Origin of the sequence: Mesorhizobium montanum, from assembly GCF_033977145.1 — a bacterium.
Lineage (GTDB): Bacteria > Pseudomonadota > Alphaproteobacteria > Rhizobiales > Rhizobiaceae > Mesorhizobium > Mesorhizobium montanum.
In genome coordinates this window covers 113,064-302,656 of the sequence record NZ_JAVIJF010000006.1, presented here as the reverse complement: position 1 = coordinate 302,656, position 189,593 = coordinate 113,064, and the positions used below count along the sequence as shown (strand labels likewise).

Annotated in this window: 192 protein-coding genes, 2 tRNA genes and 2 pseudogenes (1 of these 196 only partly in view); 111 read left to right on the top strand and 85 right to left on the bottom strand. The window is 62.8% G+C overall.

The window, feature by feature from the left end; all coding sequences use genetic code 11:
• A pseudogene (locus RFM68_RS10890) lies at positions 1–386 on the bottom strand (flagellar biosynthetic protein FliO); the annotation flags it as partial.
• A gap of 209 nt (positions 387–595) precedes the next feature.
• On the opposite strand from RFM68_RS10890, the gene cckA reads away from it, so the two are divergent.
• Positions 596–3,181, top strand: coding sequence for a cell cycle histidine kinase CckA (gene cckA / locus RFM68_RS10885; RefSeq protein ID WP_320232791.1), 2,586 nt, complete (start codon positions 596–598; stop codon positions 3,179–3,181).
• A 263-nt stretch (positions 3,182–3,444) separates the two neighbouring features.
• Positions 3,445–4,152 carry a purine-nucleoside phosphorylase gene (locus RFM68_RS10880; RefSeq protein ID WP_320232790.1) on the top strand — a complete coding sequence of 236 codons (708 nt, stop codon included), beginning with the start codon at positions 3,445–3,447 and terminating at the stop codon, positions 4,150–4,152.
• Here RFM68_RS10880 and RFM68_RS10875 read toward each other — a convergent pair.
• A complete protein-coding gene (locus tag RFM68_RS10875) occupies positions 4,149–4,454 on the bottom strand; it encodes a ribbon-helix-helix domain-containing protein (protein WP_320232788.1) in 306 nt (101 codons plus the stop codon). The two genes, RFM68_RS10880 and RFM68_RS10875, sit on opposite strands and share 4 nt — an antisense overlap.
• 240 nt (positions 4,455–4,694) lie before the next feature.
• Between RFM68_RS10875 and RFM68_RS10870 the strand changes: the two genes are divergently transcribed.
• The 3 genes from RFM68_RS10870 (at position 4,695) to RFM68_RS10860 (ending at position 7,337) form a co-directional block, all read left to right on the top strand.
• Complete coding sequence (locus RFM68_RS10870) at positions 4,695–5,090, top strand: VOC family protein (protein WP_320232786.1); 396 nt, start codon at positions 4,695–4,697, stop codon at positions 5,088–5,090.
• A gap of 78 nt (positions 5,091–5,168) precedes the next feature.
• On the top strand, positions 5,169–5,717 hold the full coding sequence (locus RFM68_RS10865; protein ID WP_320232785.1) for a gluconate 2-dehydrogenase subunit 3 family protein: 549 nt from the start codon (positions 5,169–5,171) through the stop codon (positions 5,715–5,717).
• 48 nt (positions 5,718–5,765) lie between these two features.
• Positions 5,766–7,337 (top strand): GMC family oxidoreductase, encoded by a 1,572-nt coding sequence (locus RFM68_RS10860; protein ID WP_320232784.1) that lies wholly within the window; start codon positions 5,766–5,768, stop codon positions 7,335–7,337.
• A 66-nt stretch (positions 7,338–7,403) separates the two neighbouring features.
• Here RFM68_RS10860 and RFM68_RS10855 read toward each other — a convergent pair whose 3' ends face one another.
• Positions 7,404–7,793, bottom strand: coding sequence for a hypothetical protein (locus tag RFM68_RS10855; RefSeq protein WP_320232783.1), 390 nt, complete (start codon positions 7,791–7,793; stop codon positions 7,404–7,406).
• Between the two features lie 304 nt (positions 7,794–8,097).
• Between RFM68_RS10855 and urtA the strand changes: the two genes are divergently transcribed.
• The 6 genes from urtA (at position 8,098) to RFM68_RS10825 (ending at position 14,374) form a co-directional block, all read left to right on the top strand.
• Positions 8,098–9,408, top strand: a complete 1,311-nt coding sequence (gene urtA / locus RFM68_RS10850) for an urea ABC transporter substrate-binding protein (RefSeq protein WP_320232781.1) — start codon at positions 8,098–8,100, stop codon at positions 9,406–9,408.
• A gap of 163 nt (positions 9,409–9,571) precedes the next feature.
• Entirely contained in the window at positions 9,572–11,188 is a 1,617-nt protein-coding gene (gene urtB / locus RFM68_RS10845; protein WP_320232779.1) for an urea ABC transporter permease subunit UrtB, read from the top strand.
• Positions 11,185–12,414: an urea ABC transporter permease subunit UrtC gene (urtC, locus tag RFM68_RS10840; RefSeq protein WP_320232777.1), complete on the top strand. Its 1,230-nt coding sequence runs from the start codon at positions 11,185–11,187 to the stop codon at positions 12,412–12,414. Before urtB ends, urtC begins: the two co-directional genes overlap by 4 nt.
• A gap of 6 nt (positions 12,415–12,420) precedes the next feature.
• Positions 12,421–13,167 (top strand): urea ABC transporter ATP-binding protein UrtD, encoded by a 747-nt coding sequence (gene urtD, locus RFM68_RS10835; RefSeq protein ID WP_320232776.1) that lies wholly within the window; start codon positions 12,421–12,423, stop codon positions 13,165–13,167.
• A 70-nt stretch (positions 13,168–13,237) separates the two neighbouring features.
• Positions 13,238–13,933, top strand: a complete 696-nt coding sequence (urtE, locus tag RFM68_RS10830; protein ID WP_320232774.1) for an urea ABC transporter ATP-binding subunit UrtE — start codon at positions 13,238–13,240, stop codon at positions 13,931–13,933.
• Positions 13,934–14,197: 264 nt separating this feature from the next.
• On the top strand, positions 14,198–14,374 hold the full coding sequence (locus RFM68_RS10825; protein ID WP_320232772.1) for a hypothetical protein: 177 nt from the start codon (positions 14,198–14,200) through the stop codon (positions 14,372–14,374).
• Positions 14,375–14,397: 23 nt separating this feature from the next.
• Here the strand turns inward: RFM68_RS10825 and RFM68_RS10820 are convergent, their stop codons facing one another.
• From RFM68_RS10820 to RFM68_RS10775, 10 genes are all read right to left on the bottom strand, one after another.
• Positions 14,398–15,543, bottom strand: a complete 1,146-nt coding sequence (locus tag RFM68_RS10820; RefSeq protein ID WP_320232770.1) for a GGDEF domain-containing protein — start codon at positions 15,541–15,543, stop codon at positions 14,398–14,400.
• 584 nt (positions 15,544–16,127) lie between these two features.
• Positions 16,128–16,931 carry a DUF72 domain-containing protein gene (locus RFM68_RS10815; protein ID WP_320232768.1) on the bottom strand — a complete coding sequence of 268 codons (804 nt, stop codon included), beginning with the start codon at positions 16,929–16,931 and terminating at the stop codon, positions 16,128–16,130.
• 33 nt (positions 16,932–16,964) lie between these two features.
• Positions 16,965–17,423: a GNAT family N-acetyltransferase gene (locus RFM68_RS10810; RefSeq protein ID WP_320232767.1), complete on the bottom strand. Its 459-nt coding sequence runs from the start codon at positions 17,421–17,423 to the stop codon at positions 16,965–16,967.
• The gene (locus RFM68_RS10805) at positions 17,420–17,830 is read right to left on the bottom strand and encodes a DUF302 domain-containing protein (RefSeq protein ID WP_320232765.1); all 411 of its coding nucleotides are present in this window, start codon (positions 17,828–17,830) and stop codon (positions 17,420–17,422) included. Before RFM68_RS10805 ends, RFM68_RS10810 begins: the two co-directional genes overlap by 4 nt.
• Complete coding sequence (locus RFM68_RS10800; protein WP_320232763.1) at positions 17,830–18,246, bottom strand: Imm50 family immunity protein; 417 nt, start codon at positions 18,244–18,246, stop codon at positions 17,830–17,832. Before RFM68_RS10800 ends, RFM68_RS10805 begins: the two co-directional genes overlap by 1 nt.
• A 20-nt stretch (positions 18,247–18,266) precedes the next feature.
• The gene (gene uvrA / locus RFM68_RS10795; protein ID WP_320232761.1) at positions 18,267–21,188 is read right to left on the bottom strand and encodes an excinuclease ABC subunit UvrA; all 2,922 of its coding nucleotides are present in this window, start codon (positions 21,186–21,188) and stop codon (positions 18,267–18,269) included.
• A gap of 763 nt (positions 21,189–21,951) precedes the next feature.
• On the bottom strand, positions 21,952–22,233 hold the full coding sequence (locus RFM68_RS10790) for a hypothetical protein (protein ID WP_320232759.1): 282 nt from the start codon (positions 22,231–22,233) through the stop codon (positions 21,952–21,954).
• A 75-nt stretch (positions 22,234–22,308) separates the two neighbouring features.
• Complete coding sequence (locus RFM68_RS10785) at positions 22,309–22,914, bottom strand: ATP-dependent Clp protease proteolytic subunit (RefSeq protein WP_320232757.1); 606 nt, start codon at positions 22,912–22,914, stop codon at positions 22,309–22,311.
• Positions 22,915–22,940: 26 nt separating this feature from the next.
• Positions 22,941–23,429: an SRPBCC family protein gene (locus tag RFM68_RS10780; protein WP_320232755.1), complete on the bottom strand. Its 489-nt coding sequence runs from the start codon at positions 23,427–23,429 to the stop codon at positions 22,941–22,943.
• Positions 23,426–23,740: an ArsR/SmtB family transcription factor gene (locus tag RFM68_RS10775; protein WP_320232753.1), complete on the bottom strand. Its 315-nt coding sequence runs from the start codon at positions 23,738–23,740 to the stop codon at positions 23,426–23,428. Before RFM68_RS10775 ends, RFM68_RS10780 begins: the two co-directional genes overlap by 4 nt.
• A gap of 236 nt (positions 23,741–23,976) precedes the next feature.
• On the opposite strand from RFM68_RS10775, the gene ssb reads away from it, so the two are divergent.
• Genes ssb through RFM68_RS10760 form a run of 3 tightly spaced genes read left to right on the top strand, consistent with a single transcriptional unit; the run spans position 23,977 to position 25,388 of the window.
• Complete coding sequence (ssb, locus tag RFM68_RS10770) at positions 23,977–24,501, top strand: single-stranded DNA-binding protein (RefSeq protein ID WP_320232751.1); 525 nt, start codon at positions 23,977–23,979, stop codon at positions 24,499–24,501.
• A gap of 32 nt (positions 24,502–24,533) precedes the next feature.
• Complete coding sequence (locus RFM68_RS10765) at positions 24,534–24,932, top strand: DUF2306 domain-containing protein (RefSeq protein WP_320232749.1); 399 nt, start codon at positions 24,534–24,536, stop codon at positions 24,930–24,932.
• Positions 24,933–24,962: 30 nt separating this feature from the next.
• Positions 24,963–25,388, top strand: a complete 426-nt coding sequence (locus RFM68_RS10760; RefSeq protein ID WP_320232748.1) for an OsmC family protein — start codon at positions 24,963–24,965, stop codon at positions 25,386–25,388.
• 36 nt (positions 25,389–25,424) lie between these two features.
• Here the strand turns inward: RFM68_RS10760 and RFM68_RS10755 are convergent, their stop codons facing one another.
• From RFM68_RS10755 to RFM68_RS10745, 3 genes are all read right to left on the bottom strand, one after another.
• The gene (locus RFM68_RS10755; protein ID WP_320232746.1) at positions 25,425–25,802 is read right to left on the bottom strand and encodes a nuclear transport factor 2 family protein; all 378 of its coding nucleotides are present in this window, start codon (positions 25,800–25,802) and stop codon (positions 25,425–25,427) included.
• Positions 25,803–25,810: 8 nt separating this feature from the next.
• Positions 25,811–26,440, bottom strand: a complete 630-nt coding sequence (locus RFM68_RS10750) for a MarC family protein (protein WP_320232744.1) — start codon at positions 26,438–26,440, stop codon at positions 25,811–25,813.
• 309 nt (positions 26,441–26,749) lie between these two features.
• On the bottom strand, positions 26,750–27,283 hold the full coding sequence (locus RFM68_RS10745) for a hypothetical protein (protein ID WP_320232742.1): 534 nt from the start codon (positions 27,281–27,283) through the stop codon (positions 26,750–26,752).
• A gap of 85 nt (positions 27,284–27,368) precedes the next feature.
• Between RFM68_RS10745 and RFM68_RS10740 the strand changes: the two genes are divergently transcribed.
• Entirely contained in the window at positions 27,369–28,196 is an 828-nt protein-coding gene (locus RFM68_RS10740; protein WP_320232740.1) for a helix-turn-helix transcriptional regulator, read from the top strand.
• 85 nt (positions 28,197–28,281) lie between these two features.
• On the opposite strand, the gene RFM68_RS10735 is transcribed toward RFM68_RS10740, so the two are convergent.
• The 3 genes from RFM68_RS10735 to RFM68_RS10725 form a co-directional block, all read right to left on the bottom strand.
• On the bottom strand, positions 28,282–29,151 hold the full coding sequence (locus RFM68_RS10735) for a PQQ-dependent sugar dehydrogenase (protein WP_430694842.1): 870 nt from the start codon (positions 29,149–29,151) through the stop codon (positions 28,282–28,284).
• A 267-nt stretch (positions 29,152–29,418) separates the two neighbouring features.
• Positions 29,419–30,042, bottom strand: coding sequence for a ParB-like protein (locus tag RFM68_RS10730; RefSeq protein ID WP_320232736.1), 624 nt, complete (start codon positions 30,040–30,042; stop codon positions 29,419–29,421).
• Positions 30,039–31,742: a SulP family inorganic anion transporter gene (locus RFM68_RS10725; protein WP_320232735.1), complete on the bottom strand. Its 1,704-nt coding sequence runs from the start codon at positions 31,740–31,742 to the stop codon at positions 30,039–30,041. The genes RFM68_RS10730 and RFM68_RS10725 overlap by 4 nt, the downstream gene beginning before the upstream one ends.
• A gap of 200 nt (positions 31,743–31,942) precedes the next feature.
• Between RFM68_RS10725 and gyrA the strand changes: the two genes are divergently transcribed.
• Positions 31,943–34,729 (top strand): DNA gyrase subunit A, encoded by a 2,787-nt coding sequence (gene gyrA, locus RFM68_RS10720; RefSeq protein WP_320232733.1) that lies wholly within the window; start codon positions 31,943–31,945, stop codon positions 34,727–34,729.
• Positions 34,730–34,785: 56 nt separating this feature from the next.
• Here the strand turns inward: gyrA and RFM68_RS10715 are convergent, their stop codons facing one another.
• On the bottom strand, positions 34,786–34,938 hold the full coding sequence (locus RFM68_RS10715; RefSeq protein ID WP_320232732.1) for a hypothetical protein: 153 nt from the start codon (positions 34,936–34,938) through the stop codon (positions 34,786–34,788).
• A gap of 191 nt (positions 34,939–35,129) precedes the next feature.
• On the opposite strand from RFM68_RS10715, the gene coaD reads away from it, so the two are divergent.
• The 9 genes from coaD (at position 35,130) to RFM68_RS10670 (ending at position 41,266) form a co-directional block, all read left to right on the top strand.
• A complete protein-coding gene (gene coaD / locus RFM68_RS10710) occupies positions 35,130–35,630 on the top strand; it encodes a pantetheine-phosphate adenylyltransferase (RefSeq protein ID WP_320232730.1) in 501 nt (166 codons plus the stop codon).
• Positions 35,631–35,648: 18 nt separating this feature from the next.
• On the top strand, positions 35,649–36,239 hold the full coding sequence (locus RFM68_RS10705) for a peptidylprolyl isomerase (protein WP_430694840.1): 591 nt from the start codon (positions 35,649–35,651) through the stop codon (positions 36,237–36,239).
• 32 nt (positions 36,240–36,271) lie between these two features.
• Entirely contained in the window at positions 36,272–36,784 is a 513-nt protein-coding gene (locus RFM68_RS10700; protein ID WP_140815440.1) for a peptidylprolyl isomerase, read from the top strand.
• Between the two features lie 9 nt (positions 36,785–36,793).
• Positions 36,794–37,243: a DMT family transporter gene (locus RFM68_RS10695; protein ID WP_320232727.1), complete on the top strand. Its 450-nt coding sequence runs from the start codon at positions 36,794–36,796 to the stop codon at positions 37,241–37,243.
• On the top strand, positions 37,243–38,331 hold the full coding sequence (queA, locus tag RFM68_RS10690) for a tRNA preQ1(34) S-adenosylmethionine ribosyltransferase-isomerase QueA (RefSeq protein ID WP_320232725.1): 1,089 nt from the start codon (positions 37,243–37,245) through the stop codon (positions 38,329–38,331). The genes RFM68_RS10695 and queA overlap by 1 nt, the downstream gene beginning before the upstream one ends.
• A complete protein-coding gene (locus RFM68_RS10685; RefSeq protein WP_320232723.1) occupies positions 38,321–38,590 on the top strand; it encodes a hypothetical protein in 270 nt (89 codons plus the stop codon). Before queA ends, RFM68_RS10685 begins: the two co-directional genes overlap by 11 nt.
• Complete coding sequence (gene tgt / locus RFM68_RS10680; protein ID WP_320232721.1) at positions 38,583–39,713, top strand: tRNA guanosine(34) transglycosylase Tgt; 1,131 nt, start codon at positions 38,583–38,585, stop codon at positions 39,711–39,713. Before RFM68_RS10685 ends, tgt begins: the two co-directional genes overlap by 8 nt.
• Before the next feature lie 84 nt (positions 39,714–39,797).
• The gene (locus RFM68_RS10675) at positions 39,798–40,613 is read left to right on the top strand and encodes a hypothetical protein (protein WP_320232719.1); all 816 of its coding nucleotides are present in this window, start codon (positions 39,798–39,800) and stop codon (positions 40,611–40,613) included.
• Positions 40,610–41,266 (top strand): hypothetical protein, encoded by a 657-nt coding sequence (locus RFM68_RS10670; protein WP_320232718.1) that lies wholly within the window; start codon positions 40,610–40,612, stop codon positions 41,264–41,266. Before RFM68_RS10675 ends, RFM68_RS10670 begins: the two co-directional genes overlap by 4 nt.
• A 19-nt stretch (positions 41,267–41,285) precedes the next feature.
• Here the strand turns inward: RFM68_RS10670 and RFM68_RS10665 are convergent, their stop codons facing one another.
• The gene (locus tag RFM68_RS10665; protein WP_320232716.1) at positions 41,286–41,705 is read right to left on the bottom strand and encodes a DUF4864 domain-containing protein; all 420 of its coding nucleotides are present in this window, start codon (positions 41,703–41,705) and stop codon (positions 41,286–41,288) included.
• A 213-nt stretch (positions 41,706–41,918) separates the two neighbouring features.
• On the opposite strand from RFM68_RS10665, the gene RFM68_RS10660 reads away from it, so the two are divergent.
• The 18 genes from RFM68_RS10660 (at position 41,919) to glpK (ending at position 59,398) form a co-directional block, all read left to right on the top strand.
• Entirely contained in the window at positions 41,919–42,155 is a 237-nt protein-coding gene (locus RFM68_RS10660) for an Lrp/AsnC ligand binding domain-containing protein (protein ID WP_320232714.1), read from the top strand.
• 161 nt (positions 42,156–42,316) lie between these two features.
• Positions 42,317–43,729 carry a circularly permuted type 2 ATP-grasp protein gene (locus RFM68_RS10655; protein ID WP_320232712.1) on the top strand — a complete coding sequence of 471 codons (1,413 nt, stop codon included), beginning with the start codon at positions 42,317–42,319 and terminating at the stop codon, positions 43,727–43,729.
• A gap of 67 nt (positions 43,730–43,796) precedes the next feature.
• Positions 43,797–44,156, top strand: coding sequence for a four helix bundle protein (locus RFM68_RS10650; protein WP_320232820.1), 360 nt, complete (start codon positions 43,797–43,799; stop codon positions 44,154–44,156).
• Between the two features lie 63 nt (positions 44,157–44,219).
• A complete protein-coding gene (locus RFM68_RS10645; protein WP_320232710.1) occupies positions 44,220–45,161 on the top strand; it encodes an alpha-E domain-containing protein in 942 nt (313 codons plus the stop codon).
• 21 nt (positions 45,162–45,182) lie between these two features.
• Positions 45,183–45,977, top strand: a complete 795-nt coding sequence (locus RFM68_RS10640; RefSeq protein ID WP_320232708.1) for a transglutaminase family protein — start codon at positions 45,183–45,185, stop codon at positions 45,975–45,977.
• 153 nt (positions 45,978–46,130) lie between these two features.
• Positions 46,131–46,862, top strand: coding sequence for a proteasome-type protease (locus tag RFM68_RS10635; RefSeq protein WP_320232706.1), 732 nt, complete (start codon positions 46,131–46,133; stop codon positions 46,860–46,862).
• 101 nt (positions 46,863–46,963) lie between these two features.
• Positions 46,964–48,376: a pyridoxal phosphate-dependent decarboxylase family protein gene (locus RFM68_RS10630; protein ID WP_320232704.1), complete on the top strand. Its 1,413-nt coding sequence runs from the start codon at positions 46,964–46,966 to the stop codon at positions 48,374–48,376.
• A gap of 34 nt (positions 48,377–48,410) precedes the next feature.
• Entirely contained in the window at positions 48,411–48,812 is a 402-nt protein-coding gene (locus RFM68_RS10625) for a hypothetical protein (protein WP_320232703.1), read from the top strand.
• 120 nt (positions 48,813–48,932) lie between these two features.
• Positions 48,933–49,700 (top strand): DeoR/GlpR family DNA-binding transcription regulator, encoded by a 768-nt coding sequence (locus tag RFM68_RS10620; RefSeq protein ID WP_320232701.1) that lies wholly within the window; start codon positions 48,933–48,935, stop codon positions 49,698–49,700.
• Between the two features lie 128 nt (positions 49,701–49,828).
• A complete protein-coding gene (glpD, locus tag RFM68_RS10615; protein WP_320232700.1) occupies positions 49,829–51,355 on the top strand; it encodes a glycerol-3-phosphate dehydrogenase in 1,527 nt (508 codons plus the stop codon).
• A gap of 39 nt (positions 51,356–51,394) precedes the next feature.
• Positions 51,395–52,474 carry an ABC transporter ATP-binding protein gene (locus tag RFM68_RS10610; RefSeq protein WP_320232818.1) on the top strand — a complete coding sequence of 360 codons (1,080 nt, stop codon included), beginning with the start codon at positions 51,395–51,397 and terminating at the stop codon, positions 52,472–52,474.
• A 10-nt stretch (positions 52,475–52,484) separates the two neighbouring features.
• Positions 52,485–53,552 (top strand): ABC transporter ATP-binding protein, encoded by a 1,068-nt coding sequence (locus tag RFM68_RS10605; RefSeq protein WP_320232699.1) that lies wholly within the window; start codon positions 52,485–52,487, stop codon positions 53,550–53,552.
• Positions 53,553–54,419 carry a carbohydrate ABC transporter permease gene (locus RFM68_RS10600; protein ID WP_320232697.1) on the top strand — a complete coding sequence of 289 codons (867 nt, stop codon included), beginning with the start codon at positions 53,553–53,555 and terminating at the stop codon, positions 54,417–54,419.
• Between the two features lies 1 nt (position 54,420).
• Positions 54,421–55,335 carry a carbohydrate ABC transporter permease gene (locus RFM68_RS10595; RefSeq protein WP_320232696.1) on the top strand — a complete coding sequence of 305 codons (915 nt, stop codon included), beginning with the start codon at positions 54,421–54,423 and terminating at the stop codon, positions 55,333–55,335.
• 3 nt (positions 55,336–55,338) lie between these two features.
• Positions 55,339–55,626 (top strand): DUF2160 domain-containing protein, encoded by a 288-nt coding sequence (locus RFM68_RS10590; protein ID WP_320232694.1) that lies wholly within the window; start codon positions 55,339–55,341, stop codon positions 55,624–55,626.
• 76 nt (positions 55,627–55,702) lie between these two features.
• Positions 55,703–57,427, top strand: a complete 1,725-nt coding sequence (locus RFM68_RS10585) for an ABC transporter substrate-binding protein (RefSeq protein WP_320232692.1) — start codon at positions 55,703–55,705, stop codon at positions 57,425–57,427.
• Between the two features lie 66 nt (positions 57,428–57,493).
• Positions 57,494–57,901, top strand: coding sequence for a hypothetical protein (locus tag RFM68_RS10580; RefSeq protein WP_320232691.1), 408 nt, complete (start codon positions 57,494–57,496; stop codon positions 57,899–57,901).
• A 3-nt stretch (positions 57,902–57,904) separates the two neighbouring features.
• Positions 57,905–59,398: a glycerol kinase GlpK gene (gene glpK, locus RFM68_RS10575; protein ID WP_320232689.1), complete on the top strand. Its 1,494-nt coding sequence runs from the start codon at positions 57,905–57,907 to the stop codon at positions 59,396–59,398.
• Between the two features lie 69 nt (positions 59,399–59,467).
• On the opposite strand, the gene RFM68_RS10570 is transcribed toward glpK, so the two are convergent.
• Positions 59,468–59,923: a BA14K family protein gene (locus RFM68_RS10570; protein WP_320232687.1), complete on the bottom strand. Its 456-nt coding sequence runs from the start codon at positions 59,921–59,923 to the stop codon at positions 59,468–59,470.
• 304 nt (positions 59,924–60,227) lie between these two features.
• Here RFM68_RS10570 and RFM68_RS10565 point away from each other — a divergent pair.
• From RFM68_RS10565 to RFM68_RS10550, 4 genes are all read left to right on the top strand, one after another.
• Positions 60,228–60,303 (top strand) — tRNA-Lys (locus RFM68_RS10565).
• Positions 60,304–60,409: 106 nt separating this feature from the next.
• Positions 60,410–60,616, top strand: coding sequence for a hypothetical protein (locus RFM68_RS10560; protein ID WP_320232686.1), 207 nt, complete (start codon positions 60,410–60,412; stop codon positions 60,614–60,616).
• A 386-nt stretch (positions 60,617–61,002) separates the two neighbouring features.
• On the top strand, positions 61,003–61,776 hold the full coding sequence (locus RFM68_RS10555) for a sulfotransferase domain-containing protein (protein WP_320232684.1): 774 nt from the start codon (positions 61,003–61,005) through the stop codon (positions 61,774–61,776).
• 92 nt (positions 61,777–61,868) lie between these two features.
• A complete protein-coding gene (locus RFM68_RS10550; RefSeq protein WP_320232682.1) occupies positions 61,869–63,014 on the top strand; it encodes a hypothetical protein in 1,146 nt (381 codons plus the stop codon).
• A 31-nt stretch (positions 63,015–63,045) separates the two neighbouring features.
• On the opposite strand, the gene dprA is transcribed toward RFM68_RS10550, so the two are convergent.
• From dprA to RFM68_RS10525, 5 genes are all read right to left on the bottom strand, one after another.
• Entirely contained in the window at positions 63,046–64,173 is a 1,128-nt protein-coding gene (gene dprA / locus RFM68_RS10545) for a DNA-processing protein DprA (protein WP_320232680.1), read from the bottom strand.
• Complete coding sequence (gene plsY, locus RFM68_RS10540) at positions 64,170–64,751, bottom strand: glycerol-3-phosphate 1-O-acyltransferase PlsY (RefSeq protein WP_320232678.1); 582 nt, start codon at positions 64,749–64,751, stop codon at positions 64,170–64,172. The genes dprA and plsY (RFM68_RS10540) overlap by 4 nt, the downstream gene beginning before the upstream one ends.
• 261 nt (positions 64,752–65,012) lie before the next feature.
• Positions 65,013–65,735: a class I SAM-dependent methyltransferase gene (locus RFM68_RS10535; RefSeq protein ID WP_320232676.1), complete on the bottom strand. Its 723-nt coding sequence runs from the start codon at positions 65,733–65,735 to the stop codon at positions 65,013–65,015.
• Positions 65,736–65,817: 82 nt separating this feature from the next.
• Entirely contained in the window at positions 65,818–67,104 is a 1,287-nt protein-coding gene (locus tag RFM68_RS10530) for a dihydroorotase (protein ID WP_320232675.1), read from the bottom strand.
• The gene (locus tag RFM68_RS10525; protein ID WP_320232673.1) at positions 67,101–68,081 is read right to left on the bottom strand and encodes an aspartate carbamoyltransferase catalytic subunit; all 981 of its coding nucleotides are present in this window, start codon (positions 68,079–68,081) and stop codon (positions 67,101–67,103) included. The genes RFM68_RS10530 and RFM68_RS10525 overlap by 4 nt, the downstream gene beginning before the upstream one ends.
• 184 nt (positions 68,082–68,265) lie before the next feature.
• Between RFM68_RS10525 and RFM68_RS10520 the strand changes: the two genes are divergently transcribed.
• The 3 genes from RFM68_RS10520 (at position 68,266) to RFM68_RS10510 (ending at position 70,949) form a co-directional block, all read left to right on the top strand.
• Complete coding sequence (locus RFM68_RS10520; RefSeq protein ID WP_320232671.1) at positions 68,266–69,894, top strand: DNA alkylation response protein; 1,629 nt, start codon at positions 68,266–68,268, stop codon at positions 69,892–69,894.
• A 156-nt stretch (positions 69,895–70,050) separates the two neighbouring features.
• Entirely contained in the window at positions 70,051–70,608 is a 558-nt protein-coding gene (locus tag RFM68_RS10515; RefSeq protein ID WP_320232816.1) for a hypothetical protein, read from the top strand.
• Positions 70,608–70,949, top strand: a complete 342-nt coding sequence (locus RFM68_RS10510) for a DUF6105 family protein (RefSeq protein ID WP_320232669.1) — start codon at positions 70,608–70,610, stop codon at positions 70,947–70,949. Before RFM68_RS10515 ends, RFM68_RS10510 begins: the two co-directional genes overlap by 1 nt.
• Here RFM68_RS10510 and ruvX read toward each other — a convergent pair.
• Positions 70,906–71,373, bottom strand: coding sequence for a Holliday junction resolvase RuvX (ruvX, locus tag RFM68_RS10505; protein ID WP_320232667.1), 468 nt, complete (start codon positions 71,371–71,373; stop codon positions 70,906–70,908). The two genes, RFM68_RS10510 and ruvX, sit on opposite strands and share 44 nt — an antisense overlap.
• Positions 71,374–71,490: 117 nt before the next feature.
• Between ruvX and RFM68_RS10500 the strand changes: the two genes are divergently transcribed.
• The 7 genes from RFM68_RS10500 to RFM68_RS10470 all read left to right on the top strand — a co-directional run bounded on the left by RFM68_RS10500 (position 71,491) and on the right by RFM68_RS10470 (position 76,902).
• Complete coding sequence (locus RFM68_RS10500; RefSeq protein ID WP_320232666.1) at positions 71,491–72,198, top strand: metal-dependent hydrolase; 708 nt, start codon at positions 71,491–71,493, stop codon at positions 72,196–72,198.
• A 117-nt stretch (positions 72,199–72,315) separates the two neighbouring features.
• Positions 72,316–73,173, top strand: coding sequence for a radical SAM protein (locus RFM68_RS10495; RefSeq protein ID WP_320232664.1), 858 nt, complete (start codon positions 72,316–72,318; stop codon positions 73,171–73,173).
• 73 nt (positions 73,174–73,246) lie between these two features.
• Positions 73,247–73,534 carry an Asp-tRNA(Asn)/Glu-tRNA(Gln) amidotransferase subunit GatC gene (gene gatC, locus RFM68_RS10490; protein ID WP_320232662.1) on the top strand — a complete coding sequence of 96 codons (288 nt, stop codon included), beginning with the start codon at positions 73,247–73,249 and terminating at the stop codon, positions 73,532–73,534.
• 3 nt (positions 73,535–73,537) lie between these two features.
• Entirely contained in the window at positions 73,538–73,996 is a 459-nt protein-coding gene (locus RFM68_RS10485; RefSeq protein ID WP_320232660.1) for a GNAT family N-acetyltransferase, read from the top strand.
• Complete coding sequence (locus tag RFM68_RS10480) at positions 73,996–75,561, top strand: amidase (protein WP_320232659.1); 1,566 nt, start codon at positions 73,996–73,998, stop codon at positions 75,559–75,561. Before RFM68_RS10485 ends, RFM68_RS10480 begins: the two co-directional genes overlap by 1 nt.
• Positions 75,512–76,096 (top strand): hypothetical protein, encoded by a 585-nt coding sequence (locus RFM68_RS10475; protein ID WP_320232658.1) that lies wholly within the window; start codon positions 75,512–75,514, stop codon positions 76,094–76,096. Before RFM68_RS10480 ends, RFM68_RS10475 begins: the two co-directional genes overlap by 50 nt.
• A gap of 8 nt (positions 76,097–76,104) precedes the next feature.
• Positions 76,105–76,902: a YdcF family protein gene (locus RFM68_RS10470; protein ID WP_320232657.1), complete on the top strand. Its 798-nt coding sequence runs from the start codon at positions 76,105–76,107 to the stop codon at positions 76,900–76,902.
• Here RFM68_RS10470 and RFM68_RS10465 read toward each other — a convergent pair.
• Positions 76,875–77,594: a DUF599 domain-containing protein gene (locus RFM68_RS10465; protein ID WP_320232656.1), complete on the bottom strand. Its 720-nt coding sequence runs from the start codon at positions 77,592–77,594 to the stop codon at positions 76,875–76,877. The genes RFM68_RS10470 and RFM68_RS10465 overlap by 28 nt on opposite strands.
• 156 nt (positions 77,595–77,750) lie before the next feature.
• On the opposite strand from RFM68_RS10465, the gene RFM68_RS10460 reads away from it, so the two are divergent.
• The 4 genes from RFM68_RS10460 to RFM68_RS10445 all read left to right on the top strand — a co-directional run bounded on the left by RFM68_RS10460 (position 77,751) and on the right by RFM68_RS10445 (position 80,733).
• Positions 77,751–79,154: an L-serine ammonia-lyase gene (locus RFM68_RS10460; protein ID WP_320232655.1), complete on the top strand. Its 1,404-nt coding sequence runs from the start codon at positions 77,751–77,753 to the stop codon at positions 79,152–79,154.
• A gap of 34 nt (positions 79,155–79,188) precedes the next feature.
• Positions 79,189–79,404, top strand: coding sequence for a type II toxin-antitoxin system HicB family antitoxin (locus RFM68_RS10455; RefSeq protein ID WP_320232654.1), 216 nt, complete (start codon positions 79,189–79,191; stop codon positions 79,402–79,404).
• 72 nt (positions 79,405–79,476) lie between these two features.
• Complete coding sequence (locus RFM68_RS10450; RefSeq protein ID WP_320232653.1) at positions 79,477–79,911, top strand: DUF1489 family protein; 435 nt, start codon at positions 79,477–79,479, stop codon at positions 79,909–79,911.
• A 123-nt stretch (positions 79,912–80,034) separates the two neighbouring features.
• Positions 80,035–80,733, top strand: a complete 699-nt coding sequence (locus tag RFM68_RS10445; protein ID WP_320232652.1) for a J domain-containing protein — start codon at positions 80,035–80,037, stop codon at positions 80,731–80,733.
• Between the two features lie 43 nt (positions 80,734–80,776).
• Here the strand turns inward: RFM68_RS10445 and RFM68_RS10440 are convergent, their stop codons facing one another.
• Positions 80,777–82,198, bottom strand: a complete 1,422-nt coding sequence (locus RFM68_RS10440; RefSeq protein ID WP_320232651.1) for an SPOR domain-containing protein — start codon at positions 82,196–82,198, stop codon at positions 80,777–80,779.
• Between the two features lie 287 nt (positions 82,199–82,485).
• Here RFM68_RS10440 and RFM68_RS10435 point away from each other — a divergent pair, with 287 nt between their 5' ends.
• The 4 genes from RFM68_RS10435 to RFM68_RS10420 all read left to right on the top strand — a co-directional run bounded on the left by RFM68_RS10435 (position 82,486) and on the right by RFM68_RS10420 (position 86,659).
• A complete protein-coding gene (locus RFM68_RS10435) occupies positions 82,486–82,815 on the top strand; it encodes a phasin family protein (protein ID WP_320232650.1) in 330 nt (109 codons plus the stop codon).
• Between the two features lie 267 nt (positions 82,816–83,082).
• A complete protein-coding gene (clpS, locus tag RFM68_RS10430; protein ID WP_296742438.1) occupies positions 83,083–83,409 on the top strand; it encodes an ATP-dependent Clp protease adapter ClpS in 327 nt (108 codons plus the stop codon).
• Between the two features lie 6 nt (positions 83,410–83,415).
• Positions 83,416–85,893 carry an ATP-dependent Clp protease ATP-binding subunit ClpA gene (gene clpA, locus RFM68_RS10425; RefSeq protein ID WP_320232649.1) on the top strand — a complete coding sequence of 826 codons (2,478 nt, stop codon included), beginning with the start codon at positions 83,416–83,418 and terminating at the stop codon, positions 85,891–85,893.
• Positions 85,894–85,999: 106 nt separating this feature from the next.
• Positions 86,000–86,659 (top strand): helix-turn-helix domain-containing protein, encoded by a 660-nt coding sequence (locus RFM68_RS10420; RefSeq protein WP_320232648.1) that lies wholly within the window; start codon positions 86,000–86,002, stop codon positions 86,657–86,659.
• A 14-nt stretch (positions 86,660–86,673) separates the two neighbouring features.
• Here RFM68_RS10420 and RFM68_RS10415 read toward each other — a convergent pair whose 3' ends face one another.
• From RFM68_RS10415 to RFM68_RS10400, 4 genes are all read right to left on the bottom strand, one after another.
• Positions 86,674–87,102, bottom strand: coding sequence for an HIT family protein (locus RFM68_RS10415; RefSeq protein WP_320232647.1), 429 nt, complete (start codon positions 87,100–87,102; stop codon positions 86,674–86,676).
• A gap of 92 nt (positions 87,103–87,194) precedes the next feature.
• Positions 87,195–88,409, bottom strand: a complete 1,215-nt coding sequence (locus tag RFM68_RS10410) for a GNAT family N-acetyltransferase (RefSeq protein ID WP_320232646.1) — start codon at positions 88,407–88,409, stop codon at positions 87,195–87,197.
• Positions 88,410–88,463: 54 nt separating this feature from the next.
• Positions 88,464–89,192, bottom strand: a complete 729-nt coding sequence (locus RFM68_RS10405; RefSeq protein ID WP_320232645.1) for a glycerophosphodiester phosphodiesterase — start codon at positions 89,190–89,192, stop codon at positions 88,464–88,466.
• An 8-nt stretch (positions 89,193–89,200) separates the two neighbouring features.
• Positions 89,201–89,665, bottom strand: a complete 465-nt coding sequence (locus RFM68_RS10400) for a RidA family protein (RefSeq protein WP_320232644.1) — start codon at positions 89,663–89,665, stop codon at positions 89,201–89,203.
• A gap of 138 nt (positions 89,666–89,803) precedes the next feature.
• Between RFM68_RS10400 and RFM68_RS10395 the strand changes: the two genes are divergently transcribed.
• The 4 genes from RFM68_RS10395 (at position 89,804) to tsf (ending at position 93,016) form a co-directional block, all read left to right on the top strand.
• Positions 89,804–90,634, top strand: a complete 831-nt coding sequence (locus RFM68_RS10395; RefSeq protein ID WP_320232643.1) for a cell envelope integrity EipB family protein — start codon at positions 89,804–89,806, stop codon at positions 90,632–90,634.
• Between the two features lie 83 nt (positions 90,635–90,717).
• Positions 90,718–90,996, top strand: coding sequence for a DUF4031 domain-containing protein (locus RFM68_RS10390; protein WP_320232642.1), 279 nt, complete (start codon positions 90,718–90,720; stop codon positions 90,994–90,996).
• A 200-nt stretch (positions 90,997–91,196) separates the two neighbouring features.
• A complete protein-coding gene (gene rpsB / locus RFM68_RS10385; protein WP_320232641.1) occupies positions 91,197–91,976 on the top strand; it encodes a 30S ribosomal protein S2 in 780 nt (259 codons plus the stop codon).
• A gap of 119 nt (positions 91,977–92,095) precedes the next feature.
• Positions 92,096–93,016 carry a translation elongation factor Ts gene (gene tsf, locus RFM68_RS10380; RefSeq protein WP_320232640.1) on the top strand — a complete coding sequence of 307 codons (921 nt, stop codon included), beginning with the start codon at positions 92,096–92,098 and terminating at the stop codon, positions 93,014–93,016.
• Between the two features lie 54 nt (positions 93,017–93,070).
• On the opposite strand, the gene RFM68_RS10375 is transcribed toward tsf, so the two are convergent.
• Complete coding sequence (locus RFM68_RS10375; protein ID WP_320232639.1) at positions 93,071–93,997, bottom strand: LysR family transcriptional regulator; 927 nt, start codon at positions 93,995–93,997, stop codon at positions 93,071–93,073.
• 113 nt (positions 93,998–94,110) lie between these two features.
• On the opposite strand from RFM68_RS10375, the gene RFM68_RS10370 reads away from it, so the two are divergent.
• The 13 genes from RFM68_RS10370 to lpxB all read left to right on the top strand — a co-directional run bounded on the left by RFM68_RS10370 (position 94,111) and on the right by lpxB (position 107,222).
• A complete protein-coding gene (locus RFM68_RS10370) occupies positions 94,111–94,638 on the top strand; it encodes a nuclear transport factor 2 family protein (protein ID WP_320232638.1) in 528 nt (175 codons plus the stop codon).
• A 35-nt stretch (positions 94,639–94,673) separates the two neighbouring features.
• Complete coding sequence (locus RFM68_RS10365) at positions 94,674–95,783, top strand: aldo/keto reductase (protein WP_320232637.1); 1,110 nt, start codon at positions 94,674–94,676, stop codon at positions 95,781–95,783.
• A gap of 150 nt (positions 95,784–95,933) precedes the next feature.
• A complete protein-coding gene (pyrH, locus tag RFM68_RS10360; RefSeq protein WP_320232636.1) occupies positions 95,934–96,656 on the top strand; it encodes a UMP kinase in 723 nt (240 codons plus the stop codon).
• Positions 96,657–96,746: 90 nt separating this feature from the next.
• Complete coding sequence (gene frr / locus RFM68_RS10355) at positions 96,747–97,301, top strand: ribosome recycling factor (RefSeq protein ID WP_127863920.1); 555 nt, start codon at positions 96,747–96,749, stop codon at positions 97,299–97,301.
• A gap of 30 nt (positions 97,302–97,331) precedes the next feature.
• Positions 97,332–98,051: an isoprenyl transferase gene (locus RFM68_RS10350; protein WP_320232635.1), complete on the top strand. Its 720-nt coding sequence runs from the start codon at positions 97,332–97,334 to the stop codon at positions 98,049–98,051.
• Between the two features lie 12 nt (positions 98,052–98,063).
• Positions 98,064–98,879, top strand: coding sequence for a phosphatidate cytidylyltransferase (locus RFM68_RS10345; RefSeq protein ID WP_320232634.1), 816 nt, complete (start codon positions 98,064–98,066; stop codon positions 98,877–98,879).
• Positions 98,880–98,983: 104 nt separating this feature from the next.
• Entirely contained in the window at positions 98,984–100,126 is a 1,143-nt protein-coding gene (rseP, locus tag RFM68_RS10340; protein WP_320232633.1) for an RIP metalloprotease RseP, read from the top strand.
• A 217-nt stretch (positions 100,127–100,343) separates the two neighbouring features.
• The gene (bamA, locus tag RFM68_RS10335) at positions 100,344–102,707 is read left to right on the top strand and encodes an outer membrane protein assembly factor BamA (RefSeq protein ID WP_320232632.1); all 2,364 of its coding nucleotides are present in this window, start codon (positions 100,344–100,346) and stop codon (positions 102,705–102,707) included.
• A gap of 77 nt (positions 102,708–102,784) precedes the next feature.
• On the top strand, positions 102,785–103,840 hold the full coding sequence (gene lpxD / locus RFM68_RS10330) for a UDP-3-O-(3-hydroxymyristoyl)glucosamine N-acyltransferase (protein ID WP_320232631.1): 1,056 nt from the start codon (positions 102,785–102,787) through the stop codon (positions 103,838–103,840).
• Positions 103,833–104,294, top strand: coding sequence for a 3-hydroxyacyl-ACP dehydratase FabZ (fabZ, locus tag RFM68_RS10325; protein WP_320232630.1), 462 nt, complete (start codon positions 103,833–103,835; stop codon positions 104,292–104,294). The genes lpxD and fabZ overlap by 8 nt, the downstream gene beginning before the upstream one ends.
• Before the next feature lie 15 nt (positions 104,295–104,309).
• Positions 104,310–105,146, top strand: a complete 837-nt coding sequence (gene lpxA / locus RFM68_RS10320) for an acyl-ACP--UDP-N-acetylglucosamine O-acyltransferase (protein WP_320232629.1) — start codon at positions 104,310–104,312, stop codon at positions 105,144–105,146.
• Positions 105,133–106,038 (top strand): LpxI family protein, encoded by a 906-nt coding sequence (locus RFM68_RS10315; protein WP_320232628.1) that lies wholly within the window; start codon positions 105,133–105,135, stop codon positions 106,036–106,038. Before lpxA ends, RFM68_RS10315 begins: the two co-directional genes overlap by 14 nt.
• The gene (lpxB, locus tag RFM68_RS10310) at positions 106,038–107,222 is read left to right on the top strand and encodes a lipid-A-disaccharide synthase (protein ID WP_320232627.1); all 1,185 of its coding nucleotides are present in this window, start codon (positions 106,038–106,040) and stop codon (positions 107,220–107,222) included. Before RFM68_RS10315 ends, lpxB begins: the two co-directional genes overlap by 1 nt.
• Before the next feature lie 56 nt (positions 107,223–107,278).
• On the opposite strand, the gene gltA is transcribed toward lpxB, so the two are convergent.
• Both gltA and gltX read right to left on the bottom strand, forming a co-directional pair.
• Positions 107,279–108,607, bottom strand: a complete 1,329-nt coding sequence (gene gltA / locus RFM68_RS10305) for a citrate synthase (protein ID WP_036258282.1) — start codon at positions 108,605–108,607, stop codon at positions 107,279–107,281.
• A 182-nt stretch (positions 108,608–108,789) separates the two neighbouring features.
• A complete protein-coding gene (gene gltX / locus RFM68_RS10300; RefSeq protein ID WP_320232626.1) occupies positions 108,790–110,214 on the bottom strand; it encodes a glutamate--tRNA ligase in 1,425 nt (474 codons plus the stop codon).
• 101 nt (positions 110,215–110,315) lie between these two features.
• Between gltX and RFM68_RS10295 the strand changes: the two genes are divergently transcribed.
• Positions 110,316–112,790 (top strand): ComEC/Rec2 family competence protein, encoded by a 2,475-nt coding sequence (locus RFM68_RS10295; RefSeq protein WP_320232625.1) that lies wholly within the window; start codon positions 110,316–110,318, stop codon positions 112,788–112,790.
• Positions 112,791–112,865: 75 nt separating this feature from the next.
• Here RFM68_RS10295 and lexA read toward each other — a convergent pair whose 3' ends face one another.
• Positions 112,866–113,600 carry a transcriptional repressor LexA gene (gene lexA / locus RFM68_RS10290; RefSeq protein WP_320232624.1) on the bottom strand — a complete coding sequence of 245 codons (735 nt, stop codon included), beginning with the start codon at positions 113,598–113,600 and terminating at the stop codon, positions 112,866–112,868.
• 454 nt (positions 113,601–114,054) lie between these two features.
• Between lexA and kynU the strand changes: the two genes are divergently transcribed.
• Entirely contained in the window at positions 114,055–115,302 is a 1,248-nt protein-coding gene (kynU, locus tag RFM68_RS10285) for a kynureninase (protein WP_320232623.1), read from the top strand.
• Positions 115,303–115,366: 64 nt separating this feature from the next.
• Entirely contained in the window at positions 115,367–116,197 is an 831-nt protein-coding gene (locus tag RFM68_RS10280; RefSeq protein WP_320232622.1) for a hormone-sensitive lipase, read from the top strand.
• 99 nt (positions 116,198–116,296) lie between these two features.
• Here the strand turns inward: RFM68_RS10280 and RFM68_RS10275 are convergent, their stop codons facing one another.
• From RFM68_RS10275 to RFM68_RS10255, 5 genes are read right to left on the bottom strand one after another with little or no spacing between them, the layout of a single operon-like run.
• Positions 116,297–117,502: a molybdopterin molybdotransferase MoeA gene (locus RFM68_RS10275; protein ID WP_320232621.1), complete on the bottom strand. Its 1,206-nt coding sequence runs from the start codon at positions 117,500–117,502 to the stop codon at positions 116,297–116,299.
• On the bottom strand, positions 117,502–117,981 hold the full coding sequence (moaC, locus tag RFM68_RS10270; RefSeq protein WP_320232620.1) for a cyclic pyranopterin monophosphate synthase MoaC: 480 nt from the start codon (positions 117,979–117,981) through the stop codon (positions 117,502–117,504). Before moaC ends, RFM68_RS10275 begins: the two co-directional genes overlap by 1 nt.
• Positions 117,982–117,983: 2 nt before the next feature.
• Positions 117,984–118,796: an indole-3-glycerol phosphate synthase TrpC gene (trpC, locus tag RFM68_RS10265; protein ID WP_320232619.1), complete on the bottom strand. Its 813-nt coding sequence runs from the start codon at positions 118,794–118,796 to the stop codon at positions 117,984–117,986.
• A 4-nt stretch (positions 118,797–118,800) separates the two neighbouring features.
• Complete coding sequence (gene trpD, locus RFM68_RS10260) at positions 118,801–119,811, bottom strand: anthranilate phosphoribosyltransferase (RefSeq protein ID WP_320232618.1); 1,011 nt, start codon at positions 119,809–119,811, stop codon at positions 118,801–118,803.
• Positions 119,808–121,703 carry a SurA N-terminal domain-containing protein gene (locus tag RFM68_RS10255; protein WP_320232617.1) on the bottom strand — a complete coding sequence of 632 codons (1,896 nt, stop codon included), beginning with the start codon at positions 121,701–121,703 and terminating at the stop codon, positions 119,808–119,810. The genes trpD and RFM68_RS10255 overlap by 4 nt, the downstream gene beginning before the upstream one ends.
• A gap of 143 nt (positions 121,704–121,846) precedes the next feature.
• Here RFM68_RS10255 and tpiA point away from each other — a divergent pair, with 143 nt between their 5' ends.
• The 6 genes from tpiA (at position 121,847) to RFM68_RS10225 (ending at position 127,142) form a co-directional block, all read left to right on the top strand.
• Positions 121,847–122,614: a triose-phosphate isomerase gene (tpiA, locus tag RFM68_RS10250; protein WP_320232616.1), complete on the top strand. Its 768-nt coding sequence runs from the start codon at positions 121,847–121,849 to the stop codon at positions 122,612–122,614.
• A 145-nt stretch (positions 122,615–122,759) separates the two neighbouring features.
• Positions 122,760–123,272, top strand: coding sequence for a preprotein translocase subunit SecG (gene secG / locus RFM68_RS10245; RefSeq protein ID WP_320232615.1), 513 nt, complete (start codon positions 122,760–122,762; stop codon positions 123,270–123,272).
• 212 nt (positions 123,273–123,484) lie between these two features.
• On the top strand, positions 123,485–124,618 hold the full coding sequence (locus tag RFM68_RS10240) for a L,D-transpeptidase (protein ID WP_320232614.1): 1,134 nt from the start codon (positions 123,485–123,487) through the stop codon (positions 124,616–124,618).
• Positions 124,605–124,841, top strand: coding sequence for a hypothetical protein (locus tag RFM68_RS10235; RefSeq protein WP_320232613.1), 237 nt, complete (start codon positions 124,605–124,607; stop codon positions 124,839–124,841). Before RFM68_RS10240 ends, RFM68_RS10235 begins: the two co-directional genes overlap by 14 nt.
• Before the next feature lie 98 nt (positions 124,842–124,939).
• Positions 124,940–126,577 (top strand): CTP synthase, encoded by a 1,638-nt coding sequence (pyrG, locus tag RFM68_RS10230; RefSeq protein WP_320232612.1) that lies wholly within the window; start codon positions 124,940–124,942, stop codon positions 126,575–126,577.
• 19 nt (positions 126,578–126,596) lie between these two features.
• Positions 126,597–127,142 carry a DUF1697 domain-containing protein gene (locus RFM68_RS10225; protein ID WP_320232611.1) on the top strand — a complete coding sequence of 182 codons (546 nt, stop codon included), beginning with the start codon at positions 126,597–126,599 and terminating at the stop codon, positions 127,140–127,142.
• A 121-nt stretch (positions 127,143–127,263) separates the two neighbouring features.
• Here the strand turns inward: RFM68_RS10225 and RFM68_RS10220 are convergent, their stop codons facing one another.
• On the bottom strand, positions 127,264–128,721 hold the full coding sequence (locus RFM68_RS10220) for an NCS1 family nucleobase:cation symporter-1 (RefSeq protein WP_320232610.1): 1,458 nt from the start codon (positions 128,719–128,721) through the stop codon (positions 127,264–127,266).
• A gap of 297 nt (positions 128,722–129,018) precedes the next feature.
• On the opposite strand from RFM68_RS10220, the gene RFM68_RS10215 reads away from it, so the two are divergent.
• Positions 129,019–129,321, top strand: coding sequence for a DUF982 domain-containing protein (locus tag RFM68_RS10215; RefSeq protein ID WP_320232609.1), 303 nt, complete (start codon positions 129,019–129,021; stop codon positions 129,319–129,321).
• 513 nt (positions 129,322–129,834) lie between these two features.
• On the opposite strand, the gene RFM68_RS10210 is transcribed toward RFM68_RS10215, so the two are convergent.
• The 4 genes from RFM68_RS10210 to RFM68_RS10195 form a co-directional block, all read right to left on the bottom strand.
• The gene (locus RFM68_RS10210; protein ID WP_320232608.1) at positions 129,835–131,157 is read right to left on the bottom strand and encodes an HlyD family type I secretion periplasmic adaptor subunit; all 1,323 of its coding nucleotides are present in this window, start codon (positions 131,155–131,157) and stop codon (positions 129,835–129,837) included.
• The gene (locus RFM68_RS10205) at positions 131,154–133,499 is read right to left on the bottom strand and encodes a peptidase domain-containing ABC transporter (RefSeq protein ID WP_320232607.1); all 2,346 of its coding nucleotides are present in this window, start codon (positions 133,497–133,499) and stop codon (positions 131,154–131,156) included. Before RFM68_RS10205 ends, RFM68_RS10210 begins: the two co-directional genes overlap by 4 nt.
• Before the next feature lie 139 nt (positions 133,500–133,638).
• Entirely contained in the window at positions 133,639–134,037 is a 399-nt protein-coding gene (locus tag RFM68_RS10200; RefSeq protein ID WP_320232606.1) for a hypothetical protein, read from the bottom strand.
• 55 nt (positions 134,038–134,092) lie between these two features.
• Complete coding sequence (locus RFM68_RS10195; protein ID WP_320232605.1) at positions 134,093–137,056, bottom strand: DUF5801 repeats-in-toxin domain-containing protein; 2,964 nt, start codon at positions 137,054–137,056, stop codon at positions 134,093–134,095.
• Between the two features lie 484 nt (positions 137,057–137,540).
• Between RFM68_RS10195 and dusA the strand changes: the two genes are divergently transcribed.
• A complete protein-coding gene (dusA, locus tag RFM68_RS10190) occupies positions 137,541–138,527 on the top strand; it encodes a tRNA dihydrouridine(20/20a) synthase DusA (protein WP_320232604.1) in 987 nt (328 codons plus the stop codon).
• Between the two features lie 54 nt (positions 138,528–138,581).
• Here dusA and RFM68_RS10185 read toward each other — a convergent pair whose 3' ends face one another.
• From RFM68_RS10185 to RFM68_RS10135, 11 genes are all read right to left on the bottom strand, one after another.
• Entirely contained in the window at positions 138,582–138,809 is a 228-nt protein-coding gene (locus RFM68_RS10185; RefSeq protein ID WP_347343991.1) for a GDCCVxC domain-containing (seleno)protein, read from the bottom strand.
• Positions 138,806–139,087 carry a heavy-metal-associated domain-containing protein gene (locus RFM68_RS10180; protein ID WP_320232603.1) on the bottom strand — a complete coding sequence of 94 codons (282 nt, stop codon included), beginning with the start codon at positions 139,085–139,087 and terminating at the stop codon, positions 138,806–138,808. Before RFM68_RS10180 ends, RFM68_RS10185 begins: the two co-directional genes overlap by 4 nt.
• A gap of 9 nt (positions 139,088–139,096) precedes the next feature.
• Positions 139,097–139,477 carry a mercuric transporter MerT family protein gene (locus RFM68_RS10175; RefSeq protein WP_320232602.1) on the bottom strand — a complete coding sequence of 127 codons (381 nt, stop codon included), beginning with the start codon at positions 139,475–139,477 and terminating at the stop codon, positions 139,097–139,099.
• A complete protein-coding gene (locus tag RFM68_RS10170; RefSeq protein WP_320232601.1) occupies positions 139,474–140,130 on the bottom strand; it encodes an NrsF family protein in 657 nt (218 codons plus the stop codon). Before RFM68_RS10170 ends, RFM68_RS10175 begins: the two co-directional genes overlap by 4 nt.
• Positions 140,127–140,729: a sigma-70 family RNA polymerase sigma factor gene (locus tag RFM68_RS10165; RefSeq protein ID WP_320232600.1), complete on the bottom strand. Its 603-nt coding sequence runs from the start codon at positions 140,727–140,729 to the stop codon at positions 140,127–140,129. The genes RFM68_RS10170 and RFM68_RS10165 overlap by 4 nt, the downstream gene beginning before the upstream one ends.
• Entirely contained in the window at positions 140,726–141,151 is a 426-nt protein-coding gene (locus RFM68_RS10160) for a DoxX family protein (RefSeq protein ID WP_320232599.1), read from the bottom strand. The genes RFM68_RS10165 and RFM68_RS10160 overlap by 4 nt, the downstream gene beginning before the upstream one ends.
• A 56-nt stretch (positions 141,152–141,207) precedes the next feature.
• Positions 141,208–141,990 (bottom strand): HvfC/BufC N-terminal domain-containing protein, encoded by a 783-nt coding sequence (locus RFM68_RS10155; RefSeq protein ID WP_320232811.1) that lies wholly within the window; start codon positions 141,988–141,990, stop codon positions 141,208–141,210.
• Positions 141,983–142,846: an MNIO family bufferin maturase gene (gene bufB, locus RFM68_RS10150; RefSeq protein ID WP_320232598.1), complete on the bottom strand. Its 864-nt coding sequence runs from the start codon at positions 142,844–142,846 to the stop codon at positions 141,983–141,985. The genes RFM68_RS10155 and bufB overlap by 8 nt, the downstream gene beginning before the upstream one ends.
• A 66-nt stretch (positions 142,847–142,912) precedes the next feature.
• Complete coding sequence (locus tag RFM68_RS10145; RefSeq protein ID WP_320232597.1) at positions 142,913–143,245, bottom strand: BufA1 family periplasmic bufferin-type metallophore; 333 nt, start codon at positions 143,243–143,245, stop codon at positions 142,913–142,915.
• Positions 143,246–143,474: 229 nt separating this feature from the next.
• Positions 143,475–144,179 carry a TIGR02281 family clan AA aspartic protease gene (locus RFM68_RS10140; RefSeq protein WP_320232596.1) on the bottom strand — a complete coding sequence of 235 codons (705 nt, stop codon included), beginning with the start codon at positions 144,177–144,179 and terminating at the stop codon, positions 143,475–143,477.
• Between the two features lie 10 nt (positions 144,180–144,189).
• Positions 144,190–144,420 (bottom strand): DUF1289 domain-containing protein, encoded by a 231-nt coding sequence (locus RFM68_RS10135; RefSeq protein WP_095818013.1) that lies wholly within the window; start codon positions 144,418–144,420, stop codon positions 144,190–144,192.
• A gap of 165 nt (positions 144,421–144,585) precedes the next feature.
• Between RFM68_RS10135 and RFM68_RS10130 the strand changes: the two genes are divergently transcribed.
• On the top strand, positions 144,586–145,581 hold the full coding sequence (locus tag RFM68_RS10130) for a nicotinate-nucleotide--dimethylbenzimidazole phosphoribosyltransferase (RefSeq protein WP_320232595.1): 996 nt from the start codon (positions 144,586–144,588) through the stop codon (positions 145,579–145,581).
• Between the two features lie 17 nt (positions 145,582–145,598).
• Here RFM68_RS10130 and RFM68_RS10125 read toward each other — a convergent pair whose 3' ends face one another.
• Positions 145,599–147,122, bottom strand: a complete 1,524-nt coding sequence (locus RFM68_RS10125; RefSeq protein ID WP_320232594.1) for a sensor histidine kinase — start codon at positions 147,120–147,122, stop codon at positions 145,599–145,601.
• Positions 147,123–147,198: 76 nt separating this feature from the next.
• Between RFM68_RS10125 and RFM68_RS10120 the strand changes: the two genes are divergently transcribed.
• From RFM68_RS10120 to RFM68_RS10105, 4 genes are all read left to right on the top strand, one after another.
• Complete coding sequence (locus RFM68_RS10120) at positions 147,199–147,822, top strand: thermonuclease family protein (protein ID WP_320232593.1); 624 nt, start codon at positions 147,199–147,201, stop codon at positions 147,820–147,822.
• A 61-nt stretch (positions 147,823–147,883) separates the two neighbouring features.
• Complete coding sequence (locus RFM68_RS10115) at positions 147,884–148,495, top strand: glutathione S-transferase (protein WP_320232592.1); 612 nt, start codon at positions 147,884–147,886, stop codon at positions 148,493–148,495.
• Positions 148,496–148,523: 28 nt separating this feature from the next.
• Positions 148,524–149,141: a uracil-DNA glycosylase family protein gene (locus RFM68_RS10110; RefSeq protein WP_320232591.1), complete on the top strand. Its 618-nt coding sequence runs from the start codon at positions 148,524–148,526 to the stop codon at positions 149,139–149,141.
• A 107-nt stretch (positions 149,142–149,248) separates the two neighbouring features.
• Complete coding sequence (locus tag RFM68_RS10105) at positions 149,249–149,740, top strand: Lrp/AsnC family transcriptional regulator (RefSeq protein WP_027169345.1); 492 nt, start codon at positions 149,249–149,251, stop codon at positions 149,738–149,740.
• Positions 149,741–150,163: 423 nt separating this feature from the next.
• Here RFM68_RS10105 and RFM68_RS10100 read toward each other — a convergent pair whose 3' ends face one another.
• The 13 genes from RFM68_RS10100 to moaA all read right to left on the bottom strand — a co-directional run bounded on the left by RFM68_RS10100 (position 150,164) and on the right by moaA (position 159,795).
• Positions 150,164–150,736, bottom strand: a complete 573-nt coding sequence (locus tag RFM68_RS10100; RefSeq protein ID WP_320232590.1) for a DUF3299 domain-containing protein — start codon at positions 150,734–150,736, stop codon at positions 150,164–150,166.
• 64 nt (positions 150,737–150,800) lie between these two features.
• Positions 150,801–151,379 carry a GNAT family N-acetyltransferase gene (locus RFM68_RS10095; protein ID WP_320232589.1) on the bottom strand — a complete coding sequence of 193 codons (579 nt, stop codon included), beginning with the start codon at positions 151,377–151,379 and terminating at the stop codon, positions 150,801–150,803.
• Positions 151,339–152,043 carry a DNA alkylation repair protein gene (locus RFM68_RS10090; protein ID WP_320232588.1) on the bottom strand — a complete coding sequence of 235 codons (705 nt, stop codon included), beginning with the start codon at positions 152,041–152,043 and terminating at the stop codon, positions 151,339–151,341. The genes RFM68_RS10095 and RFM68_RS10090 overlap by 41 nt, the downstream gene beginning before the upstream one ends.
• A gap of 6 nt (positions 152,044–152,049) precedes the next feature.
• On the bottom strand, positions 152,050–152,919 hold the full coding sequence (locus RFM68_RS10085) for an NAD(P)-dependent oxidoreductase (protein WP_320232587.1): 870 nt from the start codon (positions 152,917–152,919) through the stop codon (positions 152,050–152,052).
• Positions 152,920–153,032: 113 nt separating this feature from the next.
• Positions 153,033–153,857 carry an ABC transporter permease gene (locus tag RFM68_RS10080; RefSeq protein WP_320232586.1) on the bottom strand — a complete coding sequence of 275 codons (825 nt, stop codon included), beginning with the start codon at positions 153,855–153,857 and terminating at the stop codon, positions 153,033–153,035.
• Complete coding sequence (locus tag RFM68_RS10075) at positions 153,854–154,570, bottom strand: ABC transporter permease (RefSeq protein ID WP_320232585.1); 717 nt, start codon at positions 154,568–154,570, stop codon at positions 153,854–153,856. Before RFM68_RS10075 ends, RFM68_RS10080 begins: the two co-directional genes overlap by 4 nt.
• 77 nt (positions 154,571–154,647) lie before the next feature.
• Positions 154,648–155,433 carry an ABC transporter substrate-binding protein gene (locus RFM68_RS10070; protein ID WP_320232584.1) on the bottom strand — a complete coding sequence of 262 codons (786 nt, stop codon included), beginning with the start codon at positions 155,431–155,433 and terminating at the stop codon, positions 154,648–154,650.
• A gap of 153 nt (positions 155,434–155,586) precedes the next feature.
• Positions 155,587–156,102, bottom strand: coding sequence for a molybdopterin-guanine dinucleotide biosynthesis protein B (mobB, locus tag RFM68_RS10065; RefSeq protein WP_320232583.1), 516 nt, complete (start codon positions 156,100–156,102; stop codon positions 155,587–155,589).
• Positions 156,099–156,731 (bottom strand): molybdenum cofactor guanylyltransferase MobA, encoded by a 633-nt coding sequence (gene mobA, locus RFM68_RS10060; RefSeq protein WP_320232582.1) that lies wholly within the window; start codon positions 156,729–156,731, stop codon positions 156,099–156,101. The genes mobB and mobA overlap by 4 nt, the downstream gene beginning before the upstream one ends.
• A 5-nt stretch (positions 156,732–156,736) precedes the next feature.
• Positions 156,737–157,657 carry a DMT family transporter gene (locus RFM68_RS10055; RefSeq protein ID WP_320232581.1) on the bottom strand — a complete coding sequence of 307 codons (921 nt, stop codon included), beginning with the start codon at positions 157,655–157,657 and terminating at the stop codon, positions 156,737–156,739.
• A 124-nt stretch (positions 157,658–157,781) separates the two neighbouring features.
• Positions 157,782–158,138: a hypothetical protein gene (locus RFM68_RS10050; RefSeq protein ID WP_320232580.1), complete on the bottom strand. Its 357-nt coding sequence runs from the start codon at positions 158,136–158,138 to the stop codon at positions 157,782–157,784.
• 112 nt (positions 158,139–158,250) lie between these two features.
• Positions 158,251–158,745, bottom strand: a complete 495-nt coding sequence (locus RFM68_RS10045; RefSeq protein WP_320232579.1) for a hypothetical protein — start codon at positions 158,743–158,745, stop codon at positions 158,251–158,253.
• A 54-nt stretch (positions 158,746–158,799) separates the two neighbouring features.
• Complete coding sequence (gene moaA, locus RFM68_RS10040) at positions 158,800–159,795, bottom strand: GTP 3',8-cyclase MoaA (RefSeq protein ID WP_320232578.1); 996 nt, start codon at positions 159,793–159,795, stop codon at positions 158,800–158,802.
• A gap of 241 nt (positions 159,796–160,036) precedes the next feature.
• Here moaA and RFM68_RS10035 point away from each other — a divergent pair, with 241 nt between their 5' ends.
• Positions 160,037–160,390 (top strand): gamma-butyrobetaine hydroxylase family protein, encoded by a 354-nt coding sequence (locus RFM68_RS10035; protein WP_041006636.1) that lies wholly within the window; start codon positions 160,037–160,039, stop codon positions 160,388–160,390.
• Positions 160,391–160,482: 92 nt separating this feature from the next.
• Positions 160,483–161,094 carry a pyridoxamine 5'-phosphate oxidase family protein gene (locus RFM68_RS10030; RefSeq protein WP_320232577.1) on the top strand — a complete coding sequence of 204 codons (612 nt, stop codon included), beginning with the start codon at positions 160,483–160,485 and terminating at the stop codon, positions 161,092–161,094.
• Positions 161,095–161,107: 13 nt separating this feature from the next.
• Here RFM68_RS10030 and RFM68_RS10025 read toward each other — a convergent pair whose 3' ends face one another.
• Positions 161,108–161,560 (bottom strand): MarR family winged helix-turn-helix transcriptional regulator, encoded by a 453-nt coding sequence (locus RFM68_RS10025; protein ID WP_320232576.1) that lies wholly within the window; start codon positions 161,558–161,560, stop codon positions 161,108–161,110.
• Between the two features lie 47 nt (positions 161,561–161,607).
• Here RFM68_RS10025 and RFM68_RS10020 point away from each other — a divergent pair, with 47 nt between their 5' ends.
• The gene (locus RFM68_RS10020) at positions 161,608–162,516 is read left to right on the top strand and encodes an alpha/beta hydrolase (protein WP_320232809.1); all 909 of its coding nucleotides are present in this window, start codon (positions 161,608–161,610) and stop codon (positions 162,514–162,516) included.
• Between the two features lie 54 nt (positions 162,517–162,570).
• On the opposite strand, the pseudogene plsY (RFM68_RS10015) reads toward RFM68_RS10020, so the two are convergent.
• A pseudogene (plsY, locus tag RFM68_RS10015) lies at positions 162,571–163,218 on the bottom strand (glycerol-3-phosphate 1-O-acyltransferase PlsY); the annotation flags it as partial.
• Positions 163,219–163,254: 36 nt separating this feature from the next.
• Positions 163,255–163,656, bottom strand: a complete 402-nt coding sequence (locus RFM68_RS10010; RefSeq protein WP_320232575.1) for a rhodanese-like domain-containing protein — start codon at positions 163,654–163,656, stop codon at positions 163,255–163,257.
• A gap of 404 nt (positions 163,657–164,060) precedes the next feature.
• On the opposite strand from RFM68_RS10010, the gene RFM68_RS10005 reads away from it, so the two are divergent.
• On the top strand, positions 164,061–165,938 hold the full coding sequence (locus RFM68_RS10005; RefSeq protein WP_320232574.1) for a L,D-transpeptidase family protein: 1,878 nt from the start codon (positions 164,061–164,063) through the stop codon (positions 165,936–165,938).
• Here RFM68_RS10005 and RFM68_RS10000 read toward each other — a convergent pair.
• Positions 165,930–166,400: a hypothetical protein gene (locus tag RFM68_RS10000; protein ID WP_430694839.1), complete on the bottom strand. Its 471-nt coding sequence runs from the start codon at positions 166,398–166,400 to the stop codon at positions 165,930–165,932. The two genes, RFM68_RS10005 and RFM68_RS10000, sit on opposite strands and share 9 nt — an antisense overlap.
• A gap of 207 nt (positions 166,401–166,607) precedes the next feature.
• A complete protein-coding gene (locus RFM68_RS09995; protein ID WP_320232572.1) occupies positions 166,608–166,865 on the bottom strand; it encodes a PepSY domain-containing protein in 258 nt (85 codons plus the stop codon).
• A 466-nt stretch (positions 166,866–167,331) separates the two neighbouring features.
• Here RFM68_RS09995 and RFM68_RS09990 point away from each other — a divergent pair, with 466 nt between their 5' ends.
• Together RFM68_RS09990 and RFM68_RS09985 are read left to right on the top strand one after the other, a co-directional pair.
• A complete protein-coding gene (locus tag RFM68_RS09990) occupies positions 167,332–169,113 on the top strand; it encodes an adenylate/guanylate cyclase domain-containing protein (RefSeq protein ID WP_320232571.1) in 1,782 nt (593 codons plus the stop codon).
• A 119-nt stretch (positions 169,114–169,232) separates the two neighbouring features.
• Entirely contained in the window at positions 169,233–173,537 is a 4,305-nt protein-coding gene (locus tag RFM68_RS09985) for a cytochrome P450 (protein WP_320232570.1), read from the top strand.
• 129 nt (positions 173,538–173,666) lie between these two features.
• Here the strand turns inward: RFM68_RS09985 and RFM68_RS09980 are convergent, their stop codons facing one another.
• The gene (locus RFM68_RS09980) at positions 173,667–174,350 is read right to left on the bottom strand and encodes a Crp/Fnr family transcriptional regulator (RefSeq protein WP_320232806.1); all 684 of its coding nucleotides are present in this window, start codon (positions 174,348–174,350) and stop codon (positions 173,667–173,669) included.
• Positions 174,351–174,952: 602 nt separating this feature from the next.
• Here RFM68_RS09980 and RFM68_RS09975 point away from each other — a divergent pair.
• The 3 genes from RFM68_RS09975 to RFM68_RS09965 all read left to right on the top strand — a co-directional run bounded on the left by RFM68_RS09975 (position 174,953) and on the right by RFM68_RS09965 (position 180,423).
• Positions 174,953–178,642: a S8 family serine peptidase gene (locus RFM68_RS09975; RefSeq protein WP_320232569.1), complete on the top strand. Its 3,690-nt coding sequence runs from the start codon at positions 174,953–174,955 to the stop codon at positions 178,640–178,642.
• A complete protein-coding gene (locus tag RFM68_RS09970; RefSeq protein ID WP_320232568.1) occupies positions 178,635–180,146 on the top strand; it encodes a ComEC/Rec2 family competence protein in 1,512 nt (503 codons plus the stop codon). The genes RFM68_RS09975 and RFM68_RS09970 overlap by 8 nt, the downstream gene beginning before the upstream one ends.
• Positions 180,147–180,252: 106 nt before the next feature.
• Entirely contained in the window at positions 180,253–180,423 is a 171-nt protein-coding gene (locus RFM68_RS09965; protein ID WP_181164840.1) for a hypothetical protein, read from the top strand.
• 70 nt (positions 180,424–180,493) lie between these two features.
• On the opposite strand, the gene RFM68_RS09960 is transcribed toward RFM68_RS09965, so the two are convergent.
• The 4 genes from RFM68_RS09960 to RFM68_RS09945 form a co-directional block, all read right to left on the bottom strand.
• Positions 180,494–181,453: a retron St85 family RNA-directed DNA polymerase gene (locus RFM68_RS09960; protein WP_320232567.1), complete on the bottom strand. Its 960-nt coding sequence runs from the start codon at positions 181,451–181,453 to the stop codon at positions 180,494–180,496.
• A complete protein-coding gene (locus RFM68_RS09955) occupies positions 181,453–182,364 on the bottom strand; it encodes a retron St85 family effector protein (protein WP_320232566.1) in 912 nt (303 codons plus the stop codon). The genes RFM68_RS09960 and RFM68_RS09955 overlap by 1 nt, the downstream gene beginning before the upstream one ends.
• Positions 182,365–182,774: 410 nt before the next feature.
• Positions 182,775–182,849 (bottom strand) — tRNA-Val (locus RFM68_RS09950).
• A gap of 123 nt (positions 182,850–182,972) precedes the next feature.
• Positions 182,973–183,653: a phosphoglycolate phosphatase gene (locus RFM68_RS09945; RefSeq protein WP_320232565.1), complete on the bottom strand. Its 681-nt coding sequence runs from the start codon at positions 183,651–183,653 to the stop codon at positions 182,973–182,975.
• 160 nt (positions 183,654–183,813) lie between these two features.
• Between RFM68_RS09945 and rpiA the strand changes: the two genes are divergently transcribed.
• The 4 genes from rpiA to RFM68_RS09925 all read left to right on the top strand — a co-directional run bounded on the left by rpiA (position 183,814) and on the right by RFM68_RS09925 (position 187,841).
• Positions 183,814–184,545 (top strand): ribose-5-phosphate isomerase RpiA, encoded by a 732-nt coding sequence (gene rpiA / locus RFM68_RS09940; RefSeq protein ID WP_320232564.1) that lies wholly within the window; start codon positions 183,814–183,816, stop codon positions 184,543–184,545.
• The gene (locus RFM68_RS09935; RefSeq protein ID WP_320232563.1) at positions 184,532–185,167 is read left to right on the top strand and encodes a DUF2059 domain-containing protein; all 636 of its coding nucleotides are present in this window, start codon (positions 184,532–184,534) and stop codon (positions 185,165–185,167) included. The genes rpiA and RFM68_RS09935 overlap by 14 nt, the downstream gene beginning before the upstream one ends.
• Before the next feature lie 119 nt (positions 185,168–185,286).
• Positions 185,287–186,675, top strand: coding sequence for a glutathione-disulfide reductase (gor, locus tag RFM68_RS09930; RefSeq protein ID WP_320232562.1), 1,389 nt, complete (start codon positions 185,287–185,289; stop codon positions 186,673–186,675).
• Positions 186,676–186,695: 20 nt separating this feature from the next.
• On the top strand, positions 186,696–187,841 hold the full coding sequence (locus RFM68_RS09925) for a serine hydrolase domain-containing protein (RefSeq protein WP_320232561.1): 1,146 nt from the start codon (positions 186,696–186,698) through the stop codon (positions 187,839–187,841).
• Positions 187,842–187,894: 53 nt separating this feature from the next.
• Here RFM68_RS09925 and mgtE read toward each other — a convergent pair whose 3' ends face one another.
• On the bottom strand, positions 187,895–189,259 hold the full coding sequence (gene mgtE, locus RFM68_RS09920; protein ID WP_320232560.1) for a magnesium transporter: 1,365 nt from the start codon (positions 189,257–189,259) through the stop codon (positions 187,895–187,897).
• Positions 189,260–189,538: 279 nt separating this feature from the next.
• Positions 189,539–189,593: the end of an ABC transporter ATP-binding protein/permease gene (locus tag RFM68_RS09915; protein ID WP_320232559.1), read on the bottom strand. It continues 1,838 nt past the right edge of the window; 55 of the gene's 1,893 nt are visible here — the last part of the coding sequence; its start codon lies beyond the right edge, outside the window; its stop codon occupies positions 189,539–189,541.

Sequence of the window (189,593 nt, the reverse complement as noted above, 5' to 3'; positions counted from 1 at the left end):
GCGGGTGCCGGCTGCGGCGCGCGCGGGCGTGGGGCGGCGCTCGCTTGCTGCTGGCCGCTGTCGCCGGTAAGCGCCGGGCGGCGCGGCGCGGCCAGTCTTATGTCGCGCTCGACGACGACATCGGTCGGGCCGCCGATCAGGATCAGGTGCTCGATATCGTCGCGGCGCACCAGCACCAGCCGGCGGTGACTATCGACGGCGGTGGCGTCCATGACCGCAAGGCGCGTCTTGCGGTTCCTGCCGCCGGCGACGAAGGTTCCGAAGGTCAGGTTGCGGACCACCTTGATGACCAGCAGGACGACGACCAGCAGGACAAGTGCTGCAAACGTCCACAGGATTGCGGCGACATAACCCGGTCCCGCCATCCTATCCACCCACTCCAGCATCGGTGCACCCAATCGCCTTTTTTGAAGTGAGGCGACACTAGACCGCGGGGGCGGCCCGCCGCAAGTTCACATCACCCTTCGTGAACAGTTTGAAACATGAATCATTGATTTTATCGGACATTTGCCGCCGGGGCCTTTTCCGTTACAGGAGAATATGATTCAACCGACCGTCCGCGCCGTCGGAAACCGGAATCACGAGCAGGGGGAACATGGCCAAGGAAGCGCGCGGCGATTTCTATCCGGTACCGATCGTCGATCAGAACACGCGTCCGGGCGCCGTCACCAGGCTCATCGTCTTCATCGTCGTGCTGACCGGTGCCGCGATCGTCTTCGGACTTTTCCGCGAACGCCTCGGCGATCCTTTCCTGCTCGGCATGCTCGGCGTGCTCGCCATGGTCGGCGTCGGCTTCCTGTTCGCGACCGCGATCGGTTTCGTGCAGATCGCGCCGCGCTCGACCGGCGACGAATTGTCGAAAGCCTTTGTCGACTCGATGTCGCAGGGGCTTCTGGTTACCGACACCAAGGGCCGCGTCGTCTATGCCAACCGTGCCTATGCCGACATGACGGGTGCTGCCTCGGCCGCCGATCTCAAGACGGTCGAAGGGCTCTTGTCGGATGTTCCCGAGGCCTCGATGACGATCTATCGGCTGGCGTCCGGCCTGCGCGACGGGCAGGCGGGTGACGGCGAGTTTAGGCTGGCGCAGTCGATCAAGCCGGGCGCCGAACCGGGCGCGCGCTGGTATCGCGCCCGCGCCCGCGCCTTCAGCATGCCCGGGCAAAGGCTGCCGATGCTAGCCTGGCAGCTCGCCGACATTTCGCAGGAACGGGCGGAGCAGGAGCGTTTCTTCCTCGACCTGCAGAAAGCCATCGACCATCTCGACCATGCGCCGGCCGGATTCTTTTCGGCCGATCAGGAAGGCCGCGTCACCTATATCAACGCCACGCTTGCCGAGTGGCTCGGCATCGACCTCGCTTCGTTCACGCCGGGCGCCATCTCGCTGCCGGAAATCATCGCCGGCGACGGCATGGCGCTTGTCCGTTCGGTCAAGGCCGATCCCGGCACCACCCGCAACGCCGTCATCGACCTCGATCTCACGACCATGAGCGGACAGGCGCTGCCGGTGCGCTTCATGCACCGGGTTTCGGCAAGCCGCGAAGGCTTGAACGGTCCGACCCGCACGATCGTGCTCAACCGCACCCAGGGCGAGGACGCTTCCGCGGAATTGCGGGCCTCCGAGGTTCGCTTCACCCGCTTCTTCAACTCGACGCCGATGGCGATTGCCGGCGTCGATGCGAGCGGACGCATCCTGCGCACCAACGCGCCGTTCCTGCAGCTGTTTTCGTCCGTGGTCGACCGCGACGCTGTCGACCGGCGCGTGCGCTTCGAAACCATCGTTCATGAGCGCGACCGGCCGGCTTTCGCCGCGGCCTTCGAGAAGGCCCGGCAGCGGCAGGCCAATATCGAGCCGATCGATTCCATGTTGCCCGGCAATGAAGAGCGCCACATCCGTTTCTACGTCAACGCCGTCGCCGACAGCGCCGGGAGCGAAGGCGCCGAGGAATCGGCGATCGTCTATGCGGTCGAGATCACCGAGCAGAAGGCGCTCGAGGGCCAGATGGCGCAGAGCCAGAAGATGCAGGCGGTCGGCCAGCTCGCCGGCGGCATCGCGCATGACTTCAACAACGTGCTCACCGCCATCATCATGGCATCCGACCTTCTCTTGACCAACCACCGGCCGTCGGATCCGTCCTTCCCCGACATCATGAACATCAAGCAGAACGCCAATCGGGCAGCCTCGCTCGTCAGGCAATTGCTGGCCTTCTCGCGCAAGCAGACGCTGCGGCCGGAGGTGCTCAACCTGACCGATGTTCTGGCCGATCTCAGGATGCTGCTCGCCCGCCTGGTCGGCAACGACATCAAGCTGAAGATCGACCACGGCCGCGATCTCTGGCCGGTCAAGGTCGATATCGGCCAGTTCGAGCAGGTGGTGGTCAATCTTGCCGTCAATGCGCGCGACGCCATGCCGAGCGGCGGCGATCTTACCGTGCGCACCCGCAACGTCACCGCCGACGAGTGCAAATCCTTCGCCTATCGCGAACTGACGCCGGCCGACTATGTGCTGGTCGACGTCGAGGACACCGGCAGCGGGATCACCCCCGACGTGCTGAAGAAGATATTCGAGCCGTTCTTCACGACCAAGGAAGTGGGCAAGGGCACCGGCCTCGGCCTGTCGATGGTCTATGGCATCATCAAGCAGACCGGCGGCTTCATCTTCTGCGATTCCGAGGTCGGCAAGGGCACGGTGTTCCGTATCTTCCTGCCGCGCCACATCGCAGAGGCGAAGAAGCAGGCCGAGCCTGGCGAAACGCCGGCGACGGCGGCGACGGTCCCGGCCAAGTCGACCGACACCGCCAAAGATCTTTCCGGCTCGGCCACCGTGCTTCTGGTCGAGGACGAAGACGCCGTGCGCATGGGCGGCGTCAGGGCGCTGATCTCGCGCGGCTACACCGTCCACGAGGCGTCGTCCGGCGTCGAGGCGCTGGAAGTATTCGAGGCGCTCGGCGGCAAGGTCGATATCGTGGTGTCCGACGTGGTGATGCCGGAGATGGATGGGCCGACATTGCTCGGCGAGCTGCGCAAGCGCCAGCCGGACATCAAGTTCGTGTTCGTTTCGGGCTATGCCGAGGACGCTTTTGCCAAGAACCTGCCGGCCGACGCGCATTTCGGCTTCCTGCCGAAACCGTTCTCGCTCAAACAACTGGCGACGATCGTCAAGGACGTGCTGGAATCCTAGAGCGTTTCACCGTTTCCGTGAAACGGTGAAACGCTCTATCTCTTTGTTTTTACGCAATTCCGGACGGAAAACCGTTACACACTTTTCCTGGAATTGCTCAAGAGCGGTTTGACGCAATTTCGGACGAAAGGCCACGACGAAGGCGTCGAGCCTACACGCCTTACGCTTTTCCTGGAATTTCTTCTAAAACAGCTGCCGCTTGCACATTGCGGCAGCCCTGCCATGATGGTGACCGGATGGGTCTATCACGGGGGTGGTAGCGCGTGACGCCGCATATCGAGGCGGGCAGGGGGGACTATGCCGAAACGGTGCTGTTGCCCGGCGACCCCGAGCGCGCCCGATGGATGGCGGAAACCTTTCTCGAGGCACCGCGCTGCGTCAACCGCCGCCGGGGCGCACTGGGCTTCACCGGCCGGTATCGCGGCAAGCCGGTCAGCATCCAGGCGACCGGCATCGGCGTTTCATCGTTCCTGATCTATGCCCATGAATTGCTCGACTATCATGGTGCGAAGACGCTGATCCGCACCGGCACATGCGGCGCGCTGGCCGGGGACGTGGCGCTGCGCGGCGTCGTCATCTCCAGCGCGGTGCGCGCCGAAGGGGCAATCAGCGGGCAAGTCTTCGGACTTTACCGGCCGGCGGGGCCTGACCAGGCGCTCCACGCGTTGGCGCTGCAACGCGCGGCCGATCTCGGCATCGCCTGCAGCGCGGGGCTGACGGTCTGCAGCGACGTCTTCCACCATCCCGAGGGCCGCGCGCGGTTCGACGAACCGAGGGCGCTCGGCGCGCTGGCGGTCGATATGGAGACCAGCGCGCTATACCGCATCTCGGCGTATTTCGGTGCCCGCGCCTTGTCGCTGCTGACCGTCGTCGATCATATCGTCACCGACGAGCAGACCGACTATTCGGAACGCCAGTCGCTTTTCACCGACATGACCCGGCTGGCGCTCGAAGTCGCGGCCGAAAGCTAGGCGGCTTTCCACTTGAGGGCAGGCTGCTCCTCGGCGCTGGGACGGTGGCCGCGCAGATAGAGCGCGCAGGTCGTGCGCAGCATGGAAGCGAAGTTCGGGATCTGGCCGTTGATCTCGATCGCCTCGTCATAGAGTTTCGAGATGAATTTCGGCGTCGTCAGTCCCTGGCTGTCGGCGATCTCGTCAAGGAGACCCCAGAATGTCGCCTCGAGCTGGATGCTGGTCGAATGGCCGTCGATGCGGATCGACCGGTTGATCTGCCGATAGCCTTCCGGGTCTTGCCCGGCAAAGACTCTGCACATCGGTACCTCCCGTTCTTGTTTGTCTTGGGCGCCGATTGAACTGGCTGGCGCCTTTTTGAACACTGCCTGCGCTTGTCATCTTCGATCCGATGGCCGGCAACGGCAATCAGACTTTCGTCCTTAGAACTGGCGCGAGACTAGCCATTTTCCAACAGCATGCGTGGTAATCGGCTGCCACCACCTTTTTTCGCCGGCGCGCATAATCAGGGTCGAAAGCCAAGAAAAGCCGCGGAGTCCGATTTGGCGAAGGCCATCCATTCCATGATCCGGGTTCTCGACGAGGCACGGTCCGTCGACTTCTACAACAAGGTCTTCGGCCTCGAGGTTGCGCAGCGGCTCGATTTCGAGACCTTCACGCTGATCTATCTCAGCAATGCCAGTTCGCCCTTCGAGGTCGAGCTGACCGTGAACAAGGGGCGCATCGAGCCTTATGCGCTCGGCGACGGCTACGGCCATCTCGCTGTCTCGGTCGCCGATCTCGACAGCGAGCATGACCGGATCGGCGCGCTCGGCTTCAACCCGAAGAAGATCGTCGAGTTCAACCGCGACGGAGCGCTGATCGCCCGCTTCTTCTTCATCGAGGATCCCGACGGCTACAAGATCGAGGTTCTGCAGCGCGGGGGGCGCTTCCAGTAGGGGACATTCTGCCGCGCGGACGGCGCGGCGCCAGTAACGGCACTCCTCGGGGTGCGAACAGCAAGCAGGGAGGAAATCATGGTCACAATTTACGAGAAGAAACCCGGCTACGAGGAGAAGCCCGGCCTTTCGCGGCGCGAGCTTCTCAAGCGCGGCGGCGTCGGTGCGCTGCTTATCATCTCGGGTAGCGCCGTTATCAGCCCCGAACACGCCTGGGGTCTGGAAACATCAGCGCTGAAACCCGAGACGATGGCGACGCTCATCCAGATAGCGCGCGACATCTATCCGCACGACCAGGTGCCGGACAAATATTACGCCATCGCCGTCAAGGGCCATGACGAGACCGCCGCCAAGGACCCGGCCCACAAGGAGCTGATCGAGAAGGGCATCGCCGAACTCGACAAGAAGGCCGGCAAGGGCGGCTATCGCGGACTTGGCTGGGAAGAGCAGCGGGTGGCGCTGCTCACCGGCATCGAGAAGACGCCGTTCTTCCAAGCGGTGCGCGGCGGCCTCGTCGTCAGTCTCTACAACCAGAAGGAGGTGTGGCCGATCTTCGGTTACGAAGGTGAATCCTACTCCAAGGGCGGCTACATCGCGCGCGGCTTCAACGACATCGAATGGCTGTAAGCCGCTCTGTCCCGAACCGCTTTTCGATAGATTTCATGGGAGGAAACCATGGCAGCTTCATTTGATCTCAAGAACGACGGCGTGGTCGTCATCATCGGCTCCGGCGCCGGCGGCGGCACGCTCGGCAACGAATTGGCGCAGAAAGGTATCGACGTCGTCATCCTCGAGGCCGGCGCCCGCAACGAATATGAGGACTTCATCAACGACGAGTGGGATTCCTTTGCCCAGCTCGCCTGGAAGGACAAGCGCACCACCTCGGGTGACTGGCGGGTGGCCAAGGATTTCCCGAACCTGCCGGCCTGGATCGTCAAATCGGTCGGCGGATCGACGACGCACTGGGCGGGCGCCTCGCTGCGCTTCCAGGAGCATGAATTCAAGACGGCCTCGACCTACGGCAAGGTCAAGGGCGCGAACCTTCTCGACTGGCCGGTGACGCTCGCCGAGATGGAGCCCTATTACGCCAAGGCCGAAGCCAAGATGGGCGTCACGGGCACCAACAACTGGCCGCGGCTGCCGGGCAACAACAACTTCAAGGTGCTGAAGGCCGGCGCCGACAAGCTGGGCTACAAGGAGTGCCACACCGGCAACATGGCCATCAATTCGGTCGAGCGCGACGACCGTAATTCCTGCCAGCAGACAGGCTTCTGCTTCCAGGGCTGCAAATGGGGCGCCAAATGGTCGACGCTCTACACCGAAATCCCCAAGGGCGAAGCCACCGGCCATCTCGAGGTTCGGCCGAACGCGATGGTGATCAAGATCAACCATGACGCTTCAGGCAAGGTGGCCGGCGTCGTCTATGCCGACAAGGACGGCAAGCTGCAGGAACAGAAGGCCCGCATCGTCGCGGTCGCCGGCAATTCGATCGAGAGCCCGCGCCTGCTGCTCAATTCGGAGTCGTCCAAGTTCCCGCATGGGCTCGCCAACTCGTCCGGGCAGGTGGGCAAGAACTACATGCGCCATACCACCGGCTCGGTCTACGCCATCTTCGACAAGCCGGTGCACATGTATCGCGGCACCACCATGGCCGGCATCATCCGCGACGAGGCGCGCCATGATCCCTCACGCGGCTTCGTCGGCGGCTACGAGATGGAGACGCTTTCGCTCGGCCTGCCGTTCATGGCGGCCTTCCTCGACCCCGGCGGCTGGGGCCGTTCCTTCACCACGGCGCTTGATCACTACGACCATATGGCGGGCCTGTGGATCGTCGGCGAGGACATGCCGCGCGAGGAAAACCGCATCACGCTGCACAAGGACGAAAAGGACGAGCACGGCATGCCGATCGCCGACGTCCATTTCGACGACCATCCCAACGACGAGGCGATGCGCGACCATGCCTATAAGCAGGGCCAAGCACTCTACGCCGCGGTCGGCGCGACCAGGACTTTCCCGACGCCGCCTTACCCCTCGACCCACAATCTCGGCACCAACCGGATGAGCGAGAAGCCCGAGGACGGCGTCGTCAACAAGCACGGCCAGGCGCACGACATCAAGAACCTGTTCGTCTCCGACGGCAGCCAGTTCACCAGCGGCGCGGCGGAGAACCCGACGCTGACCATCGTGACGCTGGCGATCCGCCAGGCCGACTACATCGCCGCGCAGATGTCGGCGAAGACTATCTGACCTCCCGACTGCCTGCTGGCGCGGGACCCGAGAGGGTTCCGCGCCTTTTTTATGTGAACCGGTGGGCTACCTTTTGGTGCAGGTCGAGGCCGTGAAGGCGCCGTCTTGCTGCTTCATGATGATATCGAAGGAGGGGCCGCTTGGGTCATCCAGCGTCGCCTGGGTCATTGAAATAGAATTGCCGCCGCTGGTGTAGCCGCCGAGCGGACCAAGCCAGCTGATCTCGCCGTTCGGGTTCATCTGGTAGTCGTAGGCCTGCGGCGCAGCGCCGAAGGTCACCGGGCCGCTATAGAGGCTGCCTTTGATGGTGATGTCGCCCAGATTGAGGAACAGGCCGAGCAGGTAGACCTCGCAGTGATAAGTGCCGTCGGGCAGCTTGCCGTCGGTGAAATCGGCTCGCGCGCCGCCGGCGGCGTACAGGAGAAGCAGGAAACTCAGGATCGTTCGCAGGGCCATGACGTCGCTCGTTTGCGCGGCGACCTTGCCCCATTTTGCCGTGGGCCCGCAACCGGTGCAGAGCAGGCATTATCTGGGCTCGATGAAAACTTAGGCATTTTTACAATTTGGGCAAAATCTAGGCAGCGTTGCGTAAACTTTTCTCAACTTTTGCGCTTTGCAGCAATCCGAACTATTTGACGGATACAGGATAAGTATCTGTAAACGCTACACTATCCAACGAACCTCTTCCGCGCCTCTTCGTTTGGCACGTCACTTGCACCGTTATGTTGCGATGCAAAGCACCAGCTTGGGAGTGTGCAATATGAGGGGTAATTTCTCGACAATAACAAAAATGCTTTCGGCCGGCGTGATTGCTGCCGGTCTGTCGATGTCGGCTCCCGCCAAGGCGGCCGACGACACGATCAAGGTCGGCATTCTCCACTCACTGTCGGGGACCATGGCGATTTCGGAGACGACGCTGAAGGATGTCATGCTGATGCTGATCGAAGAGCAGAACGCCAAGGGCGGCCTGCTCGGCAAGAAGCTCGAGGCGGTGGTCGTCGATCCGGCGTCCAACTGGCCGCTCTTCGCTGAAAAGGCGCGCGAGCTGATCTCGAAGGACAAGGTTGCCGCCGTTTTCGGCTGCTGGACTTCGGTGTCGCGCAAGTCGGTGCTGCCGGTCTTTTCCGAGCTCGACAACATCCTGTTCTATCCCGTTCAGTATGAGGGCGAGGAGAGCGAGCGCAACGTGTTCTACACGGGTGCGGCGCCGAACCAGCAGGCCATTCCTGCCGTCGACTACCTGATGAGTGCTGACGGCGGCTCGGTGAAGCGCTGGGTGCTCGAAGGCACCGACTATGTCTATCCGCGCACGACCAACAAGATCCTCGAAGCGTATCTGAAAGCGAAGGGCGTGCCGGCCGAGGACATCATGGTCAACTACACGCCGTTCGGCTTCTCCGACTGGCAGACCGAGGTGTCGGCGATCAAGAAGTTCGGCTCGGCCGGCAAGAAGACGGCCGTCGTCTCGACCGTCAACGGCGACGCCAACGTGCCGTTCTACAAGGAACTCGGCAACCAGGGCATCAAGGCCGAGGACATCCCGGTCATGGCCTTCTCGGTCGGCGAGGAAGAACTGGCGGGTCTCGACACCGCGCCGCTGGTCGGCCACCTCGCCGCCTGGAACTATTTCGAGAGCGTCGACACGCCCGAGAACAAGAAGTTCATCGACGACTGGCACAAGTTCATCAAGAACGACAAGCGGACCACCAACGACCCGATGGAAGCCCACTACATCGGCTTCAACATGTGGGTGAAGGCGGTCGAGAAAGCAGGCACCACCGACCCGGACAAGGTCATCGACGCCATGGTCGGCGTTTCGGTGCCGAACCTGACCGGCGGCTATTCGACGATGATGCCCAACCACCACATCACCAAGCCGGTGCTGATCGGTGAAATCCAGGCCGATGGCCAGTTCGAGACCGTCTCGCAGACGCCCGGCCTCGTAATGGGCGACGAATGGTCCGACTACCTGCCGGATTCCAAGGACCTGATCTCCGATTGGCGCGCTCCGCTCAGCTGCGGAAACTTCAACGTTGCGACCGGCAAGTGCGGCGGCAAGGGCACCAACTGATCCGGTCCGGACCTTGGTCCGTGACCACGGTCCGGACCTTTGGTCCGTGACCTCCCAGGTCGGTCGGATCGCGGAGTGGCCCCACGATCCGAGACCGCTGCCCGGGCGGGTTTCGCCCCGCCCGGGCAAGATCCTGAAACCGAGAAAGCCGCTTAAGACGACAATGCTGCTGCTGCGCGCAATTGGTCTGATGCTTTTGTTGACGATGGCAAACCTGTCGCCGTCGGAGGCTGCCGAAGCCGACCTTCGCGCGACGATTGCCAAATTTGCGACTGCCGCCAATTTTTCGGCTATCGAGGCCGTCGTGCGCGAGTTGGCTGCGAGCGGCGATCCGATGGTCGAACGTCCGCTTTCGGCGCTCGCCGATGGCAATCTCTATATCCGCAAGGCCGACACCGGGGTCTTCGTCGGCAAGGAGGCTGGCGATGCCGTCGGGTTGCTCGACCCCCTGAGCGGCGAGAAGGCGGCCGACGCCGCCAAGGCCGACCTCACCAAGATCAAGGTCAACAATGGCTTGCGCCGCGTCATCCGCGATGCGCTGGGTACGCTGACCCTGCGCGCCAAGGACCCTGGCGTTCGCCTCGCTGCCGCTGCGACAATGTTCAAAACGCCCGATGCGGCAAACATCGAGCCGCTAGACGCGGCAATCGCCGCCGAGACGGCCCCTGGCGTCAAGGCGCTGTTCAAGCAGGCCCGCGCCGCATCAGTCCTGGTTTCCGACAAGCCCGACGCCGACAAGCTGGCAGCCATCTCGGTCATCGCGGCGCGCGGCGACCGTGACGCGGTTTCGCTGCTCACTTCGGTCGAGGCCAGTGCGCAGGGCGCGGTCAAGGAAGCTGCAAGCGCGGCGATCGGCGCCATCAATTCGACGCTGGCGGTTTGGGATGCCGGCCAAAACATCTGGTACGGCATTTCGCTGGGCTCGGTGCTGCTGCTCGCGGCAATCGGTCTTGCCATCACCTTCGGCGTCATGGGCGTCATCAACATGGCGCATGGCGAGATGGTCATGCTCGGCGCCTACACGACCTTCGTCGTCCAGCAGGTTATCCGCACCTCGTTTCCCGGCCTGTTCGACTGGTCGCTGGTCATCGCGCTGCCACTTGCTTTCCTCGTCTCGGCTCTGGTTGGGCTGGCGATCGAACGCGGCGTCATCCGCTTTCTCTACGGCCGCCCGCTGGAGACGCTGCTCGCCACTTGGGGCGTCTCGCTGATTCTGCAGCAGGCGGTGCGCTCGATCTTTGGCCCGACCAACCAGGAGGTCGGCAACCCGTCCTGGATGTCAGGGTCGTTCGACGTCGGCCAGTTGGCCGTTACCTGGAACCGGCTGTGGATCCTGGCATTCGCGCTTACCGTCTTCGCGGTGCTGCTCTACGTGATGAAGCGCACGCCCTGGGGCTTGCAGATGCGCGCCGTCACCGCCAACCGGCGCATGGCCGCCTCGATGGGCATCAGGACGCCATGGGTCGACGCACTGACCTTTGCCTTAGGGTCAGGCATTGCCGGCATCGCCGGTGTCGCGCTCAGCCAGATCGACAATGTCTCGCCCAATCTCGGCCGCGGCTATATCATCGACAGCTTCATGGTCGTGGTCTTCGGCGGCGTCGGCAATCTCTGGGGCACGCTGGTCGGCGCCTTCTCGCTCGGCATCGTCAACAAGGTCCTCGAGCCCTATGCCGGCGCGGTGCTCGGCAAGATCGTCGTCCTGGTGCTGATCATCCTGTTCATCCAGAAACGCCCGCGCGGCTTGTTCGCCCTCAAGGGCAGGGCGGTGGAAGCATGATCACCGGGCGCTTTTTCGTCGCCGGTGCGGACCGCCGCATCGCCATCACGATTTTCATCCTGCTGGCGGCGGCCGTCGTCGTGCCGGTGCTCAACCTCGCGGTTGCGCCGACGAGCGCCTTCTATATTCCGCCCTATATCGTGGCGCTCACGGGTAAATATCTGTGCTATGCGCTGCTTGCCCTGGCGCTCGATCTGGTCTGGGGTTATTGCGGCATCCTTTCGCTCGGCCACGGCGCCTTTTTCGCGCTCGGCGGCTATGCGATGGGCATGTATCTGATGCGCCAGATCGGCTCGCGCGGCGTCTATGGCAATCCCATCCTGCCCGACTTCATGGTGTTCCTGAACTACAAGGAACTGCCCTGGTTCTGGACCGGTTTCGACCATTTCTGGTTCGCTGCGCTCATGGTTCTCGCCGTGCCCGGCCTGCTTGCTTTCATCTTCGGCTGGTTTGCTTTCCGCAGCCGCGTTACCGGCGTCTACCTGTCGATCATCACCCAGGCAATGACCTATGCGCTGCTGCTCGCCTTCTTTCGCAACGACATGGGATTTGGCGGCAATAACGGCCTGACCGATTTCAAGGATATCCTCGGCTTCAACGTGCAGGCCGATGCAATGCGCTCGGCGCTGTTTGCGGCCAGTGCCGCGACGCTGGCGCTCGCCGTCTTCGTTACCGCGGCGATCGTGCGCTCCAAATACGGCAAGCTTCTCATGGCGGTGCGCGACGCCGAGAGCCGTACTCGCTTCCTCGGTTGGCGGGCCGAAAACGTCAAGCTCTTCGCCTTCACCGTCTCGGCGATCATGGCCGGGATCGCCGGCGCTCTCTACGTGCCGCAGGTCGGCATCATCAATCCAGGCGAGTTCGAACCGTCCAATTCAATCGAGGTGGTGATCTGGACCGCCGTCGGCGGGCGCGGCACCATCGTCGGCCCGATCATCGGCGCGCTTCTCGTCAATGCCGGAAAGTCCTGGTTCACCGGCATGCTGCCGGAGGTCTGGCTGTTCGCGCTGGGCGGGCTGTTCGTTGCCGTCACGCTGTTGCTGCCCAAGGGCATCGTCGGCATGTGGGACAGTTGGCGCGGCAAGGCAAAGGCGCTGCGCGCCGCCGCGCCTGCCGCCGACGCCGGTGTCGACCCCGAGGCGCCGGAGCTGAAGATCGTGCGTTCGGCGGCGAGAGCCCCTGGTGCCTGGTCGGCTGCCGGCCCTGAGCCGCAGCCGGCGGAGTGACCGATCATGAGCAAGTCGAACACCATCCTCTATCTCGACGGCGTCTCCGTATCCTTCGACGGTTTTCGTGCCATCAACAACCTCTCGCTGGTGCTCGACAAGGGCGAGATGCGCGCCATCATCGGACCCAACGGCGCCGGCAAGACGACGATGATGGACATCGTCACCGGCAAGACGCGGCCGGACGAGGGCGAGGTGTTCTTCGACGGCCAGGTCGACCTGACCCGTTACGACGAGGCCGAGATCGCCATGATGGGCATCGGCCGCAAATTCCAGAAGCCGACCGTTTTCGAAAGCCATAGCGTCGAGGACAACCTCATGCTGGCGCTGAAGGGACCGCGCTCGATCTGGCCCGCCTTGTTCCATCGCCGCTCCACGGCCGAGACGCGGCGTATCGACGACATTCTCGGCATCATTCGTCTAGGCGACAAGCGCGACGAACTCGCCGCCAATCTCAGCCATGGCCAGAAACAATGGCTGGAGATCGGCATGCTCCTGGCTCAGGACCCGAAGCTCTTGCTCGTCGACGAGCCGGTCGCCGGCATGACCGACGCGGAGACCGAGGAGACCGCGCGCCTGCTCAAGGATATCGCCCGCGACCATTCGGTGGTCGTCGTCGAACACGACATGCATTTCGTGCGCGAGCTCGGCGTCAAGGTCACCTGCCTGCACGAGGGCTCGGTGCTGTCGGAAGGCACGCTCGATTTCGTTTCGGCCGACGAGCGCGTCGTCGAGGTCTATCTGGGGCGGTGAGCATGGTCTGGCGGGTTCCGTTTTATCGTTTCGATTTCGCTTTTCTGAAGCGCTGGAGAAGGGGCTGACCATGCTCGAAGTCTCCAATGCTACGCTTCACTACGGCGCCGCCCAGGCATTGCGCGGCGTCACGCTGAAGGCAGGTGCCGGCAAGATCACCTGCGTGCTCGGCCGCAACGGCGTAGGCAAGACCAGTTTGATGAGATCGATCGTCGGCCACCACCGGCTGACGAGCGGAAGCGTTGCCTTCGAGGGGAAGGCGCTCGACCGGAGCGCGGCGTATGATCGCGCCCGGTCGGGCATCGCATTCGTGCCGCAGGGCAGGGAGGTCTTCCCGCTGCTGACGGTGCGCGAAAACCTGGAATCCGGCTTCGCGCCGCTGAGGCGCGCCGACCGCAACATTCCAGCCCATGTCTTTGAGCTGTTTCCGGTGCTGAAACAGATGTTGTCGCGCCGCGGCGGCGACTTGTCCGGCGGCCAGCAGCAGCAACTCGCCATCGGTCGGGCGCTGGTGATGCGGCCGAAGCTGCTGGTGCTCGACGAACCGACCGAAGGCATCCAGCCGTCGATCATCAAGGACATCGGCCGCGCCATCCGCTATCTGCGTGATCAGGCGGGGATCGCGGTGCTTCTGGTCGAGCAATATCTCGACTTCTGCCGTGAGCTTGCCGACGAGGTCAACATCATGGACCGCGGCCAGATTGTGCACACCGGACCGGCCGAGGATCTCGATCGGGTGGATGTTCGGAAGTACCTGACAGTCTAAACCCGGCTGCTCGACTTCGCCCGACATCGCAAACCGATAGCAGGTCCAATATTTCTCCCGTTCAACCCTGCTCAACTCTGGCGCGCCGAAAGCCGCGTGCTAGTCTTTTCTTGGCCTTGGTGAGTCGGCCGCTTTCCGTACCAGTCGCGAATGAGGGGGAAGGCGCGGGCTCCGCCGCAAGGTCCACGCAAGCAAATCCGCTTAGCTTTCCCCGCAGTGATTGTCGGTCAATGCGTCCAAAAAGAATCTTGCCAGGGGACGGCGATGGAACGTTTTGTCGAGGACTACCAGAAGCGGCGCCTCACGGAGCGAGTCGATATCATGACCGCGATCAACATCCTGATGTCGCAAGGCTATGACGAGGACGATCTGCTGGATGAGATCACCAAGGTTTTCTACGTCGATCTCGACGCCTTCAATGACGTGATCTCGCACCATTGAGAATTCGCATGCGGCCGTAAAGTTCAACCGGCGCGGCGGAAGTCCAGCACACGGTTGCGGCCGCTGCGTTTGGCGGCATAGAGCGCCTTGTCGGCGGCGCTGAGCACTTTGTCGAAACTCATGCCCTCGCTGCTGCCGAAGGCGAAGCCGGCGCTGACCGTGCAGCGCAAAGGCCCTGTTTCCGTCTCAACCGTGCGCGCGGCGAACTCGGCCCTGACACGTTCGGCCGTGGCTTCGGTCGCCTCGGGCAGGGTGCGTCTCAGCACCATTGCGAATTCCTCGCCGCCCATCCGGGCAACGGAGTCGTTCGGGCGCAGACTGCCGGAGAGCACTTCGGCAAAGACTTTCAGCACCTCGTCGCCGGCGGCATGGCCGAACTGGTCGTTGATCGCCTTGAAGCCGTCGAGGTCATACACCACCACCGCCGTGAAAGCGCCGACGGATGCCTTGCCATGCAGGTCGAAAAGCGCGCGGCGGTTGAGCAGGCCGGTCAGGGCATCGGTCCGCGCTTCGCGCTGGTGGTGGCGGGCGAGCCGCCCCTGGTTGAGCGCCAGCGACAATGCGCCGATGCCGGTCATGGAGGCGATGACGATGACGAGGCTCAGATCCTCCGCCCAATTGCTCGGCGCGTGGCCGAGAACCAGCCTGCCGTCCCATGCCAGCATCGCCGCGCACAGCACGAAGGATGCCGCGGTCAGCGAATAGAGCAGCGCCACGCCGATGAGATGGACGGGCGCCTCCGCGCGGCCACGCCAATATTCGTACGCGGTGCCGAACAGGAGCAGAGCGGCCAATGCGTTCTCCAGCATGAAGCCCAGTCCGTCATATCCGAGCGCCATCGGTGGCAGCGCGAGAACAAAGGAAAGGCCGACGCCAAGCGCGATAAGCGGCAAGGGCGAGCGTCTTGTCCTGAACTGATGGGCGGCGCCCAGCATGACCGAGAAGCCGAACAGCAGCAGCGCCAGCGTCAACACGCCAAGGGCCGTTCCGGGCGTCTCGATATAGGCGTCATAGACAAAGACCTCGGCCACCACGGCCAGCACGCTGATCGCCCAGGTCAGCAGGAACCTGTCGGAGCGGGCGGTCAGCCAGGTTCCGAACAGCGTGAGGCTGAGGCAGGCGGCGGAGAAGCCGACGGCCAGAAGCAGTGAGTTGTAATCGAGCAGCATGCACGCGTCCTTGCCGGCGCCCGGTTTCTACAACCTGGCGTAGGTGTATTAGTGAAGCAAGGAAGTATCGATTGCGTTACGATAGTCGCGAAGATGCATTATTCCGTGGCGTCAGAGGACTACAACCGACAACAGCAGTATGATGCCGATCCCCATCATCACCAGACCTGGCCAATTCTGCGACAGGCCGAGGAAACCGAGTCCACGCCGCCGCGGCTCCAGTGTCGGGCCCGGTGTTGCCAGGTTCGGCGCTGGACGATCCGGCACTGTAGGTGCTGGATCACTTAGTTTTCCGCGCCTCAGGGTGGCACCCGCCATGTACACAATCCCGGCGAATGTAAGCAACGCCCCGATGAGGATGACAGCCATATCACCTCGCTTCTTCGGGTTCTCCCGATACCGCAGCCCGCCCCGCGTGGTGCGGCGCCCAACCGCTATGAAAACCGGCCCCCGGCGAGATAGGCAAAACGGTCGAGATGGCCAGCAAGTTCCGGCGGAGCTACGCAAAGTGTATCCCCCGACACCAAGAAGGCAGATCCGACGCTTAAACAAAAAGGATATGACCGCAGTGAAGGCTCAATGCCTTAATCGGTTACCCGCTTCATCAGCGCCATGGCGCCGAAAGGCGCGCGCACCTTGCCTTCGGTGATGAAGTAGGCGAACACGTCGCGCGGCTTGACCGGCGCATCGGTCTTGGGATCGGCGCGCGGCAGGTCGGCGGGCTGCTTGCCTTCGGCCCAGATCTTCGCCCGCTCCGCCCATTCGTCGAGACCCTTCGGCGTGTAGCAGTCGGGGTTGTCGTCGCTGCCGGTCTGCAGCCGCGCATAGACGAAGTCGCCGGTGACATCGGCGATCGCCGGATACTTTGCGTGGTCGGCATAGACGATCACGGCGTTGTACTTTCGCGCGAGGGCGGGAAATTCCGGCACGATGAAGCTGTCGTGGCGCACCTCCAGCGCGTGGCGCAAAGCGACGCCGTCCTGCTTCTCCGGCAGGAGTTTCAGGAAGGCCTCGAAATCATCCGCATCGAATTTCTTGGTCGGCGCGAACTGCCAGAGAATCGGGCCGAGCTTCTCGCCGAGCGCGGCAACGCCGGAGCCGAGGAAGCGCATCATCGATTCGCCGGCTTCGCCGAGCACGCGGCGGTTGGTGACAAAGCGGTTGCCTTTGAGCGAGAAGACGAAACCTTCCGGCGTGTCGTTCGCCCACTTCACGAAGGTCGGTTCCTTGAAGCTGGAATAATAGGTGCCGTTGACCTCGATGCTCGGCACCTGGCGGCTGGCATAGTGCAGCTGCTTGGCCTTGGCGAGCTTGTCCGGGTAGAAGGACGTATCCCAAGGCTCAAACGTCCAGCCGCCCATGCCGGAGCGGATTTTTCCTTGGCTCATTGTCTTCCTCCTCCTCCAGGTTTCGAAATGCGGTCAGGCCGCTTTGTCGACCGGCTTGGCCATGTCGACCACGGTCCATCCTGGCCGGTATGGATTGGCGCGGCGACCCGTTTCCCGATAGCCATAGGCAGAATAGAGCGCGATGTTCCGTTCCATGCGCGAATTGGTGTAGAGCCGCACCTCCGGCACGCCCCATGACCGCGCCTGTTTGTCGGCGAAGTTGAGCAGCGCGATGCCGAGTTTTTTGCCCTGGAATGCCGGCGCGACGGCGACACTGAAGATCATGGCGTGGTCGGGATGCCGTTCGAGGACGATCAGTCCCGCAAGCTCGGCGCCTTCTTCCTGCAGCCAGACCTCGTCGCGCTCGATGCGCGGTGCGTAGTCTTCGGTGACCGGGATCGGCGGCGCGCCGAACAGGGCAGTGTAAGGGGCATAGGCGTCGGTGGTCAGCACGACGACTGCGGCAAGATCTTCGCGGCGGGCGAGTCTCATGCTCGATCGACTCCAGCAGCGGCCGCAACAACCTTCTGCATGCCTGCGGCAATCGCGGCAACGGCTTCGCGGCTGGCGTCGCCTAGCCCATGTCGCCCCGCCAGCCAGTGCGCATCGTTGTAGGACAGCCAGACCTTGCTTTGCTCGTCCTCCCAGGCCAGCGCCCTGATCGGCAGGTCGATGCCGGCCAGCTGGCGATCGTGCATCAACGGTGTGCCGCCCTTCGGGTGGCCGAAGATCAGCAATTCGGTTGGACGTAGCGCGGCACCGACCTCGCGCGCGCCGGCGGCATGGTCGATGCGGGCAAAGACGCGCAAGCCAGCGCCGGTGACAGTCGCGACCAAACGATCGATGGTTTCGCCAACGCCGAAGTGGCTTTCGACGGAGATGAGGCCATTGTTTGACATTATGCGACTTCACCCACGGCCGGCTCCGGATGCGACGGCACGAAGTCAATGCGCAGGCTCTTCGCGGTTATGCTGCCCTCGACCCCGTATGAAGAATCCCACGCGATACGATAGCGCTTGTCGGTACGCGTAATCCGCATGTGGCCGACGATGCCGGTCGTCGTGAAATGATCAAGGCTGACCGCCTTTATCTCACCCAGTGTAAGGGTCACGAGCACATGCCGATCGAGGATGAAATATCCATCTTTGTCGATTTTGTCGGTCATTCGAAAGGCTTCCAACCGAAGCCACCCAGATTGATTTGAGGACAGCTCGATGCCGATCAATCTGGCATCATGAAAGCTTGGAACGAATCCCAGCCAGTCGATCAGCGCCTTGGCACCTTCGATTTCAACGAAAGCGTCGACCTCTTCCACGATATGATCAGCCTCCGTGACTACTCCGCCGCTTCGCGCTTGCCTCCGGGGCGGCGCTCCAGAAGCTCCTTCAGGAACTGACCGGTGTAGCTGCGCTTCTCGCGCACGATCGCTTCCGGGGTGCCTGACGCGACCAGCTCGCCGCCGCCGTCGCCGCCTTCGGGGCCGAGATCGAGCACCCAGTCCGCGGTCTTGATCACCTCGAGATTGTGCTCGATGACCACCACCGTGTTGCCTTGGTCGACCAGCTCGTGCAGCACTTCGAGGAGCTTGGCGACGTCGTGGAAATGCAGGCCGGTGGTCGGCTCGTCGAGGATGTAGAGCGTCTTGCCGGTCGCCTTGCGCGACAGTTCCTTGGCGAGCTTGATGCGCTGCGCCTCGCCGCCGGACAGTGTCGTCGCCTGCTGGCCGATATGGATGTAGCCGAGGCCGACCTGCTTCAGCGTCTCCAGCTTGTCGCGCACGCCGGGCACCGCGGCGAAGAAGTCGACGCCTTCCTCGACCGTCATGTCGAGCACGTCGGCGATCGACTTGCCCTTGAACAAGACGTCGAGCGTTTCGCGGTTGTAGCGCTTGCCGTGGCAGACGTCGCAAGTGACGTAGACATCGGGCAGGAAGTGCATCTCGATCTTGATGACGCCGTCGCCCTGGCAGGCCTCGCAGCGGCCACCCTTGACGTTGAAGGAGAAGCGGCCAGGCTGATAGCCGCGCGCCTTGGCCTCGGGGAGCCCCGCAAACCAGTCGCGGATCGGCGTGAAGGCGCCGGTATATGTGGCCGGGTTGCTGCGCGGTGTGCGGCCGATCGGCGACTGGTCGATGTCGATGACCTTGTCGAGGAACTCCAGCCCCTCGATGCGGTCATGCTCGGCCGGATGCTCGCGCGAACCCATGATGCGGCGCGACGCCGCCTTGAACAGCGTCTCGATCAGGAAGGTCGACTTGCCGCCGCCGGACACGCCGGTAACCGCGGTGAAGGTGCCGAGCGGGATCTCCGCCGTCACGTTCTTGAGATTGTTGCCGCGCGCGCCGACGATCTTGATGCGCCGGTTCTTTTTTGCCTCCCGTCGCACGCCGGGCGTCGCCACTTCGAGTGCGCCCGACAGATATTTGCCGGTGATCGAATTGGGATTGGCCATCACGTGCTGCGGCGTGCCTTGGGCGATGATCTCACCGCCATGGATGCCGGCGGCCGGACCCATGTCGACGACGTAGTCGGCATGCAGGATGGCGTCCTCGTCATGCTCGACGACGATCACCGTGTTGCCGATGTCGCGCAGGTGCTTCAGCGTGTCGAGCAGGCGCGCATTGTCGCGCTGGTGCAGGCCGATCGACGGCTCGTCGAGCACATAAAGCACGCCGGTCAGGCCGGAGCCGATCTGCGAGGCGAGCCGGATGCGCTGGCTCTCGCCGCCCGACAGCGTGCCGGAATTGCGCGACAGCGTCAGATAGTCGAGGCCGACATCGTTGAGGAAGCGCAGCCGCTCGCGGATTTCCTTGAGCACGCGGACCGCGATCTCGTTCTGCTTGTCGTTGAGATGCGCCGGCAGGTCGGTGAACCACTGGTCGGCCTTGCGGATCGATTGCTCGGTGACCTCGCCGATATGTTTTCCGGCGATCTTCACGGCGAGCGCTTCCGGCTTCAGCCGGTAGCCGTTGCAGGCCGGGCAGGGTGTGGCCGACATGAAGCGCTCGATCTCCTCGCGCATCCAGGCCGATTCCGTTTCCTTCCAGCGCCGGTCGAGATTGGGGATGACGCCCTCGAAGGTCTTGGTGGTCTTATAGGAGCGCAGGCCGTCGTCGTACTGGAAGGTGATCTCGCGCTCGCCGGTGCCATGCAGCACGGCCTCCCGCGCCTCGGCGCTCAGATCCTTGAACTTGTCGCCGAGCTTGAAGCCATAGGCCTTGCCGAGCGCGTCCAGCGTCTGCGCGTAATAGGGCGATGTCGACTTGGCCCACGGGCTGATGGCGCCGTCGCGCAGCGAGACGTTCTCGTCCGGCACGACGAGGTTCACGTCGATGGCGCGCTGGCTGCCGAGGCCGTCGCAGGTCGGGCAGGCGCCGAACGGATTGTTGAAGGAGAACAGCCTGGGCTCGATCTCGGGAATGGTGAAGCCGGACACCGGGCAGGCGAATTTTTCCGAGAACATGATGCGCTCATGCGTCTCGTTCTTCGACTTGTTGACCGAGTCTTCGCCGGTCTGGCTGGCGTCGAGAGGCCGGTCGGCGAACTCGGCCACCGCGAGGCCTTCGGCGAGCTTCAACGCGGTCTCCATCGAGTCCGCAAGCCGGGTCGCCAGATCGCCACGCACGACGATGCGGTCGACGACGACGTCGATGTCGTGCTTGTACTTCTTGTCCAGCGCCGGCACGTCGGCGATCTCATAGAAGACGCCGTCGACCTTGACGCGCTGAAAACCCTTCTTTTGCAGTTCCAGGAGTTCCTTGCGATATTCGCCCTTGCGGCCGCGCACGATCGGCGCAAGCAGGAACAGGCGGGTGCCTTCTTCCAGCGCCAGCACGCGGTCGACCATCTGCGACACCGTCTGGCTTTCGATCGGCAGGCCGGTGGCCGGCGAATAGGGAATGCCGACACGCGCGAAAAGCAGGCGCATATAGTCGTAGATTTCGGTGACGGTGCCGACCGTCGAGCGCGGGTTCTTCGACGTGGTCTTCTGCTCGATCGAGATGGCGGGCGACAGGCCGTCGATCTGGTCGACGTCAGGCTTCTGCATCATCTCGAGGAACTGCCGGGCATAGGCCGACAGGCTCTCGACATAGCGGCGCTGGCCCTCGGCATAGATGGTGTCGAAGGCGAGCGACGATTTGCCGGAGCCCGACAGGCCGGTCATCACGATCAAGCTGTCGCGCGGCAGGTCGAGATCGACGTTCTTCAGGTTGTGTTCGCGCGCCCCGCGAATGGAAAGGTATTTATGGTCGGCCATCGCCGGTCGCCGCCTCAGATCTGGAATTTGCTGGATTGGGCGGGTTCGTCCCGGCCAACCCCTATGTAGGTATTTTCGCCGCCACGTCGAGAGACGCCACAATTCCCGACAGAAGCGTTTAACCGTCTTTCGCGCGAGCGGGCAAGCGGAAAGAACAAAGGCCGAACACGCTCCTGACAAAGCGTTGTGGAAACAATCGCGTTAGGCGCTGTGGAAACAATCGCTGCCCCGGCGCGCTGCTGGCGCAGCGAAACACTCGATTTACCTGCGCGTAACCTCCAGGCGATCACATTTTTCAGTAACCGGCTATTCAACGGTTGACGTGTCGGGCCCATGGGAGCAGTCTCGAAGGCGTCAACGAAGCCGGCCGTCTTTCGATGGCCTCGCCGCCCAACAGGCGACCTGCGAGACGCCGCAGGTGATAGCGATTAGCGCTTCGAACGACATTGTCGCAACGGACCCAGGAGCGGAGCATGACGCCACCGGACAGTCCCTTGAGGCTCCACACCGAGATGGAGCCGCGGCGGGCATAAGTGCCAGGGCGGACTTGAAACGCCAGCCCGACAAACCGTGACTTGCCGATTCCCAACAATCAGAGACCATAGTCGGATCGTCGGCTGAATGCCGCGGTGCATCCGAAACAGAACGCCGGCAGTCCACTCCCGGCTAAAGTTGGATTTCAGATCCATGAAGCCCCATCCATCTGCCAAGCAGGGATGGGGCTTGCATTTTGTGGGGCGCGCTTTGCTGGCGGGAAACGCCCTCAGTGGTTTGGCGGCCTGATGCCGCCCGTCGCCATGTCGATGGTGATGCTGCCGCCGATCCTGACATCGGTATTGCCGATCTTGAACGAGCCGTCGCTGCCGGCCGGCAGCGCGTCGTCCGGCTCGGGCTGCGGCGCCGGCTTGGCAATGCGGTAGTCGCCGCTGACGCCAGGAAGCTTCTGCGCCTGGCTGTCGTCGGCAAAGGCGGCGGTGCCGGCGATCAGCGCGCCGGCAAATGCGGCGAGGACAACGCATTGTCTGGTTTGCAGCAGCTTGGTCATGAGCGAACCATAGAGGCGCGGGCGGTGCGATGCCATACGCCCGGCAATCAATTCCGCGCGTAATGGCTCGAGACGTCAGGCCGCCTTCTTGCGCGTGTCGTAGACGTGGTCGACGAGGCCCCAGGCCTTGGCTTCCGCGGCGCTCATGAAGTAGTCGCGGTCGAGCGTGCGTTCGACCTCCTCGTAGCTCCGGCCGCAGTGCTTGGCGTAGAGCTCGGTCATATGCTGCTTGGTGCGCACGATATCCTCGGCATGGCGCTGGATGTCGGAGGCCTGGCCCTGGAAGCCGCCAAGCGGCTGATGCAGCACGATCCTTGTGTTGGGCAGCGCGATCCGCCGCCCCGGCGCGCCGGCCATCAGCAGGAAGGAGCCCATCGACGCGGCAAAGCCCATGCACACCGTCGACACCGGGCAGGAGATGTACTGCATCGTGTCGTAGATGGCGAAGCCGCTGGTCACCATGCCGCCCGGTGAGTTGATGTAGATCGATATCTCCTTGTCCGGATGGTCGGACTCCAGCGACAGCAGCTGCGCGCAGACCAGCGCCGATACGTTGTCGTTGATCTCGCCGTTGATGAAGACGATTCGCTCGCGCAGCAGCCGCGAGAAGATGTCGAAGGCGCGTTCGCCGCGGCTCGACTGTTCGATGACCATCGGCACCAGATTGGCCAGAGCGCTCATGGCGGATATCCTCGGTTTTCTGTTGATCAGGCCGCGCGCAGCATTGAGCCGGCTCGGCCGCTCATGCAGGGTGCATTGGCGGCGGTTGGGTTCTTGCGCGCATAGAGCGAGAGCCCGCAGCCGGCGCCGGCAATGGCAAGCTCCGCCACCGGCACGAAGCCGTCATGGACGATGCGCAAATGTGTGCCGCCCGAGGCGGTGCGCGCCAGCGTGAAGGTGACGACACTGTCGAAGGCGGGAAGCCGGTCGGCATCGTTGGCAGCGGGCCGCTCGCGCCACGAATAGCGCAGCAGCTTCCCGGGCTCGGCCTCGATCACCTCGCATTCGATCGGCGCATCCAGTCCGGCAAAGGCGAAGCGGCTGCCGGGCTCCGCCTTCATGTCGTTCGGCATCATCCAGGCCGCCAGCAGCTCCGGCTCGGTCAGCGCCCGCCAGACTTTTTCGGGCGGATCGGCAAGGTCGTATTCGAAGCTGAGCGGCGCCGCGGTCGCCGTCGGGTTTTCTGCCTTGGTCATTGGTCCATTCCCTTCAGAACGGTCTTCAACTTCTCGACGCGTTCCGGCCAGAAGGCGCGGTAGCGTTCGACCCAGCCGAGCAGCGGGTCGAGCCCTTGCGGATCGGCGCGGTAATAGGCGTTGCGGCCGGCGCGCCGCTCGACCACAAGACCGGCGCCGCGCAACACGGCAAGGTGTTGCGAGACCGCCGGCTGGGACACGCTCATGCCGGCGCGCAACTCGGTCACGGTCATCTCGCTGGCGGCCAAGCGCTCGTAAACGGCGCGTCGCGTCGGGTCGGCCAGGGCGCGGAAAATCTCTGCCTCGATCATGGGTAAAGCATAAGTCGATACTTATTGATTTGGCAAGCGGCTATTTGATCGCCATATCGAAACGCACGTTCAGACGCGGCCATTGCTGACATTCCTTGACAGAAAGGGCGGTTACGACTAGAACGAAAAGAGAACAAAAACCTTGTGGGAAAAGCCAGCCTTTGCGGGCGTGAGCGACCCATAGGCTGTAAGGTGAGCGACTTAAAATTTGTTTCGGATGAGCGCGGAGAAGTACGATGGCGGGTAGCGTCAACAAAGTCATTCTGGTCGGCAATCTCGGGGCGGACCCTGAAATCCGCCGCCTGAATTCGGGCGAGCCGGTCGTCAACATTCGCATCGCCACGTCGGAAAGCTGGCGCGACAAGAACTCGGGCGAGCGCAAGGAAAAGACCGAGTGGCATAATGTCGTCATCTTCAACGACCAGCTCGCCAAGGTGGCCGAGCAGTATCTGAAGAAGGGCATGAAGGTCTATGTCGAGGGCCAGCTGCAGACCCGCAAATGGCAGGACCAGACCGGTGCCGACAAATACACGACGGAAGTCGTGCTGCAGAAATTCCGCGGCGAATTGCAGATGCTCGACGCGCGCGGCCAGGGCGAAGGCGGCCAGGTCGGCAATTATTCCGGCGGCGGCAGCAGCCGGGGTTCCGATTTCGGCCAGTCGGGCCCGAACGAGGGCTTCAGCCGTGGCGGCGGTGGCGGTTCCAAAGGCGGCGGTGGCGGCGGCTCGTCGCGCGAGCTGGACGACGAGATCCCGTTCTAAGCCTCTCGAAATGGCCGTTTGAGGACGACGCGATGTCGCTCGGACCGCTTCTGTCGGCGCCTCGTCCCATTCCATGGCATGCCTTCGCGGCCTTTGCCGCTTTAGCCATCGGCGGCGTCCAGCTGGCGCTGCCGAAAGGCACCACGCGTCACCGCGTGCTGGGTTACAGCTGGGTGGCGCTGATGCTGGTCATCGCCATATCGAGCTTCTGGATCCAGCAGATACGGATCATCGGTCCGTTCAGCCCGATCCATCTCCTATCGATCATGGTGCTGGTCACCGTGCCGCTGGCGACGTGGTACGCGCACAGGCATAAGGTGGCCGCGCATCGCGGCGCCATGATCAAGCTCTATCTGTTCGCGCTGGTCGGCGCCGGAATCTTCACGCTGCTGCCCGGCCGGATCATGCACGCAGTCGTGTTCGGCCAATAGGGCGACAGAAACCTCGTAAGGAAGATCAACGTGAAAGCACGCGTCAAATGGGTCGAGGAACGCACCTTCGTCGGCGAGTCTAGCAGCGGCCATAAGGTGGTGCTGGGCACAGCGCATGGGCCGGATGGCCGGACGCCGGGACCGAGCCCGATGGAGCTCGTGCTGATCGGCACCGGCGGCTGCTCGGCCTACGACGTCGTCCACATCCTCGAGAAGGGGCGCGAAGCGGTCGAGGATTGCGTGGTCGAGCTCGACGCGGACAGGGCCGAGACCGACCCCAAAGTGTTCACGCGCATCCATATGCATTTCATCGTCAAAGGGCGTGCCCTGTCCAGCGACAAGGTGAAAAGGGCGATCAATCTTTCAATCGAAAAATACTGTTCGGCCTCCGCCATGATGGCCAAGACCGCCACGCTCACGCATGATTTCGAAGTGATCGATACGACGACGCGGTGAGGCAGGCGACTGCTTCATTGAGAAACGCCTTCAGGCTCATGAGCCTGGTGAAGCTGCCCGGGTTCCCTGGTGGAACACCAGCCGCCAATCCCCGTCGCGGTGTTTCCAGACGGAGCTGCGCAACGACGCGACGGCGTTCTCTGCCCTGGGTCGCAGGCGATAGGTGGGGAGCATAACCTCCGGAGCCAGCTGAACCGCTCTGATATCGGTCATCTCCAAGTGATCATTGGGAGCCGGTTCGTCCGTCGAAGCCGTCAACGTCGCCAGGATTGATCGCTTGTCGTATTCGTAACCAGACTTGCCGAATTCGATCATGCTGTCGTCGAGAACGGCGTCGAGAAAATCCGGATCGGAGCGGGTTGGCGCCTTCAGCAGGGCGAGTTCCAGTTCCACAATCCTGGGATCGACAGCCATTTCCAATGTTATCCTACCATCAATGCCTTGATGCCGTCAGCCACGAACTGCACGGCGAGCGCCGCCAGGATGACGCCGAGCAGCCTCGTCAGGATAGAGCGGCCGGTCTGGCCGAGAATGCGGTCGATGCGTTCCGACAGCACGAACACCAGAAAGGTGATCACAAGACAGATTGCAATGATGCCGACAAGCGCCGCTTGCGCGGCAAAACCCTCGAAATGTCCCGACAGCAGCACGGTGGCGGAAATCGCGCCGGGGCCGGCGATCAGCGGGATCGCCAGCGGGAAGGCGGCGATGTTGTGGATCATGTCCTTGGTGATGGCGACGTCGCCGATCTTCTCCTTGCGGTCCTGGCGGCGCTCGAACACCATTTCGAAGGCGATGAAGAACAAGAGAAAGCCGCCGGCAACGCGGAAGGCCGGCAGCGTTATGCCGAACACCGACAGGATCGAGGCGCCGGCAACCGCAAACAGCGCCATAACCAGGAAGCCGATCACCGAGGCCCGCACCGAGACCTGCTGGCGCTCGTCGCGGTTCATGCCGCGCGTCACGGCGAGGAAGAGCGGCGCCAGTCCCGGCGGGTCGATGGTCACCAGGATGGTGACGAAGGCGTTGAACAGGCTGTCGAAACTCGGCATCGCTGGTCCCCTCCCGGGCGAAGCCCAGGCTCGGCAATTGGTAGAGCAAAGCGGGAGCGGTGGAAACCGGCGGAAGGAGATGGTTTCGCGAACGTTGTGGAAGTCGGCGGGACAGCGCCCCCCTCTGCCCTGCCGGCCATCTCCTCACTTGGGGGGAGCTATCGCCGTCGCTCTCTCCAATCGCCAACACTGCAGGAAGAGCGCCGTCGCCGAAACTGCCAATCTCCCCCCTCGTGGGGGAGATGCCCGGCAGGGCAGAGGGGGGGCGCGAAGGATCGCGCCCTTTCATTCCGAGCGACTTTTCAAGGACTATCCGGTTTCATTCGCCCGCCGCGCCAAAAACTCGACCTCCATGCGCCAGGTCGCGCCGCCGTCATGCGAACGCTCGCCGAGCCAGCGAAACGAGTCCTCGGTGATGCGCGAAAAGCTCCAGCGCACCGAGGCGCCGGTGCCGTCGGCGCCGATCTGGACGATCGTGTCGCCCTCGGCCCGGCCGAGTTGCCGGCTATAATACTGGTTGCGCGGATCGCTCCAGAAGATGTGCCATCCGTCCGCGCCCGGATCGTAGACGCGCAATGTGGTGCCGTAGAAGGTCCACGGCCCGAGCGAAGTCTGGGCACCAGTGTTCCGCGCGGGCAGGATCCAGACGTCCTGCACGGCCCTGCCTTCCAGAACCCAGCCGAAATGCACCTCGCCGCGCCCCGTGAGTTTGGTGCCATCCTCGAGAATGCGCGTGGCGTCGAATGTCCAGGCCCCGATGAAGCGGCCGTAGAGCTCCAACTTTCCGGCAAGGCCTGGATTGGGGCCGTCGCTGTGCAGGGCCTCGGCAAAGGGATCGGTCATGGCTGCTGCCTCGTTTGTCAGGAGAGGGTGAGCAATAGCGGAATGGCAGGGTTCTTCGCTTGGGAAAAATTGCTATCTTTCAGTCATGACGACCACACAGAACACTCTGGCTTCCGGATCTGGCTGGCAGGTGTCGGACGTGGTGTGCACCGCCGTCGCCGGCGATAAGCCGTTCGAGGAAGAGCATCGCGGCTTCTGCGTCGCCGCGGTCACCAGGGGCACGTTCCGCTATCGCACCCGCCAGGGCACGGCGATGCTGGCGCCGGGCGCCTTTCTGCTCGGCAATCCGGGCGCCTGTTATGAATGCGGGCATGAACATGGCGCCGGCGACCGGTGCCTATCCTTCCATTTTTCGCCGGCCTATCTGGAGAGCGTGGCCGGATTGCCGGGCACGAAGCGGCTCGGCTTTGCCGATCCGCGCCTGCCGCCCTTGCCGGCGATGACGCCTTTGCTGGCCGAGGCGGAGGCGGCACGCGAAACAGGCGACGGCGACGCATTCGAGGAACTCGGCCTGCGCATTGCCGGCGCGGTGGTCGCTGCCGCGACCGGTTCTTCCCGCGTTGCTCGGACACCCAGCCGCCGCGACCAGAAGCGCGTTGCCGAGGCTGTGCGCCTGATCGAGCTCAATGCCGAGCGGCCGCTCTCGCTGACCGAGCTCGCCGACGGCACCGCGACCAGCCCGTATCATTTCCTGCGCACGTTCCGGCACGTTGCCGGCATGACGCCCTATCAATTCCTGTTGCGCACAAGATTGCACAGTGCTGCGGTGCGGCTGCGCAGCTCGGACGCGGCGATCTCGACAATCGCTTTCGATGCCGGCTTCAACGACCTGTCGACCTTCAACCGCAGGTTCCGGCGCGAAATGGGGGAATCGCCCGGCGCCTATCGCGTCAGGCGATCCGGCATGCGATAGAGCCGGACGTATTTTGGCTGGCAACTTCGCCTATGACTGGGGGCGCCTCCGGTGCCAGGGTCAGAACTTGGGAAGATGTCGTGTGTCATTGCTTGAAGACGTAAATCGCGCCTCCGCTGTCGTCGGATACGAGGACGGAGCCATCCGGCGCTTCCTTGACGTCTACGGGGCGACCAACGCCTCTGACGAATGTCGCTACCGAGACAGGGCGGCCGCCCTGGAAGCGCACGCGCACGACCTCGCGGCCGACCGGGACCGTCCTGTTCCAACTTCCGTGCTCGGCGACCAAGGCGTCGCCGCCGAGGCTGTGGAAGAAATGGATTCCTAGCGTTGCAACGTGGGCCTGGAAGTCGAAGACGGGCGGAATCTGCTGCGCGGGTGGCCGCGCGCTCTCGAATCCCTTGAGCCGGATTCCGCCACCGAAATAGGGAAAGCCGTAGAAGCCGCCGGGCCGAAGCTCGTCTAACTCGTCGGGCGGGATGTTGTCGCCCATCCGGTCGGCGCCGTTGTCGGTGAAGAACATGGTGCCGCCGTGCCAGTCGAAGCCGACCGAATTGCGCACGCCCCAGGCGACGCGCCGAAAATCGGACCCGTCCTGCTTCATGCTGACGATCGTGCCTTGCAGCCCGTGCGTCAGGCATATGTTGCAAGGTGAGCCCAACGAGACATAAAGCCGGGAATCAGGGCCGACGGCGATATAGCGATAACTATGGACCCCCGAGTTCGCTAACCCCCGGCGTATGTCGCGCCTGCCACTCAGAGCGCCGCCGGTTCCGATATCGAAGGCGGTCACGCTGTTCCTTGAGGCTACGAACAGACGATTGCCGGAGCATGCGACACCGTTTGCAGCCGAGAATCCGGAGGCGGCCACTCGGGCGCGCCCCCCGGACACTGGCAGGGAATAGACCGAAGAGCCTTTGGTGCCGACGAACAGCATCTCGCCGCAGACCGCCATTTCGCGCGCGGCTGGAACGCGGGCAAGAAGCGCAGCCTGCGCCGCGCCGAGGTCCAAACCGGAGGCGACCGTCGCAATCGAAGCGAAAGCGAGAGATCGAATTCCAGCGGAAAGCAATCCGGTCCTGAGGGAAAGGACGTCCATTGCCGCCTCCACACGCAAGCAGGGTCTGCTGGAGGGAATTGGAGCGGCTTATTCCCGTTTCAAGTCGGAGCCACCAGTACTGCGGCGACAGGCAAGGCACGGAGCTTGCCGGCCTGGCCGCCGTCAGTCCGATGTCGGGCCGCACCAGCCAGGCAGATAGTCGGCGTCCTTGCCCTTGGCGAGCGCCAAGGCCTCTTTCATCGCCTTGTCGAAGTTCTTCGCAACCGCATTGCGGTCGATGCGCCGGCGCAGGAAATCCGCCCAGATGAATTCGCTGAACGGCGTCGTGTCCTTGGCGTAACCGCCCAGCCGGCGCAGTTCGCCGGCGAGGCTGCGGTAAGGATCATCGACTAGTTCGCCGATTGTCTTTGGGATCGCCGAATAATCGCGGCGCCGTCCGTTCTCGTCGAACGGGTGCATCCAGCCGCGGTTGTCGAGCACGAAAAGAAACGCGTCCTTGTCGAGCGCGGACAGGTCGCTGATCACGGTCACGAGCACGTCCTTGACACCTTCCTCGAGCAGGGCGCGGGCGAGATGATGATGATCGGTGACGTAGTTGCGATTTTTGGGACCCAGCACGACCGGCACCATGTGCTTGCCGAGAAAAGCGCCGGTCTTCTGTTTCGCGTCTTGCGCCCGGATCATCTGGCGCTTCAACTCGACCTCCCTCATGCCGACCGTGATCTGCGTCGGCCGCAAGTCCTCGACCGGGACCGGCGTTACGATGGGTTCTCGCGGGTCAATCATGGCACTCCACCCTGTTCTTGCTGCTGCGGTTTGCCCGGACCAAGTGTTTTGATCGCCGCGTCGACACTGTGGAATATCCGCTGCGTGCCGACAATTTCGGCGATGCCGAACCGCCTCAGCGCCGCCTGCGCGCGCAGCGATTCCATGCGTGCGATTGCAAAGACCGCGCCCTTGTCGCGACAATGGCGGATGGTGTCGATCAGCGCCTGGGCGGCGGTATAGTCGATCTCGACGATGTTGCTGGCCTCCAGCACCACCAGCTTCACGTCCTCGCTCCTGGCGTCGATGAGGTCGCGCAGGCCACGCTTGAAACGGTCGGCGTTGACGAAGGAAAGCGGCGCCTGGAACGCCGCCACCAGCACGCCGGGGTGCTGCTCGCCCGCGCCGGAATTGCTCGGCGGCCACCAGACCGAGGTGCCCGGCACCTGCGCCAGCTCGATCGGCTCGGTGCGCGTCGAGCCCCAGATGCCGTGCAGCAGCGACAGGCCGATACCTATGGCGACGCCGGTTTCGATCGGCAGGACGACGATGGCGATCATGGTGATCAGGATCAGCGCGAACTCGACCGGCGCCTGGCGATAGACCTTGGCGAATACCTGCCAGCGCAGGATATGCTGGGCCACGAACATCAGCACGCCGGCAAGGGCGGCCTGCGGCACGTTGGCAAGCAGGCTTCCCCCAAAGAGGCTGAGCGCCAGCACGATGGCAGCCGCGATCAGGCCCGACAGCTGCGAGCGACCTCCTGTCTGGGCGACGATGGCCGTGCGCGGCGGGCTGGCGTTCACGGCAAAGGCGCCGAACAGGCCGGCCACGATGCTGCCCGCGCCGACGCCGACGAAATCGCGGTTGACGTCGGGCGCTTCGCCGTCCGGCGGCGCGAAGGAGCGGCTCGTGGCCGCCGTCTGCACCATGACGACAATGGCGATCAGCAGCGCGAGCGGCACAAGCGCCTGCGCATCCTGAAAGTCGGCGGTCGGCATGCCGGGAGCCGGCAACCCGTTGGGCAAGGCGCCGAGCACCTCGACGCCCCGGTTCGTCAGGTCGAAGGCGATGACCGCAAGCGTCGCCAGAACCATGCCGACCAACGCTGCCGGGATTCGGGCGCTGATATGCTCCGAGGCGAAGACGAGGGCGAACACGCCAAGTCCGAGCGCCAGGCTCCATGGATTGGCGAGGGGGAGATTGGCGGCGATTTCACCGACGCGCCGAACCGTCTCGCCACTTTGCGGCGGCAGGCCGAGCAGACCCGGCAATTGCGAGACGATGATATGGACGGAAATGCCGGCAAGGAAACCGGTCGTGACCGGCACCGACAGGAGATCGGCAATCCAGCCGAGACGGAAAATGCCGCTGAGCGCCACCAGCAGCCCCACCATCAGCGCCAGCATGGCCGCCAGCGCCAGATAATGCGGCGAGCCGGAGGTGGCGATCAGCGCCAGGCCGCCGGCGAATAATGGCGTGATCGTCGAATCCGCGCCGGCCGACAGGTGGCGGTTGGCGCCGAACAGCGCGAAGGCCACCGAGCCGGCGACAAAGGCGAAGAAACCGATCTCCGGCGCGAAGCCGCCGAGTCGCGCCGTCGCCATCTGTTCGGGAATGGCGATCGCCGCGAGCGTGATGCCGGCCGCCAGATCGCCGTTGAGGTCCTTGAGGCTCCAGCCAGCCAGCGCCCGTAAAGGCAGCCATGAGGCCAGGTTCATTGCGCTTGCGGTTTTTGCCCGATCCATGACCGACCTTGCCGCATGGTGGCGAAAACGACCATGGCCATATCGTCGCAATCAGCGGTATCCATTTGAAATTACCATCAAAATTGTCTCTGGAAAAGCCCGGCCGACATTGGAGTTTCGGCGAGGCTTCCTATATAAGCGTGCAGTGATTCCCGACTGGATTGTGACCTGATTTGACCGACCAGAAGACACCGCGCGGGCCGGACGGCGGCCCCACCGGCATCGAGCCGATTTCGATTATCGAGGAGATGCAGCGCTCCTATCTCGATTACGCCATGAGCGTGATCGTCAGTCGCGCGCTGCCCGACGTGCGCGATGGACTGAAGCCCGTGCATCGCCGCATCCTCTACGCCTCGCATGAGAGCGGCTACCACTGGAACCGCAAATATGTGAAGTCGGCGCGCCCGGTCGCCGACGTGATGGGTAAATACCATCCGCATGGCGACGCCTCGATCTACGACGCCCTGGTGCGCATGGCGCAGGACTGGTCGCTGCGCGTGCCGCTGATCGACGGTCAGGGCAATTTCGGCTCGATCGACGGCGATCCGCCGGCGGCGATGCGCTACACCGAGTCCAGGCTGACCAAGGTTGCGCATGAGCTGCTGGAGGACATCGACAAGGAAACCGTCGATTTCCAGGACACTTACGATGCCTCGGGCAGCGAACCCAAGGTATTGCCGGCCCGCTTCCCGAACCTTCTGGTCAACGGCTCCGGCGGCATCGCCGTTGGCATGGCCACCAACATTCCGCCGCACAATCTCACCGAAGTCTGCAACGGCGCCATCGCCATCATCGACAATCCGGCCATCGACTTGACAGCATTGATGGAGATCATACCTGGTCCGGATTTCCCGACCGGCGGCATTGTGCTTGGCCGCTCCGGCATCTACAACGCCTATTCGACGGGCCGCGGCTCGATCGTCATGCGCGGTCGCGTCAACATCGAGGCGCGCGGCAACGATCGTGAATCGATCATCGTCACCGAGATTCCGTATCAGGTGAACAAGGCCTCGATGATCGAGAAGATGGCCGAACTGGTACGCGACAAGCGCATCGAAGGCATCTCCGACATTCGCGACGAGAGCGACCGCCAGGGCTACCGCGTCGTCATCGAGTTGAAGCGCGACGCCGTGGCCGACGTCGTCCTCAACCAGCTCTACCGCTTCACGCCGCTGCAGACCTCGTTTGGCGCCAATATGGTGGCGCTTAACGGCGGCAAGCCGGAAGTGCTGACGCTGATCGACATGCTGAAGGCCTTCGTCAGCTTCCGCGAGGAAGTCGTCAGCCGCCGCACGAAGTATCTGCTGCGCAAGGCCCGTGAGCGGGCACATGTGTTGGTTGGTCTGGCGATTGCCGTCGCCAATATCGACGAGGTGATCAAGCTCATCCGCACCGCGCCCGATCCGCAGACGGCGCGCGAGCAGTTGATGGAGCGGCGCTGGCCGTCCCACGACGTCGCTCCGCTGATCCAGCTGATCGACGATCCGCGTCACCGCATCAACGAGGACGGCACCTATAATCTGTCGGAAGAACAGGCCCGCGCCATCCTTGAGCTTCGCCTGCAGCGCCTGACCGCGCTCGGCCGCGACGAGATCGCCGACGAGTTGAATGCGATCGGCACCGAAATCGTTGATTTCCTTGACATTTTGTCGTCGCGCGCGCGCATCCAGCAGATCGTCAAGGACGAGCTGATCGCGGTCCGCGACGAGTTCGGCACACCGCGCCGTACCGAGCTGACCGACGGCGGTTCGGATATGGAAGACGAGGACCTGATCCAGCGCGAGGACATGGTCGTCACCGTTAGCCACTCCGGCTACATCAAGCGCGTGCCGCTCTCGCTCTACCGGGCGCAGCGCCGCGGCGGCAAGGGCCGCTCCGGCATGTCGACCAAGGAAGAGGATTTCGTCACCCGGCTGTTCGTCGCCAACACGCATACGCCGGTGCTGTTCTTCTCCTCGCGCGGCATCGTCTACAAGGAAAAGGTCTGGCGGCTGCCGATCGGCAACCCGCAATCGCGCGGCAAGGCGCTGATCAACATGCTGCCGCTAGAGCAGGGCGAGCGCATCACCACGATCATGCCGCTGCCCGAGGACGAAACCAGTTGGGGCGAGCTCGACGTGATGTTCGCCACCACGCGCGGCACCGTGCGCCGCAACAAGCTGTCCGACTTCGTCCAGGTCAACCGCAACGGCAAGATCGCAATGAAGCTGGAGGAAGAGGGCGACGAGATCCTCGGCGTCGAGACCTGCACCGACAATGACGACGTGCTCCTGACGGCGAATTCCGGGCAGTGCATCCGCTTCCGGGTCTCCGACGTGCGCGTCTTCCAGAGCCGTAATTCCGTCGGTGTGCGCGGTATAACCATGGCCGAGACGGACCGCATCATCTCGATGTCGGTGATCGAGAATGTCGATGCGTCACCGGCCGAACGCGCCGCCTATCTGAAGCGCGCGGCTGCGGATCGCCGGCTTGCCGTCGGCACCACCGGCGACGAGGAAGAGATCGCGCTGACCAATGAGGAGGTCGGCGAGGAAGCCGATCTCTCCGAGGAGCGCTACGAGTTCCTCAGGGCGCATGAGCAGCTTGTGCTGACGGTGACCGAATATGGCTACGGCAAGCGCTCGTCGTCCTACGATTTCCGCCTGACGGGTCGTGGCGGCAAGGGTATCCGCGCCACCGACGTGTCGAAAGTGGCCGAGATCGGCCGTCTGGTCGCGACCTTCCCAGTCGGCAATGACGATCAGATCATGCTGGTTTCGGACGGCGGCACGGTCATCCGCGTGCCGGTCAACGGCATACGCTTCGCCAGCCGCGCCACCAAGGGCGTGACGATCTTCAACACAGCCGAAGGCGAGAAGGTCGTGTCGGTGGAGCGGATTTCGGAGCCGCAGCCGGACGAAGAGGTCGAAGACGTGGCTTCAAGCGAGATTGGCACCGACGATGCGGGCGAGGGCGAGTAGCCAATAGGTTGGTCTAAGCTTCACCGGCCCTTTGGGCCGGTGCGGTCATGGCGGGATCAGTGGCGACGATAGACGTTGCGCCGGGCAAAACCATCGAGCCGCCTGGTGTTGGCCTTGACGCGCACCCGCGCTGCTTCCTGGTGCAACCCGAATGCAGTCGCGATCAGCATCACGACGGTCATTGCAGTGGCAAGCATGTAGATCAGCATTTGCGTGTTCTCCTGCACTTACAACGATGACATGGTGATTTGGTTTCACCCCTTGAAGCGGTAAACTAGTGAACGCTGCGTGAAGCGTTCGTGATCGTCGCATTCATCTGTCGTTCATCGGCGCGAAAAGGTTCACGGCCGGGCAATCGATGGGATTTGCCTTTGTTTGAGAGGCTCGCTAGAAGCCTGCCATGACCGATCGCACCGCTCTTTACGCCGGCTCCTTCGACCCGCTGACCAACGGCCATCTCGACGTGCTGAAAGCCTCGCTGGCGGTGGCCGACACCGTCTACGCGGCGATCGGCATTCATCCGGCCAAGAAGCCGTTGTTTTCCTTCGAGGAACGCGTGAAGCTGATCGAAACCGCTGCCAAGGCCGAGTTCGGCCGCGACGGCGATCGCATCAAGGTCGTTTCCTTCGACGGGCTGGTCATCGACGCGGCCCGCAAGCACGGCGCCTCGATCATGATCCGAGGCCTGCGCGACGGCACCGACCTCGATTACGAGATGCAGATGGCCGGCATGAACGAAACGATGGCGCCGGAATTGCAGACGGTTTTTCTGCCGGCCAGCCCTTCGGTGCGCACCATTACCGCCACACTTGTACGCCAGATTGCCTCGATGGGCGGCGACATACGCCCCTTCGTGCCGGCGGCCGTTGCCGGCGCGCTCACCGACAAGTTCACCAAATAGGCTTTCCCGGAGATCCCCATGCAGCTGAAAAAGCTCGCTTCGTTCCTTGTCGTGCTTGCCGGCCTTTTCGCGGCATCCTTGCCTGCCGTTGCCGCCGACAAGGAAAACACCATGATCATCACGCTGAAGGATGGCGACGTGACCATCGCGCTGCGTCCCGATCTGGCGCCCAAGCACGTCGCGCAGATCAAGAAACTGGTACGTGACGGCGCCTATGACAATGTCGCCTTTCACCGCGTTATCGACGGCTTCATGGCGCAGACCGGCGATGTCAAGTTCGGCAACATGAAGAAGGGTTTCAACCCCGAGGCCGTCGGCACCGGCGGCTCCGATCTTCCCGATCTGCCGGCCGAATTCTCCCAGAGCGAGCAGTTCACCCGCGGCGTCATCGGCATGGCCCGTTCGCAGGACCCGAACTCCGCCAACTCGCAGTTCTTCATCATGTTCGCGCCGGCGCCGAACCTCGACGGCCAGTACACCATCGTCGGCAAGGTGGTCGGCGGCATGGACCTCGTCGACAAGATCAAGAAGGGCGACGAGGCCGACAACGGCACGGTCAGCGACCCCGACCGCATGATCAAGGTTCGCATCGCCGCCGACGGCAAATAACTCCCTCAAATTTTCAAAAAAGGATTTCTGACATGGCTGAGATCAAGGACCGCGAGAACGCGCTCATCATGGAAACGACCAAGGGCCAGGTCGTCATCGAGATGTATCCCGAGCTGGCGCCAGGCCACGTCGCCCGCATCAAAGAGCTGGCGCGCGAAGGCGCCTATGACGGAGTGGTGTTCCACCGCGTCATCGACGGCTTCATGGCGCAGACCGGCGACGTCAAGTTCGGTAATTCCTCGAAGCCCACATTCGCCCCATCCCGCGCGGGCATGGGTGGTTCCGACAAGCCGGACCTGAAGGCCGAGTTTTCCAATGCCAATCACGGCCGCGGCGCCTGCTCGATGGCACGCGCCCAGAACCCGAACTCGGCGAACTCGCAGTTCTTCATCTGCTTCGACGACGCCGCCTTCCTCAACCGCCAGTACACGGTGTGGGGCCAGGTCATCGAAGGCATGGAGAATGTCGACAAGATCAAGCGCGGCGAGCCGGTGCAGGATCCCGACAAGATCGTGTCGCTGAAGGTCGCGGCAGACGTCAAGTAAAGGCAAACGATGATGGGCGCAGTCTGGTCCCTGCTTGGCATCCTGTCCGGCGCCTTCATCGCCATCCAGGCGCCGATCAATTCGCAATTGGCGCGCGGCCTCGGCCTTCCGGTCGCGGCCGCAGCGTTCTCCTTCCTGTCCGGCGCGGTCGTCCTTGGCATCATTGCCTTCGCGGTGGTGAAGCTGCAGGGCGTCTCGCTCGACTGGAAGGCGCCGGCGCCCTGGCTGTTCGTCGCCGGCGGCATGCTCGGCGGTTTCTATGTGACGCTGTCGACAATCCTCACGCCGCGCATCGGCGCGGCAGCGCTGATGGCCTTCCTGGTCGCCGGGCAACTGCTCGCCGGCATGCTGATCGACCGCGCCGGCTTCCTTGGCGTGGCGGTGCGCGAAATCTCGCTTGGCCGCGTCGCCGGCGCCGTGCTGCTGCTTGCCGGGGCGCTGCTCATCCGGCTTTTCTGATGCGCGTCGATCTGTTCGACTTCGATCTGCCCGAGGAGCGCATCGCGCTGCGCCCCGCTGAGCCGCGAGACAGCGCCAAGCTTCTGGTCGTCAAACCGGGCGAGACGCTGCGGGACAGCATTGTCGGCGATCTGCCGTCGCTGCTTCGTGAAGGCGACGTGCTGGTGTTCAACGACACCAAGGTCATCCCGGCGCAGCTGAAAGGCATGCGCAAGCGTGGGGAGGCGATGGCGCAGGTCGAGGCGACGCTGCATATGCGCGTGGCGCCGGATCGCTGGCAGGCCTTCATGCGGCCGGGCAAGCGCATCGTCGCCGGTGACCGCATCCATTTCGGCCATGACGGCAATTCCTGTTTTCTCGGCCAGCTCGACGCCACGGTGATCGAAAAGGGCGAGGCGGGCGAGGCGCTGCTCGGTTTCGACCTTTCCGGGCCGTTCCTCGACGAGGCGCTGCATGCGGTCGGCCACATTCCGTTGCCGCCCTATATCGCCTCGAAGCGCGATGACGACGAGCGCGACCGCGCCGACTACCAGACGATCTATGCCAGGGAAGAGGGCGCGGTCGCCGCGCCCACCGCCGGCCTGCACTTCACGCCGGAGCTGTTCGCCGCGCTTGACGCCAAGGGTGTCGAGCGCCGCTTCGTCACGCTGCATGTCGGCGCCGGCACCTTCCTGCCGGTGAAGGCCGACGACACGGCCGATCACAAGATGCATGCCGAGACCGGCTCGGTAAGTCCCGAGACCGCGGCCGAGCTCAACGCGGCCAAGGCACGGGGAGGGCGGATCGTCGCCGTCGGCACGACATCGCTGCGCCTGCTGGAGAGCGCGGCGCGCGACGACGGCAGGATCGAACCTTGGTCCGGGCCGACCGACATCTTCATCACACCCGGCTATCGCTTCCGCACGGCCGATATGCTGATGACCAATTTCCATCTTCCGCGCTCGACGCTGTTCATGCTGGTCGCGGCCTTCAGCGGCCTGGAGACGATGCGTTCGGCCTATGCGCATGCCATCGAGGACCGCTACAGGTTCTACTCCTATGGGGACGCCAGCCTGCTTTACCGCGCGGAGCTAAGCGATGGACGATGATCTCGACGGCATGGACCGCGATGTCCTGATCGCGGAAGTGAAGAAGCTGCGCGCCGGCATTCGCGCCCATCGCGACGCGACCGGGCATGATCTGTGCTGGCATCACCCGGATCTCTGGGACCTGCTGCCGGAAAAGACCGAGCCGTCGATCGCCGTGCCGCCATGGCCGAAATTCATGCGCGGCTGCATCCGCTACCGGCAGTCGCTCGACGAGCAGGCGCCCGGCGCGCCGGTGCACGACAAGGAATTCAATGGCTGAAAATTTCTCCTTCAACGTGCTCGCCACCGACGGCAGGGCGCGGCGCGGCCTGGTCTCGATGCCGCGCGGCGAGATCCGCACCCCGGCCTTCATGCCGGTCGGCACCGGCGGCACCGTCAAGGCCATGTATATGGACCAGGTGCGCGGCGTCGGCGCCGACATCATCCTTGGCAACACCTACCACCTGATGCTGCGTCCAGGCGCCGAACGCGTGGCCAGGCTTGGCGGGCTGCATGAGTTCGCGCGCTGGCCCCACCCGATCCTGACCGACAGCGGCGGTTTTCAAGTGATGTCGCTGTCGAAGCTGCGCAAGCTGACGGAAAAAGGCGTCACCTTCCGCTCGCATATCGACGGCGCGCCTTACGAGATGTCGCCGGAGCGGTCGATAGAGATCCAGGGGCTGCTCGATTCCGACATCCAGATGCAGCTCGACGAGTGCACCGCGCTGCCGGCCAAGCCGACGGAGATCGAGCGCGCCATGGAATTGTCGCTGCGCTGGGCCGAGCGCTGCAAGGCGGCGTTCGGCGACCAGCCGGGCAAGGCGATGTTCGGCATCGTGCAGGGCGGCGATAGCGCGCCGCTGCGCGTGCGCTCGGCGCGGGCGCTGAAAGCGATGGACCTGAAAGGCTATGCCGTCGGCGGGCTGGCGGTCGGCGAGCCGCAATCGGTGATGCTGGAAATGCTCGACATCACCTCCCCGGAGCTGCCGGCCGATAAGCCGCGCTACCTGATGGGTGTCGGCACGCCGGACGATATTCTCAAATCGGTGGCACGCGGCATCGACATGTTCGACTGCGTGATGCCGACTCGCGCCGGCCGCCATGGCCTCGCCTACACGCGGCGCGGCAAGGTCAATCTGAGAAACGCCCGCCATGCCGACGATCCGCGTCCGCTCGACGAGGAAAGCGATTGCCCGGCCGCGCGTGATTATTCGCGCGCCTATCTGCACCACCTCGTGCGCTCGCAGGAGTCGCTCGGGGCGATGCTGCTGACCTGGAACAACCTGTCCTACTATCAGAAGCTGATGCAGGACATCCGGGCAGCCATCGAGGCGCAGGCCTTCGAAGCGCGCGCCGCCGAGATCACCGAAGGTTGGGCGAGGGGCGATATTCCGGCCCTTTGATCGCTGGAGCCGTCAGAAAACTTTTCATAAATCAAATGAAGAGTAAGTATCCCTTGCCATATCGAGGTAAAGGGCGGCACGACCTTGGCAAAAATAGACGCGTCGATCGCTGGTTCTAATGTAGTAAATGCTAATACACTTATTAACCGGCCTGAATCGGCGGCGATTCGGCAATGGAACTCCAGTCTATTACTTGTAATTTCGGCGGTCGTGCTTGTCGGCCTGGGCTTGCGTCTGCTCGGCGCGCGCGGGGATCTCTGGCAAGACGAGGTCTGGAGCATCACGCTGCTGGGTCCCCTGACGTCGATCGACCAGATATTCTGGCGTATAAACCACGACAACAATCACTTCCTCAACTCGATGTATCAGTATGTCGTCGGCCCTGATGCCGCGCCGCTGGTCCAGCGCGGCCTGTCGATAACGCTCGGTGCATGCACCGTCGTTACGGCCGCGGCTATATCGCGCGGACGCTGGGCGATGATTGCGTCGGGATTGCTGTTCGCCGTGAGCTATCCAATGGTTCACTACGGCTCGGAGGCGCGTGGCTACGCTGGCCTTGTGCTGTTCACACTCGCTGCCGTGGCCCTTCTGGAGCGCTGGTTCGACAAGCGGGGACCGTATGGCGCCGCCTTCGCTGTCGCAATTCTGCTTGGCTTCCTTTCCCATCTGACGATGATCGAAACAGTCTTGGTGCTCACGGTCTGGACGGCGTGGCAAAGCTGGCGACGCAGCCGCAGCCTGATTGTCGTCAACAGGGAGGTCGTCCAGGCCTTCTTGCCTGCTTTCCTTGCCGTGCTGCCGCTTGCCGCGGCAGTACTCGTGGGCGCTCGACTGTTCAGCTTCAGGATCGGCGGGTTTTCCTCTTTCTCGAGCGGTTCGCCGCTGGCTATGGCGCAATGATCCGCTATCTTTTCGGTCTGCCGGACTGGATCGGCGACTGGACGTGTGTCGCGATCGTCTGCGCCCTGATTTTGGCATATGCAGGCGTCTCGCGCGATCGCCGGGCCAGTCTCTATGCCATCGGCATCGTCGCGTTGCCCGCCTTGATGGCAGCCGCGCATGTGCCGAATGTCGAATTCCCGCGCTATTTCCTCGTCAGCGGAACCTTGTTGCTGCTTTGGGTCGGAGAGCTGATCGGACGCGGCCTCGACGCTGGCGGTACGAGGAGGCTTTGCGCCGCTGGGATGCTCATGCTCGTTGCGGGCGGCAACGCGGCGCTGCTTACCCGTTTCTACGAGCATGGGCGTGGTTCCTATTCCAACATGGTGGACGAGATGACGAAGAGCGGCACCGCCACATATGCCACCAACGCTGATTTCCGCACCGGCATGATGGTCGATTATTTCGCTGCGCGCATGGGTCGTCAGGCATCGCTCGTCACCCAGGACAGGATTTGCGCCGGACGCGCGGAGTGGCTCATTCTCGAAGGCGATCTCCAAAAGCAGCCGGAGCGCGTGGACTTCGATTGTGCACTTGCCTACGAACGAGCCGGAACCTCGGCCTTGTGGGGCCTTTCCGGTTTGGGCTGGACACTATACAGCCGCCGGGATTGAGCAGTCATGCCGGGCGGACTCAGGTACTCACCGAGTTCGCCGCCCGCAGGCTGCAGCCGGTGATCTTGAAACTGCCGTCCGCCTGCTGCTGCAGCGTATAGACCGCCTCATAATCCTTGCCGTCAGGTCCGACGATCAGCACCTGCTGGACGATCGAACCGGGCCCGGTCTGCTCGACCTTGCCGAAGGAATAGGATTGGGGCTTTCGCACCGGCGCATAGCCGTTCGTCACCATGTTCATGAAGGTTTCGACGGTCGGGAAGATCTGCTTCACGTTCGGCGCGGCGAAGCTGTAGGCAGTGGCGCCGTCATTGGCGATGAAGGCCTTCAGCTGGCTGTCGATGACCACCTGAGCGGCCTTGGTCTCGGCATCGCCGGCGAAGGCAAGCGAGGCTATCAACATCGGAACAAGAGCTAATGCGAACAATGCACGGCGCATGGCCTGCCTCCCCGGAAATTCGCTTGGCGAACGCAATCTAACATACGCATCGCGGTGTTGCGTGGTTTCAGCAGCCTACGAAGATTCCGCTATTTCGGCGCCAGGGCGCGATTAGGCGCCTCTTTGAAGCGCGTGCCGCGTAATGCTTGAAAGCCGGGCGGCAGTCTGCCACAAGGGCCGCTTATTCGCGTCGAAGGCTGGCAGGACCGGGCAATGAAGGCATTTTTCGTGCAGATTAAATGCGATCTGGGCAAGTCCTATGAGGTCGCCGGCGCGCTCGCCGATGCCGAGATCGCCTCAGAAATCTACTCGACAGCCGGCAATTATGACCTGCTCGCCAAATTCTATATCGACGACGAGGAAGACGTCGGCCACTTCGTCAACGAGCGGGTGCAGATTCTGCCCGGAATCAAAGACACTTTCACCATCGTCACCTTCCGGGCGTTCTGACCGGCTGCCCCGCCGAGAAGCAGAAGCTGACCCTGTCTTGCCGCTCTTGCCTTAAAATTAGGCAATTTGCATAGAGTGGCCGCCACGATTTCCTAAATCACCGATTGCGCTTGATTTTCTCAGGCGAGGCCAGTGAAATGGTCTCAGAGGGGAGTACGCGATTGGCAGCGTTCGACGAAATGCTTCCGGAAGTCTCCGGATTGAGAAGACCTTATGAGGCTTACGATCGCTGGCTGAAGGAGCAGGACCCAGCCAGGCTTACCGAGAAAATGCAGGACGCCGAGCGCGTCTTCCGCAAGACCGGCATCACCTTTGCCGTCTATGGCGAGCAGGAAGCTTCCGAGCGGCTTATCCCCTTCGACATCGTGCCGCGCATCATATCGGGCAATGAATGGCGCCGGCTTACGCAAGGCATCGAGCAACGCGTCCAGGCGCTCAATGCCTTCCTCGACGACATCTACCACCGCCAGGAGATCCTGCGTGCCGGTCGCGTTCCGAGGGAGTTGATCGCCAAGAACGAGGCCTTCCTGCCCGAGATGATCGGTGTCAGACCGCCGGCCGGCGTCTATACCCATATCATCGGCGTCGACATCGTGCGCATCTCGGAGAACGAATTCTACGTGCTGGAGGACAATGCCCGCACGCCATCGGGCGTCTCCTACATGCTGGAGAACCGCGAGACGATGATGCAGCTCTTTCCGGAGCTGTTCCAGAAGATCAAGGTGCGGCCGGTCGAGAACTATCCGCAGCTCCTGCGCCAGTCGCTCGCCGCGGTGCGGCCGCAAAACACGAAGGGTATGCCGACCATCGCGGTGCTGACGCCGGGTTCCTACAACTCGGCCTATTTCGAACACGCCTTCCTCGCCGACCAGATGGGCGTGCAGCTCGTGGAAGGGCAGGATCTGCGTGTCGTCGACGGTCATGTCGCGATGCGCACGACCGAAGGCTACAAGCAGATCGACGTGCTCTACCGGCGCGTCGACGATTCGTTCCTCGATCCGCTGACCTTCCGGCCGGACTCCGCGCTCGGCGTGCCGGGCATCATGGATGTCTACCGCGCCGGCAACATCACCATCGCCAACGCGCCGGGCACCGGCATTGCCGACGACAAGGCGATCTATTCCTACATGCCGGAGATCGTCGAGTTCTACACCGGCCGCAAGGCGATCCTCGGCAACATCCCGACCTGGCGCTGCTCGGAAGCGGACAGCCTCAAATATGTGCTCGAGCACATCGGCGAGCTGGTGATCAAGGAAGTGCATGGCTCCGGCGGTTACGGCATGCTGGTCGGCCCGGCGGCGACCAAGAAGGAATGCCAGGAGTTCGCCAAGAAGCTGCAGGCAAAGCCTTCGAATTACATCGCCCAGCCGACACTGGCGCTGTCGACCTGCCCGATCCTGACCGAAAAGGGGCTGGCGCCGCGCCATGTCGACCTTCGGCCCTATGTGCTGGTTTCCGACCGCATCCAGATCGTGCCCGGCGGCCTGACGCGCGTGGCGCTGAAGGAGGGCTCGCTGGTCGTCAACTCATCGCAAGGCGGCGGCACCAAGGATACCTGGGTGTTGGATGATTGAAATGAGCGAGTAGAGAGTAGCGAGTAGCGAGAGTAGCGAGTAGGGGAAAGAGGGGGATACCACGGCAATCAATTCCTACAGAGATCTGATTGTTTGGAAGGCGGCCTTGAGTTTGGCAGTGGATTGCTACTCGGCCACGAAAGGTTTTCCGAACAGCGAAGCATACGGAATGACCTCTCAGATACGACGCTCGGCGGCTTCCATAGCGGCAAATGTTGCCGAAGGTCACGGAAGAGAAAGTACAGGAGCCTTCATCCAATTTCTTCGCGTGGCGCAGGGCTCTCTAAAAGAGTTGGAGACACATCTCATCTTGTGCGGAGAGGTAGGATTGATGGTCGAAGCGGAAGTCGCCAACTTGCTCGGCCAAACTGACGAGATCGGAAGAATGATGCGTTCGATGATCAGAAGCCTGCAGCAAAAATCATGAAGTCTTTTTCCCCCTACTCGCTACTCGCTATTCGCTATTCGCTCGACATCGGAGCAAGCTGACATGCTTCTCGGCCGCACCGCCAACGGTCTCTACTGGATGAACCGCTATATCGAGCGGGCCGAAAACATGGCGCGCCTCGTCGACGCCGGACTGCGCATGGCGCTGACGCGCACGCAGAGCGCGTCGGAGGAATGGAACTCGGTGCTGCTCAGCGCCGGCTCGGACGTCTCCTTCAGCCAGAAGTATCAGGACTATACCGCCGCCAACGTCTCGGACTTCCTGCTGCGCGACACGTCGAACCCGTCGAGCACGATGTCGTCGATCGAGACCGCGCGCAACAATGCGCGCATGGTGCGCACGGCGCTGACGCGCGAGACCTGGGAAAGCATCAACGAAGCCTGGATGTCGCTGAAGCGCATGCTGGCCAGGCCGATCGACGAACGCGATCTGCCGACGGTGCTCGACGCCATCAAGCGCGAGACGGCGCTGATCCGCGGGTCGTTCTACGGCACGATGCTGCGCAACGAGATTTTCGATTTCTCGCAGCTCGGCACCTATGTCGAGCGCGCCGACAACACGGCGCGCATCCTTGACGTGAAATATTATGTGCTGCTGCCTTCGCTGTCCTGGGTGGGCTCGACCCTCGACAACTACCAGTGGGAGTCTATCCTGCGCTCGGTGTCGGCGCACCGCTCCTATCGCTGGGTCTATGAAGCCGACTACAAGCCGACGAATATTGCCGACTATCTGATCCTCAATGTGCGCATGCCGCGCTCGCTGACCTTCTGCTACCGCTTCTTAGGCGAGCACCTGAAATTCCTCGCCGACGATTATGGCGAACGCCATGCCTGCCACGGCACGGCCGAGAAGATCCAGGCGCTGCTCAAGAAGGGCTCGATCAAGGATATATTCGATCACGGCCTGCACGAGTTCCTGGCCGAGTTCATTCGCGACAACACCAGGCTGGGCGACGAGATCGCCCAGGACTACCGGTTCTATTGAGCACAGCTGAGGGCGGGCGTCATGCGGCTCAAGATCTCCCATCGCACCGAGTACCGCTACGATGCGCCGGTGCAGTACCTGCTGCAGCGGCTGCGTCTGCTGCCTTCGAGCGGGCGCACGCAGACCGTCGGCTCCTGGGCGATCAAGGTCGAAGGCGCGCGCGAGGAGGTGCGCTTTACCGACCATTTCGGCAACGAGACGCGGCTGATGAGCGCCGAGAGCGGCCACAGCGCGATCACCGTCGAGGCGACGGGAGACGTGACAACGCATGACACGGCGGGCGTGACGGGTCCGCATCAGGGCTTTGCGCCGCTCTGGCTGTTCGCACAGCAGACGCAACTCACCACCGCCGGCGAAGGCATACGTGAATTGGCCGGCACGGTCGGGCAGGGCACCGAGATAGAGCGGCTGCACGGGCTGATGGGCGCGATCGGCGAACGCGTCGCCTACAGACCGGGCACGACCAGCGTCGCGACGCCGGCGGAGGAGGCCCTGGCGCTGAAATCCGGCGTCTGCCAGGACCACAGCCACATCTTCATCGCCGCGGCCGGCGTGCTTGGCTTTCCCGCCCGCTATATCAGCGGCTACCTGATGATGGATGCGGCGGTCGAGCAGGCGGCGAGCCATGCCTGGGCCGAGGCATATGTTGTGGGTCTCGGCTGGGTTGCCTTTGACCCGGCGAACGGTATCTCTCCCGACGAACGCTATGTGCGGGTGGCGATGGGGCGCGACTATCGCGATGCCTCGCCGGTGTCGGGGATACTGCTGGGGCAGGCGCAAGAGAAGCTTGCCGTGAGCGTCACGGTAGAGCAGTAATCTGCGCCGGGAATCGCCGGACCGGTTCAGCGTTTGATAGAATCGCCGAACCGCTCTATCTCTTTGTTTTCACGCAGTTCCGGGTTTTCACGCAATTCCGAACGGAAAACCGCTACACACTTTTCCTGGAATTTGCTTAGCAGAAGAGCGACAATGACCTATTGCGTCGGCCTCAAGATCGAACGCGGGCTCGTGTTCATGTCGGACACGCGCACCAATGCCGGCATGGATTCGATCTCGACCTTCAAGAAAATGCATGTCTGGGAGCAGCCGGGCGAGCGCGTCATCGTGCTGATGTCGGCGGGCAACCTTGCCACGACGCAGGCCGTGGTCAGCCTGCTCGACGAGCGCAACAAGGCGGTCAGCGACCGCCATGAGAAGCTGCTCGATACGCCGTCCATGTATCAGACGGTGCGGCTGGTCGGCGACACGGTCAAGGAAGTGATCGCGCATGCCTCACCGGACGGCGAGAAGGCGGATTCCTATTTCAATGCCTCCTTCATTCTCGGCGGCCAGATCAAGGGCAGCCCGCCAAGGCTGTTCATGATCTACCCGGAAGGCAATTTCATCGAGTCGACCGACGACACGCCATTCTTCCAGATCGGCGAGACGAAATACGGCAAGCCGATCATCATCCGCGCCTATGACCGGGCCATGAGTCTGGCCGAGACGGTGAAGCTGCTTCTGGTGTCGTTCGATTCGACGCTGAAATCCAACCTCTCGGTCGGACTGCCGCTCGATCTGTTGTTCCTGGAACAGGACGCGTTCAAAGTCGGGCTGAACCGGCGGATCGGCCGGGACGATCCTTATTACCGCACCATTTCCGACGGCTGGTCCAATGCGCTGAAATTAGCCTTTTCAAATCTGCCGGATTTTCCGGGATAGGACCTTTTCGATCCCGCGTTGCTTCATTTTATTTAACATGTTAATTAAAGACCGAGAACGGTCGACCGGCTGGTATCTCCGAAGGCTGCTGGGAGGAAAACATGGACAATGAGGAATTCCGCGACTGGTCGAGGCGGGCAGCCGATTGGGGCGTCGATTACCGCGCCGGCCTGCGCGACCGTCCCGTGCGGCCGGCAATCGCGCCGGGCGAGATTTTCAGGAGCATCGAGGCCTCTCCACCCGAAATGCCCGAGCCGATGGAAAAGATCTTCGCCGATTTTGAAGCGAAGATCTTGCCGGGCATGACGCATTGGCAGCATCCGCGTTTCTTTGCCTATTTCCCTGCCAATGCGGCGCCGGTGTCGGTCGTGGCGGAATATCTGGTCTCGGCGATGGCCGCGCAGTGCATGCTGTGGCAGACCTCGCCGGCGGCGACCGAGCTCGAGATGCGCATCGTCGACTGGATGCGCCAGGCGCTGGGCCTGCCCGAGGGCTTTTCCGGCGTCATCCAGGATTCGGCCTCGTCGGCGACGCTTGCGGCGGTGCTCACGATGCGCGAGCGGGCGCTCGACTGGCAGGGCAACAGACAAGGCCTCGCCGGGCAGGGCAAGCTGCGCGTCTATTCCTCCGACCATGTCCATACCTCGATCGACCGCGCCATCTGGGTCTCCGGCATCGGTGAGGAAAACCTCATCCGCATCCCGGTTGCCGGACGCTTCCGCGCCATGGACACGGCGGCGCTTGAAGCCGCCATCGTCGCCGATCGTGAAGCGGGACTGCTGCCCACCGGCATCATCGCTTGCGTTGGCGGCACCAGCACCGGCGGCACCGACGACATTGCGGCAGTGGTTGCGGCCGCGAAGCGTCACGGGCTTTACCTGCATGTCGACGCCGCCTGGGCCGGATCGGCGATGATCTGTCCGGAATACCGGCGTTTCTGGACCGGGGTCGAAGGCGCCGATTCCATCGTCTTCAATCCGCACAAGTGGCTGGGCGCGCAATTCGACTGCTCGATCCAGTTCGTCCGCCAGCCGGAAGACCTAGTGCGAACGCTGGCGATCAAGCCGGATTATCTAAAGACGCGCGGCCATGACGGCATCATCAACTATTCGGAATGGTCAGTGCCGCTCGGGCGCCGCTTCCGAGCATTGAAACTCTGGTTCCTGCTACGTGCCCATGGCCTCGACGGCCTGCGCACAATGATCCGCAACCACGTCGCCTGGAGCGAAGGGCTCGCCGTGCGGCTGGCCAAGGAAGTGGATTTCGAGATCGTCAGCGAGCCGATGCTGTCGCTGTTTTCGTTCCGGCACCGGGCGTCGGGCACCGATCCAGACGAGCACAATCTGCGTCTGGTCGACGCGATCAACACCGATGGCCGAATCTATCTCACGCAGACGCGGGTCGACGGGCGGGTTGCCATCCGCTTCCAGGCCGGCCAGTTCGAATCGACGGCGGCGGACGTCGACGCGGCCTTCAACGTCATCTGCGAATGTGCAAGATCGTTGACGGCCTGAGCTAGCTGCCGAAACGCGGCCGGGGGAGAAGATCGTGACCGTCCGCAAAGCTGCAGCGCAAAATGTGACTGGCGTCTGGAATGGCCGTTATTTCTATCCGCGCGATCTGGCGCCGGTCTCCTTCGTCGCGACGCTTTTCGAGACGGCATCCGGTTTGACGGGAACGACCCACGAACCGGCCGGACCGGCTACCGGCGCGTTGCGTTATGCGACGTTGGAGGGACGACGCGACGGCAGATCAGTTGTTTTCGTGAAGACATATAACAATGCCGGATTGCATGTGCACCCGATCGACTACAGCGGACGTCTGAACGGCGATGCCACCGAGATCGAAGGAATCTGGCGCATCCTCGGGAACTGGTCGGGCAAGTTTCTGTTGATCCGCTCGCCGGGCAAGGCCGCCTCCATCGAACGCAAAGTGGCGGAGCGCGTCTGATACCCGGGATTTGGCGGCGTTTGCTTACCGTCGCCTGAAATTTCATTAGCCGGCCGGTTGCCTTTTCACCGCTTTCGTTTTCTCGTATAGAGGGGAAAAACGAAAACGGGAGGACGCGCGATGTTTCTTTCGCCACGCCACGCCGAAATCATCCAGATGGCGAAAGACCATGGCAGGGTTCTGGTCGATGACCTGGCGACGCATTTCAACGTGACGCCGCAGACCATCCGCAAGGACCTCAACGATCTGTGCGACCAGCGCCTGCTTACCCGCATCCACGGCGGCGCGCTGTTTCCGTCGGGCATCGAGAACATGGAGTATGAGGCGCGGCGCAAGATTGCCGCCGATGAGAAGGAGGCGATCGGCAGCGCGGCGGCACGGCTGATTCCGGACAATGCCTCGCTGTTCATCAACATCGGCACCACGACCGAGGCCGTCAGCACGGCGCTTCTCGACCATAACGGACTTATGGTCATTACCAATAATATCAACGTTGCCAATAGGATGCGCATCTATCCTTCGATCGAGGTGGTGATCGCCGGCGGCGTCGTGCGCGGCTCCGACGGCGGCGTTGTCGGTGAGGCGGCGGTCGATTTCATCCGCCAGTTCAAGGTCGATTACGCCGTCATCGGCGCCTCGGCTATCGACCATGACGGCGCGCTGCTCGACTTCGATTTCCGCGAGGTGAAGGTGGCGCAGGCCATCATCGCCAATGCCCGCCATGTCATTCTGGTCTCCGACCGGACCAAATTCGAGCGCACGGCGCCGGTTCGGATCGGTCATCTTTCGCAGGTGAATACCTTCATCACCGATCGTTGCGAAATCCCCTCGATCCGCAGGATTTGCGAGGAGACCGAGGTCCGGCTGATCGAGACGGCGCTTGAATAGACTCGTATCGCGGCTACCGCACACGGCCATGATATATTTCGTTTGACATTCGCTTTGAGTTCGAAATAATTCCGTCACGGTTTCGTAAAACATAAAAATGGTGCAATGCGAAATCGTTGGAGGAACTCTTGGACGCATCTCCGATCCATGACATTTTCGTCATCGGCGGCGGCATAAATGGCTGCGGCATAGCCCGCGACGCCGTTGGTCGCGGATTTTCGGTATACCTCGCCGAGATGAACGATCTGGCCAGCGGGACCTCCTCAGGCTCGACCAAGCTGATCCATGGCGGCCTGCGCTATCTCGAATTCTACGAGTTCCGGCTGGTGCGCGAAGCGCTGATGGAGCGCGAGGTTCTGTGGAAGAACGCGCCGCACATCATCTGGCCGATGCGTTTCGTGCTGCCTTACGCCAAGGGCCTCAGGCCCGCCTGGCTGATCCGGCTCGGACTTTTCCTCTACGATCATATCGGCGGGCGCAAGCTGCTGCCGGCGACGAAGACGCTGGACATGGCCAGCGATCCGGCGGGCAAGCCGCTCAAGCCATTGTTCCGCAAGGCTTTCGAATATTCGGACGGCTGGGTCAATGACGCCCGCCTGGTGGCGCTGAACGCCCGCGATGCGGCGGATCGTGGCGCCATCGTCCGCACCCGCACCAAGGTTGTCAGCGCGCGCCGGGATAGCGCGATTTGGACCGTAAAAGTGCAGAATGTGCTTACCGGCGAGACCGAAGAGGTTCGCGCACGGCTTCTGGTCAACGCCGCCGGCCCCTGGGTCGATCACGTGCTTCAGACCGCCGTCGGCCAGAAAGAAGTCCACAATGTCCGCCTCGTGCAGGGCAGCCACATCGTCATCGCCAAGAAGTTCGACGATCCGCGTGCCTATTTCTTCCAGAACAAGGATGGCCGCATCATCTTCGCCATTCCTTACGAGGAAGAGTTCACGCTGATCGGCACCACCGACCGCGACTATCCCGGCGATCCGCATGACGTGAATATCTCGGACACCGAGATCGACTACCTCTGCGCCGCGGCAAGCGAATATTTCGCGCAACCCGTGAAGCGCTCCGACATCGTCTGGACCTATTCGGCAGTGCGCCCGCTCTATGACGACGGCGCCTCGAAGGCGCAGGAGGCGACGCGCGACTATGTGCTGAAGGCCGATGGCGGGGAGGAAACTGCCCCCTTGCTCAATGCTTTCGGCGGCAAGATCACGACCTTCCGGCGGCTGGCGGAATCGATGCTGGAAAAGATCGAAGGTTTTCTCGGCAAGCGCGGCAAGCCATGGACGCATGACGCGCCGCTGCCCGGCGGCGATTTCCCGGCGACCGGTTTCGATGCCCAGGTCGCCAGGCTGAAGAAAACCTATCCGTTCCTCGACCAGCGGCTGGCGCGCCGGCTCACCCGGCTTTACGGCACGCGCGCGGAAAAACTGCTCGGGCTTGCCAAGTCGAATGCCGATCTCGGCCGCAACTTCGGCGCCGACCTTTTCGAGGCGGAAGTTCGCTATCTCGTCGAGAATGAATGGGCGGTCACCGCCGAGGACGTGCTGTGGCGCCGGACCAAGCGCGGCCTGCATTTCAGCCGCGAGCAGACGGCGACACTGGAAGAATTCATGCGCGGACTGAGCAGCCGGCACGTCGCGGCGGCGGAATAAGGATCGACCGCTGATGCGCAAGGCCTGGGAGGAGGCATGATGTTGGAACTGAGGAACGTGACGAAGACGGTCGGCGCGCAGGAGCATATCCGCGACGTGTCGCTGACGCTTCAGCACGGCTCGCTTAATGTTCTGCTGGGACCCACGCTTTCCGGCAAGACCAGCCTAATGCGGCTGATGGCGGGCCTCGACGCGCCGACTTCCGGTTCGGTCTGGTTCGACGGCAAGGACGTCACCGGGCAGCCGGTGCAGAAGCGCAACGTCGCCATGGTCTACCAGCAGTTCATCAATTACCCGGCGATGACTGTCCACGAGAATATCGCCTCGCCGCTCAGGGTGGGCGGCGTCGAGCACGCGAGGATCGACAAGGAAGTGCGCAACGCGGCGGCTCTGCTGAAGCTGACGCCCTTTCTCGACCGCACGCCGCTCAATCTTTCAGGCGGCCAGCAGCAGCGCACCGCGCTTGCCCGCGCCATCGTCAAGAACGCCAGCCTGGTTCTGCTCGACGAGCCTTTGGCCAATCTCGACTACAAGCTGCGCGAGGAATTGCGCGCCGAATTGCCGAAGATATTTGCCGCCGCCGGCACCATCTTCGTCTATGCGACGACCGAACCGCATGAAGCATTGCTGCTTGGCGGCAACACTGCAACGCTTTCGGAGGGCCACGTCACGCAGTTCGGCCCGACCGTCGAAGTGTTCCGCAAGCCGGTCGACCTGGTGACGGCGAGGACCTTCGCCGATCCGCCGCTCAACACCATCGTGCTCGCCAAGAAGGGATCGGACTTCCTGCTCGAAGGCGGCGTCAAGCTGCCGGTGCCGCCGGAGCTCAACGGCGTTCCGGACGCGAGCTACACGATCGGCTTCCAGCCGCATCATCTGTCGCTGGAGCGGCCGAACGCCAGCGCCGTGCCGGTGCGGGCGAAGGTAACCATCACCGAAATCACCGGCTCGGAAAGCTTCGTCCATCTCGACTTCGCCGATGCGCGCTGGGTGATGCTTGCGCATGGCATTCTCGACTTCGAGACCGACGATGAAGTCGAGGTATACATCGATCCGCGCCACATCATGGTCTTCGACCACAACGGTCGCGCCGTGACGGCGCCGAAGCTGGCGGCCTGAGGAGCAAACGATGGCGCGCATCGAGGTCAATCACATCCGCCACTCCTATCTGCCCAACCCGCGGAAGGATTCCGATTTCGCGCTGAAGGAGGTGCATCACACCTTCGAGGACGGCGGCGCCTATGCGCTGCTCGGGCCGTCGGGCTGCGGCAAGACCACCTTGCTCAACATCATTTCGGGACTGTTGCATCCCTCGCACGGCCGGTTGCTGTTCAATGGCCGGGACGTGACCAATCTGTCGACGCAGGAGCGCAACATTGCCCAGGTGTTCCAGTTCCCGGTCATCTACGACACCATGACCGTCTACGACAATCTGGCCTTCCCGCTGCGCAACCGCCGCGTGCCGGAAGCCGATGTCGACCGCAAGGTGCGCGAAACGCTCGACATGATCGATCTCGCCTCGATGGCGAACCGGAAGGCGCGCAGGCTTACCGCCGACCAGAAGCAGAAGATATCGCTTGGACGCGGCCTGGTGCGCTCGGACGTCAACGCCATCCTGTTCGACGAGCCGCTGACCGTGATCGACCCGCATATGAAGTGGGTGCTGCGCTCGCAGTTGAAGCAACTGCATCGCCGCTTCGGCTACACTATGGTCTATGTCACGCATGACCAGACCGAGGCGCTGACTTTCGCCGACCAGGTAGTGGTCATGTACGACGGCGGCATCGTGCAGATCGGCACGCCGGCGGAACTCTTCGAGCGCCCGCGCCATACCTTCGTCGGTTATTTCATCGGTTCGCCAGGCATGAACGTCTTGCCGGTTTCGCTCGAGGGCAGGACGGCAAAGCTCGGCGCGCAGCGCATCGAACTGCCGGGCGTACCCAAGGCCGAACCCGGCGCCGTCGAGCTCGGCATCCGTCCCGAATATGTGCGGCTCGGCCGCGAAGGCATGGCCGTCCAGGTCAGCAAGGTCGAGGACGTCGGCCGCCACAAGGTGGTGCGCGCCAATCTCGAGGGCAAGGAGATCGCGGCCGTCATCGGTGAGGACGACGAGGTCCCGGCCGAGCCGAAAGTCCGCTTCGATCCTGCGGGCATCAACATCTATGCCGATTCCTGGCGCGTCGAGATGGGGGCATAGATGGACAAGACCTGGAACAACAAGGCCTGGTTCCTTGTCATGCCGGTGTTGGTGCTGGTGGCGTTCTCGGCCGTCATCCCGCTGATGACCGTCGTCAACTATTCGGTTCAGGACACGTTCGGCAACAACGTCTTCTTCTGGGCGGGGACGGAGTGGTTCGAGGAATTGCTTCATTCGCCCCGCTTCTGGGAAGCGATGGTCCGCAACCTGATCTTCTCCTTCATCATCCTGGCGATCGAGGTGCCGCTCGGCATCTTCGTCGCGCTCAACATGCCGAAGAAGGGCTGGGGCGTGCCGGTCTGCCTGGTCCTGATGGCCCTGCCGCTGCTGATTCCGTGGAATGTCGTCGGCACCATCTGGCAGGTGTTCGGCCGCAACGACATCGGCCTGCTCGGCTACTATGTCAAGGCGCTCGGCATCGACTACAACTACGTGCAGGACCCGATCGACGCCTGGGTCACCGTCATCATCATGGATGTCTGGCACTGGACCAGCCTGGTCGTTCTGCTTTGCTATGCCGGCCTGGTCTCTATTCCCGATGCTTTCTACCAGGCGGCCAAGATCGACGGCGCATCGCGGTGGGCGGTGTTCCGCTACATCCAGTTGCCGAAGATGCAGCGCGTGCTTCTGATCGCCGTGCTTTTGCGCTTCATGGACAGTTTCATGATCTACACCGAGCCCTTCGTCGTCACCGGCGGCGGTCCCGGAAACTCGACGACGTTCCTTTCGATCGATCTCGTCAAGACCGCACTCGGCCAGTTCGATCTCGGTCCGGCGGCGGCGATGTCGCTGGTCTACTTCCTGATCGTCCTTTTGCTGTCATGGGTCTTCTACACCGTGATGACCAACTACGATGCGGAGTGCTGAGATGAGTGGCGCCAACGAAAGAACGGACAGAGTGAGCGAGACAGCGCTTTCCGAAGGACTGGCCAGCACCCTGTCGCAGGATGAGGTGGCGCGGCTGATGCGGCGCCGCGGCGAGGAATCGCGCTGGTGGTGGATCGTGCCGACGATCTACATCTTCGTCTTGCTGCTGCCGATCTACTGGCTCGTCAATATGAGCTTCAAGACGAATGAGGAAATCATCTCTTCGCTGACGCTTTACCCGCACGCGCCGACCCTGAACAACTACTACATCATCTTCACGCAGTCGGCCTGGTATTCGGGCTACATCAATTCCATCACCTATGTTGTGATGAATATGGTGATTTCAGTCGCCGCCGCGCTGCCGGCAGCCTACGCCTTCTCACGCTATCGCTTCCTTGGCGACAAGCACCTGTTCTTCTGGCTGTTGACCAACCGCATGGCGCCGCCGGCCGTCTTCGCGCTGCCGTTCTTCCAGCTCTATTCGGCTTTCGGTCTGATCGACACCCATATCGCGGTGGCGCTGGCACACTGCCTGTTCAACGTGCCGCTGGCGGTGTGGATCCTCGAAGGCTTCATGTCGGGTGTGCCGAAGGAGATCGACGAGACCGCCTATATCGACGGCTATTCCTTCCCGCGCTTCTTCGTGAAGATTTTCATGCCGCTGATCGCGAGCGGCATCGGTGTAGCCTGCTTCTTCTGCTTCATGTTCTCGTGGGTGGAACTGCTGATCGCGCGCACGCTGACCACAACCGACGCCAAGCCGATCGCCGCCACCATGACCCGCACCGTATCTGCGGCCGGCATGGACTGGGGCCTGCTCGCCGCCGCCGGCGTGCTGACGCTGATCCCCGGCGCGCTCGTGATCTGGTTCGTGCGAAATTATATCGCCAAGGGCTTCGCCCTGGGGAGGGTCTAAGCCATGAACCTCAACTTCTCCTGGATGGCGTGGACGTGGCCGACGGCCGCCTTCTTCATTGTCATTGCGCTGATGCTCTTCGGCATGGGCGTCTGGGAATATGTCTCGCCCGGCGGTAATCCGCGCGTCGGCGTGCTGCGCTTCGAGACGACGCGCGGCGACCGCCTCTTCCTGTCGCTGCTCGGCAGCGCCTTCATCCATCTCGCTTGGCTGGGTCTGGTTGGACCCAACCTGTGGTGGGCTCTCGCTCTCTCCGTGATCTACGCCATTGGCGTGTTCCGTTACGTATAGAGGGGGAATAGTCGGAGCGGCCGCGTGCTGGCGGCCGCTCCGGATCAGACTTGCAACCTAAGACTGGAGGAGACACATGCGACGGCAATTTCTAACATCGACGACCGCCCTTGCCCTATTGCTCGGAGCGGGCCATGCCTATGCCGGGATGGATGAGGCAAAAGCCTTTCTCGACAAGGAGATAGGCGACCTATCGACGCTTTCGCGCGCCGATCAGGAAAAGGAAATGCAGTGGTTCATCGACGCCGCCAAGCCGTTCGCCGGCATGGACATCAAGGTCGTGTCGGAAACCCTGACAACGCACCAGTACGAGTCGCAAACACTTGCACCGGCCTTTACCGCCATCACCGGCATCAAGGTCACGCATGACGTCATCCAGGAAGGCGACGTCGTCGAAAAGATCCAGACCCAGATGCAGACCGGCCAGAACATCTATGACGGCTGGGTCAACGACTCCGACCTGATCGGCACGCACTGGCGCTACCAGCAGGTGCGCAATCTGACCGACTGGATGGCCGGCGAAGGCAAGGACGTCACCGATCCGATGCTCGACGTCGACGACTTCATCGGCACCAAGTTCACCACGGCGCCGGACAAGAAGCTCTACCAGCTTCCCGACCAGCAGTTCGCGAACCTTTATTGGTTCCGCTACGATTGGTTCAACGACGAGAAGAACAAGGCCGACTTCAAGGCAAAATATGGCTACGATCTCGGCGTGCCCGTCAACTGGTCTGCCTATGAGGACATCGCCCAGTTCTTCACTGGTCGCGACGTCGGCGGCAAGAAAGTCTTCGGCCACATGGACTATGGCAAGAAGGATCCGTCGCTCGGCTGGCGGTTCACCGACGCCTGGCTGTCGATGGCCGGAAACGGCGACAAGGGCCTGCCGAACGGCCTGCCTGTTGACGAATGGGGTATCAAGGTCGATGAAAATTCTCGCCCTGTCGGCTCCTGCGTCGCGCGCGGCGGCGACACCAACGGTCCGGCATCGGTCTACGCGATCCAGAAGTACCTCGACTGGTTGAAGGCCTATGCGCCGCCGGAAGCGCAAGGTATGACCTTCTCTGAATCGGGTCCGGTTCCGTCGCAGGGCAACGTCGCGCAGCAAATCTTCTGGTACACCGCCTTCACCGCCGACATGGTCAAGCCCGGTCTGCCGGTGATGAACGATGACGGCACGCCGAAATGGCGCATGGCGCCGTCGCCGCACGGCTCCTACTGGAAGGACGGCATGAAGCTCGGCTACCAGGACGTCGGCTCGTGGACGCTGATGAAGTCGACGCCGACCGACCGCGCCAAGGCCGCCTGGCTCTACGCGCAGTTCGTGATCTCCAAGACCGTGGACGTGAAGAAGAGCCATGTTGGCCTGACCTTCATCCGCGACTCCACGATCCACGACAAGAGCTTCACCGAACGCGCTCCCAAGCTCGGCGGCCTGATCGAGTTCTACCGTTCACCGGCACGCGTGCAGTGGACGCCGACCGGCACCAACGTTCCCGATTATCCGAAGCTGGCACAGCTCTGGTGGCAGAATATCGGTGACGCCTCGTCGGGCGCCAAGTCGCCGCAGGAAGCCATGGATGGCCTCTGCGCCGATCAGGAGAAGGTACTGGAGCGTATCGAGAAGTCGGGCGTCCAGGGCGATATCGGTCCGAAGATGGCCGAAGAGCATGACCTTGCTTACTGGAACGGCGACGCGGTCAAAAAGGGCAACCTTGCGCCGCAGCTGAAACTCGACAACGAGAAGGAAAAGCCGGTCACCATCAACTACGACGAGTTGGTCAAGAGCTGGCAGAAGTAAAGCCGCCAGCTAGCTTTTGGGCCGGAGCTAAGCAACTCCGGCCCATTTGCGTTCGAGGGGGAAGCAATGCATTCGCGAAACATTGACGAAATTGTTCGGTCTTTTGGGCATTTGTTGAATCCTGAAAGCCGCGCTCGTGACCGCGCATCGGCCTGCACCATTGAAGATCGGCCCTTCGATCGATCGACAGTGCTGGAAAAATGGCAAAACGGCCCCAGTGGTACCCAAGCTGAATATCCTCGATCCGTGGCCTATCTGGCCGCCTATGCAATGATCTTCGGCGAAGGGATCAATCCAGAGGGTGTGCCGACCGATGATGGTCGTTGGTTTCGGCCTGATCATTCGGTCGTCCGGGCTTTCATTCGCAGCCGAGATTTGATTTTGAACGTTGATGCCGAGCCCATGCTTCGCCTCGCCGATGCCGCTTACGGCAGGATTGCAGCGGCACTAACACGGCTGCCCAGGAGTGAATGATCTATGTCCGGCTTCGTCCTAGCCATCGACCAAGGAACGACTTCAACTCGCGCGATCCTGTTCGACGGCAACATGAAAGTCGCGGGCACCGGCCAGCAGGAATTCACGCAGCACTATCCTGCCTCCGGCTGGGTCGAGCATGATCCGGAAGACATCTGGGCGAGCGTGCTTGCGACAGTGAAGGCGGCGCTGAAGGCCGCCGGCCGCACGGCGTCGGACGTGGCGGCGATCGGCATCACCAACCAGCGCGAGACGGTCGTCATTTGGGACAAGGCGACCGGCAAGCCGATCCACAACGCGATCGTCTGGCAGGACAGGCGCACGGCGCCGCTCTGCCGGAAGCTGAAAGAGCAGGGATTGGAGAAAAAGTTCGCGAAGAAGACCGGCCTGCTGCTTGATCCCTATTTTTCCGGCACCAAGATCGCCTGGATGCTGGACAAGGTGAAAGGCGCCCGCAAGCGCGCCGGGAAGGGCGAATTGCTCGCCGGCACGATCGACAGTTTCCTGATCTGGCGGCTGACCGGCGGCCAAGTGCACGCCACGGACGCCACCAACGCCTCGCGCACGCTGGTCTACAACATCGAGAAGAATGTCTGGGACGACGAGCTGCTCTCGATCCTGAACATACCGGCCGCGATCCTGCCGCAGGTGAAAGACTGCGCCGATGATTTCGGCGTCACCGAAAAGAGTCTCTTCGGTGCCGAGGTGCCGATCCTCGGCGTCGCGGGCGACCAGCACGCGGCGACCATCGGCCAGGCCTGTTTCGAGCCCGGCATGATGAAATCCACCTACGGCACCGGCTGCTTCGCGCTGCTTAATACCGGTGCCGACCTGGTGCGGTCGACGAACCGGCTGCTCACCACCATCGCCTACCGCTTGAACGGCAAGACCACCTATGCGCTGGAAGGCTCGATCTTCATCGCGGGTGCGGCCGTGCAGTGGCTGCGCGACGGCATCAAGGTGATCGGCAAGGCCGAGCAGAGCGGCGCTCTTGCTGCGACCGCAGATCCGGCGCAGCAGGTCTATCTGGTGCCGGCCTTTGTCGGCCTTGGCGCGCCTCATTGGGACGCGGAGGCCCGCGGCGCCATCTTCGGCCTTACGCGCAATTCAGGCCCGGCCGAGTTCGCGCGCGCAGCACTGGAGTCGGTCGCCTTTCAGACGCGCGACCTGCTCGACGCCATGCGCAGGGACTGGAAAGGCGCCTCGGCAAAGACGGTGCTGCGGGTCGACGGCGGCATGGTCGCTTCCGACTGGACCATGCAGCGGCTGGCCGACATTCTCGACGCACCGGTCGATCGGCCGACGATCCCGGAGACGACGGCACTGGGTGCGGCCTGGCTCGCCGGCTCAAAAGCGGGCGTCTGGCCGAAGACGAAGAACTTCGCCGAGAGCTGGGCGCTCGAACGACGCTTCAAGCCGGAGATGGATGCTGAAACGCGCTCGGCCAAGCTTGCCGGATGGCGCGATGCGGTGCGGCGGACACTGAGCACGAACTGAGATCTGAAAAGAGAGGGCCCGCGCCTTGGCGCGGGCTCGGTCAACGACCCTGGGTACTGACTGGGGCCGTCAGTAGGGCGACCTGCACTGCTGACGCGGGCCGCTGTTAGGCTGGAAGGTGTTGTCCGAGGCGCGGTACGAGCGGTAGCGGTCGTAGCACCATTGGACATGCGAGTTGCCGCGATAGACACGATTGTTCTCGCTGTTGATGATGGCGCCGGTGATCAGCGCGCCGGTGGCGAAGGCTGCGAGCGGGAACCAATAATCGCCATGCCGGCGATAGCCGCGGCGATATTCACGATAGCCGCGATGGCCGTTCCAGTAGATGGCGCCGTCACGACGGGAGAAATCGCGGTTGAAGCTGCGGTGCCGTCTCCAATCCCGATACTGGACGGTCTGGAAATCCGACGATAGGCCCTGGGGTAGTGGCACATAAGCTGGCTGGGCGTTGACTGGCACCATCTCCGCCGCGATGAACGACGCCGAGAGGGCGGCTGCCAGCAGGCCCGATGCGATCTTGTTCATTGATCTTCTCCTCGAGGGTTGATGGGCGTTCCCCGTTTTGCGAAACGGGTCCGGGTTGCAATGGTTCCCATTCCAATACCAACCCCTTGTTATTGTAGAGATTTCTGAAGTGACGCGGACTCGGATTGAAGTGACCCGGACCCGGGTTATTGGCGCAGGCACGGAAGCCTTTCGCAAACACCCTCAGCGCCCCTTCGAAATCTGTTCAAAAACCCACCTGGACGCTCATCTTTTTCCGGTTGACCGGTCGCGGCACTCTCCCTATGTTCCGCGCAATTTCGAGGGCGGCGTTTTGAGCCCGCGGGAGCGCGTAGCTCAGCCGGTAGAGCAACTGACTTTTAATCAGTAGGTCATGGGTTCGAATCCCATCGCGCTCACCAAAAACAAAAAAATCAAATAGATAACGGATCGGATCGCCGAGGCTTCGGAACAAAAGCCATACGCTGCTGTTTCCTTATCGAAGGGACCGCAATTCGGGATGCGGACGTGGACGTACTGAACCTGGAATTGGCCAAGGCCAGACAGCGCGTTAGGCGCGCAGAGACTTCTCTCAATCACGCCAAAGAAATGCTCGACGAGGAATGCGGCATCGGGATCAGTCTCGCGCTGTGCGGCCGCATACGGTCGGAACTGACGCGAGTGGCAGAGGCCAAAAAGCGGCTGATGAAGATCGCCCCCACCGCATCGGCCTGACTTTTCTCAAGACCGGCGAGACGAACCCGAAAGTCACCTGATCTTCGGTAAATGCTCGGGCCTGCAAAGCGGTGACGGCGCTTGGCTGGTTGCCGGCCAATCGCCTGGCTAGAGCGTTTCACCGTTTCACGGAAACGGTGATACGCTCTATCTCTTTGTTTTTGCGCAATTCCGGACGGAAAACCGTTGCACACTTTTCCTGGAATTGCTCTAGCCGGTCAGGCGCGCGCGGCAGCCACTCGCCCTAGCCAGCGCTATCGCCGTAAAAGCAGCCTCTTGCGAAATGAGCAATCAAGTCGGCAGGTAAAATCTCTATGATTTGTTCCAATGCAACGACGCTCATATCAATAGGGTATGGCTGAATCGATGCCTTCGGAGGGAATTCGTTGATCGACTTCTTCATTGCGGGAGTCCAAAAGGGCGGCACCACGGCATTACATTCGTTGCTGTCTCGGCATCCTGGTGTCGAACTGCCCGCAATAAAGGAAATCCATCACTTTGATGACGACACCGGCGTGGATTGGGATCGTCCCGATCATTCGCGGCTTCATGACAGTTTCGACTGGTCTCGGCCGGCTTTGCGGGGCGAGGCGACGCCGATCTACTGTTATTGGCCACACTCGATTGAACGCATTCGCCGGTACAATCCCGAGGCCAAACTCATCGTCGCTCTCCGGCATCCAGTTTTCCGCGCGTTGTCGCATTGGCGGATGGAGACCGCGCGACAAGCAGAAAACCTGCCATTTGCGGATGCTGTCTCGGCCATCGGGAGGCGCAGGGTTTCAGAAGCGCCGAATGGCGTTCACCGCGTGTATTCGTATGTGGAACGTGGATTCTACTCGCAGCAACTCGAACGCATCTATCGTCTCCTCCCTCGTGGTAATGTTCATGTCTACCGAGCGGATGCGCTATGGAACCAACCAAATCTCACTCTGTCGTCAGTCGAAGCGTTTTTGGGACTGGAAGCAGTTGTCGGTCGGGGCACGGCCAAACCTCGCTATATCGTTCCAACTTTCGCACCATCTCACAGTGCGGAGCCTTCGCTCGCACGGCGGCTGCAACGCGAATTTGAAGCCGACATAGCCAGGACAGCCGAGCTCGCTCGCCTTGATCTTTCTGATTGGCTAAGCGAGGGGTATGCGGAGCCGATGCAGCCCTAGATCGAAATGAAACCTAAAGATTCGCGGCCGCCGGCAAACTTGTCCCTGGACAGGGTCGTGGTTACACTCCGGCCTCCGAAGGAGGCTCCAGGATGGCACTTGACCTTTCGGTAGACGCTCAGGCCCGCAAGGCGGCGACGCCGCCCGGTAGGTATCTCTTCGGTCCGGTCGCCGACTTCCTGATGCTCGGCGGCAGCGCCTTCCTGATCCTGCCGATCTTGTTTCTCGTGCCGCGCGATTATGAAGGCCCCCTAGCCGCGACGATGGTCGTTGTGGCCTACCTGGTGAACTATCCGCACTTCGCCCACTCCTACCAGATTTTCTACCGCAATTTCGGCCGCAAGGCCCGTGGCGACGGGTACGACAGGAGCCTGCAGCTTCGCTACATTTTCGCCGGCGTTATCGTTCCGGTGATCATGACCCTGTTCTTTGTCTATGGCGCGGCGACGTCGAACACGCGGCTGCTCGGATTTGCGGCCAATGCCATGTTCTTCTTCGTCGGCTGGCACTACGTCAAGCAGGGCTACGGAATGCTGATGGTCGACGCCGTGCTGAAGCGCAAGTTCTTCGACAACCGGGACAAGAAGGTGCTGCTGGTCAACAGCTATGCGGTGTGGATCCTGGCCTGGCTGCAGACGAATACGGCGGTGACACAGGGGCAGTATTACGGCCTTCAATACTACACTTTCGCGGCGCCGCGCTGGATCACCGACATTGCCGTGCTGGCGGCCGTCGGATCGACGGCGGCCACGCTTTCGATGCTGGTCAACCGCTGGCGCAGAAACGGCGGCGGCCTGCCTTACAATGGCATCGTGGCCTATGTCGCCTCTCTCTATCTCTGGATCCTGATTGCCAGGATAAATCCGCTCTGGCTGCTCGTGGTGCCGGCGCTCCACTCGCTGCAATATCTTGCCGTGGTCTGGCGCTATCAAACCAATGTCGAGCGTGACGTCTCGGATGCGGCGCGGGATCCGGAGCCGAAAATACTATCGGCTTTTGGGCCGCGTTACAGGCTACGGGTGCTGGGATTCATCATCGGCGGCGCCGCCCTTGGCTATCTCGGCTTCTGGCTGATCCCGTTCGTGCTGACCGCCCTGATCCCGTACGACAGGCAGGTCCTCGGTTCGTCGCTGTTCTTCTTCATCGTGCTGATCTTCATCAACGTGCACCACTACTTCCTCGACAACGTCATGTGGCGCCGCGGCAATCCGGAAATGTCCAAATATCTGTTTCGTTAGTGAAATCTGAACCTGGGGCCGATCCAGCAGGTCACGTGACCAGCGAGACATTCCCGCCGGCATGGCGTTCCAACCGTCCGGCAAGGTCAAGCTCCAGAAGCACCATGGCGATCTGCGCGGCGCTCATGCCGGTGTGGCGGATGATTTCGTCAACGGCAATGGGCGTGGGCCCGAGCGCTTCCAGCACATCGGCGCGCTCGTTTTCGCCGGGCGGCGGCATGGCCGACATGTCGGGCGCCTCGGCAAACGGCGCGGTTCTCGGGGGGCGGGTGCCGGCAAGCGGCGCCAGCGCCCCGAGCACATCGGCGGCTTCGGTGACGAGCGTGACGCCGTCCTTGAGCAGCGCGTTGCAGCCGGCGGCGCGCGGATCGAGCGGCGAGCCCGGCACGGCGAAGACCAGGCGACCCATTTCGTTGGCGAGGCGCGCGCTGATCAGCGAGCCGGAGCGCTGTGCCGCCTCGACCACCACCAGGCCAAGCGCCATGCCGGCGACCAGACGGTTTCGGCGCGGAAAATCCTGGGCGCGTGGCTGCCAGCCGAACGGCATCTCCGAAACGATGGCGCCGCCACGGTCGGCGATCTCGTCGCACAGGCCGGCATTCTCGGGCGGGTAGGGGACATCGAGCCCGCCGGCCAGCACGCCGACCGTACCGCTCGAAACGCTGCCCTTGTGCGCTGCCGTGTCGATCCCGCGCGCCAGTCCGGAGACAATGGCGTAGCCGTCGCGGCCAAGGTCGGCCGCCAGCATGCGCGCCATCTTGATGCCGGCAAGGGAAGCGTTGCGGGCGCCGACAATCGCCACCGCCGGCAAACGGAAGACCGCGCCTTCGCCTTTCACGGCGAGCAGCGGCGGCGGGTTGTCGAGGGTCTTCAGCAAGGGCGGATAATCGGCTTCGCCAATGCCGACGAAGCGGGCGCCGGCACGCCGGGCGGCGTCCAACTCGGCTTCGGCTTCGGCGACGGAGGGGACGCGGACGATGCGATTGGCGCCGCCGGAAATCATCAGCTCCGGCAGCATTTCGAGCGCGGCTTCAGCCGAGCCGAAGCGGTTGATCAACCCGCGAAAGGAAGCCGGGCCGACATTCGGCGCGCGGATCAGGCGAAGCCAGGCAAGCCGTTGCCGGTCGCTGAGCCGCGGGCCGGCGGCCGGCGCACTCATCCCTTCGCCCCGATCTTGCCTTCGGTGCCGGCGAGCAGCCGAGAGATGTTGGCGCGATGCTTGACGATGACGATCAGGCTCATCACCGCGAACAGGCCGGCGATCTCAAGCGTGCCTATGAAATAGAGCGCGATCGGCACGACCACTGCCGCCGCTAGTGCCGCCAGCGAGGAATAGCGGAACAGGAAGGCCATCGCGAGCCAGACGACGGCAAAGACGAGCATGCCCTGCCAGGCAAGGCCAAGCAGCACGCCGAGATAGGTTGCGACGCCCTTGCCGCCCTTGAAGCCAAGCCAGACGGGGAAGAGGTGGCCAAGGAAAGCGCCAAAACCTGCCAACAACCCGAAGTCCGGCGAAAAATGCCCGGCGACCAGGGCGGCGGCAGTGCCTTTCAGCGCATCGAGCAGCAGCGTCGCGGCGGCAAGGCTCTTGTTGCCCGTCCTCAGCACATTCGTCGCGCCGATATTGCCGGAGCCGATGTTGCGGACATCGCCAAGGCCGGCCGCGCGGGTGATCAGGAGCCCAAACGGAATGGAGCCGAGCAGATAGCCGAAGATCAGTGCCAGCCCGTAAGCCATTGTCTTCCCCACGTTTCTTGTTTTGCTGGACGGCAGCGTGGCCGCTGACGCCCGGAATTGCTCGGCTCAAATACTGTGTGGCCTGCAATCATCGTTTGCAAGACCTTGCCCCGTCACCGCGCCGCCGACATCGCGCGAGGCGAACGGCGCCCCGATCAACTCGCGTGGCGCCAACGCATCATAGTGATAGAGTCGCGGCGCTTCGCCAAGCAAGCCCATTCCGGTGCGCAAATCTCACCCTCGGAGCTTCGGTCTCGCCAATCAGGCCGGAGCGCAGAGGAACGAATGGGCGATCAGGGGCGGGTCGGCGGGCATTCTCTCGACAATCCGCCAGCCGCAGCCTTCAACCAGACGGGCAAGAAAATCGGGATTGTAAAAGCACATGCCGCCGTTCCGCTCCGGGCTTCTGTCCTCGAATTCCGCGATGCCGTCGTCCAGGAGGAAGGTGAAGAAAAGGCGGCCCCTGGTCGTCGTGTGGCGGCGCAGGATGGTGAAGATCGACGCCGTGTCATCCGGATATTGGTGCGTGATCACAGAAAACAGCGACACGATGTCAAAGGCTTGCAAGGGCAATGGGAGCTGCGTCTCACGCGAGAGGGAGCGCCCGTTGGGGTTATAAAGCGCGTGACGGGCGTCCAGAAAGACAAAAGAGAACCGGCGATCCCGCACCCTGGAGCGCAGGAAGTCGATCATCGGCGAGAAGCAGTCGACGCCCGTGTAGGAGCCGATCGGTATCTTCTTGTTGAGGATGGCCTGCGTAAACCGCACGCCGCAGCCGAAGTCCAGGACCCGGCTGGATGCGAGCATCTTTAGACCGATCTGCCGCCGCATCCTCTCCAGCAGCCAGGCGCCGCTATCCTCCGACGGCATCAGGGAGCTGATCTTGTGGGAGTTGCGATTGAATTTCGGCGGCACGACGAAGTCCGGCGACGGACGCAGGCGATACCACATCGTCCACAGCCAGGAAGGACGATGCGGGTTCATAGCGGGAGTTCCCGGGGTACCGTCCCGCAGCTTGAACCGTTGCGAACTCGATTGGCGCAAGGGCGCGTTGGCCGGCCCACGCTCAGGCCGAAAACACGGTGCGGCCGGCCACCATCGTTTGCAAGACCTTGCCCTGCAGCCGCGCGCCTTCGAAACAGGTGTTCTTCGAGCGCGAGCGCAGCCCGCTTTCGCTGACGATCCATGGCTCGTCGAGATCGACCAGCACGAGGTCGGCCGGAGCGCCCGGCTTCAGCGTGCCGCCAGGCAGGCCGAACAGTCTCGCCGGCGCCGTGGACAGCGTCTCGACCAGCCTCAGCAGCGGCACGTCGCCATTGTGGTAGAGCCGGAGCGCCACGCCAAGCAGCGTCTCCAAGCCGATCGCGCCGGCGGCGGCATCGGCGAAGGGCAGGCGCTTGGTGTCGACGTCCTGCGGGTCGTGCGAGGAGACGATGATGTCTATCGTGCCGTCCTTGATCGCTTCGATCATCGCCAGCCGGTCGTCCTCGGCGCGCAAGGGCGGGGTCAGCCGGAAGAAGGTGCGGTATTCGCCGACATCGTTCTCGTTGAGCGACAAATTGTGGATGGCGACGCCGGCGGTGACATTGGCACCGTCCGTCTTTGCCCGGTTCAACGCGCCGGCCGCCATCGCGGACGAGATTTTTGCGGCGTGATATGCACCGCCGGTCAGCCGGGCCAATGCCAGGTCGCGTTCTAGCGGGATGAGCTCCGCCTCGCGCGGAATGCCCGACAGGCCGAGCCAGCTTGCGTAGAGGCCTTCGTTCATCACGCCGGATGACGCGAGATCGGCATCCTGAGTTTCATGCGCGATGACGCCGCCGAAATCGCGCGCGTAGGTCAGCGCGCGGCGCATTACCAGCGCGTTGGCGATCGTGTGGCGGCCGTCGGTATAGGCGACGGCGCCGGCCTCGCGCAGCAGGCCGAATTCGGTCATCTCACGGCCTTCGAGGCCCTTGGTGATCGCGGCGGCAGGGAAGATGTTGACGCTTGCCGTGTCCCTGGCGGTTCGCAGCACGAATTCGACCAGCGCCACATTGTCGATCACCGGATCGGTGTCGGGCATCATGATGATGGACGTGATGCCGCCAGCGGCCGCCGCGACGCTCGCCGAGGCGATGGTCTCGCGATGCTCGCCGCCGGGTTCGCCGATGAAGGCGCGCGCGTCGACGAGGCCCGGCATGATTGTCTTGCCGTCGCAGTCGATCACGGTGGCGCCTTCGGGCGCGCCTTGGTTCAGTGCAGCTTTTCCGGCCGCGGCGATCTTGCGGCCATCGACGATGACGCTGCCGATCTCGTCCACGCCGCGCGACGGGTCGACGATGTGCGCCTTGCTGAAGACGGTCACGCTCATGCGCCGCGACCCTCGTGGTTGCGGCCGTCGTGGTTGCGACGAGGGTCGAGCAGCGCTTCCATGACGGCCATGCGTACGGCGACCCCCATCTCGACCTGTTCCTGGATGACGCTTTGCGGCCCGTCGGCGATCTCGGAGGCGATTTCGACGCCCCTGTTCATAGGCCCCGGATGCATGACCAGCGCGTCCGCTTTCGCGGCCTTCAGCTTTTCGGCATCGAGGCCGAAATAGCGGAAATATTCGCGGATCGATGGCACGAAGGCGCCTTCCATGCGCTCGCGCTGCAGGCGCAGCATCATCACCACGTCGGCATCTTTCAGCCCCTCGGCCATCGAGCGCGCGACGATCACGCCCATTCTGTCGATGCCGGACGGCAGCAGCGTCGAGGGCGCGACGACGCGCACCTGCGCGCCAAGCGCGTTCAAGAGCATGATGTTGGAGCGGGCGACGCGCGAGTGCAGGATGTCGCCGCAGATCGCCACGATCAGTTTCGACAGCGGCCCCTTGGCGCGGCGGATGGTCAGCGCATCGAGCAGCGCCTGCGTCGGATGTTCATGCGCCCCGTCGCCGGCATTGACGACGGAGCAGCCGACCTTCTGCGCCAGAAGGGCGGCCGCACCCGCCGACTGGTGGCGGATGATCAGGATATCCGGGCGCATGGCGTTGAGGGTCATCGCCGTGTCGATCAGCGTCTCGCCCTTCTTCACCGAGGAGCTTGCCACCGACATGTTCATGACGTCGGCGCCAAGCCTTTTCCCGGCCAGCTCGAAGGACGACTGCGTGCGGGTCGAAGCCTCATAGAACAGGTTGATCTGGGTGCGGCCACGCAGCGTCGACGTCTTCTTTTCGGACTGGCGCGAGATCGCCACAGCCCGGTCGGCACGATCGAGCAAGAGCTCGATATCGGCGGGGGAAAGATCGCGGATGCCCAGAAGATGGCGGTGGGGAAAGAGCGGCAGGGACGAAGCGTCGGTCATCTCAAGGCGCTGCTATAGGGTGCGGTCCGGCCAGCCGCAAGCGCCAGCTTTGGATTGCGGGCGTTCTCCCCGGTATTTTCGTCGCGCGCCTTATATGGCTTGGGCTATAAGGCCGAGTGGCTTCGGATTCGCGACCCGCGGCCTTGAAAATAAATTGACGTCTCTGCCAGTTGAAGGATTGGGCGTGACCGACGAGGTGATCAACCAGCCGCCGCCGTTGACGGGCGGCAATGCATGGCGGGGCGATCCGTTGCTCATCCAGCTCGCCGAGCGCTTTTCCGATCCCGTGCGCAAGGATCTCGACGGGCTTGGCAAGTTCGTCGTGACGCCGGAGGCGCAGGAGCTCGCCCGCCTCGCCAACACAGACACGCCGAAATTGCGGACGCATGACCGCCAGGGCCGGCGCCTCGACCTGGTCGAATATCACCCGGCCTATCACGCCTTGATGCGCCGCTCGGTTGCCGGCGGCCTGCATTCTTCGGTTTGGGAAAACGGCGATGCCGAGATCGGCCGCCGCCATCAGGTGCGGGCGGCGCGCTTCTACCTGACCGCCGAGCTGGAGACCGGGCATCTGTGCCCCATCACCATGACCAATGCCTCGCTGGCGGCGCTGATGGCAAGCCCGAAACTCTTCCGCGAATGGGCGCCGCGCGTGACGACGCGCAAATACGACCAGACGCAGAAGCCGCCGGTGCAAAAGACCGGCCTGACGCTCGGCATGGGCATGACCGAGAAGCAGGGCGGCACCGATGTGCGCGCCAATTCTACCAAGGCCGAGCGTACGGGAAGCGGCTTCTACCGGTTGACCGGCCACAAATGGTTCATGTCGGCGCCGATGTCGGATGCCTTCCTGGTGCTCGGTCAGGCGCCTGAGGGATTGTCCTGCTTCCTCGTCCCGCGCATCCTGGGCGACGGTTCCGGCAATGGCTTCCGCTTCCAGCGGCTGAAGGACAAGCTCGGCAACCGCTCAAATGCCTCGTCGGAGGTGGAGTTCGTCAACGCGATCGGCGAGATGGTCGGCGACCCGGGCGCCGGCGTCAAAACGATCATGGACATGGTGACGCTGACTAGGCTCGATTGCGCGATCGCTTCATCGGCGCTGATGCGGGCGGGGCTGGCCGAGGCCGTCCACCATACGCGCCATCGCCAGGTGTTCGGCTCAAACCTGATCGACCAGCCGCTGATGCAGCGGGTTCTGGCCGATATGGCGCTCGACGTCGCCGCGGCCACGGCATTGTCGTTCCGGCTGGCACGCTCTTTCGACGAGGCGGCAAGCGATCGCGGTGAGGCGGCCTTTGCCCGCGCTATGACGCCCGTCGTGAAATACTGGGTGTGCAAGATCGCGCCGCAGCTGCTCTACGAGGCGATGGAGTGCCTTGGCGGTAACGGCTATGTCGAAGAGGCGCCGCTCGCCCGCTACTACCGCGAGGCACCCGTCAATGCGATCTGGGAGGGCTCGGGCAATGTCATGGCGCTCGACGTGCTGCGCGTGCTTGGCCGCGCGCCCGGCCTGTTCGAGGAGGTGCTCGCCGGCATCGACCGCGATCTCGGCGCCGGCGGGCGCGGTACCATCGGCGTGCTCAAGGCAGCCATGCAGGTGGCGGCGACCGACCAGGGCTCGGCGCGCCTGCTCACCGAACAGCTCGCGCTTTCGGCCGCCGCGGCGGAACTTCGCCGGCTGGGGGCGGGGCGGATCGCCGACGCCTTCGTCGAGACACGGCTCGGCGGCCAATGGCGCACCACCTACGGCATGCTCGATTCGCGCCACGATGCGCGCATGATCATCGACACGCTCTATCCGCCGGTGACCTGACCCAGCCTCCCAAAGACCGGATTGCCGCCCTGTGGACAGCCGTTAACCTTAACGAATGGTTTCCGTTGCAGCGGGCTCTTGCAAAGCCCAATCTCAGCCTGCTGGAGTAGGGAAAGGTTAACCATGACCTTCCGGGCTCCGCCAAGCGGGAAGCGCATGCGGCACGTGTTGAGCTCAGTTCTGGCCTTGCATTGGGCGGTGGTTTTCGCCCTGCTTGCCTATATCTGCATGGACGGCAGTCGCGGCATAGCCGCCGCGCTTGGCGTGCTTGGCCTCTCAATCCAGAGCCTCCGGGTTCCGCAGCTTGAAAATGTTGCCGTGGTCGCGCCGCTTTCGATCGCGCTCTTGACCGTCGCGGTTCTGTTCTGCTGGGCCTTCGTCGAAACGCTGCTGAACGCGGCGGCAAGGCCGGACGCGGGCGAGAGCGTGGCGCGGATTGCCTTCATCTGCGCATCGTTCCTGCTTTCGCTGATCCTCGTCGGCGGCGTGGTGCAAGGCATCGACGGCCTGTTCATGATCGTCGCCATCCAGATGACGGCGCTGCTTGCCTCCTATGTCGCGGTGACGGCCGAACGCCGCTCCACCTTTGCGGCAATGAGTTTGCCCGAAGGCGATGTTCGCACCGCCTCGCGCATGGCGATGGGCGCCGCGCACAGTTCGCTTCTTTCCCGCATATCCGGCCGTCCGGAAAACACGCCTGGAGGCGGCCGCTGATGCGCACGCTGTTCGCACTTTGGGTTGCTCCGATGGCGATCTTCTGGGGATGGTTCTTCCTGTCGCTCAACGACATGAATTTCGGCTATGTGATGCTGACCCGCCAGTTGCACGATTTCGTCTTTGAGCTCTACGGCCAGATGCTCGGCATCGATCCGGCTATTATCCCGGGCATGGTGGCGCGGACCTGCATTTTCGACTTTTTCCTGCTCATGGGCCTATGGGCCTTCCGCCGCCGGCGCAACATCGCCGAGTGGATCAGGCAGCGTCGGCAAAGCACGATCGGCGAAGATCGCCCTAGCCGAGCAACTGGAGCCGGTCCAACGCTCCCTGCAGAATAAAGGCGGCAGCGGCCGAATCGATCTTGCCGGCACGCTTCTTGCGCGAAAAATCCATCTCGATCAGCGTGCGTTCCACTGCCACCGTCGACAGCCGCTCGTCCCAAAGCACAATGGGCAGGTCGGATAGCGTCGCCATGTTGCGGGCGAAAGCGCGGGATTTCTGGGCACGCGGCCCCTCCGAGCCGTCCATGTTGACGGGAAGGCCGAGCACGATGGCGCCGACATTGTCCTTCTCGAGCTGAGCGAGCAGCTGGGCGGCATCGAGCGAGAACTTCTTGCGCAGAATGACCGGGCGTGGATGGGCGAAGGAGAGTCCGCGGTCCGACACGGCCACGCCGATCGTCTTATCGCCGAGATCGAGCCCGGCGAGCGCGCGGCCGGCGGCAAGCCGCTGCGGCAACTCCTCGATCGAAATAACGGCCATCGGCTTCCTTTGACATCCGGGCGTCACACATCCTTTTGACGGTGGGGAGCGCCGCGCTACTTTCAATTTGTGGCGGGCGTTCTATCCTCCGGCAATGGAAAAATCGAGGAAGCATTGATGAAACTGACCTGGTACGGACATTCGGCATTCCGCGTCGAGACCAAGGACGCCAGCATCCTCATCGACCCCTATCTGGTCGGCAATCCGTCGTGGAGCGGCGGCTGGGAAGGACCGGCGGAAGGCGCGACACACGTCCTCCTGACCCACGGTCACAACGACCATGTCAGCGGGGCGGTCGAAGTGCTGAAGAAAAGCGGCGCCATGCTGGTCGCCAATTTCGAGATATGCATGTATCTCGTCGGCCAGGGTGTCAGTGGCGACAAGATCAATCCGGGCAATATCGGCGGCACCGTCGATTGCGGGCCGTTCACCACGACCTTCGTCCAGGCGCTGCACTCGTCCTCTTTCGGCGGTGAAGGCGGCACCAACACCTATCTCGGCAATCCGGGCGGGCTGGTCCTGCATTTCCCCGAAGACAAGACGCTCTACCACATGGGCGACACCGATATCTTCTCCGACATGGCGCTGATCAACGAACTGCATGAGCCGAAGATCGGCATCGTGCCGATCGGCGACCGCTTCACGATGGGCGGGGCGGTTGCGGCCCTTGCCTGCCGCCGCTTTTTCGGCTTCGATACCGTCGTTCCTTGCCATTTCGGCACCTTCTCGATGATCGACCAAACCGCCGACAAGTTCGTCGCCGGCATGGAAGGTTCGGGCGTCAAGGTGGCGCTGCCGGAGATCGGCAAGGCGATCACGATTTAAGCCGTTCGTCAGGAATCTGGAACAGAACCATGGCCTTGAGGCTGACTCTTTGCGTTTCGATGCTGGTGGCGGCGACGCCCGCCCCTGCGGCGGACGATTTCATGGCGCTACCGTGAGATGGCACTCCGGGCGCTGATCAGTCCGTTCCTGCCGCGCGAGCGCCCGATCTTCCGGAAGCTGGAGCTGCATGTCGCACATGGCTGCAACCTGGCCTGCGAAAGCTGTTCGCATTATTCCAATCATGGGCATGCCGGCACGGTCTCGGTTGAAGAGGCGGACCGCTGGATGGCCCTGTGGAGCGGCAGGGTTGCCGTCAACCGCTTTTCGCTGCTCGGCGGTGAGCCGACCATCCATCCGCATTTGCCCGGTTTCGTCGCCCTGGTGCGGCGGCATTGGCCGAAGACCCAGATAGAGATCGTCAGCAACGGTTTCTTCCTGCACCGTCACCCGTCGCTTCCGGCGGTGCTTGCGGCGGACCCTGACGCCCGGCTGATCATTTCGGTCCACCATGATTCCGACGAATATCAGGAGCGGCTGAAGCCGGTCTTTGCCTTGCTCGAAAAGTGGCGGCGCGATCACGGGCTCGTCGCCAACATCCGGCCCGCCAGCAAGAACTGGACCCGCCGCTACGAGGGTTTCGGCGACGCGATGCTGCCTTTCGAAGATCGCGATGCGCGCAGAAGCTGGGAAATCTGTCCGGCGCGCCACTGCAAGCAGATCCTCGATGGGCAAATCTGGAAATGTGCGCCGCTTGCCTATCTGCCGATGCAGAAGGCGCGGTATCGCCTTTCCGAAAAATGGGACCCGTATCTGGCTTATAAGCCGCTCGAGCCGAACTGCTCCGATGCCGAACTTACAGCTTTCGCCGCCCTGGAAGATGAGGCCGCATGCGGCATGTGCCCGGCAAAGCAGCGGCTGTTCGAATTGCCGGTGCCGCTGCGCCGGCCAAGGACGCGCGACGGCGCCGTGGCTTGACCGGCATCATCCATGTTGCGCGGCAAGCGCCGCGCCGCTATAGCCCGCACTGGTTTTCCCGAGGCGATAGAACATGTCCGTTGATCTTCAGACCGTGAAGCGCGTCGCGCACCTTGCCCGTATCGCGGTGAGCGAGGAAGACGCCGAGCGCATGACCGGCGAATTGAACGCCATCCTTGGCTTCGTCGAGCAACTGAACGAGGTCGATGTCACGGGCGTCGAGCCGATGACCTCGGTCACGCCGATGGAGATGAAGAAGCGCCAGGATGCCGTCGCCGACGGCAACAGGGCCGCCGATATCGTCGCCAACGCGCCGGCAACGGAAGAGAACTTCTTCCTCGTTCCGAAGGTGGTGGAGTAGGTCGTGGCTGTCGAGATCGCTGTCGAGACGCCCTTGCAGGACGACGTGCGCGCGCTGGTCGCCGAACTCAACGCCGCGCTGCTCGAACTGACGCCGCCCGAGCATTGTTATCATCTCACCGTCGAGCAGATGGCCGGCGAGGATACGACCGTGTTCATCGCCCGCGACAACGGCCTGGCCGTCGGCTGCGGCGCGCTCAAGCGCCATGACGATGCGGTCGGCGAGGTCAAGCGTATGTTCACGCGACCGTCGCATCGCGGCCGCAAGATCGGCGCCGAGATCGTCGGACGGGTTGAGGCGCTGGCCCGCCAGGAAGGGCTGACGCGGCTGGTCCTTGAAACCGGCGATCGGCACCCCGCCGCCTGGACCGTCTATGAGCGCGCCGGATTCTCGCGTTGCGGACCGGTGCTGGATTATCCCGATTCGGAGTGGTCGGTGTTTTACGAAAAGAGCCTTGCCTGATGAGCGATCTCACACATCTGACCATTTCCGAGGCCCGCGCCAAGCTGCGCGGCAAGGAGATCTCCGCGGCCGAGATCACCGAGGCCTATCTCGCGGCGATCGAGCGCGCCAATCCGGTGCTCAATGCCTATGTGGCTGTCACCGCCGACAAGGCGCGCGACATGGCCAAGGCTTGCGACGTCAAGCTCGCCAAGGGTGAGGGCGGTGCGCTGGAAGGCATTCCGCTCGGCATCAAGGACCTGTTCGCCACCGAAGGCATCCATACCCAGGCCTGCAGCCACGTTCTGGACAGCTTCAAGCCGCGCTATGAATCGACCGTGACCACCAATCTGTGGGCCGACGGCGCCGTGATGCTCGGCAAGCTCAACATGGACGAGTTCGCCATGGGCTCGTCGAACGAGACCTCCTATTACGGCCCGGTCATCAACCCGTGGCGCCGCTCGCGTGTCGATACGGTCGTCATGCCGACGACGCATCAGGGCGATGGCGGCTTTGTCTCCGCCGGCGGCACGAAGACTGCTCGGACCCTGGACAATGCCCAGCTTGTGCCGGGCGGCTCGTCCGGCGGCTCGGCGTCGTCCGTGGCCGCATTCCTCTGCGCCGGCGCCACCGCAACCGATACTGGCGGCTCGATCCGCCAGCCCGCCGCCTTGACCGGCACGGTCGGCATCAAGCCGACTTACGGGCGCTGCTCGCGCTGGGGCATCGTCGCCTTCGCTTCCTCGCTCGACCAGGCCGGGCCGATCGCGCGCGACGTGCGCGACGCCGCGATCCTGTTGAAGTCGATGGCTTCCGTCGACCCGAAGGACACGACCTCGGTCGACCGTCCGGTGCCGGACTATGAAGCGGCGATCGGCAAGCCGATCAAGGGCATGAAGGTCGGCATTCCGAAGGAGTACCGCGTCGACGGCATGCCGGAAGACATCGAGGCGCTCTGGCAGCAGGGTATCGCCTGGTTGAAGGAGGCCGGTGCCGAGATCGTCGATATCTCGCTGCCGCACACCAAATACGCTTTGCCGGCGTACTATATCGTGGCGCCTGCCGAGGCTTCGTCGAACCTCGCCCGCTATGACGGCGTGCGCTACGGCCTGCGCGTGCCCGGCAAGGACATCACCGACCTGTATGAGAAGACGCGCGCCGCCGGTTTCGGCCGCGAGGTCAAGCGCCGAATCATGATCGGCACTTATGTTCTGTCGGCCGGCTATTACGACGCCTATTACCTGCAGGCGCAGAAGGTGCGCACGCTGATCAAGCGCGACTTCGAGAACGTCTTTGCCACCGGCGTCGACGTCATCCTGACGCCAGCGACCCCGTCAGCGGCCTTCGGCATCGCCGACGAGGACATGGCTTCCGATCCGGTGAAAATGTACCTCAACGACATCTTCACCGTGACGGTCAACATGGCCGGCCTTCCAGGGATTTCCGTGCCGGCCGGCCTCGACGGCAAGGGGCTGCCGCTCGGCCTGCAGCTCATCGGCCGTCCGTTCGACGAGGAAACGCTGTTCCAGACCGCGCATGTCATCGAACAGGCAGCGGGCAGGTTCCAGCCGGAGAAGTGGTGGTAAAATGTCGTCCCTGTCTCGCATATCCATAGTCGAGAGGGGAGGCGAACTGATCATCGGCAATCCGCCACGGCGTTCGGCCATCAGGGTCGGCTTCCTTCCGCTTTCGATCGGGATTGTCGCCGTCACCGCGCATTGGGGCTTTTTCGACAGATCGCCGGAAACGATCGCCATGGGCCTGATTGGTCTTGTTTCATTCATGGCCGTTGTCGGGCTATTTGCGTATTTCCTCGGCAAGGAACTGATGTGGCTAGCCTCTGGCGGGGAGGAGCTGCGCTTCACGAGAGATGCCGTGCAGCGCGAAACCAGGGGCAGCCCGCTTCCCAACCGCGCTTCCGTGACCTTCAATGCGCCGCTCTCGGTCGAAATCCTGGGCCATCCTTATCCAACCGACGAGGCGGGCCTGAAGCAAGTTATCCGCCTGGCCAGCGCAACGGGTTCGATCTCATTTGGCCGGGAACTCAGCCGTCCCGAGGCTGAAGCAGTGGCGGAAGCCGTGAGGCGATTTACCGCCAGCAATCATTCGCGTGTCCGATAGGTATCAGCGTGTTCTACGACCTCTCCAAAATCTTCTGGTTCTTCATCCAGCCAATCGACCTGGCCATTTTCCTGCTGCTTGCCGGCCTGCTGGCGACGCTGTTCGGGCGCCGGCGGCTGGCCGCGACCGGCAGCGTGCTCGGCTTCACGATCCTGATTCTATCGGCCTGGACGTCGCTTGGCGCGATGATGCTGAACCCCTTGGAAGAACGCTTTCCCAAGCCGCCATTGCCCGAAAAGGTGGATGGCATCGTCGTGCTTGGCGGCGGCCTCGAGGGCGCCATCAATCTCGCGCGCGGCGGCTATGAGTTGAACAGCAGCGGCGATCGCATGGTGGAAACGGCGATTCTGGCGAGGCGCTTCCCGCAAGCGAAAGTAGTCGTCTCAGGGGGGAGAGGCTCGCTGTTCCTCGACGGGGAAGGCGATGCCGACACCGCACCGCGCCTGCTTGGCGCGCTCGGCGTTTCGGCCGATCGCATGATCCTCGAGGACAAATCCCGCAACACTTACGAGAACGCCGTCTTCTCGCGAAAGCTTGTCGAACCGAAGCCGGGCGAGACCTGGCTGCTGGTCACTTCAGCTTTCCACATGCCGCGCGCCAAGGCGTTGTTCGACAAGGCGGGATTTCCGACCATTCCCTGGCCGGTCGATTATCGCACCTCGGGCAGGGAAGGCGTCGGCTTCTACCGCGACAACCCCGTCGATTCGGTGCAGGCGACCACGATTGCGGTCCGCGAGTGGATCGGACTCTTCGCCTACAGGCTGTCCGGCAAGATCGATCAGTTCTTTCCTGGGCCGGACGACTGACCGAGCACGGCTTGCCGCGCCGCGGAGAAGAACTGGCGGCGCACCAGCACCGCCAGAAGCACCAGCGTCGATACCACAAAGACGATCGGATCGACGAACCAGCCGAGATAGCCGATCGAGAAGAAGACGGCGCGCAGGCCGGAGTTGAAGTGCTTGCCGGCGAGCACATTCATGCGCGTCGCCCGCCACACCGCCGTTTCGCTGACCGGATTGCGTGAGGCCGGGCCATGCGGGGTCGGCACCGCGCCGATCAGGATCGAGCAATAGTTGAACAGCCGGTAGGCCCAGCCGAATTTGAAGAAGGCGAAGGCCAGGATCACCACCAGGCCGAACACCTTGGTCTGGAAGGCTTCGCGCGACGAAGCCTCACCGAACGGCAGGTCGGCCAGAACCTGAAGCACGCGGTCGGAGGCGCCGAGCAGGGCAAAGCAGCCGCCGAGCGCGATCAGGGAAGAGGACGCAAAGAAGGCGGTGCCTTGCTGCAGGCCGCCCATGATGGCGGTGTCCACGATGCGGATTTCGCGTTCGGCCATGTTGCGCATCCAGGCCTCGCGCTGGGCGTTCATCGCGGTTGTCAGCGAGACGCGACGGACCAGCTTGCCGTCCGAGGCGAGCGTGTGCGCCACCCAGACGATCAGGAAGAAAGCCAGCGCCGCCAGATCGGCCACGGAAAGGTGGAGTGAATCGCCCATATAGTGCTTGTATCACAAGCGGTGCGGCAGCATGGCGATGTCGCTGGCGGAGCAAACAAGGTCGGCGGATGCCGAGCCGCGACGCGCAAAACAGCACAAACATCAATTCAATTCCTATATGTAGGGTTTCGGTAGGCCCCAGGAGACGACAGCCCCGTGTTCCTTTCGGTTTTCGACCTGTTCAAGATCGGCATCGGTCCGTCGAGCTCGCACACGATGGGGCCGATGACGGCCGCGCGCCGTTTCCTCGACGAGGTCCTGGCGGGCGACTGGCCGCGACCGGTCGGCGTCAAGATCGAACGCATCGGCGCCAGCCTGCATGGATCGCTCGCTTACACCGGCATCGGCCATGGTTCCGACCGCGCCGTGGTCCTTGGACTGGCCGGTCAGACGCCGCAGACGGTCGATCCGGACGAGGCTGACGGCATCGTCGCCAGAATCGGCGCGGAGAAGCGCATTTCGCCGCCCGGGCATCCGACATACCGCTTCGATCCCGCCAAGGACCTTGTGCTCGACCGCAAGACGCCGCTGACCGGTCATGCCAATGGCATGGCCTTTTATGCCTATGACGCATCCGACAGGCTGCTGCTCAAGCGCATCTATTATTCGATCGGCGGCGGCTTCGTCGTTTCCGAGGAAGAGCTGCAGCGCATGAAGGCCAAGGGATCGGCGACGAGCGAGGGCAAGAAAGTGCCGTATCCGTTCAAGAATGCCGTCGAGATGCTGGCGATGGCGGCCAAGAGCGGGCTTTCCATCGCCGAGATGAAGCGCGCCAACGAGGAGAAGCACATGTCGCGCGAGGAGCTCGATGCGGGCCTGGACGCGATCTGGGGCGCGATGAAAGGCTGTATCGACCGCGGCCTGTCGCAGGACGGGATCATGCCGGGCGGGCTGAAGGTGCGCCGCCGCGCGCGGCAACTGCACGACAAGCTGCAGGAACAGTGGCAGCAGAACCGGCCCAACCCCTTGCTCGCCAATGACTGGCTGTCGATCTACGCCATGGCGGTCAACGAGGAGAATGCCGCCGGCGGTCGCGTCGTGACGGCGCCGACCAATGGCGCGGCCGGCACTTTGCCGGCGGTGCTGCGCTACTGGCTGCATTTCCATCCCGAGGCGGACCAGCCAAGCATCCGCGACTTCCTGCTGACGGCCGCCGGCGTCGGCGGCATCATCAAGTCCAACGCCTCGATCTCAGGCGCCGAGGTCGGCTGCCAGGGCGAAGTGGGTTCCGCCTCGGCAATGGCCGCCGCCGGACTTTGCGCCGTCATGGGCGGCACGCCCGAGCAGGTCGAGAACGCCGCCGAGATCGCGCTCGAGCATCATCTCGGCATGACCTGCGATCCTGTCGGCGGCCTAGTGCAGGTGCCCTGCATCGAGCGCAACGCGCTTGGCGCGGTGAAGGCCGTGACCGCCGCCTCTTTAGCCATCAAGGGCGACGGCACGCATTTCGTGCCGCTCGACGCCGCGATCGAGACCATGCGCCAGACCGGCCTCGACATGAACGAGAAGTACAAGGAAACCAGCCTCGGCGGGTTGGCGGTCAACGTCGTCGAGTGCTGAAGCGGCGTGTCTTCCGGAGCCATGGGGCGAAACCATGAAGAACATCATCGAGATCGACGGTCATAAGACGTCCGTGTCCTTCGATCCGGAGATTGGAATGCTCAGGGGCGAGTTTCAGGGACTTACCGGTGGCGCGGACTTCTATGCTCAGAACGTCGAGCAGCTCTATGCGGAAGGGGCGAAATCTTTGGAGATTTTCCTTGCAATTTGCAGGGAGAAAGGCATCGAGACGGCGGCGCAGGCTTCCTGAATTGGCAGCTCTTGCCTGTGCAAAACTCCTCGGGGCGTTGAACCCTCACCATGCGGTCGCTAGATTGCGACCATGCTCAATCTCATCAAATTGTGCGTCGGCTGCGACAGCGTCGAGGACCTCGAGGAGTGGATTGCCTTCCGCCTCGACGAGCGACGTCGCGCCGGTGAGCCGGCCGAGCACTGGCACACCACCCGCATGGTGCCGACGCGCGGCAGCGAGATCACCGATGGCGGCTCGCTCTATTGGGTAATCAAGGGCAGCGTCCAGTGCCGGCAGCTGATCACCGAGATCCGGCCCTTCACCGACGGCGAAGGCATCGGCCGCTGTCATCTGGTGCTCGATCCCGAGGTCGTGCGCACCGACTGGCAGCCGCGCCGTGCCTTCCAGGGCTGGCGCTATCTCAAACCTGCCGACGCTCCCACCGATCTCGGCAAGGGCAGGACGGCACTGGCCGAAATGCCGCCTAGGCTCAGGCTGGAACTCGCCGAACTCGGCCTCTTGTAGCGCGGCTTCTCGTCTCGGCCGCGGTGCTGGCCCTTCCGCTCCTGCGATGTGGGACTTGCAAGCGCCGGACCTTGGTCCCATCCTATTTGTTATGCTCAGTCATCCGTATGGCGGCGCTAATCGATGGGCGTGATCCTTGCTTTGGCAGCGGTGCTTGTGGTGCTTTTCGGCGCTGCGATGCTCTTTGTGCGCGCGGATCCGGCAAGAATGGCCGACGGCATGAGATCGCTCGGGCCGGCCTTTTTGGGCCTGGTCGGCGCGCCCATGCTGATCTTCGGCCGCAGCCTCATCGGCGGACTGCTTTTACTTGCGGCGCTGGCCTGGGTCGGCTGGATACGCACGAGGCGGCCACCGGTACACGCCGCCGCATCCAAACATTCCACGGTGCGCACCGCCGCGCTCGAAATGGACCTCGACCATGATAGCGGCAGGCTCGAGGGTCTTGTCCTGGCCGGGCGTTTTGAAGGCAAAATGCTGGGCGCGATGGGGCTGACGGACCTGCGCCAGCTTTATGGCGAGCTCAGCCCCGATCCGGAGAGTCGCCAGCTTTTAGAGACGTATCTTGACGGCCGTTTTCCCGTCTGGCGCAAGGACGCGCAGCCGCACGGTGGCGAAGGGCTGGGTGTTGCGCCAGGTGCGGGCGCCATGACTAAGGAGGAGGCCTACAAGGTCCTTGGTCTTGAAGCGGGGGCTGCCGCGGCGGATATCCGCAAGGCGCACCGCCGCCTGATGCAGCGCCTGAACGCCGATGTCGGCGGCACGTCTGTCCTGGCGGCGCGGATCAATGAAGCCAAGGACGTCTTGCTCTCCAATCACGATTAGTCTCCTTCGACGCGGGTACCTTCCGGGAGATTTCGACAACCGCCTATTGCTCGACGGCGTAGCACGAGATTTTCTTGCGCTTCAGGGCATCGCAGGCTTTCCAGGCGGCGTCCTTCGAGCCGAAGCCGCCGAAGCGGGCGCGGTAGTAGGTGGTGCCGTCCTTGTCGAAGGCGACTGTGAAGCCCGACGCATCAGCCAGGACCCTCGGCGCCTGCTTGGCAGTCTGGTCAAGCAGGGTCTGGGCTCCCGATTTCGTCGGCGAGGAGGCGACCTGAACCACCCACCCGGACGGCACCGACGCCGTTTTGACCGGATCGATCGCCGTCGCGGCGGGCGCGGGTTCGGCATAGGCGGTAACGGCCTGGGCCGAGTTCTCCTGGGGTTTGGGGGCCGCCGCCATGGCGGCCACGGCAACCGTCTTCACCTTCCTGACCTTGATCACCGGCTTCGTCTCGTCGGCGACCTGCTGGGTGTCGTCCTCGACGTCATCGGCTGAGGCAACGACAGTGTCATCCGACGCCGGCATGGCATCCGGTGTCGGCGCGTCTTGCTTGGGTAAAAAGACCTTGGCCAACGTCTTGATCGGATTGTCGCCGCCCTTGGCAATAAGATCGCCGCCGCCGCGCGTCGAGGCACGCGGCAGATAGGTGTTGATCAGCGCGGCCATCTGGTTGTCGCGACCGCGGCCGGAAGCGCCGCCCATCACCACCGCGACCAGGCGACGGTCACCATCGGCGACGGAGGAGACGAGATTGTAGCCGGAGGCGCGGGTGTAGCCTGTCTTGATGCCGTCGACGCCCTTGATGCGGCCAAGCAGGCGGTTGTGGCCGTTGATGCGCTGGCGACCATAGAGGAACGAGCGCTGCGAGAAATAGCCGTAATATTGCGGGTAGTGCTCGCGGAGAGCGATGCCCAGCATCGCCATGTCGTGAGCCGTGGTGAACTGGCCGGGGTCGGGCAGGCCGTTGGCGTTGCGGAAGACGGTGCCGTTCATGCCGAGCTGGCGCGCCTTGGCCGTCATCATACGGGCGAAATTGTCTTCGCTGCCGCCGAGCAGTTCGCCAAGCGCGGTGGCCGAGTCGTTGGCGGATTTCGTCACGATCGACAGAATCGCGGTCTCGACCGGAACCGAGCCGCCGGCCCGCACGCCAAGCTTGGTCGGCGCCTCGGCGGAGGCACGTGCGGAAAACGGAACCGGCGTGTTCTTGCTGATCCTACCCTTCGCCAGCGCTTCGAAGGTGAGGTAGAGCGTCATCATCTTGGTAAGCGAAGCTGGATAGCGCCGGCCATTGGCGTCGGCCGAATAGAGCACCTTGCCGGTCTTGGCGTCGACGACAATGGCCGAGGACCTTGCAGCCATCGCTGCGGCCACATCCGCAACGACAACAGTCACCGCGAGCGCGGCGATCATGATTGCCTTGAGCGAGAAAGATTTGGAGACCAACCCCGACAACGCCTGACGCACCGCTACTACCCTGAATTCTCGTTGCCCCGGAGGCGGCTAAGGGAGTGCCTGCCTCGCTTCCGGCCAAGCTATCGCGGGCAGCGTTACCAATCCGTTTATGGTAACCGCCGCGTTCACTATTTTTCGGCAAATCGAGCTTCTCTTTAATCGAATTTTACCAGCCTCCGGCGCTGAAGCCCCTAGGGGCCAAGGGATTCTTGACTTTTGTGCATCGCACAATATATTGAGGTGCATTGCACAAGGGCGCCCGGGGCCAAAAGGGCGTTTCAACCAAAGGGAAGAATGAAATGACCCAGACCTATGAGGACTTCACGAAATACGGCAAGGACTTTGCCGACACCGGGCTGAAGAGCTTCGCCTCGCTCACCAAGGGCGCTCAGGCAATCGCCACCGAGGCTGGTGAATACTCCAAGAAGAGCTTCGAGGCCGGCAGCGCCGCCGTCGAGAAGCTGTTTGCGGCCAAGTCGATCGAGAAGGCCGTCGAGATCCAGACTGATTACGCCAAGCAGAGCTACGAGAGCTTCGTGGCCGAGGCCAGCAAGATCGGCAATCTCTATGCCGAGCTCGCCAAGGAAGCTTACAAGCCCTTCGAATCGGTCGTCGCCAAGGCGAAGTAATTTCGTCAGATCGCATCCGACACCCTGCGGAAAGGACCCGGTCGCGGAAATGCGGCCGGGTTTTTTCATGCGCAATCGCAACCCTATGCACGTTACCGCATTCACGATTGAGAAATTCGCTGAGGTTTGCCCACCTAGCCATATTGTCAGCTAAACAGAAGGGCTTAAAATCGTCCATCGAGAACCTACATGTTGAACTCGCATGAGGATTCGAAAAGGCTGGACTACGTGACGATCGGTTTGACTGCCACGGCAGGCGTGGTGCGAATGCAAAGTGACGGGGACCGCAACGATTCCGGTCGCGGCACTGCTGTCATCACGCGCACCAAAACCAAGACCAAGAAGCCCAGTCTCTACCGGGTCCTCATTCTGAACGACGACTACACCCCGATGGAGTTCGTCGTTCACGTCCTGGAGCGTTTTTTCCAGAAGGACCGCGAGGCCGCCACACGCATCATGCTTCATGTTCACAATCATGGAGTGGGCGAGTGCGGTGTCTACACATTCGAGGTGGCCGAGACCAAAGTGTCCCAGGTCATGGATTTCGCCCGACAGAATCAGCATCCGCTGCAATGCGTGATGGAGAAGAAGTGAGGTAACATGCCGGCTTTCTCCCAAGGCCTGGAAAAGGCGCTACATCAGGCGCTGACATTCGCCAACGAGCGGCATCATGAGTATGCGACGCTCGAACACCTGCTGCTCGCCCTGATCGACGATACGGAGGCCGCCGCGGTCATGCGCGCCTGCAATGTCGATCTCGACGAGCTCAAGCACACCGTTCTCACCTATATCGACACCGAGCTCGACAACCTCGTCACCGGTTACGACGAGGATTCCAAGCCGACCGCCGGCTTCCAGCGCGTCATCCAGCGCGCCGTCATCCATGTGCAGTCGTCCGGCCGCGAGGAAGTGTCCGGCGCCAACGTGCTCGTCGCAATCTTTGCCGAGCGCGAGAGCCACGCCGCCTATTTCCTGCAGGAACAGCAGATGACCCGCTACGACGCGGTCAATTACATCTCGCATGGTATTGCCAAGCGCCCGGGCGCTTCGGAGTCGCGCACGCCGCGCGGCGCCGACGACGAGCAGGGCGGCCAGAACGGCGCCGAGCCGCAGGAAGAGGGCGGCAAGAAGAAGCAGCAGGACGCGCTGACCGCCTACTGCGTCAACCTCAACAACAAGGCACGGGCCGGCAAGATCGACCCGCTGATCGGCCGCGACAGCGAGATCAACCGCACCATCCAGGTGCTGTGCCGCCGCTCCAAGAACAATCCGCTCTATGTGGGCGACCCGGGCGTCGGCAAGACGGCGATCGCCGAAGGTCTCGCCAAGCGCATCGTCGAGGGCGATGTGCCGGAAGTGCTGCAGGATGCCACCATCTTCGCGCTCGACATGGGCACGCTGCTGGCCGGCACCCGCTATCGCGGCGACTTCGAGGAGCGGCTGAAGCAGGTCGTCAAGGAACTCGAGGACTATCCGGGCGCGGTGCTGTTCATCGACGAGATCCACACCGTGATCGGTGCGGGTGCGACGTCGGGCGGCGCCATGGATGCGTCGAACCTTCTGAAGCCGGCGCTGTCGTCCGGCGCCATCCGCTGCATCGGCTCGACCACCTACAAGGAGTTCCGCCAGTTCTTCGAGAAGGACCGTGCGCTGGTGCGGCGCTTCCAGAAGATCGACGTCAACGAGCCGACCATCGAGGACGCCATCGAGATCATGAAGGGCCTGAAGCCCTATTTCGAGGAGTTCCACAAGGTCCGTTACACGAGCGAAGCCATCAAGGCCTCGGTCGAGCTCTCGGCGCGCTACATCAACGACCGCAAGCTGCCGGACAAGGCGATCGACGTGATCGACGAGACCGGCGCCTCGCAGATGCTGGTGCCGGAGGGCAAGCGCAAGAAGACGATCGGCATCAGGGAGATCGAGGCGACGATCGCCACAATGGCGCGCATCCCGCCGAAGACGGTCTCGGCCGACGATGAGAAGGTGCTGCAGGGGCTCGATATCGAGCTGAAGCGCGTCGTCTACGGCCAGGACACCGCGATCACCGCGCTGACCTCGGCGATCAAGCTGGCGCGCGCCGGCCTGCGCGAACCGGAAAAGCCGATCGGCTCCTACCTGTTCTCGGGTCCGACCGGCGTCGGCAAGACGGAAGTCGCCAAGCAGCTTGCCGCCTCGCTCGGCGTCGAGCTGATCCGCTTCGACATGTCGGAATATATGGAACGCCACACCGTCTCGCGGCTGATCGGCGCGCCTCCCGGCTATGTCGGCTTCGACCAGGGCGGCTTGCTTACCGACGGCGTCGACCAGCATCCGCATTGCGTGCTGCTGCTGGACGAAGTCGAAAAGGCGCATCCGGACCTGTTCAACATCCTGTTGCAGGTGATGGACCACGGCAAGCTGACGGATCACAACGGCAAGCAGATCGACTTCCGCAACGTGATCCTGATCATGACCACCAATGCGGGCGCATCGGACGCGCAGCGCGCGGCGATCGGCTTCGGTTCGACCAAGCGCGAAGGCGACGATGTCGAGGCGATCAACCGGCTGTTCACGCCGGAGTTCCGCAACCGCCTCGACGCGATCATCCCGTTCGGCTCGCTGCCGGTGCCGGTCATCCATCAGGTGGTGCAGAAGTTCGTCATGCAGCTCGAGGCCCAGCTTTCCGAGCGTGGCGTCACCTTCGACCTGTCGCCGGACGCGATCGCCTGGTTGGCCGACAAGGGTTATGACGAGCGCATGGGCGCGCGTCCGCTCGGTCGTGTCATCCAGGAGCACATCAAGAAGCCGTTGGCCGACGAGGTGCTGTTCGGCAAGCTCAAGAAGGGCGGCACGGTGCGCGTCACCGTCGAGAAGAAGGAAACCGGCGAGTCCGGCCTGAAGCTCGAATCGCTTGCCGACGAGTCGCCCGTGCAGCCGAAGAAGGAAGAACCGGAAGACGCGCCGAAGCCGAAAAAGACGGTCGCCAAGACAGTGGCCAAGAAGCCGGTCGCCAAGAAGGCCGTGGCGCAGAAGCCGGATCCGAAGGGCAAGGACGGCAACAAGCGCAGCCTGGTGCCGCAACTGCCGCGCAAGGGTTGACAGGCCTTCTCGTTTGAAATGCAACAGGCCTTCTCGTTTGAAATGCAAAAGAGCCCCGGCCATGAACTGACCCCCGAAAGTTGGACACAACCTTCGGGGGTTTTGCATGTCCAGATTCAGCGAGATTGAGAAGCGCTCGATTGTTGAGCGCTACTTGAGCGGGGACGAGAGTTACGCAAGCGCTGGCGCCGCTGCTGGCATTGACGCGGCGACAGTCCGCAAGTGGGTTGCCTTGTACCAAGCGCACGGCGATGCCGGGCTGTTGGGCAAATACGATCATTACGACGCGGCGTTCAAGCTGTCAGTGCTCGAGCGGATGTGGGGAGAAGGTCTGTCGTACCGCCAGACGGCGTTGTTCAACATTCGCAACGCGGGTTGCCTGGCGGGCTGGGAGAAGCGCTATCATGCGGGCGGGATCGAGGCGCTCGCCCCGCGCCCCAGAGGAAGACCGCGATCGATGCCAAAACCGGCGCCTGGCTGGCCTGCCGGTCCTGCTCATCGGCGTCGGCTGTCCGATCGACGAGGTCCTGCGAAGGCGCGCCGCGGGCGGGCTGAAACACCATATGTGACCGGAACGGACGACGGTCCCGTACCGCTGCCAGTCCGCCTCTGGCAGGAAGAGGTGCATAAACCCGGCCTCTACGACTTGGAAGTTGATACGTCGGCCCTGACCCCGGAAGCGTGCGCCGCCGCAATCCGGCAGCGGCTTATCGCCGGGCCGGAGCCGACAGCCTTCCAAACATTGGCGCGCTTGCTGGCCGGTTGATCCGGCGGGCCGGTTCAGCTTCCCAGCGCCGCCCGGATCTTGCCGGCATTCTCGGCCAGCACCTCCGGCTTTTCCATCTGCCCGCTATGCGGCTTCAACGGCACGCCCTCGAAGCGCGGGATGACGTGGACATGCAGGTGGTAGACGGTCTGCCCGGAGGCCGGTTCGTTGAACTGCATGAGGGTGACACCGTCGGCGTTGAACGCCTTTTTCACCGCTACCGCCACTTTCTGCACTACCGCAAACAGCGGAGCGAACGTTGCCGGATCGGCGTCGAGGATATTGCGCGACGGCGCGTTGGGCACCACCAGCGTGTGGCCGGTGCCTTGCGGCATCACATCCATGAAGGCGACGACCGCCTCGTCCTCGTAGACGCGGTGCGAAGGGATCTCGCCGCGCAGGATCTTCGCGAAGATGTTGCCGGGATCATAGGCTTCAGCCATGGCGGGAGCTCCTGAATTACGGTTTGTCGTCCGGTGTAGCGAAGCCGGTCCCAAGCGGCAAGACGACGGAGCAAGCGCCTGGCAGACTCGGTCTATTCCCCGAGGTCCTTGCGGAAGGGCGTGTGCTCTTCGAGATATTCGCCCATGCGCTCGACCTCGCGCCGCTCGCGCCTGAGATAGTCGGCGACGGCATTGCGCAAGCCGGGATGCGAGATGTAGTGCGCCGAATGCATGGTCACCGGCCGGTAGCCGCGCGCCAGCTTGTGCTCGCCCTGCGCCCCGGCCTCCACCACCTTCAGCCCGCGCTCGATGGCGAAGTCAATCGCCTGGTGGTAGCAGACCTCGAAATGCAGGAAGGGATGGTCCTCGATACAGCCCCAGTTGCGCCCATAGAGCGCGTCGGAGCCGATGAAATTGATGGCGCCGGCAATGTAGCGCCCGTTACGCTTTGCCATGACGAGCAGGATGTCGTCGGCCATGCGCTCGCCGATCAGCGAGAACAGCCGCCGATTGAGATAGGGCCGGCCCCATTTGCGGCCGCCGGTATCCATGTAGAAAGCAAAGAAATCGTCCCAGGCGCGTTCGGTGATGTCCTTGCCGGTCAGCCAGTCGATGCTGATCCCATCGGCCAGCGCCTCGCGGCGCTCCTTCTTCATGGCCTTGCGCTTGCGCGACGCAAGCGTGGCGAGGAAATCGTCGTAGTTCGAAAAGCCTTCGTTGAAGAAATGGAACTGCTGGTCGGTGCGATGCAGGAACCCTGCTGCTTCCAGCGTCGCGACGTCGGTTTCGTTCGCGAAGGTGACATGCGCGGAGGAGACGCCGAGCTTGTCGGTGACCATCTTCAGGCCGGCGGCGAGGCCGGCTCTCACCGCGCCGGCGTCCTCGGTTTTGCCGACCAGCAGGCGAGGGCCGGTGACCGGTGAAAACGGCACCGAGCATTGCAGCTTGGGATAGTAGCGGCCGCCGGCGCGCTCGAAAGCGTCGGACCAGCCATGATCGAAGACATATTCGCCCTGGCTGTGCGACTTGAGATAACAGGGCACGGCGCCAAGAAGCCTGCCTTGCGCGGTTTCAAGTCTCAGATGATGGCCCTGCCAGCCTGTGCGTCGGACAGCGCAGCCAGAGTCTTCCAAGGCGCTTAGAAAAGCAAATGAAACCAGCGGGTTGTAGCCGTTTTCTTTGTCGCTACGCGTGGTTCCGGCAAAGCCGTTCCATTCCTCGCAGGTGAATGCGCCGACGCCTGCCGCGACGCGGATCGCATAATCCGCGTTCGCTGCCCGTCCATCGTCGTCGTCGCCTTGATCCATGGGGCTTATTTAAGCGTCCTCAGGGCTGCTACAAGTCACGATTCGGGGACCGCTTCAGGCGACCTTGACCAGGTCGGGCTCGAAACCCTCGAAGGTCATCTGGTCGGCGTATTTGAAGGTGAGGTCGACCGCCGGCTGGTCATGCACGGTCCAGGTGAGGACCGGCATCTTCAGCTTTTCGCGCACGAAGCTGACGAACGGGTTCGGCAGATCGCCGGCGGCGTAAGAGGTAAAGGCGAGGTCGTGCGCGAGCATGGCGAAATGCGCTTCGATCAACTGGTTATCCCTGCCATAGGCGGTCAATCCGCCGGGGATGCCGGGCGCGTCCTTGGCGAAGTCGCGGATCAGCCAGTGATCGAACGACATGATCGCGACCTTGCCCTTGTAGCGCTTGAGCAGCCGGCCGACACTTGCCACCAGGCCCGCGTCATGCCCGGGAACGCCTTTCAGCTCGACCACCAGCGGCACGCGGCCGCCGATCAGGTCGAGCGCTTCCTCGAGCGTCGGCACGCAGTCTTTGGTGCCGCCGATCTTGAGTGTCGCCAGCTCGGCCGCGGTGCGCTGCCAGACAAATCCGTCATGACCGGTCAGCCGTTTCAGATCCCCGTCATGGATGATGACCGGGATGCCGTCGGACGAGATATGCACGTCGCATTCGATGGCATAGCCGCGCTCGGCGGCCGCGGCGAAAGCCGACAGCGTGTTTTCCCAGCGCGTCTTGTTCATATTGTGGAAGCCACGATGCGCGACGGGCCGCGCGATCAGCCAGGACAGGTCGGTCATCTCGAACCTCACTCGACTTCGAAGATCGCTTCGATCTCGACCGCGGCGTTGAGCGGCAGCGAGGCGGTGCCGACGGCGGAGCGGGCGTGCTTGCCGCGCTCGCCGAGGGCTGCGACCAGGAAATCGGAGGCGCCGTTGGCGACAAGATGCTGCTCGACGAAATCCGGCGCCGACGCGACGAAGACCGTGATCTTGACGAGGCGGCGGATCTTTTCGAGATCGCCGAGCGCCGCCTTGGCCTGCGCCAGGATGTTGATGGCGCAGAATTTCGCCCCTTCCTTGCCTCCCGCCGTGTCGATGTCGCGGCCGAGCAGCCCGGTTGCCTGCAGCTTGCCGTCTTTCAGCGGCAGCTGGCCGGCGGTGAACAACGTGTTGCCGGTGCGGCAATAGGGCACGTAGTTGGCGGCGGGTGCGGCGGCTGCCGGAATGGTGACGCCAAGATCGCTTAGCCGCTTTTCGATTGTTTCGCTCATTGGTTTTCCCTATTGCTGGAAGGCGCCGCGTTGGCCGGGCCGAAATTGCTATTTTTGCCTCGCTTCCGCCATGACTTTTTTTAAGCTGGACCATCTTTCCCTGCGGCCTGCCTCCGGCCGCGACGATCGGAGTAACGCATGCGCGCAACGCGCCTTTTTCTTGCCGCTGCCTGTATCTCGGCGGCGTACCCGATGTCGCCGGCCTTTGCGGTGCCCGCGCTGCAGGCCCATCGCGCCGTCTATGATCTGACGCTCAACAAGGCCTCCGACCGTTCGGGCATCACCGGCATCACCGGCCGCATGGTCTACGAGTTCAACGGATCGGCCTGCGAAGGTTATACGGTCAAGTTCCGCTTCGTCACCCAGATCGTCACCAACGACAACACCAGGCTGACCGACCAGCAGACGACGACTTTCGAGGACGCCGAAGGCAAGACCTTTTCCTTCGTGACGAAATCCTTCGTCGACCAGAACCTCGACAAGGAGGTGAAGGGCATGGCCACCAGGGAAGCGAAGGGTCTCAAGGTCGATATCGACAAGCCCGAGAAGAGCAGCCTGGAGCTTGCGATCACGCAGTTTCCGACCCAGCATCTGGTCGAGCTGATCGGCAAGGCCGAGAAGGGCGAGAATTTCTACCAGACCAATTTGTTCGACGGCTCGGAAGACGCCAACAAGGTGATGGCCACCACCGTCATCGTCGGTAAGAAGACGGATGCCGACAAGACGGATCCGGAAGCGCCGGCGCTGGCCAAGCTCGCCTCGGACAAGTACTGGCCGGTCGACATCGCCTATTTCGACGATACCGACAAAAGCGGCGAGGAGGTGCCGGAGTACCGGATCAGCTTCAAGCTGCACGAGAACGGCATCACCCGCGACCTCGTCATGGACTATGGCGACTTCTCGATGACCGGCAAGCTGGTGAACCTGTCGCTGTTCGACCAGACCAAGCCTTGCCCGGCGTCGAAATAGCAATTCTTTGACGACAGCCGACCCGGCTTGCAGGCTTGGCTTCCAAACGCCATGTGTGAGGCTTACCAAGTGCGGCGAGCCTGATGGCGGTCTATGTCGATGCAGCGATCTGGAAATGGGCCGGGCACCGCTGGTGCCACCTCCTCGCCGATGACGTCGACGAGCTGCATCGCTTCGCCGCCGAACTCGCCCTCAAGCGTTCGTCCTACCAGGGGCCACCCAAGACGTCGGCGCCGCATTACGATATAACCGGCTTCGAGCGCGACCGCGCGGTGCGGCTCGGCGCCATCGAGTGCAGCCGGGAGGAGATCGTCGCCGTGTTCCGCCGCGTTCGGGTGCCGAACGGCAAGCTAAAACGCTGACTCTGCGCGGATCGCCGCAGGCTGGGGCGTTTTCCGCCACCCGGCTTGCGTTTATCAGACTTCCCCTCTATATGCGCGCTCATTCCACACACGGACTTTGGTGTCTGCCCGGGAGAAATCCGGCTGAAACCTCCGGTGGCATCAGGACATCCCGTCCGAAATGCCTGTGTCCGTGGAGGCCAACCGGAAAGGAACTAAGAATGGCTCTGCCTGATTTCAGCATGCGCCAGCTTCTGGAAGCTGGTGTTCACTTCGGCCACCAGACCCACCGCTGGAACCCGAAGATGGCGCCTTACATCTATGGCGCTCGCAACAACATCCACATTGTCGACCTGTCGCAGACGGTGCCGCTGCTGCACCAGGCTCTGAAACAGGTGTCCGACACCGTTGCCAAGGGCGGCCGTGTGCTGTTCGTCGGCACCAAGCGCCAGGCGTCAGACATCGTTGCCGACGCCGCGCAGCGTTCGGCTCAGTACTATGTCAACTCGCGTTGGCTGGGCGGCATGCTCACCAACTGGAAGACGATCTCGAACTCGATCCAGCGCCTGCGCAAGCTCGACGAGACGCTCACCGGCGAGGCCCAGGGTCTCACCAAGAAGGAGCGCCTGAACCTCGACCGCGAGCGCGAGAAGCTCAACAAGGCGCTGGGCGGCATCAAGGACATGGGTTCGACGCCGGACCTGATGTTCGTCATCGACACCAACAAGGAAGCGATCGCCATCCTCGAGGCCAAGCGCCTCGGCATCCCGGTCGTGGCCATCATCGATTCGAACTGCGATCCGGACAAGATCGACTTCCCGATCCCCGGCAATGACGATGCGGCGCGCGCCATCCAGCTTTATTGCGATCTGATCGCCAAGGCCGCCATCGACGGCATCGCCCGCCAGCAGGGCGCGCTCGGCGTCGACATCGGCGCTTCCGCCGAGGTTCCGGTCGAGCCGGCGCTTGACACCCCGGCCACTGAGGCTCCGGAAGCTTGATGGCGAAGGCCGGTTCCGGCCTTCATCTTTCCAATAAGTTGGCGCGCTAAAGCGCTTCTGCCGAGCGCATCATCGAGTCCCGATGGTGCGTCGGCGCATTTTGAACCAAAGAGGCGACAATGAGTATTTCGGCTGCACAGGTCAAAGAACTCCGCGACTTGACCGGCGCGGGCATGATGGACTGCAAGGCGGCGTTGAGCGAGACCAACGGCAACATGGAAGAGGCCGTCGACTGGCTGCGCAAGAAGGGCATCTCGAAGGCCGACAAGAAGGCCGGCCGCACTGCGGCCGAAGGCCTGATCGGCGTCGACGCCGGCGTTCGCGAGGCAGCGATCGTCGAAGTCAATTCCGAGACCGACTTCGTCGCCCGCAACGAGCAGTTCCAGGAACTCGTTCGCAATATCGCGAAGGTTGCGCTTGCATACGGCACCACCGAGGCGGTCTCGGCCGCCAAATATCCGGGCTCCGACAAGTCGGTCACCGAGACCGTCAAGGATGCGGTCGGCACGATCGGCGAGAACATCAATTTCCGCCGTTCGGCCAAGCTCACCGTGCCGCACGGCGCAGTGGCGACCTATGTCCACAACGCGGTTGCCGAGGGCCTCGGCAAGCTCGGCGTGCTGGTCGCCATCGAGACCACCGGCAACGAGCATGCCGCCAACGCCTTTGCCCGCCAGGTCGCCATGCATGTCGCCGCAACCAGCCCGATGGCGTTGACGGCAGAAGAAGTCGACCCGGCCGCGGTCGAGCGTGAGAAGGCAATCTTCGCCGACCAGGCGCGCCAGTCCGGCAAGCCGGAAGCGATCATCGAGAAGATGGTCGAGGGCCGGCTGCGCAAGTTCTATGAAGAGGTCGTGCTTTTGAAGCAGGCCTTCGTGCTCAATCCCGACATTACCGTCGAGAAGGCGCTGAAGGATGCCGAGAAGGAGATCGGCGCCCCCGCCAAGATCACCGCCTACCTGCGTTACGCGCTCGGCGAGGGCATCGAGAAGGAAACGACCGACTTCGCGGCGGAAGTCGCGGCCGCGGTCAAGAAATAGCTCTTATCCGAGGGAGCGCTTAGCATCCCCCCTTAAGGTGAAGGGCTTACGAGCTCAGGCAACTCGGTCGGGTGTCCGCGTGGATGCCCGGCCGATTTCTTGTGCGGTGTCGATAAAGGCCCTGAGCTTCGGCGCCATTGATGCGCGGCGCGGGAAATAAAGGAAGAGGCCGGGCTCCTCGATCGCCGTCTGCGGCAGGATCTGGGCGAGGCTGCCGGCGGCGAGGTCGGCGCGCACCAGCGGCTCGAACACATAGGCGAGCCCGACCCCGGCCAGCGCCAGGTCGATGGCCGCGAGCGAATCGGTGACGACGGCCGTGCCGCGCGTTTCGACGACGATATCCTTGCCGTCCTCGTGCAAATCCCAGCGATAGAGTCCACCCGAGCGGACCAGCCGGTAGCCGATGCAATTGTGGTTCGCGAGGTCGCTCACGCCGCGCGGACGGCCGTGCTTTCCGATATAGGCGGGCGAAGCGACGACCACGGCCTTGAGGGGCGGCGTGAGCCGCACGGTAATCATGTCCTGCGCGATCATCTCGCCCAGCCTGATGCCGGCGTCGAAACCTTCGCCGACAATATCGACAAGCCCCTGCTCGGCGAAAACCTCGACCGTCACATCGGGATAGCGTTCGGCCATGGCCGCTACAACGGGCGTGACCGCCAAGGGGATCGCGATGTTGGAGGCGTTGATCCTGAGCAGGCCGGAGGGCCGGCCCTTGATGCCGCGGATCCGATCCATCCGATCGGCAATGTCCTGCAGCGCTGGGGCCGCCGTCTCCACCAGCGCCTTGCCGGCTTCCGTCAGCGATACGCTGCGCGTCGTGCGCGCGAAGAGCGGCTGGCCGATGCGCTCTTCGACCAGCCGTACCGCATGGCTGACCGCCGACGGGCTCATGCCGAGCTCAGCTGCTGCAAGCGCAAAGCCGCCGCGCCGCGCGACAGTGACGATGACCGGCAGATGGCTAAGCAGGTCGCGATCCATTCATGAACGATATCGCACAGTTCATGCGAACAATGCAATCTTATCGTTGCCGACTCTCCGGTCCACATTGTCGCCACACGTCGGCGGCGGGCTGATGCACCAGGAGAAAAAAGATGAATGCCTTGAGACATGTCACATTCGCGGCAGGCATTGCGCTGGCCCCGGTCGATGCCGGCGGTGCCGAAACGGCCGGCTGGCAGGCCCTTGCCGATGAGCGTGCCGTCATCCGCATTGCCGACGCCATCGACCGCGCAGTGGATGCGCAGGACTGGAAGCTGGCCCGCAGCTATTTCGCCGATCGCGTCACCGCCGATTTCAGCAGCCTTTCGGGACAGCCTGCGGCGAACATCGCGTCCGACGATCTGATCGGCGCCTGGGCGGGCAACCTCAAAGGCAGCAAGACCAGCCTGCATCTGCGCACCAACCATCAGGTCTCCTTCGACGCCGGCGCAGCGACGGTCCGCTCCAACGGCTATGCGTGGAACCGGATGGAGGGCAATGGCGACCCGCTCTGGGAAGTCTGGGGCACCTACGAGCATCATCTGACGCGCTTGGCTGCCGGCTGGAAGGTCGACGGCTTCGCGTTCCGCATGACGCATCAGCGCGGCAATCCCTGGGTCAAGACGACTCCCGGTCAATAGCACGTCATCAATCGGACCTGGATTGGAGAGACATCATGACAATGACCTATTACATGCTCGGCAACAGCGGGCTGAGAGTGAGCCGACTGGCGCTGGGTACGATGACTTTCGGCACCGAGTTGGGCTGGGGCGCGGACAAGGATACCGCCAGCGCCATATTCGACGCCTATGTCGAGGCGGGCGGCAATTTCTTCGATACGGCCGACCTCTACACAAGCGGCACCGCAGAGACATGGCTTGGCTCGTTCATCAGCGAACGGGGCCTGCGCGACAAGGCGGTGATCGCCACCAAATTCACCATGAATTCGGACCCCGGCAATCCGAACGCCGGCGGCAATGGCCGCAAAAACATTATGCGCGCCGTGGACGCCTCGCTGAAGCGGCTCGGGACCGACTATATCGACCTGTATTTCCTGCATGTGTGGGACAGGCTTACGCCGGCCGAGGAAGTCCTGCGCACGCTTGACGACCTGGTGCGCGCGGGCAAGGTGCGCCACATCGGCCTGTCCAACGTGCCGGGCTGGTATGCCGGCCGGACGCAGGCGATCGCCGAACTGCGCGGCTATGAGCCTATCTCGGCCCTGCAACTCGAATATTCGCTCGCCCAACGAGACATCGAGCACGAATTCGTGCCCTTCGCCACGCGTCACGGCGCCGGCATTATGGTGTGGAGCCCGATGGCGAGCGGGCTGCTCAGCGGCAAATACCGTCCGACACAAGCGGGTAACGCCGGTCGGCTCGACGGTTTTCGCAACACCACCCATCCGAGTTTCCAGAAATTCAGCGAACGCAACTGGGCGATCGTGGCCGAACTCGAAAAGGTGGCCGCCGAACTCGGCCACAGCATGGCTCAAACTGCGTTGAACTGGGTGGTGACACAGCCCGGCGTCGCCACTGTCATCCTCGGAGCGACGAAGGTCGCTCAGCTACAGGACAATCTGGCGGCGCTGGATTTTTCGATTCCCGTCGAGCTTCGCCAGCGGCTGGATAAGGTGAGCCGTGCTTCGGCGCCGTACCCTTATTCCTATTTCGGTCCGGAGATCCAGGTCAGGGTGGCCGGCGGGGTGGTGACCGGCGACAAGCCTTCCGGCTATGCACCACCGGTGACGATCGAAGGCGAGGTCGTCAGCATCAGCAGCAACTGAGCCAAAAAAGCCTGGAATTTTGCACGAGGGCGCGGCGTGACATCACCGCGCCCTTCGTGTATCGGGTCAACCCGTCATGACAGCATCGCCGGATGAAGCGGGGGCGGTTTTGCCTCCAAAATTGCCGCGCCGAGATATTCGAGGATCCAGATGACGGTGAAGCCCCTCTATCGACGTGTCGTGCTGAAGGCTTCCGGCGAAGCGTTGATGGGCGAGCAGCATTTCGGCATCGACGTTTCGGTGGTCGACCGCATTGCCGCCGACATTGCCGAGGCGCGTGCGCTTGGCGTCGAAGTGGGCGTCGTCATCGGCGGCGGCAATATCTTCCGCGGCGTCGCCGTGGCCTCGAAGGGCGGCGACCGTGTCACCGGCGACCATATGGGCATGCTCGCCACCGTCATCAACTCGCTGGCGCTGCGCACCTCGCTGAACAAGATCGGCGTCGATGCGGTCGTGCTTTCGGCGATCGCCATGCCGGAACTCTGCGAGAGCTTTTCCCAACGCCAGGCGACCGCCTATATGAACCAGGGCAAAGTGGTCATCTTCGCCGGCGGCACCGGCAATCCGTTCTTCACCACCGATTCGGCCGCGGCCCTTCGCGCCGCCGAGATCGGCGCCGATGCGCTGTTCAAGGGCACGCAGGTCGACGGGGTCTATTCGGCCGATCCCAAGAAGGACCCGAACGCGGCCCGCTTCGACCGCATCAGCCACGCAGAAGTCATCAACCGCGGGCTTGCGATCATGGATACGGCCGCGATTGCACTTGCGCGCGAAAACAACATTCCGATAATCGTCTATTCGATCCACGAAAAAGGTGGTTTCGGCGACATTTTGAGGGGTGGCGGCCATTGCACGGTCGTCGCGGACAAATAATCGGGCCCGGGATCCGTTAAACGACCACGGAACCGCAGACGGGACAACGACACAAACAGTGAACCCGGCGAACGGGTCGAGGAGATGATCATGAGTGGCGAGTACGAAGACCTGAAGCGACGCATGGACGGGGCGATTGCCGCCTTCAAGCACGATCTGGCCTCGCTGCGCACCGGCCGGGCCTCCAGCAACCTGCTCGATGCCATCCAGGTGCAGGCTTACGGTACGGCGATGCCGATCAACCAGGTCGCCAATGTGTCGGTGCCGGAGCCGCGCATGATTTCGGTCTCAGTGTGGGATAAGTCCATGGTCAGCGCTGTTGACCGCGCCATCCGCGAAGCCAATCTGGGCTTCAACCCGATCGTCGACGGCACCACGCTGAGGATTCCACTGCCGGAGCTCAACGAGCAGCGCCGCAAGGAATTGGTCAAGATCTCGCATGGCTATGCCGAAAACGCCCGCGTCGCCGTTCGCCATGTCCGACGCGACGGTATGGATTTCCTCAAGAAGGCTGAGAAGGACGGCACCATCAGCGAGGACGATCAGCGCAAGCGGTCCGACCAGGTTCAGAAGCTGACCGACGAGATGATCAGCACTATCGATCACCTGCTTTCCGATAAGGAAGCTGAAATCATGCAGGTTTAGGGTCGGGTTTTCCGGCTCGAAAGCGAGACCATGGCAACGCCCGCGCATGTCGCGATCATCATGGATGGGAACGGACGCTGGGCCAAGGCGCGCGGTCTGCCGCGCCTTGCCGGCCACCGCGCCGGCGTCGAGGCCTTGCGCAAGACGGTCCGCGCCGCGCCTGGGCTCGGCATCTCCTATCTGACCGTCTACGCCTTTTCCTCCGAGAACTGGTCGCGGCCGAAATCCGAGGTCAGCGACCTTATGGGCCTGTTGAAGCTGTTCATCCGGCGCGATCTTGCCGAACTGCATCAGAGTGGCGTGCGGGTGAGGGTGATCGGCGACAGGCAGGGGTTGCAGCCCGACATCAGGGGACTGCTTCAAGAGGCCGAATCGCTCACTGCCGGCAATGAGGCGCTGACGCTCGTCATCGCCTTCAACTATGGCGGCCGCGACGAGATCGTGCGCACCGCGCGCAAGCTGGCGGACGCCGTCGCGCGCGGCGACATGGCGAGCGAGGCCATCACGGCGGAGAGCTTTGCCGCGTCGCTCGATACCCATGGCATCCCTGATCCTGAGCTGGTCATCCGGACCAGCGGCGAGCTCAGGCTGTCGAACTTCCTTCTGTGGCAGGCTGCCTATAGCGAACTTGTCTTCCTGCCTTGCTACTGGCCGGACTTCAGCCGGGAGCATCTGGCCGATGCCTTGCGCGACTTTGCCGGCCGCGAACGACGCTTCGGCGGGCTTGCCGCCCGCGATGTCGCGCTTTAGGCGCCGCCGCGAATGAGCAATCTCCAGCAGCGCGTCATCTCGGCAATCTTGATGGCGGCTCTGACCCTTGCGCTCACCTGGCTTGGCGGGTTGCCGTTCCGGCTGTTTAGCGCGGGAATCGCAGCGCTGATCTTCTATGAATGGACGCGTATGTCGCGGTCTGGGAACGGCGCGACGCTCGGCCTCCTGCCGGAAGCGCTGATTCTGGTCTTCATCGGCGCGCTGATTGCCGGCTTGCCGGCCTTATGGCTGCTGCTCCTTGTCGCGATCCTTGTGGCAGTCGCGGCCATCGCCGCTCGCATCAGAGGGACTGCGCTGTGGGAAGCTCCCGGACTGGCTTATGCGGCTCTTTCCGGCTTTTCCCTCGCCTACCTCCGTGACGACATTCATTCCGGGCTGCTTGCGATTCTCTTCCTGTTCGCCGTGGTCTGGGCAACCGACATAGCCGCCTATTTCGTCGGCCGCGCGGTCGGCGGCCCGAAACTTGCTCCGTCGATCTCGCCCGGCAAGACGCAGAGCGGTGCGCTGGGAGGCGCGGTCGGCGGCGTTGTCGCCGGACTTTTGCTGACGATCGCGGCCGGCGCCGGCAATTTCGTCCAGCTTGGTCTCATCGCGCTGGCGCTCTCGATCGTTTCGCAGATCGGCGACCTGTTCGAATCCTGGGTCAAGCGCCGGCACGGTGCCAAGGATTCGAGCAATCTCATTCCCGGCCATGGCGGCGTCATGGACAGGGTGGACGGGCTTGTCGCGGCCGCGTTCGCGCTGTACGTCATCGGCTGGATCGCGGCGGGCGCCGAGCATCCGGCACTGGGGCTGTTTCCGAACTGAGAGACGTTGCGGTAGGGTGAAAAACGGCACCCGCCACGGATTCGCCCGGATTGATGCCACAGTCGCGGCGGAGTGTCGCGTGCGGGCGAATTTGAGGGCATGACTTGAACGACATCATTCACGCGGTCTTCAGCGCACAAGGCTTCGTCCTTGGCACGCTCGTGCCGTTTCTGTTCGTGCTGACCGTGGTCGTGTTCGTCCACGAGATGGGCCACTATCTCATCGGCCGCTGGTGCGGCATCGGCGTGAAGGCCTTTTCCATCGGCTTCGGCCCCGAGATCTTCGGCTTTTACGATCGCCACGGCACGCGCTGGAAGCTTTGCGCCATTCCGCTTGGCGGCTACGTCAAATTCGTTGGCGACATGAATGCGACATCGAGCCAGCCAAGCACCGAAGAGATCGAATCGCTGACCGACGCCGAGCGCCAGGTCGCCTTCCACACTCAGCCGATCTGGAAGCGCGCCGCGACGGTCGTTGCCGGGCCGCTGTTCAACTTCCTGCTGACGATTGCCGTGTTTGCGGTGCTGTTTTCCCTTTATGGACGTCCGGTCCTGGAGCCGACGGTGGCCGAAGTCACTGCAGGCAGCCCGGCGGAAAAAGCCGGAATCCAGCCGGGCGACCGATTCGTCAGAGTCGACGGCAGCAAAGTGGAGACTTTTGCCGACGTGCAGCGGCTGGTTTCAGGCCGGGCAGGCGACGCCATCACCTTCACGATGCTGCGCGACGGCAAGGAAATCACCGTTACGGCGACGCCGGCGCCCATGGAGCAGCAGGATGCGCTGGGCAACAAGGTAAAGGTCGCGGTTATTGGCGTCGTCAACAACGTCGAGCTCGGCCAGCCGCGCCTGATCTCCTATACGCCCGCAGGCGCCGTGGTGGCGGCGGTCGAGGAAACCGGGCACGTGATCGAGCGCACCGGCCAGTTCCTGCAGCGCTTTGCGCTTGGACGCGAGGACAAATGCCAGTTGGGCGGTCCGATCAAAATAGCGAAAATGTCGGGCCAGGCAGCCAAGCTCGGCTTCGAGTGGCTGGTGCAGCTTGTTGCATTTCTGTCAGTCGGAATAGGTTTTCTCAATCTCCTGCCGATTCCCCCCCTCGACGGCGGGCACCTCTTGTTCTACGGCGTGGAGGCCGTCATCAGGCGACCGGTCTCAGAGCGCATGATGGAGATGGCTTATCGGACGGGGCTGTTCCTGGTGCTCGGGTTCATGGGCTTCGTTTTTTGGAATGATCTGTTTGGGTGCTGAAATCATGAAGAAATTTGGCTTCAGCCCCAGTCACATTGAGATGCCGTTTACCATGCGTGGGGATATGCGTGACGCGAAAGCCACGCGGTACGGTTAAGTAAATACAAATTAACCGGGAGCCTTGCGTGTAGGGAAAATCCGGTTAATACGGTAAGGGAAATACCGCACGTCCGGTTTTCTCGCCGTGGGGACTACGAGAAAAAGGTACCAAAGCCCGATGAAGGCAGCATCCAAGTTTCTGAGCGCCGCGTCCGCGGCGGCTTTGTCCGCCGCTCTGGTTGTGCCAGGCGCGCTCGCAGTGCAGTTCGCTGCCACGTCGGTGGCTGAGGCCGCAGTGATTTCGCGCGTCGAGGTCAGCGGCAACCAGCGCGTTGATGCCGAGACCATCCGCAATTACATTTCGATCAAGCCGGGCAAGCCCTTCTCCAGTTCCGATATCGACGCCGCCGTCAAGGCGCTGTTCGGCACCGGCCTGTTCTCGGACGTTCAGATCAACCAGGTCGGTTCGAGCCTTGTTGTCAAGGTTTCCGAGTACAAGGTCGTCAACCAGGTTCTGTTCCAGGGCAACAAGAAGCTGAAGGACAACGCGCTCCAGGCAGCTGTCCAGCTGAAGCCGCGCGCGACCTTCTCGCAGCAGGCGCTGGACGCCGATGTCGAAGCGGTCAAGGCTGCCTACAAGCGCATTGGGCGCGATGACGCCGCCGTGTCCACGCAGGTCATGGACCTTGGCGACAACCGCGTGAACGTGGTCTTCAACATCAATGAAGGCGGCCGCACCCAGATCGCGGCGATCAATTTCGTCGGCAACCACGCCTATTCCAGCCGCCGCCTTTCCGACGTCATCAACACCAAGCGCTCGTCCTGGCTGTCCTTCGTGCTGCGCGACGACGTCTATGACGAGGACAAGCTGCGCGCCGACCAGGAACTGCTGCGCCGCTTCTACTACAATCACGGCTATGCCGACTTCCAGGTTGTCTCGGCCGTCGGTGAGCTTGACGACGCCACCAACAAATACACGGTCACCATCACCGTGCAGGAAGGCGACCGCTACACATTCGGCGACGTCAGTGTGGAAAGCACCATCCCCGAAGTCGACTCGAAGTCGCTGCAATCCGTAGTCGACACCCACAAGGGCGATGTCTACAACGCCAAGGACGTCGAGGATTCGATCATCGCGTTGACCGAGAAGGTCGCGGGTTCGGGCTATGCCTTCGCCCAGGTGACGCCGCGCGGCGACCGTAATTTCGAGAACCACACCATTTCGGTCGTCTACACCATCGACCAGGGCACCAAGGCCTATGTCGAGCGCATCGAAATCCGCGGCAACGACCGCACGCGCGACTATGTCATCCGTCGCGAATTCGATGTCAGCGAAGGCGACGCCTTCAACCAGGTTCTCATCCAGCGCGCGAAGAAGCGGCTGGAAAACCTTGATTATTTTCAGTCAGTCGACATCTCGACCGTTCCGGGCTCGGCGCCCGACCAGGTCGTGCTCGTGGTCACGGTAGTCGAGAAGTCGACCGGCGAGTTCTCGGTTGGCGCCGGCTATTCGACCGGTGGCGACACGCCCGGCCCATCCGTCGAGGGTTCCGTCACCGAACGCAACTTCCTCGGCCGTGGCCAGTACATCAAGCTGTCGGCCGGCGGTGGCAGGCATTCGCGCGACTACTCGGTTTCCTTTACCGAGCCGTATTTTCTCGGTCGGCGCATCGCCGCAGGCTTCGACATCTACAAGTCGACGCGCGAATACAACCACTATGATACCAATGTTACTGGCGCGACCGTTCGGTTCGGTCTGCCGATTACCGACAGCATTTCGACGCAGCTGGCGTACAATATCTCACAGGAAAAGTATTCCTACCCAGACAATTGCTTGACTAGTGGTGTCCTTGACCCTGCGAAGTGCGACGTTTCGCCGGCAATTCAAGCTGGCATCGCGGAGAGCCCATGGCTGAAATCATCGGTCAGCCTGGGTTTGGTGTACAACACCATCGACGACATGAAGAACCCGCATGAGGGTCTTTACATCACCGGCACGACCGAGTTTGCCGGCCTTGGCGGCGACGCCAAGTGGGTGAAGCTCACCGGGCGCGCCAGTGTCTACCAAACTTTGTCGGAACAACTTGACCTAGTCGGCCTGGTCTCGGGTGGCGCGGGCTATCTTGCGGCCTACGGCAGCAACGATTTGCGCGTCTTCGACTATTTCCAGAGCAACGACCGCATGATCCGCGGTTTCGAGTATGGCGGTATTGGCCCCGTGGCTAGCGGAGGCAGTGGTGATCATCTCGGTGGCACCACGTACTTCAATGCCTCCGCTGAGGCTCAGTTCCCGCTGCCAGTTATTCCGGAGAGCTTCGGTTTGCGTGGCGCCGTCTTTGCGGATGCGGCGACGCTTTATGGCAACAACCTCGTCGGTGTTGATTCGTCGTCTACGAGTATGAAACTCCGTGCTTCTGTCGGTTTGGGCTTGATGTGGGCCTCGCCGTTCGGCCCGATCCGCATCGACTATGCGATCCCGGTCAAGAAAGAGTCGACCGACAACGTGCAGGAATTCAACTTCGGTATCGCGACCCGCTTCTAATTTCGTAGTCGCGATTATCCGGGCCGGCTGACGGCCCGGACTAGACTGATCCGACCCAGCTGGATATTGCTTCTGGAATGACCGATCCGGTGTTCTTCGCGCCTTCACGCCGGTATACGGCTGGCGAAGTCGCGAATCTGACCGGCGCCAGCCTGCTCGATTCCGCTCAGGCCGGAATTGCCATCGAGGCGCTGGCTCCTGCCAATGAAGGTGGCAACGGCGCGCTCGTCTTTGTCGACGGCAAGCGCAATTTCGCGTTGATGCAGTCGCTCAGGGCGGCTGCGGTCCTTTGCCCTGCCGATTTTGCCGGCAAGGCGCCGCCAGGCATCGCCGTGCTGATGCATCCCCGCCCGCAACAAGCTTTCGCGATGGTCGGACGCCTGCTGTTTCCGCAGGCCGCGACTCCGGGACCGATGACCGGAGAAACCGGCATCTCGGCGCATGCATTTGTCGATCCGTCCGCGCATGTCGAGGAAGGGGCGATTGTCGAGGCGGGTGCCGTGATCGGTCCCGGCGTATCCATCGGCAGCGGCACGGTCATTGCGCCTCACGCCGTTGTCGGCCGTTCCTGCCAGATCGGCCGCGACGGTTTCGTCGGCCCGGGCGCCAGCATCCAATATGCGCTTGTCGGCAATCGCGTCATCATCCATGGCGGCGCCAGGATCGGCCAGGACGGCTTCGGCTTCGTGGGCGGTGCCAAGGGACCAGAACGCGTGCCGCAGATCGGCCGCGTCATCATCCAGGACGATGTCGAGATCGGCTCCAATTCGACCGTCGACCGCGGCGCGATGTCGGATACCATCATCGGCCAGGGCACCAAGATCGACAATCTGGTGCAGATCGCCCACAATGTTCGCATCGGCCGCAATTGCATTATAGCCGGACTTTCGGGTATTTCCGGTTCCGTCGTCGTCGGCGACAACGTCACGATGGGTGGCGGTGTCGGCCTCGCCGATCATTTGACCATCGGACCAGGGGCCAAGCTTGCTGCGAGAAGCGGATTCATGAGCAACGTGCCGGCAGGCGAGGTCTGGGGAGGTTACCCGGCACAGCCCATGGCGGAAGCCATGCGCGAGATAGCGATGCTGCGCAGGATGGCCAGGACGCGCAAGCAAGGCGACGGAAATGGCTGATATGGTGGCAACGACACTCGAGGCGGTTGACATCATGGGGCTTATGAAGCTCCTGCCGCACCGCTATCCGTTCCTGATGATCGACCGCATCGTCGATATCGACGGCAATGACTCTGCCATCGGCATCAAGAACGTGACGATGAACGAGCCGCATTTCCAGGGGCATTTTCCGGAGCAACCGGTGATGCCGGGCGTGCTTATCATCGAGGCCATGGCGCAGACCGCCGGCGCCATCTGCATCCGCAACCTCAATACGGAAAAACCGTCGCTGGTCTATTTCCTGACTATCGACAATGCGAAATTCCGCAAGCCGGTCGTCCCGGGCGACCAGTTGAAGATCCACGTCAAGAAAATCAAGATGCGCGGCAGCCTGCTCAAATTCGCCTGCGAGGCCATGGTGGACGGCGCGAAAGCCGCGGAAGCCGAAATCTCGGCTATGATGGTTACCGGCTGACGGTTCGAAATGCTCATGAAAGTCCAGACATCCATTCATCCTTCCTCGGTCGTCGAGGAAGGCGCCCAACTCGGCGAAGGCGTTCGCATCGGACCCTTCTGTTATGTCAGCGCCGACGCCGTGATCGGCGACCGCGTTGAAATGGTCAGCCATGTTTCGGTGCTGGGCGCGACGACCATCGGGGCCTCGACCAAGGTCTATCCGATGGCGACCCTGGGCGGACCGCCGCAGAACACAAAGCACAAGGGCGGGCGTACCACGCTGGTCATCGGCGAGAACTGCACCATCCGCGAAGGCGTCACCATGCATCTCGGCACGGACACCAGCCGCGGCGAGACGAGCGTCGGCGACAACGGCAATTTCCTGGCCTACGCCCACATCGCCCATGATTGCGTGGTCGGCAAGAACGCCACCTTCGCCAATGGCGCGACGCTCGGCGGCCATTGCGAGATAGGCGACAACGTCTATATCGGCGGCCTGAGCGCCGTTCATCAATTCGTGCGCGTCGGCGACAACGCCTTTCTCGGCGGATGCTCGGCTTTTGTCGGGGATGTCATTCCCTACGCCATCGCGGTCGGCAACCGAGCCAGCCTGCGCGGCTTGAACATCATCGGCCTCAAGCGCTCCGGCCTGCCGCGTTCCGAAATCTACCTGCTGCGCAAAGCTTATCGGATGATTTTCGATCGTTCCCGCACCGTCGGCGAGAATGTGGAACTCGCCAAGGCCGAGTTCGCCGCGTCGCCAACGGCTATGAAGATCATCGATTTCATCACCAGCCGCGGCAAGCGGCACTTTGCCGTCCCATCGCTCAAGGGTGGCGGCGACGATGACAATGGCGATGACGAGGGCTGAGCCCGCCGAAGCAGGGCTTGCACTCGCGCCGGGCTCCAGAGTCGGCATCATTGCTGGCGGCGGCAGCCTGCCCGTCGAAGTCGCCGATGGCCTGGTCAAGCATGGTATTGCACCCTTCATCATCATCGCCGCGGGTGAGGTCGACCGCGAGGCGGACTTTGCGGCCTACGATCAGGAAAAACTCGCGCTGGAAGATATCGGATTGCTGCTTCCATTGCTGAAGCGCCATGGCATTACGCACCTGGTCCTGGCCGGCGAGATCAAGCGCAGGCCACGGCTGAGCAAGATAAGGCCGACACTTGGTCTGCTGGCGATAATTCCCTCCTTGATCAGAGCGTTGCGACGCGGCGACGATGGCCTGCTGAAGGTGTTGACCCGAGGCCTCGAAACGCGAGGCGTCAAGGTCGTCGGTGCGCACGAAGTCGTTCCGGAACTGACAGCCGGCGAAGGTCCGTTGACGGTGACCGAGCCAAATCAGTCCGACTGGCGCGACATCGAGGCCGCCCGCAGGGCGGCCAAGGCCATCGGCGCGCTCGATATCGGCCAGGCTGCGATTGCGATCGGAGGTCGGACTATCGCGCTGGAAGGCATTGAGGGCACCGCCGGCCTGCTCGACAGAACGCGGGAATTGCGCGGCCATGGCAGGCTGGCCGGCAAGGCGCGCGGCGTGCTGGTCAAATGCGCCAAGCCGGGCCAGGAATTGCGCGCCGACTTGCCATCGATTGGCCCGCAAACGATCGAGGCCGCGCATGCAGCAGGCCTTGCCGGCATCGCTGTCGAGGCCGGCCGTTCGCTCATTCTTGAGGGGCCGGCCACAATTGCGCGCGCGAACGCTCTTGGCCTGTTCATCGTTGGTCTGCCCACTGAGCTGGCAAATGGGGGAGCCGGCTAATGGCCGCTGACAAGCCGCTCAAGCTCGCAATCGTCGCCGGCGAAGAATCGGGTGATCTGCTCGGCGCCGATATCGTGCAGGCGCTCGAGCGCACGACCGGCCGCAAGGTTCAATTGGTCGGGATTGGCGGCAGGCACCTGCAGCAACTGGGGCTGACGCCGCTCTTCGACGGCAGCGAGATCGCACTGATGGGCTTCAGCGCGGTGCTGCGCGACCTGCCGCGGCTGATGCGCCGGATCGGCCAGACGGCGGCGACGGTCGCGGCCGAGCGGCCCGATTGCCTCGTTACCATCGACAGTCCGGACTTTTCGCTGCGCGTCGCGAAGAAGGTTCGCGCAGCAGCGCCGGCCATCCCGATCGTCCACTATGTCTGCCCGAGCGTATGGGCCTGGCGGCCGGGCAGGGCGGTGGCGATGAAGCCCTATGTCGATCACATCCTCTGCATCCTGCCGTTCGAGGTGAAGGCGCTTGCCCGCCTCGGTGGGCCGCTTGGCACCTATGTCGGCCACCGGTTGACGCAGGATCCGGGCTTGCTTGGCGCCGCCAAGGCGCAAGGCTTGCCGCGCGACCTGTCCGGTGACCGCGTGAAGACGTTGCTCGTGTTGCCGGGTTCGCGCCGCGGCGAAGTGAGCCGGCTGATCGGTCCGTTCGGCGAGACGGTGTCGGTCCTGCGCGCCCGCGGGCACCGTTTGCGCCTGCTTTTGCCTACCGTGCCGCATGTCGCCGACTTGGTCAGAACGTCGGTCGCACGCTGGGCTGAAAAGCCCGAGATCATCCTTGATCCCGAACGCAAATGGCAGGCCTTCGGCAAGGCCGATGCGGCACTGATCGCATCTGGAACCGTGTCGCTCGAATTGGCGCTGTCGGGAGTGCCGATGATCTCGTGCTACCGGCTCGATCCGGTCATGCGCATGGTCCAGGGGCTGATCACGGTCTGGAGTGCCGCGTTGCCCAATCTGATCGCCGACCAGACGATCGTGCCGGAGCACTACAACCAATATGTACGGCCGCGCTATCTGGCGCGGCAGCTCGAGGGCCTGTTTTCAGACACCGCCTATCGCGCCTGGCAAAAGGACGGTTTTGCAGAGGTTGCAAGACGCATGACGACCGGCAGGTCTTCCGGCGACATCGCCGCCGAGGTAGTGATGGGGTACATAAAGAAGGGAGTAGTCAGTAGTCAGTAGTCAGTAGAGTAGGAAGGCCCTATGCCCTACTCACTACTGCCTATTTCACTACTCACTCACCTTTTCGCAATCGGCACGTAATCGCGTTCCGTGGCGCCGGTGTAGAGCTGGCGCGGGCGGCCGATCTTCTGGTGCGGATCCTCGATCATTTCCTTCCACTGCGCGATCCAGCCGACGGTGCGCGCGACCGCGAAGAGCACGGTGAACATGGTGGTAGGGAAGCCCAGCGCCTTCAGCGTGATGCCTGAATAGAAGTCGACGTTCGGGTAGAGCTTCTTTTCGATGAAGTACTCGTCGGTCAGCGCGATCTTCTCCAGCTCCATGGCGATGTCGAGCAACGGATCGTCCTTGATGCCGAGCTCGCCCAGCACCTCATGCGCGGTCTTCTGCATGATCTTGGCGCGCGGGTCGTAGTTCTTGTAGACGCGGTGGCCAAAGCCCATCAGCCGGAACGGATCGTTCTTGTCCTTGGCGCGGGCAATGAACTCGGGGATGTGATCGACATGGCCGATCTCGCCCAACATGTTCAGCGCCGCTTCGTTGGCGCCGCCATGCGCCGGCCCCCACAGGCAAGCGATGCCGGCGGCAATGCAGGCGAAAGGATTGGCGCCCGACGAGCCGGCGAGGCGAACGGTCGAGGTCGACGCGTTCTGCTCATGGTCGGCATGCAGGATGAAGATGCGATCCATAGCGCGCGCCAGCACCGGATTGATCTTGTATTCCTCGCACGGCACCGCAAAGCACATGTGCAGGAAGTTGGCCGCGAAGCCGAGATCGTTCTTCGGGTAAATGAAGGGCTGGCCGATATGGTACTTATAGGCCATCGCAGCGATCGTCGGCATCTTGGCGATCAGGCGCATCGAGGCGACCATGCGCTGGTACGGGTCCGAAATGTCGGTCGAGTCGTGGTAGAAGGCCGACAGCGCGCCGACCACGCCGCACATGACGGCCATCGGGTGCGCGTCGCGGCGGAAGCCGGTGAAGAAGCGCGACATCTGCTCATGCACCATCGTGTGGCGCGTCACGCGATAGTCGAAGTCGTCCTTCTGCGCCTTGGTCGGCAATTCGCCGTAAAGTAGAAGATAGCAGACCTCGAGGAAGTCGCCGTGCTCGGCGAGCTGGTCGATCGGGAAGCCGCGATGCAGCAGGATGCCGGCATCGCCGTCGATGAAGGTGATCCCCGACTCGCAGCTTGCGGTGGAGGTGAAGCCGGGATCATAGGTGAAGGCGCCGGTCGTGCTGTAGAGCGAACCGATATCGATGACGTCGGGCCCGACGGTCCCGCTTCGCACCTTGAGTTCGTGCGTCTTGCCGGCGAGTTCGAGCCTGGCGGTCGACTCGCGCGTTTTGCTGCCCGGTTCCAGTTTTGTCGCAGCTTCGCTCATTCTCAAACTCCTTTTGTATCCTCATGCCGGCAAGGCAATTCCCGCAAACGACACGTCGAAGTCACCGGAATGCGCGAACTCGCCACCGCATTTTTAGGAGGTGCGTGCCAGATTGGGCCAAGGCCTAATGTTGCACTGCGAAACACACCTTTCAATGCCAATCTTCTTGGGCCAGTTCGCTCCTAATCGATTTGATCTCCGATCCTCGCCAGGCTCTCCTGGCGACCCAGCACGGCAAGCACGTCGAACACGCCGGGCGAGGTGCTGCGGCCGGTCAGCGCGGCCCTGAGCGGTTGGGCCACGGCGCCGAGCTTGTGCCCGCCGGCCTGCGCAAACTCGCGGATCGAAGCCTCCGCCGAGGCGGCGCTCCAGTCGCCCTGGACAGAAGACAGTGCGCCATGCGCGCCGCGCAAGATCGCGCGCGCATCGTCGTTGAGCAGGCCAGCCGCCTTCTCGTCCAGCTGTAAGGGCCGCTCGGCGAACAGGAAGGCCGCGCCGTCGACCAGCTCGACCAAGGTCTTTGCCCGCTCCTTGAGGCCCGGCATCGCCGCAAGCAACTGCGCCTTGCGCTTGTCGTCGAGCTTGGCGGCCAGCGCGGGGCCGCCTTCGAGATAGGGCAAGGTGGCGACGAAGATGTCGAACAGCGCCTTGTCGTCCATCTTGCGCATATGGACGCCGTTCAGCGCCTCGAGCTTGGCGAAGTCGAAGCGGGCCGCGCCCTTGTTGACGTCGCCGATGTCGAACCAGGCGATCATGTCCTTGATCGAGATCACCTCGTCGTCGCCATGGCTCCAGCCGAGCCGCGCCAGATAGTTGAGCAGAGCCTCGGGCAGATAGCCCATGGCGCGATAGGCCTCGACGCCGAGCGCGCCATGCCGCTTCGACAGCTTGGCGCCGTCGGCGCCGTGGATCAGCGGGATGTGCGACATCGACGGCACGTCCCAACCCATGGCGTTGTAGATCACCGTCTGGCGGGCTGCGTTGGTCAGGTGATCGTCGCCGCGGATGATGTGGGTGACGCCCATGTCATGGTCGTCGACGACAACGGCGTGCATGTAGGTCGGGTTGCCGTCCGAGCGCAGGATGATGAAGTCGTCGAGATCCTTGTTCGGGAAGCGCACCTCGCCCTGCACGCGGTCCTGCACGACCGTCTCGCCCTCGGTCGGCGCCTTGATGCGGATCGCGCCCTTGACGCCTGCCGGCGCCTCGGACGGAGCGCGGTCGCGCCACTGGCCGTTGTAGCGCGGCGGCAGTCCCTTGGCTCTAGCTGCCTCGCGCATCGCCTCGAGCTCGGCCGGCGTCTCGTAGCTGTAATAGGCCTTGCCCATGCGCACGAGTTCCTCGGCCACCTCGCGGTGGCGCGGCGCGCGCTCGAACTGCGACACGGCTTCGCCATCCCAGGCGAGGCCTAGCCAGGTCAGCCCCTCGAGAATGGCAGCCGTGGCAGTCTCGGTGGAGCGCTCGCGATCGGTGTCCTCGATGCGCAGCAACATCGTGCCTTCGGTATGCCTGGCATACAGCCAATTGAACAGCGCCGTGCGCGCCCCGCCGATATGCAGGTAGCCTGTGGGCGAGGGAGCAAAACGGGTGACGACCTTGTCGGACATGGAACTCTCGAAGATGCACTGAAACGGCATATTTTGCGCGGGCTTTCGCGCGGTTGGCGTTCATGTAGCATAGGCGGTCTGGGGCGCAAGGGGCAGACCCGATGGCTGGACGTGGCCGGGGTGCGGGAGAGGGCGAGGGAACGACAGCTGGCGTCAGCGAGCGCCGGATGTTCGCCCATGCCACGCCTGCCGAAGAAGCGCCGGTTCAGCTTCCGGAACGGCGTCCACCGGCCGGGCTTTTGCCACCCGGTGACGGTGCGCTACAGCCAGCATCGCCAACAGCCACCGTCGGCCGGATCCGAAAACAGCTTGGCCGCGCTTCGCTTCCCGCACTGCGCCGAAGCATTGCCGTCGCCGCCGCGACCGAGCTCGATCGCGGCGTCGGCTTCCTGCTGGTGCCGGTCTTCCTGGCGGCCGGCGTCATCTATTACTTCTCGCTGAGCACCGAGCCCGATCTCTACAGGCCGCTTGCGGCTGTGGCTCTGATGGCTGTCTGCGCGGCGGTGTCGCGTTCCTGGCAGAGAACGCACCTTGTGTTCATGGCATCGCTTTTCTGTGCGCTCGGCTTCCTCGCGGCCAAGGTCGAGACCTGGCGGATGGCGACGCCGATGCTGGGTTCCGAAATCCAGACGCGGCTGACCGGCCGGCTCGTCACCGCCGAGGCGATGGCCAACGGCCGTGTGCGGCTCACCATCGATCTAATTTCCACGGCACATCCGACGCTGCGTTATGCGCCGGATCGCGTCAGGGTTTCGGCGCGCAGGATCCCGCCAGACATGACTGCCGGCTCGATGCTGACCGGCTATGCCAAGCTGCTGCCGCCGACGGGCCCGGTCCGGCCGGACAGCTACGACTTTTCCTTCGACAGTTATTTTGCCGGCATCGGCGGCAGCGGCTTTTTCCTGGGCGACCCAAAGCTGATTGCGCCGACTCCGACTACGCCAACCGGGGCGCCGTTCGGCGCGCGCGTCGCATCGGCCATAGAAAACGCGCGCGAAGGGATTGCCGACCACATCAGGAGCACCATCGGCGGTTCCGAGGGCGAGATCGCGGCGGCGCTGATTGTCGGCGTGCGCGCCGGCATTCCGGAAGCAATCAACGAGTCGATGCGGCGCACCGGCATTTATCACATCATCTCGATCTCCGGCCTGCACATGGCGCTGGTTGCCGGCACGATCATGGTCCTGCTGCGCGGCGCCTTTGCGCTTTTTCCGGATTTCTCATCCCGCCGGCCGGTGAAGAAATATGCCGCTGGAATCGCGCTGGCCTCGATCGCCGCCTACCTCGTGATCTCCGGCATCGTGGTGGCGGCCGAGCGAAGCTTCATCATGCTCGCCGTGATGCTGGTCGCCGTGCTCTTCGACCGCGCGGCGCTGACGATGCGCAACCTGGCGATCTCGGCCGTTGCCGTCATCCTTGTCTCGCCGCACGAAGTGGTCGGCCCGAGCTTCCAGATGTCGTTCGCCGCCACCGCTGCGCTTGTTGGCGCCTATGCCGGATGGGCCGACTATCGCGCCGGCAAACCGACCGCGCCGCCGGCAAAGCGCTCGTTCCTCGGGTTCGTTTCGCGAAAACTGGCGGTTGGCGTGGGTGGCGCCGCCATGACGTCGCTCATCGCGGGCAGCGCGACATTGTTGTTTGCGATCTGGCACTTCCAGCGCGTGTCGCCGCTCAGCCTGCTGGCCAATCTGGCGGTGATGCCGATCGTCTCGGTGATCGTCATGCCGTTTGCGGTGTTGAGCGCGCTGGCCATGCCCTTCGGCTTCGACGGCCCGTTCCTCTATGTGATGGGCAAGGGCCTGACCGCGATGATCGCGATCTCGGCCTGGATTTCCGAGCGCTCACCGGTTGACGCCGTCGGGTTGATCTCGATCCAGTCGGTGCTGCTGGCGACCATCGCGCTGGTCGTCGCGACCATGGCCACCACCTGGTTGAGGCTTGCCGCCTTGCCCTTCGCGCTCGCCGCGCTTGTGACCATTCCTCATATCCGCACGCCAGACGTGCTCGTCTCCGAGGACGCGCATCTGGTGGCAATGCCGATCGGCGGCGGCGAGCTTGCAATCAACCGCGCACGCTCCAACGAGTTCACCACCGACAATTGGAAACGGGCGCTGAAAGCCGAGGAAATCGTGCCGCCGGAGATATTCGCCAAAGACGCTCTCGACATCGCCGATCCCGTCGATCTGCCGCCGGGATCGCCTTTCTACTGCACCGGAGACCTCTGCATCGGCCGGCATCCTTCAGGCGCGATCGTCGCGCTGGCCGAAGACCGCGACAGCGCCCGGCCGGCCTGCGGCTTCGCCGATCTCATCGTCATCGACGACCCCACGGCCTACAATCCCTGCCGCGATCCGCGCGTGCTTGTGGTCACCAAGCGCCAGCTGGCGCGTGACGGCAGCGCCGCCGTCTTTTTCGACACGCAATCGGCAACTGCGCGGCCTGCTATTCGCTACGCGGTCGAAAAGCCATACCGGCCCTGGCACGAGCAACGGCAATACGCCCGTGAAGCGAGGGGCCTGCCGCCTTATAAAAAGCCTGAGAGGGCGGATGCGAAGCCCTCGCAACCAGCTGAGTAGATCGTAACGCAATTCCGAACGGAAGGCTACGCGAAGTCGCCGGGCCCAACCCCTGCGCACTTTTCCTGGAATTGCTCAGTAGCGGCGGATCAGACCGACGAGCTTGCCCTGAACCTTGACCCGGTCGGGCCCAAAGATGCGGGTCTCGTAGGCCGGGTTGGCGGCTTCGAGCGCGATCGAGGCGCCCTTGCGGCGGAAGCGCTTGAGCGTCGCTTCCTCGTCGTCGACCAGCGCCACCACGATCTCGCCCGGACTTGCCGTGTTGGCATTGCGGATGATGACGGTGTCGCCGTCGAAGATGCCGGCCTCGATCATCGAGTCGCCCTTGACCTCCAACGCATAATGCTCGCCGCCCATGATCATGTCCGGCGGCACTGAGATCGAATGCGTCTGGTGCTGAATGGCGTCGATCGGCACGCCGGCCGCGATGCGGCCCATCACCGGAATGGACACGGCCGAAACGGCGTCGTCGTAATTGCTGGGAGTCGGGGTGCGCGAGGGGGCTGCCGGCTTGACCTGGCGGCCGAGATTGCCTTGGCCGCCCTGGATAACGCTTGGCGAAAACTTCCTGGCGGCATTCAGCCCGGGCGCGATCGAGTCGGGCAGACGCAGCACTTCAAGGGCGCGCGCCCGGTTAGGCAGCCGGCGAATGAAGCCGCGCTCTTCCAGCGCCGTGATCAGCCGATGGATACCTGACTTCGAGGCAAGGTCGAGCGCCTCCTTCATCTCGTCGAAGGATGGAGGAATCCCGCTCTCCTTCAGGCGTTCATGGATGAACATCAGGAGTTCATGTTGTTTGCGCGTCAGCATTGGCGGCCCCCACGGGTTCTGAAACCAGAATCAGAAAAACAAACCCAGAACAAACACTATCTGTTCCAGTTGTGTTCCGCAACCGTTTAAAGTTTAGTGAATTTGTTAAGGCTGCCGAAACAATGTTGCGTCCGATGATGCCCCACCCGCCGTCAGCTGGGCGGTGTCATTGATTTCGCTCGAATTTGCAGCCTTCCTTAAGCTGAAACAAGGGCGACACCATCGCGAAAATGCCGGATGGGATCGCGTCGACTCCTCGATGCATGTGTACTGCACCGTGAACGAAACGAACCCAAAATGCCAACCTTGGGGATGATTCCGGTCGGCGGTCTTCGCCGTCTATGGACCAGCTAACATAGGACAAAAGGTTCTTGCCGTGTCGTGGACGGTGGTGAGACAACCGCGCCTGGCCGGCCGTAAGCGGCGTTGGGTCGAGAATGGAGGCGGTAGCACAATGAGGGGAATTCCCGATCTCGCTGATATCGAGGCGATGGATGGCGCGGATCCGCTGCGCGCCATGCGCAATCGCTTCGTCTTGCCGGAAGGCGTCATATATCTCGACGGCAATTCGCTGGGCGCTGCTTCGGTCGACGTGTTCAAGGAGATCGAGACGGCGGCGAAGCAGGAATGGGCGCAGAATCTCATCCGTGCCTGGAATACCGCCGGCTGGTTCGACATGCCTGTCGAACTGGGCGACCGGCTCGGGCGCCTGATCGGCGCCGCGCCGGGCCAGAGCGTGGTGTGCGACACGACCTCGATCAACATCTACAAGATCCTGCATGCGGCACTCGCGATGCGGTCCGAGCGATCGGTGATCGTTGCCGAGGGCGACAGCTTCCCGACCGACCTCTACATGGCGGAAGGGGTGGCTTCGACGCGGCCCGGCACAATACTGCGGCTCGAAGGCGTTGACGCGCCGACGATCGAAGAACTGGTCGACGACCGCGTCGCCGTCATCCTGGTCAACCACGTCAACTACAAGTCCGGCCGGCTGCGCGACATGGCCGCCCTGACGCGAAAGGCCCACGATGCCGGTGCGCTGATCGTCTGGGACCTCTGCCACACTGCCGGTGCCCTGCCGGTGGACCTCGACGGCGCGAATGCCGATTTCGCCATCGGCTGCACCTATAAATATCTCAATGGAGGTCCGGGCGCGCCGGCCTTCATCTACGCCGCGAACCGCCACCATGGCGACATTCGCCAGCCGCTTAGCGGCTGGTGGGGCCATGCCAGGCCGTTCGCGTTCGAGCAGGGCTACGCCGCCGGCACGGGCATCCGCCGGTTCCTGTGCGGAACGCAACCGGTGCTGTCGATGCGGGCGCTGAAAGGAGCGCTGGATCTCTGGGACGAAGTCGACATGACGGCCGTGCGCCAGAAAAGCATCGCGCTGACGGATCTGTTCATCCAACTTGTCGAAGCCAGATGCAGCACCTTCGGTCTCGCGCTGGAAAGCCCGCGCAACGGGGCCGAGCGCGGCAGCCAGGTGTCGTTCGCCCATCCGCATGGCTACCAGGTGATGCGCGCCTTGATCGAGCGCGGCGTGATCGGCGATTTCCGCGCGCCGTCGACCGTTCGTTTCGGCTTCACGCCGCTCTATGTCGGCTACCGGGATGTATGGAACGCCGTCGAGGTGCTGGAAGACATCCTGCGTACAGGCGCCTGGCAGGATGCCCGCTACGCGGTCAAGGAGGCTATCACCTGACTTTGAATCGGCTGATGCCAATCAAAGCCAATCAAGATTGATCTGACCGCGGAGGGATTGAGTGGTGGTCGAACATCGTATCGCGGATTGGGACAATGCCTACGCCAACGGCACCAACATCGCCGGCGGCGACCGCTGGCCGGCGGCCTGGGATGGCCCGGCGCAGGCCTTTCGCGAAAAGCTGCTGGCAGAGGGCAGGGCGCGGCTCGATATCCTGTACGGCGAAGCGCCGCGCAACCGGCTCGATCTCTTTCTCCCGCCAGTTGCGCCAAAAGGCCTCGTTGTGTTCATCCACGGCGGCTACTGGATGGAGTCGGACAGGAGCTCATGGTCGCACCTGGCTGGAGGCGCGATAAGCCGCGGCTTTGCCGTCGCCATGCCCTCCTACACGCTTTGCCCGCAGGCGAGGATCAGCGGCATCGTCGGTGAAGTCGCGGCCGCGATCGGCAAGGCGGCGGCGATGGTCGATGGCCCGCTGATGCTGACCGGGCACTCGGCCGGCGGCCATCTCGCCAGCCGCATGGCGACCACGACGTCGCCGCTGGCATCCGATGTGGCGCGGCGCATAGCCCAGGTCGTTTCGATTTCGGGCCTGCACGACCTGCGGCCGCTGATGTTCACCGCACTGAACGAAACCCTCAACATCGACGAGCGGGAAGCGTTGAGCGAAAGCCCGGCATTGCTGCGACCTCGGCAAGGAGCGCGCGTCACCTGCTGGGTCGGCGGCGGCGAGCGTTCGGAATTCCTGCGCCAGAGCGCGTTGCTCGCCAACATCTGGGCTGGGCTCGGCGCCGCCACCGATTCGGTGGTCGAGCCGGACCGGCATCATTTCAACGTTGTCGACGGTCTTGCCGATCCGAATCATCGCCTGACCCGCAGGCTGGTCGACGAATGAGGATTAGGATCGGTTTCGTCGACGTATCAGTGATCGACATCGTCGACGTATCAGTGATCGACTTCGTCGACGCATAAACGATCGACATCGTCGACGTATTTACCGCAGCATCAGCACATTGCATTCGCCGCCGGCTTCGGCCGCTGGCGCAAAGGGCTCGCGCACGATCAGGCCGTTGGCGTCGGCGAGCATCCGCAGCATCGAGGAGTCCTGGATGCCGAACGGGGTCGCGACCAGTGTGCCGGCGTCATCGCGCACCACGGCGCGAACATAGTCCTGCCTGAGGTCGTTGGCCTGCATCGCGGCGCCGAGCCGGGCGGTTCGCACGTCCTGCCTGTGATCGCGGCCGCCGAGCCGGGCAAGGAGCGGCTTCAGGAAGAGTTGCGAGCAGACGATGCTTGCCACCGGATTGCCGGGCAAGCCGATGCAGCGGACATTGCCAAGCCGGCCGAACATCAGCGGTTTGCCGGGGCGCATGGCGATCTTCCAGAAGTCGAGCTTCATGCCTTCGCCGGTGAGCACGTCGTGGATCAGATCGTGATCGCCGACCGAAGCGCCGCCGAGCGTGACGATGACGTCGGCGCCGGCATCGACCGCGTTCCTGACCAGCGCGGCGATCGCCTCCTGGCGGTCGGCGGCGACGCCGAGATCGAGGGCGCGCGCGCCGACCGACTGGGCGGCGGCGGCAACGCCATAGGCATTGGACGAAATGATCTGGTCGGGGCCGAGCGTGCTGCCAGGCGGCAACAATTCGTCGCCCGTGGCGATGATCGCGACTAGCGGCTGACGCACGACGCACAGGCTCGGGTGGTTGGCCGACGCGGCCAGCGAAAGGGCTGCCGCATCGAGCACCCGACCCTTTTCGAGCAGGACGTCGCCGGTGCCGAAGTCGAGGCCGCGACGGCGGATATTGCGTCCTTGCGCGGTCGGTTGCGTCACCTCGATCTTGCCACCGTCGAGGTCGCTTACGTTTTCCTGGATGACGATGGTGTCGGCGCCTTCCGGCAGCGGCGCACCGGTAAAGATGCGCACAGCCTGGCCTTCCCCGACGGTTCCGGAGAAGCCGCGCCCGGCAGGCGCCACACCTATGACCTCAAGTCGCGCCGGGACTGGGGCAACATCGGTGGAACGCACGGCATAGCCATCCATCGCGGAGGCGTTGAAGGGCGGCTGCGTGCGCAGCGCCACAACCGGTTCCGCCAGGACCCGCCCGGCTGCATCCGCCAGCGGAATGGTTTCGCCAGGCAATGGCGCCGCGCCGTCGAGCAGATGTTCGAGCGCTTGGGCGACCGGAACCAACGCCATCAAGGCGCCGCCTTGTAGTCGCCCGACTTGCCGCCGGTTTTCTCGACCAGCCGGATACCGGAAATCACCATACCGCGGTCCACCGCCTTGGCCATGTCATAGATGGTGAGGCAGGCGACAGAGGCGGCGGTCAGCGCTTCCATCTCCACGCCGGTCTTGCCGGTGACGCGGGCGAGCGCCGTGACCTTGAGGCCAGGCAATGTGCGGTCCGGCTCGATCTCGACGGCGACCTTGGTGAGAAGCAGCGGATGGCAAAGCGGGATCAGCTCGTGCGCCTTCTTCGCCGCCATGATGCCGGCAATGCGAGCGGTGCCCAGCACATCGCCCTTCTTGGCATCGCCGGCCAGGATCATTTCCAGTGTTTCCGGCTGCATCGAGACAAAGCCTTCGGCGATCGCCGTGCGCGTGGTCTCGGCCTTGTCGCCGACATCGACCATGTTGGCTTCGCCCTTGGCGCCGAGATGGGTGAGGGCAGGCATCCTCAAACGGCCTCGGCCGGTGCCTTGCCCGTCAGCAGAAGCTCGGTCGCGGCAGCCACATCGGCCTGCCGCATCAGGCTTTCGCCGACGAGGAAGGTGCCGATCTTGCTCTTCTCCAGCCGGCGGCAATCCTGATGCGTGAAGATGCCGCTTTCGCTGACCAGCAGCCGGTCGGCCGGTACCATGACCGCCAGCCGCTCCGAAACATCGAGGCTGGTCTCGAAGGTCCTGAGATCGCGATTGTTGATGCCTATCAGCCGCGACGAGAGGCGAAGCGCGCGCTGCATCTCCTTCTCGTCGTGCACCTCGACCAGCGCGTCCATGCCGAGCTCAAAGGCCGTCGCCTCAAGTTCCTTGGCCAGCGCGTCGTCGACGCTTGCCATGATGATCAGGATCGCATCGGCGCCCCAGGCGCGCGCCTCATAGACCTGGTAGGGATCGAAGAGAAAATCCTTGCGCAGGGCCGGCAGCCGTACCACTGCCCGCGCGGCCATCAGGAATTCCGGGGCGCCCTGAAAGGACGGTGCGTCGGTCAGCACCGAAAGGCAGGCGGCGCCGCCTTTCCGATAGGCCCTGGCGAGCGCCGGCGGATCGAAATCGGCGCGGATCAGGCCCTTGGAGGGGCTGGCCTTCTTGATTTCAGCGATCAGCGCGAAGCCGCCGTCCCGGCGCTTGGCTTCGAGCGCCGCGAGAAAGCCGCGCGGCGGGTCGGCATCCCTGGCCTTCGCCTTGATCTCGGCAAACGGCACGCTGAGCTTCGCCGCGGCGATCTCTTCGCGCTTATAGGCTTCGATCTTGCGCAGGATGTCCGACAAGGCCTTATCCGTTCGAAATCTCGACGAGCTTGTCCAGCACCGCAAGCGCGCGGCCGCTGTCGATCGCTTGCACGGCCGCCGCGATACCGTCGGCAAGCGTCGTCACCTTGCCGGCCACGACCAGCCCGGCACCGGCATTCATCAGCACCGTGTCGCGATAAGCACCGGCGCCGCCGCCCAGCATATCGCGCAGTTCCTTGGCGTTGTAGGCCGCATCGCCACCGCGCAGCTCTTCCTTGGTGTGCCGCTTCAAGCCAAAGGCTTCCGGCGTCAGGGTGAAGCCGCGGATTTCGCCGCCGGCAAGCTCCGCAACCTGGGTCTCGCCAGTTGTGGTGATCTCGTCATAGCCATCGCCATGGACGACCCAGGCGTGATCGGCGCCGAGCGCCTTCAGCGTCTCGGCCACCGGCATGATCCACTCCGGCAGGAAGACGCCGACCATCTGGCGGCTGACGCCGGCGGGGTTCGACAGCGGTCCAAGCAGGTTGAAGATGGTGCGCGTGCCGAGCTCGACGCGGGTCGGCCCGACATGCTTCATCGCCGGATGATGCGCCGGCGCGAACATGAAGCCGACGCCTGCCTCATGGATGCAGCGGCCGATCATTTCCGGCGAGATGTCGATCTTGACGCCCAGCGTCGTGAGCACGTCGGCGGAGCCGGTCAGCGAGGACAGGCCGCGATTGCCATGCTTGGCGACCGGCACGCCGGCGGCGGCGATGACGAAGGCCGAAGCGGTCGAGATGTTGACCGAATGCGAATTGTCGCCGCCGGTGCCGACGATATCGATCGCGCCGTGCGGTGCCTCGACGCGCAGCATCTTGGCGCGCATCGTGGCGACCGCGCCGGATATCTCGCCCACCGTCTCGCCGCGCACGCGCAGCGCCATCAGGAAACCGCCGATCTGGCCGGGCGTCGCATCGCCCGACATGATGATGTCGAAGGCCTCGCGCGCTTCCTCGAAAGACAACGCGGTGCCGGTGGCGACCTTGGCTATGTGTGTCTTCAGCGCGCTCATCGTGTCTGGGCTTGCGAAACGGCATTCGGATCGATGCGAACGCTATATTGCGACTGCAACTGCGCCACCAACTGGTCGAGCAGGTCGTCGGACATGCCGGCGCCGAAGGATTTCTGCGCCTCGTCCGGCACCGCGCTGCCATCGGCACCGGCCGGCTCGAAGACCTCGGCGACCTTGAACAGGATCTGGCCGTCGCCGGTGGGCGAGGGGATCAGACCGGTGCCGCCTTCGCCGACGCCGAACATGGCGGCAGCACCTTCCTTGCCGAAATCGGCATCGTCGGCTTCGCGCTTCAGGCCGCGCTTGGTCTGTTTATCGAGCTTGAGCTCGCCGGCGATGACGTCGAGCGTGGTGCCGGCTTTGAGGCGCTTCTCCAGCTCCTCAGCCTTCGCGTCGAGCCGCTTGTCGGTCTCTGCCTCCGTCCAGTCGGCCGCGACCTTCTTGCGGACCTCGTCCAGCGTGCGGTCGCGTGCCGGCGTGATCGACTGCACCTCGTAGAAGACAAAGCCATTGTCCGTGGTGGTCAGGCCCTCATTCTCGGTTTTGGGCTCAGCCGCAAACACCGACTTGATCAGCTCGGCCGATTCCGGCAGGTCGTTGACGATCGTGCCGTCCGGCCGTTGGCCGGTACGGTCGATGGCGTCGATGGTGAAAACCTTGAGCTTCAGCTTGTCGGCGGCCTGGGCGAGCGAGGCGCCCGAGGCGCGGGTGTCCTCGTAGCTGTCATGCACGTCGAGCAGGATGCGGCTTGCTTCGCCCAGCGCCAGGTCCTTGCGGATCTGGCCGGATACTTCCGCAAGCGGCTTCACGACCTGCGGCTTGATCTCGGTGACACGCAAGAGCACAGGACCGAAGGTGCCCTGGACGACCGGGCTCACCTCGTTGGCATTGAGCGAGAAGGCCGCATCGGCGACCGTCTTGTCGGCGATCTTGTCCTTGGCCAGCGTGCCGAGCAGCGTGTCGGCCTGCGTCTTGCCCTCAGCGGTGACGAGCTTGTCGAAAGTGGCGCCTGCCTTCAGCGAATCGTAGGCGGCCTTGGCCGCATCCGGCGTCTTGAACACCAACTGCTCGATGGTGCGCGTCTCGGGCGTCGTATAGCGTGCGACGTTCTTGTTGTAGTCGTCGCTCACCTGGCTGTCGGTCACCGCGGACGGGTCCATGATGTCCTGCGGCTCCAGCCGGACATAGGAGAACTTGCGGTATTCCGACGCGGCGTAGTTCTTTTTGTTGGCGTCGAAATACGTGTTGAGAGCGCTGTCGGATGGCGCCTCGATCGGCTGCACCAGCGTCTTGGGCAGCACCAGATAATCGATCGTGCGATCCTCGCCGCGATAGAGCGAGACCGCCTTCAGGAAGGTCTGCGGAACCTTGAGGCCGTCGGAAATGGCCTCGACGATCTGCTGGCGCACAGCCACCTGCGAGCGGTTCTTGAGATAGTCCTCCGGCCGCATGCCGAGCTGGCGCAGGAGATATTCGAAGGTCCGGCGGTCGAACTGGCCACCGGGGCCCTTGAAGGCCGGATCCTCGCGCGTCAGTTCGGCCAGCCGATCCTTGGACAGGCCCAGCCCGAGCTTGCGCGCCTGTTCGTCGAGCACGGCGCCCGACACGAGCTGCGACAGCACCTGGTTGTCGACACCGAGCAGCTTGGCCTGCTCCTGGGTGACGCGCTGGCCATATTGCTGCGACAGCATGCTGACCTGGCGATCATAAGCGAGGCGGTACTCGTTGATCGAGACCTCCGTGCCACCGGCGGTGATCACCGGGTGATGGCCGCCCAGCATGCCCCCCACCATGCGCGTGGTGGCGCCCCAGGCCAGGAAACTCACCACCAGCAAGGACAGCAACGCCTTCGCGATCCACGTGCCCGCCGCGCTTCTCAATATACCAAGCATACATACTTCCGATTTTTGCGCATTTTCGCATGCGCCGAGTCTGAAACAAGCGCAATAGCGCCCTTCCGGTCCACTGTCGATTGCTTTGTGACCTGATTTTGGTAGTGAGGGCGCTGCTTAATGTCGCTCGGAGAATGTGTCCCATGACCCCTGGAATCCGCCCGCTTGTTGCCGGCAACTGGAAAATGAACGGCACCAGCGCCTCACTCGCCGAGCTGCGGTCGATCGGCAACGGGTTCATGAGCGGCCTCGATGCCGAGACCGAAGCGGTGGTGTGCGTGCCGGCGACTTTGCTCCAGCGCGCCGCCGAGATCGTGTCGCGTACGCCGGTTCGGGCCGGTGGCGAGGATTGCCATCCCAAGGAGAGCGGCGCCTTTACAGGCGAAATTTCGGCCGAGATGCTCAAGGATGCCGGCGCGAGCCACGTCATTGTCGGCCATTCCGAACGCCGCGAGCAATGCGGCGACGACGACGCGATCGTCAACGCCAAGGCGTCGGCCGCCTGGCGGGCAGGGCTGGTGGCCATCATCTGCATCGGCGAGACGCGCGCCGAGCGCGAGGCCGGCGCGACGCTCGATATCCTATCGCGCCAGCTTGACGGTTCCGTGCCGCCGAGCGCTACCGCCGCCAACACCATCATTGCCTACGAGCCGGTCTGGGCCATCGGCACCGGTCTGACGCCTACCGCCGCCGACGTCGCCGAGGCGCATGCGCATATCCGGGGCAAGTTGATCGCGCTGCTCGGCGACGCCGCGGCCAGGATGCGCATTCTTTATGGCGGCTCGGTCAAGCCTTCCAACGCGGTGGAATTGCTCGGCGTCGACAATGTCGACGGCGCGCTGGTCGGCGGCGCCAGCCTGAAGGCGGCCGACTTCCTGGCCATCGCGGAAGCTTACATGAACATCTCTTAGGCTCGCGGCATAAATCGTTGTAATGGCCGCATTGCTTCCCATATTCCCGGCCACGGGCTTGGAAATGCCGCCAAAGCATTGTAAGGAGCCGCCTCCAAAACACCGGTCGTATGCGCGACCGCGCAAGGCCTCGCCAGGATAAATTATGGAAACCGTACTGATCGTCGTCCACCTCATGGTCGTGCTCGCCCTTGTCGGCGTGGTGCTGCTGCAGCGCTCCGAAGGCGGCGGCCTGGGCATCGGCGGCGGTTCCGGTTTCATGACGGCGCGCGGCGCCGCCAACGCACTGACCCGTGCCACCGCAATCCTGGCGGCGGCCTTCTTCGTGACTTCGCTGGCGCTGTCGATCATTGCCCGCTACGGCGAAAAGCCGATCGATATTCTCGATCGTCCGGCAACGTCGAGCCCGGGCAACGGCGTGCTCAACCAGCTGCCGGGTTCCAATGGACCGGTGGGCACCTCCAAGCCCGCGGCTCCGGCCGCCGGCACGGCTCCGTCGAGTGGCACGACGACCACCACGCCGCTTGCCAATGGCACCGCTGCTCCGGCTCCGGCTACAACGCCTGCTCCGGCTGCGCCGGCGCCCGCGAATCCGACCACGCCGCCGGCAGCCAACGGCGTCACCTTGCCGGTCACCCCGCAGGTTCCGAACCAGTAGCCGGACAAGTATCGGGCCACGACCTGTTGTTCTTTGAACACAGTCGCGGCAAATGCCGCCCGATCACGAAGATTCAACCGGGCGTAGCGCCTGCCTCAGCTTGAGGCGATGACGGCTAATCGATTATAGATTGCGCGCGGCACTTTTCGGCGTCCTTGGGGGACGCCGGGCGACGCCGTGGGCAACTCGCATTGAACGATCGGATCTTCGCCATGCAGCTTCGCAGCTTCATCATTTTGGGATTCTGTGCCGTCCTCGGCATGGGTTCCGCCGCCCTTGCCGGGCCGGCAACCATGGTCTCTTCCCCGTCGGTAGAGAAAACCGACGCCATTCCCGTCGCCGCCAAGAGCGACGCATCGCAGTTGAAGCTTCTCAAGAAGAAGAAAACCCCGACCTCGGACGATCTCGCGCAGATCAGCAAGCTCGAGGCCAAGATCGAGGCCGACAAGGAAGCCGCCAAGGACAAGGCGCTCGAGGCCCGCAAGATGGCGATGCGCGATGCGGCCAAGGCCAAGGCGGATGCGGCGCGTCAGGAATGGCTCGCCAAAAAGGGCAGCGGGACGGCCGCTCCGGCAGAAGTCGCCGATGCCAAGCCGGCCAAGAACATCACCAAGATCATTGCGCCGCTGGAGCCCGTCGCTCCTATAATTCCGGTCAAGACCGAGGAGCCGATCCCGGCCGAGGCCATGAACATCGCGGCCACCGGCAACACCGGTGAATTGCGCAGTGAGCAGCCCGGCCAGAAGCAGGCGAGCAGCGGCGGTCTGTTCGACGGCCTCTTCGGCGGCGGCGGACGATCGACTTCGATCAGCTATCTGCCCGAGACCCGTGCGCTCGATTCGGCGCTCGCCAGGAAGGACGCCAAGCGGCCGTTCAAGGTGAAGCCGGAATTCGTGCCGCAGGACGTTGCCTTCTCCGGCTACGAGCCTGGCACGATCGTGATCGACACCACCGCTCGCCGCCTCTATCTCGTCGAGAGCTTTTCGACAGCGCGGCGCTACGCCATCGCGGTCGGCCGCGAAGGCCTGCAGTTCAAAGGTACGGTGGCGGTCGGCGACAAGCAGGAGTGGCCGCGCTGGATTCCGACGCTCGACATGCAGAAGCGCGAGCCGAAGCACTACGGCCAGTATAAGGACGGCATGGCCGGCGGTGGCCAGAACCCGCTCGGCGCGCGTGCCATCTACCTCTATGACGGCAGGAAGGACACGCATCTGCGCATCCACGGAACCATCGCGCCCCAGTCGATCGGAACGAGCGCTTCCAACGGCTGCTTCCGCATGATGAACGAGCACGTCATGGACCTCTACAGCCGCGTCAGGATCGGCACCAAGGTTGTTATTATATAACGGCAAGGTCGTTACCTATAACGACAAGGTCGTTACCTATAACGACAAGGTCGTTACCTATAACGACAAGGTCGTTACCTATAACGACAAGGTCGTTACCTATAACGACAAGGTCGTTACCTATAACGACAAGGTCGTTACCTATAACGACCCCAGTCGTCATCATCTGACACGTTCCATCAAACTGCCGAAAGGGCCGGCACCGCCGGCCCTTTCGTTTTGAGTGCACCAAAGGCTCCTTCGGGAGCACCGGCGCCATTTTGGGAAAAAGCCTTCGCGGCGGTTTTTTCTCTGGCGGAATCAATCAGGCCGCGTTAAGCGATGACTCCCATGGCGCGATATGTATTCATCACAGGCGGCGTGGTTTCCTCACTCGGAAAAGGCATCGCCGCAGCAGCTCTTGGGGCTCTTCTGCAGGCGCGAGGCTATCGCGCGCGGATCAAAAAGCTCGATCCTTATCTCAATGTAGATCCCGGAACGATGTCGCCATATCAGCACGGCGAAGTGTTCGTCACCGATGACGGCGCCGAGACCGATCTCGATCTCGGCCATTATGAGCGCTTTACCGGGCGCTCGGCGAATCAGCAGGACAACATCACCACCGGCCGCATCTACAAGAACATCATCGAGCGCGAGCGGCGCGGCGACTATCTCGGCGCCACCGTGCAGGTGATCCCGCACGTCACCGACGAGATCAAGCATTTCGTGCTGGACGGCAATGACGACTACGACTTCGTGCTGTGCGAAATCGGCGGCACGGTCGGCGATATCGAGGCGATGCCGTTCCTGGAGGCGATTCGCCAGCTCGGCAACGACCTGCCGCGCAACAACGCAGTCTACGTGCATCTGACGCTGATGCCTTACATCCCGACGGCCGGCGAACTGAAGACCAAGCCGACGCAGCATTCGGTCAAGGAATTGCGCGGCATCGGCATCGCGCCCGATATCCTGCTGGTGCGCGCCGACCGGCCGATCCCGAAGGAAGAACGCCGGAAGCTGTCGCTGTTCTGCAACGTGCGCGAAAGCGCCGTCATCCAGGCGCTCGACGTTCCGCATATCTATGACGTGCCGATGGCCTACCACAAGGAAGGGCTCGATTCGGAAGTGCTGGCCGCCTTCGGCATCGACCCGGCGCCGAAGCCGCGCATGGAGCCCTGGCAGGCGGTGTCCAACCGCATCCACAATCCGGAAGGCGAGGTGACCATCGCCGTCGTCGGCAAGTACACCGGCCTCAAGGATGCCTATAAATCGCTCATCGAAGCGCTCTCGCATGGCGGCCTCGCCAACCGCGTCAAGGTCAAGCTCGACTGGATCGAGAGCGAGATTTTCGAGAAGGAAGATCCGACGCCCTGGCTGGAAAAAGTGCACGGCATCCTCGTTCCCGGCGGTTTTGGCGAGCGCGGATCGGAAGGCAAGGTCCTGGCGGCAAAGTTCGCGCGCGAGCGCAAGGTGCCTTACTTCGGCATCTGCTTCGGCATGCAGATGGCCTGCATCGAGGCGGCGCGATCGCTTGCCGGTATCGATCATGCATCGTCGACCGAGTTCGGCCCGACCAATGAGCCGGTCGTCGGCCTGATGACCGAATGGCTGAAGGGCAACATGCTGGAGAAGCGCAGGGCCACCGGCGACCTCGGCGGCACGATGCGGCTCGGCGCCTACCAGGCAGAACTGGCCAAAGGCTCGAAGATCGCGGATATCTATGGCGACACGCAGATTTCCGAGCGCCATCGGCACCGCTACGAAGTCAACATCGACTACAAGCAGCGGCTCGAGGATTGCGGCCTGGTCTTTGCCGGCATGTCGCCCGACGGCGTGCTGCCGGAGACGGTCGAATATCCTGACCACCCATGGTTCATCGGCGTGCAATATCACCCGGAGCTGAAGAGCCGGCCGCTCGACCCGCATCCGCTGTTCGCGAGCTTTATCTCGGCTGCGGTGGATCAGAGCAGGCTGGTCTAGCCGGCGGTCGGACCGGGTCATGCAAACCTACGTCGCGCTGCTCTACAGCATAATTTTGGGCGAAGGGCGGCGCGTGGTCATGGCCGATCTCAAGGCCATGGCGGAAGGTCTCGGGCTGAAGAATGTCCGCACGCTGGTTGCGACCGGCAATCTGGTGTTCGTGGCACGGGCTGGTGAAGTTTCAAAGCTCGAGCAGCGGCTGGAAAAGGCCTTCGAGAAGACCTTCGGCCGCCATGTCGACATCATCGTGCGCGGCGCCGAGGACTGGCTGAAGCTTGCAGCCGGCAATCCGTTTCCGGGCGAATCCGCTGACATGGCCGATCGGGTTGCGGTGCGCGTGATGCGCGAGCCGCTGCCCGCGGATGCTGTTGAAGCGCTCCAGGCCTATGCTGCTGACGACGAGAAAGTACTTTGGATCGACGGCGATATCTGGCTTGTCTTCTCGCGCGAGCGGCCGAGCTCGCGGCTGGTTGCCGCCGCCAATCGCAAGCGCCTGGGCATCGGTACGTCGCGCAACTGGAACACGGTGCGCCGGCTGGCAGAGATGGTAGGCAGTAGGCAGTAGGCAGTAGGCAGTAGGCAGTAGGCAGTAGGCAGTAGGCAGTAGGCAGTAGGCAGTAGGCAGTAGGCAGTAGGCAGTAGGTGGCATTCTCTATTGCCTAATCCCTGCCGCCTACTGCCTTATTTCAAGCCTTCGCCACCTTGGCGCCCGCGCCCAGCGCCATGGTGCGCAAGACGTAGTAGACGGCGCCCGCGATCGCCACGCCGAAGAACCAGCCATAGACGCCCCACCAGGATGGCAGCCAGTTGGTGAAGTTGGGCAGGATCGAGGAGAAGATCGCCCCGATGCCGGCGGCGATGAAGGCGTTGACGTGCCAGCCGCTCTGGAAGTGGAATTCGCCGTCCTCGCGGTAAAGGGCTTCGACATCGACCTCGCTTTTGCGGATCAGGTAGTAGTCGACCATCATCACGCCGAAGATCGGCCCCATGGTTGCGCCGATGATGTTGACGAAGGAAGCAGCACTGCCTTCCCACGGCGCGAAGGGATAGAGCACCAGCGCGATCAATGCCGCGATGTAGCCGCCCTTCTTGAAGTCGATCCGGCGCGGGAAGACGTTGGAGAAGTCGAAGGCCGGCGAGACGAAATTCGCCACGACGTTGATGCCGAGCGTCGCCACCGCGAAGGTAAGCGCCGCAAGGGCTGCGAGGAACCAGCTATCGAATTTGGCCGAGATCTGGTCGGGATGGAGCAGCACCTCATGATAGACGTCGTAGGCGGCAATCGTGGTGACGCCGGCGACGAGCGAGAACAGGATGAGGTTGACCGGCAGGCCCCAGATATTGCCCTTGCGCAGCGCCGCAGCGTCCGGCGCATAGCGGGCGAAATCGCAGAAGTTGAGGTAGAGCGCGGAGAAATAGGTCACCCAGATCGCCGCCACCGCGAACAGCGCGGTCCAGGAACCAGGTTCGCCCGGAACGCCGGCATCCTTGGTCTTGTCGAGCAGCACGTCCATCGGAATGTCGCTCGTGAAGGCGAAGCTGCCCGACTTGACGCAGAGATAGATCGCCAGGATCAGCATCATCACCCACACCGCCGGGCCGGCCCAATCCTGGAAGCGGCGCACCGTTTCCATGCCCTTCTGGATGATCAGCAGCTGCAGCGCCCAGATGATGACGAAGCAGATCACCTCCAGGGTCGAATGTCCCAGAAGATGCGAGCTCTTGTTGAACTCATCGAACCATTGCAGGCGCGTCAGCAGCGCAACGATTGCGCCCGATGCCGCGGCCGTCTGGGCGCCATACCAGAAGCAGGCGACGATCGCGCGCACCAGCGCCGGGACATTGGCGCCCCAGATGCCGAACGACGCGCGGGCGAGCACGGGGTAGGGCACGCCGGTCTTCACGCCGGCATAGCCGACCATGTTCATCAGCGCGTAGATGATCAGCGAGCCGATGCCGATAGCGATGACGAAGTTGACGAAGCCGCCGCAGAACAGAAACAGGCTGGCCGCCAGATAGTAGCCCCAGAGGCTGTGGACGTCCGAAGTCCAGACGTTGAAGATCGAAAACGGTCCCCAGTTCCTGACCGTTGCCGGAGCCAGATCCTCATTATAGAGGTCGGGCGATGCGCCTTGAATGGTCATTGCAAAGTGTTCCCCTTTTTTGCAAAACGCGCCCTCACGCGTTTACCCGCAAAGGTTAAGCCTGACCCAGGGGAACCGGCAAGCAATCCATTTGCGGGCTTTCGCCTTAAAGACATTCAATGAGAATCGCGCTTATCGCTGACACTGATCCATCGTCGCTTTGAGTCGGCGCGGCGTTTTTGCCGCAAATCGGCGCTTCCAAACTTTTCAAGTGGCAATCAAAATTGTTTGGAACTAATCCACAGTATATGCGTTTATGCTTGTTCGGCTGTAATGCGGTCGAACCGGGAGGAAACGATGGATCGCTTGCATTTCTTTACCCCAGTGCGAATTGCGCGTGGGCAGGGACACCCTGTGGAGGAAGTCGATAGCGTCTCCGAGGCGATGGTGTTCCTGCGGAAGTGGCCGACGGGAAGGCGCGGCCCGGTTTATCAATGCGCCCTTAATTGCTGTGCGGCGGCTATGTCGGGCAAGATGTCGGCCGAGGAAGCGAGAAAGGCCTTTGTCGGCTTTGCCCGCATCACCCGCCTGCTCGACGACGACATGGCGTTGCCGCTGGGTGGCACGTCGATGGACAACGTCCACGCCTTGAGGCGCTGAGACAGCCCGATCCCCGGCAGCGCCCGGCTGCTGGCAACACACACTATGGCGAGACGTTGGCGCCTGCGGCCAACGTCGGCGGCTGTGCTGCTTCAGTTTTCCCTGAAAGAGCGCGTAAGGGAGGCTTGCACCGGGGCCAGCATATAGTCGAGCAAAGTGTGTTCTCCGGTCAGGATCATGACGCAGAGTCTCAGAGACGGCTGATCGTTGCTCGGGCTGACGTTACAGGTGCGCGCTATCTCACGGACCGATTCACCAGGGAACTTGGCTGCAGCCCGCGGGCAGCAGCTTCCCTGTTTGAGCAAGAGGAACTCGGGCCAGACCCATTCTCATAAGACAGTTCCGTGCAAGAGAACTCCGCGTCCCTGAGCAGGAGCAATGGCGAGTTGAAGTGCCGGCCTGTCAGCCGGAGGTCAACAGCGTCACGAACGAGGCGCCAAGTGCGTGTGCTGGTGAACCCATTATCAGCGACTGCTCGCTCCGGCGGACGTCGGTTCGCGTTGGCTTCGTGACTCACGGTTCGCGGACGCTTTCGTCGAGACCACGCAGGAGCGGATAGAGGAAATATGACAAGATCGTGCGGTTGCCGGCCTTGATCTCCGCCGATACCGCCATGCCGGGGATCAAGCGAAAACTGCTCGGCACATCACGCAGGTCGGTCGCGGTCAACTCCACCCGTGCCTTGTAGTAAGGACGCTGCTGCCCAGCATTCTTCGGATCCGGCGTGAAGGTGTCGTCCGAGACGGTTCGAACCTTACCGGACAGGGTACCGTGCTTCTGGAAGGGCCACGCCTCGAGCTTCAGGCGAACTTCACTGCCGGGCTCGACATGGCCGACATCGAGCCCCTCGACAGAGACTTCTGCCTCCAACGGAGAGCCCAGAGGAACGAGCGTGTAGAGCGGCTCTGCTTCTTTCAAGACCGAGCCAACAGAGCGCTGCGCCACTTCGAGCACGATCGCGTCGGCGGGTGCGGTTAGCACCGTGACAGCCTTCCGCCGCGCCGCCTTGTCGAGTTCTCTGGCCGCGGCATCGTGATCGCGGCGCGCTTGGACCAGGTCCTCAGCGGTCTTCTGGCGGAACTCTGCGAGGTAAGCCGCTTCCTCGGCCTTCAAGCGCTCCACATTCTGCTCGAGCTCAGCCATGCTATTGCCCGCAAGCAGAAATTCCTGCTCGACCAGCAGCCGCTGACCTTTGGCAGAGAGATAGTCGACCTTCGAGCCGACCTCCCTCTTCACCAGAACGTCCCGCATCGTCTCGAGATCCTTTGCCACGCCAAGGCGGAGCTCCAATGCCTCGCGATCGGCGCTCTTGGTCGCCATCTGGGCTTGAACATTACCGATCTGCCGATCGTAAGAAGCCAGCTTCGCCTTGTTCTCCTCGATCCTCCGGATCCATATCGTCGTCTGCAGGCGCGCTTCGTCATCCAGGTTTTGGGGCTTGTATGGCCGGTCGTCGAGCTCGGACTCGAGCCGCCCGATTTGCGCGGCGAGGCTCGCGACCTTTCCCCGCAATTGGTCGGCATCGGCTTCACTGAAAGTCGCGTCGAGGGTCGCCAATGCGTCGCCTTTCCGCACGATGTCGCCCACCTTGGCGTCGATGCTGCGCACGGTCGATAACTCGAGCGGCTGCACGACAATCGTCGAGGCCGTCGTCACCAGCTTGCCTCGCGCGACCACGATCTGGTCGACCTTGGCCACCGACGCCCAGATGCCTGCGACCATGATGACCGCGACAAGTACGTACAGCGTGGCTCCCACGACCCAGGGCGGGCGCCGCTCGTCGATCTTGCGGGCGTCGCTTTGAAAGTCTCTCACCGCTGGAAGGAGCGTGCTCATCGGGTAAGATGCCTGTTCTGCTGGTTCCATAGCTGTCGGTAAGTCATGCAGCGGGACAGAAGTTCGCCATGTTTCCCGTGATCGACGATCCGGCCGCGATCGAGCACGACAATGGCGTCCGCTGCGACGAGCGAGGACAGACGGTGCGAAACCATGACCACGGTCCGCCCCTCGGCAATGCGGGCAAGGTTTGCCTGGACGATTGCCTCGCTCTCGGGATCAAGCGCGGAGGTTGCCTCATCCAGGATGAGGATGCGCGGTTGGCGCAGCAAGGCACGGGCGATCGACAGGCGCTGCTGCTGGCCGCCCGACAAATTGGTGCCGCCCTCCTCGAGCAGGGTGTCGTAGCCCTGCGGCAGAATCTTGATGAACTCGTCGGCGCCCGCCATCGTCGCGGCGTGGACGATCTCCTCCAGGGTCGCATCTGGCTTGGTCGCCCCGATGTTCTCGCGCACGGTGCCGCGGAACAGAAAGCACTGCTGCATCACGACGCCGACGTTGCTGCGCAGATGCGGAAGGTCGAGCTCGCGAATTTCATGACCGTCGATCCGCACCGAGCCGTGCTGGATCGGGTACGTGCCGCGCATCAGCCGCGTCAATGTCGACTTGCCCGAGCCGCTGCGCCCGACGATGCCGAAAACCGAACCGACCGGGATGGTCAGCGACACGTCGTTCAGGGCCGGCGGAGCGCTTTCGCTGTAGCGGAAGATCACATGCTCGAACTCGACAGTGCCCGCGATTGGCGGGCGCAGGCCGCGCACATTCGGTGGCCGCTCCGGACTGCGGTTCATGATGTTGCCGAGCATTCGCACCGAGAGCCCGGCCTCCTGGTAGCCTTGCACCAGACCGACGATCTGTGAGAGCGGCGTGGTGACCCGGCCCGACAGCATGTTGAACGCGATCAGCGCGCCCACCGTCATCTGGTTGTCGAACACCAGCAGGGCGCCGAAGCCGACGACAGCGACCGTCAGCAGCTTTTCGAGGAGCCCGATCACCGCCTGCGCCGAGGTCGAAATCCGCCCGACATCGAACCGCGACTCGGCGGCCTGGGCGCAGAGCGCGTCCCAGTCGCGCTGGCGCAAGGGCTCGGTCGCCAACCCCTTGACCGTTTCCATGCCGTGGATGGTCTCGACGAGATAGGCCTGACGCTGCCCTTCGGCCTCGTAAAGGACGCGCAACTTGCGGCGGTAGAGCGGGATCAGCCCGCCGATCACACAAGCGGTGAGGGCGGAAAAACCGAGCACCATTATGGCGAGGCGGCCGCTGTAGAGGAACAGCAGCGGCACGATGACCAGCAGCGAGGTGGCGTCGAGCAACGTCAGGAAGAGGCGGCCGGTCAGAAACTCCCGGATCTTCTCGACCTGCTGCATGTGCTTGGTGATGACGCCGGCCGAGGCGCGCTCGAAGAAATCGATCGGCAATGACAGCAGACGCGCGAAGGTGCGGATCGAGGTGCGCACATCGATCCGGGCCGAGACGTAGACCAGCAGGATGCGCCGCAGATAGTTGAAGATCGCGTCGAACAGGACCGCGGCGCTGACCCCGATGGCGAGCACAGCGAGCGTCGTATAGGCCTGGTGCACGAGCACCTTGTCGACCGTGATCTGGATGAAGATCGGCAGGGCAAGCGCCAGCACCTGCAGCACGACCGCGGCCACCGCGATGTCGCGGAACATCGCCCCGTTGCGGACGACTTCCGGGAGGAACCAGGTAAAGCCGAAGGGCCGGCTCTCATCCGTCAGCCCGAATGTGCGGCGCAGCAGCAGGAGCTCCCCGGTCCACTTCCTGCAGAACGTCGCCTGGTCGAGGGGCAATACCGCTAGGCGGTCGGCGAGGGGGTCGAGGACCCCGACCTTGTTCTCGTTGAACCCGAGCAGGATGACGCTGTTGCCGTTTGTCAGCCGGGCGATCACCGGATAGGCGTCGCCGAGGCGTTGCAGGTCCTTCCAGCCGACCTTCAATTTTCGGCAGCGCATGCCGCTGCTGCGGGCGATCTTCGGCAGCAGCCGGGTGATGTCGTCCTCGGGCCTCAGCGCAAAGTCGTGCTTGATGCGCTCGGGGGAAAGATCGATGCCGTAGTGCCGCCCGATGGCGACAAGACACTGCAGTGCTGTTTCGACTGGAGATCCTTCCACGGTGCCGCGAAGATAACTCGCAGTGTCACCCTTGGCGGCGCGGAGGGTGGAGGAGTGCGTTCGGGTCATCCAGGTCAGGACGAACCATACGAACACCGTACACAGCAGGAACTGAACCGGGGGGCCCAGCCTGTGGAGCCACTCGACCGGCCCGTGCCCGGCGGCGACGAGAGTGGCGAGCGCATCGGACAACCAGCGATCGTTCATGGCTTTCGCTCCGCGGCGTGCAGGCTGATCGGCGCGTGGACGGGCGCCGTGACGCTAACGGGCCTTGGCGTGCTCCCGCTTCCGTTGCGCCACGTAGGGAGAGGGGCTCTGTTCGGTATGAGGCACTGACGCATTTCGGCTATTGCTCGTCGCTGAAATTCGGCGATTTCGGCAGCCGCAGCGCCGTTGCCTCCACGGGCGTTGCCGCCGCAGGCCATGCCTGTTGCGGCATCAGCCGCACCACCGTTCCGCCAGCTTCTGCCGTTTCCTCCCCGGCTGGCGGAGGAGACGTGGGCTGGGAGCCCGGCTCGGCTCCCGGCGACGGCTGCTGCGAGCGGATCACGCCCGCCTTCTCGAGCTGTTCGCGCATGCCGTTCTGCGCCTGCAGCATTTGAGAGAAGGCCTGCAGGCTGGTGATCAGCCGCTGCGTCACACGCGGCTCGGAGCCCGACAGCGACACCAGCTCGATGCGGATCATGCCGTGCTTGAGCGAGATCTCGCCAAACGCGTCGACAAAGGTTTCCGGTACCGCGTCCATTTACCTACTCCAAAAAGGCGGCCGGGCTTTCGGCCCGGCCGCTGCTGCATGGGCGTTAGGCACTCGCGACCTGGATCGAGAACGGGTCCTGCTTGGTGTCGTTATCGCCATCGGCGATGGTTGCCGTGAACTTCACGTTGAGCGGCTCCGGGTTGAACGTCGTGGAAATATTGAACTCGATCACCGGGATCTTCACTGTGCCCGAACCCATGAAGAGCTGGACCGCGTCGAGGTCGTTTTTTCCGTCGACGGAGGGGATGACGAAGCTCTTTTGCCCGCCTGCTTCTGAAGTGAGATCCGTGTCCGCCACCTTGGTGATCGCGCCCGCGGTGACCGTGTTGTCGGCGTTGCGGGTGTAGGTCCTGTAGAAGATGCCCTCGGTCGAGGGGTCGTAGCCGCCGACCGAATTGTCGATGAAGATCTTCATGCTGCTGACGAGGAAAGCCGTCGGGTCAACGACGAAGCTCTCGTCGAAGGCACCTCCCTGTGTCGTCTGGCCGTCGACGCCGTCAAGGGCGTTGCCGTCGAAGTTGTTGTTGGCCAGCCCGATGCCCGAGGTGCTGACGTTCATCGCCGCCGAGCTGATATAGGACGGCAGAGGATTGGTCTGGATTTGGGCTTCGGTCTTGTCGAGATTGCCTTCGATATCACCTACCGCCGCAGTGGCGTTGACGGCCGAGAACACAATTTTCTTGGTTCCGATCGTCAGCGTCTGCACCGGATCCGGCCCGCCCGCACCGAGGGATCCGTCCGCGCTCGAAATCTTCGTTATCCCCCCGGGGGGAGTCGTCAGTTCGAAGTCATAGCTTGGGGAAGGACCAGCGTTCGGGTCGAAGGTCAGTGTAAACTGCACCGTCTGATTGTTGGCGACGCCGTCGTCAGTAAAGTCGGCCGTGATCGACCCGCTGTAGTGGAAGTTGTCCGTCCTGGTCAACGAGCTGTTGGAAGGCGTGGCCGTCACAGTACCATGCGTGTCGATCTCGAAGCTGTTCAGTGCAAGGCTCAGTGACTTGAACCCATCGGCGCCGGGAGCCTCGGTCCAGGTGCCCTGGGCGCCCGCGCTGTAGGTGCCGGAGGAGTCGTTGACCGTGATCGCCGGGCCGTCGTCGAGGAATTTGAAGCTCGATGTGATGTCCGCCGTCTTCGCGGCGGCATCGCCATCGCCGTCCGTGGCGGTTGCCGTCAGCTTGACGAGATTGATGCCCGTCAGTGTCACCGAGTCGTTGGGGTCGTTGGCGTTTGCGTGTACCACCGCCCGCTGCTGGTCGAGCGTTACCTCCCCAGTCAAGGAATCGACGCTGATGACGAACACGATGGGATCGGAGAGCGTCGTTCCCGCGACCCCGACTACGTTGGCACCGTTCTGGAGCATGACCACCGTCGTGCCGGTGGCGGTATCGACCAGGTTCGAAGTGCCTCCAGCGGTCGAGAGCCCATAGGTTGGATTGGGCGAGCTGCCCGCCCCGTCGGCCCCGTAGTTGACCGAGAACAGGCCCGCGAAATTGGCATGATTGTCTATGGCGAGGAAGCTCTCGTCATCCGTGACGGTCTGCGAATTTCCCGTCGAGGTCACCGTCGGCCCGTCGTCCTCGAACAACAGGTTGCCGCCGATGGCGGTATGCTCGGTCCCGCTTGTCGAGTTCGCGACGGAGAAGAGGAAATTGCCAAGATCGAAGCTGACGTTGGAGCCGGACCCTTTCAGCGGTTGATTGTTCTGGACCACGAAGCGGTCCATGTGACTGCCTTCCGCAACCGTGAATTCGACGGTGTAATTCACCTTCAGGCCAGAGATGAGGTAGGACCCGTCAGCCTGCTGAGCGGGGCTGTCTATGGTCTGGACCAGGGTCGTTTTGGTCAGGTCCGAATACACCTTGATCGAGGTGATTTGCTGCTTGGTCTGGTTGCCGCCCAAACCGTCGGATCCGAGGCTCGCAGTCGAGAAAAAGGCTGTGCCTTGAGCGTCCGCCAGATCGTCGAGGGCCCACAGCTTTATGCTTGCTGTGGTATTCGCGTTGCCCGGGTTCACCTGGACCAGCGAAAAGCTCGCCTTAACGACCGAGGTAACGTGCTTCTCAATGCCAGGATCCGAGCCGTCACTGTAGCTGAGCGCCGCTGGATCATGCACGTCCGTACTGGTCAGCGGGAAGTGCGGATAGTTCACGTGGTCGACCAGGTCGACCCGCAGTCCCTCGCCGGGATCGACCGCCTGCGAATTGCTGCCCAAGCCGGTTGAAGAGACATTGACTGTTGAGCCCGGCAGCAAGCCGCTGACGATGATATCGGGATCGTTGGTGTCCGTCCCGGCGGTCGCACTCTGCTCGATCGCCGCCCAGGCATCCTGCCCGGAGGGCACCGATCCGAAATTTTTGAAGCCGACTTCCGTCGTTGTGGTGAAGGTGGCCTTGACATCCACGAGGCCGGCAAGGCTACTCGTGTCGTCGTCGTCGATTCCGCTGGTATTTGGCTGCTTCAGTGCCTCGTACTGGATGGTCCAGACGCTGCCGCCCGTCACGTTGGTCCCGGTGACGGTCTCGTCCATCACGATCGCGAAGGCCACCTTGCCCGAAGGATCCGCGTCCCACGTTGTGCCGTTGGACTTGCCCTCGCGCCCATACACGATGTTGTTGCTGGCATCGGTGTAGAGGAAGATCCGCGCGCCGTTATGGGTGGCGTAAATCTCGGTCGGCGTGCCGGCGGCAATTGTATTCCCGTCTTTGTCCGAGAACTGCAGGTCCGTTACGGTGGTGCCGATCTGGATGAAATCGTTGCTGGTGCTGCCAATCGTCCGCACTGCCGCTTGCGGAAATGTCGCGCTCGTGTCGCTCGCAGTTTCGCCGTCGTTAGGCAGAAGGGTGAGCGCAGAGAGCTCGGCCTTGAGTGCCGAGCTCATGTTAGCAAGCAGGGTCTGCCACGCAACTTCGTTGTCAGGTCCCACGCCCGTAGGTTCAGTGTCGCTCGCGCTGGTCTGAACGCTTGCAGCTTCATCGATGATCAGATTGCCGTTGATGGTAATCGCCATAATATCCTCCCGCTGCCAGCCAGATCGAAGGCCAGCGTGCTTTGACGTTAAAGAAAACTGGGGTGGTGGATTGGCTCAGGGGGTAGAGGGTGTGGGAGGAGCCGCCGCTACGCCTCCGTCCATGCCCCGTTAGGCATTGCTGGGCGGATGCGTCCTATGCGCATCGGCGACCCGCCCATGGCGGGCGCCAAGGTTCGATAATGAGGGCATACTCAAACCCCGCCCCTCTCCAACAGGCATGACTGCCTGCACGCCTCCCGCTCAGAAACATGAGCACGAAAACTTTACGCTTATTTGTGGAAACTTCAAATCGGACTGTTGCGTTTTAACAAAAAGTGTGAATCAGAAAAAGGTCCCTTGAAGCGCGGGACTTTTGTCCCTCCCTCTATAACTCTCTCTATAACTCTTTGAAATCAAATGAAAATACGATAGACCGCGCCAAAGGATTTGACTGTGACACCTGCGGCAAAGATGAAATGGGCCCATGAAGACGATGATCGCCATAGCACCTATGATGGATTGGACGGATCGGCACTGCCGGTTCTTCCACCGCCAGTTGACGCGCCGCGCGCTGCTCTACACCGAGATGGTTGTGGCGGACGCCGTGATCCACGGCGCGCGCGAACGGCTGCTCGGTTTCGACGATGTCGAGCATCCGGTGGCGCTGCAGCTTGGCGGATCGGATCCCGCGAAGCTCGCGGAAGCAGCGCGGATCGGCGAGGCCTTCGGCTATGACGAGATCAACCTCAATGTCGGCTGCCCGTCCGACCGCGTCCAGTCGGGCACGTTCGGCGCCTGCCTGATGAAGACGCCGAAGCTGGTGGCGGAAAGCGTCGCGGCGATGAAGGCTTCGGTGAAAATCCCCGTCACGGTCAAATGCCGCATCGGCGTCGACGACCAGGACCCGGAGCCTGCACTCGACACGCTCGCCGACAGCGTGTTCGCCGCGGGCGCCGACGCGCTCTGGGTGCATGCCCGCAAGGCCTGGCTGGAGGGGCTGAGCCCCAAGGAGAATCGCGATATCCCGCCGCTCGACTATCCGCGCGTCTACCGGCTGAAGGCCAGAAGGCCGAACGAATTCATCGGCATCAACGGCGGCATTCAATCGCTCGGCGAGGCGTCTACGCATCTGAGGCATGTCGACGGCGCGATGCTCGGCCGCGCGGCTTATCATACACCCGGCATCCTGGCCGGCATCGATGCCGCCTTCTATGGCGCGCCGGCAGCAGCCTTCGACTACGCGGCGCTGATCGACGCCATGGCCGGCTATGCCGCGCGTCATATCGAGCGGGGCGGGCGGCTCGGGCACATTACCCGCCATATGGTAGGGTTGTTCCACGGGTTGCCCGGCGCGCGCCGCTTCCGGCAGATCCTCTCCACCGACGCCAACAAACCCGGAGCCGGGCCTGGGGTGATGAAGGCGGCGTTCGCGGCGGTCGATCTCAGCAAGGCCGCGGCTGAAGCCGCCTAACAGGCTGCGACGCAAGTCTCGCAGGCCATCCTGCCCGTATCGATGTCATCGAACTCAGCAGCAACGATGCCGGCCTGCGGGACCGGACTGCAGCTCCTTCTGTCTCGGCGGACAGGGATGGTCACCGTAAGAGCAGAATACGCAGCAATCTCCCTGTAGCGGCTTGAGGAGTGTGCCGCAGCCTTCGCATTCGTAAAAATACCGGCAGGCATCGGTGGGCATTGTCTCGGTTCTGCTGTGGCCGCAGGCGGGACAGGTGATGGTGCTTTCGAGTTCGATCATTGCTCGTTCACCAAGGCTGCCGCATAGCCAGCGTTTGTGGAAGCATCGGCGATCGCCGCCGGGCTCGTCTTGCTGTCGTCGAAGACAACCGTCGCAGTCTTGGCATTGACGTCGGTTGAAACGGAGACGATGCCGTCGAGGTGCTTGATTGCGGTCGTAACGGTGGCCGGGCAAAGCGGACATATCATGTCGGGCACCGAGAACGTGGCGGTGTGCTGTCCCGCGACGGCGGGCGCGGTTGCCAGGAGAGGGACAAAGACTGCAATCGCGATACGCATGGGGACCTCCTACAAATTGAACCGTCCGAAGACATCGACAGCGGCCGCCGACGCCACAATCAGGCTCGCGGCCAGCAGGATCCATCGGGTTGAGCTGCGATACACGGGGTTGGCGCAGAGGGAGCCTGGAAGGCAGGCTGCTGCCTCACTGCGGCGGTAGCGCCAGTATCCGAGAGCTATGGAGATGGCTGCGAGCGTGAGGAAGTACGGCTGATAGGGCGCCAGCGCGGTGAGATGCGAGATCCAGGCGCCACTGATCCCGGCGACAGCGAAGGCAAGGGGAAGGATGCAGCAGGCAGAGGCAAGGAGACCTGCCGCGAGCCCGCCAAGAGCGAGCGACAGGCCAGTCCGCGATGTCGTTTGGCCGTTGACCGGCGATGGTGCGATCATTCCGGTATCTCCGCGCGATTTGAGACGAACAGGTTGATGGCGCAGCCCGACAACATGATCAGCAATCCGGTGCCAAGATTGAACATCAGAATCTCGATGCTGGCGTCGATTGGATGAAACAGGGTCAGCGCCGCTGCCGTGATCCCGGCGACGGAAAGACTTGCCGCGAAGATCACCGGCGCCGGGTTGAAGCTGGCGGCATGGCGAAGCATGAGGCTCAGGGCGAGCGACAAGGGCAGGCTGGTCAGCACCAAGGTGGCGATACAAGAAGCCGTCTCGCCGGGAGCGGCGCTATCTGGAACCATCGGGGTCCAGAAGCGCAGGCACTGATATCCGATCGAGAAAAGCCACAAGGCAAGCGGCGGAAGCGGCAGCCACAGCCAATGACGTGAACGGCCGGGGAGGCTGATGAAGAATGCCGCGACCGCGGCAAGGATGCCGGTGAGGACAGCCCCCGTGAGGCTCAACGCGAAGCGGATATCGGCCAGGCGAACAAGAAGCCCTGGCCGCCAGCCATGGGCAACGGCGATCATGGTCAGGATCAATGCGGCCAGAAGCAGGAAACCGGTGGCGCGCAGCAACGGCGGGCGGAGCCGCCTGACCGGTCTCAGATTGGCCGCGAGCGCAGCAATGAGATCATCCGTGGGGATCATGTTTCACTCCCGCCATGGAGGAATCGCCGCAGACGCTGGATGGCGCGGTGAGTAGCGATTTTAAGCGCCGCCACGCTCGTACCGCTCTGCGCCGAGGCTTCCTTCAGCGACAGCCCTTCGATCTTGGTAAGCCGGACGGCTTCGCGCTGTCCGGCAGGAAGGCGGTCGAGGGCCGCCACGATCTCCTGGATATTCGTCATGCCCTCAAGGTTCGCTAGCGGATCGGCAAAGGTTTCGTGCACAGGTTCAAATTCCGTTTCGAAGGCCCGGCGGCCCTGGCGGCGCAGGCGGTCGATCAGCCTGCGCCGGGCAATGGCGGTGAGCCAGGGACCAAACGGCCGCGCCGGATCGTAGGTCCGGCGTACGGTATGCAGGCTGAGCAGTATCTCCTGCACCGCATCCTCGACATCGCTGGGATTGCGGTGACAACGCGCCGCGAGAGAGCGAAGGTAGGGTGCAATGCCCTCGAGGAGCCGCCGGTAGGCATCGGCGTCGCCGTCCTGAGCCCTGGCCATCAGGATCGACCAGTCGAGCTCCCGCACCCGCGGCGGAGGATCAGACCCTCCTCTCACAAGCTTCAGCACGGGAGGTGTTGTCATTGCCGAGATGCCTCCGAGGCAAATCGTTGCGCGACCAGGCGATCAACGGAGACCGGCCCTGCACCAAGGGCGATGATGGAGATCGCCATCGAGGCCCAGGGCAGGTGGAAGTTGGCCCAGCCATCGGGCACCACAAGCTGGATAACACCGGTCATGACGAGCATAGCCAGCGCGGCAAAGCGGGTGGCAAGGCCCAGGACCAGCAGCACCGGCAAAACGAGTTCGGCGGTCGCGACCAGATAGGCCGCGGCATCCGGCATGGGCAAACCATACTCGGCGCCGAAGATGTGCAATTTGAACTCCTCTTCGAACAGATAGACGGTGCTGTCCGAGAGCTGAAGGAAGCCGTCCCAGCGGGTGAGGCCGGAGCGGAAAAACGGCACCGCGAGCGCTGCTCGCAGAAACAGGGGCGCCACAGCCATGGCAACCGAGGAAAGCCATCTTGTCAGTGTACGGACGAGTTCCGGAGTTGAGATCGTCATGGCTCACCTCCGGCTTCCCGTTCGAGGCTCCAACCGACGAAAGCGCCGGCTTCAATCAGCCCGGCCAGCATCGTCCTGATATCGAAATAGGGCGTGGCTTCGAGTGCGGCGATTGTCGCGGCTACCGTTGACTTGCCAGCGCCGAGGGCCCTGACGAAAGCCGCGGCTCCGGCCGGCAGTTGATGCACAACGACTTCCGCGCTCGGGCGGATGGCGAGAGCATCTTGCCCGCCAGCTTCGAGATCGACAGCTGCGGGCTCGCCGCCTGCAATGTTCATGCGCCAGATGGTGAGAGCGGGAAACCGCGATTGCCTCACGCGGAGCGAAGGATGGAGCGTCAGCCGGGCCCGGGCCAGGTCGTCCTGATCGATGGCCAGGAGGTCGTTGGCGGAAAGCGGCTCCGCATCGGCCGCGTGATAGGCCTCATTCCAGGCGCGCTCGATTCCCGCCACGTCGGCGAGGTAGGGGAGCGCCGTCGCCGGCTCGAACCCGTCGATGAATTGAGGGAAGCCTTCGCCATAGCTCAGCATGATTGGAGACCGCGGCGGATGGGCGAGTACAAAGTGCCCCGCCATGGCACGGAAGAATGCATCTCCGACGATGCGATGAACCGCTGGATAATTTTCCTTCAGTGTCTCGATCAGGCCGGCCACGACATTGTTGCGATAGACCGCAAAGCGACGCCGACTTGGCAAGCCGTCGGGTCCCAAGAGGCCTCGCGGCATGGCGCGGGTAGCATCAAGCAGGGCCAGCGCGAAATCCTGTTGCCGTTCAGCCAATCCTTGCAAGGCGCATCTCCTGCCCAGGCGCGTGAGACGTCATATATGCTTCGGCCCGCATGGCCTCGGCCAGCAGCTCGCTCCATGCCGGCAAATCAGCGTCCCATTCGATCAGCGTCGGCGTGGGACCGATTTTGTCGATCGCGTGAGCGTAGAGTTGCCAAACCAACGGATCGACCGGCCGGTTGTGCGTATCGATCAGCAGCGGCCTGTGTTTCTCGTCGGTTTCGGGAGTGAAGCCGGCAAGGTGTATTTCCTGTACGGCGCCGAGCGGGTAGGCGTCGATATAGGCGAAAGGATCCCACTGCTGATTGGTCGAAGCGACATGGACGTTGCTGACATCCAGCAGCAGTCCACAGCCGGTGCGTCGTTGCACCTCGGTGATGAAATCGGGCTCGGCATAGGTGCTTTCGGCAAAGGCGACGTAGGTGGACGGATTTTCCAGCAGCATCTGGCGACCGAGTGTTTCCTGCACCTCATCGATATGTGAGGCGATGCGCTGGAGCGTTTCAGTCGTGTAGGGCGTCGGCAGGAGATCATTGAGGAACGCTTCGCCGTGGCTCGACCATGCGAGGTGCTCTGAGAAAAGGCCTGGTTGGTAACGGGCGATGAGCTCCTTCAGGCGCCTCAAATGGTCTTGGTCAAGGGGCCTGGCCGCACCGATCGACAGGCCGACGCCGTGCAACGATAGGGGATAGAGCGCGCGGATAGCAGCAAGGTAGCGGTGCGGCGGCCCGCCGGCACCCATATAGTTTTCGGCGTGGATCTCGAAAAATCCTATGTTCGGCGCGGTTTCCAGGATTTCGCGATAGTGCTGCGGCTTAAGTCCCACGCCGGCGCGTAGAGGAACAGTCATGATCGAGCTCCCGGAAGGCTGTGGATATGGCGGATGGCAAAGCCACCCGCCGAGGTTCCCGGGAAATCAGGTGATCGGCTTCAGCGAGCCGTGGCCTTTGGGGGTGCTCATGGCGGTGCAGGTCCCTTTTGCCACCAGCTTGAAGGCATTGCCCTGATAGTCCTTGGCGGCCGTGCCCGCGCAGGTGGTTCCAGCGCCCGCATAGCAGTCGTTGTGGCCCTTCAGCGCCACGCCGAAACACTTCTCCATCTTGCCGGAAGCGACCTCCTTCTTGGTCATCTTCTGCATCTTCATCATTTCTGCTTCGCTCATCGCGGCGGATGCGGAGCCGATGGCGGCGGCGCCAATGGCTCCGGCAAAGGCACTGGCGACGACGGCGGAAATCAGACGGTTTGACATGCTTATCCTCCATGGGCGTTGTTGGACGAACCTTCTCCCCCAGCGACGCTGCAAGCGGTAGGTTCTTCTGGAGGTTCGCGGCGCGCCTGCGAAGGTTACGGCGGTTCAGGTCGCCGCGGTTCACGAATTCGTGTAGTTGGCCTCAGGAATGGTCGGCAAAGAACGACGTATTTGAGCCACGGCCATAAAGCAGTCAGCCTCGGCAAGGCGGCGGCCGAAGCGGCTTGATCTAATCGCGCAGTATCATGCGGTCGCCGCGCACGTCGAAGCCCGACAATGAGCTGATAAAGTTCATGCCGAGCAGGCTTTGCTCGAGCATGCCGGGTGCGGCGACCATCACCGGCATGTCCTTGCGCACGATGCCGCCGATCGCCACCTCGTCGGTCCTGACGTTGGCCGCGCGTGCCATGCCGTTGGCGGTGGAGACATCCACGGTATAGCTGAGCGCCGCCGGGTTGAAGCCGGCCGCCTGGGCGTCTTCCGCCGTCAAGACGGTGCTGGTCGCGCCGGTGTCGACCACCGTCCGCACCGGCGTGCCGTTAACCAGGATGCGTGCCTCGAAATGGCCGTTGTCGGCTTTGTCGAGCGTTACGGTGGCGCGGCCATTCTCGACGCCAAGCGCCAGCGGGCTGCCCGGAACGAGGCCGGCGGTCACACGGCTCGCGACGTCCTGCAGCTCGTAACGATACTGGTAGCCGGCGATCAGCACGAGCACGAATGCGGCCCAGACGCCGAGATTGCGCGCCATATCGCCCAGCGGGCGGCCGGAGCGGAGCAGGCTCGCACCGATCACCATGACCAGCACGCCGACCCAGATCAGCCGGCCGAAATCGTTGTTGGCCATGCCGAAGGTGTGGCCGGCCGAATTGTTGAGCATGAGCAGCACCACCCCGACGCCGATCACCGCCATCACGATCCAGAACAGCCGGCTCATTGGTTCTTTCTCACAAAACGCCGCGCTCGCGCGCCATGCGGGTACGCCGCGTTTCGCGGCGCGGCCGCCGCTCGACAGTTTCGAGCCGTGCCGGCAGTTCGGCCATCACCGCCCGGCGCGTTTCGGGGGTCATCGTAAGCCAGCCGGAAATCTCGTCGCGCGTGCGCCCGCAACCAAAGCAGAAGCCGGTTTTCATATCGATCGAGCAGACCAGGATGCAGGGGGATTCGATGGCGGTCATGCTGTTCTCTTGCCTTTATTCCACATGGTGCAACGGCAAGATCAATGCAAGCCCTCCGCAATGCGCCGCAGGGCAACGCTTTCGCGGCATCGTCAGGCGGTTGTGCCGGTCGGCGAAGGCGGCTATGCCGCTTGCGACGTCCGCAACGAACCGCGACAGACATAAATGACCGCAAAGCCTTTCGACGATTTCCGAAGCCTGCTGGCGGCGCTGCCGCCTGCCGATCACGCGGCGGGCGCCCGTGTCCGCATGCTTTTTGCCAAAGCGGAAAAGCCAAAAAGCTCGCTCGGCCGCATCGAGGACATTGCGGCCTGGCTTGCTGCCTGGAGCGGGCGCGCGCCACCGGCGATCAACCGGCCGCTGGTGGCGATCTTCGCCGGCAATCACGGCGCCGTCAGGCATGGCATTTCGCCGCGGCCGGTGGCCGCGACCGCCAATGAAGTCGAGCTCTGCGCCGCCGGCGGGGCCGCGATCAACCAGGTCTGCATAGCCAATGATCTCGGCCTGAAAGTCTTCGACCTCGCATTGGACATTCCCACCGGCGACATCACCGAGGAAGCCGCGCTCGACGAGCGCGGCTGCGCGGCAACCATGGCCTTCGGCATGGAGGCGGTCGCCGGCGGCGCCGATCTTCTGTGCCTGGGCGATCTCGGGGTCGGCAATTCAACGATCGCCGCCGCGCTTTGCGCCACCCTGTTCGGCGGTAAGGGAGCCGACTGGGTGGGTCCGGGCTCAGGCGCCGACTCCGCGATGATCGCGCGCAAAGCCGAGGTCGTGGATCGGGCGCTGGCGTTTCATGGCTCCGGTCTCGGCGATCCGCTCGAGGCCCTGCGACGGGTCGGAGGGCGCGAGTTCGCGGCGATCTGCGGCGCCATTCTTGCGGGTCGCATGGAGAAGATCCCTGTTCTGCTCGACGGGTTCGCGGCAACCGCGGCAGCCGCTGCCCTCCATGCGGCCAGTCCCGGCGCGCTCGATCATTGCCTGCTCGCCAGCCTGTCGTCCGAGCCTGGCCATGCCAAGGCGGCCGAAAAGCTCGGGCTGCGGCCGCTGCTCGATTTTGAGATCAGCCATGGCGAAGGGGTGGGGGCCGCTCTCGCCGCCGGTATCGTCAAGGCCGCGGCGTTGACCAGTTCCGGCATGGCGGTCGCCGTCAGGCATTAGAGGCAATAAAGATTGCCTCAGCGGCGCCCGCGCACGGCGACAGTCTTGGTCGGCAAAGCCGGCAGTTCTTCCATCACTCGGCTCAACGGGAAGATGGCGATCGCCTCGGTGCCTTCGCGCAGCTTGGAGTGAAGCTCGAACTCGCCGCCATGCATGGCGAGCAGGCCCTGTACGATCGGCAGGCCGAGGCCGGTGCCCTGTTCGGCGCTCTTGATGGCGATCGAGCCCTGGCCGAAGGCCGAAAGCACCACCGGGATTTCCTCTTCCGGTATGCCCGGACCGTTGTCCTTGATCGAAATGTACTGGCCGCCGCCGGCCGTCCAGCCGACGCGCACGCGCACCTCGCCGCCGGATGGGGTGAACTTGATCGAATTGGACAGAAGGTTGAGCGTGATCTGCCTGACGGCGCGCTCGTCGGCGAAGAGCCGCGGCAGGGTTTCCTCGAACTCCTGGAAGACGCGGATGTCCTTGTTGCGGGCGCGCAGCTCCATCATGTGGCAACAGTCCTCGACGATCGTCGGCAGCACCACCGGCTCTTCGTTGAGCTGGTAGCGGCCGGCTTCGATGCGCGACAAATCGAGGATCTCGTTGATCAGGTCGAGCAGGTGCTGGCCGGACTCGTGCACGTCATGGGCATAGTCCCGGTAGGTCGGATTGCTCATCGGACCCAGCACTTCATTGGCCATCACCTCGGAGAACCCAAGGATGGCGTTGAGCGGTGTCCTGAGCTCGTGGCTCATCGAGGCGAGAAAGCGCGATTTCGCCAGATTGGCGTCCTCGGCGCGCCGTCTTGCCTCGTCCGACATCGATTTTGCCGTCTCCAGCTCGGCAATCAGCGCGTCCTTCTCCGAGCGGAATGAGAGCAGCATCAATGAGGCCCGATTGAGATGACGAGCGACATAGCCGAAGAAAGGAAGGGCTGCGATGAGAAGTGCCGCCATCGTGGCCTCGATCGGCGTCCACAGTCGCACGACGGTGTAGACATAAATGGCAACGGGGATGGCAAAGGTCGCGAACAGGGCGCCGCCAAGCGAGGAGGCCATCACGGCGGTCGTCGCCATGGCGATCAGGAGCACCATGGCCTTGGCGACATGGAACTGGTCGATCTGACATGTGTCGCAGCTGATCCATGCGAACCACGCCCAGCCGAGGCCGCACAGGAAATGACCGATCAGAAAGTCGCGGCGCGTCTGCACCGGGTCGAGCTCGGCTGCCTCGGTTCGCTCGACGCGCCGGGCCATGAAAGCGACGATCGTGTAGCAAAGCAGCGTCGACAGGGCCCAGATGGCAATTTGGTTGTCCAGACCCGCCAGCCGGCCGATGGCCGCCACGGCAAGCACAAGCAGGGGGATGGCGACCGCGCTGACCACCATGGCGCGCGCATGGAGTTTCAGGAGTTCACGGTCGAAGTCGAGACTGCCGGCCTGTTGCGAAAGGCGGTCGCGCGTCTTGCGCACCGCGCGCGCCACATCGCTGTTGCGGTGCGGTTTACGGCGGTCCACAATGAATTTATCCGCTGTGTTCGAGCGTAGCAAAGGCATACGGACTTCAATTTCTGCGCGCAGCGATTTCCAGTTCGTTAAGCTACGTTCGAATGATTAAGAGACTGTTTGCCATATGAGCCGTTTCGGGCCGCGAGGACCGCGCCGGCGCTATGCGGCAAGTCCGCCGCGAAGCCTCTGGCGCAAGCTGCTGGACTACGGACTGGCCGTTGTTCTGCTCGGGCTGCTGATCCTGGTGGCGGCACGCCTCGATCGCTTCGAGACGCGCAAGGAGCAAGGCGCGGCGATCGTCAATGACGGCGATTCGATCACGCTCGGGGCCGAGCGCATCCGCATGCGCGGCATCGACGCTCCGGAGTATCAGCAGACTTGCCAAAATGCCGGCGCCGACTATCCCTGCGGCAAGCTGGCCCGGCAGTCGCTGGTGCGGCTGATCGCCGGCAGGCCTGTTTCCTGCAGCGGTTGGCAGCGCGACCGCTACGGCCGGCTGCTTGGCGATTGCAGGGCAGGCGACACCGATCTCAACCGTGCCCAGGTGCAGGCCGGATGGGCGGTTGCCTTCGGCGACTTCGAGACCGAGGAAGCGGTGGCGAAAGCGGCCAAGGTCGGCATCTGGACAGGCACCTTCGAGGAGCCGCAGGAGTGGCGCGACAGCCATCGCGATGCGCCGGTCGAGCGAAAGCACGGCACGCTGGCCTCGTTCGGCGATGCGGTGCGCGAATTTTTTCGCTTCTGGTGATGGGCGCCCGCGCCCTATGATCGGCCAGGACGCAGGAAGGATGGGAAACCGGGAGGATGGAATGAAGCTGTTCGACGGCGGCCGCGCGCCCAACCCCCGCCGCGTGCGCGTCTTCCTTGCGGAGAAGGGGCTGACGGTTCCGCTGGTTCCTGTCGACATGGGCGCGCTGGAGCATCGCGGCGAGCAGGTGGCACAGCGCAATCCGCTGCGGCGTCTGCCGGTGCTCGAGCTCGATGACGGCACCATCATCACCGAATCGATTGCCATCTGCCGCTATTTCGAGGAATTGCATCCCGAGCCCGCGCTGTTCGGCAAGGGCGCGCTCGGCAAAGCCATGGTCGAGATGTGGCAGAGACGCCTGGAGCTGAACCTGATGACCAGCGTCGCCGCCGCGTTCCGGCACATCCATCCGGCGATGAAGGAGTGGGAAGTGCCGCAAATTCCGGAATGGGGCGAGGCCAACAAGCCGAAGGCAATCGAATTCCTGCATCTGCTCGACAATGAATTGGCGGAGCGGGAGTTCGCCGCCGGCGATGCCTATTCGGTCGCCGACATCACCGGCATGATCGCCATCGATTTCATGAAGCCCGCCCGCATCAAGGTGCCGCAGGAGTGCACGAACGTACTGCGCTGGTATGCGGCGCTCACAAGCCGGCCGAGCGCGACAGCCTGAGCGACGGCGATTGGATATTCCGTCCGACATGAGCGTAGCGCTGGAGCGCCTTACCGCCAGGGTGCGAGCCTGCCGCATCTGCGTCGACCAGCCGCTCGGCCGGCCTTTGCCGCATGAGCCAAGGCCGGTGCTGCAGCCGTCCTCCACCGCGCGGATCCTGCTTGCCGGCCAGGCGCCGGGCACCAAGGTGCATCTGTCGGGCATGCCGTTCACCGATGCCTCGGGTGATCGACTCAGGAACTGGCTCGGCGTCAGCGCACGGGAATTCTACGATACCGAAAAATTCGCCATCGTGCCGATGGGCTTTTGTTTTCCCGGCCAGGACGCCAACGGTAGCGACCTGCCGCCGCGTCGCGAATGCGCGCCGGCCTGGCGCGCTCAATTGATGGCGCTGATGCCTCGGATCGATCTGGTGCTGACCATCGGCGGCTATGCGCAAGCCTGGCATATGGGCACGGCGCGCCTGCCGTCGCTGACGGAGACGGTCAGGAATTGGCGCGCCATATGGGATGGACCAGCCGCCCCGAAAGTGCTGCCGCTGCCGCATCCATCCTGGCGGAACACCGGCTGGCTAAAGAAGAATCCCTGGTTTGAAATGGATTTGCTGCCCTTTCTGAGATCGGAAATCCGCTATCGCATCGATTAGGCATCCTGCAAGAAATCACTCGCTTTTGCCGCCATTGGCAGAATTTCTTTCTTGTGAAAGGCTTCGATAAGAGGGATTATAGCCAAACTATTCCCCTGGAGCTTCCCATGGATCGCCTGGACAGAAAAATTCTCCGCCTCCTGCAGGAGGACGCGACGCTCGCGGTCGCCGATGTAGCCAAGAAAGTCGGCCTGTCGACCACGCCGTGCTGGCGGCGCATCCAGAAGCTCGAGGAGGAGGGCGTCATCAAGCGGCGCGTCGCCATCCTCGACCATGAGAAGGTCAATGTGCGCGTCACCGTGTTTGTGTCGATCCGCACCAATTCGCACAGCCATGAATGGCTGCGGCGTTTCTCCGAGGTCATCCAGGAATTCCCGGAAGTCGTCGAGTTCTACCGCATGAGCGGCGATGTCGACTATCTGCTGCGCGTGGTGGTTCCCGACATCGCCGCCTACGACGCCTTCTACAAGCGGCTGATCGCCAAGATAGAGATTCGCGACGTGTCGTCGTCCTTCGCCATGGAGCAGATCAAGTACACGACCGAGATTCCGCTCGATTACATGATGCTGGACAAGGAATCCGGCGCGAACGCGGCCTAGCGATGGCGTTTCAACCTGCAGGAGTGCCGACCATAGTCAGGCTAGGTTCTGGCGGCACTGGCATTTGTCTGTTCTCAAGGCTGAGGCTTCCTGTACAGTTCCAATATAACGCCGAAAACTATCGTCACTAGCAGATCGAATACCAGCGAATATATTAGAAGTTGTCGGTCATGCTGAGGGACAATGAAAGACGCTATTAAGAAACCGATAAACAAGTTTACCAGCCATAGCAAATGCTTGTTGGATATAGTTTTTATCTCTCTTCCCGAGAGCCTAGACACTAAGAGAAGATAGTGTTCCCGTATCATCATATTCACCAGAGCGGGCGTGTCTCAGACAACACCAAATTACGCTTCGCGCTTTGAATTGCAATGAGCTGGCCACAAAAGCGCAAACGCGCCCGGCTGGCGCGGCCAGCAGCGCTCAGTTCTTCTTTTTGTTGAGGAAACTCCACGGCGAGTTGACCGGCAGCGTGACTGTGTCCGGCACGGTGTCGACCTTCGCCACCTCGGCCTTGCGCACCGTGTAGCCCGACTGGACGATCGAGACGCCGTCGAGGATGAAGAGCTGGCTCTTCTCCATGCCGGGCTTCAGCACGCCGGTCACCGCCACCGGTTCATATGCTTCCGACATCCTGTAGGGATGCGCCGGCGTGACCAGCACGATCTGGTTCGGCGGCGGCGTCGGCATGTGACTGCAGGCGCCGGTCCATGGCACCAGCAGGAACTGGTAGACGAGATCGCCGTCACGATCGACCGGCAATGCATAGCCGGCCAATTGTATGGTCTTGTCCTGCAGATCGAGCGACAACGTCTCACCGTGGTCTGGCAGTTTTGCCGCGATCATCGGCAGGTTCGCGTCCTCGGCGACGGCTTGCATGGCGGGCCGCAGATCCTTCCAGAAGATATGCGCGACATCGGCCGCGGCATCGGCGCCGGTGGCCGCGAACAGGAGCACGGCCGCCAGCGTCGCGCATGATATGAAACGCTTGTTCATCGTCGTTCCATCCTCCGCCAGTCCATTTCCGGAATCGAGTAAAAGCGTCGTGACCGATCCGCGCTCAACGGCTCAACCGCATCACATACCGGCGCGCGCCGGCGGTACCGACCTCACGGAAGCCGCGGGCGGTGAACATGTCGCGAAAACCCATGAAGCGATAGCTCGGTGCGGCCTGGTCGACCGGATAGGCCTCAATGGTGGATGCGCCTCTGGCGAAGGCATGGTCGATCGCGGCATCAAGCAGGGCGGAAGCCAGCCCGCCGCCGCGCAAAGCCCTCGGCACATAAAAGCAGACGATCGACCATATGCCGGTCTCGGTGTCGTCCTGCTGTTTTGAAAGTTTTCGATACGTCTCGCGCGGCGCGACCGAGCACCAGCCGACAGGTCTGCCGTCCAACTCGGCGACGATGCCGACCGGAGTGCCGGCGTCGATGAGCGCCGTCATCATGCGCTTCTTCTGATCGTTCCGGACGTGCTCGCGGCTGGAATGGCGCCATGCCATGCACCAGCAATATTTCGGCGCGCCCGACTGCTCGAACAGCGCCTCGAAATCGGCGCGCGTCTTTTGCGTCACCTCGACGAAGCGGATGCCGGCAAGGTCAGGTCTTTGCGGCTGCGAGCCTTTCGAGCTGTTTGGCATCCGTCAGTTCCTTCACCGCATCCTTGCCGATCCAGCGCGCCGTCTTGTCGGACGATGCCGCCAGCTTCCCGGCCAGCGCAAGGGCAGGGGCGTGCAAGCTCATCGACCGCTTGCCGATCTGCCGCAGCGCCCAGTTGACCGCCTTGCGGACGAAATTGCGCGGATGGCCGGCATGTTTCTCGATCAGCGGCAGATAGGCAAGGAAGGTCGCGTCCGGCTCTTTCTTCAGATGAACCGCGCTCCAGGCCAGCATGGCAAAGGCGGTGCGGCGGACGAATTCGCGTTCGTCTTCGGCAAACTCGTCGATCAACGCACGCCAGAACGGTGTTTCGGCAAAAAGATCGGCAACGGTGTCGACGATCTCCCAGCTGTCGAAATCCGCGGCCCAGCGCCGGCATTGATCGATGTCGACCTTCTTCGGCTCGCCGGTGAAGGCCGCCATCAGTCGTGCTTCCCGGACACCTGTGTTCCACAGCAGCAGCGACCGGTCGTGGTTCTTCTTCAGCTTGCGCGCCAGCGGCCGCAATTCTGAATTGCCGACACCGAGCGCGGTCGCGGTGTTGATGCCGAAGCGCGCCATGCCCGCCCGGTTGTCCTCGGTGCCGATCGAACGCAGGTGAGCGACGATGTCGTCGGCGCTCCAGCTCGGATCGGGCAGGGGCATCGTCGCCTATTTTTCCAGGCGCGCAAGCAGCGAGGAGGTGTCCCAGCGCTTGCCGCCCATGTCCTGCAGATCCTTGTAGAACTGGTCGACCAGCGCGGTCACCGGCAGCTTGGCGCCGTTGCGGTTGGCTTCCGCCAGGCAGATGCCGAGATCCTTGCGCATCCAGTCGACGGCGAAGCCGAAATCATATTTGCCGGCATTCATCGTCCTGTGGCGGTTTTCCATCTGCCAGGAGCCGGCTGCACCCTTGGAGATCACCTCGATCACCTTCTCGATGTCGAGCCCGGCCTTCTTGCCGAAATGGATGCCCTCGGCCAGGCCCTGGACAAGGCCGGCGATGGCGATCTGGTTGATCATTTTCGTCAGCTGGCCAGCACCTGCCGACCCCATCAGGCCGACCATGCGGGCGTAGGCGTCGATGACCGGCCTGGCCTTGTCGAAGGCAGCCTGTTCGCCGCCGACCATGACGGTCAGCACGCCGTTCTCGGCGCCGGCCTGGCCGCCGGAGACCGGCGCGTCGAGAAAGGAGAAGCCGGCTTTGCGGGCGGCTTCGTCAAGCTCGCGCGCGACCTCGGCCGAGGCGGTGGTGTTGTCGATGAAGACGGCGCCCTTCTTCATCGCGGCGAAGGCGCCGTTCGCACCGGTCGTGACCGAGCGCAAATCATCGTCATTGCCGACGCAGGAGAAGACGAAGTCCTTGCCCCCGGCCGCTTCAGCCGGCGTGAGTGCCAGCCTGCCGCCATGCTGGGCCACCCACTGCTCGGCCTTTGCCTTGGTGCGGTTATAGACGGTGACGTCATGACCGCCCTTGTTCCTGAGGTGCCCGGCCATCGGATAGCCCATGACGCCAAGACCGAGAAATGCAACCGATGCCATAAGCCTGCCTTCCAACAAAACAGAGATTTCAGTGGCGGAAGGTCTAGGCCATGCGAAAAATTCGTCAAGGCACGCAGAGCCGCATCGACTGGTGCAGGCCTGTACAACTTGATCTAGCGATGCAGGTGGATGGTGATCCGGCGCTCGATCCACTCGACGCCGTGGCGCAGGATCTCGACCATCACCAGGTAGACGATCGCTACCCAGATATAGGCCTGGATGTCGAAGGATTTTGCATAGGCGAGCTTGGCGTTGCCCATGAGGTCGTAGACGGTGATGATGGCCACGATGGCGGATGCCTTGATCATCAGGATGAGCTCGTTGCCGTAGGGCCTGAGCGCGACGATGATCGCCTGGGGCAGGACCACTTTGCGCAGCGTCTGCAATTTGTGCAGGCCGAGTGAGGCAGCACCTTCCCATTGACCGCGCGGCACGCTTTCGATGGCACCGCGGAGGATTTCGGCCTGGTAGGCGGCGGTGTTGAGCGAAAAGGCAAAGACGCCGCAATAGAAGGCTTCGCGGAAGAACCACCACAGCCCGACGGTTTCGAGCTCCGGCCGGAACGAGCCGACGCCGTAATAGACCAGGTAGGTCTGCACGAGCAGCGGCGTGCCGCGGAAGAAATAGACGTAGCAGTAGGCAAGCCCGGACAGGACCCGGTTCTTCGACATGCGGCCATAGGCGACCGGCAGCGACAAGGTGGCGCCGAGAACCATTGAAATGCTCACCAGCGACAGGGTGGTTCCCAGGCCCTGCAGATAGGCTGGAGCGTATCTGGCGAAGAACTCGGCGTTCCAGGCGTAGATCAGGTAGGCAACGATGCCGACGCCGAACAGCACCCATGTGCCGACCAGCGCATAGCCGAGGATGCGGGCTCGCGACCAGCCGCGCGCTTGTGGAGGCGGCCTCTCGATCGCGATAGCTTGGCTGACGCTCATCGCGCTTCCCTCCGTCCGAGGTGGCGGAGGATGGAGCTGGTGGCGATCGATGACAGCACGGCCAGCAGCAGGAAGATCAGCGCCGCAACGCTGTAGAACAGGAAGGAATGCTTGGTGACGCGCGCGGCGACACCGGATTGGCGCAAGGTCTCGGCGAGATTGACCACCGAGACCAGCGAGGTGTCCTTGAGAAGGCTCAGCCAGCAATTCTCCAGGCCGGGAAAAGCGATGCGTATCAGCTGCGGCAGGATGATCAGCCGTATCGTCTGCCATTTCGACAAGCCAATGGCGTAGCCGCCCTCATACTGGCCTTTCGGAATGGCACGAAACGCCGAGAGGAAGACCTCGCTGGCGTAGGAGGAGAAGATCAGCGACAGCACGATCATGCCGGCGACGAAGCTGTTGACGTCGATCGTCGCGTCAGGATTGAACAGCCGCACGACATATTGCAAGAGAAGCGGCATGCCGAAGAAGAACAGGAACAGCGTCACCAGTTCCGGCAGGCCGCGAAAAACCGTGGTGTAGATGTTGCCGGCCAACCGCAGGGAAGGCTCTTCATGCTGCTTGGCGAAGGCGACGAAAAAGCCGATCACCAGGCCGATCGGCAGCGTGGCGAGCGCCAGCACAATGGTGACCAGCACGCCAGACGCAATGTCGTCACTCCAGCCGTCCGGTCCCCAACTGAGAAGTGTCCAAATGCTTTGGGCCGGCATTGACGGTTGGTGTCTCCGTGGTGCTCCCGGAAGGATTTAGGGGCGGCGAGGGTTGCCTCGCCGCCCTTGGCTATCGATCAGGATTCGGCGCCGTAGACGTCGAACTTGAAGTACTTGTCGTTGATTTCCTTGTACTTTCCGTTCTTGCGGATGGCGTCGATCGCGTCGTTCAGCTTGTTGACCAGATCGGTCTCCCCCTTGCGCACGGCAATGCCGGCGCCCGGTCCGAAGATTTCGACCGGCTGCGGCGAGGGCTGGCCGAGGATCTTGCAGCAGGCGCCGTCCGGCGAATCCAGCCATTGCTGCAGCACGACGATGTCATCCTCGATGGCGTCGAGACGGCCATTGGCGAGGTCTGCCTGTTCCTCGGGGCTGCTCGGATAGCCCTTGATGGTGCTGTCCGTGTAGGTCTTCGAAGCATAATTGTAGTGCGTGGTCGTGGTGGCGACGCCGATGTTCTTGCCGGCGAGGTCTTCCTTGGTCACGCCCTTGAGCGGCGAATCCTTCGGCACGGCAATCGCCGACGGGGTGTTGTAGTATTTGTGGCTGAAGTCGACCTTTTGCTGGCGCTCGGGCGTGATCGACATCGAGGCGACGATGGCGTCGAACTTGCCGGCCTGGAGCGCCGGGATGATGCCGTCCCAATCCTGCGCGACGAAGGTGCACTTCACCTTCATCTCGTCGCAGAGGGCCTTGGCGATATCGATGTCGAAGCCGACCAGCTGGCCGTCCGAGGTCAGGTTGTTGAAGGGCGGGTACGCGCCTTCGGTGCCGATCCTCAGGGTCTTTTCCTGAGCCTGGGCGACGCCAAGTGTCAGCAGCGCGGCCGAAGCGGCAAGCGCGATACGCAGTGCAATACGCATGATAATCCTCTCATATTGTCATGGCCGCTGTCCCGCGCGGCTCTTTGTGGGCGGTCGTTTCTTGACCGCCCGCTGGAACGGATACTCCCACTCTTTGCGAGAAAAAAGCAACTGCAAATCAACGGCAAACGACAATCACCGTCTGCCGCTGCGTTACTTGGTTTGAGCGACGAGACCTGTGCTGCGCTCGACAAAGTCGGCTATCGATTTCGTGTCGTTGAGGTCGAAAACCGGCAGCTTTTCGCCTTCGATCGTGAAGTCGGCGGCGACCGCGATAATGTTGGGATCGTTGTCCGAAAGCGGCGTCCGGTCCTTGGCCTCCAGCCGTCTTGCCTCGATCTTCTTATGCGCTTCGCGCTTGTAGCCTTCGACCAGCACGATATCGCAAGGTGCCAAGCGCGCCAGTATATCGTCCAGCGTCGGCTCGCTCTCGTTGCGCAATTCGTGCATCAGCGCCCAGCGCCGGTCGGAGACGATGGCCACCTCCGTCGCGCCGGCCTGCCGGTGGCGAAAACTGTCGGCCCCCGGCTTGTCGATGTCGAAGTCGTGATGGGCGTGCTTCACCGTCGAAACCGTCCAGCCGCGCGCCACCAGCTCAGTGACCAGCTTTTCCGTCAAGGTCGTCTTGCCGGAGTTCTTCCAGCCGGTGATGCCGAACACGCGTCTCATGGCCGTAGGCTTTGCAACAGACTTTTCGCCATCGCAAGGTCGTCCGGCGTGTTGATGTTGAAGAACGGGTCGATCTTTTGGCCGCCGACCTCGATCATGGGGAACTCCACCGCGACATAACCGTGGCGCTCCATGAAGGCAAAAACCCGTCGGTTGTCCTCGTCGACCAGGAAATGGCGCAAGGCGTCGCGCAGGCCGAGCGGCCAAAGCGCGAAGGTCGGGTGCCATCTGCCGTTTGTACTGGCGACGGCGATCGCGCCAGGACGGTCTTGAGTCGCGGTAGCCAGGCGCTCGACGAGGTTGTCGGGAAAGAACGGAGTGTCGCCGGCGGCGCTCATCAGCCACCGGCAACCCGTTTGCATGGCCGCCCATTCGAGACCGGCGAGAATGCCTGCCAGCGGCCCGGCGTAGCCAGGCACCGTATCTTCGATCACCGGCAGCTTCATGGCGGCAAATCTTGCTGGATCGCCGTTCGCGTTGAGCGCCAGGCTTGCGACCTGCGGCTTCAGCCGCGCGGCAACATGATCGAGCAGCCGGACTTTACCCAATGAAAGCAGAGGCTTGTCGCCGCCGCCCATACGCCGCGACAGGCCGCCCGCCAGAATGATCCCAGCAACATTTCGGTCCATCGCGCCTATATGCCGTCCGGCGCCATATCGGGTCCAGTGCTTTCCGCCGCAGGCTGTCTGCGGCCCACGGCGCGCTCGCGATAGAGCGCGTAGAGGCCGGAGCCGATGATGATAGCGGCGCCGACGATCATCGGCGGATCGGGGATGTCCCCGAAAATGACGAGGCCGAGCAGGATCGACCAGAGCAGCGCGGTGTAGCGGAACGGCGCGATGAAGGAGATGTCGCCCGAGCGCATCGCCATGATGATGAATTGATAACCGATCAGCACCAGCACCGCCGCCAGCGCCAGCAGCGCGGTCGCCGTGCCGTTCATCGGCGTCCAGCCGCCCATCGGTGACAAAAGCAGCGCGCCCAGGACCGTCATGGCAAGCGCGGTCGCGGTCGACACCAGCATGGTCGGGATAGCCTGCGGGATTCGCTTGGTGGCGAGGTCGCGCACCGCGCAGCAGGCGACACTGGTCAATGCCAGCAGCGAATAGACGCTAAATCCTTCGAATCCCGGCCGCACGATGATCAGCACGCCGGCGAAGCCGACGGCGATGGCGAGCCAGCGCCGCCAGCCGACGCCTTCGCCGAAGAACAGTGCGGCGCCCATCGTCACGGCCAGCGGCAACGCCTGCAGCACGGCCGAGACATTGGCGATCGGCAGATGGGCAAGCGCAATCAGGAACGACACAGTGGCGCCGGCTTCGCCGGCGACCCGCATAGCGACCATCGGCTGCAGCATCGTGCGGGGATCGGCAAGCGCGCCGCGCTGCCAGGCGAGCAGGCCGACGAAGAGCGAGGCGAAGGCGCCCCGCACCAGCATGACCTGCGCCATGTTCATCGATTCGGAAGAGAACTTGGTGATCGCGTCGTTCAAGGTGAAGCCGACCATGGCCACAACCATGAACAGTGCGCCGCGAAGATTGGGCGAGAGAGGCAAGGGCGTTTCCGGATTCTATTTTAGATCAAGCCTGTAGCAGCCAGCCGGAAAACAGCAACGGCAAAGAAATGGGCCACGAATATCTCCGTGGCCTGAAAGATCGATTTGCAACGGCTACGAAGGCTTACTTCGGCGTCAGCACTTCGGTGCCGTTGCCGTTTTGGCCGGCGATGGTCCACAATCCGTGCAGGGAACCGTCCTTGTCGATCTTGTAGACGACGAGACCGATCTCCTTGCCCATCGCATAGCCGGCGGAAAAAGCATTGTCGTTACGCATGCAGATGCCGTCCGAGGTCGAGCCGCCGGTTTCCCAGTGAATCTTGCAGGTCGTGTCGCTGGTCAGCGTGATGGTCGCTTCGCCGTCATATTTGGAGCCGTCGAAATTGGTGCCCGCGACGGTGTAGGTGCCGCCGATCGACTGGGCCGCCGCCGGTAAGCAAGCAACCGCAAGCATTGCAAGTGAAAGCATGAATTTGCGCATGAGAATCCCCCTGGATGCGAAAATCGCTTCTGGAGGCTAGGCTGGAACCGACCGGCGGTAAATCGGGCGGACGGTGGCGCAAGCGCTTTATTTTCCGTGTGGCCAGGCTGCCTCAAGGGGCGCGCAGGCTCTTGGTGATGGCGCCGACCAGCGGATCGTATTTCGCCTTGAGCGCGGCGGGGTATTCAATCCAGACGGTGCGGATGACGTCGTCCTTTCCGAACAGGCGACGTTCGTAGAAGATATTGCTGGCCTTCGTGCCGGAAAGCACCACCCAGTTTTTGCCGGTCTTGCTGTAGGTGACCTTGTAGCCCGGCTCCGCGCTCGCTTTCTCGCCATCGACGAAACCTTGCGGAGTGTCGTAGTCGATGTTGTTGATGCCGGAGCAGGTCAGGCTGGCGCCGTCGGCGCTAAGCCATTGCTGTCCGTCGCCATTTTCCGGCTCGGGCATGGGGTTGTTGAAGATTTCATCGGGGAATGTGCATGACTGGCCGAACCGCGCATTCACGTAAGTGAACGGCTTGGCGCTTGCCGCTGCCGTCATCATCGTCGAGATGGCAAGAATAGCCGCCAATGACGACCAGCCGATGCGCTGAAAACGTTGCATGGTACCCCCAAAGTCAGTGACCAAGGGTAATCCTGCACCAATTTCGGGAAAAAATCAGCCGCCGGTGACGCTCATATGCCGCGATACCGAAGGGCGGCTGGTGCGGCGGTCTATGATGAAATCATGGCCTTTCGGCTTGCGCCCGATCGCCTCGTCTATCGCCGCGCCGACCAGCTCGTTGCTTTCGGACGCGCGTAACGGTGCTCTCAGGTCGGCGGCGTCCTCCTGGCCGAGGCACATATAGAGCGTGCCGGTGCAGGTCAGCCGCACGCGGTTGCAGCTTTCGCAGAAATTATGCGTCATCGGCGTGATGAAGCCGAGCCTGCCGCCGGTCTCGGCGACATGGACATAGCGGGCAGGGCCGCCGGTCTTGTAGGGGATATCGGCGAGCGTGAACTGGCGCTCCAGCGAGGCGCGCAGCAGCGACAGCGGCAAATACTGGTCGGTGCGGTCGGCCTCGATCTCGCCCATAGGCATCGTCTCGATGAGGGTGAGGTCCATGCCGCGGCCATGCGCCCAGCGCATCAGCTCAGGGATTTCGGCATCGTTGAAGTCGCGTAGCGCAACCGCATTGAGCTTGATCTTCAGCCCGGCTTTCTGCGCGGCATCGATGCCTTCCATGACCTTGCCGAGATTGCCCCAGCGCGTGATCTGGTGGAATTTGCCGGCATCGAGCGTGTCGAGCGAGACATTGATACGCTTGACGCCGCAGTCGGCGAGCTCCGCGGCGAAACGCGACAGCTGCGAGCCGTTGGTGGTCAGCGTTAGCTCTTCCAGCGCGCCGCTCTGCAGATGCCGCGACAGTTGACGCACCAGATGCATGATGTTCTTGCGAACCAGCGGCTCGCCGCCGGTTAGCCTGAGCTTCTTCACGCCTTTTTCGATGAAAACGGTGCAGAGCCGGTCAAGCTCCTCGAGCGACAGCAGATCCTTCTTCGGCAGGAAGGTCATGTCCTCGGCCATGCAATAGGTACAGCGGAAATCGCAGCGGTCGGTGACCGACACGCGCAGATAGCTGATAGTGCGACCGAAGGGGTCGATCATGTCCATTTGCAAGCGTTTCCCATGGCCTGACCGGCGTCGTTATATACAGCTATGTGATACGATCCAATGCCGCATTCAAGATAGAAGGTCTTGATCTTTGGTAACATCCCCCGACCGACATCGCGTGTCGGCTGCCCATGTCGTTGTCCCAGAACCGTTGCACACTTCCGGGCGACATGCATCAGCATGATCTTTTCGGATCGTGCGAAGCGGCGTAGGGAAGGGCGCAACCCAGACAGGACCAGTCATGACCGCGCCAAAGGAACTCAGGGTCTCGAAGGACCGCAAGCTGCTGACCGTGACCTTTCCAGGCCATCAGCCGTTCGAATTACCGGCGGAGCTCCTGCGCGTGGCCTCGCCATCGGCGGAAGTGCAAGGCCATTCGCCGGAGCAACGGGTGACGGTTCCTGGCAAGCGCAATGTCGCGATCCTCAAGATCGAGCCGGTCGGCAACTACGCGGTGCGCATCACCTTCGACGATTTCCACGACACCGGTATCTTCACCTGGAACTACCTGCATACGCTCGGCCACGAAAAGGACGAGCGCTGGAACGCCTATCTTGCCGAGCTGGCCGAGAAGGGGCTGAGCCGGGACCGTTAGCCCGGTTGCAGGAAGTTTCAATCTCGTCGGCCGGTTGTCGTCAAAACGTCATGGGCGTGGCGTAGCGCCGGTAAAGGTTCGGAGAACGAAAAATGCCGCTCATCACATCCGTCGAACAGCTCGAGGCCCTCTATGGGCTGCCGGGCGAGGCCTCGGTCGTCAAGGAACTCGACCATGTGATTCCCGAATATGCCGCCTTCATCGAAGCCTCGCCCTTTGTGGCGCTGGCGACCAGCGGACCGGAGGGGCTCGATTGCTCGCCGCGCGGCGATCTCGCCGGCTTCGTGCGGATCGTCGATGAAAAAACGCTGATGATGCCGGACAGGCGCGGCAACAACCGTGCTGATTCGCTGAAGAACATCATTCGCGACCCGCATGTCGGGCTGTTGTTTCTGGTTCCAGGCTCTGGCACCACGCTGCGCGTCAACGGCCGCGCGCATATCACAACCGACGCCGGGCTTTGCGCTTCCTTCATGGTCGACGGCAAGCCAGCTCGCTCGGTCACCGTCATCGATGTCGACACCGTCTATTTCCAGTGCGCCCGCGCCATCGTGCGCTCCGAGCTCTGGAATCCGGCCAGGCAAGTCGATCCCAAGTCGCTGCCGACGCCCGGCCAAATCCTTGAGGTCACCAGCCGCAAGACCATCGACGCGGAAACCTACGACAAGGAATGGCCGGAGCGGGCGAAGAAGACGATGTGGTGACTGGAAGCCTGGCTCACGCTTCCTTCAGAACATCAGCGATCTTGCGCATCTGCTCGCCGATCATGTCGCACTGTTCGGGCGTCGACTGGCTCATCGCCTTCTCGATCAGTGCCATGTGCACTTTCAGTGCCCGCATCAGCAGCACTTCGCCGGCCTCGGTGAGGTTCAGCCGCAGCACCCGTTTGTCCTTCTCGTCGCCTTCGCGGCGCAGCAGGCCGCGCGCCTCGAGCTGCGGCAGGAGCATAGTGATGTTGGAGCGGCCGACCAAGAGCTTGCGGGCAAGGTCGTGCTGCGACATGCCTGGATGACGGTAGAGGTTCATCAGCACATCGAGCTGCGCCGGCTTGAGGTCGAGCGGGGCAAGCTTCACCGCCAGCGTGCGCTCAAGCACATGGCAGGCGCGCGCCACCGCAACCCAGTTGCGGAAGCGAGGATTGTCCCAGGGCAGCTCTTGCTTAATGTTCATGTTTGAACTATTATGTTCATGCTTGAACGAATGGATGGACTGCCAATATGGCATCATTTGGAATGAAGGTCATCCGGGGGGTTTTTGGCGCGGCCGAGCATGTTGCGCCGCGTCTCAGCGGCCGCGCCGCGTTCGAATTGTTCTGCCGCACACCGAACGTCAAGGCCTTGAGCGATGGCGAACGCCGCGCCGTTGAGCGCGCGGCTGGCTTCATGGCCGAGGCGCGTCACCACAGGCTCAAGACGAAGAGAGATTGCGTCGCTGTGCATGAATTCCGGCCGGAGCCGGGCGGGGAGGTCCGCGGGACGGTGCTCGTCATCCATGGCTGGCGTTCGCGCACCGAATATATGCGCACGCTGATCGAAGGCTTTCGTCGCGCCGGCTACAAGGTCGTTTCGCTCGACCTGCCCGGGCACGGCCATTCGCTCGGCCGCCATCTCAACATGGTGAATGCGGTGGACGCGGCGCGCGTCGCAGGCGAATGGTTTGGTCCCTTTGACGCCGTTGTCGGCCATTCCTTCGGCGGCGCGATTGCCGCCAATGCCGTTGCGGCATCGGTCAAGGGCATGCCGCGGCTTGCGGCGCAAAAGCTGGTGCTGATCGCCGCGCCGAGTTCGCTGCCGGCAATTTTCGACGATTTCAGCCGCATGATGAATGTCGGGCCGCGTTCCAGGGTGGCCATGGCGGATCGGGTAAAACATCTCTCGGGCCGGCCGCTCGCCGAATTCACCGGCGATCGCCAGCTGGCCGAGGCGCCGGTGCCGACGCTGATCATCCACGCGCCGGACGATCGCGAGGTCCATGCCGATCATGCAAAGCGTTACGCGGACGCCGGCGAGCACGTCCACCTGCATTGGGCCGACGGGCTTGGCCACCGCCGTATCCTCGCCGACAGGGATGTCGTTGCGCATGCGGTCGGCTTCGTGACAGGGCAGCGGGAATCGACGCTGCACTAGGGTGCGAGTCGCGCGCCAGATTTGCGAACCTGCTTTCGATCCCGGGCTGCCGTGGCCAAGGCGTGGCTCTGACCCGGCCAGCAGCCGCCGAATGTTGGCGCGATGGCGCGCAATCACGTAGAGGCTGCCCGCGATCACCAGCAATCGATAGGGCAACGGTTGCTCCAGCCCGCAGACAAGCGCGACCGCCGCCAATGCCGCCAGCATCGAGCTGAAAGAAACAATTCGGAAAAGAGCGAGCGTGATTGCAAATGCCGCCGCGGCCCCCAACCCTACCGGCCAGGACATCGCCAGCAGTACGCCCAGGCCCGTCGCGGCGGATTTTCCGCCTGTAAAATTCAGCCAGATCGACCGGCCATGCCCCAGCAAGACGGCAAGTCCGGCCAGGCAAACAGCCCAAGGCACCAAGGTTTGCAGGCCAAGCGCTGTCGGCGGTGCGGCGGACGATATCGTGTAGCACAAGGGATAAAACCAGCGGGCAAAGATGATCGCCGCCACGCCTTTCAGCACATCGACAATCAGCACCGCCAGCGCGGGCCATTTGCCCAAGGTTCTGAGCACGTTCGTCGCGCCGGTGGATTTGGAGCCGTGCTGCCGTATGTCGATGCCCTTGAGCAGTCTGCCGGCGAGATAGCCGGATGGCGTGGAACCGAGCAGATAGGCGATCGCCAATCCGACCGCGCTCGCTATCCAGAAAACCATGGGATCGACCGATTCAAGGCGTTGCGGAAACTGTGATCAGTCTGCTTTCTTTTTCTGCCCGGGCTCGACAGGCAGGCCAGCCGCCTTCCAGGCGGTGTAGCCGCCAAGGATGTGCTTGACCGGCGTCAGGCCCATGTCCTGCGCCGTCTTGGTGGCTAAAGCCGAGCGCCAGCCGCCGGCGCAGAAGAAGACGAAGGTCTTGCCCGAGCCGAAGAACGGCTTGTGGTAGGGGCTTTCGGGATCGATCCAGAATTCCAGCATGCCGCGCGTCACGTGCCTGGCGCCGGGGATCTTGCCGTCGCGCTCGACCTCGCGAGGATCGCGCAGGTCGACGAAGATCGTGCCGTCATCCTCCAGCAGCCCGGCCGCTTCCTCGGGCGAGACGACCTCGATCTCGGCATTCGCCTCGTCGAGAAGCTGGCGATAACCTTTCTTCACGGCAAGTCCTCCCGGCCACGCTTGCTGAGGCCGCCGGAATTTCGATCACAAAGACCGCTGTTTGTCACGTCTTGGCCATTGCCGCACAGGTGGCCGTCGAATCCGCCAGTGATTTGTGCTTGACGACGGTCCACTCGAAACGCAGTCCGCGTACCTATGTAACTTCTTTGCCCTACGGCAACGCTACGCCTGATTGTCCCCCGGGTGTCGGAACACTTGGAACGGCCCGCTCGTTTAAGTCTCACGGTGATGTGAAACCGTTCTGCAACACGGCTTCGAAAATTTATGGAAGCTTAACGAAATCAGTATGAATCGGTATAGTCACGTCATACATCCGCCATGCGGAGGGCGGGACCGTCCAGCGGCGCGGAACGGGAACCGGTTTCAACCGGTGCGGGTGAAGCATGAAAGTCCTCGGGAACAGAAAAGCCGTCATGCCGATCGCGATCGCGGCGACGCTTGCCTTCGGGCAACAGCCGGCAAGCGCGCAAGGGCTGTTCGACATGCTGTTCGGCGGCGGCGTCCGGCACAACCCGCAGGGCGAATTCCCACCACCGCCGAAGCCACGCAAGATACGGCCGGCCGGAGAGGACGGTGGCGGCGTCAGGATCAGCAGCCCGACCTACAACACTTACAGGGCCGACAAGCTTGTGCGCGTCGACTTCAAGTCGCTGCTGCCGGCGCCGCAGCCAGCAACCGCGCAGGATGCCGCCTTCGTGCCGTCCGTGACGAGCAATAGTTTTCGCGATGCCGTGGCCGGCTTGAGCGATTACGAGCTGTTCGCCGAGCCCGACATCGCCAAGGCGTTGATTGCGTATTATTCGGCCAATCCGGATTTCATCTGGGTGAGCGACAATGCCCCCAACGGCAGGGCGCAGGATGCGGTGCGCGTGTTGGGCGAGGCGGCGAGTTACGGCCTGGCACCGGCCGACTACTCCGTCGACATTCCGGCTGCCGCGCCTTCCGCCACACCGGAAGAGCGGACCAAGGAACTGGTCCGCTTCGAGATGGCGCTGTCGGCGCGCGTGCTGCGCTATGCCCATGATGCCCAGAGCGGCCGCGTCGACCCCAACCGGATGACCGGCTATTATGATTTTCCGGCCAAGCCGTTCGATCTGGAAGGCGCGCTGAAGACGCTGGCGCACACCCAGGAGGTCCGCACCTATCTCGAATCGCGGCATCCGCAGAACGCGGAATACCAGGCGCTGCGCGTCGAGCTGGAAGCACTCGAGGCGAGCGAGGAAAACGAGATTGTCGTCGATCCCAAGCTGCTGCTGAAACCAGGCGAGAGCAGCCCGGAGCTGCCGAAGCTGCTGACCCTTATTTCCCGCAATCTCGATGACGAGATGGGCGGCAACTTTGGCGAAGTGCTTGCCAGGCTGGGCAAGAGCGAGCTCTACGATCCCGAACTGGTGCCGGTGATCAAAGCGGTGCAGCAGCGGGAAGGCATGAAGGGCGACGGCGTTATCGGCCCGCGCACGGTGGCTTCGCTGGCCGGCGCGTCCAAGGCCGACAAGATCGAGAAGGTCAAGGTCGCGCTCGAAGAACTGCGCTGGATGCCATCGGATCTCGGCAGCCCCCGCGTCTTCATCAACCAGCCGGCCTTTACAGCCAGCTATATCGACAACGGCGAGGAGAAGCTGAAGACCCGCGCGGTCATCGGCAGGACCACCAACCAGACCGCCTTCTTCTACAACCAGATCAAGCAGGTCGACTTCCATCCCTATTGGGGCGTGCCGCAGTCGATCATCGTCAACGAGATGCTGCCGAGATTGCGCAGCGACCCGGGCTATCTCGACCGCGCCGGCTATGAAGTGACGGATTCACGCGGCAAGCGCATTCCGTCCTCAGCGGTCAATTGGGGTGCCTATGGCGCCAACATCCCGTTCAGCGTTCGCCAGCAGCCAAGCGAGGCCAATGCGTTGGGCGAGTTGAAGATACTATTCCCCAACAAGCATGCCATCTACATGCATGACACGCCGCAGAAGTCGTTCTTCGCGCGCGACATGCGGGCGCTCAGCCATGGCTGCGTCCGGCTGCAGGATCCGCGCGGCATGGCCGCCGCCGTGCTCGGCACCTCCGTCGACGATATCGCCGAGAAGCTCAAGCACGGCCATTCGACGGAGAATGTCACGCGCGTCATCCCGGTCTATGTCGCCTATTTCACCGCATGGCCGGACATGTCCGGCAAGGTCGGGTATTTCGACGACGTCTATGATCGCGATTCCAAGCTGATGCAGGCGCTCGACGCGGCCGAAGCGGCGCGCACGCCGTCAAGCTGAGCGGTTGATGAACGGCCGGCGGAAGCCGGCGTCGCGCCCGGCGATCAGCCAGTAGATCAAGCCGGCCACGAGGCCGGCACCGACGATGATGCCCATGTCGGCCCAGCGTTCGGGATCACCGGCCGCGTCGGGCCAGATCAGCATGAAACCGGCTGCCGCGGCGGCCGCGCCGAATAGCATATGCAGCCAAAAGCTTCGCAGCGAAAAGAACTCGGCGATCAGGGCGAAGACCAGCGTCTGCATCCCCGTCAGAATGATCGTCAGGAAGTAGACGAACATGCCGAGCGGCGGCACCACCAGCAGGGCAACCGGCGTGAGTTCCATAAGACCGAAGTAACCCGGCGCGTTGGGCAGCGAGCTCAATATCGCGTAGATCACCACCACCGAGATCAACCCGACAAGCACCGCGACCAGATAGCCGACGAGCACCATCAGGACGCGCTTCAGGACGTGGCCGATCATTGCCATGCACCCCCGTGCCCGCAATCACGGCGGGCAGTCAGCCACCAAAGTTGTGTGGATGCAAGCGTTGCTGTGCCGCTCAGAGCTCGGCGCAACAGCTCTCAGGCAGCACCGCGCGCAGATGCTGGGGAGTGGAAAGGCCCACTTATCTTCGCCGGCTAGATCGTAAGCCGAGCGGAATGGCCGAGCCGAGTAAGCGAGTGCGGCCTATTTGGATTCGCCGGTCACGGGATCGTAGGTAATTTGGACCTTGGCCTTATCCGTCGTGTAGTAGGTGACGGTGTAGCCGTCGCTATCCCAGTCGATCTCCTTCACATAGCGGAAGTCCTTGCGCTGCTCGACCTTGGCGATGATTTCCGAGAGCTTCTTGGCATTTTGCGGCGGCAATGGCTGGTCGTCCGCCGCGAAGGCCGGTCCGCCGGCAAGGATTGCCGCGATACCGGTTGCCAAAACAACAGTGCGCATGAGAGCTCTCAAATCTCGTGTTGGCCAAATCTCGCGCGCCAAATTTCATGTCGGCGCCAAATTTCATGTCGGCGTAAGTGCCGTCAGAAACTCGCATGCAGGCTTGTTGGTTCCGCAGCGCTAAAATAACGTATTTTGAAGTGCCTGCCTCGATATGGCCGATCTTCACCCGGCAGAAGGCAGTTCAATTTTGCTGGCAGCAAAAGAGCACGTGATTTCAATTGGTAACAGCGTGATGCGGATGTGTCTCGTGAGGTAACGGATGACTAACCATGCGCCCGGACGGAGAGTTCGTCATATTAGCTGTTCGTGGTAGAGCTTTCAGCAAGACCCTGATAGAATTCTGGTCATAACAGGGTGGCAACGACACGCCGGCCTGCCGGGGATTTCCGTCGGCGGGCGGGCACGTGTTTTTTGAGCACAGGTCGCCTGTTCTGGACTGGAAGCGGGGACTGGGGGCTCGATCATGGCTGAACGGAACTATACCCGTCAGCTTGCGACAATCATTTCAATCGATGCCGTGGGGTTCTCTCGGCTGATGGGCATCGACGACGAGTTGGCCGTCGCTGCCTTCGAGGAGAGACGCGACATCATCGCCGGCAGTTGCGGTGCGTTTGGCGGGCGCACGTTCGGCGATGCCGGCGACAGCATCATGGCCGAATTCGGCAATCCGATCGAAGCCTTGCGGGCGGCCTTCGATTTCCAGGCCCGGATCGTGGCGCTGAACGCCGCGGTCGCCGAGGATATGCGCATGCCGTTTCGCGCCGGGATCAACACCGGCGATGTCATTGTCCGCGAAGGCCGTCTCTACGGCGACGACGTGAATATCGCCGCCCGGCTTCAGGAATTCGCGCCGCATGACGGTGTCGCCATCTCGGCGACGACATGGCACCATGTGAAGGACAAGACTGCGGCGGTCTTTACCGATCTCGGCGAGTTCAACCTGAAGAACATCGCCCTGCCGGTGCAGGTCCTGATCGCCGGCCGCGGCAGCAATGGGCCCGTCGCGGCAGCTTCCTTCGCTTCTATCCCTACCGCGCCCGGTCATTACCGGCCGGTCCCCAAGGGCCCCCCGGCAATCGCGGTGCTGCCGTTCCAGGGTAACGGAAGCGAGCCCGACGTCGGCTATATGGCGGACGGTATTGCCGAGGACATCATCTACGGCCTTTCCAACACGCGCTGGCTTTCGGTTATCGCCAAGGGCTCCAGTTTTCAGTTTCGCGACGATGGCCTGGGCACAAGGCTCATCGGCAACGCGCTTGGCGCGCGCTACATCGTCAGCGGCACGATGGCGCGCTACGACAGGCAGATCCGTCTCAACGCGTCGCTCACCGACACGTCGAACGGCCGCCTTGTCTGGTCGCAGCGCTTCGACCGCGACCTCGTCGACATCTTCAGCCTGCGCGACCAGATCGGCAGCGAGATCGTTTCCATCCTCGACAAGGAGGTCGATCGCGCCGAGCAGGCGCGCACTTTCCAGGTGCCGTGGGAGAGCCTCGAAACCTGGCAACTGGTCAGGCGCGGCCGCTGGCACATGAACAGGCGCACGCGTCGCGATACCGAAATCGCCCTAGACTTTTTCGACAAGGGCTATCGGGACGATCCGAATTCAAGCGCCGTGCTGAACGAGCTCGCTTGGTGGTATTTCTGGCGGGCCTGGCTGCGTTTCGGCGACAGCGACGATCTAGAAAAAGTCGAGACGCTTGCGCGCAAGGCGCTTCTGATGGACAGCCTCGACGCGCGCCCGCATGCCTATCTCGGCGCCGCCGACATCATGCGCGGACTGCCGGCATTGGCGGCCGAGCATCTCGCTGAGGCGATCCACATCAATCCGAGCTTCGCCTTCGCCCGCTCGGCCATGGGCAGCGCGTATCTGCTGCTTGGCGACGCGACCGGCGCGATACCGTTCTTCCTCGATACCGAGCGGTTGAGCCCGTTCGACCTCTATCGGTTCCACAATCTGGGGGAATTGGCCGCAGCCTATTGCTTCGTCGAGGACTGGCAGGCCGCGATCGCCACCGCCGAGCGCTCGCTTAACCTGTCGCCAAGTTATTTTTACGCCAGATTCCTGAAGATAGGCGCGCTGATGAGAAGCGGCCGGCGCGACGAGGCGGCGCGGGAGCTTGCCATTTTCATGACCAGGCATCCCGATTTTTCCGAGCAGAGGATACGCTGGATACCGTTCGTCGACCCTACCAAGAACAATTTCCTGATCGCCAACTTCGATCAGGCCAAGTCCGCCGCATGATCGCCGGGGCCGACAACAAATGACTGTGAACGAATTCACATACGCCGGACCGATGCAAATCTAGGCCAGATAGATGCCGGCATTTTATCGACGTGGACAGCCGGGGGGCTTGAACGCGCATGATCACATTGAAGTATTTCGCCGCAGTCCGGGCCGCCCAGAAGAGCCAGCGCCCCGTCGCCGAGATGCCGCCATTCGACATCGATCGCCTGCGCTCCAAAGGTGGCATTGCCTCGCGCATCGCCGGCTTTCTTCTCGGCGATCCGCGCTGGTTGCTGGCGCTGCTGCGCCGTTTCTGGCCGAATCTTGGCTTTGGCAATTTCCTGCTCGTCACCAAGGGAGCCGATGTTCGCGACATATTGGAGCGCGGCGACGAGTTCGAGACGCCCTATGGGCCGGAAATGGCCGAACTGGCCCGCGGCTCGAATTTCATTCTGGGCATGCAGGACGGCGCCGCATACCGGCAGATGAAATCGGCGGTGCTGAGCGCTTTCCCGCCGGCGGAAGTCGAAGCCGCCGTCAGGCCGATCGCCGAGCGGCATTCGCGCGATATCACGACCCGCGCCAGTCCTGGCTTCGATGCCATCGCCGGATTGATGAAGATCGTGCCGGTGCGCATCTGCCGCGACTATTTCGGCCTCGAGATCGACGATGAAACCGAATTCGCCGAGTGGTCGATCGCGCTCAGCGCGCTGTTTTTTTCCGATCCGACGGCAAATCCCGTCACGCGCCAGCTTGCGGTGGTCGCCGGCGACCGGCTGATCAAGATCATAGACCGCTCGATCGCCGCGGTCAGGGAAAAGGCAGGCAAGGACGACCGGCCGCTGGCCCGTCTCGTCGCGCTGATGGACCAGGGACGCCTGTCGCTGCCCGACATTCATTCCATTATGCTCGGGATGGTCGCCGGCTTTGTGCCGACCAATGTGCTTGCCGGCAGCAATTGCCTGGATGTGATCCTGTCGCGAACCGATGCGCGGCAGGCCGTGGATGAGGCTGTCGCTGCCGGGGATACCGGGAAGCTCGACCGGGCGATCATGGAAGCCATGCGCTTCAAGCCGATCTGGATCGGCCCTTGGCGCTATACCAGGCGTGACGCGGTCATCGGCAAGGGCACGCGCCGCGAGCGCCTGGTCAAGGCCGGAACGGTGGTGATGCCGGCGACGCTGTCAGCCATGTTCGATCCGGAGATCGTGCAGCGGCCGAACGAGTTCGATACATCGCGCCCGCACCGCGACTACATGGTTTTCGGTCACGGCATCCATCTGTGCATCGGCGCCGAGATCGCCCGCATCCAGATCGGCGAATGCATTCGCGCCCTGTTCGGCAAACCGAAGCTTTCCCGCGCGCGGGGCAAGGCGGGCAAGCTGGTCGATGTCGGCGCTTATCCGGCAAATCTCAAGGTCGATTTCGAACGCTCGGCGCTTTGCCGCACCGCCGACCAGTCGATGGTGACGGTGGTCTGCCCGATCACCCGCCCGATGCCGCTTGATGCCGTGCGCGACAAGGTCGCCGACCTCGGCAATCCCGCGGCCGGCGAACTGCGCGGCGCACTCGACAAGGTCGGCACTATTCATTTCACCAGCCTGGCCGTCGCTCCGACAGGCAAGGACAAGAAATCAGGGCTCGAGACCGGCGCGCTGGTGTTCGAAATCTCTGGCGACGGCAGCACCGACGATGTCATTGCAGCCATCGCGCAATCAATCGGTGACCGGCTGCGGCCGATCTTCAGGGATGTCTGCGGCCTACCCGATGGCGGCTCGCTGGAGGACTTCCTGAAGAGGAACCACATCGAGATATCGCCGTCCTTCGGCAGCGCCGCGGGGTTGGTTTTCGCTGGCACGCCGGGACATTCCGTGCGCCGCATCCTTGCCGAGCAGGAGCTTGCCGAAGCCGTACGCGGTATCGTCGAGCGGCCCCGAAAGGGTATCGGCGACGCTCGGGCGGTGCTCGCCGAAGCCCGCGAGCATGTCCGTTCGCTGGGAAGATTCGCCTGGGCGTTCGAGCCGGCCGAGAGCCTGCTCGAGAAACCGCCGGGCAAGTGGCGGTATGCCTTCACCTCGACGCTTTTCACGCCAGCCGTGTTTGTGGGCGTCGTGGCGGTCTGGCTCTTCTTCGCTTGGCTGACCTATGTGACGGTGTTCAATGACCCGCCTTGGTGGACTTTCCGGACCATCTTTATCGTCGGCGCCTCGCTGATTTTGAGCGCGCTTGGCATTCTGTCGTCCGTAGGTTTGCTGCTGGGACTCTGCTTCTGGGCGCTGCGGCGTCTCGAAGACAGCGACAAACCGGAGACTAACTCGATCGAGATATCCGTGCTGAAGGAAATCCTAGCCAGGGAGGATCACGGGGCGCAAAACAATCTGACCGCGATCTCGACGATGAAGCCCGGCATCCTGAGGCGGTCGGCGCTCAGGCTCTCTTTTTATCTGATCTCGATCTCGGCGCAAAAAGTGTTCAAGCCGGGCTTTCTCAACACCATCAACACTATCCATTTCGCCCGATGGGTATTGCTGCCCGGCACCAACAAGCTGATGTTCTTCTCCAACTATGGCGGGAGCTGGGAAAGCTATCTGGAGGACTTCATCGCCAAGGCATCTGAGGGCCTGACCGGTGTGTGGAGCAACGCCGTTGGCTATCCGCGCACGCGCTGGCTGTTCCTCGATGGCGCGCGCGACGGCGACCGCTTCAAGCGCTGGGCGCGCCGCCAGCAAGTGCCGACACTCTTCTGGTATTCGGCCTATCGCGACATCAACACCGTTCGCATCCGGAACAATTCGCGCATCAGGCGCGGCATCGCTTCCGCAACTGGCAACGAGGCGCGCGACTGGTTAAGCCTGTTCGGTTCGCTGCCGCGCCCGATGACGGAAAGAACCGCCGTTCAAAAGACCACCTCGATTCTGGCGAATGTTAGTTCAGCCTTTCCGCCGCCTCTCGAACAGCAGCTGGAAACTGGCGAGATCCAGTCCATCTTCTTTGGTCCGTTCGGCCCGCTTGGCTATGGCCATATGATAGCAATCCAAGTGCCGGAGAAACTTCCTCGAGCCAAACGCAAGGCTTGGCTGGCCTTCGTCGTCGAACAGACCAGTTTCGGCGATGGCAAGCCGGTCAACCGAGCCATGACAGTGGCCTTCGGCCCTGGTGGTTTGCGGCAGTTGGGGCTCAACGAAGGCATTGATGACGATCCGCTGGATACTTTCCCGATCGCCTTCCGCCACGGCATGGGCAATCCCGAGCGCCGGCGAATCCTGGACGATATGGGCAGCGGCGGATCCGACAAATGGGAGTGGGGCTCGCAGCGCAAGCCGGTCGACGCAGTTGTCGTGTGCTACGCAAAGACGCCAGCCATCCTGAAGAACGAGGTCGCCGCCGTGAAGAAAAAGACGGCAGAGGCCGGAATGAACGTCGCCGCCGAACTGCCGCTCATTGTGAAGCGCGAACCGGGCGAAGCGGAAGCAAAAGCAGCCCAGACCGCCGAACACAACGGCAAGCAAAGGCGTCCGCCGGCCTATGAGCATTTCGGATTTGCTGACGGCATATCGCAGCCGATCGTACGGGGAACGGCGCGGGCCAACAAGGTTGCCGCGCCCATGCATCTGGTCGAGCCCGGCGAGTTCCTGTTCGGCTATCGCGACGAGCATGGTTTCTATCCGGCCTCGCCCTCGGTGAGCGCCACACGCGATCAGAACAGGATCCTGTCGCAGGTGCGCCGCAGCCGACTGATTCCCGGCCTGCCTCCGCCGCCGCGGGACTTCGGCCGCAACGGCTCGTTTCTTGTCGTGCGCCAATTCGAGCAGCATGTCGGCATCTTCAAGAAATACTGCGAAGAGGCCGCCGCACGTGCGGCGAGCGAAACCGGCAATGACAGCATCACCCGAGAGTGGGTTGCCGCTAAGATGGTCGGCCGCTGGCAGAACGGCAGTTCGCTGGTGCGCAATCCCGATCATCCCGGACGTGCCGCCGACAATGACTTTGCGCTCGGTGCCGAGGATTCTCAGGGCCACGCCTGTCCGCTTGGCGCGCACATACGCCGGTCCAATCCGCGCGATTCGCTTGGCGAGGATCGCGAGACACAGATCCAGATCGGCAAGCGTCACCGCATGCTGCGTGTGGGCCGTACCTATGAAAAGAAGGACAGGGGCGGGAAGGTCGAGAAGGGATTGCTCTTCATGTGCCTCAACGCCGACATCGAGCGTCAGTACGAATTTGTCCAGCAGACCTGGGTCTCGTCGACGTCATTCGAGGGCCTTGTCGGTGAGAAGGATCCGACAATCGGATCGCGCGAAGGCTGCAGCCACTTCACGATCCCGTCGTGGGAGAAGGTCACTGTGCTTAAGGAAGTCCCGCAGTTTGTCACCACGAAAGGCGGCGGCTATTTCTTCATGCCGAGCCGCTCCTCGCTGCGCTACCTGATCTCACGGCTCTGATTGGGGCGCTCAAAGCGGCTCGCCGTTTCATGGGAACGACGAACCGCTTTGTTGTTTCAGTGCAATTCCGACGGAAGGCTACGGCGAAGTCGCCGAGCCCGCTACGGCGAAGTCGCCGAGCTTGATTGCTCAGTCGTCGTCTTGCGAATCGGCGATCTGGTTCAGCGCGGCGGCATTGGTGATGCGCAGCCCGCCTCGCTTGATGGCGATCATCTGCCGGCCGCGCCAGTCGTTGAGCGTCTTGTTGACCGATTCGCGCGTCGCGCCGAGGAATTCACCGAGTTCGGATTGCGAAATCGGGATCCAGCCGGCCGAGTCGGCCATCACGCCGCTCAGGAACACCAGCCGTTTCGCCAGCCGGGCTTCGATGCCGAAAAAGGCCTGGTCACCCAGCTCGCCGCTGACCCAGCGCAGCCGGGCGCACAGCAATTCGATCATCCCGCGCGCGAGAGGCGGATTTTTCTCAATGCGGTCAAAGAGTTGTGTCCGGCTCAGCGACACCAGCTCGCATGCCGTCAGGCAGATGGCGGTTGCCGTGCGCGGACGCCCGTCCAGCGCCCCGATCTCGCCGACCAGGCTGCGCGACAGCTCGATGTTGGCCACCAGCTTCTGCCCGCCCGGCGAATAGATCGAAATCTCGACGGTGCCGGCCATCACGCCATAAATGCGGTCGGAGGCGTCCTCCTGGACAAACAGGTGCTGACCGGCGGCATAGCGCTCCAGCTTGCAGCCGCCGAACAGCAGGTCGAACTGGCGCGGGTCGATCCGCGCCAGGCGCGGCAGGTTCCTGTCGTCCGCGCCGTTTGTAGCCATGATACGATTCCGCCTCTCGTTAAGCGGAAATTGTAGGACAAGTGCGTGCTCGATCAAAGTGTCGTCTCCTTCTATGGTGGCTGACCGAGTTCGACGGGTGGCTGACATAAGTTCGAATGTCACGCCTGTCGCGTCGAAATGGGGTAAGCCGGCAAACTATCAGGAGACCGGGCGCACTGGCGGGCACGGGCCGATCCTTCGAGAACGCCGTCCGCGCGCTTGGGTGGGAGGTACCCATGCGCGCAGACAGCAAATCTGAAAATGGCTAGGTGATCAAAATTCCTTCTTGAGAAACCGCATCCATTACGGTCCGGAAGCAATCTTGGGACACTGTAGATCAGCTCAAGCCGTTGATGCCGCCGTTGCCACATCTGCGCGCAAACTCTGTTTGGCGTATGTGAAGGTGGTCACAGATGTGCGGGTCGGGCGGAGCGATTGTTATTTTAGTAATGTATGGTCCATGCCTCGATCAATCTTTGCTTCGAAAGACTTTTGGCGTGATTGCCTAGTCGGCAAAGAGATCAATCGAAGTATGGCCGGAACCCTGGCTTGACTGGAGCGAACGGTCGGCGCCATGGTTCTCTCAGGGGGAGGGGAATGCCATGGCAACCGCGAGGGGACTCCTTGTAAAGGTTCGTGGCGACGGCGCGGGGCTCTCGGTGCGAGGCGGCCCGCCGCGGATCGGCGGGATCGAAGCCGAACCGATCCTCTCTCTTCCGCCTGGCGCCGGCGGCGCAAGTCCGGCCGCGGCCGCGGATCGTGGCGCAACCTGGCTGCGGCTGGCGACGGAGGCCGCCGATTCAGACAATCCCTGGGACCACGCCCACGACATTGTCGCGCAGAACCCGGCGCTGGCGGCCGCGGGCGCCGAGGTGCTCGCCATCGAGCCCGATATCCTGCAGCAATGGGATTACAAGGACAGCGGCGGCGATCGCGGCATGGCGGCAACCGCCGCTCCGGCATGCACTTTCGATGAACAGGACCCGAGCGGTGGGCAGGCTACGGTACTGGGCCGGGTCGCCTGGAATGCCGCGCCGGACTTCAGCCAGTTCCTGGCGGCGCGCAACAGAGTGGGCGCCAAGCAAGCCAACATCACCATTGCTCATCTCGACACCGGTTTCGATCCCGGCCACCAGACCCTTCCGTCCGGGCTTCTTAAGGCGCAGCAGCGTAATTTCGTCGACGATGGAACCGGTCCCAACAATGCGACCGACCATGCTCCGGCCGGCACGCTGACCAGCAACCGCGGCCATGGCACCGGCACGCTCAGCCTGCTTGCCGGCAACAAGCTCGACGGCACGTCGCCACACTGGCCGGGCTTCAGCGATTTCGTCGGCGGCGCGCCGCAGGCGAAAATCCTGCCGGTGCGCATCGCCGACTGGGTGGTGCGACTGACCACCGGCACCATGGTGCAAGGCATCGACTATGCGCGCCAGCAGGGCGCGCAGGTGCTGTCGATGAGCATGGGCGGTCTCGCCTCGCAAGCCCTGGTCGACGCCGTCAACCTTGCCTATGAGCACGGCCTGGTCATGGTCACCGCGGCGGGCAATAATTTTACCATTACGCCGAGCAGCATCGTCTATCCCGCGCGCTACAACCGCGTGCTCGCGGCCTGCGGTGTGATGGGCGACGGGCGCGCCTATGCCGGGCTCGCTCTCGGCACCATGCAAGGCAATTACGGGCCGCCCTCGAAAATGGCCACGGCGCTTGGAGCCTACACGCCGAACGTGCCCTGGGCCGAGATCGATTGCCGCAAGATCGTCGACATGGACGGCAGCGGCACTTCGGCCGCGACGCCGCAGATCGCCGCCGCCGCCGCGCTCTGGCTGGCCGAGCATTGGGATGTGGTGAAGAATTATCCGCAACCGTGGATGCGCATCGAGGCGGTGCGCAAGGCGTTGTTCGCCAAGGCCTTGAAATCGACGGCCAAAATGAATGCGGCGGAGACAAGGGAGAAGATCGGGCAAGGCGTGTTGCGCGCTCTCGATACGCTGGACTTCCTGCCGCCGACGGCGGCAAGCCTCACGAAGCTAGCTCCCGCCACCTACACATGGAGCTGGCTGGACTTGCTGACCGGAGGGAATTCATTGGCGGCGCCACCGCCGGCGACACTGCGGCAGCGCATGATGTTTGCGCTGGAACTGACGCAGATGGCGCAGCACACGGTTGCCATCGAACAAGCGATCGCCGACCCGGATGCCGATCCGGACAAGGTCTCGACCGCGGCACGCAACCGCTACCTTGAAGCCGCACTCGACCAGGGCAATCCGTCAAAGCCGCTCAGGGCCTTTCTGGAAGGGTGGCTTGGGCGGCCAGGCGCGACAGCGGTTGCTGCCGCACCCGTCGCGACCCCCAAGCCGGTTGTCAAACGCAAGCCGCGACTGCCGCCACCGCCGCAGCGCCGTTTGCGCATCTATGCGCTGGATCCGTCCATCGCCAAGCAACTGGATTCGGTTTCCGTGTACCGGGCGACGCTCTCCGTACCCTGGGACGACAAACCGTTGACCGAGGCAGCGTTGCGGCCCGGGCCGATCGGCGAATATCTGGAGGTGATCGACGTCGATCCGGCGTCGGATCGGGTCTACGATCCAGTCGACCTCAACGACAAGCAGTTGCTGGCCCAGGACGGGCTGACGCCCTCCGAAGGTAATCCGAAATTCCATCAGCAAATGGTTTATGCGGTCGCCATGACGACGATCGGCCATTTCGAACGGGCGCTCGGTCGGCGCGCGCTTTGGGCGTCGCATTACGCCGATCATCCCGGTCGCCTGGGCGCGATGGAGACGAAGGCCTATTATGTGCCGCGCCTTCGCATCTATCCGCACGCGCTGCGCGCCGAGAATGCCTATTACAGCCCGGAAAAGAAGGCTCTGCTGTTCGGCTACTTTCCGGCAACGGGCAAGGATGGCGATGTCACCACGCCCGGGACGACGGTGTTTTCCTGCCTGTCCAACGACATCGTCGCGCATGAGATGTCGCATGCGCTGCTCGACGGGCTGTATCGCCATTTTCAGGAAGCGTCGAACGCCGACGTGCCGGCCTTTCATGAGGCATTTGCCGACATTGTCGCGCTTTTCCAGCACTTCACGCTCAAGGAACTGGTCAGCTTCACCATCGCCAAGGCAAAGGGAACCCTGTCGGCAGCATCGTTGCTATCGGGCATCGCCAGGCAGTTCGGCGAGGGCAGCGGGATGGCCGGACCGCTGCGCGAATATAGCGGCGCCGACCTGTCCGGCAATCTTGACTACTATACGACCTTCGAAGCGCATGGCCGTGGATCGATCCTGGTGTTTGCGGTCTACAAGGCATTCGAGGCTATCGTCACGCGACGCACCGAGGATCTGATCCAATTGGCCACCGGAGGAACCGGCGTTCTGCCGGCAGGCGTGCTGCACCCCGGCCTTGTCGACCGCCTCACGGATGAAACGACGAAAATCGCGAAACAGATGCTCACCATGTGCATCCGCGCGCTCGACTATTGTCCGGCCGTGGACATCACCTTCGGCGAGTATCTACGCGCCCTGATCACTGCCGATCGCGACGCCTATCCTGACGATCCGCTGCATTATCGCCTGGCGTTCATCGAATCATTCCGCAAGTTGAAGCTTCTACCGCGCGACGTGCGCACCATCTCCGAGGAGACACTGGCGTGGAGCGCGCCCGTCAATGTCGATTCCTCGCCCGACTGGCTGAAGAAATGCCTTCGCGGAATCGATCTCAGCTGGGATCAGGAACTGAAGCGTTCGAAGATTTTCGAGCTCAACGAAACGAACCGCTTTGCCCTCTGGAAGTCGATGCGGGATGCTTTCATCGGGCATCCGGACCGCCTCGAGCAATTCGGCCTGCTTTGCGACCTGCCGCGCTATGACGAAGACGGCGTGATGATGCACGAAGCTAGGAACGGCGAGACGACTTTCGACATCTACGGTGTTCGCCCTACCCGACGCGTGGCGCCCGACGGCTCGTTCCGCATCGAGGTGATTGCCGCCGTTCAACAGCGGGTTCCTGTCGGTCTTGACGGCGCGCTGCTGCTCAAAGGGGTGGCAAAAAAAGGCGACGAATTCTTCTGGTTCCGGGGTGGCGCGACGATCATCATCGATCCGCGCAAGGGGCATGAGGAAATCCGCTACGCAATCATCAAGAACACTGCAAGCGCGGATCGGCGGAAGCGGCAGACCGCGACCGTGACGGCGAATTATCTTTCACCACTCAGGGCGCTCTACTTCGGCGGCGAGACGTCGGAACCCTTCGCGATGTTGCATGCCAGCGACGGAGATGACGACCATGTCTAGAAAGCCAGCGACACGCGCCAAGCCCGAGGCGGCCTCTGCAATTCCGTCCGGGCAGTCGCCGCTTGTCACCGTGCGCCATTACTGCCAAGGCATCGGCGACTGCCATCTGCTGACCTTCAAGACACAGGAGGGCCAGCCTTTTCGCATCCTGATCGATTGCGGCGTCCATGTTTCGATCACGGGTGGCCCGGCGCTCGTCGGCGATATTGTCACGGACCTCAAGAATGAGACAGGAGGCCTCATCGATATCCTCGTCGTTACCCACGAGCATTGGGATCATGTCTCGGGGTTCCTGACCGCGAATGACCTGTTCAAGACCTTCACGATCGGGGAAGTGTGGATGGCCTGGACGGAGAATCCTGCCGATGCCGAGGCGGCGGAACTGGACAAGTTCAAGGGCCAGGCGCTGGCCGCCCTACAAGGCGCTGGGCAGCAGCTTGAGGGGATGCAAGGCCTCAACCCATATATGGAAAGGGTGCGCGACGGATTGCACGCCGTGCTGGGCTTTCAATTCGGCGCCGCAGGCCAGCGCGTGCGCTCGGCCCGCGACGCGGCAGCGAAACTCTGCGCAAAACCGCCACGCTATTTCGAGCCCGGCGGGCCACCGACGTCGATACCGCAACTGCCCGGTCTCCAGATCTACGTGCTCGGTCCGCCGCGCGACAAGGCGGCGTTGCGGCTGGAAGAGCAGGCCGGTGCCATGTTCCCGCTGGCGAGCGGCGGCCCGTTCACCCGGGCCTTGGCTAGCGGCCTCGAGGCGAACGAGACAAGCGACCCCGGCTTTGTCGATGAACTCAGCCCTTTCGATGACAGCATCGGCACCCCGCTCTCGGTGGCTTTGAGCGGAGAGGCCGACGACTCGGCTGTCGACTATGTCCGCAAGCACTATTCGGAGCCGATCGCGCATACCGCGCCGCAGGAAAGTCCGGAGCAGTCCTGGCGGCGCATCGACGCCGATTGGATGGGGATCGCCGCCGACCTGGCCTTGCGGCTCGACCGCGGCGTCAACAACACCAGCCTGGTGCTTGCATTCGAATTCATCGACAGCGGCCGGGTGTTCCTGTTTCCTGGCGACGCGCAGATCGGCAACTGGCTGAGCTGGAAGGACCTGAAATGGCCGGTCGGGCAGAGGACCGTTACATCAGCCGATCTTCTGGCGCGCACCGTCTATCTCAAGGTCGCCCATCACGGCAGCCAGAACGCCACGCCGCAAAAACAAGGCTTCGATCTGCTGACGAGCGCCGACCTGTCGGCCTTCATCCCGACCAACAAGGCCGACGCGGTGAAAGTGCACTGGGGCGAGATGCCATATGACGGCATCCTCACCGCGCTCGAGACAAAGACGAAGGGCCGCGTCATCCGTGCCGATGATGCGTGGCTGGCCGAAAAGAACGGGGAGCCCGCCTTTGCCACGCCGTCCGGTTCGATCCAGGCGGTGCGCAGCGTGCCGCGAGACGCGGCTCGTGGCCTGGGCGGGCTGTGGGTGGAGGTGGATCTGGTCTGAGACGCGCGGACTTTGCCACCGTACTGATTGCGAAAAATCGAAAACCGATCTATGGAGCGATAGGCCGAATGAGGGCGGCCATCCATTTCGATTGATAGGTCGCCCCATGCCCGATGCATTCTCGCGCGTCATCGCCTTCCTTGCCGTGGTCACGGCCCTGCTGTTTGCCGGGCTGCATTTCCATCAAGGCCACATCATCGCCACGCTCTATTTCATGACCGGCGCCATCCTGGTGACGGCCGTGACGCGCATGAATGTGAGGAGGGGGTTGATCTGAAGGACGCAACAATATGCGGTCTGCGTTCCACCTCAAGGACCCGACAACCGTGGCGCCCCATGATTGGTCTTTAATCTGAAGGCTCTTGAGCGGGTGGCACGGTCTCAAAGCGTTGGACACGAACCACCGTGGCAAGGCCATAGCGCCGCCTCAATACATCCAAAAAACTGGGCTCAACACTATTCACAAAACCGAGCATTCCCTTCAATTCCATCAGTTCACCGTCATTTAGCATGTCCCTGCTAGCGCGGTGGACTTGAGCATGCAGCAGCCGCTTGCGAACATGGCCAATCGACACTTTGCCGTCGTTGGTTAACGTGAGACCTGTTACGCGCCTACCAAACTTGGCCGTAATGTAGGTGGTCTTGTCCTCATTTATCTTAAGCCTCGGGAAATGCAGACCTTTCAACGTCTGTCTAACGGTTTTCTCAACGTCGCGAAGGTGCCCGAGCCGAGGAGCAGAAAAGGTCAGATCATCGGCGTAGCGAGTGTATATGACTTTGTCTTTTGCCACCGCCGCTGAGACCGCTTCATCGAACTCATAAAGCAGGGCGTTGGAGACGAAGGGAGATGATGGCGCGCCTATCGCTAACCGCAGTCCCACCGTTTTCTTGGGTCTCTGGCAAATGAGCAAGCCGGTAAGCCTAATATCTTCGCGATCCGAAAGGCATTGAGTGCTCCGACAATATTTCTCCCAATCATGGTCTCTAATGGTCGGAAAAAAGTCCTTGAAGTCCATTTTCAGGATGGGGCCATGCCCAACATGAGGAACCGCATTAGCGTGGATTGATAAGCCCGCTTGATACGCGGTCGCTGCAGAATGTACTGGAAGATCTCGCAGCAATATCTCAATCAACGCGCGTTGGAGTAATTTGACCTCTCGCGCGGGTTGCGAAATCGAACGCTTTCCGCCCCCTTTTTTGTCGATTTGATAATTCTTATAGCGGACGGGAGCGGTTATCATTACTCGCTCAACGAGATCAGGCAGCAAGCCGGTTTCAATCGCTAGAGATTCGACGATGCTCGGCATTATTTCGCTACCTTTAGAGCATTCTGGATGCAGCTGAAGCGCTCGCTGTCGTGCGACTTCCAAAACTCGATTATTCTTGCGTACCAACGCTCCTTGTCTTCAAATTTAACGTCCTTTCGAATTCGATATTCGAGTGCATCCTTCTGATGAGGGCGCGCGCAGTAATAAACAACATCACCGCGTCTATCTTTGACGATCCACTCTGCGTTTAGCGCACAAAGGATATAATCAGGAAGCTTTTCAGGTGCTATTTTAACCGGAGTTGAGTCAAGTAACGACCTAATTTCTTCCTGTTTTAAAGCGCCATAATGTTGTATAAGACCAACGATAAACTTAATGATGTGTCCAGGTCTTGTGGGGTTTAGGGTGGTTCTCTCTCGGTAGTCTGTTTTCCGTTTCTGGATAGCAGGAATTAATCTTTCTGCAAATGTATCGAGATCAACGTCTGTAACGTTCCGGATGCTCTCAATTTTGATATCTTTACGATCGAGAACGCAAACCGCACCTGGACCGTACGTATTTTCAAGAAAAAGAACCGGGCCGTGCTTTATGAATGAATCGGCATTGTAGTTGGCGTCATCCAGAACAACTAACAAACGAACCGCGATTTCGTCGACCTTTGAGAACGCGCCAAGCTCGGCCGCGCTGCCATAGCTTTCCGAGAACAGTATGATTAGATCGACAATTTCGGCGAACTCGGACTCAAAACTCAGCCAATCTCTATATTGGCCATGTGGCGGGAATATCCGAAAATCTTCGGGACGTACCGTATTGAATTCTTTAAGCCCCGGCTTGCCGTAAACGCGCGTGAAAGCCTCTCGCAAGGAGATCGGCTTTATTGCTGCCACATCGGTGGGCCCACCGCAGAGAAAAATAATCTTGCTCGGAGCTTGGACATGAATGGTGTTCATGTCCATACGGTCCGTCAAATCAGGTATTTCGCCGCCCGTAATCACTTACCGAGCGAGAGGCGAGGAATAACGTGGGGTCTTACCGAGCGGAGCGTCCTGTTAAGGCGGTTAGACACCGCGTTGTTCCGCGCCGAATAAAACCTATCAATCGACTGAGGTCTGACGAAACGTCGGACCAAGCACCAAAGGTGCTTTTCACGTAAGCTAAGCACTGTCTCCCACCCCCTGAAGATTCTGTCAAGCAGAGTGCCCTTGCTTATTACCAAGAGCAAGAGCCGGACGGTTGAAATGAACTAGGTAGAGTCGGTCTCGCCTGTGGAGGACGATCAGGCGTACGCGGCGTGCAAGGAACAGCGGCCGCTTTTGCGGACCATGTGCAGTGTTGGTAGTCGCATTTCGGGAGAAGCGGATGGTGGGCGATGCAGGGATTGAACCTGCGACCCCACCCGTGTGAAGGGTGTGCTCTCCCGCTGAGCTAATCGCCCGCCCTTGGCCCGAAGGCCGAAGCGAGCCGCGATATAAGGGAGGCGGGTGCGCGAAGTCAAGGCAATGTGCCAACCGATATCGAAACCTAATTTTCCCGACCCCAGAAGGCTTGAGAGCAGAGCTCAGCGCGCCGCTGCGATCAGCCGTTCCGCCAGGTTCGGCGTCAGCGTGTCGAAATGCGAGATCACCAGCGTCGGCTCGAATTCGCGCACATGGCGGTCGGTGTAGCCGAAATCGACCGCGACGACGGGAACGCCGGCCGCCTTGGCGGTGTCGATGTCGGTCTGCGAATCGCCGACCATTACCGCATTGTGCGGGCCGCCGCCGGCCAGCCTGATCGTCTCGGTGAGATGGCGCGGGTCGGGCTTGCGGAAAGCGAAAGTGTCCTGGCCGCAGATCGCGGCAAAGTACTTCGACATGCCGAGCGCGCCGATCAGCGTCGCCGAATTCGCTTCATATTTGTTGGTGCAAACCGCCATCAGATAACCGGCGGCCTGGAAGCGGTCGAGGGCCGCCAAGACGCCGGGGTAGGGGCGGGACTTGCCGGGAATGTTCAGCGTGTAGTGGTCGAGGAACAGTTTCAGCAGCCGGTCGTGCTCTTCCGCCGCCAGCGCCTTGTTCTGCGCGGCATGCGCGCGTTCGATCATGACGCGGCCGCCATGGCCGACGAAGCGCCTGAAGCCGGCTTCATCGACGGCGGCGAGATCGCTCGCCGCCAGGCTGTGATTGAGGCTGTCGAGCAGGTCGGGCGCCGTATCGACCAGCGTTCCGTCGAGGTCGAAGACAATGATCGGGCGGGTCATGGGCGGTCCTGCGGCAGTTGAGTTGCCGCAGCCGATACAGGCTGGCCCGGGTTCAAGCAAGAAGCCTCGATCGGTCCACAGGGCCTTTGACGGAGGAGCCTTTGACGGGACGGGCAAAAATGCTAGGAGGCGCGCGAAACCGGCGAAATCGAGGCTCCGCATGGATGCAAGGCAGTTGAAGGTCGAAGCCGCACGGGCAGCGCTTGCCCATGTCGGCAGCGGCATGCGGCTTGGCATCGGCACCGGCACCACGGCTGAAGAGTTCGTGCGGCTGCTGGCCGAGAAGGTTGCGACCGGGCTCGAGGTCGTCGGCGTGCCGACCTCCGAGCGCACCGCGGCACTGTGCCGCGAGCTCGGCGTGCCGCTGTCGACGCTGGAAGAGACGCCCGAACTCGACCTCACCATTGACGGGGCCGACGAGGTCGATCCGGATCTGACCCTGATCAAGGGCGGCGGCGGCGCGCTGCTGCGCGAAAAGATCGTGGCGGCGGCGTCCGATCGCGTGATCGTCATTGCCGACAGGTCCAAGATGGTCGAGACGCTCGGCCGGTTCCCGCTGCCGATCGAGGTCAACAAATTCGGTCTGCGCGCCACCGAGATCGCGGTCGCCGCGGCTGCCGCCGACCTCGGCCTTTCCGGCCCGGTTACATTGAGGATGACGGGAAGCCAGCCATTTGTTACAGACGGCGGCCACTTTATCCTCGATGCATCTTTTGGCCGCATTCCGGATACAAGAGCGCTTTCGAATGCTCTCTTCGCCATTCCAGGCGTCGTCGAGCACGGTCTTTTCATCGGGCTGGCGTCAACGGCCATCATCGCCAGCGGCGATGGCATCCAAACCGTCCATGCCGCCCGAAAACCAGGGAGTTCTATCGACCATGATGTTGCATAAACGGGTTCGCCGCCTTTCAATGTTTCTGGCGGCCTCGGCCGTCCTTGCGCTGTCTGCGCCGGTGTTTGCGCAGGATGTCAGCGAATCGCACCTGAAGGCAGCGCGTGCGGCAGTCGCCGCGATCCACGCCACGGACTCGTTCGACAACATCCTGCCGCAGGCGGCTGCCGCGCTGGAGTCACAGCTGATCCAGAAGAACCCCGACATGCAGGAGCTGATCGGCAAGACCGTGACCGAGAAGGCGATCGGCATGGCCTCGCGGCGCTCCGATCTCGAAAAGGAGGCGGCTGTGGCCTATGCCAAGGTGTTCTCCGAGAAAGACCTCAACGATATCGCCGCCTTCTACAGCTCCGATGCCGGCAAGAAGCTGCTGGACAACGGCCCTGCGGTGACGCGCGACCTCGTGAAGGCCGCCGACATCTGGCAGAACGGTGTTGCCCGCGATCTCGCGCAGCAGGTCGGAGAGACGCTCGCGGCCGCCGCCAAGGCCGCGGCGCCGGCAGCGCCGGCTCCGGACGCCACCGCGCCCGCCGATGGTTCTGCTCCCGCCGACAATTCGGCGCCGGCTGACGGATCGGCTCCGGCCGATGGCTCGGCTCCAGCCGACAATTCCGCGAACTGATCGGCTTCGAATCGGCCGATGGCCGCTGGACCACAAAGCCCGGGTTTCCCCGGGCTTTTCTTTTGCCGTTTTGCAGCCTACCTGTGACCGGTCTTTCTCATCCGCAGGAGCCCATCGCGATGGCCGGTTATGACTATGATCTGTTCGTGATCGGCGGCGGCTCGGGCGGGGTAAGGGCGGCACGGGTGGCGGCAGCCCTCGGCAAGCGCGTCGCCATCGCGGAGGAATACCGCTTCGGCGGCACCTGCGTCATTCGCGGCTGCGTGCCGAAGAAGCTCTATGTCTATGCCTCGCAATTTCCCGAGCATTTCGCCGACGCCGCAGGCTATGGCTGGACGGTGCCGGAGGCGAGCTTCGACTGGCTGACGCTGGTCGCCAACAAGGACAAGGAAATCGCGCGGCTCGAAGCGATCTACGAGAAGAACGTCGAGGGCGCAGGCGGTGAGACCTTTCACTCGCGTGCCGTGCTCGTGGATCAGCATGCCATATATCTGACCGCCGAGGACCGCACCGTCAGCGCCGACCAGATCCTGATTGCCACCGGCGGCCGGCCGGCGCCGCATCCGGCGCTGAGCGGCCATGAATATTGCATCTTCTCCAACGAGGCCTTCGACCTCAAGGAATTGCCGAAGACGATCATGATCGAGGGCGGCGGCTACATCGCCGTCGAATTCGCCAACATCTTCCACGGCTTGGGCGTCGATACCACGCTGGTCTATCGCGGTCAGGAGATCCTGAGCCGCTTCGACATGGACCTGCGCCGCTCGCTGCATGAAACCATGGAAAAAAAGGGGATCAGGATTCTCACTCATTCGATCTCCGAAGGCGTGCGCAAGACCCCGGGCGGCAGGCTGGACGTGCTGCTGTCCTCCGGCCAGACGCTGACGGTCGACCAGGTCATGCTGGCGATCGGTCGTATCCCCAACACCGAGAATATGGGCCTGGAAGGCGTCGGTATCGAACTCGGCAAGACAGGCGCGATCATTGTCGACCAATATTCGCGCACCAACATCGACAACATCTGGGCAATCGGCGACGTCACCCACCGCGTGCAGCTGACGCCGGTCGCCATCTATGAGGCGATGTGCTTCATCGAGACCGCCTTCAAGGACAACCCGACCGCACCGGACCACGACACCATTCCGACAGCGGTGTTCTCGCAGCCCGAGATCGGCACCGTCGGTCTGTCGGAAGATGATGCGATCAAGCGCTATGCGGACGTTGAGATCTACCGAGCATCCTTCCGCCCGATGCGTCACACGCTGTCCGGCCGCGATGAGAAGATGCTGATGAAGCTCGTGGTCGACGGTTCGACAAGGAAGGTGCTCGGCGCCCATATCCTCGGGCCGGACGCCGGCGAGATGGCGCAGCTTCTCGGCATTCCGCTGAAGGCGGGGCTGACCAAGGACGATTTCGACCGCACTATGGCCGTGCACCCGACCGCGGCCGAGGAACTAGTCACGATGTACAAGCCGACCTATCGTGTGAAGAACGGCGAGCGCGTCTAGACCTTGCCCTGGATCTGACCATGTCCGCCGCCCCGCTCGACCGCGATTTCGGCCGGCGCATCGACCGTGTCATCGATGCGGCCATCGAGGAGCAGCGCGTCGTCGGCGGTATGATCCTGGTCGCCGAGCGCGGCGACACGCTTTATCGCCGAGCCTTCGGCCTTGCCGACAGGGAACAGGGCAGGCCGATGGCCGAGAATGCCATCTTCCGGCTGTCCTCCGTCACCAAGCCGATCGTTGCCGCCGCAGCGCTGTCATTGGTCGAGGCAGGCCGGATAGCGCTCCACGATCCGGTGACCAGGTTCATCCCCGGGTTCCGCCCAAAACGACCGGATGACAGCGAGCCGGTCATCACCGTGCGGCAGTTGCTGACCCATACCGCCGGCCTGGCCTATGGATTCGCCCAGCCCGCCGGAAACGCTTATGAAGACGCTCGCGTGTCGGACGGCCTTGACCAGCCCGGGCTGTCCATGGCCGAAAACCTGGCGCGCATCGCTTCGGTGCCGCTCTCCTATGCACCGGGAACGCGCTGGGGCTATTCGGTGGCGATGGACGTGCTTGGCGAGGTCATGGCAAGGGCAGCCGGCGCCTCGCTGCCCGATCTGGTCGACCGCCTGGTCGCCCAGCCGCTCGGCATGAGCGACAGCGCCTTTGCCGTGCGTGACGAAACGCGCCTGGTAACTCCTTACGCGGACGGGCGCGACGGACCGGTCCGAATGGGCGAGCACCATCTTGTGGCATTTGGCGAAGGCCTGATCTCCTTCGCGCCCGCCAGGACCTTCGCCCCGGCTTCCTTTGCCTCCGGCGGCACAGGCATGAACGGTACTGCCGGCGATGTGCTGAAACTCCTCGAAACGCTGCGCAAGGGAGGGGGACCCGTCATTCGGCGTGAAACGGCACGGGCCATGACCGCCGATGCCATTGTCGGGATCGAGACGACCAGACCCGGCTGGGGATGGGGGTTGGGATTTGCGGTGCTGCGCGACCCGGCCGCGGCGCAAACGCCGCAGGCCGTCGGCACGTGGCGATGGGGCGGTGTCTATGGCCATTCCTGGTTCGTCGACCCGACGCGCGATCTGACGGTGGTGTTGCTCACCAACACGGCGATCGCCGGCATGGCCGGGGCCTTTCCAGATGCGGTGCGCGACGCGATTTACGGCGTCTGAGGCGAGTTGGAAACCGCCGCCGACAATGCCGGCGGCGGTAAGGTTTTTCAGATCTAAAGCAGCGTGCCGCGCAGGATCACCAACGCCACCGAGAAGTAGATGACCAGCCCGGTGACATCGACCAGCGTGGCGACGAACGGCGCCGAGGCGCTCGCCGGGTCGAAGCCGATGCGCTTCAGCGCGAAGGGCAGCATCGATCCCGACAGCGAGCCGAAGGTTACGATGCCGACGAGGGCTGCGCCAACGGTCGCCGCGATCAGCTCCCAGTGCGGGCCGTAGTCATAGAGGCCGAAATACTGCCAGAGCGTGATGCGGCAGATGCCGACGACGCCGAGGATAGAGCCGAGCACCAGGCCGGTCGGCAGCTCACGCAACGCCACTCGCCACCAGTCGCCAAGACCGATCTCGCGCAGCGCCAGCGCACGGATGACGAGCGACGTCGCCTGCGAGCCGGAATTGCCGCCGGAGCTCATGATCAACGGGATGAACAGCGTCAGCACGATCGCCTTCTCCAACTCGCCCTCGTAGCTCTGCATGGCGTTGGCCGTCAGCATCTCGCTGAGGAACAGCGCGCAGAGCCAGCCTGCCCGCTTCTGGATCATCGCCAAAAAGCCCATCTTCATATAGGGCTCGTCGAGCGCCTCCATGCCGCCGAAACGATGCACGTCCTCGGTCGTCTCCTCGATCATCGTGTCGATGATGTCATCGACGGTGACGATGCCGAGGATTCTGCCGTGGTCGACAACCGGCAGTGCGAGCAGGTCGTATTTGGAGATAGCCCGCGCCAGGTTCTCGCGATCGGTGAGCGGCGTCACCGTCACCGGCACGCGATCGGGCGCGACCGACAGGATCGAATCCTCCGGATTGCCGGTGATCAGCCGACGCAGTCCGGTCGAGCGCAACAGGAGCTGCGTCCGCTGATCGACGATGTAGATGGCGTAGATGGTTTCGCGCGTGCGCTCGACCTTGCGGATGTAGTCGAGCGTGCGCCCGACGGTCCAGTCCGATGGCACGCTGACGAACTCCGTCGTCATGATCGATGCGGCGCTGCCTTCCGGATATCCCAGGATGGAAAGCAGCGTGGTGCGCAGCGGCGGGGCAAGCGCGCCGAGCAGCTCCGAGCGCGCCGGTTCATCCAGCTCGCGCAGGATGTCGGCCGCGCGGTCGACCGACATGGCGGTCAAGAGCTTGCTCGCCTTCGGACGCGGCAGGGCTTCCGCGAGCTCCGGCGCGGCTTCGAGTTCCGGCTGGTCGAAGATATCGACCAGCCGCTCGAACGGCATGGCGCAAAGCAGCTCGATAGCTGTCTCGCGGGGTTCGTGGTTGAGGGCTTCGACAACGTCGGCGACGTGATCGCTGTCAAGAACGCGGGCGACGGCGACGGCTTCGTCGTCCAATACGGGTGCGAATTCGTTCATGGCTCACTCCCTGCCGCCCGGCAGGACGTGAGCCATCAGGTCACGTCAGGGCGGACGGCGGTTGCGTTCGACTGTGACTGTCGCCAGGCATGGCGGGTTGACCTTTCTGCTCGCGGGTTCGAGTTGGAATTCTGCGAGCGGGCGCAACGTAGGAGCGGTTTTTGCCGAGTCAATCGCGAGGAGGGGTGAAAATGGGTACGAGGAGGCCGGATCGCGACAGTGTGATCGAGGGCAGCCTAAGCTGAGCCACGGCGGCCGGTCAAAGGCTTGGCATGACTGCTATTTCTGCTTCAACCGGCGGAAGCGCAGCCATTTGTCCTCGGCTGCACGGGGC

What these genes read in the sequence shown, in the direction of transcription:
- RFM68_RS10610 (WP_320232818.1), top strand. Translation starts at nt 51,395, where the DNA reads ATGTTGGAACTGAGGAACGTGACGAAGACGGTCGGCGCGCAGGAGCAT.
- RFM68_RS10825 (WP_320232772.1), top strand. Translation starts at nt 14,198, where the DNA reads ATGGAACGTTTTGTCGAGGACTACCAGAAGCGGCGCCTCACGGAGCGA.
- RFM68_RS10790 (WP_320232759.1), bottom strand. Translation starts at nt 22,233, where the DNA reads ATGACCAAGCTGCTGCAAACCAGACAATGCGTTGTCCTCGCCGCATTT.
- tgt (WP_320232721.1), top strand. Translation starts at nt 38,583, where the DNA reads ATGGCTGAAAATTTCTCCTTCAACGTGCTCGCCACCGACGGCAGGGCG.
- bufB (WP_320232598.1), bottom strand. Translation starts at nt 142,846, where the DNA reads ATGACTGTTCCTCTACGCGCCGGCGTGGGACTTAAGCCGCAGCACTAT.
- RFM68_RS09975 (WP_320232569.1), top strand. Translation starts at nt 174,953, where the DNA reads ATGGCAACCGCGAGGGGACTCCTTGTAAAGGTTCGTGGCGACGGCGCG.
- RFM68_RS10110 (WP_320232591.1), top strand. Translation starts at nt 148,524, where the DNA reads ATGAGCGTAGCGCTGGAGCGCCTTACCGCCAGGGTGCGAGCCTGCCGC.
- RFM68_RS10205 (WP_320232607.1), bottom strand. Translation starts at nt 133,499, where the DNA reads ATGAACGATCGCTGGTTGTCCGATGCGCTCGCCACTCTCGTCGCCGCC.
- pyrG (WP_320232612.1), top strand. Translation starts at nt 124,940, where the DNA reads ATGACTCCCATGGCGCGATATGTATTCATCACAGGCGGCGTGGTTTCC.
- clpA (WP_320232649.1), top strand. Translation starts at nt 83,416, where the DNA reads ATGCCGGCTTTCTCCCAAGGCCTGGAAAAGGCGCTACATCAGGCGCTG.
- RFM68_RS10600 (WP_320232697.1), top strand. Translation starts at nt 53,553, where the DNA reads ATGGACAAGACCTGGAACAACAAGGCCTGGTTCCTTGTCATGCCGGTG.
- RFM68_RS10530 (WP_320232675.1), bottom strand. Translation starts at nt 67,104, where the DNA reads ATGAGCGTGACCGTCTTCAGCAAGGCGCACATCGTCGACCCGTCGCGC.
- RFM68_RS10755 (WP_320232746.1), bottom strand. Translation starts at nt 25,802, where the DNA reads ATGGCTGTCGATCCCAGGATTGTGGAACTGGAACTCGCCCTGCTGAAG.
- queA (WP_320232725.1), top strand. Translation starts at nt 37,243, where the DNA reads ATGCGCGTCGATCTGTTCGACTTCGATCTGCCCGAGGAGCGCATCGCG.
- RFM68_RS10210 (WP_320232608.1), bottom strand. Translation starts at nt 131,157, where the DNA reads ATGAGCACGCTCCTTCCAGCGGTGAGAGACTTTCAAAGCGACGCCCGC.
- gltA (WP_036258282.1), bottom strand. Translation starts at nt 108,607, where the DNA reads ATGAGCGAAGCTGCGACAAAACTGGAACCGGGCAGCAAAACGCGCGAG.
- RFM68_RS10005 (WP_320232574.1), top strand. Translation starts at nt 164,061, where the DNA reads ATGAAAGTCCTCGGGAACAGAAAAGCCGTCATGCCGATCGCGATCGCG.
- tsf (WP_320232640.1), top strand. Translation starts at nt 92,096, where the DNA reads ATGAGTATTTCGGCTGCACAGGTCAAAGAACTCCGCGACTTGACCGGC.
- RFM68_RS10750 (WP_320232744.1), bottom strand. Translation starts at nt 26,440, where the DNA reads ATGCCGAGTTTCGACAGCCTGTTCAACGCCTTCGTCACCATCCTGGTG.
- RFM68_RS09955 (WP_320232566.1), bottom strand. Translation starts at nt 182,364, where the DNA reads ATGAACACCATTCATGTCCAAGCTCCGAGCAAGATTATTTTTCTCTGC.
- RFM68_RS09960 (WP_320232567.1), bottom strand. Translation starts at nt 181,453, where the DNA reads ATGCCGAGCATCGTCGAATCTCTAGCGATTGAAACCGGCTTGCTGCCT.
- RFM68_RS10865 (WP_320232785.1), top strand. Translation starts at nt 5,169, where the DNA reads ATGGTCACAATTTACGAGAAGAAACCCGGCTACGAGGAGAAGCCCGGC.
- RFM68_RS10595 (WP_320232696.1), top strand. Translation starts at nt 54,421, where the DNA reads ATGAGTGGCGCCAACGAAAGAACGGACAGAGTGAGCGAGACAGCGCTT.
- RFM68_RS10400 (WP_320232644.1), bottom strand. Translation starts at nt 89,665, where the DNA reads ATGAGCGAAACAATCGAAAAGCGGCTAAGCGATCTTGGCGTCACCATT.
- RFM68_RS10585 (WP_320232692.1), top strand. Translation starts at nt 55,703, where the DNA reads ATGCGACGGCAATTTCTAACATCGACGACCGCCCTTGCCCTATTGCTC.
- RFM68_RS10570 (WP_320232687.1), bottom strand. Translation starts at nt 59,923, where the DNA reads ATGAACAAGATCGCATCGGGCCTGCTGGCAGCCGCCCTCTCGGCGTCG.
- RFM68_RS10100 (WP_320232590.1), bottom strand. Translation starts at nt 150,736, where the DNA reads ATGAACAAGCGTTTCATATCATGCGCGACGCTGGCGGCCGTGCTCCTG.
- RFM68_RS09980 (WP_320232806.1), bottom strand. Translation starts at nt 174,350, where the DNA reads ATGGCTACAAACGGCGCGGACGACAGGAACCTGCCGCGCCTGGCGCGG.
- RFM68_RS10215 (WP_320232609.1), top strand. Translation starts at nt 129,019, where the DNA reads ATGGATCGCTTGCATTTCTTTACCCCAGTGCGAATTGCGCGTGGGCAG.
- RFM68_RS10435 (WP_320232650.1), top strand. Translation starts at nt 82,486, where the DNA reads ATGACCCAGACCTATGAGGACTTCACGAAATACGGCAAGGACTTTGCC.
- glpK (WP_320232689.1), top strand. Translation starts at nt 57,905, where the DNA reads ATGTCCGGCTTCGTCCTAGCCATCGACCAAGGAACGACTTCAACTCGC.
- ssb (WP_320232751.1), top strand. Translation starts at nt 23,977, where the DNA reads ATGGCGGGTAGCGTCAACAAAGTCATTCTGGTCGGCAATCTCGGGGCG.
- RFM68_RS10665 (WP_320232716.1), bottom strand. Translation starts at nt 41,705, where the DNA reads ATGCGCCGTGCATTGTTCGCATTAGCTCTTGTTCCGATGTTGATAGCC.
- RFM68_RS10115 (WP_320232592.1), top strand. Translation starts at nt 147,884, where the DNA reads ATGAAGCTGTTCGACGGCGGCCGCGCGCCCAACCCCCGCCGCGTGCGC.
- RFM68_RS10635 (WP_320232706.1), top strand. Translation starts at nt 46,131, where the DNA reads ATGACCTATTGCGTCGGCCTCAAGATCGAACGCGGGCTCGTGTTCATG.
- RFM68_RS10510 (WP_320232669.1), top strand. Translation starts at nt 70,608, where the DNA reads ATGCGCACGCTGTTCGCACTTTGGGTTGCTCCGATGGCGATCTTCTGG.
- frr (WP_127863920.1), top strand. Translation starts at nt 96,747, where the DNA reads ATGAGTGGCGAGTACGAAGACCTGAAGCGACGCATGGACGGGGCGATT.
- lpxB (WP_320232627.1), top strand. Translation starts at nt 106,038, where the DNA reads ATGGCCGCTGACAAGCCGCTCAAGCTCGCAATCGTCGCCGGCGAAGAA.
- RFM68_RS10130 (WP_320232595.1), top strand. Translation starts at nt 144,586, where the DNA reads ATGACCGCAAAGCCTTTCGACGATTTCCGAAGCCTGCTGGCGGCGCTG.
- RFM68_RS09925 (WP_320232561.1), top strand. Translation starts at nt 186,696, where the DNA reads ATGTCCGCCGCCCCGCTCGACCGCGATTTCGGCCGGCGCATCGACCGT.
- RFM68_RS10775 (WP_320232753.1), bottom strand. Translation starts at nt 23,740, where the DNA reads ATGATCGAGGCAGAGATTTTCCGCGCCCTGGCCGACCCGACGCGACGC.
- RFM68_RS10070 (WP_320232584.1), bottom strand. Translation starts at nt 155,433, where the DNA reads ATGCGTATTGCACTGCGTATCGCGCTTGCCGCTTCGGCCGCGCTGCTG.
- lexA (WP_320232624.1), bottom strand. Translation starts at nt 113,600, where the DNA reads ATGCTGACGCGCAAACAACATGAACTCCTGATGTTCATCCATGAACGC.
- RFM68_RS10030 (WP_320232577.1), top strand. Translation starts at nt 160,483, where the DNA reads ATGCCGCTCATCACATCCGTCGAACAGCTCGAGGCCCTCTATGGGCTG.
- rpsB (WP_320232641.1), top strand. Translation starts at nt 91,197, where the DNA reads ATGGCTCTGCCTGATTTCAGCATGCGCCAGCTTCTGGAAGCTGGTGTT.
- pyrH (WP_320232636.1), top strand. Translation starts at nt 95,934, where the DNA reads ATGACGGTGAAGCCCCTCTATCGACGTGTCGTGCTGAAGGCTTCCGGC.
- RFM68_RS09945 (WP_320232565.1), bottom strand. Translation starts at nt 183,653, where the DNA reads ATGACCCGCCCGATCATTGTCTTCGACCTCGACGGAACGCTGGTCGAT.
- RFM68_RS10050 (WP_320232580.1), bottom strand. Translation starts at nt 158,138, where the DNA reads ATGCGCAAATTCATGCTTTCACTTGCAATGCTTGCGGTTGCTTGCTTA.
- RFM68_RS10455 (WP_320232654.1), top strand. Translation starts at nt 79,189, where the DNA reads ATGAAGAACATCATCGAGATCGACGGTCATAAGACGTCCGTGTCCTTC.
- RFM68_RS09985 (WP_320232570.1), top strand. Translation starts at nt 169,233, where the DNA reads ATGATCACATTGAAGTATTTCGCCGCAGTCCGGGCCGCCCAGAAGAGC.
- RFM68_RS10000 (WP_430694839.1), bottom strand. Translation starts at nt 166,400, where the DNA reads ATGATCGGCCACGTCCTGAAGCGCGTCCTGATGGTGCTCGTCGGCTAT.
- urtC (WP_320232777.1), top strand. Translation starts at nt 11,185, where the DNA reads ATGATCACCGGGCGCTTTTTCGTCGCCGGTGCGGACCGCCGCATCGCC.
- RFM68_RS10495 (WP_320232664.1), top strand. Translation starts at nt 72,316, where the DNA reads ATGGCACTCCGGGCGCTGATCAGTCCGTTCCTGCCGCGCGAGCGCCCG.
- clpS (WP_296742438.1), top strand. Translation starts at nt 83,083, where the DNA reads ATGCAAAGTGACGGGGACCGCAACGATTCCGGTCGCGGCACTGCTGTC.
- RFM68_RS10145 (WP_320232597.1), bottom strand. Translation starts at nt 143,245, where the DNA reads ATGTCAAACCGTCTGATTTCCGCCGTCGTCGCCAGTGCCTTTGCCGGA.
- ruvX (WP_320232667.1), bottom strand. Translation starts at nt 71,373, where the DNA reads ATGGCCGTTATTTCGATCGAGGAGTTGCCGCAGCGGCTTGCCGCCGGC.
- RFM68_RS09995 (WP_320232572.1), bottom strand. Translation starts at nt 166,865, where the DNA reads ATGCGCACTGTTGTTTTGGCAACCGGTATCGCGGCAATCCTTGCCGGC.
- RFM68_RS10095 (WP_320232589.1), bottom strand. Translation starts at nt 151,379, where the DNA reads ATGCCAAACAGCTCGAAAGGCTCGCAGCCGCAAAGACCTGACCTTGCC.
- urtE (WP_320232774.1), top strand. Translation starts at nt 13,238, where the DNA reads ATGCTCGAAGTCTCCAATGCTACGCTTCACTACGGCGCCGCCCAGGCA.
- RFM68_RS10170 (WP_320232601.1), bottom strand. Translation starts at nt 140,130, where the DNA reads ATGATCCCCACGGATGATCTCATTGCTGCGCTCGCGGCCAATCTGAGA.
- uvrA (WP_320232761.1), bottom strand. Translation starts at nt 21,188, where the DNA reads ATGGCCGACCATAAATACCTTTCCATTCGCGGGGCGCGCGAACACAAC.
- RFM68_RS09935 (WP_320232563.1), top strand. Translation starts at nt 184,532, where the DNA reads ATGATGTTGCATAAACGGGTTCGCCGCCTTTCAATGTTTCTGGCGGCC.
- RFM68_RS10165 (WP_320232600.1), bottom strand. Translation starts at nt 140,729, where the DNA reads ATGACAACACCTCCCGTGCTGAAGCTTGTGAGAGGAGGGTCTGATCCT.
- RFM68_RS10670 (WP_320232718.1), top strand. Translation starts at nt 40,610, where the DNA reads ATGATCCGCTATCTTTTCGGTCTGCCGGACTGGATCGGCGACTGGACG.
- RFM68_RS10645 (WP_320232710.1), top strand. Translation starts at nt 44,220, where the DNA reads ATGCTTCTCGGCCGCACCGCCAACGGTCTCTACTGGATGAACCGCTAT.
- mgtE (WP_320232560.1), bottom strand. Translation starts at nt 189,259, where the DNA reads ATGAACGAATTCGCACCCGTATTGGACGACGAAGCCGTCGCCGTCGCC.
- RFM68_RS10515 (WP_320232816.1), top strand. Translation starts at nt 70,051, where the DNA reads ATGCGGCACGTGTTGAGCTCAGTTCTGGCCTTGCATTGGGCGGTGGTT.
- bamA (WP_320232632.1), top strand. Translation starts at nt 100,344, where the DNA reads ATGAAGGCAGCATCCAAGTTTCTGAGCGCCGCGTCCGCGGCGGCTTTG.
- RFM68_RS10275 (WP_320232621.1), bottom strand. Translation starts at nt 117,502, where the DNA reads ATGGCGTTGGTTCCGGTCGCCCAAGCGCTCGAACATCTGCTCGACGGC.
- RFM68_RS10725 (WP_320232735.1), bottom strand. Translation starts at nt 31,742, where the DNA reads ATGAACCTGGCCTCATGGCTGCCTTTACGGGCGCTGGCTGGCTGGAGC.
- RFM68_RS10365 (WP_320232637.1), top strand. Translation starts at nt 94,674, where the DNA reads ATGACAATGACCTATTACATGCTCGGCAACAGCGGGCTGAGAGTGAGC.
- RFM68_RS10450 (WP_320232653.1), top strand. Translation starts at nt 79,477, where the DNA reads ATGCTCAATCTCATCAAATTGTGCGTCGGCTGCGACAGCGTCGAGGAC.
- kynU (WP_320232623.1), top strand. Translation starts at nt 114,055, where the DNA reads ATGAGGGGAATTCCCGATCTCGCTGATATCGAGGCGATGGATGGCGCG.
- RFM68_RS10715 (WP_320232732.1), bottom strand. Translation starts at nt 34,938, where the DNA reads ATGCTGATCTACATGCTTGCCACTGCAATGACCGTCGTGATGCTGATC.
- RFM68_RS10350 (WP_320232635.1), top strand. Translation starts at nt 97,332, where the DNA reads ATGGCAACGCCCGCGCATGTCGCGATCATCATGGATGGGAACGGACGC.
- RFM68_RS09990 (WP_320232571.1), top strand. Translation starts at nt 167,332, where the DNA reads ATGGCTGAACGGAACTATACCCGTCAGCTTGCGACAATCATTTCAATC.
- RFM68_RS10855 (WP_320232783.1), bottom strand. Translation starts at nt 7,793, where the DNA reads ATGGCCCTGCGAACGATCCTGAGTTTCCTGCTTCTCCTGTACGCCGCC.
- plsY (WP_320232678.1), bottom strand. Translation starts at nt 64,751, where the DNA reads ATGGCTTACGGGCTGGCACTGATCTTCGGCTATCTGCTCGGCTCCATT.
- RFM68_RS10090 (WP_320232588.1), bottom strand. Translation starts at nt 152,043, where the DNA reads ATGCCCCTGCCCGATCCGAGCTGGAGCGCCGACGACATCGTCGCTCAC.
- RFM68_RS10805 (WP_320232765.1), bottom strand. Translation starts at nt 17,830, where the DNA reads ATGTCAAACAATGGCCTCATCTCCGTCGAAAGCCACTTCGGCGTTGGC.
- RFM68_RS10225 (WP_320232611.1), top strand. Translation starts at nt 126,597, where the DNA reads ATGCAAACCTACGTCGCGCTGCTCTACAGCATAATTTTGGGCGAAGGG.
- urtD (WP_320232776.1), top strand. Translation starts at nt 12,421, where the DNA reads ATGAGCAAGTCGAACACCATCCTCTATCTCGACGGCGTCTCCGTATCC.
- RFM68_RS10185 (WP_347343991.1), bottom strand. Translation starts at nt 138,809, where the DNA reads ATGATCGAACTCGAAAGCACCATCACCTGTCCCGCCTGCGGCCACAGC.
- gor (WP_320232562.1), top strand. Translation starts at nt 185,287, where the DNA reads ATGGCCGGTTATGACTATGATCTGTTCGTGATCGGCGGCGGCTCGGGC.
- RFM68_RS10475 (WP_320232658.1), top strand. Translation starts at nt 75,512, where the DNA reads ATGTCATCGAACAGGCAGCGGGCAGGTTCCAGCCGGAGAAGTGGTGGT.
- RFM68_RS10780 (WP_320232755.1), bottom strand. Translation starts at nt 23,429, where the DNA reads ATGACCAAGGCAGAAAACCCGACGGCGACCGCGGCGCCGCTCAGCTTC.
- secG (WP_320232615.1), top strand. Translation starts at nt 122,760, where the DNA reads ATGGAAACCGTACTGATCGTCGTCCACCTCATGGTCGTGCTCGCCCTT.
- RFM68_RS10125 (WP_320232594.1), bottom strand. Translation starts at nt 147,122, where the DNA reads ATGCCTTTGCTACGCTCGAACACAGCGGATAAATTCATTGTGGACCGC.
- RFM68_RS10525 (WP_320232673.1), bottom strand. Translation starts at nt 68,081, where the DNA reads ATGACCGACGCTTCGTCCCTGCCGCTCTTTCCCCACCGCCATCTTCTG.
- moaA (WP_320232578.1), bottom strand. Translation starts at nt 159,795, where the DNA reads ATGGACATGATCGACCCCTTCGGTCGCACTATCAGCTATCTGCGCGTG.
- RFM68_RS09970 (WP_320232568.1), top strand. Translation starts at nt 178,635, where the DNA reads ATGTCTAGAAAGCCAGCGACACGCGCCAAGCCCGAGGCGGCCTCTGCA.
- RFM68_RS10735 (WP_430694842.1), bottom strand. Translation starts at nt 29,151, where the DNA reads ATGGCGGTCTGCGGCGAGATGCTGTTCGTCGGCACCAAAGGCTCTTCG.
- RFM68_RS10740 (WP_320232740.1), top strand. Translation starts at nt 27,369, where the DNA reads ATGACGACCACACAGAACACTCTGGCTTCCGGATCTGGCTGGCAGGTG.
- RFM68_RS10240 (WP_320232614.1), top strand. Translation starts at nt 123,485, where the DNA reads ATGCAGCTTCGCAGCTTCATCATTTTGGGATTCTGTGCCGTCCTCGGC.
- RFM68_RS10035 (WP_041006636.1), top strand. Translation starts at nt 160,037, where the DNA reads ATGACCGCGCCAAAGGAACTCAGGGTCTCGAAGGACCGCAAGCTGCTG.
- RFM68_RS10535 (WP_320232676.1), bottom strand. Translation starts at nt 65,735, where the DNA reads ATGAACCCGCATCGTCCTTCCTGGCTGTGGACGATGTGGTATCGCCTG.
- RFM68_RS10315 (WP_320232628.1), top strand. Translation starts at nt 105,133, where the DNA reads ATGACGAGGGCTGAGCCCGCCGAAGCAGGGCTTGCACTCGCGCCGGGC.
- RFM68_RS10390 (WP_320232642.1), top strand. Translation starts at nt 90,718, where the DNA reads ATGGCGGTCTATGTCGATGCAGCGATCTGGAAATGGGCCGGGCACCGC.
- RFM68_RS10480 (WP_320232659.1), top strand. Translation starts at nt 73,996, where the DNA reads ATGAGCGATCTCACACATCTGACCATTTCCGAGGCCCGCGCCAAGCTG.
- RFM68_RS10025 (WP_320232576.1), bottom strand. Translation starts at nt 161,560, where the DNA reads ATGAACATTAAGCAAGAGCTGCCCTGGGACAATCCTCGCTTCCGCAAC.
- RFM68_RS10105 (WP_027169345.1), top strand. Translation starts at nt 149,249, where the DNA reads ATGGATCGCCTGGACAGAAAAATTCTCCGCCTCCTGCAGGAGGACGCG.
- RFM68_RS10810 (WP_320232767.1), bottom strand. Translation starts at nt 17,423, where the DNA reads ATGAGACTCGCCCGCCGCGAAGATCTTGCCGCAGTCGTCGTGCTGACC.
- RFM68_RS10685 (WP_320232723.1), top strand. Translation starts at nt 38,321, where the DNA reads ATGGACGATGATCTCGACGGCATGGACCGCGATGTCCTGATCGCGGAA.
- lpxA (WP_320232629.1), top strand. Translation starts at nt 104,310, where the DNA reads ATGAAAGTCCAGACATCCATTCATCCTTCCTCGGTCGTCGAGGAAGGC.
- RFM68_RS10160 (WP_320232599.1), bottom strand. Translation starts at nt 141,151, where the DNA reads ATGGCTGTGGCGCCCCTGTTTCTGCGAGCAGCGCTCGCGGTGCCGTTT.
- RFM68_RS10860 (WP_320232784.1), top strand. Translation starts at nt 5,766, where the DNA reads ATGGCAGCTTCATTTGATCTCAAGAACGACGGCGTGGTCGTCATCATC.
- RFM68_RS10395 (WP_320232643.1), top strand. Translation starts at nt 89,804, where the DNA reads ATGCGCGCAACGCGCCTTTTTCTTGCCGCTGCCTGTATCTCGGCGGCG.
- RFM68_RS10660 (WP_320232714.1), top strand. Translation starts at nt 41,919, where the DNA reads ATGAAGGCATTTTTCGTGCAGATTAAATGCGATCTGGGCAAGTCCTAT.
- trpD (WP_320232618.1), bottom strand. Translation starts at nt 119,811, where the DNA reads ATGAGCGCGCTGAAGACACACATAGCCAAGGTCGCCACCGGCACCGCG.
- RFM68_RS10500 (WP_320232666.1), top strand. Translation starts at nt 71,491, where the DNA reads ATGAAACTGACCTGGTACGGACATTCGGCATTCCGCGTCGAGACCAAG.
- RFM68_RS10630 (WP_320232704.1), top strand. Translation starts at nt 46,964, where the DNA reads ATGGACAATGAGGAATTCCGCGACTGGTCGAGGCGGGCAGCCGATTGG.
- RFM68_RS10175 (WP_320232602.1), bottom strand. Translation starts at nt 139,477, where the DNA reads ATGATCGCACCATCGCCGGTCAACGGCCAAACGACATCGCGGACTGGC.
- RFM68_RS10085 (WP_320232587.1), bottom strand. Translation starts at nt 152,919, where the DNA reads ATGGCATCGGTTGCATTTCTCGGTCTTGGCGTCATGGGCTATCCGATG.
- RFM68_RS10220 (WP_320232610.1), bottom strand. Translation starts at nt 128,721, where the DNA reads ATGACCATTCAAGGCGCATCGCCCGACCTCTATAATGAGGATCTGGCT.
- RFM68_RS10135 (WP_095818013.1), bottom strand. Translation starts at nt 144,420, where the DNA reads ATGACCGCCATCGAATCCCCCTGCATCCTGGTCTGCTCGATCGATATG.
- RFM68_RS10075 (WP_320232585.1), bottom strand. Translation starts at nt 154,570, where the DNA reads ATGCCGGCCCAAAGCATTTGGACACTTCTCAGTTGGGGACCGGACGGC.
- RFM68_RS10785 (WP_320232757.1), bottom strand. Translation starts at nt 22,914, where the DNA reads ATGAGCGCTCTGGCCAATCTGGTGCCGATGGTCATCGAACAGTCGAGC.
- RFM68_RS10420 (WP_320232648.1), top strand. Translation starts at nt 86,000, where the DNA reads ATGTCCAGATTCAGCGAGATTGAGAAGCGCTCGATTGTTGAGCGCTAC.
- RFM68_RS09965 (WP_181164840.1), top strand. Translation starts at nt 180,253, where the DNA reads ATGCCCGATGCATTCTCGCGCGTCATCGCCTTCCTTGCCGTGGTCACG.
- RFM68_RS10695 (WP_320232727.1), top strand. Translation starts at nt 36,794, where the DNA reads ATGATGGGCGCAGTCTGGTCCCTGCTTGGCATCCTGTCCGGCGCCTTC.
- RFM68_RS10605 (WP_320232699.1), top strand. Translation starts at nt 52,485, where the DNA reads ATGGCGCGCATCGAGGTCAATCACATCCGCCACTCCTATCTGCCCAAC.
- RFM68_RS10590 (WP_320232694.1), top strand. Translation starts at nt 55,339, where the DNA reads ATGAACCTCAACTTCTCCTGGATGGCGTGGACGTGGCCGACGGCCGCC.
- RFM68_RS10415 (WP_320232647.1), bottom strand. Translation starts at nt 87,102, where the DNA reads ATGGCTGAAGCCTATGATCCCGGCAACATCTTCGCGAAGATCCTGCGC.
- RFM68_RS10080 (WP_320232586.1), bottom strand. Translation starts at nt 153,857, where the DNA reads ATGAGCGTCAGCCAAGCTATCGCGATCGAGAGGCCGCCTCCACAAGCG.
- RFM68_RS10140 (WP_320232596.1), bottom strand. Translation starts at nt 144,179, where the DNA reads ATGAGCCGGCTGTTCTGGATCGTGATGGCGGTGATCGGCGTCGGGGTG.
- RFM68_RS10820 (WP_320232770.1), bottom strand. Translation starts at nt 15,543, where the DNA reads ATGCTGCTCGATTACAACTCACTGCTTCTGGCCGTCGGCTTCTCCGCC.
- RFM68_RS10370 (WP_320232638.1), top strand. Translation starts at nt 94,111, where the DNA reads ATGAATGCCTTGAGACATGTCACATTCGCGGCAGGCATTGCGCTGGCC.
- RFM68_RS10410 (WP_320232646.1), bottom strand. Translation starts at nt 88,409, where the DNA reads ATGGATCAAGGCGACGACGACGATGGACGGGCAGCGAACGCGGATTAT.
- RFM68_RS10620 (WP_320232701.1), top strand. Translation starts at nt 48,933, where the DNA reads ATGTTTCTTTCGCCACGCCACGCCGAAATCATCCAGATGGCGAAAGAC.
- lpxD (WP_320232631.1), top strand. Translation starts at nt 102,785, where the DNA reads ATGACCGATCCGGTGTTCTTCGCGCCTTCACGCCGGTATACGGCTGGC.
- RFM68_RS10195 (WP_320232605.1), bottom strand. Translation starts at nt 137,056, where the DNA reads ATGGCGATTACCATCAACGGCAATCTGATCATCGATGAAGCTGCAAGC.
- RFM68_RS10580 (WP_320232691.1), top strand. Translation starts at nt 57,494, where the DNA reads ATGCATTCGCGAAACATTGACGAAATTGTTCGGTCTTTTGGGCATTTG.
- RFM68_RS10765 (WP_320232749.1), top strand. Translation starts at nt 24,534, where the DNA reads ATGTCGCTCGGACCGCTTCTGTCGGCGCCTCGTCCCATTCCATGGCAT.
- RFM68_RS10465 (WP_320232656.1), bottom strand. Translation starts at nt 77,594, where the DNA reads ATGGGCGATTCACTCCACCTTTCCGTGGCCGATCTGGCGGCGCTGGCT.
- RFM68_RS10875 (WP_320232788.1), bottom strand. Translation starts at nt 4,454, where the DNA reads ATGTGCAGAGTCTTTGCCGGGCAAGACCCGGAAGGCTATCGGCAGATC.
- mobB (WP_320232583.1), bottom strand. Translation starts at nt 156,102, where the DNA reads ATGAGACGCGTGTTCGGCATCACCGGCTGGAAGAACTCCGGCAAGACG.
- RFM68_RS10020 (WP_320232809.1), top strand. Translation starts at nt 161,608, where the DNA reads ATGGCATCATTTGGAATGAAGGTCATCCGGGGGGTTTTTGGCGCGGCC.
- rpiA (WP_320232564.1), top strand. Translation starts at nt 183,814, where the DNA reads ATGGATGCAAGGCAGTTGAAGGTCGAAGCCGCACGGGCAGCGCTTGCC.
- RFM68_RS10345 (WP_320232634.1), top strand. Translation starts at nt 98,064, where the DNA reads ATGAGCAATCTCCAGCAGCGCGTCATCTCGGCAATCTTGATGGCGGCT.
- RFM68_RS10705 (WP_430694840.1), top strand. Translation starts at nt 35,649, where the DNA reads ATGCAGCTGAAAAAGCTCGCTTCGTTCCTTGTCGTGCTTGCCGGCCTT.
- coaD (WP_320232730.1), top strand. Translation starts at nt 35,130, where the DNA reads ATGACCGATCGCACCGCTCTTTACGCCGGCTCCTTCGACCCGCTGACC.
- dprA (WP_320232680.1), bottom strand. Translation starts at nt 64,173, where the DNA reads ATGAGTGCGCCGGCCGCCGGCCCGCGGCTCAGCGACCGGCAACGGCTT.
- RFM68_RS10745 (WP_320232742.1), bottom strand. Translation starts at nt 27,283, where the DNA reads ATGACCGATCCCTTTGCCGAGGCCCTGCACAGCGACGGCCCCAATCCA.
- RFM68_RS10550 (WP_320232682.1), top strand. Translation starts at nt 61,869, where the DNA reads ATGGCACTTGACCTTTCGGTAGACGCTCAGGCCCGCAAGGCGGCGACG.
- RFM68_RS10045 (WP_320232579.1), bottom strand. Translation starts at nt 158,745, where the DNA reads ATGCAACGTTTTCAGCGCATCGGCTGGTCGTCATTGGCGGCTATTCTT.
- urtB (WP_320232779.1), top strand. Translation starts at nt 9,572, where the DNA reads ATGCTGCTGCTGCGCGCAATTGGTCTGATGCTTTTGTTGACGATGGCA.
- RFM68_RS10120 (WP_320232593.1), top strand. Translation starts at nt 147,199, where the DNA reads ATGAGCCGTTTCGGGCCGCGAGGACCGCGCCGGCGCTATGCGGCAAGT.
- dusA (WP_320232604.1), top strand. Translation starts at nt 137,541, where the DNA reads ATGAAGACGATGATCGCCATAGCACCTATGATGGATTGGACGGATCGG.
- tpiA (WP_320232616.1), top strand. Translation starts at nt 121,847, where the DNA reads ATGACCCCTGGAATCCGCCCGCTTGTTGCCGGCAACTGGAAAATGAAC.
- moaC (WP_320232620.1), bottom strand. Translation starts at nt 117,981, where the DNA reads ATGCCTGCCCTCACCCATCTCGGCGCCAAGGGCGAAGCCAACATGGTC.
- fabZ (WP_320232630.1), top strand. Translation starts at nt 103,833, where the DNA reads ATGGCTGATATGGTGGCAACGACACTCGAGGCGGTTGACATCATGGGG.
- mobA (WP_320232582.1), bottom strand. Translation starts at nt 156,731, where the DNA reads ATGGACCGAAATGTTGCTGGGATCATTCTGGCGGGCGGCCTGTCGCGG.
- RFM68_RS10730 (WP_320232736.1), bottom strand. Translation starts at nt 30,042, where the DNA reads ATGATTGACCCGCGAGAACCCATCGTAACGCCGGTCCCGGTCGAGGAC.
- cckA (WP_320232791.1), top strand. Translation starts at nt 596, where the DNA reads ATGGCCAAGGAAGCGCGCGGCGATTTCTATCCGGTACCGATCGTCGAT.
- RFM68_RS10700 (WP_140815440.1), top strand. Translation starts at nt 36,272, where the DNA reads ATGGCTGAGATCAAGGACCGCGAGAACGCGCTCATCATGGAAACGACC.
- RFM68_RS10405 (WP_320232645.1), bottom strand. Translation starts at nt 89,192, where the DNA reads ATGACCGACCTGTCCTGGCTGATCGCGCGGCCCGTCGCGCATCGTGGC.
- RFM68_RS10180 (WP_320232603.1), bottom strand. Translation starts at nt 139,087, where the DNA reads ATGCGTATCGCGATTGCAGTCTTTGTCCCTCTCCTGGCAACCGCGCCC.
- gltX (WP_320232626.1), bottom strand. Translation starts at nt 110,214, where the DNA reads ATGTCCGACAAGGTCGTCACCCGTTTTGCTCCCTCGCCCACAGGCTAC.
- RFM68_RS10255 (WP_320232617.1), bottom strand. Translation starts at nt 121,703, where the DNA reads ATGCTTGGTATATTGAGAAGCGCGGCGGGCACGTGGATCGCGAAGGCG.
- gatC (WP_320232662.1), top strand. Translation starts at nt 73,247, where the DNA reads ATGTCCGTTGATCTTCAGACCGTGAAGCGCGTCGCGCACCTTGCCCGT.
- urtA (WP_320232781.1), top strand. Translation starts at nt 8,098, where the DNA reads ATGAGGGGTAATTTCTCGACAATAACAAAAATGCTTTCGGCCGGCGTG.
- RFM68_RS10445 (WP_320232652.1), top strand. Translation starts at nt 80,035, where the DNA reads ATGGGCGTGATCCTTGCTTTGGCAGCGGTGCTTGTGGTGCTTTTCGGC.
- RFM68_RS10200 (WP_320232606.1), bottom strand. Translation starts at nt 134,037, where the DNA reads ATGGACGCGGTACCGGAAACCTTTGTCGACGCGTTTGGCGAGATCTCG.
- RFM68_RS10640 (WP_320232708.1), top strand. Translation starts at nt 45,183, where the DNA reads ATGCGGCTCAAGATCTCCCATCGCACCGAGTACCGCTACGATGCGCCG.
- RFM68_RS10815 (WP_320232768.1), bottom strand. Translation starts at nt 16,931, where the DNA reads ATGAGCCAAGGAAAAATCCGCTCCGGCATGGGCGGCTGGACGTTTGAG.
- RFM68_RS10295 (WP_320232625.1), top strand. Translation starts at nt 110,316, where the DNA reads ATGGCTGGACGTGGCCGGGGTGCGGGAGAGGGCGAGGGAACGACAGCT.
- RFM68_RS10375 (WP_320232639.1), bottom strand. Translation starts at nt 93,997, where the DNA reads ATGGATCGCGACCTGCTTAGCCATCTGCCGGTCATCGTCACTGTCGCG.